This is a genomic window from Lactococcus nasutitermitis, assembly GCF_018403765.1.
Taxonomy (GTDB): Bacteria; Bacillota; Bacilli; order Lactobacillales; family Streptococcaceae; genus Lactococcus; species Lactococcus nasutitermitis.
This window is the reverse complement of the sequence record NZ_BOVQ01000005.1, coordinates 1-230,686: the sequence shown is the minus strand read 5'-3', so window position 1 is coordinate 230,686 and position 230,686 is coordinate 1. Positions and strand designations below refer to the sequence as shown.

At 38.4% G+C, this 230,686-nt stretch carries 233 protein-coding genes, 1 other RNA gene, 2 pseudogenes, 3 riboswitches and 1 other annotated feature (1 of these 240 cut by a window edge); of the genes and pseudogenes, 33 read left to right on the top strand and 203 right to left on the bottom strand.

Annotated elements, in window-relative coordinates; translation table 11 throughout:
- The 26 genes from KJS36_RS07065 to KJS36_RS06940 form a co-directional block, all read right to left on the bottom strand.
- Positions 1-1,113, bottom strand: the 5' portion of a protein-coding gene (locus tag KJS36_RS07065; RefSeq protein WP_213536074.1) for an aldehyde dehydrogenase. The gene continues 252 nt to the left of window position 1, outside the view; only the first 1,113 of its 1,365 coding nucleotides appear in the window; it begins with the start codon at positions 1,111-1,113; its stop codon lies off the left edge, out of view.
- Positions 1,114-1,219: 106 nt separating this feature from the next.
- Positions 1,220-1,843, bottom strand: a complete 624-nt coding sequence (locus tag KJS36_RS07060; protein WP_213536072.1) for a class I SAM-dependent methyltransferase — start codon at positions 1,841-1,843, stop codon at positions 1,220-1,222.
- A 5-nt stretch (positions 1,844-1,848) separates the two neighbouring features.
- Entirely contained in the window at positions 1,849-3,456 is a 1,608-nt protein-coding gene (locus KJS36_RS07055; protein WP_213536070.1) for an NAD(P)/FAD-dependent oxidoreductase, read from the bottom strand.
- Entirely contained in the window at positions 3,456-3,890 is a 435-nt protein-coding gene (locus KJS36_RS07050) for an ASCH domain-containing protein (protein ID WP_213536068.1), read from the bottom strand. Before KJS36_RS07050 ends, KJS36_RS07055 begins: the two co-directional genes overlap by 1 nt.
- 3 nt (positions 3,891-3,893) lie before the next feature.
- On the bottom strand, positions 3,894-5,258 hold the full coding sequence (gene rlmD, locus KJS36_RS07045) for a 23S rRNA (uracil(1939)-C(5))-methyltransferase RlmD (protein ID WP_213536066.1): 1,365 nt from the start codon (positions 5,256-5,258) through the stop codon (positions 3,894-3,896).
- A 78-nt stretch (positions 5,259-5,336) separates the two neighbouring features.
- Positions 5,337-5,663 (bottom strand): divalent cation tolerance protein CutA, encoded by a 327-nt coding sequence (gene cutA / locus KJS36_RS07040; protein WP_213536063.1) that lies wholly within the window; start codon positions 5,661-5,663, stop codon positions 5,337-5,339.
- Positions 5,664-5,766: 103 nt separating this feature from the next.
- Positions 5,767-6,549 (bottom strand): nicotinamide riboside transporter PnuC, encoded by a 783-nt coding sequence (pnuC, locus tag KJS36_RS07035; RefSeq protein ID WP_213536061.1) that lies wholly within the window; start codon positions 6,547-6,549, stop codon positions 5,767-5,769.
- Between the two features lie 19 nt (positions 6,550-6,568).
- Complete coding sequence (locus tag KJS36_RS07030) at positions 6,569-7,699, bottom strand: nicotinamide-nucleotide adenylyltransferase (protein ID WP_213536059.1); 1,131 nt, start codon at positions 7,697-7,699, stop codon at positions 6,569-6,571.
- A gap of 73 nt (positions 7,700-7,772) precedes the next feature.
- Complete coding sequence (locus KJS36_RS07025) at positions 7,773-8,558, bottom strand: NUDIX domain-containing protein (protein WP_213536057.1); 786 nt, start codon at positions 8,556-8,558, stop codon at positions 7,773-7,775.
- Positions 8,559-8,684: 126 nt separating this feature from the next.
- Positions 8,685-9,830, bottom strand: a complete 1,146-nt coding sequence (locus KJS36_RS07020) for an amidohydrolase (RefSeq protein ID WP_213536055.1) — start codon at positions 9,828-9,830, stop codon at positions 8,685-8,687.
- A gap of 11 nt (positions 9,831-9,841) precedes the next feature.
- Entirely contained in the window at positions 9,842-10,687 is an 846-nt protein-coding gene (locus KJS36_RS07015) for a transporter substrate-binding domain-containing protein (RefSeq protein WP_213536053.1), read from the bottom strand.
- Between the two features lie 16 nt (positions 10,688-10,703).
- Positions 10,704-11,141 (bottom strand): GNAT family N-acetyltransferase, encoded by a 438-nt coding sequence (locus KJS36_RS07010; RefSeq protein ID WP_213536051.1) that lies wholly within the window; start codon positions 11,139-11,141, stop codon positions 10,704-10,706.
- A gap of 9 nt (positions 11,142-11,150) precedes the next feature.
- Entirely contained in the window at positions 11,151-12,116 is a 966-nt protein-coding gene (locus KJS36_RS07005; protein ID WP_244842809.1) for a glutathione S-transferase family protein, read from the bottom strand.
- 365 nt (positions 12,117-12,481) lie between these two features.
- Entirely contained in the window at positions 12,482-12,850 is a 369-nt protein-coding gene (gene rplL, locus KJS36_RS07000; protein ID WP_213536049.1) for a 50S ribosomal protein L7/L12, read from the bottom strand.
- Positions 12,851-12,930: 80 nt separating this feature from the next.
- On the bottom strand, positions 12,931-13,440 hold the full coding sequence (gene rplJ / locus KJS36_RS06995; RefSeq protein ID WP_213536046.1) for a 50S ribosomal protein L10: 510 nt from the start codon (positions 13,438-13,440) through the stop codon (positions 12,931-12,933).
- A gap of 30 nt (positions 13,441-13,470) precedes the next feature.
- Positions 13,471-13,598: a sequence feature (ribosomal protein L10 leader region), on the bottom strand.
- A gap of 64 nt (positions 13,599-13,662) precedes the next feature.
- The gene (gene rarD, locus KJS36_RS06990) at positions 13,663-14,565 is read right to left on the bottom strand and encodes an EamA family transporter RarD (protein ID WP_213536044.1); all 903 of its coding nucleotides are present in this window, start codon (positions 14,563-14,565) and stop codon (positions 13,663-13,665) included.
- Positions 14,552-15,055, bottom strand: a complete 504-nt coding sequence (locus tag KJS36_RS06985; protein ID WP_213536042.1) for a cysteine hydrolase family protein — start codon at positions 15,053-15,055, stop codon at positions 14,552-14,554. The genes rarD and KJS36_RS06985 overlap by 14 nt, the downstream gene beginning before the upstream one ends.
- Positions 15,056-15,076: 21 nt before the next feature.
- On the bottom strand, positions 15,077-15,721 hold the full coding sequence (locus KJS36_RS06980) for a deoxynucleoside kinase (RefSeq protein ID WP_213536168.1): 645 nt from the start codon (positions 15,719-15,721) through the stop codon (positions 15,077-15,079).
- Positions 15,722-15,742: 21 nt separating this feature from the next.
- A complete protein-coding gene (locus tag KJS36_RS06975) occupies positions 15,743-17,023 on the bottom strand; it encodes a bifunctional folylpolyglutamate synthase/dihydrofolate synthase (RefSeq protein WP_213536039.1) in 1,281 nt (426 codons plus the stop codon).
- Positions 17,024-17,099: 76 nt separating this feature from the next.
- Complete coding sequence (locus KJS36_RS06970) at positions 17,100-17,606, bottom strand: NUDIX domain-containing protein (RefSeq protein ID WP_213536037.1); 507 nt, start codon at positions 17,604-17,606, stop codon at positions 17,100-17,102.
- 1 nt (position 17,607) lies between these two features.
- The gene (gene folP, locus KJS36_RS06965; RefSeq protein ID WP_213536035.1) at positions 17,608-18,681 is read right to left on the bottom strand and encodes a dihydropteroate synthase; all 1,074 of its coding nucleotides are present in this window, start codon (positions 18,679-18,681) and stop codon (positions 17,608-17,610) included.
- Entirely contained in the window at positions 18,678-19,727 is a 1,050-nt protein-coding gene (folE, locus tag KJS36_RS06960; RefSeq protein ID WP_213536033.1) for a GTP cyclohydrolase I FolE, read from the bottom strand. The genes folP and folE overlap by 4 nt, the downstream gene beginning before the upstream one ends.
- A 24-nt stretch (positions 19,728-19,751) precedes the next feature.
- On the bottom strand, positions 19,752-20,102 hold the full coding sequence (folB, locus tag KJS36_RS06955) for a dihydroneopterin aldolase (RefSeq protein WP_213536031.1): 351 nt from the start codon (positions 20,100-20,102) through the stop codon (positions 19,752-19,754).
- A 72-nt stretch (positions 20,103-20,174) separates the two neighbouring features.
- A complete protein-coding gene (gene yihA, locus KJS36_RS06950; protein ID WP_213536029.1) occupies positions 20,175-20,762 on the bottom strand; it encodes a ribosome biogenesis GTP-binding protein YihA/YsxC in 588 nt (195 codons plus the stop codon).
- Entirely contained in the window at positions 20,752-21,996 is a 1,245-nt protein-coding gene (gene clpX, locus KJS36_RS06945) for an ATP-dependent Clp protease ATP-binding subunit ClpX (protein WP_213536027.1), read from the bottom strand. The genes yihA and clpX overlap by 11 nt, the downstream gene beginning before the upstream one ends.
- Positions 21,997-22,206: 210 nt before the next feature.
- Entirely contained in the window at positions 22,207-22,716 is a 510-nt protein-coding gene (locus KJS36_RS06940; RefSeq protein WP_213536166.1) for a dihydrofolate reductase, read from the bottom strand.
- Between the two features lie 275 nt (positions 22,717-22,991).
- Here KJS36_RS06940 and KJS36_RS06935 point away from each other — a divergent pair, with 275 nt between their 5' ends.
- Positions 22,992-23,495, top strand: a complete 504-nt coding sequence (locus KJS36_RS06935; protein WP_213536026.1) for a tRNA (cytidine(34)-2'-O)-methyltransferase — start codon at positions 22,992-22,994, stop codon at positions 23,493-23,495.
- 40 nt (positions 23,496-23,535) lie between these two features.
- On the opposite strand, the gene KJS36_RS06930 is transcribed toward KJS36_RS06935, so the two are convergent.
- The 17 genes from KJS36_RS06930 to truB all read right to left on the bottom strand — a co-directional run bounded on the left by KJS36_RS06930 (position 23,536) and on the right by truB (position 40,654).
- Complete coding sequence (locus tag KJS36_RS06930) at positions 23,536-25,866, bottom strand: 5'-nucleotidase C-terminal domain-containing protein (RefSeq protein WP_213536024.1); 2,331 nt, start codon at positions 25,864-25,866, stop codon at positions 23,536-23,538.
- 137 nt (positions 25,867-26,003) lie between these two features.
- Positions 26,004-27,278: a nucleobase:cation symporter-2 family protein gene (locus KJS36_RS06925; RefSeq protein WP_213536022.1), complete on the bottom strand. Its 1,275-nt coding sequence runs from the start codon at positions 27,276-27,278 to the stop codon at positions 26,004-26,006.
- 17 nt (positions 27,279-27,295) lie between these two features.
- Entirely contained in the window at positions 27,296-27,895 is a 600-nt protein-coding gene (locus tag KJS36_RS06920; protein ID WP_213536020.1) for a xanthine phosphoribosyltransferase, read from the bottom strand.
- A gap of 107 nt (positions 27,896-28,002) precedes the next feature.
- Positions 28,003-28,100, bottom strand: a riboswitch (purine riboswitch).
- A gap of 124 nt (positions 28,101-28,224) precedes the next feature.
- Positions 28,225-29,214: a GMP reductase gene (gene guaC, locus KJS36_RS06915; RefSeq protein ID WP_213536018.1), complete on the bottom strand. Its 990-nt coding sequence runs from the start codon at positions 29,212-29,214 to the stop codon at positions 28,225-28,227.
- Between the two features lie 216 nt (positions 29,215-29,430).
- Entirely contained in the window at positions 29,431-30,051 is a 621-nt protein-coding gene (locus tag KJS36_RS06910; RefSeq protein WP_213536016.1) for a TIGR01906 family membrane protein, read from the bottom strand.
- Between the two features lie 116 nt (positions 30,052-30,167).
- Complete coding sequence (locus KJS36_RS06905; RefSeq protein ID WP_213536014.1) at positions 30,168-30,935, bottom strand: TIGR01457 family HAD-type hydrolase; 768 nt, start codon at positions 30,933-30,935, stop codon at positions 30,168-30,170.
- 84 nt (positions 30,936-31,019) lie between these two features.
- On the bottom strand, positions 31,020-31,748 hold the full coding sequence (locus KJS36_RS06900) for an acyl-[acyl-carrier-protein] thioesterase (protein WP_213536011.1): 729 nt from the start codon (positions 31,746-31,748) through the stop codon (positions 31,020-31,022).
- Between the two features lie 107 nt (positions 31,749-31,855).
- Positions 31,856-32,296 carry a deoxycytidylate deaminase gene (locus KJS36_RS06895; RefSeq protein WP_213536009.1) on the bottom strand — a complete coding sequence of 147 codons (441 nt, stop codon included), beginning with the start codon at positions 32,294-32,296 and terminating at the stop codon, positions 31,856-31,858.
- Between the two features lie 77 nt (positions 32,297-32,373).
- The gene (locus KJS36_RS06890) at positions 32,374-33,168 is read right to left on the bottom strand and encodes a glycoside hydrolase family 25 protein (protein ID WP_244842807.1); all 795 of its coding nucleotides are present in this window, start codon (positions 33,166-33,168) and stop codon (positions 32,374-32,376) included.
- A 43-nt stretch (positions 33,169-33,211) separates the two neighbouring features.
- A complete protein-coding gene (hemW, locus tag KJS36_RS06885; protein WP_213536005.1) occupies positions 33,212-34,336 on the bottom strand; it encodes a radical SAM family heme chaperone HemW in 1,125 nt (374 codons plus the stop codon).
- The gene (locus KJS36_RS06880) at positions 34,333-34,920 is read right to left on the bottom strand and encodes a hypothetical protein (RefSeq protein WP_213536003.1); all 588 of its coding nucleotides are present in this window, start codon (positions 34,918-34,920) and stop codon (positions 34,333-34,335) included. Before KJS36_RS06880 ends, hemW begins: the two co-directional genes overlap by 4 nt.
- 56 nt (positions 34,921-34,976) lie before the next feature.
- Positions 34,977-35,825, bottom strand: a complete 849-nt coding sequence (locus KJS36_RS06875) for an aldo/keto reductase (RefSeq protein WP_213536001.1) — start codon at positions 35,823-35,825, stop codon at positions 34,977-34,979.
- 85 nt (positions 35,826-35,910) lie between these two features.
- Positions 35,911-36,807: a choloylglycine hydrolase family protein gene (locus tag KJS36_RS06870; protein WP_213535999.1), complete on the bottom strand. Its 897-nt coding sequence runs from the start codon at positions 36,805-36,807 to the stop codon at positions 35,911-35,913.
- 111 nt (positions 36,808-36,918) lie between these two features.
- Complete coding sequence (gene tpiA / locus KJS36_RS06865; RefSeq protein WP_213535997.1) at positions 36,919-37,680, bottom strand: triose-phosphate isomerase; 762 nt, start codon at positions 37,678-37,680, stop codon at positions 36,919-36,921.
- A 96-nt stretch (positions 37,681-37,776) separates the two neighbouring features.
- Positions 37,777-38,727, bottom strand: coding sequence for an L-lactate dehydrogenase (locus KJS36_RS06860; protein ID WP_213535995.1), 951 nt, complete (start codon positions 38,725-38,727; stop codon positions 37,777-37,779).
- A 67-nt stretch (positions 38,728-38,794) separates the two neighbouring features.
- The gene (locus KJS36_RS06855) at positions 38,795-39,691 is read right to left on the bottom strand and encodes a bifunctional riboflavin kinase/FAD synthetase (protein ID WP_213535993.1); all 897 of its coding nucleotides are present in this window, start codon (positions 39,689-39,691) and stop codon (positions 38,795-38,797) included.
- 21 nt (positions 39,692-39,712) lie between these two features.
- Complete coding sequence (gene truB / locus KJS36_RS06850) at positions 39,713-40,654, bottom strand: tRNA pseudouridine(55) synthase TruB (protein WP_213536164.1); 942 nt, start codon at positions 40,652-40,654, stop codon at positions 39,713-39,715.
- 159 nt (positions 40,655-40,813) lie between these two features.
- On the opposite strand from truB, the gene KJS36_RS06845 reads away from it, so the two are divergent.
- Complete coding sequence (locus tag KJS36_RS06845) at positions 40,814-42,064, top strand: FAD-binding protein (RefSeq protein WP_213535991.1); 1,251 nt, start codon at positions 40,814-40,816, stop codon at positions 42,062-42,064.
- 37 nt (positions 42,065-42,101) lie between these two features.
- Here KJS36_RS06845 and KJS36_RS06840 read toward each other — a convergent pair whose 3' ends face one another.
- Positions 42,102-42,767 (bottom strand): acetolactate decarboxylase, encoded by a 666-nt coding sequence (locus KJS36_RS06840; RefSeq protein ID WP_213535989.1) that lies wholly within the window; start codon positions 42,765-42,767, stop codon positions 42,102-42,104.
- A gap of 99 nt (positions 42,768-42,866) precedes the next feature.
- Here KJS36_RS06840 and murT point away from each other — a divergent pair, with 99 nt between their 5' ends.
- From murT to KJS36_RS06820, 4 genes are all read left to right on the top strand, one after another.
- Positions 42,867-44,210, top strand: a complete 1,344-nt coding sequence (gene murT, locus KJS36_RS06835) for a lipid II isoglutaminyl synthase subunit MurT (RefSeq protein ID WP_213535987.1) — start codon at positions 42,867-42,869, stop codon at positions 44,208-44,210.
- Between the two features lie 92 nt (positions 44,211-44,302).
- Positions 44,303-45,595, top strand: a complete 1,293-nt coding sequence (locus tag KJS36_RS06830) for a B12-binding domain-containing radical SAM protein (RefSeq protein WP_213535985.1) — start codon at positions 44,303-44,305, stop codon at positions 45,593-45,595.
- Positions 45,596-45,607: 12 nt separating this feature from the next.
- A complete protein-coding gene (gatD, locus tag KJS36_RS06825) occupies positions 45,608-46,390 on the top strand; it encodes a lipid II isoglutaminyl synthase subunit GatD (RefSeq protein ID WP_213535983.1) in 783 nt (260 codons plus the stop codon).
- A 203-nt stretch (positions 46,391-46,593) separates the two neighbouring features.
- Positions 46,594-47,226 carry a YitT family protein gene (locus tag KJS36_RS06820; RefSeq protein ID WP_213535981.1) on the top strand — a complete coding sequence of 211 codons (633 nt, stop codon included), beginning with the start codon at positions 46,594-46,596 and terminating at the stop codon, positions 47,224-47,226.
- 37 nt (positions 47,227-47,263) lie between these two features.
- Here the strand turns inward: KJS36_RS06820 and nadE are convergent, their stop codons facing one another.
- From nadE to KJS36_RS06805, 3 genes are all read right to left on the bottom strand, one after another.
- Positions 47,264-48,088 carry an NAD(+) synthase gene (gene nadE, locus KJS36_RS06815; RefSeq protein ID WP_213535979.1) on the bottom strand — a complete coding sequence of 275 codons (825 nt, stop codon included), beginning with the start codon at positions 48,086-48,088 and terminating at the stop codon, positions 47,264-47,266.
- A gap of 203 nt (positions 48,089-48,291) precedes the next feature.
- A complete protein-coding gene (locus KJS36_RS06810; protein ID WP_244842795.1) occupies positions 48,292-48,756 on the bottom strand; it encodes a GNAT family N-acetyltransferase in 465 nt (154 codons plus the stop codon).
- Positions 48,757-48,766: 10 nt separating this feature from the next.
- Positions 48,767-50,245 (bottom strand): nicotinate phosphoribosyltransferase, encoded by a 1,479-nt coding sequence (locus KJS36_RS06805; RefSeq protein ID WP_213535975.1) that lies wholly within the window; start codon positions 50,243-50,245, stop codon positions 48,767-48,769.
- A 140-nt stretch (positions 50,246-50,385) separates the two neighbouring features.
- Here KJS36_RS06805 and KJS36_RS06800 point away from each other — a divergent pair, with 140 nt between their 5' ends.
- Both KJS36_RS06800 and KJS36_RS06795 read left to right on the top strand, forming a co-directional pair.
- Positions 50,386-50,970 carry a nicotinate-nucleotide adenylyltransferase gene (locus KJS36_RS06800; protein ID WP_244842793.1) on the top strand — a complete coding sequence of 195 codons (585 nt, stop codon included), beginning with the start codon at positions 50,386-50,388 and terminating at the stop codon, positions 50,968-50,970.
- 62 nt (positions 50,971-51,032) lie between these two features.
- Positions 51,033-52,304, top strand: coding sequence for a polysaccharide deacetylase family protein (locus KJS36_RS06795; protein ID WP_213535971.1), 1,272 nt, complete (start codon positions 51,033-51,035; stop codon positions 52,302-52,304).
- Positions 52,305-52,343: 39 nt separating this feature from the next.
- Here KJS36_RS06795 and crcB read toward each other — a convergent pair whose 3' ends face one another.
- The 26 genes from crcB to KJS36_RS06665 all read right to left on the bottom strand — a co-directional run bounded on the left by crcB (position 52,344) and on the right by KJS36_RS06665 (position 79,484).
- Entirely contained in the window at positions 52,344-52,703 is a 360-nt protein-coding gene (crcB, locus tag KJS36_RS06790) for a fluoride efflux transporter CrcB (RefSeq protein WP_213535969.1), read from the bottom strand.
- Positions 52,700-53,128, bottom strand: a complete 429-nt coding sequence (locus KJS36_RS06785; RefSeq protein WP_213535967.1) for a fluoride efflux transporter FluC — start codon at positions 53,126-53,128, stop codon at positions 52,700-52,702. The genes crcB and KJS36_RS06785 overlap by 4 nt, the downstream gene beginning before the upstream one ends.
- 113 nt (positions 53,129-53,241) lie before the next feature.
- Positions 53,242-53,320, bottom strand: a riboswitch (Fluoride riboswitch).
- Positions 53,321-53,552: 232 nt separating this feature from the next.
- Positions 53,553-53,795, bottom strand: a complete 243-nt coding sequence (locus tag KJS36_RS06780; protein WP_213535965.1) for a DUF896 domain-containing protein — start codon at positions 53,793-53,795, stop codon at positions 53,553-53,555.
- Between the two features lie 68 nt (positions 53,796-53,863).
- Complete coding sequence (glyS, locus tag KJS36_RS06775) at positions 53,864-55,885, bottom strand: glycine--tRNA ligase subunit beta (protein ID WP_213535962.1); 2,022 nt, start codon at positions 55,883-55,885, stop codon at positions 53,864-53,866.
- Between the two features lie 2 nt (positions 55,886-55,887).
- Positions 55,888-56,382 (bottom strand): GNAT family N-acetyltransferase, encoded by a 495-nt coding sequence (locus tag KJS36_RS06770; RefSeq protein ID WP_213535960.1) that lies wholly within the window; start codon positions 56,380-56,382, stop codon positions 55,888-55,890.
- Positions 56,383-56,391: 9 nt separating this feature from the next.
- Positions 56,392-56,946, bottom strand: coding sequence for a hypothetical protein (locus tag KJS36_RS06765; RefSeq protein WP_213535959.1), 555 nt, complete (start codon positions 56,944-56,946; stop codon positions 56,392-56,394).
- Complete coding sequence (gene glyQ / locus KJS36_RS06760; RefSeq protein WP_213535957.1) at positions 56,943-57,893, bottom strand: glycine--tRNA ligase subunit alpha; 951 nt, start codon at positions 57,891-57,893, stop codon at positions 56,943-56,945. Before glyQ ends, KJS36_RS06765 begins: the two co-directional genes overlap by 4 nt.
- A gap of 263 nt (positions 57,894-58,156) precedes the next feature.
- Entirely contained in the window at positions 58,157-58,324 is a 168-nt protein-coding gene (locus tag KJS36_RS06755; RefSeq protein WP_213535954.1) for a hypothetical protein, read from the bottom strand.
- A 185-nt stretch (positions 58,325-58,509) separates the two neighbouring features.
- On the bottom strand, positions 58,510-60,303 hold the full coding sequence (locus tag KJS36_RS06750) for an ABC transporter ATP-binding protein (protein WP_213535952.1): 1,794 nt from the start codon (positions 60,301-60,303) through the stop codon (positions 58,510-58,512).
- Between the two features lies 1 nt (position 60,304).
- Positions 60,305-62,104, bottom strand: a complete 1,800-nt coding sequence (locus tag KJS36_RS06745) for an ABC transporter ATP-binding protein (RefSeq protein WP_213535950.1) — start codon at positions 62,102-62,104, stop codon at positions 60,305-60,307.
- Between the two features lie 123 nt (positions 62,105-62,227).
- Entirely contained in the window at positions 62,228-62,812 is a 585-nt protein-coding gene (locus KJS36_RS06740) for an ECF transporter S component (protein WP_213535948.1), read from the bottom strand.
- Between the two features lie 12 nt (positions 62,813-62,824).
- Positions 62,825-63,406 (bottom strand): ECF transporter S component, encoded by a 582-nt coding sequence (locus tag KJS36_RS06735; protein ID WP_213535946.1) that lies wholly within the window; start codon positions 63,404-63,406, stop codon positions 62,825-62,827.
- A gap of 132 nt (positions 63,407-63,538) precedes the next feature.
- A riboswitch (FMN riboswitch) is annotated at positions 63,539-63,708 on the bottom strand.
- A gap of 65 nt (positions 63,709-63,773) precedes the next feature.
- Positions 63,774-64,394, bottom strand: a complete 621-nt coding sequence (locus KJS36_RS06730; protein WP_213535944.1) for an FMN-dependent NADH-azoreductase — start codon at positions 64,392-64,394, stop codon at positions 63,774-63,776.
- A gap of 153 nt (positions 64,395-64,547) precedes the next feature.
- Positions 64,548-65,267: a pseudouridine synthase gene (locus KJS36_RS06725; RefSeq protein WP_213535941.1), complete on the bottom strand. Its 720-nt coding sequence runs from the start codon at positions 65,265-65,267 to the stop codon at positions 64,548-64,550.
- Positions 65,254-65,862 (bottom strand): SMC-Scp complex subunit ScpB, encoded by a 609-nt coding sequence (scpB, locus tag KJS36_RS06720; RefSeq protein ID WP_213535939.1) that lies wholly within the window; start codon positions 65,860-65,862, stop codon positions 65,254-65,256. Before scpB ends, KJS36_RS06725 begins: the two co-directional genes overlap by 14 nt.
- Entirely contained in the window at positions 65,840-66,592 is a 753-nt protein-coding gene (locus KJS36_RS06715) for a segregation/condensation protein A (protein ID WP_213535937.1), read from the bottom strand. The genes scpB and KJS36_RS06715 overlap by 23 nt, the downstream gene beginning before the upstream one ends.
- Positions 66,593-66,615: 23 nt before the next feature.
- On the bottom strand, positions 66,616-67,332 hold the full coding sequence (gene xerD / locus KJS36_RS06710; RefSeq protein ID WP_213535935.1) for a site-specific tyrosine recombinase XerD: 717 nt from the start codon (positions 67,330-67,332) through the stop codon (positions 66,616-66,618).
- Positions 67,310-67,771 carry a cyclic-di-AMP-binding protein CbpB gene (gene cbpB / locus KJS36_RS06705; protein WP_213535933.1) on the bottom strand — a complete coding sequence of 154 codons (462 nt, stop codon included), beginning with the start codon at positions 67,769-67,771 and terminating at the stop codon, positions 67,310-67,312. Before cbpB ends, xerD begins: the two co-directional genes overlap by 23 nt.
- Positions 67,772-67,849: 78 nt before the next feature.
- The gene (locus KJS36_RS06700) at positions 67,850-68,353 is read right to left on the bottom strand and encodes a metallophosphoesterase (RefSeq protein ID WP_213535931.1); all 504 of its coding nucleotides are present in this window, start codon (positions 68,351-68,353) and stop codon (positions 67,850-67,852) included.
- A gap of 86 nt (positions 68,354-68,439) precedes the next feature.
- On the bottom strand, positions 68,440-69,426 hold the full coding sequence (locus KJS36_RS06695) for a nucleoside-triphosphate diphosphatase (protein ID WP_213535929.1): 987 nt from the start codon (positions 69,424-69,426) through the stop codon (positions 68,440-68,442).
- A 1-nt stretch (position 69,427) separates the two neighbouring features.
- Entirely contained in the window at positions 69,428-70,228 is an 801-nt protein-coding gene (racE, locus tag KJS36_RS06690) for a glutamate racemase (protein ID WP_213535928.1), read from the bottom strand.
- 237 nt (positions 70,229-70,465) lie between these two features.
- Positions 70,466-70,708: a YneF family protein gene (locus KJS36_RS06685; protein ID WP_213535927.1), complete on the bottom strand. Its 243-nt coding sequence runs from the start codon at positions 70,706-70,708 to the stop codon at positions 70,466-70,468.
- Positions 70,709-70,929: 221 nt separating this feature from the next.
- On the bottom strand, positions 70,930-72,189 hold the full coding sequence (locus tag KJS36_RS06680) for a diaminopimelate decarboxylase (RefSeq protein ID WP_213535926.1): 1,260 nt from the start codon (positions 72,187-72,189) through the stop codon (positions 70,930-70,932).
- A 142-nt stretch (positions 72,190-72,331) separates the two neighbouring features.
- A complete protein-coding gene (locus KJS36_RS06675) occupies positions 72,332-73,771 on the bottom strand; it encodes a glutamate synthase subunit beta (protein WP_213535925.1) in 1,440 nt (479 codons plus the stop codon).
- Positions 73,772-73,801: 30 nt separating this feature from the next.
- Positions 73,802-78,250, bottom strand: a complete 4,449-nt coding sequence (gltB, locus tag KJS36_RS06670; protein ID WP_213535924.1) for a glutamate synthase large subunit — start codon at positions 78,248-78,250, stop codon at positions 73,802-73,804.
- A gap of 211 nt (positions 78,251-78,461) precedes the next feature.
- Positions 78,462-79,484, bottom strand: a complete 1,023-nt coding sequence (locus tag KJS36_RS06665; protein WP_213535923.1) for a branched-chain amino acid aminotransferase — start codon at positions 79,482-79,484, stop codon at positions 78,462-78,464.
- Positions 79,485-79,588: 104 nt separating this feature from the next.
- Here KJS36_RS06665 and KJS36_RS06660 point away from each other — a divergent pair, with 104 nt between their 5' ends.
- Complete coding sequence (locus KJS36_RS06660; RefSeq protein WP_213535921.1) at positions 79,589-80,344, top strand: mechanosensitive ion channel family protein; 756 nt, start codon at positions 79,589-79,591, stop codon at positions 80,342-80,344.
- Here the strand turns inward: KJS36_RS06660 and rnhB are convergent.
- The gene (gene rnhB, locus KJS36_RS06655) at positions 80,341-81,114 is read right to left on the bottom strand and encodes a ribonuclease HII (RefSeq protein ID WP_280520334.1); all 774 of its coding nucleotides are present in this window, start codon (positions 81,112-81,114) and stop codon (positions 80,341-80,343) included. The genes KJS36_RS06660 and rnhB overlap by 4 nt on opposite strands.
- The gene (gene ylqF, locus KJS36_RS06650; RefSeq protein WP_213535919.1) at positions 81,101-81,952 is read right to left on the bottom strand and encodes a ribosome biogenesis GTPase YlqF; all 852 of its coding nucleotides are present in this window, start codon (positions 81,950-81,952) and stop codon (positions 81,101-81,103) included. The genes rnhB and ylqF overlap by 14 nt, the downstream gene beginning before the upstream one ends.
- Positions 81,953-82,584: 632 nt before the next feature.
- Here ylqF and KJS36_RS06645 point away from each other — a divergent pair.
- From KJS36_RS06645 to KJS36_RS06630, 4 genes are all read left to right on the top strand, one after another.
- Positions 82,585-83,064, top strand: a complete 480-nt coding sequence (locus KJS36_RS06645) for a hypothetical protein (protein WP_213535918.1) — start codon at positions 82,585-82,587, stop codon at positions 83,062-83,064.
- 318 nt (positions 83,065-83,382) lie between these two features.
- Positions 83,383-84,045: a GIY-YIG nuclease family protein gene (locus KJS36_RS06640; protein ID WP_213535917.1), complete on the top strand. Its 663-nt coding sequence runs from the start codon at positions 83,383-83,385 to the stop codon at positions 84,043-84,045.
- Between the two features lie 58 nt (positions 84,046-84,103).
- Positions 84,104-84,277 (top strand): bacteriocin, encoded by a 174-nt coding sequence (locus KJS36_RS06635; protein ID WP_213535916.1) that lies wholly within the window; start codon positions 84,104-84,106, stop codon positions 84,275-84,277.
- A gap of 62 nt (positions 84,278-84,339) precedes the next feature.
- Positions 84,340-84,687: a tyrosine-type recombinase/integrase gene (locus KJS36_RS06630; RefSeq protein WP_244842791.1), complete on the top strand. Its 348-nt coding sequence runs from the start codon at positions 84,340-84,342 to the stop codon at positions 84,685-84,687.
- A gap of 285 nt (positions 84,688-84,972) precedes the next feature.
- On the opposite strand, the gene KJS36_RS06625 is transcribed toward KJS36_RS06630, so the two are convergent.
- The 52 genes and pseudogenes from KJS36_RS06625 to KJS36_RS06370 form a co-directional block, all read right to left on the bottom strand.
- Complete coding sequence (locus KJS36_RS06625) at positions 84,973-85,404, bottom strand: YxiG family protein (protein WP_213535915.1); 432 nt, start codon at positions 85,402-85,404, stop codon at positions 84,973-84,975.
- 12 nt (positions 85,405-85,416) lie between these two features.
- On the bottom strand, positions 85,417-85,914 hold the full coding sequence (locus KJS36_RS06620; protein WP_213535913.1) for a hypothetical protein: 498 nt from the start codon (positions 85,912-85,914) through the stop codon (positions 85,417-85,419).
- Positions 85,915-85,925: 11 nt separating this feature from the next.
- A complete protein-coding gene (locus tag KJS36_RS06615; RefSeq protein WP_213535911.1) occupies positions 85,926-87,440 on the bottom strand; it encodes a T7SS effector LXG polymorphic toxin in 1,515 nt (504 codons plus the stop codon).
- On the bottom strand, positions 87,440-87,769 hold the full coding sequence (locus KJS36_RS06610) for a DUF3958 family protein (RefSeq protein ID WP_213535909.1): 330 nt from the start codon (positions 87,767-87,769) through the stop codon (positions 87,440-87,442). The genes KJS36_RS06615 and KJS36_RS06610 overlap by 1 nt, the downstream gene beginning before the upstream one ends.
- A gap of 9 nt (positions 87,770-87,778) precedes the next feature.
- Positions 87,779-88,042 carry a hypothetical protein gene (locus KJS36_RS06605; RefSeq protein ID WP_213535907.1) on the bottom strand — a complete coding sequence of 88 codons (264 nt, stop codon included), beginning with the start codon at positions 88,040-88,042 and terminating at the stop codon, positions 87,779-87,781.
- A gap of 131 nt (positions 88,043-88,173) precedes the next feature.
- Complete coding sequence (locus KJS36_RS06600; RefSeq protein WP_213535905.1) at positions 88,174-89,154, bottom strand: hypothetical protein; 981 nt, start codon at positions 89,152-89,154, stop codon at positions 88,174-88,176.
- A 199-nt stretch (positions 89,155-89,353) separates the two neighbouring features.
- The gene (locus KJS36_RS06595) at positions 89,354-90,571 is read right to left on the bottom strand and encodes a hypothetical protein (protein ID WP_213535903.1); all 1,218 of its coding nucleotides are present in this window, start codon (positions 90,569-90,571) and stop codon (positions 89,354-89,356) included.
- Positions 90,572-90,587: 16 nt separating this feature from the next.
- Complete coding sequence (locus tag KJS36_RS06590; RefSeq protein WP_213535901.1) at positions 90,588-91,127, bottom strand: hypothetical protein; 540 nt, start codon at positions 91,125-91,127, stop codon at positions 90,588-90,590.
- A gap of 308 nt (positions 91,128-91,435) precedes the next feature.
- Positions 91,436-92,314 (bottom strand): GH25 family lysozyme, encoded by an 879-nt coding sequence (locus tag KJS36_RS06585; protein WP_213535899.1) that lies wholly within the window; start codon positions 92,312-92,314, stop codon positions 91,436-91,438.
- Positions 92,315-92,539: a holin gene (locus KJS36_RS06580; protein WP_213535897.1), complete on the bottom strand. Its 225-nt coding sequence runs from the start codon at positions 92,537-92,539 to the stop codon at positions 92,315-92,317.
- Between the two features lie 12 nt (positions 92,540-92,551).
- Positions 92,552-92,779 carry a hemolysin XhlA family protein gene (locus tag KJS36_RS06575; RefSeq protein ID WP_213535895.1) on the bottom strand — a complete coding sequence of 76 codons (228 nt, stop codon included), beginning with the start codon at positions 92,777-92,779 and terminating at the stop codon, positions 92,552-92,554.
- An 18-nt stretch (positions 92,780-92,797) separates the two neighbouring features.
- Positions 92,798-94,087 (bottom strand): pyocin knob domain-containing protein, encoded by a 1,290-nt coding sequence (locus KJS36_RS06570; protein ID WP_213535893.1) that lies wholly within the window; start codon positions 94,085-94,087, stop codon positions 92,798-92,800.
- A gap of 10 nt (positions 94,088-94,097) precedes the next feature.
- Entirely contained in the window at positions 94,098-95,222 is a 1,125-nt protein-coding gene (locus KJS36_RS06565; RefSeq protein WP_213535890.1) for a siphovirus ReqiPepy6 Gp37-like family protein, read from the bottom strand.
- Between the two features lie 2 nt (positions 95,223-95,224).
- Entirely contained in the window at positions 95,225-96,100 is an 876-nt protein-coding gene (locus tag KJS36_RS06560) for a phage distal tail protein (RefSeq protein WP_213535888.1), read from the bottom strand.
- A complete protein-coding gene (locus KJS36_RS06555) occupies positions 96,097-96,381 on the bottom strand; it encodes a hypothetical protein (RefSeq protein ID WP_213535886.1) in 285 nt (94 codons plus the stop codon). Before KJS36_RS06555 ends, KJS36_RS06560 begins: the two co-directional genes overlap by 4 nt.
- A 10-nt stretch (positions 96,382-96,391) precedes the next feature.
- Positions 96,392-99,910, bottom strand: a complete 3,519-nt coding sequence (locus KJS36_RS06550; protein ID WP_213535883.1) for a phage tail tape measure protein — start codon at positions 99,908-99,910, stop codon at positions 96,392-96,394.
- Between the two features lie 102 nt (positions 99,911-100,012).
- The gene (locus KJS36_RS06545) at positions 100,013-100,720 is read right to left on the bottom strand and encodes a DUF4352 domain-containing protein (protein ID WP_213535881.1); all 708 of its coding nucleotides are present in this window, start codon (positions 100,718-100,720) and stop codon (positions 100,013-100,015) included.
- Between the two features lie 115 nt (positions 100,721-100,835).
- On the bottom strand, positions 100,836-100,985 hold the full coding sequence (locus KJS36_RS06540; protein ID WP_244842789.1) for a hypothetical protein: 150 nt from the start codon (positions 100,983-100,985) through the stop codon (positions 100,836-100,838).
- Between the two features lie 44 nt (positions 100,986-101,029).
- A complete protein-coding gene (gpG, locus tag KJS36_RS06535; protein ID WP_213535879.1) occupies positions 101,030-101,341 on the bottom strand; it encodes a phage tail assembly chaperone G in 312 nt (103 codons plus the stop codon).
- A gap of 10 nt (positions 101,342-101,351) precedes the next feature.
- The gene (locus KJS36_RS06530) at positions 101,352-102,032 is read right to left on the bottom strand and encodes a major tail protein (protein WP_213535877.1); all 681 of its coding nucleotides are present in this window, start codon (positions 102,030-102,032) and stop codon (positions 101,352-101,354) included.
- A gap of 17 nt (positions 102,033-102,049) precedes the next feature.
- The gene (locus KJS36_RS06525; protein WP_213535876.1) at positions 102,050-102,439 is read right to left on the bottom strand and encodes a hypothetical protein; all 390 of its coding nucleotides are present in this window, start codon (positions 102,437-102,439) and stop codon (positions 102,050-102,052) included.
- The gene (locus tag KJS36_RS06520) at positions 102,436-102,840 is read right to left on the bottom strand and encodes an HK97 gp10 family phage protein (RefSeq protein WP_213535875.1); all 405 of its coding nucleotides are present in this window, start codon (positions 102,838-102,840) and stop codon (positions 102,436-102,438) included. The genes KJS36_RS06525 and KJS36_RS06520 overlap by 4 nt, the downstream gene beginning before the upstream one ends.
- A complete protein-coding gene (locus tag KJS36_RS06515; protein ID WP_244842780.1) occupies positions 102,837-103,217 on the bottom strand; it encodes a phage head-tail adapter protein in 381 nt (126 codons plus the stop codon). Before KJS36_RS06515 ends, KJS36_RS06520 begins: the two co-directional genes overlap by 4 nt.
- On the bottom strand, positions 103,214-103,540 hold the full coding sequence (locus KJS36_RS06510; RefSeq protein ID WP_213535874.1) for a hypothetical protein: 327 nt from the start codon (positions 103,538-103,540) through the stop codon (positions 103,214-103,216). The genes KJS36_RS06515 and KJS36_RS06510 overlap by 4 nt, the downstream gene beginning before the upstream one ends.
- A 21-nt stretch (positions 103,541-103,561) precedes the next feature.
- Positions 103,562-103,849 (bottom strand): annotated as a pseudogene (locus KJS36_RS06505) (Ig-like domain-containing protein); the annotation flags it as partial.
- Between the two features lie 22 nt (positions 103,850-103,871).
- Complete coding sequence (locus KJS36_RS06500; protein WP_213535873.1) at positions 103,872-104,996, bottom strand: phage major capsid protein; 1,125 nt, start codon at positions 104,994-104,996, stop codon at positions 103,872-103,874.
- Between the two features lie 3 nt (positions 104,997-104,999).
- The gene (locus KJS36_RS06495) at positions 105,000-105,863 is read right to left on the bottom strand and encodes an ATP-dependent Clp protease proteolytic subunit (protein ID WP_213535872.1); all 864 of its coding nucleotides are present in this window, start codon (positions 105,861-105,863) and stop codon (positions 105,000-105,002) included.
- Positions 105,850-107,034: a phage portal protein gene (locus KJS36_RS06490; protein ID WP_213535871.1), complete on the bottom strand. Its 1,185-nt coding sequence runs from the start codon at positions 107,032-107,034 to the stop codon at positions 105,850-105,852. The genes KJS36_RS06495 and KJS36_RS06490 overlap by 14 nt, the downstream gene beginning before the upstream one ends.
- 71 nt (positions 107,035-107,105) lie before the next feature.
- Positions 107,106-108,842, bottom strand: coding sequence for a terminase TerL endonuclease subunit (locus tag KJS36_RS06485; protein WP_213535870.1), 1,737 nt, complete (start codon positions 108,840-108,842; stop codon positions 107,106-107,108).
- Positions 108,839-109,435: a helix-turn-helix domain-containing protein gene (locus KJS36_RS06480; RefSeq protein ID WP_213535869.1), complete on the bottom strand. Its 597-nt coding sequence runs from the start codon at positions 109,433-109,435 to the stop codon at positions 108,839-108,841. The genes KJS36_RS06485 and KJS36_RS06480 overlap by 4 nt, the downstream gene beginning before the upstream one ends.
- A gap of 141 nt (positions 109,436-109,576) precedes the next feature.
- The gene (locus tag KJS36_RS06475; protein WP_213536157.1) at positions 109,577-109,894 is read right to left on the bottom strand and encodes an HNH endonuclease; all 318 of its coding nucleotides are present in this window, start codon (positions 109,892-109,894) and stop codon (positions 109,577-109,579) included.
- Between the two features lie 49 nt (positions 109,895-109,943).
- A complete protein-coding gene (locus tag KJS36_RS06470; RefSeq protein ID WP_213535868.1) occupies positions 109,944-110,282 on the bottom strand; it encodes a hypothetical protein in 339 nt (112 codons plus the stop codon).
- Between the two features lie 247 nt (positions 110,283-110,529).
- Positions 110,530-110,682, bottom strand: a complete 153-nt coding sequence (locus KJS36_RS06465; protein WP_213535867.1) for a hypothetical protein — start codon at positions 110,680-110,682, stop codon at positions 110,530-110,532.
- 93 nt (positions 110,683-110,775) lie between these two features.
- Positions 110,776-111,192 (bottom strand): hypothetical protein, encoded by a 417-nt coding sequence (locus KJS36_RS06460; protein WP_213535866.1) that lies wholly within the window; start codon positions 111,190-111,192, stop codon positions 110,776-110,778.
- Positions 111,185-111,433: a hypothetical protein gene (locus tag KJS36_RS06455; RefSeq protein ID WP_213535865.1), complete on the bottom strand. Its 249-nt coding sequence runs from the start codon at positions 111,431-111,433 to the stop codon at positions 111,185-111,187. Before KJS36_RS06455 ends, KJS36_RS06460 begins: the two co-directional genes overlap by 8 nt.
- Positions 111,434-111,436: 3 nt before the next feature.
- A complete protein-coding gene (locus tag KJS36_RS06450) occupies positions 111,437-111,703 on the bottom strand; it encodes a hypothetical protein (RefSeq protein ID WP_213535864.1) in 267 nt (88 codons plus the stop codon).
- Positions 111,696-111,959: a hypothetical protein gene (locus KJS36_RS06445; RefSeq protein WP_213535863.1), complete on the bottom strand. Its 264-nt coding sequence runs from the start codon at positions 111,957-111,959 to the stop codon at positions 111,696-111,698. Before KJS36_RS06445 ends, KJS36_RS06450 begins: the two co-directional genes overlap by 8 nt.
- 134 nt (positions 111,960-112,093) lie before the next feature.
- Positions 112,094-112,363 carry a hypothetical protein gene (locus KJS36_RS06440; protein ID WP_213535861.1) on the bottom strand — a complete coding sequence of 90 codons (270 nt, stop codon included), beginning with the start codon at positions 112,361-112,363 and terminating at the stop codon, positions 112,094-112,096.
- A gap of 39 nt (positions 112,364-112,402) precedes the next feature.
- Positions 112,403-112,570, bottom strand: coding sequence for a hypothetical protein (locus tag KJS36_RS06435; protein ID WP_213535859.1), 168 nt, complete (start codon positions 112,568-112,570; stop codon positions 112,403-112,405).
- The gene (locus KJS36_RS06430; protein ID WP_213535858.1) at positions 112,563-113,066 is read right to left on the bottom strand and encodes a DUF1642 domain-containing protein; all 504 of its coding nucleotides are present in this window, start codon (positions 113,064-113,066) and stop codon (positions 112,563-112,565) included. The genes KJS36_RS06435 and KJS36_RS06430 overlap by 8 nt, the downstream gene beginning before the upstream one ends.
- Before the next feature lie 103 nt (positions 113,067-113,169).
- On the bottom strand, positions 113,170-113,337 hold the full coding sequence (locus KJS36_RS06425) for a hypothetical protein (RefSeq protein WP_213535856.1): 168 nt from the start codon (positions 113,335-113,337) through the stop codon (positions 113,170-113,172).
- A complete protein-coding gene (locus tag KJS36_RS06420) occupies positions 113,315-113,641 on the bottom strand; it encodes a VRR-NUC domain-containing protein (RefSeq protein WP_213535854.1) in 327 nt (108 codons plus the stop codon). Before KJS36_RS06420 ends, KJS36_RS06425 begins: the two co-directional genes overlap by 23 nt.
- Positions 113,642-113,870: 229 nt before the next feature.
- Positions 113,871-115,325, bottom strand: coding sequence for a DNA primase family protein (locus tag KJS36_RS06415; protein WP_213535852.1), 1,455 nt, complete (start codon positions 115,323-115,325; stop codon positions 113,871-113,873).
- Complete coding sequence (locus tag KJS36_RS06410) at positions 115,300-116,094, bottom strand: bifunctional DNA primase/polymerase (protein ID WP_244842776.1); 795 nt, start codon at positions 116,092-116,094, stop codon at positions 115,300-115,302. The genes KJS36_RS06415 and KJS36_RS06410 overlap by 26 nt, the downstream gene beginning before the upstream one ends.
- 14 nt (positions 116,095-116,108) lie before the next feature.
- Complete coding sequence (locus KJS36_RS06405) at positions 116,109-116,561, bottom strand: DUF669 domain-containing protein (protein ID WP_213535850.1); 453 nt, start codon at positions 116,559-116,561, stop codon at positions 116,109-116,111.
- Between the two features lie 17 nt (positions 116,562-116,578).
- Complete coding sequence (locus tag KJS36_RS06400; RefSeq protein WP_213535849.1) at positions 116,579-117,925, bottom strand: DEAD/DEAH box helicase; 1,347 nt, start codon at positions 117,923-117,925, stop codon at positions 116,579-116,581.
- Positions 117,912-118,631, bottom strand: coding sequence for an AAA family ATPase (locus KJS36_RS06395; protein ID WP_213535848.1), 720 nt, complete (start codon positions 118,629-118,631; stop codon positions 117,912-117,914). The genes KJS36_RS06400 and KJS36_RS06395 overlap by 14 nt, the downstream gene beginning before the upstream one ends.
- Entirely contained in the window at positions 118,628-119,167 is a 540-nt protein-coding gene (locus KJS36_RS06390) for a siphovirus Gp157 family protein (RefSeq protein ID WP_213535847.1), read from the bottom strand. The genes KJS36_RS06395 and KJS36_RS06390 overlap by 4 nt, the downstream gene beginning before the upstream one ends.
- A gap of 56 nt (positions 119,168-119,223) precedes the next feature.
- Entirely contained in the window at positions 119,224-119,484 is a 261-nt protein-coding gene (locus KJS36_RS06385; protein ID WP_213535846.1) for a hypothetical protein, read from the bottom strand.
- Positions 119,481-119,780 carry a hypothetical protein gene (locus KJS36_RS06380; RefSeq protein WP_213535844.1) on the bottom strand — a complete coding sequence of 100 codons (300 nt, stop codon included), beginning with the start codon at positions 119,778-119,780 and terminating at the stop codon, positions 119,481-119,483. Before KJS36_RS06380 ends, KJS36_RS06385 begins: the two co-directional genes overlap by 4 nt.
- An 11-nt stretch (positions 119,781-119,791) precedes the next feature.
- Complete coding sequence (locus KJS36_RS10830) at positions 119,792-120,544, bottom strand: Rha family transcriptional regulator (protein ID WP_244842774.1); 753 nt, start codon at positions 120,542-120,544, stop codon at positions 119,792-119,794.
- Between the two features lie 12 nt (positions 120,545-120,556).
- Positions 120,557-120,748 (bottom strand): XRE family transcriptional regulator, encoded by a 192-nt coding sequence (locus KJS36_RS06370; protein ID WP_213535842.1) that lies wholly within the window; start codon positions 120,746-120,748, stop codon positions 120,557-120,559.
- Between the two features lie 279 nt (positions 120,749-121,027).
- Here KJS36_RS06370 and KJS36_RS06365 point away from each other — a divergent pair, with 279 nt between their 5' ends.
- The 4 genes from KJS36_RS06365 (at position 121,028) to KJS36_RS06350 (ending at position 124,994) form a co-directional block, all read left to right on the top strand.
- Complete coding sequence (locus KJS36_RS06365) at positions 121,028-121,381, top strand: helix-turn-helix domain-containing protein (RefSeq protein WP_213535840.1); 354 nt, start codon at positions 121,028-121,030, stop codon at positions 121,379-121,381.
- Positions 121,362-122,438, top strand: coding sequence for an ImmA/IrrE family metallo-endopeptidase (locus KJS36_RS06360; protein WP_213535838.1), 1,077 nt, complete (start codon positions 121,362-121,364; stop codon positions 122,436-122,438). The genes KJS36_RS06365 and KJS36_RS06360 overlap by 20 nt, the downstream gene beginning before the upstream one ends.
- A gap of 50 nt (positions 122,439-122,488) precedes the next feature.
- Positions 122,489-123,811: a DNA/RNA non-specific endonuclease gene (locus KJS36_RS06355; protein ID WP_213535836.1), complete on the top strand. Its 1,323-nt coding sequence runs from the start codon at positions 122,489-122,491 to the stop codon at positions 123,809-123,811.
- Between the two features lie 103 nt (positions 123,812-123,914).
- Positions 123,915-124,994 carry a tyrosine-type recombinase/integrase gene (locus KJS36_RS06350; RefSeq protein WP_213535834.1) on the top strand — a complete coding sequence of 360 codons (1,080 nt, stop codon included), beginning with the start codon at positions 123,915-123,917 and terminating at the stop codon, positions 124,992-124,994.
- A gap of 149 nt (positions 124,995-125,143) precedes the next feature.
- On the opposite strand, the gene ssrA is transcribed toward KJS36_RS06350, so the two are convergent.
- Positions 125,144-125,501: a transfer-messenger RNA gene (gene ssrA / locus KJS36_RS06345) on the bottom strand.
- A 93-nt stretch (positions 125,502-125,594) separates the two neighbouring features.
- Positions 125,595-125,930, bottom strand: a complete 336-nt coding sequence (locus tag KJS36_RS06340) for a putative DNA-binding protein (protein ID WP_213535832.1) — start codon at positions 125,928-125,930, stop codon at positions 125,595-125,597.
- 147 nt (positions 125,931-126,077) lie between these two features.
- On the opposite strand from KJS36_RS06340, the gene KJS36_RS06335 reads away from it, so the two are divergent.
- The 8 genes from KJS36_RS06335 (at position 126,078) to KJS36_RS06300 (ending at position 134,327) form a co-directional block, all read left to right on the top strand.
- Complete coding sequence (locus KJS36_RS06335; RefSeq protein WP_213535830.1) at positions 126,078-126,788, top strand: response regulator transcription factor; 711 nt, start codon at positions 126,078-126,080, stop codon at positions 126,786-126,788.
- Positions 126,778-128,331 (top strand): sensor histidine kinase, encoded by a 1,554-nt coding sequence (locus KJS36_RS06330; protein ID WP_213535827.1) that lies wholly within the window; start codon positions 126,778-126,780, stop codon positions 128,329-128,331. Before KJS36_RS06335 ends, KJS36_RS06330 begins: the two co-directional genes overlap by 11 nt.
- 207 nt (positions 128,332-128,538) lie before the next feature.
- Positions 128,539-129,819, top strand: a complete 1,281-nt coding sequence (locus KJS36_RS06325; protein ID WP_213535825.1) for an O-acetylhomoserine aminocarboxypropyltransferase/cysteine synthase family protein — start codon at positions 128,539-128,541, stop codon at positions 129,817-129,819.
- 143 nt (positions 129,820-129,962) lie between these two features.
- Positions 129,963-130,982, top strand: coding sequence for an ABC transporter substrate-binding protein (locus tag KJS36_RS06320; RefSeq protein ID WP_213535823.1), 1,020 nt, complete (start codon positions 129,963-129,965; stop codon positions 130,980-130,982).
- Positions 130,983-130,986: 4 nt separating this feature from the next.
- On the top strand, positions 130,987-132,006 hold the full coding sequence (locus KJS36_RS06315) for an ABC transporter substrate-binding protein (protein ID WP_213535821.1): 1,020 nt from the start codon (positions 130,987-130,989) through the stop codon (positions 132,004-132,006).
- A gap of 10 nt (positions 132,007-132,016) precedes the next feature.
- Entirely contained in the window at positions 132,017-133,027 is a 1,011-nt protein-coding gene (locus KJS36_RS06310) for an ABC transporter permease (RefSeq protein ID WP_213535819.1), read from the top strand.
- A complete protein-coding gene (locus tag KJS36_RS06305) occupies positions 133,021-133,785 on the top strand; it encodes an ABC transporter ATP-binding protein (RefSeq protein WP_213535817.1) in 765 nt (254 codons plus the stop codon). Before KJS36_RS06310 ends, KJS36_RS06305 begins: the two co-directional genes overlap by 7 nt.
- Positions 133,786-133,874: 89 nt before the next feature.
- Positions 133,875-134,327 (top strand): DUF4395 domain-containing protein, encoded by a 453-nt coding sequence (locus tag KJS36_RS06300; RefSeq protein ID WP_213535815.1) that lies wholly within the window; start codon positions 133,875-133,877, stop codon positions 134,325-134,327.
- A gap of 44 nt (positions 134,328-134,371) precedes the next feature.
- Here the strand turns inward: KJS36_RS06300 and KJS36_RS06295 are convergent, their stop codons facing one another.
- The 9 genes from KJS36_RS06295 to KJS36_RS06255 form a co-directional block, all read right to left on the bottom strand.
- Entirely contained in the window at positions 134,372-135,079 is a 708-nt protein-coding gene (locus KJS36_RS06295) for a GntR family transcriptional regulator (protein ID WP_213535813.1), read from the bottom strand.
- Between the two features lie 192 nt (positions 135,080-135,271).
- The gene (locus tag KJS36_RS06290) at positions 135,272-136,330 is read right to left on the bottom strand and encodes a BMP family lipoprotein (RefSeq protein ID WP_213535811.1); all 1,059 of its coding nucleotides are present in this window, start codon (positions 136,328-136,330) and stop codon (positions 135,272-135,274) included.
- 191 nt (positions 136,331-136,521) lie between these two features.
- Positions 136,522-136,917, bottom strand: a complete 396-nt coding sequence (locus KJS36_RS06285) for a cytidine deaminase (RefSeq protein ID WP_213535809.1) — start codon at positions 136,915-136,917, stop codon at positions 136,522-136,524.
- The gene (gene deoC, locus KJS36_RS06280) at positions 136,904-137,566 is read right to left on the bottom strand and encodes a deoxyribose-phosphate aldolase (RefSeq protein ID WP_213535807.1); all 663 of its coding nucleotides are present in this window, start codon (positions 137,564-137,566) and stop codon (positions 136,904-136,906) included. Before deoC ends, KJS36_RS06285 begins: the two co-directional genes overlap by 14 nt.
- 16 nt (positions 137,567-137,582) lie before the next feature.
- Positions 137,583-137,768, bottom strand: a complete 186-nt coding sequence (locus KJS36_RS06275) for a hypothetical protein (RefSeq protein WP_213535805.1) — start codon at positions 137,766-137,768, stop codon at positions 137,583-137,585.
- Positions 137,765-139,057: a pyrimidine-nucleoside phosphorylase gene (locus KJS36_RS06270; RefSeq protein ID WP_213535803.1), complete on the bottom strand. Its 1,293-nt coding sequence runs from the start codon at positions 139,055-139,057 to the stop codon at positions 137,765-137,767. Before KJS36_RS06270 ends, KJS36_RS06275 begins: the two co-directional genes overlap by 4 nt.
- 12 nt (positions 139,058-139,069) lie before the next feature.
- Positions 139,070-139,672, bottom strand: a complete 603-nt coding sequence (locus KJS36_RS06265; protein WP_213535802.1) for a class I SAM-dependent methyltransferase — start codon at positions 139,670-139,672, stop codon at positions 139,070-139,072.
- An 83-nt stretch (positions 139,673-139,755) separates the two neighbouring features.
- Positions 139,756-140,418 (bottom strand): serine hydrolase, encoded by a 663-nt coding sequence (locus tag KJS36_RS06260; RefSeq protein WP_213535801.1) that lies wholly within the window; start codon positions 140,416-140,418, stop codon positions 139,756-139,758.
- A complete protein-coding gene (locus KJS36_RS06255; protein ID WP_213535800.1) occupies positions 140,381-140,920 on the bottom strand; it encodes a glycoside hydrolase, family 25 in 540 nt (179 codons plus the stop codon). The genes KJS36_RS06260 and KJS36_RS06255 overlap by 38 nt, the downstream gene beginning before the upstream one ends.
- 130 nt (positions 140,921-141,050) lie before the next feature.
- On the opposite strand from KJS36_RS06255, the gene coaA reads away from it, so the two are divergent.
- From coaA to KJS36_RS10940, 5 genes and pseudogenes are all read left to right on the top strand, one after another.
- Positions 141,051-141,971 carry a type I pantothenate kinase gene (gene coaA, locus KJS36_RS06250; protein ID WP_213535799.1) on the top strand — a complete coding sequence of 307 codons (921 nt, stop codon included), beginning with the start codon at positions 141,051-141,053 and terminating at the stop codon, positions 141,969-141,971.
- A gap of 70 nt (positions 141,972-142,041) precedes the next feature.
- A complete protein-coding gene (locus KJS36_RS06245) occupies positions 142,042-142,326 on the top strand; it encodes an ArsR/SmtB family transcription factor (RefSeq protein WP_213535798.1) in 285 nt (94 codons plus the stop codon).
- On the top strand, positions 142,319-143,197 hold the full coding sequence (locus KJS36_RS06240; protein WP_213535797.1) for a cation diffusion facilitator family transporter: 879 nt from the start codon (positions 142,319-142,321) through the stop codon (positions 143,195-143,197). Before KJS36_RS06245 ends, KJS36_RS06240 begins: the two co-directional genes overlap by 8 nt.
- A 104-nt stretch (positions 143,198-143,301) precedes the next feature.
- A complete protein-coding gene (gene guaA, locus KJS36_RS06235; RefSeq protein WP_373306162.1) occupies positions 143,302-144,846 on the top strand; it encodes a glutamine-hydrolyzing GMP synthase in 1,545 nt (514 codons plus the stop codon).
- A 71-nt stretch (positions 144,847-144,917) separates the two neighbouring features.
- Positions 144,918-144,974: pseudogene (locus tag KJS36_RS10940) on the top strand (GMP synthase (glutamine-hydrolyzing)); the annotation flags it as partial.
- Between the two features lie 168 nt (positions 144,975-145,142).
- Here the strand turns inward: KJS36_RS10940 and KJS36_RS06225 are convergent.
- From KJS36_RS06225 to KJS36_RS06115, 23 genes are all read right to left on the bottom strand, one after another.
- Complete coding sequence (locus KJS36_RS06225; protein WP_213535794.1) at positions 145,143-146,396, bottom strand: tyrosine-type recombinase/integrase; 1,254 nt, start codon at positions 146,394-146,396, stop codon at positions 145,143-145,145.
- Entirely contained in the window at positions 146,341-146,757 is a 417-nt protein-coding gene (locus KJS36_RS10825; protein WP_244842772.1) for a hypothetical protein, read from the bottom strand. Before KJS36_RS10825 ends, KJS36_RS06225 begins: the two co-directional genes overlap by 56 nt.
- On the bottom strand, positions 146,747-146,992 hold the full coding sequence (locus KJS36_RS06215; RefSeq protein ID WP_213535792.1) for a hypothetical protein: 246 nt from the start codon (positions 146,990-146,992) through the stop codon (positions 146,747-146,749). The genes KJS36_RS10825 and KJS36_RS06215 overlap by 11 nt, the downstream gene beginning before the upstream one ends.
- 385 nt (positions 146,993-147,377) lie before the next feature.
- A complete protein-coding gene (locus KJS36_RS06210) occupies positions 147,378-149,162 on the bottom strand; it encodes a helix-turn-helix domain-containing protein (RefSeq protein ID WP_213535790.1) in 1,785 nt (594 codons plus the stop codon).
- A gap of 135 nt (positions 149,163-149,297) precedes the next feature.
- Positions 149,298-150,248 (bottom strand): recombinase RecA, encoded by a 951-nt coding sequence (gene recA, locus KJS36_RS06205; protein WP_213535788.1) that lies wholly within the window; start codon positions 150,246-150,248, stop codon positions 149,298-149,300.
- Positions 150,249-150,264: 16 nt separating this feature from the next.
- Positions 150,265-150,666, bottom strand: coding sequence for a hypothetical protein (locus KJS36_RS06200; RefSeq protein WP_213536176.1), 402 nt, complete (start codon positions 150,664-150,666; stop codon positions 150,265-150,267).
- Position 150,667: 1 nt separating this feature from the next.
- A complete protein-coding gene (locus KJS36_RS06195) occupies positions 150,668-152,110 on the bottom strand; it encodes a Y-family DNA polymerase (RefSeq protein WP_213535786.1) in 1,443 nt (480 codons plus the stop codon).
- A 12-nt stretch (positions 152,111-152,122) separates the two neighbouring features.
- Positions 152,123-152,899: a helix-turn-helix domain-containing protein gene (locus tag KJS36_RS06190; protein WP_213535784.1), complete on the bottom strand. Its 777-nt coding sequence runs from the start codon at positions 152,897-152,899 to the stop codon at positions 152,123-152,125.
- 310 nt (positions 152,900-153,209) lie between these two features.
- The gene (locus tag KJS36_RS06185; RefSeq protein ID WP_044009673.1) at positions 153,210-154,376 is read right to left on the bottom strand and encodes a nucleotide sugar dehydrogenase; all 1,167 of its coding nucleotides are present in this window, start codon (positions 154,374-154,376) and stop codon (positions 153,210-153,212) included.
- Positions 154,376-155,155 carry a DNA-methyltransferase gene (locus KJS36_RS06180; protein ID WP_213535782.1) on the bottom strand — a complete coding sequence of 260 codons (780 nt, stop codon included), beginning with the start codon at positions 155,153-155,155 and terminating at the stop codon, positions 154,376-154,378. The genes KJS36_RS06185 and KJS36_RS06180 overlap by 1 nt, the downstream gene beginning before the upstream one ends.
- Before the next feature lie 70 nt (positions 155,156-155,225).
- Positions 155,226-156,866 (bottom strand): ribosomal protection-like ABC-F family protein, encoded by a 1,641-nt coding sequence (gene abc-f, locus KJS36_RS06175; RefSeq protein WP_244842770.1) that lies wholly within the window; start codon positions 156,864-156,866, stop codon positions 155,226-155,228.
- Positions 156,867-157,030: 164 nt separating this feature from the next.
- Entirely contained in the window at positions 157,031-157,684 is a 654-nt protein-coding gene (locus tag KJS36_RS06170) for a 4'-phosphopantetheinyl transferase family protein (protein ID WP_169869143.1), read from the bottom strand.
- Positions 157,685-157,723: 39 nt separating this feature from the next.
- The gene (locus tag KJS36_RS06165) at positions 157,724-158,533 is read right to left on the bottom strand and encodes a fructosamine kinase family protein (RefSeq protein ID WP_213535780.1); all 810 of its coding nucleotides are present in this window, start codon (positions 158,531-158,533) and stop codon (positions 157,724-157,726) included.
- Between the two features lie 69 nt (positions 158,534-158,602).
- A complete protein-coding gene (locus tag KJS36_RS06160; RefSeq protein WP_213535778.1) occupies positions 158,603-159,760 on the bottom strand; it encodes an aminotransferase class I/II-fold pyridoxal phosphate-dependent enzyme in 1,158 nt (385 codons plus the stop codon).
- Positions 159,738-160,661 (bottom strand): hypothetical protein, encoded by a 924-nt coding sequence (locus KJS36_RS06155; protein ID WP_213535776.1) that lies wholly within the window; start codon positions 160,659-160,661, stop codon positions 159,738-159,740. Before KJS36_RS06155 ends, KJS36_RS06160 begins: the two co-directional genes overlap by 23 nt.
- Positions 160,645-161,307, bottom strand: coding sequence for a hypothetical protein (locus KJS36_RS06150; protein ID WP_025016772.1), 663 nt, complete (start codon positions 161,305-161,307; stop codon positions 160,645-160,647). The genes KJS36_RS06155 and KJS36_RS06150 overlap by 17 nt, the downstream gene beginning before the upstream one ends.
- Positions 161,291-161,728 carry a hypothetical protein gene (locus tag KJS36_RS06145; protein ID WP_213535774.1) on the bottom strand — a complete coding sequence of 146 codons (438 nt, stop codon included), beginning with the start codon at positions 161,726-161,728 and terminating at the stop codon, positions 161,291-161,293. Before KJS36_RS06145 ends, KJS36_RS06150 begins: the two co-directional genes overlap by 17 nt.
- A 2-nt stretch (positions 161,729-161,730) precedes the next feature.
- Positions 161,731-162,933: a DegT/DnrJ/EryC1/StrS family aminotransferase gene (locus tag KJS36_RS06140; RefSeq protein WP_213535772.1), complete on the bottom strand. Its 1,203-nt coding sequence runs from the start codon at positions 162,931-162,933 to the stop codon at positions 161,731-161,733.
- Entirely contained in the window at positions 162,905-164,107 is a 1,203-nt protein-coding gene (locus KJS36_RS06135) for an MFS transporter (RefSeq protein WP_213535770.1), read from the bottom strand. Before KJS36_RS06135 ends, KJS36_RS06140 begins: the two co-directional genes overlap by 29 nt.
- Positions 164,104-165,912: a hypothetical protein gene (locus tag KJS36_RS06130; protein ID WP_213535768.1), complete on the bottom strand. Its 1,809-nt coding sequence runs from the start codon at positions 165,910-165,912 to the stop codon at positions 164,104-164,106. Before KJS36_RS06130 ends, KJS36_RS06135 begins: the two co-directional genes overlap by 4 nt.
- An 84-nt stretch (positions 165,913-165,996) precedes the next feature.
- A complete protein-coding gene (locus KJS36_RS06125; protein ID WP_213535766.1) occupies positions 165,997-166,962 on the bottom strand; it encodes a radical SAM protein in 966 nt (321 codons plus the stop codon).
- Positions 166,959-168,044 carry a hypothetical protein gene (locus KJS36_RS06120; protein ID WP_213535764.1) on the bottom strand — a complete coding sequence of 362 codons (1,086 nt, stop codon included), beginning with the start codon at positions 168,042-168,044 and terminating at the stop codon, positions 166,959-166,961. Before KJS36_RS06120 ends, KJS36_RS06125 begins: the two co-directional genes overlap by 4 nt.
- Positions 168,045-168,068: 24 nt before the next feature.
- A complete protein-coding gene (locus tag KJS36_RS06115; RefSeq protein WP_213535762.1) occupies positions 168,069-168,530 on the bottom strand; it encodes a nucleoside 2-deoxyribosyltransferase in 462 nt (153 codons plus the stop codon).
- A gap of 513 nt (positions 168,531-169,043) precedes the next feature.
- Here KJS36_RS06115 and KJS36_RS06110 point away from each other — a divergent pair.
- A complete protein-coding gene (locus KJS36_RS06110; protein ID WP_213535760.1) occupies positions 169,044-169,940 on the top strand; it encodes a helix-turn-helix domain-containing protein in 897 nt (298 codons plus the stop codon).
- Positions 169,941-169,952: 12 nt separating this feature from the next.
- On the opposite strand, the gene KJS36_RS06105 is transcribed toward KJS36_RS06110, so the two are convergent.
- From KJS36_RS06105 to KJS36_RS05940, 34 genes are all read right to left on the bottom strand, one after another.
- On the bottom strand, positions 169,953-171,629 hold the full coding sequence (locus KJS36_RS06105; RefSeq protein WP_213535758.1) for a relaxase/mobilization nuclease domain-containing protein: 1,677 nt from the start codon (positions 171,627-171,629) through the stop codon (positions 169,953-169,955).
- 3 nt (positions 171,630-171,632) lie between these two features.
- Positions 171,633-171,998, bottom strand: coding sequence for a plasmid mobilization relaxosome protein MobC (gene mobC / locus KJS36_RS06100; RefSeq protein ID WP_213535756.1), 366 nt, complete (start codon positions 171,996-171,998; stop codon positions 171,633-171,635).
- On the bottom strand, positions 171,995-172,252 hold the full coding sequence (locus KJS36_RS06095) for a hypothetical protein (protein WP_213535754.1): 258 nt from the start codon (positions 172,250-172,252) through the stop codon (positions 171,995-171,997). Before KJS36_RS06095 ends, mobC begins: the two co-directional genes overlap by 4 nt.
- Positions 172,239-172,508 (bottom strand): hypothetical protein, encoded by a 270-nt coding sequence (locus tag KJS36_RS06090; protein ID WP_213535751.1) that lies wholly within the window; start codon positions 172,506-172,508, stop codon positions 172,239-172,241. The genes KJS36_RS06095 and KJS36_RS06090 overlap by 14 nt, the downstream gene beginning before the upstream one ends.
- Positions 172,498-173,517 (bottom strand): hypothetical protein, encoded by a 1,020-nt coding sequence (locus KJS36_RS06085; RefSeq protein ID WP_213535749.1) that lies wholly within the window; start codon positions 173,515-173,517, stop codon positions 172,498-172,500. Before KJS36_RS06085 ends, KJS36_RS06090 begins: the two co-directional genes overlap by 11 nt.
- 15 nt (positions 173,518-173,532) lie before the next feature.
- A complete protein-coding gene (locus KJS36_RS06080) occupies positions 173,533-175,344 on the bottom strand; it encodes a helicase-related protein (protein ID WP_213535747.1) in 1,812 nt (603 codons plus the stop codon).
- Positions 175,345-175,449: 105 nt separating this feature from the next.
- The gene (gene ltrA / locus KJS36_RS06075) at positions 175,450-177,129 is read right to left on the bottom strand and encodes a group II intron reverse transcriptase/maturase (RefSeq protein WP_244842761.1); all 1,680 of its coding nucleotides are present in this window, start codon (positions 177,127-177,129) and stop codon (positions 175,450-175,452) included.
- Positions 177,130-177,940: 811 nt separating this feature from the next.
- Positions 177,941-180,451, bottom strand: a complete 2,511-nt coding sequence (locus KJS36_RS06070) for a helicase-like domain-containing protein (RefSeq protein ID WP_213535745.1) — start codon at positions 180,449-180,451, stop codon at positions 177,941-177,943.
- Positions 180,448-185,667: an N-6 DNA methylase gene (locus KJS36_RS06065; protein WP_213535742.1), complete on the bottom strand. Its 5,220-nt coding sequence runs from the start codon at positions 185,665-185,667 to the stop codon at positions 180,448-180,450. The genes KJS36_RS06070 and KJS36_RS06065 overlap by 4 nt, the downstream gene beginning before the upstream one ends.
- Before the next feature lie 173 nt (positions 185,668-185,840).
- On the bottom strand, positions 185,841-186,842 hold the full coding sequence (locus KJS36_RS06060) for a nucleotidyl transferase AbiEii/AbiGii toxin family protein (RefSeq protein ID WP_213535740.1): 1,002 nt from the start codon (positions 186,840-186,842) through the stop codon (positions 185,841-185,843).
- The gene (locus KJS36_RS06055; RefSeq protein ID WP_213535738.1) at positions 186,842-187,438 is read right to left on the bottom strand and encodes a DUF6088 family protein; all 597 of its coding nucleotides are present in this window, start codon (positions 187,436-187,438) and stop codon (positions 186,842-186,844) included. Before KJS36_RS06055 ends, KJS36_RS06060 begins: the two co-directional genes overlap by 1 nt.
- Before the next feature lie 122 nt (positions 187,439-187,560).
- Positions 187,561-190,797: a death domain-containing protein gene (locus tag KJS36_RS06050; protein WP_213535736.1), complete on the bottom strand. Its 3,237-nt coding sequence runs from the start codon at positions 190,795-190,797 to the stop codon at positions 187,561-187,563.
- Positions 190,798-191,356: 559 nt separating this feature from the next.
- Entirely contained in the window at positions 191,357-193,534 is a 2,178-nt protein-coding gene (locus KJS36_RS06045; protein ID WP_213535734.1) for a toprim domain-containing protein, read from the bottom strand.
- Entirely contained in the window at positions 193,527-194,501 is a 975-nt protein-coding gene (locus KJS36_RS06040; RefSeq protein ID WP_213535733.1) for a DNA-methyltransferase, read from the bottom strand. Before KJS36_RS06040 ends, KJS36_RS06045 begins: the two co-directional genes overlap by 8 nt.
- A complete protein-coding gene (locus KJS36_RS06035; RefSeq protein ID WP_213535732.1) occupies positions 194,502-196,319 on the bottom strand; it encodes a VirD4-like conjugal transfer protein, CD1115 family in 1,818 nt (605 codons plus the stop codon).
- Positions 196,316-196,837 carry a DUF3801 domain-containing protein gene (locus KJS36_RS06030; protein ID WP_213535731.1) on the bottom strand — a complete coding sequence of 174 codons (522 nt, stop codon included), beginning with the start codon at positions 196,835-196,837 and terminating at the stop codon, positions 196,316-196,318. Before KJS36_RS06030 ends, KJS36_RS06035 begins: the two co-directional genes overlap by 4 nt.
- A 379-nt stretch (positions 196,838-197,216) precedes the next feature.
- Complete coding sequence (locus KJS36_RS06025; RefSeq protein WP_213535730.1) at positions 197,217-200,360, bottom strand: DEAD/DEAH box helicase; 3,144 nt, start codon at positions 200,358-200,360, stop codon at positions 197,217-197,219.
- Complete coding sequence (locus KJS36_RS06020) at positions 200,354-201,163, bottom strand: Hachiman antiphage defense system protein HamA (RefSeq protein ID WP_213535729.1); 810 nt, start codon at positions 201,161-201,163, stop codon at positions 200,354-200,356. Before KJS36_RS06020 ends, KJS36_RS06025 begins: the two co-directional genes overlap by 7 nt.
- A 167-nt stretch (positions 201,164-201,330) precedes the next feature.
- Positions 201,331-202,236, bottom strand: a complete 906-nt coding sequence (locus KJS36_RS06015) for a Fic family protein (RefSeq protein ID WP_213535728.1) — start codon at positions 202,234-202,236, stop codon at positions 201,331-201,333.
- Complete coding sequence (locus KJS36_RS06010; protein ID WP_213535727.1) at positions 202,226-203,206, bottom strand: nucleotidyl transferase AbiEii/AbiGii toxin family protein; 981 nt, start codon at positions 203,204-203,206, stop codon at positions 202,226-202,228. Before KJS36_RS06010 ends, KJS36_RS06015 begins: the two co-directional genes overlap by 11 nt.
- Before the next feature lie 10 nt (positions 203,207-203,216).
- Positions 203,217-203,798: a type IV toxin-antitoxin system AbiEi family antitoxin domain-containing protein gene (locus KJS36_RS06005; protein ID WP_213535725.1), complete on the bottom strand. Its 582-nt coding sequence runs from the start codon at positions 203,796-203,798 to the stop codon at positions 203,217-203,219.
- Between the two features lie 61 nt (positions 203,799-203,859).
- On the bottom strand, positions 203,860-204,900 hold the full coding sequence (locus KJS36_RS06000; protein WP_213535723.1) for a hypothetical protein: 1,041 nt from the start codon (positions 204,898-204,900) through the stop codon (positions 203,860-203,862).
- A complete protein-coding gene (locus KJS36_RS05995) occupies positions 204,887-205,186 on the bottom strand; it encodes a hypothetical protein (protein WP_213535721.1) in 300 nt (99 codons plus the stop codon). Before KJS36_RS05995 ends, KJS36_RS06000 begins: the two co-directional genes overlap by 14 nt.
- The gene (locus KJS36_RS05990; RefSeq protein WP_213535719.1) at positions 205,186-205,875 is read right to left on the bottom strand and encodes a hypothetical protein; all 690 of its coding nucleotides are present in this window, start codon (positions 205,873-205,875) and stop codon (positions 205,186-205,188) included. The genes KJS36_RS05995 and KJS36_RS05990 overlap by 1 nt, the downstream gene beginning before the upstream one ends.
- 17 nt (positions 205,876-205,892) lie before the next feature.
- A complete protein-coding gene (locus KJS36_RS05985; protein WP_213535717.1) occupies positions 205,893-208,484 on the bottom strand; it encodes a phage tail tip lysozyme in 2,592 nt (863 codons plus the stop codon).
- A gap of 10 nt (positions 208,485-208,494) precedes the next feature.
- Positions 208,495-210,870: a VirB4-like conjugal transfer ATPase, CD1110 family gene (locus KJS36_RS05980; protein WP_213535715.1), complete on the bottom strand. Its 2,376-nt coding sequence runs from the start codon at positions 210,868-210,870 to the stop codon at positions 208,495-208,497.
- Positions 210,794-211,174 (bottom strand): PrgI family protein, encoded by a 381-nt coding sequence (locus tag KJS36_RS05975; protein ID WP_213535713.1) that lies wholly within the window; start codon positions 211,172-211,174, stop codon positions 210,794-210,796. The genes KJS36_RS05980 and KJS36_RS05975 overlap by 77 nt, the downstream gene beginning before the upstream one ends.
- Positions 211,174-211,956 (bottom strand): hypothetical protein, encoded by a 783-nt coding sequence (locus tag KJS36_RS05970; protein ID WP_213535710.1) that lies wholly within the window; start codon positions 211,954-211,956, stop codon positions 211,174-211,176. Before KJS36_RS05970 ends, KJS36_RS05975 begins: the two co-directional genes overlap by 1 nt.
- A 9-nt stretch (positions 211,957-211,965) precedes the next feature.
- Positions 211,966-212,193: a hypothetical protein gene (locus KJS36_RS05965; RefSeq protein WP_023164107.1), complete on the bottom strand. Its 228-nt coding sequence runs from the start codon at positions 212,191-212,193 to the stop codon at positions 211,966-211,968.
- 75 nt (positions 212,194-212,268) lie between these two features.
- Entirely contained in the window at positions 212,269-212,685 is a 417-nt protein-coding gene (locus KJS36_RS05960; protein ID WP_213535705.1) for a type III secretion system protein PrgE, read from the bottom strand.
- A gap of 10 nt (positions 212,686-212,695) precedes the next feature.
- Positions 212,696-219,367: an LPXTG cell wall anchor domain-containing protein gene (locus tag KJS36_RS05955; protein ID WP_213535700.1), complete on the bottom strand. Its 6,672-nt coding sequence runs from the start codon at positions 219,365-219,367 to the stop codon at positions 212,696-212,698.
- Positions 219,368-219,504: 137 nt separating this feature from the next.
- A complete protein-coding gene (locus tag KJS36_RS05950) occupies positions 219,505-219,897 on the bottom strand; it encodes a hypothetical protein (RefSeq protein ID WP_213535694.1) in 393 nt (130 codons plus the stop codon).
- A 2-nt stretch (positions 219,898-219,899) separates the two neighbouring features.
- A complete protein-coding gene (locus KJS36_RS05945; RefSeq protein ID WP_213535693.1) occupies positions 219,900-220,346 on the bottom strand; it encodes a hypothetical protein in 447 nt (148 codons plus the stop codon).
- Between the two features lie 24 nt (positions 220,347-220,370).
- Entirely contained in the window at positions 220,371-220,535 is a 165-nt protein-coding gene (locus KJS36_RS05940; protein WP_213535690.1) for a hypothetical protein, read from the bottom strand.
- 841 nt (positions 220,536-221,376) lie between these two features.
- Here KJS36_RS05940 and KJS36_RS05935 point away from each other — a divergent pair.
- Entirely contained in the window at positions 221,377-221,955 is a 579-nt protein-coding gene (locus KJS36_RS05935) for a DJ-1/PfpI family protein (RefSeq protein WP_213535685.1), read from the top strand.
- Positions 221,956-221,994: 39 nt separating this feature from the next.
- Here the strand turns inward: KJS36_RS05935 and KJS36_RS05930 are convergent, their stop codons facing one another.
- From KJS36_RS05930 to purH, 7 genes are all read right to left on the bottom strand, one after another.
- The gene (locus KJS36_RS05930; protein ID WP_213535680.1) at positions 221,995-222,864 is read right to left on the bottom strand and encodes an ROK family protein; all 870 of its coding nucleotides are present in this window, start codon (positions 222,862-222,864) and stop codon (positions 221,995-221,997) included.
- A 132-nt stretch (positions 222,865-222,996) separates the two neighbouring features.
- A complete protein-coding gene (gene purK, locus KJS36_RS05925; RefSeq protein WP_213535675.1) occupies positions 222,997-224,094 on the bottom strand; it encodes a 5-(carboxyamino)imidazole ribonucleotide synthase in 1,098 nt (365 codons plus the stop codon).
- Between the two features lie 143 nt (positions 224,095-224,237).
- Positions 224,238-224,723, bottom strand: coding sequence for a 5-(carboxyamino)imidazole ribonucleotide mutase (gene purE, locus KJS36_RS05920; RefSeq protein WP_213535671.1), 486 nt, complete (start codon positions 224,721-224,723; stop codon positions 224,238-224,240).
- Positions 224,711-225,364 carry an HAD hydrolase family protein gene (locus tag KJS36_RS05915; RefSeq protein ID WP_280520333.1) on the bottom strand — a complete coding sequence of 218 codons (654 nt, stop codon included), beginning with the start codon at positions 225,362-225,364 and terminating at the stop codon, positions 224,711-224,713. Before KJS36_RS05915 ends, purE begins: the two co-directional genes overlap by 13 nt.
- 89 nt (positions 225,365-225,453) lie before the next feature.
- Positions 225,454-226,698 carry a phosphoribosylamine--glycine ligase gene (purD, locus tag KJS36_RS05910; protein ID WP_213535666.1) on the bottom strand — a complete coding sequence of 415 codons (1,245 nt, stop codon included), beginning with the start codon at positions 226,696-226,698 and terminating at the stop codon, positions 225,454-225,456.
- Positions 226,699-226,815: 117 nt separating this feature from the next.
- Entirely contained in the window at positions 226,816-227,508 is a 693-nt protein-coding gene (locus tag KJS36_RS05905) for a YjjG family noncanonical pyrimidine nucleotidase (RefSeq protein ID WP_213535665.1), read from the bottom strand.
- A 54-nt stretch (positions 227,509-227,562) separates the two neighbouring features.
- Entirely contained in the window at positions 227,563-229,119 is a 1,557-nt protein-coding gene (gene purH / locus KJS36_RS05900; protein WP_213535654.1) for a bifunctional phosphoribosylaminoimidazolecarboxamide formyltransferase/IMP cyclohydrolase, read from the bottom strand.
- Between the two features lie 358 nt (positions 229,120-229,477).
- On the opposite strand from purH, the gene KJS36_RS05895 reads away from it, so the two are divergent.
- Positions 229,478-230,188, top strand: coding sequence for an MBL fold metallo-hydrolase (locus KJS36_RS05895; protein ID WP_213535649.1), 711 nt, complete (start codon positions 229,478-229,480; stop codon positions 230,186-230,188).
- Between the two features lie 50 nt (positions 230,189-230,238).
- Here KJS36_RS05895 and KJS36_RS05890 read toward each other — a convergent pair.
- Positions 230,239-230,686, bottom strand: a 448-nt coding sequence (locus tag KJS36_RS05890) for a hypothetical protein (protein WP_213535646.1), incomplete at its 5' end; no start/stop codon positions are given.

Genomic DNA, 230,686 nt, shown 5'->3' with positions numbered 1-230,686 from the left:
TTTCTTATTTTCTGTGAAAATATAGCAGGCAAGTGGTTTTGGACGGGAATTGATTTGTTCAATAACTTCTTCTTTTTGTTTGTAAGTAAGGATTGGCAGGAGCGGACCAAAAATTTCTTCTTGCATCACTGGCGCATCCCAGCTGACATTATCAAGAATGGTCGGGGCAATTTTTCTGCTCAGCTCATCTGTTTGTCCGCCCAGAAAAATCTGCTCATTTGTCATCAAAGCAACTAAGCGAGCAAAATGGCGCTCATTGATAATTTTAGGATAGTCATTATTTGTCAGTGCATTGCCATAAAAGTCCATCAGAGTTTTTGACAGTTCTGTCAAAAAAATTTTCTTGATTTTTTCGTCAATCAGGAGATAATCTGGCGCCACACAAGTCTGTCCAGCATTTAAAAATTTTCCCCAGGCAATCCGGCGCGCTGCCAGTTTCAAATTGGCAGTTTCATCAATGATACAAGGACTTTTCCCACCAAGCTCCAAAGTTACTGGCGTCAAAAATTCACTCGCGCTACGCATGACAATTTTACCAACAGCAGGGCTTCCTGTAAAAAATATCTTGTCAAAATGAAGCTGTAAAAGTGCTTCAGCTACCGTTTTGTCCCCTTCCACGCAACTGACAAAACTGTCAGAAAAAATTTCCGCACACATTTTTGCAATCAAGTGACTGGTTGCCGGAGCTTCCTCAGCCGGTTTGACAATCACACAATTTCCCGCGGCAATCGCAGCAATCAGCGGGTCAATCAGCAGCTGAAAAGGATAATTCCACGGCGCCATAATCAAAGCCACACCGTAAGGCTCAGGATAGATTTTTCCATATGCTGGAAAATTTTTTAGATTTGCAGGAACACGTTTCACTTTTGACCAAGCTGTCAAACTTTTTTTCGTCAATCGCAACTCATCTAGCACCACACCGACTTCTGTCGCATAACTTTCAAAAGCTGCCTTATTCAAATCTATTTTCAAAGCTGTCAAAATCTCACCATCATGAGCCACAATCCATTTTGACAGTTCTGTCAAATTTTTCAAACGAAAATCCAGCTCTCGCGTCCGTCCAGACGCAAAAAATTCACGCTGTTTTAGCAAAATATCAGAAAAATCATTCATTTTTTCTTCTTTCTATGAGGCAAAAAATTTTGACAGAACTGTCAAAAAGCCTGAATGCTTTAGCAGCAGTCTTTTTCGAATAAATTAATCTGTCAAAACCCATAAATCACATTTTTTTCAATTCATAATACTGAATTTGCAAGAAAATTTTTCGCTTCACAATCCGCCAACCATTTTCCGCAAAAAGTTCCGCCAACTCAGCTGGTGTATAAACTTTCACATCCCCCTCAGTGTTAAACCGTCGAATCCGCCAATTATAAGCGCGCGTCACCACAGGAATATAAATTTCAGCAATTACCAAACGTCCATCAGATTTCAAAACTCGCCCAGCCTCAGCAAAAAATTCAGAAGGATTAGGAAAATGATGAAAACTCGCCGAACAAGTCAGCACATCAAACGTCGCATCCTGAAAAGGCAAAACCTCTGCCGAACCTTGCTGAAAAGTAAAATCAGGATGCAATTTCCGCGCAATCTGCACCATTCCCTCAGAAATATCCAACCCTGTCCCAAAAATCTTAGCCCGTTCAGCCAACATTGACAATAAAGTTCCGTTTGCACAGCCAATATCCAAAACACTCATAGCATCCGCCAATTCCAAATGTTTCACAATAAATCGTTTAAAAAAGCCAGACAGAAAACCATCAAAAGTATGGTCAAATTTTTCAGCAATCTGATTATAATAATCTGCCGATTCCTGCTCATAATCATGTTTGTGTTGATGTTTCTTCATTTTCCTCAGTCCTCCAATTCAGGACGTGCAAATTCTGAAATCAAAGCCTCCGCACATTTCAAACCATCAATCGCCGCCGACACAATTCCACCAGCAAATCCAGCACCCTCACCACTCGGATATAAACCAGCAACCGTCAACGACTGAAAATTTTCCTCATCCCGATTTATCCGCACAGGAGAAGACGAACGAGATTCCACACCTGTCATCACAGCATCCGCCATCGCAAAACCATGCAACTTATGATCAAAGCCAATCAAAGCCTCCTGCATCGCCGAACTAATATAATCTGGAAATAACTTCCGCAAGTCTGTTGGTACAACTCCCAAAGCATAACTTGGCTTCACTGAAGCGAGTTCGCTTGAAGCCCGTCCAGCCAAGAAATCACCCACCAACTGCGCAGGCGCTTGATAAGTCGCACCGCCCAATTCAAAAGCCTTCTCCTCCAATTTTCGCTGAAATTCCACACCAGCCAAAGGATGCTCAGAAGGAAAATCCTCAGGAAAGACTTGCACCAAAAGCCCACTATTTGCATTTTGAGCATCACGTGCATGTTCACTCATCCCATTAGTAACCAAACGTCCAGTCTCAGAAGCTGCAGGCACGACAACTCCACCAGGACACATACAAAAAGTATAGACACCGCGCCCATTACTCGCCTTATATGTCAAACGGTATTCTGCCGCACCCAAACGTTTATGACCAGCAAATTCCTTATATTGCGCCTTATTGATGACCTCCTGTGGATGTTCAATCCGCACACCAACAGCAAAAGGCTTAGCCGTAATTTTCACACCTTTTTCATATAATGCAGAAAAAGTATCCCTTGCACTATGTCCAATCGCAAGAACAGCCTGTTTTGTCACTATTTTCTCGCCATTTTCCAGCACGAGCTCTTGCAACTGTCCATTTTCAATCACAAAATCACGAACTTGAGTATCAAAATACACTTCTCCACCCAATTCAATGATTTTCTCCCGAATATTTCTCACAATACCACGAAGCAAATCCGTCCCCACATGAGGATGCGCATGATACAAAATATCCTCTGGCGCACCAGCTGCAACAAACTCTTCCAGCACTTTTCGTCCACGCAAATCACGCACACGACTGGTTAATTTTCCATCAGAAAAAGTCCCAGCCCCACCTTCACCAAATTGCACATTTGAGCGCGGATTGAGCTTTCCTTCCGTCCAAAACTCGTTAATTGACGCAACACGATCTTCCACTTTTTGTCCACGTTCCAAGACAATCGGACGATAACCCATTTGAGCAAGTAGCAAAGCAGAAAACATACCAGCTGGTCCAAAGCCAATCACAACCGGACGTGTCGTCATCTTATTTTCACCCATTACAGGCTCTTTATAAGTCAAATCAGGTGCCAAAGCCAGATTAGAAATCTTTTTCTTCAAAAAGAATTCTTCATCTTTCACAGCAACATCTACTGTATAAATAAAGTTAATCTGCCCCTTATGACGCGCATCAATCGACTCCTTATAAATCCGATAATCCAGTAAATCAGCATCTTTAAGTCGCAATTTCTTTAAAATTAAACTCTTAATTTTCGTTATATCATCATCAATAGACAATTTTATTTGTGATATTCTTAACATTATTTTTCCTTATAAACTACTTCAAATTCTTCTGTCAACACTTCCATATCTGGCGAAAATAAATCAAATGCACGCCAAAATTCCTTATGAACGCGCCGCCAATAAGCCAAAGTTCTGTCTCCTTCCCCCTCTTTAAAAGCCTGTTCTTTACTTACTTCACTGAAAATCACACGTTCAACTTTGATATTCCTCAAAATTGCCACAGGATTTTCATCTCCATCAAGCAACAAATCCAACTTTCCATCCGCCGCAGGAAATTCTTCATCTTCTTCATAACCAGCAACTGCACTCGCCGTCGCCGTTTTTTTTCCTGCAAGTACCAGTTCAGCAAGTTCATCCGCCATTCCCTTGGAATCACCAAAAGCCCAACTTCCACGAAAATCTTCAGCTAAAAATCCTGCTTTTTCGATAAATTTTAATTCTTTCTCATTCATTTTTCATACTCTCTCAAATCTCGCCACCAATTCCACATGATGCGTTTGTGGAAATAAATCCACAGGTTGCACTTTTTTCAACAGATAACCACGTTCCTCAATCCGCACCACATCACGCGCAAAAGTGGCAGGATTACAAGAAATATAAATAATAGCTCGTGCAGACATTGCTGTTGCCGTCTCTATGAAAGAATCATCCAAACCTTTTCGCGGTGGGTCAACAAAGATAACATCAGCTTTTATCCCTGCATTTTTCCATTTTGGCATCACCATTTCCGCACTACCAACTTCATAATGTGCATTTTTCACACCATTCAATAGAGCATTATGTTTCGCGTTTTCAACCGCAGCAGGAACAACTTCCATTCCATAAATCTCAGCTACCTTATCACTCATGGCAAGCCCAATCGTTCCAATTCCAGAATAAGCATCAATCACTACATCTGATGATGATAATTCCGCGAAATCATAAGCGATAGTGTACAAATTTTCAGCTTGAGCAGTATTCACTTGATAAAAAGCAGCCGCAGAAATCTCAAATTTCTTTCCCAACATTGTATCTGTGATGAAATCCTCACCAAATAAAGTAAGAAATTTCTTTCCTAAAATAAAACTTCCCTCAGAACGATTGATATTCAACTGAACTGACTTTAATTCTGGAAAACTTTCCAGTAAATCACTCAGAAATTTTACCTTATCAAAAGGAATTTTATCAGAAGTCACAACCAAAGCCAACATCATCTCAGCAGAATGGAATCCTCGACGCACAACAATATTACGTAACCAACCTTGACGTTTTTTTTCATCATAAGCCGAAATTTTCAACACTCTAAACTTATCACGCAAAAACTTTATCAGCGCATCAATTTCAGGCGCCTGAATATAGAAATCTTCAATTGGAATCAAATCATGAGAATTTTTCCGATAAAAACCTGTTGTTAATTCTCCATTTATCATCCGAACAGGTACTTGTGCCTTATTACGATAAGCAACTGTTTCTTTAGCCCCCAAAGTCTCAGCCACAGGAAAATCAACTTTCCGAGCCGTTTTTTTCAACAATTCAACAACTTGTTGGCGCTTATAAATCAACTGCTCAGAATAAATCAAATGTCCCAAATCTGCAATCCCCGTCCGCAGATAATCAACATTAAGCCCTGAAACACGTTTATCCGTTGACTTTATCATCTCCTCCACGCGCCCAAAACCAAAGCTCTTTCCCACCTTCGTCACTCGCATTTTAATTTTTTCATCTGGCAAAGCATTATCAACAAAAAAAGTAAAACCATCAATCTTAACAACTCCCTGCCCCTCATGTGTTAAATCTATCACATCTGCTTCAAATACATCATTTTTTTTGAAATTTACCATGCCCCTATTTTATCATATTTTCTCGCATTTATCCGCCCCTCTTTCACAAAAAAATAAGCCCGAAAGTTCCAGACTTATTTAATCTTCAAATTCTCCCTCTAGCCAATCATCTACCCATTTTTCCGTTTCATTATCAATCTTTGCAGGAACAACCACGATTTCCGGTAAATCATGACTACTTAATTCTCTAATTTCAGCTTTTACACTAGCAAATTTCCTGCTGTATATCAGACATTCTAGCCTAAATTCGGCTAGATTTTCAAAGTTTTCATTCCAAACAAAACTACTTTTCACTTCCTGCAAATGAGCAAACGCAGCATAACGCTTTTTAACAAGATTATCCGCAACATTTTGTGCTTCTTCTTCACTAAAAAAAGTACTAATCACCAAACTAAATTTACTCATATCATCCTTCCTGACATCAAAATCACTCTTTTTAGTTTATTATATCACATACACAAAGTAAAGAAATATTTCTAAAACATAAAATTATTATTCAAAATACATATCATCCTAATTCAGTCGATAAAATATCATTATTATCAGATACCGAATCTTTCGTAAACCAAAGATAGGCACCATAGAAAGCATTGATAAGCATAGCAATTTGAAGAATAAACATTCCAAGTACAGAACTTCCCGTAGTCTGCAAAGTATTAAACCATATCACAACATTAATCATATCAATAAGTATCCAACCAATCCACTGACTACGATAACCATAAGTCATGAGTAATTGACTAATAATAGCAAGAGGAAGCAAAGAAGCATCTAAAAATATTTGTTGCCCTCCCAAATGATGACTTGTTAAAAGTACTATCCCATAGATTATCGCAAAAGCAATAACTGATAAAAGAGCTTTGGGCAATGTAATCTTCTTAGAAGTCACTTCATCTTTCTGCGTTTCAGACAAATCTTTTTGCCAAGCATAAATACCAATGAATTGCATCACGAGATAATAGCTCTGTGAAAACATATCACCAACCAAATGAGTTCGCATAGCAACCACAAACCAAAAGATAGTAGAAATTAATCCAAAAGTGTAGTTCGTCAGTCGTCCACGATTTACCAAAATCAAGTTAACAATCGTAATAAGCCCAACAATAAGTGACAGATTACTCATTGTATCAAAAGTCCCTGACAAAATATAAGCGACCACTTGTGAAGCAAGTAAAATCGTAAGCAAAAGATAATCTTTCCCTGTAAGTGTCGTCAATTCTTTTACAATCACTTTAGGATTAAAGCTATTTCTAATCCCTTCAATAAAGATAGTTAATTTTCTCGTGTTCATGTTATATGTCCTCATATTTCTATTTCAAATGTGCGATTGTTATATTCAATCGTGTACTTATTGCCTCAATAGCTTGTTTATAACGTAGATAAAATCCTTCTTGTGGCGTTTTTCCTTGTGCATCTAGTAAAACAATTTTATTTTCAAATCCATATTTTATGAAAAGCGCCATAAGTTTATTATGATATTCCTGACGACTCTCCTCCCATTCCATATTCCGAAAACCATCATCAATATAAACTGTCACCGGTGGAATAACCAAAATCAAGTCGAAACTCTCTTTAGCAATCGTAAGTTCAAATAAATCTTTTAATTGCTCATTTTCCACCTTAGAAAGATATAAATCCGCATAAGTCTGTGTCACAATAGCATCCGTATCAAAGAAAGTGATACCACTATTTGACGGACTACAAATTTCTCTATAATTCGCCGCACTCTGTCCCAAAATAAAGTTAGCATAGTCACTTACAGTGAGTTCCTCATCTGTAATATTAGCTTTTTCTTCATAAAGTCTCGCATATTCTTCAGAAAATGGAGCATTGAGAGAACGAGCCAAACGACGAACTAACGTTGATTTACCTGTGCTTGCAGAACCTGCAATTAAAACTTTTTTAGTAAAATGTCTCCGAAAAACGCGATTGATTTTATCCCAATGTTTCATCGGTTCCTGACGAATTTCGGTAGCAGAAATACTAATATCTTGCCGATTTTCTATTTCCACACTACAATTCTTCGGCAATAGCTTTTCAAGTTCACTCACATATTCAGCCTCACTGACATAGATAGTAAATGTGACACTCTCAAATTCTTCTACAATACTTTCCCTCATCACACCAATAAAAGCTTTGGTCCACTCCTTCCAACCCAGAGGATATTCTGGCATCCCATTTTCATTGAGCAAAGCCACACGCAAATTCAATTCATCATTATAAGCTTCTCGAAGATAACGAAATCTTTTTTCCAACGAAAGTCCTATCTTATCTCCTCTATCCCCATCAGAACCTGATACAACAAGCAAAGCACTATCATTAACCATCAAAGCTTTATAAATAAGCTGCTGATGTCCGATATGGAGAGGAGCAAATGTTCCAAAAACAACACCAATCTGCTTTCCCCTCAATTTTTGTTTACTAATATTTTTAGTTTCCATTATCCTCTCCTTTTTTTAAGTATATAATACTTTTATTTTTTTAAAAGTGAAACGAATGTCTCACACTCGTTTTTCATTTTCTAAGGCTTAATATTTTTTTAGGTCTTCCTGCACCTTTAGGATTTTTCTCAAACTTCCCTGTATCCATGAGAATAGGATTATTTTTCACATAAGTTTTTACAAAATTTCCCGTAGAATAATTTACAAATTTTTTATCAAAATTCTTCAAAACACCTAAAGCATCTGTTGAGAAAAAAGTATCTCCTAATACGTGCAAAATATCTGGCGTCACATCTAAACTGTCTTTAATACGTTTAAAAGTCGTTAAGATAATATCTTTATGGTCAAAAGCCAAATCATCAAGAGCAACATATCCTTCCGGATGTAAGAACTCAAGTTCACCATTACTATTTCTAGCAACAGTAAACCACCTTGCACTCCTCGCATCATCTCCTGCAAGAGGTAATACAAAAGGATAAAGAAAAGTTGCATGAGCAATAGAAATTATCCACTGCCTAGGGTCTCTATCAGGCTGAGTAAAAGCTCCAATTTGCCACATTTGATTATCTTCTACAATTTCAACTCCTGTTTCCTCTTTCGTTTCACGAAGTGCTGCTTCTTTTGCTGATTCATTAGGTTCTACGAATCCACCTATAAGTGCAAATTTTCCCTTAAATGGATGAGTTTTACGTTCTATTAGTAAAATTTTTAATTGATTATCACTCGGATCAAAACCAAATATAACATTATCTACTGCCATAGCAGGTTTATCATAAGTTTTCCAATCTTGTTTTTTATACCAAGCAAGGTATTCATCCTCACTTGCCTTTGTTTCGTAGTACTCTTTTTCGTTCTCCATGTTAAAAATATATCACATATTTATTTAAATGTCAATAAATAAGTATGTCATACTTTTATTTTTAAATTTCCTCAAATAAAAAAATCCAAACCATTTTTGTTTGGATTCTAAATAAAAATACTATTATCAATTAGGATTTTTCAAATGTTCTAATAATATCTCAGTCGTAGCAACATAATATTGAATAGCTATAAAAAGCGCTTCATCACTAACTATAAAATTACTTTGATGCCAAGCTGGTGCATTCTTTACTCCATTTGAACCAATAAATGCAAAAACTCCAGGTATAACTTTTTGAAAATTAGCAAAATCTTCCCCAGCTGTTGAAGGTTCCACCTCAATGACCGTCGCAATCGTTTGGCTTGCTTCTTTTACCCATTCTGTTAATTTTGCATCATTAAATGTTTCAGGAGGTCCAGCAATTAAATTTATCTCTACATCTACTTCAAAAGTAGCTGCTGTTTGTTTAACGATATCTACAAAACGTTTTCGTAACTTCTCACGGTTTTCTGCTGAAAAACTACGTAAAGTTCCTTCAAAAAAGCTCGTATCTGGTAAAACATTCCATGTATTTCCCGCTTCCATATGTGTAACACTCAAAACAGCTGCATCTAAAGGAGAAAAATTACGAGAAATAACGGATTGCAAATTTTGAATGATTGCACTAGTTGCCAATAAAACATCTGTTCCTGTATGAGGCTGCGCTGCGTGTGTCCCTTTTCCTTGAACTTTTACCTCAAACTGGTCAACAGCTGCCATAATTCCACCCGCCCGAAGTCCAATCGTTCCCACTGACAATGCTGGATGATTATGATAGCCAATAATTGCTTGCACATCTTGTAAATGTCCTGCATTTATTACTTTTTGAGCACCAATATGTGTTTCCTCAGCCGCTTGAAAAATCAATCTTACCAATCCCTGAAGATTTTCCTCCTTTTGCTTTAACTTGTAAGCAGCACCTAACAATGATGTTTGATGTAAATCATGACCACAAGCGTGCATTTTACCCTCATTAATAGAACTAAAAGCCAAATCCGTCTGTTCCAAAATAGGCAAAGCATCAATATCCGCACGTAAAGCTATTGTAGGCCCTTTCTTGGCATCTCCTATTTCAGCAATAATCCCTGTTTCCAATGATGTAGAAACAATTCTAATTCCCCAAGAAAGTAATTTTTCTTTCAAATATTGTGTAGTTTTAAATTCTTCACTTGACGTCTCAGGATGTGCATGAATGTAATGTCGAATAGCAATAAATTCCTTTTTAAACTCCATTTCCCTTTTCCTTATTTTTGAGCTTCATTCTCATCTGGAATATAATCTTTTCCATAATACTTTTCACTTAACTTCTTTAAAGTACCATCACTTCTCAATTTATCTAAAACTTTATTGACCTTTTCAGATAAATGTTTTCCATTTTCTGTTTTAGCGAAAATGAAATAACTATAAGCCGCGCGTGCTCTAATTGTACCTTCTGGTACTTCAATCACCTTCAAATTAAGTCCTTGGTCTTTAATCACTTGTCTTGCAATAATAAGACTTTCCAATTTAAAATCTATCTTACCGTTTTGAACATTTTCAAATTGTTTAGCAACATCTTCTTTGGTATAACTCAATTGAATTTTATGATTTGGATGTTGTTGATTATAATCTTCCTCGATCACAGAATAACTCACAGCAGGTTCTACAGTTGTTTTCCTACCAGCTAAATCATTAAAATCTTTTATTTTTGAGTTTTTAGGTACGATAATTCCCATTGGATTACTATAAAGTGCTTCTGAAAAAAGATAATTTTTATCTCGTTCCTTACTTTTCGCAAAAGAATTAGCGCCCATTTGATAGCGATTAGTATCTAATCCTGGAAGTATTGAAGGAAATTCAACTTTTTCAAAACTTACAGAATACTGAGGTAAGTTTTTAAAAACTGCTCGAGCTAAGTCAATATCAAATCCTTTAAGTTTCCCATTCTCTTCATAAGCATATGGCTTGGGATAAGCACCTGTTGCAATCACTATTTTTTGATGCGCCTTGGTGTGGCTCGTACCTTTTGCAGTGTTAGAACAAGCACTCAAACCAATCATTACAACAATGCTAAGTGCCACAAGTGCATAGGTCACTCCTCTTTTTTTCATTTTTCATTTCCCCTTTTTATTCATCAATAAACTTTTCTTGTAGCATCCATTCTTTCTCCTCAGGTAAAAACAAAACAAGTGCTGTATTCAACTGAGACATTCCGAGATTTTTGTACCAATCTACTGTCTTAGGATGCGTATAAAGTGTGACAATCATCCCTTCTAGTTGCTCAACTAGACTTTTAAATAATCTTTCTCCAATTCCCTGATGATGGTATGATTCAGCCAAAGCTAAATTATAAATTTCCGCATGAGCAACACCATCTGAAACTGCCCGAACAACTCCGATGAGTTTCTCATCTTCATCAAAAGCAAAAACACAACGATAACTATTAAAAAATGATTCCTTAATTTTTTCTTCTGATAGTTTAGTAAGACCATAGTAATGGAGCAATTCTGCTACTTCATGCCACTTTACCTCTGTCAAGTCACCGCTAAATCTTACGTTTTGCATCACTCTCTCCTAAATAAATTTTTCTGCTCGTCCACTAGCTTCTAGCCAAGCAGTAGTATCTGGTCCTTTAGGTAAAATCTTAATTTTTTCTTCATTGACATCAATATGTGTAGAAAGAAAATAGTGTTTTTTGATTGCTTCAAAGTCTGTTGTATCTCCAAATCCTGGTGTTTGATACAAATCACGGGCATATGCCCATAAATTGGGATAGTCAATAAGGCGACGTTTATTCACATGAAAAGAACCATAGTAAGCAACATCAAAGCGTGCAAGAGTGGTATAAAGACGAACGTCACTATCTGTTAACTGGCTACCATGAAGATAGCGTTGTTTACTCAAGCGTTCTTCCAGCCAATCCAAGCGCTTAAAAACATTATCATAGGCATCTTCGTAAGCTTCTTGTGAACGAGCAAAGCCTGCTTTATACACTCCATTATTGATATCGTGAAAAATAATATCGTTCAAATCACGTATTTCTTGTTCCAGATTTTCAGGGAATAAATCAGGCGCTCCTTTCTTATGAAATTTCTTCCAATCACGTTCAAAATAATAAGTAAGATTATGATAATCATTCTCAACAACTTTTTTAGTTTCAATATCTACCAAAGCCGGTACCGTAGGACGTTTTTGATAATCAGGATCTGCATTCTTATAAACTTCGCCAATATAATGAATACCTAATACTGGGTCAACATCTCCATCATCTAAAGTAAAAGTCCAATCAATATGGTCTAGTCTTGGCCGTAAAGGGTCTGCTGTCCCCAAACTAATTACTTTATCTAATCCTAAAATACTACGAACAATAACTGAACGATGTGCCCAAGGACAAACAGGCGCCCAAAGCAAGCGATATTTTCCTGCTTCTACAGGCAATTCTCCTTGACCTGTACCAAAAGTTGCTGTAAATTGATTATTTTGTCGCACAAAATACCCTTTTTTACCTATTTCAGCGTTATCCACACTCTTTACTCCCACTATATTTTCTCCTTACAAAATAGATTTTTAAATGATTTTTAAATATAATTTTATAACCATTTATACTAAATTATAACAATAAAAATAAAAATTCAAATTAAAAATTTTTTATATTGGCGATAGTTTTATTAATATTCAAACATTAACTCCCCATTTTTTATTATTATTACAATTATTCTATAACCTGATATAATGCATTGCTTTTTAATTCTTTAAGTTAAAAACAACAAACAAAAACCCCCACCAAACTAAAATTTGGTGGGGGTTGCGGGGGGAAATATAAATTTCCTAACCCATTTTACATCGCCTTAACTAACAAGAAAGACTTATAACATAGGTTTTCGTACTCAAATCAACTAAATTGATTATTTAAGTGTTACAGAAGCGCCAGCTTCTTCGAGTTTAGCTTTGAGTTCTTCAGCTTCTGCAGTAGCAACGCCTTCTTTGATTGGTGCTGGAGCGCCATCAACGAGAGCTTTAGCTTCTTTAAGTCCAAGACCTGTGATTTCACGAACGACTTTGATAACGCCAATTTTCTTGTCACCAGCTGATTCAAGGATAACGTCGAAGCTATCTTTAGCAGCACCAGCATCAGCTCCACCAGCAGCGGCAGCAGCTACAGGAGCAGCTGCAGTTACGTCAAATTTTTCTTCGATTGCTTTTACAAGTTCTGAAAGTTCAAGGATTGTTGCGCCTTCAAGTTCAGCAACAATGTTTTCAATGTTCAATGCCATTTTAATATTCTCCTATTAAGATTCTATTTTTTGCGTTAATCCGCCGATATAAATTTTGCTGTAAATTTTCTTTTGAAAAATTATGCAGCTGTTTCTTCTTTTTCTGCAACTGCTTTGACTGCAAGAGCCACATTGCGGATAGGTGCTTGAAGCACTGAGAGAAGCATAGAAAGAAGTCCATCGCGGCTTGGAAGAGCTGCGAGTGCTGCAATTTCTGCTTGTGAAGAAACTTTACCTTCGATGACGCCACCTTTAACTTCAAGTGCTTCTGCTGTTTTAGCAAAATCACTCAAAACTTTAGCAGGTGCTACAACATCTTCGTTTGAGAAAGCTACTGCTGAAGGACCAGAAAACTCCATTCCTTCGATACCAGCTTTTTCTGCTGCACGACGCAAGATTGAATTTTTTACTACTTTAAATTCAACACCTGCTTCACGCAAACTTTTACGAAGTTGTGTGTCTTGTTCAACTGTCAATCCACGTGAATCAGCTACAACAACTGATGCAGCATCAGAAAATTTCTTAGCATAAACATCAACTAATTCTGCTTTCTTGGCAACTGTTGCTTCGTTTACTTTGTAATCGCTCATTTTTTACCTCCATTTTATTTTGTTCGTAAAAATTTTAAATAAAAATCTCTACGACCAAAAGACATAGAGAGTTCAATCATTTTTAAAAATGTTTGCCCTCGGTAGGATGTTTATAGCTTTACGCTCCCTACTGTCTTCGGTCAGTTCTTTAAGAACTATTGTATAGTATAACAAAAAAATTTTTTTAATGCAAGAAAAAATGATATAAACAAATATTTTCACTTATCCATTTTTGGATTTTTCATATTTCTTCATAGATAAAAACTGTCCTATGCTAAAAATACTGATAGAAATTAAAATAAGTACTATGCTTTGCAGACTGCTGGTATTTAAACTTTCTCCCAATATAAAAATCGCAATTAACATTTGTAAGGTCGGATTGATATATTGCAAAAAGCCAACTGTTGCAAGATTTGCGTGTTTCAAACTTTCTGCAAAAAGCAATAAAGGAATTGCAGTAATAACTCCAGAAAAAATAAGATAAATAATTTCTGATAAAGTCATCACCTGATGTGGAGCAAAAAAAATCAGCCAAATAATAGCAAAAGGTGTAATCATTAAGGTTTCAAAAGTAATGGATACATCTGAAGAAAGAATAATATTTTTCTTGATGAGTCCGTAAAAACCAAATGAGAATGCTAAAATAAGTGCAATGAGAGGAAACTGTCCACTTTCAACCGTCATTAAAATAACGGCAATTAAAGCAAGAACAATCGCAAACAAAGCAAAACGGTCAATTTTTTCATGCAAAAATATAACAGCAAGAGCAATTGATAAAAGTGGCATGATATAATACCCAATAGATGCTTGTGTTGCTTCTCCAATTGAAATAGCATAGATATAAACAAGCCAGTTAATAGAAATTAGCACACTTGCTATAAAAGCACGTAAAAAATGTGATTTTTTCTTTGTTAAAGTTTTTATTTCTTTAGTAAGTTTTTGAAAATTTTGTGTTATAAAAAAATATAATAGCATTGTTATCAACGTTGATACCATGCGCCAGCTAAATACCACTCCAGAATTTACCTGTGCAAGAAGATGCCAATAAAGAGCTAAGCCTCCCCAAAGCAAGTATGCCAAAGTCGCTAATATTACTCCTAAATTTTTAGATTTAGTAAAACTCAATAAATCTCCCCTTCCATAAATGTTCCTCATAAAATTCAACGGTTTCTTTCGCTGTCATTTGTGCATTATCATAAGTAGAAGTGGCACCTGATTTCATATAGCATTTGTATCCCAGTCCATGTGCCATAACAACTGTTGTATTCACACAAAATTCGGTTTGCGCTCCGCAAAATTCAAGAGAAGTTACTTTTACTTCTTCTAAAAGCTCTTGCAAATTCGTCTTATAAAAACTGTTTGCGTGTGTTTTATCAATAAAGTTATCTTTTTCTATCTCAATATTTAATTCAGGAATCAGTTTCCAGTCTTGCGAATCTTTTTTCAACCACGGGTCGTTGTGCTGTACAAATATAATTTTTCTTCCTTGTGAGCGATACAAAGAAATACGCTGATTAACCAAGTTTATCAGCTGTTCCCGTCGATAAATTTCTTGTTCATTATCTAATAAAACACCATTTTGCATATCAATGACGATAAGTGCATCTACTAACATATTTTCGTTCCTTTTTGAATACTAGTTCAGCAAGTTTAGCTGGCGTAATTCTTCATCAATCTGTGCCAAAATATTTTCTAAATCTGCAGAGTTATTGACAAAATCAATACGGTCTCCATCAATCCTCAACTTTGGAGAAACATCATAATGTTTATACCAGTCTGGATACTCATCATGTACTTGACTATAATATGCTTTTAGTTCAGGCTGATTTTCAATTTGCTCAAAAGAACGTCCACGTTGGCTAATGCGAGAAAGCATCGTCTCAAAAGAAACGTCAATATATACTAATAAATCTGGACGTTTTTTCGGCATGCCATCGAGTTCTTCCAACATATTTCCAAGTAATTCCTTATAAATATCCAGTTCCGTTTTTGTGACATTTCCATTTTTATAGTTCAAAGTTAAAAATAACTCGTCTTCAAAAATAGAACGGTCCAACACATTATTATCTTCTCGATAAGCCATTTTTATTGACTCAAAACGTTTATTTAAAAAATAAATTTGCAATAAAAAAGCATATTTTTTTGGATCTTGGTAGTACAAATCAAGTACAGGATTATTATCTACAGCTTCATAAAAAACATCTGTTCCTAAATGTTCTCCTAAAGCCCTCGCAAGGCTTGATTTTCCAGCGCCAATAGTACCAGCTAAAACGATCAAAATTTTAATTTCCCCCTTATTATTCTAATTTTTCAGCATAAAGTCGCGGACTTGTGATGAGAAATAAAGAGAACCTGTAACTAGCAAAATTTCATCTTCTTTTAAACTTTTTCTCATTCTGACTAAAGCTAATTGCCAACTTGGTGCTAATTCTACATCATCATCTTCCAAATATCTAAAATCTTCTAAATGTAGTGCTTTAGGATAATCAAATGTTGTTAAAATCAAATGAGAATTTTCTATTGTTTGCAGCATTGTAATCATCTGCGAAATATCTTTTGTTGTAATTGCAGAAAAAATAATCGTAATTTTTTTTCCTGCAAATTCTTCCTTCAAATTTAGAAGCAACCGCTCCATTGCATGAACATTATGAGCGCCATCCAATAAAGTCAACGGTTTTTCAGCAATTTTTTCCATGCGAGCGGGCCAATAAGCCTCACGAATACCAGCACGAATTTGTTCTTCTGTCAGTGCAATTCCTACTTTTCTTGCGTAAACAAGGGATAATTCAATAGCCATAGCTGCATTTTCTGCTTGATGTAATCCTAAAAGAGATTTTTCGATATGTTCGATTTTATCACCATCAATAGAAAAACTAAAGCTTTCATTATCTTCTAAATCAATAGTGTAATCATGACGGAATTGAAAGAGACGTGCCATATTTTTTTTTGCGGTATCCCAAATAACATTAAAGGCTTCAGGAACGACATTCCCCGTAACTACAGGAATACCTGGTTTGATAATTCCAGCTTTTTGTGCTGCAATCTCCTCTAAAGTATTTCCCAAAATATCTACATGGTCTAAACCAATTGTCGTAATACCAGAAACAACTGGTGTAATAACGTTGGTACTATCAAGCAGTCCGCCCAAACCAACTTCAATTACCGCCAAATCAACTTTTTCATCGGCAAAATACTTAAATCCCATTGCTGTGATGATTTCAAATTCTGTAATTCCAGTTAATTTTTCATCTGCATCTAATTTTTCAACCAAAGGTTTTAATAAAGTAACGTAATAAATCAGTTTATCATCAGGCATTGGTTGAGCATTGATTGACATACGTTCCCCAAACTTTTCGATAAATGGGCTTGTAAAACTAGCCACTTTCAAACCGGCCTTCATAAAAATACTACGAGTAAAAGCAACGGTTGAGCCTTTCCCATTTGTTCCTGCAATATGAATCATTGACAATTCTTTTTCTGGATTTCCAAGGAGTTCTAATAGAGCTGTAACGCGTATCAGTCCTGGACGAATATTAAATTTTAAACGTGAATGTATCCATTCTAATGCTTCTTCAATCGTCATTTTTTCTCCAAAATCTATTGTTCATTTTTTAATTTTTAGCATAGCCAATAACTTCCATCTAATCGTTCCTGACTTGTTAGCTTATGGATAAGTGATATTTATAATATTTTCTAAATTCCAAGGGAGCTTCTTGTTCATCAAGCAAGAAATAAGGTAATTCTTCTTGTTCAGACTTTTGTGGTGAAAGAGTTAATAAATAGCGAAAATCAATATGTAAATGTGCTTGCTCATTCTTTACTTTATTAAAAGGAATCTCAATAAGATTAACATCAATCAATCGTGTAGGATTTTCTGCAAAAAATCCTGTTTCCTCATGAAATTCACGAAAAGCTGTTTCGACTGGTTCTTCTCCCAACTCTACGTGTCCAGCAGGTAAAAGAATTTCTAGTTGATAGGGATGTTCAATGAAAACCATCTTCTCACCATAAAAAACGACAGCACTTGCCGAAAGTTGCAAATTAGGATTTGATTTTCCTTTGAGTTCTACATCAGTATGGGCAAGGATATTACAAATTTTATTTAATTTTTCTTCATCTTCAAAAGCTAATAATCCTTGTATTTGTTTAATTAATTTATCGTTCATCTTAAAATTCCTGATAAAGTTTATAAGCGTCAATGAGATGCTTGGTTTCTTTTGTATCATGGACACGCAAAATACGTCCACCATCAGCAATCATCTGTGCTTCAAGCATTAAACTTGAAAACAATCTTTCGTCACCTTTAGCAGAAAAAATATTTTCCATAAAAGATTTTCGAGAAATAGCAATCATTACTGGAAAGCCAAGTTCTGCTAACAAGTCTGTACTTTTCACACGTTGTACAGAATCACTACCACTTGGACCATTCCAAAACCCTACACCAGCATCTATACAAATCTGTTCTTTTTTTAGTCCTAATTCAAGAAGTTCATTTCCTTTATTCATAAAAAATTTAGGAAGTTCTTCATAAACATTATCCGCATAAGAAAAGCCAGCTCGTCCATTATTCATCGCAACCACTGAAGGAAGATAGTTATGAACTATTTTCAATTTTTCTTCTGTATCAAAGCCATCTATATCATTGATGATATCTATTCCTGCATCAATAGCTCTTTCCATAACGTAAGCTTCATCAGTATCTACTGCTAAGACTGATTTGGGAAATTCTTTTCTCATTTCTGCTATGGCAACTTTTAATCTTAGCCATTCTTCTTCTGGTGTAATGTCTGAGTAGCCTGGTCTTGAAGACTTCCCCCCTAATTCTAAAACATCTGCTCCATTACTTAGATTTTCTTCGGCAACTTTCATGATATGAGATAAGCTTAAATTTTTTTTCGCTCCATCATAGAAAGAATCTGGTGTCACATTCATGATAGAATAAACAATCGGATTTAGAGTTAAATCAAAAGAGAAATTTTTTCCTGCCCAAATAATACGGTGTCGTTCAAAAATAGTTGAAAGTTTTTCTTTTTCATCTTCATTTTTCCAACTTTTAATCAATTTATAAAGTTCATAAATCGTTAATGAAAGAAGAATTTCATCTGAACTTATTTGTATCTGATTTCCGATGTGATAGAGTCTTTTTTGAAGTTCTTTATTTGTTTGACTTGTAATCTCTGAAAATTTGATGGTAATAACTTTTAAGCCGAAAGATTTCAAATTTAATTCTATAATTTTCATAAAAGACTTTCTAAAAATTCTGTTTTCTTATCTCTATTTTTGTCAAATTCTCCAAGATAAAAAGATGTTTGTGTGAGGGAATTTATTTTTCTCACACCACGCATTTCTATACACATATGTCGTGCTTCAACTACAACGGCAACTCCTTTTGGTTCTAAAATTTCATTTAAGATTTCAGCAACATCTCTGGTGATATTTTCCTGAACAGAAAGTTTGTGACTGACATAATCTACCAGTCGTGGAATTTTAGAAAGTCCGATAATTTTTCCATCACTGGGAATATAAGCAACATGAACTTTTCCAAAAAAAGGAAGCATATGATGCTCACACATAGAATAAAATGGAATATCTTTTATCAAAACCATTTGCTCTGTTGACGTTTTTTCTATTTCAAATAATTTATACTCGGTAAACTTTTTCAGATGCTGTGATGAAAGAATTTCTTTATACATTTTTGCCACGCGCGTTGGTGTTTCAAGTAATCCTTCTCGCTCTGGATTTTCTCCTACAGCACTTAAAATATCATAAATTGCTTTTTCTATTTTTTGCTGTGCTGGCATTTCTTCCGCAACTTCTCGTATTTCTTGATTAGTTTTCTTTAAGTTGTCTATTGCTTCTGTTATCTTAGAAAAATATGCAAATTTATTATCAATTAAATCTAAAAGAGGAATTAAAACAAATAAACGATTAAAGATTTCTTTATGTGGAATAATAAGAGTTTCCTCGTTAACTATCATATCTCCATAAAATAAAATGTCAATATCAATTGTCCGCGGTCCCCAATGAATGGTTCTCTCCCGATTTAATGCTGTTTCAATATCATGAATAACAAGGAGTAACTCTTGAGGAGATAAAGTTGTTGAAAGTCTGACTGCTAAATTTATAAAATCATCTTGTATTACTTCTCCAACAGGCGAAGTAGTATAAAATTTAGATTTTTTTTCAATTAAAATTTGTGGATTTTTTCCTAAAACCTGGACAGCTTCGTGTAAATAATACTGTTTATCTCCTATATTACTTCCTAAGCTTAAATAAACTGTTTGCATTCCTATATTCTCCTCATTTTGAAATTAAGCTTTCATTTCAATCTCAACAGAATCAAAGATTCCTTCAATCGGTACGGCGAGTTTTCTGATATGAACTTCAACGTTAGCGATTTTATCATTTTTTTCTTTAATTTCTTTTATTATTTTAAAAGCAAGTGTTTCTATAAGATCTACCTGTGAATTTTTAATAAGTTCAGCAATGATTTCATAAAATTCAACATAACTCAGTGTTTCTGACAAGTCGTCTCGCCCTGAGAAATTAAAAGTTGTTTCAATCGTTAAATCAATTTCTAAATTTTGTCCAAGAATTTTTTCCTCAGGCAAAACACCGATGTGTCCGCGAAATTTCATGTTATTAATTTTGATTTTATACATTGTTTAAATTTATCCTCCTAAATACTAGAAAAGGCTATGAAATCATCATAGCACTCTTCTAATTTTAATCGTTTAGAAAAATTTTTCTAGTGCTTGCCAAGCTTCATTAAGTCCTGTCTTATCAAAAGATGAAAAAATAATGAAATCATCTGTACTATCAAATTTCAAAGATTTTCTAATCATGGCTTCTTGTTTATTCCAGCGTCCTTTTGGAATTTTATCTGCTTTGGTTGCCACAAGAATAACTGGAAGGTGATAATATTTTAAGAACTCATACATCAATTTATCATCTTCTGAGGGTTCATGACGAATATCAACAAGACTCACAACAGCACGTAAATTTTCTCGTGTTGTCAGATATTCTTCAATCATTTTTCCCCATTTTTCACGTTCAGTCTTGGAAACACGAGCATAACCATATCCTGGAACATCAACAAAATGTACTTTTTCATCAATATTATAAAAGTTAAGTAACTGTGTTTTTCCGGGATTTGCAGAGGTTCTTGCAAAATTTTTGCGATTGAGTAAGGTATTGATAAAACTTGATTTTCCAACATTTGAACGTCCTGCAAGAGCTATTTCGGGTAAAGCTGTTTCAGGATATTGCTTTTTAGATGCGGCTGAAATTGTCAGTGTTAAATTATTGATATTAACTTTCATTCATTTCTCCGTTATCTCTAATAAGTTGAGGTTTTTCTTTTCCTCGTACAACTGCTTCTGTGATGATGACTTTTTTTATTGTTTCGTCACTTGGAACTTCAAACATGATATCCATCATTACTTCTTCAATAATTGAGCGAAGTCCACGTGCTCCTGTTTTGCGTTCAATAGCTTTTTCTGCTATTGCTCGAAGTGCTTGCTCTTCAAATTCTAACTCAACGCCATCAAAGAATAAAAGACGTTTGTATTGTTTAATCAGTGCATTTTTGGGTTCTGTTAAAATATGGATTAAATCATCTTCTGTCAATCTTTCTAAAGCAGCAACGACAGGTAATCGCCCGATAAATTCTGGGATTAAACCGAATTTTTGAATATCTTCTGCGATAATTTCTTGCATATAAGATTGATCTTCATTGAGAACGATATTATTAGCTCCAAAACCAATGATTTTCTCGCCTAATCGTTGTTTGACGATTTCTTCAATACCATCAAATGCTCCTCCGACGATGAAAAGAATATTTTTAGTATCTACTTGAATCATTTCTTGATTGGGATGCTTACGTCCTCCTTGTGGTGGTACGCTTGCCACTGTTCCTTCAATTATTTTCAAGAGAGCTTGTTGGACTCCTTCTCCTGAAACGTCACGTGTAATAGAAACATTTTCTGACTTTTTGGCAATTTTATCAATTTCATCAATGTAGATAATTCCACGTTGAGCGCGCTCGATATTGAAATCACTAGCTTGTAAAAGTTTTAAAAGAATATTTTCTACATCTTCTCCAACATAACCCGCTTCAGTTAAACTTGTTGCATCTGCGATTGCAAATGGTACATTTAGTAATTTAGCAAGTGTTTGAGCTAAGAATGTTTTTCCTGAGCCTGTTGGGCCGATAAGGAGAATATTTGATTTTTGAAGTTCAATATCATCATTTGTACTGTCTGCAAAATTGATACGTTTATAATGATTATAAACGGCTACTGCTAATGCACGTTTAGCGTGTTCTTGACCAATAACATAGTCATTAAGATGATTAAACATTTCTAAAGGTGTTTGTACTGCTTCAATCTCTGTGGCAAGTTCCTCTTGTTTCTCTTCTTCAAGAATATGGGCTGAAAGAGCGACGCATTCGTTGCAAATATAAACATCATTTCCAGCGATGATTCTTTTGACATCATCTTGGGATTTTCCACAAAATGAACAATAAATAGGTGTTTGAGTTGTATTATTAGGCATTTTTTGTTTTTCTAGTTTTTATTAAAATAAGGTGCCAAAAAAGGCATGAATTGAGTTGACAAGATTTGTAAAGGCATTTAAGAGAAATAATGTTCCTAAGCCCCAACGTTTTTTACGAAAACATTGAATCATAATTACTATACAAATCCAGCACATGAGGGCTGTAAATAGTCCAAAAATTGATTTTATCATAGTTTATTCACTTTTTATTTATTTTTTGATATTTATTTTTTGATATTTTTTTATCGTAAAATCATAAGGGTTTTTTTCATCTTTTTCATGAAAAATTTCTGAAAGAAGTTTAAAATTATTAAAATCGAAAGTTATGGGGAAAGAAGCATCACCAGTAAATTGACCATGAACAACTGTGCGGTAGAGGATTTCAAGATGCTTCTCAAAAAGTTGCAAAATCTCTGCGCCACCTGTGATGAATAAATCTTTTTCTTGCGCATAATACCAATCAAGCACTTCTTGCACGTCATTCATCACTAGAACATCATCACTTTCTGCTTGATAATCTTTATCTCTGGTGAGAACAATACTAATACGTCCAGGCAAAACACGTTTTTTCATACCTTCAAATGTTTTTCTTCCCATCAGAATGGCCTGATTCATTGTTGTTTGCTTGAAATGTGCTTGTTCTGCTGGAAGATACCAAGGCATACGCCCTTGATTTCCAATGATACCATGCTCATCTTCTGCCCATATTCCGTAAATCATCATTCGTTCTCTTTCCAAAATTTTTCTCTTTTCATTATAGCAAATTTTTGATTTTTTAGCTGGAAAAACTCTAGTTTGAAACTATTTTCATCATATTCATCACTTTTTCTTTACAAATATCAAAATAAGTGTTATCATATAAATACGTTAATTTGTTTCAATCACGCCTGTTATGATTAAAGCAAATTAGTCCCCCAACAAGACTTCTTGCTGAGCTTGACTCCGAGGGGTCTTGTTTTTTTATTTGGAAAAGTAAGTTTTGAAAGAAGAAAAAAATGAATCACATTGCACTTTTTGAACCTCGTATTCATTCAAATACTGGAAATATTGCACGCACTTGTGCTGCTACTAATACAACTTTGCATTTAATCGAACCTTTTGGTTTTGAAATTACTGATAAGCATTTAAAACGTGCTGGGCTTGATTACTGGGATAAGGTAAATATCGTTTATCATAAAAATTTAGATGATTTCATGTCCTGCGTTAATGGAAAGTTATTTCTTGTCAGTAAATTTGCGGAACAGACTTATTCAGAAGCTGATTATACAGCTCCTGATGAAGATTACTATTTTCTTTTTGGACGTGAAGATACTGGCTTGCCTGAAGAATTTATGCGTGAAAACCGTGAAAAATGTATTCGGATTCCTATGAATGATACCCACGTACGCGCACTGAATTTGTCAAATTGTGCTTGTATGATTATTTATGAAGCCTTACGTCAACAAGAGTTTAAGGGACTTGAGCTGGTACATACTTATGAGAAAGATAAATTAAAATAAATAAAACTCTTATCATTTTGAGATGATAAGAGTTTTATTTTTATTGTAATGGTACACCTGAAGCATCATAAGTTTTTTCGACTGGCATTGTCGTTGGAACTGTTTCGATGGATTTTATGTAATTGATAAAAGCATCCGTATCAATATCATTGTATCCTGGAATAATTGTTGTGTTTTTAAAGGCATTAAAACCATCTCCACCACCTTTGATAAATTCATTGATAACAACATGGTAACTTTGATTAAGTTCTATCGGTGTGCCATCTAGTTTTGTCATATTAGAAACAACATAAGGTTCAGCATATGGATATTCGCTATGAGCAATATCTGGATTTTTTGTTACGGTATAGTTAATCCCATACTCTTGAAGCCAGAGCTGATCATCACCTACAATCTCGCTATCATAAGTTTGTTCATTGAGAGCATTTTTGATTTGTTCACCAGTCATTGAAACGACTTCTAAGACATTTCTGAATGGTTGAACAGTTTGTGCATCTCCCCAAGTAATATTTCCTACACTATCTGCATTCAAATCTGAGCGAATCCCACCATTATTTGTAATTGCAAAATCAACTGTGACACCTGTTGGATTGAGTGCTTGATTGGCATCCCACCATTGTGCTTTTGTAATGAATTCTCCTAGGGCAGATTCCCCAAGTGTAGTTGGAGTTTTGGCGGCCGCTACAGTTTTACCTGTACTGTCTAATTGGTCTAATGCTGGAAGATTATGAACTTTGTTGAACGCTTCATCTCCTCCACTTCGTCCACTGGCAAGAATTTGTCCCTGTGCTTGGTATTTACCAATCGTTTCACTGGCGATTTTATCCGTAATTGCTTTTGCTTTGGTTACGATATTAGCAACCGTGACATCTGGTGTAATACTGGTATTTGATTGATCCACTGGAACGATGTCAGCGTCTGGTTCTGTCGAAAAGTCATTGGTTTTAAAGTTATAAGTTGCTTTGACATTATCAAATGCTTCACCAAATGACAAGGCTTGAACAACCCTTACACCATTAACTGTACCATTTGTAAAAGTATGAGAATGTCCTGCAACATAGAGGTCAACTGAGTTTTTTGGATCAATTTGATCAAGTTTTTTGATAATATCTGCGGTTTCTCCTTCAACTGGAGAATTGGCACCATTGAGATTGTCGGAAGCTGTATGTCCTAAAACAACAATGGCATTAACACCTTTAGCACGCAATTCTTTTGAATATTTGGCGATGGCTGTGGCCGGATCTGTAAAGTTGTAGGCTTCAACATTTTTGGCAACAACGATACTTGGCGTTGAGGTAGTGATAACACCAATAACACCTATTTTGACTGTTTGAGTTTTGGCAGCATACCAAGCGATGCTCTCATATCTCCAACCCAATTTTACTAGGTTATTCTTTTCGTAAGCATTTGTTGTGTAGAAATGCAAGCCTGATTGAGGATTGTAAATACGATAAATCGCTGTGCCAGTAGCCGCTGTTGCTGTATGATAGGCGATATTTTCATAACTCCAGCCAGATTTGATAAGAGAATTTTTCTCATAAGCACTTGTGGTATAGAAATGCTCACCGGTATTTTTATTGTAAAGACGATAAACAGCTGCTCCTTTGGCTGAAGTTTGGAACGCAATGCCTTCGTTTTTCCAGCCAAGTTTTACGTCACTATTGCGTTCGTAGCTACTCATGGTGTAAAAGTGTTCTCCACTGCTTGGATTGTAGAGACGATAAACGTTTTGTGTGTTGGTAATTTGCTTATTAAGTACAGTATAAGGTTGATAACCATTAGGAATTTTTCCATCGGATTTATCAACTAAATTTGCAACGACTTCTTGGTAACCTGCAGAAAGTTGTTCTTGGCTAAATTCTTTATAAAATTGAGAAGCTGCGCTTGTATCATTGGGGACAGGATCTTTTCCTGATAGGATTGTTTTTAGTTGGGAGAGTCCCTTGTCAAACTCATGGTTGCCAAGCGTTCCCACTTGGATATTCATGGCGTGCAAGGCGGCTAATGTAGGCTGATCATAGATAAGTGCTGATTCTGCTGGACTGGCACTAATCATATCTCCGGCTTGGACACGAAAACTTACACCAGTTGGATTTGCTGATTTGAAATCACTGGTATATTTATTGAGGTATCCTGCTAATTCTGCAGCTGTCCCTGTTTTGGCTATCGTACCCGTTGGCATATTTGCCTTACTGGTTGTTGCAATATTACCGTGAAAGTCGTTGATTCCGAGGATTTGAACTGGAACTGTTGAAGAATTTGAGTTATCAGCATGAACAGATGTTTCTGCTCCAATAATCGCAATTGTTCCTGCAGCAATAACTGTTGCAAGTAAATATTTACTTTTGAAGTAGTGGTGTCTGGATTGCATAAGGGCTCCTTTTTTTAATTATATCTTATATGTTAAGGTTTTTTTAAGATAAAGGCAATATTGTTTTCTAAAAAATAACGTATTTTTTAGAAAACAAAAGGTATTTCCGAACAATATGTTTTGGAAATACCTTTTGTTTAATTCGTTTCTTTTTTTCCGTGATTGAAAATAAGATTTAAGATAATTGCACTGAGCGTACTCATGACGATCCCGTTAGAGATGAATGGTTGTATCATCTTAGGAAGACTGACGAAAAGGTTGCTTGAATCGAAACCTATTCCCATTGCTACTGCAACTGCGGCGATGAGGAGATTTTGATTGCCTTCGAAGCTTACTTTTCCTAACATATGAATCCCTTGCATGGCAACCATACCAAACATAATGAGCATAGCACCACCTAAAACGGAATTTGGAATAAGTTGAGCTACTGCGGCAAACTTAGGAATAAGTCCTAAAATAATCAAAAATCCTGCTGTAAAATAAAGTGGTTTACGATTTTTAATGCCCGAAAGTTGAACAAGTCCGACATTTTGTGAAAATCCTGTGTAGGGAAAAGTGTTAAAAATACCACCGAGGAGAACAGCGAAACCTTCGGCACGATAGCCGTTTCTGATACGTTTTTCACTGAGTTCTTCGCCTGTAATATCGGCAAGTGCGAGGTAAACACCAGTTGACTCAACGAGAGAGACGATAGCGATAATAATCATCATCAAACAATCTGCTAGGTAGAACTTAGGCGCTGCGAAATAAAAAGGAACTGGAAGATGAACCCAAGGTGCTTGAGCAACAGCATGAATATCAACAATTCCCATAAAACTAGCAACAATCGTGCCAGCAACTAATCCAATGAGAATTGAAATTGAACGGATAAAGCCTTTTGTAAAAATATTAATAAGTAAAATGACTATGATTGTGAAAAAGGCAAGAAATAAACTGTTTAAAGTCGGTTTAGTGCTATTATCTCCCATATTGCCAATAGCTACAGGGATAAGGCTTAAGCCAATCGTTGTGATGACAGAACCTGTGACGATTGGTGGAAAGAGTTTGCGAATTTTTGAAAAAATACCAGAAACTAAAATGACAAAAATACCTGAAACAATGAGTGATCCAAACATTGAGCCTGCTCCGTGTTTTTGACCAATCGCAATCAAAGGAGCAACGGATTGGAAAGCAACACCGAGTACAATTGGAAGTCCAACACCAAATTGTTTGCGAAGCTGAAGTTGTAAAAATGTAGCTAAGCCACACATGAAAATATCGGTCGCAATCAAATAAGTCAGCTGCTCTGGTGAATAATGGAGTGCACCGGCAATCATAATCGGTACTAAGATTGAACCAGAATACATAGCGAGTAGATGTTGCAATCCTAAAACTGAGGCTTGCGCATTCCCTTGGTTGTTCTTTTGAAACATTTTTTGAGTTCTCCTTTTTATTGTTGGTCTAAACTGCTATCATCTGCTGATGCAAACTGAACAGCACCATCTTCAAAACTGGCAATACGTGCTAGGGATGTGAGGGAAATTCCTTTGTCTTGCAATAATTGTCTGCCTGTTTGGAAAGACTTTTCAATGACAATACCGATACCTGCAACTTCTGCTTTAGCTTGCGCCATCAACTCTAAAAGTCCAAGAGCTGCTTGACCATTGGCGAGAAAATCATCAATAATCAAAATATTATCGTTTTCTGAGATGAATTTTTTGGAAATTGAAACGGTTGATGTGAGTTGTTTTGTGAAACTAAAAACTTCTGTGGTGAGCAATTCATCATTCATTGTGAGATTTTTTGCTTTTTTGGCGAAAACCATGGGAACATTTAGGGCTTCTGCTGTATAAAGTGCTGGTGCAATACCGCTGGCCTCGATAGTGACAACTTTTGTAATATTTTTGTCGGCATAAACATCTGCAAGACGTTGTCCAATTGCTTTCATTAGTGAAAAATCTACTTGGTGAGTTAAAAAGCTATCTACTTTTAAAATATCTTTTCCTAAGACTTTTCCATCAGCTTTTATGCGCTCTTCGAGTAATTTCATGGTTTCTCCTTGTTTCTATTTTGTTAGAATTTTCTTATATGATGAAATAAAAAATGCCCTGTCAATAGTGACAGAGCGTTTCATATGTTCAATAGAATCAAAATTTGCGTGCAAAAAAAGATTCTTATTGTCTCGCTTTTACGGTGCGAGGTAGAAACGCCCAGCCATATTCTAGGTATAAATAAGATAATTTTATTATAGTTTAATTTATTAATATTTTCAATGACTTATGAATGATAGTTCTTTACTTTTTAGTGTTTTCTTATACTTTCTCAATAATAGTTCTTTGTTTTTTGAATTATTTTTTAAATCCTGAAAATTTAGATTATTTATAAACTATCACCATTCCAAATAGAATTTTTTACAACGACATAATCAACTTTGGTGAGAGCTGAGAGGTCTTTTCCTCCTGCATAAGAGATGGAACTTTGCAGGTCTTCTTGCATTTCTTGAAGTGTATCACGAAGGGAACCTTTGTGAGGAAGAAGAATTTTTTTGCCTTCGACATTTTTGTGTTCGCCTTTTTGATATTCACTGGCTGAGCCGAAATATTCTTTGTAGAGTTCGCCATCGCGCTCAATGGTTTTTCCTGGGGATTCTTCGTGAGCGGCGAAAAGTGAGCCAATCATGACCATTGTTGCTCCCATGCGGATGGATTTTGCGATATCTCCGTGGGTACGAATACCGCCATCGGCGATAATTGGTTTACTGGCTGCTTTGGCACACCACCGGACGGCGGCTAATTGCCAACCTCCTGTACCGAAACCTGTTTTTACTTTTGTGATGCAGACTTTTCCAGGACCGATACCGACTTTAGTTGCATCTGCGCCAGCGTTTTCTAGTTCACGGACGGCTTCTGGTGTGCCGACATTTCCTGCGATAACAAAGACTTGAGGCATGAGACGCTTGATGAGCTGAATCATCTCGATGACGCTGTTTGCATGACCGTGAGCGATATCAATTGTAATAAATTCTGGAATGAGAGCTTTTTCCGAAAGTTCGCGAACAAATGCGTGTTCGTCAGCTTTTACACCAACTGAGATTGATGCAATCAGGTTTTGTTTGTGCATTTTTTTGATAAATTCGGCACGTTTTTCCGCTTCAAAACGGTGCATGATGTAGAAATAACCTTCTTTTGCAAGCATTTCGGCGATACTATCATCAATGATTGTTTGCATATTGGCTGGGACAACTGGAAGTTTGAAGCTGTATTTGCCTAGCTTTACGCTGGTATCAGCTTCACTCCGGCTGTTTATCACACATTTATTGGGAATAAGTTGAATGTCTTCGTAATCAAAGACTGAATTGAGACTGTTCATTTTTATGTACTTCGCTTATTTTTTAAGCGATTTTCCTTTCACAAAATGTCACAGAAATACCGACCTAGCCTTGTGGCTTCTCTTGATTTGGCGATTTTCATCTTCTGTCCACCAAACTTTCCTTTATTATTGTAACTTATTTTTGTGGGAATATGCTAAAAAATTCTGTCTTTGGGACAGAATTTAGTGAGATTGTTCGGAAATAACATTTCTTTTTTATATTTTGCGTTTTTTTGTCCGTGAATAGCCGTATCTATAGAGTAAGAAAAAGGAAAATTCATAGATAATAAGGAAAATGATAAATGTGTGCATGAAATATTGTTCGGGTAAAACATTGATAATTGGGTCTGTGTTTGGATTGAAAAGCCATGTATTATCTCGAAAAATTGCTTCGTGAAAATAGATAAAAAAGTCGTTAAATCCGAGCAAATAGACCACTATTCCCATAAAAATGGGAACTGCCATGAGGAGTCTCAAAGCGCTGTGAAAGCGAATCGACAGATGTTCGCGCATAAAAATAATGAAGGCAGGTATAAGAACAACGCTCAGAGCGATGGCTAGTAAAAAAAGCTGTTTGACTTCTGAAAAATGCTTCAATCCATTTACTGATGAAGGAAAATTGGGCATAGCTAAATGAGAAACAAAAGGATTGAGCAGGTAATTCATCAGGATAGCGAAGTTGTGCATCAATGTGTGGCTATTCATTTTTGCTAGGCTATCGAGATGATACCAGGAAATTTCCAAGTGAAACAGTGGGAAAGCGAGCAGGATTGTGATGACAACTGAGAAGGCTATAATCCACAAAATTGTTAGTCCAAATAAAATTTTATCGCGCATTTTTCCTCTTTTTTTGTAAATTTTTTTGACAGAACTGTCAATTTATTCTCGGACAGAGTGAACTGATGACAAGTTGTAAGTTTGTAGCCCGTCAAAAATTTTGTAATGAAAAAATCTTAAATTTCCCAGTCATCAAGGCTGGCTACAACGTGTGTTGGAGCAACGGGGAGATTTGGAACTTCTTCTGCTTTGGTAAATCCGCTGGTAACGAGAAGTGAGTCAATATTGTTGTTAATTCCTGTGCGGATATCTGTGAGATAATTGTCGCCAACCATGAGTAATTCTTCTTTGGCTAGAGCGATTTTTTCAACGGCTTTTTCGGCAATAATCGCTTCTGGTTTGCCAATATAAGTAGCTTTGACACGCGTAGCTGCTTCGAGTAGTTTGATGATTGAACCTGCTCCAGGCAATAAACCTCGCTCGCTTGGTAGATTTAAATCTGGATTTGTACCGATAAAAACGGCTCCTTTTTGAATAGCAAAAGTCGCAAGAGCGAGCATTTCATAAGTCAAGTCAGAATCCAGCGCCACAACAACATAAGCTGGATTTTCGCGGTCTTTCTTATAGCCTGCTTCATAAATCGCTTCTTTGAGTCCATCTTCGCCAATCACATAAACTGTTTTTTCTAAGCCTAAATCATCCATATAATTAACTGTAGCAAGACTTGCGGTGTAAATTGTTTCTATGGGTGTTTCGATATTGAACATGGTGCGCAAACGTTTTTGAACGACACGTGGTGTTTTAGTTGTATTATTTGTGAGAAAAAGATAAGGAATTTTTGCATCTTGCAGACGTTTGATAAAGCGTTCACCAGCTGGAATTCGGTGATTGCCCATGTAAATTGTCCCGTCCAAATCTATTAAATATCCTTTGTATTTTTTCATTTTTTTCTTTCTATTTTCTTATTTTGGGATAAAAACTTTTTTGACAGTTCTGTCAAAAACTTTTTAAGAGATTTGACAGTTTTGTCAAATTTTTTCCCAGACAATTTCGACTTGGGCGCTGTCATCATTTATGTTGTGCTGGCTTGACAGTTCTGTCAAAAGCATTTTTGCATCAATTTGGCTACCGTAAAGGACTTCGTGATTGTATTTGATATAAACTTTCTTAGGTTGATGATTTTTTCGGAAATCAAAATCAATCATATCCGATGCCCAATCATAATACTTGGCATTATTGACATGACCGTTCATATCAAGGTCTGAAAATCGTACAGGATAACTCATCAACTCCGCATTTTCAAATGTATCCTTCTTCGCGAATTTGTGGGAACGCAAAATACGGCTGGTTTTTTCAGATTGGTAAGGCGCGACAATCTCATCAAGCACGCGCTCAACTTTGCGACTTTCTTTATCCATCAACACCCAAGTGGATTTGATTTCAACCAAAACATTGCCAGCCGCATCTTTGAACCAAAAATTACGGTAACAGAAAAACTTGTTGTAGCTCGTGGCTTCGGTCTCAATCGTGATTGTTTCGCTGAATTTTGGCAATCGTGTAATTTCTAGCTCATACTCAATCACCGCCCAAAACAAGTGGTAATGTTCTGCCACCCAGACATCGCTCCGGTCAAGTTTTGTGGATTGGACACCGGAAATTTGCAAAGCAACTGCCAATAAACTAGAAATTTTCATATTTTTAAAGGCATCACTTTCGTAAAATGGCACCTGATATTTCTCACTATATTTTAAACTCATCCTTTATTTTACCTCATTTTCTAAGGAAGTTCTTACTATATTTTAACAAAATTTGTTAAATTTTTCATAAATTATCGAAGAAAAAAGCCTGCAAGCTGCAGAACTTCTTAAATTTTCTCGCATGAAATTCCCAAAGTTTTGATAAGACTTTCTTCATAATCATCTTTGGCATGATATTCATCAATGTATTTGATTTCCTTAACTCCTGAGGCAAGGACAAGTTTGAGGCAGGCAATACAAGGGAAAAGCGTCGTATAAAGAATTGCTCCTTCTGGTGATACACCGTGTTTGGCGGCTTGAGCAATCGCATTTTGCTCGGCATGAACAGTCGCTATACAATGTCCGTCCTTATCTTCGAGACAGCCAACATCTGTACAATGTGGCATTCCAGAAACCGAACCATTGTAGCCAGTTGACAGAAGTTGTCCGCTGGGACTGACTAAAAGAGCGCCAACTTGTGCATGATTACAGGTGGAACGCTTTGCGACTACTTGAACAATTTCTTTGAAATATTCATCTTTGCTGGGACGTTTTATTTTTTCAGACATTTGATTTCTCCATTTTTATCATTTGTATCTTATGTTATTATAACAAATTTTAGAAAATTATAATTTAAAAGCAGGGCTTAATTCCCCTTGCTTTTAAAAAGTTTATCATAATCTTTTTGTGTCCGAACCATACTCAAATCGACATCGCCAGTATAGCCAGGAACTGTTCCTTTGTCTGTAAATTGCTGCATGGAATAATTCAAAGTTGTGGTTGGCGAAGCATCCCAATAACCTGTATCTCGTCCATAATCTGCCATCCAGATAGCATCAAATCTCTTTGTATCAATATGATTATCCGTGATGAACCAATCTTGAGCATAAATACCGATGTTTTTTGCTCCTAATTTTGCAAGTTCTGAGCGAAATGCTTCAATGCCTGCGTTCATATTTTTCATATTTGTTACTTCAACATCTAGCCAATAATAGCTGGGTTGAAAATTTTTGGCGTGCTTATAAAAAGATTTGGCTTGCGTTTTCATCTGGCTGACATTTTTTCCTGTTACATAGGCATAAACAGCAACCGGAACTCCGCGTTTTTTGAAGGCTTGAATATGTTCTTTGTAAGCAACATCTTCTCCTGTTTTAGTCGCTGAACCGTCTGAAATACCTTCGGTTGCCTGAACACGGATAATTGCACCAATCACATGTTCGGAAAGGACATTATAATCAATCTCTTTGGGGCGCTGCCAACCTGACAAATCAATAACTGGTTTGTTTAAATCAGTCGTCGAATGTTGCAGACTAGTGTTAAAAACGACTCGTTTCATCATCTGAATCTGGGGTCTGAATCTGATGACACCTATCAATGCAACAATTCCAAACATACAGATGATAAAAATGACTGCTGTTATTTTTTTTAGTTTACGTCTCATCTTCGATTCCATTACTTAAATTTTACCAAAAAATTAATTTTTTTCAACTATCAAGCAAGAATTCAGCAAACACATCATTTCCTAATTCAAAGCCTTTATCAGTCATACGAATGGTTTCACGGTCGTCATAGAGCAATCCATGACCAATTAATTTTTTGACAGAACTGTCAAAAAGTTCATCAAAACTGACAGAAAATTTTTCTTCAAATTTTTTGACAGAAACACCAGATTTTTTACGTAAGCCAAGAAACATCTCTTCTTCAATCATTTCTTTTTGTGTCAGGATTTCCTCGTTGACGCGCTTATTTGTTGTTTCTAGGTAATGATGAACGGGGCCATGATTTTTATAACGAATCCCGTTCAAATATCCACTTGCGCCTGCTCCGATGCCGTAATATTCTGCATTGTCCCAATAAGTAAGATTGTGTTGACTTTCAAAACCAGTTTTTCCAAAATTTGAAACTTCATAATGATTGTATCCGTTTTCATTTAATTTGTCAACTATGTATTCATACATATCCGCATTTTTATCGTCATTTGGCAAATGAAGCTGACCGCGTCGTTCCCGATTCATGAAAATAGTATGGTCCTCCAAAATCAGACTATACAAAGCAACGTGCGGTAAATCAAGTGCTAAAAATTTTTCAACATCACTCTTAACAGTTTCCATCGTTTGACCTGGCAGAGCATAAATTAAATCAATCGTAATATTTTCAAAACCTGCTTTTTTTAATTTATCAATCGAGCGATAAACATCTTCCTCAGTATGTGTGCGTCCGATTTTTCTCAAAAGTTTATCGTCAAAAGTCTGTACACCAAGCGAAATACGATTGACAGGCGAATTTACAAGCACTTTGATGACTTCATCAGACAAATCACTCGGATTTGCCTCGACTGTAAATTCTGACAGAGCTGTCAAATCTAAATTTTCTGTCAAAGCGCTCAAAAGTCTCTCCAACTGCTTTGCTGTCAGCACAGTTGGCGTCCCTCCGCCGATATAAAGTGTTTTTAGTTGACGAATATCATAACTTTTAAATTCATCAATAAGCGCATCAAGATAAGCATCAACAGGTTGTCCGTCAAGCAAAACTTTAGCAAAATCACAATAATAACAAATATGAGAACAAAATGGGATATGAATATAAGCAGCTGTTGGTTTCTCAGTCATTTGACTTCCTTTCTCCGAGGGATAAAGCGCCGGTGTTCAATCGCAACACTCAAGGCAATATTGATTAAAAATAAATAAGCAGGAAAAGCAACTGAAGCAAAATTCCAATGCGAAATGGCTAAAAAGCTTGTGAAAGCAGAAAAAATCCCACTCGCATAAGGACTCACGTGTTCTGTTTCAGGATATTTCCAAGCCTTAGCAAAAGTTGGCAAACAAGCCAGAAAATCACTCAAAATCGAAAAAATAATCGCAATGTCTGCCTGTTTTGTCAAATACCAAAAAATGAGCGCCAAGAGAGAAACTGCGCCACATATCAAATCAAAACGTCGAATATCCCAGTAAGCTCCCTTGCAAACAAAGGAAAATACGAAAACAATCAACGTGCTAAATCCTGCCATAAAAACAGGTAAAACAGCTAAAGTCACTCCTTCAGAAAATGCAGCAATCGCAGCAATCGTTGGCGCCACCGACCAAAGAAGCCAGCTCACTTTATTAGGCTTTGCCTGCCCGCGAAACATCTGTCTCACATAACTCACAGCGGCAGAAAGTGAAATAAAAGCCGCTAAAAAAACGAAATAGTGCATAGAACAAGTATAACAAAAAGCGCTCAAAAGCGCCTTTTTAGAGATTTTATTAAATTTTATCCTTGTGTTGGATTGTGCCCAAAATCACGTGCTGTATCTTCGAGAGTATTCAAGGCTTTCATATCTTCCTCAGAAATTTTAAAATCAAGCCGTGCGTTATCTTCGATATGTCCTAAACTTGTTGCCTTTGGCAAAGGTAAAACACCATTTTGCAAGCAAAAACGAATAGCAAGCTGTGCTGTACTGACTTTATATTTCTCAGCCAAAGCAATAATTTTTTCATTTTCCAGCATATGTCCTGTGGCAAGCGGTGAATAAGCTTCAACAAGTAGTCCATTTTCTTGGGCAAACTGTGCAATCTTAGGTTCTGTAAACCCTACATAATACTGAATTTGATTGACCATTGGTTTGATTGTTGCTGTCGCAAAAAGTTTTGTCATATCCGCAACATCAAAATTTGAAATACCGATTGATTTTGCTCGTCCACTCTTGTAAATATCCTCAAAAGCGCGCCAAACCTCTTTATTTCCAGCGTCATTTGACTTACCGATTTCCCGCCATGACCAAGGCGCATGAATCAAATATAAATCCACATAATCCAGTCCGAGACGTTCCAAAGAACTTTCAAAATCAGCAAGTGCGCCATCATAAGTTTTAGTATCTGCTGGACATTTTGTTGTGATAAAAAGTTCTTCACGAGCAATACCAGAATCCTTGATTGCTCGTCCGACACTTGATTCATTTCCATAAACTTTTGCTGTGTCAATATGACGATAGCCTGCTTTTAAAGCATTTGCCACAGCATTATATGCTGTATCGCCATCTGGTGTTTGCCATGTTCCAAAACCAACTTTGGGAATTTTTACACCATTTGCCAAAGTATAAGTCTCAACTAGAATTGTCATTTTTGTAACCTCGCTTTCTCATTATATTATAACGCTTTCTTTCTAAAATGGCTATTTTATAGTTTTTGACAGTTCGGTCAAAAATTTATGATTGAAAAAAATGATAACTTGACACTTGTAAATCATCATAAGCTTCAAAATAAAGTGTTCGACTCTGCACATCAACTGCTGAGCGATAAATGGTGTATGTTCCGCTTCTTCCGTCTGACTTTGGTACAGTTACAGCATTCAAAATGTGCCAAGTTTCAATCAGATTTTCTTGTTCATTTTCAGGAATAACTGCGCGTTCTTTGAGCACTGCTGCTCGGATAAAACGAGATGTTGGTGTAAATCCTCCAGGAAACACTAATTTTCCACTAAAATTTCCTGAGGAAATCTTATTTAACTCTTTTCTTGCTGACGACACATCCATATAATCTGCTAATTTTTCAACTTCTCGCTCAAAAATTGGTGCATTTGTCACCACACCGACAGGATTTTCTTTGACAATCAACCTGCCTCCAAGCGGTTCAATGCTAATCAGCCGTCCTGTTCTGTCTGTTAGTACAAAGTGTAAATCCGCCTGTCCATACTTTATCTGTGCAAATGTATCCGTCATCAATTCCACTTGATTTAACCTGCTGATAGCATCAGTAACTGAGCGACAATTTCCCAACAGCCAAGCGACAAACTCAAAAGGTGCAAGCGATAACTTCTCAACACTTGCTTTTTTTGTGTATTCTGCTTGACGTGAAAAAGTCAATTTTTGAGCAGCCAGTCCGTATTCATTAATGCCATCAGAAATATCCAGATGATTATCAGCACTGATATGTCCAACTCCCAGCACAGCATAAGGATTTATCAGCCTTTTTCCATCATAAAAAGAATGCCAGAAATGCCCAGCTTTTAGCTCCAAAACGCTTGCATCAAAATAATGCCAATCCATTGTCCGTGCGAGTAATAAACTCCCATCTTTTGCTTTCATTTGAATACTTGTGCACATTTTTTACTTCCTTCTTATTTATATATCGAAATAGTCTTTTTATATGTTTTCATTATATCAAAAAAACCAGTTCGAAATAAGAACCGGTTTTCTGATTGAATTTAAAGTCAATTATTTGTAGATTTCAAGCAAGGCAAGGAAGCTAGCTGCTTCGAGTGAAGCGCCACCAACGAGTGCACCGTCGATGTTTTCTTTTGCCATAAGTTCTTCAACTGTTTCAGGTTTTACTGAACCACCGTATTGGATACGAACAGCTTCAGAAACTGCTTTTCCGTAAAGTTTTTCAACAACTGAACGAACAACTCCACACGTTTCATCTGCGATTTCAGCAGTCGCTGTTTTACCAGTTCCGATAGCCCAGATTGGTTCGTAGGCGATAACAAGATTTGATACTTGTTCTGCTGTCAAGCCAGCAAGTCCTGCTTCGATTTGTCCTGAAACCCATTCTGCAGTTTTTCCTGCTTCAAATGTTTCCAAAGTTTCACCACAACAAAGGATTGGTGTGACACCAGCTGCAAAGAGTGCTTTTGCTTTTTTATTGATGTCTTCGTTTGTTTCATGGAAATATTCACGACGTTCGCTGTGACCGATAATTGCGTATTCAATTCCCAAGTCAGCAAGCATTACTGGACTGATTTCACCTGTGAATGCGCCGCTATTTTCAAAATAAACATTTTCAGCAGCAAGCTTCAAAGTTTCTCCTTGACGAAGATAGTTCATTGGTGCAAGGAAAAGTGCAGGAGCAGCGATCGCTGTTTCAACTTTGCTTGCATCTGGCAATTTGCCTTTGACAGCTTCCATGAAAGCTTGTGCTTCGCCCATAGTATGGTTCATTTTCCAGTTACCAGCAATAAATGGTTTACGTGATGACATTTTTGTCTCCTTAAATTATTCTTTGGTTTGCCAAAGATTTTTCATTACTAATTTTATCACAAGTTAAAAGTTTTTTCAGCTTTCAATCAATGAAATTTAGATTTTATCTGCGATTTGCTCAAAGTTTTTGCGCAAGATGTCGGCACTATTACTGAAAGCTTTTAATTCTTCATCGCTCAAAGGCATTTCCAAAAGTTCACGAACGCCGTCACGATTGATGACTGCTGGTGTTCCAATGAAAATATCTTTCTGTCCATATTCGCCATTCAAGTAAGTAGAAACTGGTAAAATGACATTTTCATTACGAAAAATTGCACGAGAAATGCGTGCTAAAACCGCTGCGATACCGTAGGATGTATTTCCTTTGCGCTCAAAAATATCAAAACCAACTTCACGGATTTTTTGGTCCATTTGCACATAACTTGGCAGACGGTGTTCAATTTCTTTGATTGGCTTTGCCCCTGCGGCAACGGTTGACCAAGCTGTAAAGCTAGAATTTCCATGCTCACCCATGACGTAACCATGCACATTATCTGGATTGATTGCCACTGCTTCGGCAACGAGCTGGCGCATACGACTGGTTTCAAGGAGCGTTCCTGTACCAATCACGCGATTTTTTGGAAAACCGGAAACTTCCGCTACGAGACGTGTAATGATGTCGCAAGGATTTGAAGCAATCAAGAAAATGCCGTTAAAGCCTGAATCTACCACACTTTTGGTAATAGATTTAATCATTGCCACATTTTTTTCTAATAATTTGAGTCGGTCATATTCGCCATCAAAGGTAGCCGCTGGCGCATTTGCTGTGATAACAACGATATCTGCATCTTTCGCATCTGCGTAATCTGCTGCATAGATTTTCTTTGGTGAAGCGCTCAGATAGGGCAGAGCGTGCAATAAATCCAGACTATCAGCGAAGGCTTTTTCTTTATTGAGGTCAATAATTGCAATTTCATCTGCTAAATCATCAACAACTAACGTATGTGCATAGGTTGACCCGACAGCACCATCACCTACGATGGCTACTTTTTTTAATTCGTTTATCATTTCTTTCTCCTTTAGCAGTTTTATGTAAATTTCATTTATGTTTTTTATAGTATTTTCTTAATTATTTTTACCAATTTCTGGCTGTTGTTTCGTCAGATTTCATCTGAGCAATCAGGCTGTCAATGCCGTCAAACTTAATCATATCACGGATTTTGTCCAGCCAGAGAATCGTTAACTCTTCGCCATATATTTCTTCGCTGAAGTCAAAAATGTGTACTTCGATTGTTTTTTCTTTATTGTTAAATGTGTCATTGTAGCCAATCGAAGCAAAACCACGCAAGATTTTCTGATTGATTGCCACATCAACGGTGTAAACACCGGCTGCTGGAATGTGAACATAATCTTTGATAACCAAATTTGCCGTTGGATAGCCAAGCTGACGTCCGCGAGCAAAGCCATGAACGACACGTCCGCGCGTTTCATACGCATATCCTAACAATTCATTTGCCTTTGCCACATTGCCCGCTTTGACCGCATCACGAATCCGAGTAGACGAGATTTTGCCTACTTTATCTGCCAACTCTGGGACAATGACGACTTTGAAATCGTCAGAGGATTTTAAATTTTTCATATCAGAGCCTGTCGTGTAGTCAAAGCCTGTCACAACGACTTTTGGATTGAACTTTTTCACAAAATTTTGGGTAAATTCTGCCGATGTTTGATGGGCAAATTTTGAGGTGAAATCTTGAAAAACAAGGTAATCTACGCCATTTTCAGCGAATAATTTCGCTCTTTTATCATCGCTCGTCAATTTCAAAAGTAAGTCAGGTTCAAATTTTTGAAAGGCAATCGTTGGTTTTTCTGGAAATGTCAGCACTGCGATTTTCAGGTTAAGGACGCTGGCAATTTCGCGCGCTTGCTTGAACAGTGCTTGATGTCCTCTGTGCAATCCATCAAAATATCCCAATACTAATATCAAATTTTCATCAAATTTGAGGTTCTCATTAAATTCTAATACTTCCATTGTACTCACTTATTCTTCTTTTTACACTTGTTCATTATAAAAAACTTTTTGAGGCTTCCAAATCCCAGCCTCAACAGGGTGTTTGATATATACTGCGACCAATTTTTCCTGATAAAAAGCTGCAAAACGTGGCTCAGATATTTTTGACAGTTCTGTCAAAAACTTTTCGTCAAATTTTTTACCAACTTTTGCTGCCAGAAATTCATCTTCGGTCAAATTTATTTTTGACAGTTCTGTCACCGCCAATTCCATCGGGTAAAAACAATCTGACAGACGATTTTCGTCGCGTGCCTGTTCAATATCTGCAAGGCTCAAACTCTTATCAATCGCCAAACCATTTGCTGCTGTGCGCACCAAGCGCGACATATGTCCAGCGTAACCCAATTTTTCAGCCAAATCCACAGCAAGCGTTCGCACATAAGTTCCCTTGCTACACGCCACTCGAAAAGGAAATTTCGCAGTTTTGACAGTTTCGTCAAAAATAATCGGCCCTGTCCGCACAAATTCACGAATGGTCACTTCACGTGCTGGACGCTCAATCGTTTGACCAGCGCGCGCGTATTCATAGAGCCGTTTCCCCTTGATTTTTACCGCCGAATACATCGGTGGCACTTGTTGAATTTTTCCAAGAAATTCTGTCATGACAGTGTCAATTTCATTTTCTGACAGTTTTGTCAAAACAGGTGTCAGCGCAACAACTTCGCCCTCAGCATCTTCAGTTTCTGTCGAAAATCCCAAGGTCACTTCACCTTCGTAAATCTTCCCGGTGGCTTCCATGTACTCAAGTAAACGCGTTGCTTTTCCAACTGCAACTGGCAAAACGCCCGTCACCTGCGGATCGAGCGTTCCTCCATGTCCAATTTTTTTTGTCTTTAAAATGCCTCGAAGTTTCGCTACGACATCAAAGCTTGTCCAGCCTGCTTCCTTATAAACATTTAATATTCCATTCCAGTTTTCATCCATCTTTAAAATTATAGCATTTTTTAACCAGAAAATCATAATAAAATTCTTCACAATTTATTTCCTTTTATTTAGAATAAAAAGAAATATTGTTCACTTACTTGACATTTATTTACTTAAAATTATAAAATAATTCTACATTAATATATGAAAGAATAATCTATGTACGATATTATCATTATAGGAGCAGGAGTGAGCGGTATTTTTACTGCTCTCTCTTTAGCTGAAACAACTAAAAAAGTGCTTTTACTCGAAGCTGGGCCTAATTTGCAAGAACGAAAAAACGAACATACGTTTGATGGATTTGGTGGTTTGGGAATTTCCGAGGGCAAATACAATTATTCTTCCGAGTTTGGTGGGAATTTAGTCGAAAAAATCGGACTGGAGCAGACGAAGATTAGTCTAAAACAAGTGAGAAAATTATTAGAAAAATTTGGTGGCGAAGAAAGTCTCATTTATCAAACAAATCCGCCAGCTCTGCAAGTTCAAGATTTTCATTTCATAAAAAATACCACCCAGCATCTCGGACGAAAACTTTCAAAAGAAGTTTATCAAAATTTTTTTGATTATTTGAAAACAAAAATCACTATTCAAACAGATCAAAAAGTAGACCAGATAAGTCCTTTCGAGAATATTTACCAAGTAAAAACACAAGAAAATACGATTTTTTATGGCAAGAAAATCGTAGTTGCCGTAGGTCAAGCCAATCATTTTCTCACGCAAGTCAGAAAAACTCTTCATTTAACTGCCGAAAACACTCGAATTGACCTCGGATTACGGCTGGAAATGCCACAGCAACAATGGAAAAAACTCTTGGGAAATCAGCAAGAAATAAAATTTACCTACAAAAATTTCTATTCTCATTGCATGAATAAATCTGGACGCGTTATTTCTCAGGAGCAAAAAGGGTTTTTACGCCCCGATGGTCAAAATTTTCGGGAAAATGGTGCCAGTGAAAATCTAAATTTCAGCCTTTTTCATCCCTTTTATTTTGAAAATGAAAAACAAGCGAACCTTTCTATTCAACACTTATTTTCACTTTTCAATAAGAACGGAAAAATCATTGGTCAACGTTTATCTGAGCTTGATTCTACTTTTCCAGCGACAACAAACGTTGAAGCAACGCTTCCTTATCAACCTCATTCCTTAAAAAAAGTTGTTCCTCAAAAGATTATTCAAGGAACTTTAGCTTGTCTGAAAAATTTAGAAAATCTTTTAGGCGAAAAAATCAGTGGCAACACCGTCCTCTATGCCTGCGATGCAAAGTTTTATCCCACAGCCGTCCAAACGAACGCTCATTTTGAAAGCTCTGCTAAAAATATTTATTTTACAGGTGACTGTTCAGGAATAAGCTGGTCTTTGAGCCATGCAGCAGCTGCTGGTCTTTATCTTGGAGAATTTTTGGCAAAATAAAGAGTGTAGAAAAGTTACCAGAATTGGTAACTTTTCTTCATTTTTCAAACGTCATCTTTTGAAATGTTTCAGATGTGATAGGAAACTGTTGTTCCATTTTGTCAATTTGTCCAATTTTCACTGTCACTTTTGTCGCTTCAAAATCCACAAGATGCGCTCCAAATGCTCTGTCATCACTAATAAAATGAAGATGAAAACCATTGCCATAGAGACTTTCAAACATCTCTGGCGCCCAAATACCAACGATTGTGCCCGAGAGATTTTCCTTTGTAAAATGAGGCTGTTCAGCTAAAATGTCAAGATAAGCCCTCTCGCCATTTTTTTCAGGCTTGCTAGTGATTTCAACATGATGAAATTCTCCTGAAATCACTAGACTGTAAGCCGTATTTTTTGAAGGAATTTTTTCTAAGAAATTATTAAGTAGATTCTTAAAAGACAAATCATTACTATCAAATGTGATATCTGTCGTCGCTTCAATGACTGCAACATAAGGCAGAGTTTCGCCTGCTTTTACTTCACGCACTTGATTTTTAGAATTTCCATGATATATCACACCATCCCAAATAATCACTTCTCCGTCTGCGCCATCAAGCGTACCAATCCCAGCTCTACCATGCTTTAGCGCTTCTTCTGCTGTGATTGTTCCTTCATATAAACCACCATAAAGAGTACTGTAACTGCCTTGTTGAAAAATCTTGCTCATTATAACCTCTTTCTATTTTTGATTAAAATGTGAGAATTTTTGTGCTTTCTCACAGAATTATTTTCTATTATTATAGCATATTTATGGTAAAATGGTGCTATGACTATAAAATCTTCATGGGCGCGTTTCGCTGGACGGTCTTCACTCTTTATCTTGGAAAAATTTTTCCATCGAGGCTCGACTTTACCAGGGAAAATTGCGCTAAAATTTGATGCTGATATTTTAGCTGAAATGACTAAAAATTATGAAATTATCGTAGTAACTGGAACCAACGGAAAAACTCTCACGACAGCCTTGACTGTAGGGATTTTGGAAAAAGCTTTTGGACAAGTCGTTACAAATCCGTCTGGGGCAAACATGATTACTGGGATTGTTTCCACTTTTCTAAAGGCGCCCAAAGTTCGTGCGGGCAAAAAAGGCTATGCTGTCCTTGAGATTGATGAGGCAAGTTTGCCAAAAATCACTCAGTATATCAAACCTTCGCTGTTTGTGTTCACTAATATTTTCCGCGACCAGATGGACCGCTATGGCGAGATTTATACCACTTATAACTTTATTGTTGAAGGTGCTGCAAATAGTCCAGAAGCGACTGTTTTGCTTAATGGCGACAGTCCTCTGTTCAACTCAAAAAAGCTTGTTAATCCTGTAAAATATTATGGTTTTAATCATGAAAATCATGAACCAGCTCGGGCGCATTATAACACAGAAGGGGTTTTATGTCCTGTTTGTCATCATATTTTGGATTATAAAAGCAATACTTATGCTAATCTTGGCAATTATATCTGTCAAAACTGTGGTTTCCATCGTCCTGAACTTGATTTTTCTTTGACAGAACTGTCAAAAATTACAAATACATCTTCTGAGTTTGTAATTGATAAAAATAGCTATAAAATCAATGTTGGCGGGCTTTATAATATCTACAATGCACTCGCTGCCGTTTCTGTTGCTGAATTTTACAAAGTTCCTGCAACAACCATAAAATCAGGTTTTAATGAATCTAAAGCCGTTTTCGGACGACAAGAAACCTTCAAAATAGGAGAAAAATCGGCAACGATTGTACTGATAAAAAATCCTGTCGGAGCAAATCAAGCACTGGAAATGATGAAATTGGCAGATTATCCTTTTACACTTGTCAGTTTACTCAACGCAAACTATGCTGATGGGATTGATACCAGCTGGATTTGGGATGCCAATTTTGAATTGCTCAATGATATGAAAATTGACAGCGTGATAACGGGCGGTGTCAGACACAATGAAATGGCGCGCCGCTTACGAGTTGCTGGTTTTGAAAATTTGACAGAACTGTCAAATTTATCAGAAGTTCTGGAAGCTCTCAAATCAAGCTCGTCAGAACACATTTATATCCTCGCCACTTATACCGCTATGCTCGAAATGCGCGAACTCTTGGCACAAGCACATTTGATTTCTGGAGAAATGAAATAAATGCCTAGTAATTTTCGCAGTCAAGATAAAAGAGCTTCTTTCATCATAATTTTTTGTAAACTAGCCCTGCTCTGAAAAGAAGAAATTAACATATGAAAAAATCTCTCCTACTCATTCAACCGGAAAATCCTGAAATCCGTGCCTTTCGCCACAAGCAGCTCAATAATTTTTCACAGATGACGATGCCTTATTTGGCAGCATTTGTTGATGAAAATCTGTTTGACATCACACTTTGGGATGAATATGCGGATATCGTCACATTTGATGAATCGTTTGATTTAGTGGCGATGACGGTCAATACGCCAAACAGCAGACATTGCTACGAGATGGCAGAGAAATTTCGCACTTCAGGAAGTTATGTCGTCTTTGGCGGACCGCATCCGACACTTGAACCCGAGGAAGCTGAGGCCTTTTGCGACACGATTATCATTGGCGAAGCGGAAGAAATCTGGCCAGCATTTTTGCAGGATTTTTTGGACGGAAAAGCTCAAAAAAGCTATATGAGTGACCACTATCCAAGTCTTGAACATCTCCCGCAACCTCGCTGGGATTTACTCAAAAATCGCTCAAAAACGATGATGGGAGTCGTCATTGCAACACGCGGTTGTCCTTATGCCTGTAGTTTTTGCAATATGAAACAGATTTATCACGACTGTTATCGCACGCGCCCCGTTGCTGAGGTGATTGCTGAAATAAAAGCCCTGCCAGCGCACTATTTCGTTTTCTGGGACGACAATCTATTTGGATCGGTTGACTTTGCCAAGGATTTATTTCGCGAAATGGCAAAATCTGGGATTAAGAAAAAATTTGCGGCGCAGGTGACGCTGGCAGACTGTAATGACACGGAATTACTAGCTTTGGCACGCAAAGCAGGCTGTCTCACCCTGTTTTGCGGTATTGAGACTTTTTCTGAAAAGTCACTTCGTCATGCGCACAAAACGGTCAACAAACTATCTGACGAGGAAGCCATCATTCAGCTCATTCATCACAATAAACTCCTGATTCAGGCTGGGATTGTCTTTGGTTTTGATGGTGATGACAAAACTTGTTTTGACCTAACCTTGGAAAAATGCGAGCGCTACGGCATTGACGGTGTGACAGTGAGTCTCTTGACCCCTTTACCCAAAACGCCTTTGTATCATCAATTCAAACGGCAAAATCGACTTCTATCAAGTGACTGGACGGATTACAATGCAAAAACAAAAGTCGTCTTTCAGCCGAAAAACATGAGTGCAGACGAATTATTTACTGGTTATCAAACTTTTCGCAAGAAATTTTATTCTCTTAACTCATTTATTCGCCGTGCAAAAGTATCAAAAACACATCTTCTCATCAACTTTGTGATAAACTTTGGATATTGGCGCGCACTGAAACATACGAAATAAAAAGGAGATTTCATGACTTACACTTCTATAAAATCAAATTTAGAAAATCCACTTTACAGTTTGCGAGTTGCCCATCTTTTTGGCGATTTGATGAATACTTACGGCGACAATGGAAATATTCTCATGCTCAAATACGTTGCTGAAAAACTCGGAGCTGATGTAACTTTTGACATCGTCTCACTTGGTGATATTTTTGACGAAAATACTTATGACCTCGTTTTTTGGGGTGGCGGGCAAGATTATGAGCAGGAAATCATTTCAGAAAGTTTGACAGAACTGTCAAAACCGCTAAAAAACTATATCGGAGCTGGAAAACCAATGCTCGCAATCTGTGGCGGTTATCAAATGCTTGGACAATATTATACAGATGCCACAGGGCGCAAAATCAACTGTACAGGCATTCTTGGACATTATACAGAAAATCCTGGGAATGACAGGATTATCGGCGATGTCGAAATTCGCAATGATGAATTTGGCGAAACTTACTACGGTTTTGAAAATCACGGTGGCAGAACCTACCTTGCAGAGGACGAAAAAGCGCTTGGCACCGTCATTTACGGCGGGGGCAATAACGGAAGTTCTGGCGAAGAAGGATTGATTTACAAAAATACCTTTGGGTCTTATTTTCACGGACCACTTCTTTCACGAAATGTCCGCATCGCTTACCGCTTAGTCACAACAGCTTTGAAACAAAAATATGGCGAAACGATTGAACTTACTGACTTTGAAGACATTCTTTCTCAAGAAGAAATCGGACAAGAAATCACAGATATGAAACGCAAAGCCAGTCATTAAGACAAAAAAATGAGAATTTTACTTTCTCATTTTTTTCTCACTTTTTGTAAATTAAAAAATCACATTTCGTCATTTTTTAATTATAAAATTAAACATATTATATAGTTGATAAATTGACTGACTTATGATAAAGTTATGTTTTACATGGAAAAAAGCCTGTGTCGGAGGCAGACTTTTTTCTCAGGAGAAAGGACTTTTTAGGAGTGAAAAAATTTAAGGAGTACAGCTTGATTATCTTAGGCTCATTGTCTATTGCTATTTCTGTGAGCTGTTTATCTATTCCCAACAATCTGGGAGAAGGTGGCGTACCTGGACTAACTGCGATGGGTGTTTATCTCTTTCATATCCCAGCTTATTTCAGCAATTTTTTGCTTAATGGCTTGCTGATTGCTTTTAGCTATCGTTATTTTAATAAAAATCTTATTTTTAGGACAATTTTTGTCGTTTTGTTAAGCACCCTTTTTTTGCGTCTTGTCGTACCTATTCAGTTTGAAATTCCTTATCCTGTGCTGGCGGCAATCTTAGCTGGTGCTACGATGGGCGGTGGAATTGGTCTAATTTATCTAGGTGAAGCGACTTCTGCCAGCGGAAGTCTCGTTGCTAAAATCTTGGAAAAGAAATTCCAAATTCGTAAAAGTCATGGCTTATTGATTTCAGATTTGTCGGTGATAATTCCCTCCAGCATTTTCTTAGGTGTTGAACGTACACTTTTGACCGTGATTTCCGTTTATGTCTCTTCAAAAGTCCTCTCACTTGTCATTGAAAATAATCTAGCTCATATCTTTAGCTTACCAAAATCATTTTTACAGCATAAAAAAAGTAATTCTCAGATTTGAGAATTACTTTTTATTTTTGACAAACTTGTCAAAAAATTTATTTCCAGAAATCATCAAAAATAGTGATAGGTAGATGACGTTTGTGCTCTGTTTTTGTCCACCAAGCTTCGATTTTTGCTTGTGCTTCAAGGCTGACAGTTTTACCTTCCGTATAATCATCAATATCATCATACGTCACACCGAGTGCCACTTCATCTGCCAAACCTGGCTTGCCATCTTCCAAATCTGCTGTTGGTATCTTTTCATAGATTGCCTTATCTGCTCCAAGTTCAGCAAGCAAGGCTTTGCCCTGACGTTTATTGAGCCGATAGAGAGGCGTCAAATCTGCACCACCATCGCCAAATTTTGTGAAGAAACCAGTGATATTTTCTGCCGCATGGTCTGTCCCAAGAACAGCGCCAGCATTGCCACCAGCCACGCCGTACTGCGTAATCATCCGTTGACGTGCCTTGATATTTCCCTTGTTAAAGTCAGAAACCGTGACGCCAGCCGCTTCAAGCGCTGCAACTTGTCCGTCCACTGCTTCTTTGATATTAACTACAAGGCTCACATCAGGCTGGATAAATGCCAGCGCGCGTTGTGCATCGTCTTCATCTGCTTGCACACCATAAGGCAAGCGCACCGCGATGAACTTATAGCTGTCGTCACCCGTCTCCGCACGCATTTCCGACATTGCAATCTGCGCCAAACGTCCCGTCAGAGAGCTATCTTGTCCTCCGGAAATACCGAGGACGTAGCTTTTAATGAATGGATATTTTTTCAAATAATCCTTCAAAAAATCAACCGATTTACGAATTTCTTCTTTCGCATCAATTTCAGGCAAAACGCCCAATTCTTTGATAATTTTTTCTTGTAATGACATAATTTTTCCTCTATTTTTACTATAAAATATTTTTGACAGAACTGCCGTAGGGACTAGGCGCTTTAGCACCAGCCTTCTCGGACAGGGTGAACTTATAACGAAGTTGTAAGTTTGTAGCCCTATCAAAAATTTTTAAACACATTTTTAACTAAATCTTTTTTGACAGAACTGCCATAGGGGCTAGATAATTTATTCTCAGCCTGTCAAAATAAAATTTTACTCATCAAATACTCATCAACAAACTGACCTGCGACACACATACTGTCACGTCTTGTTCCTTCTATCAGAAAATTCATTTTCTGATAAAGCGCAAGTGCTGGCTGATTAGTCACTTCAACTGTCAACTCCAAACGTCTCATATTTTCGCTACGCGCCCAGCTTTCCAGTTGTTCCAAAAGTGCTGTCCCAAGCCCTTTTCCGCGCGCCTGTGTCAAAAGTCCAAGCACCAGATAAACAGAATGTTGATTGCGCCGAAATTCTCCACGTTCTCCCGAAATGTATCCAAGCAACTTTCCATTTTCCTCAGCCACCATCAGAAAATCAGCACTTTCAATCAATTCCTCTGTCCGCCCCAAATCATACACGCGTTCATCAGGCTCATACATCATAAAGTCCGTTTCAACATCAAGCTGTTTTTGCAGCTGCCAGAAATGTCGCGCTTCAGTCATTGCGAGTTTCCTAAATCTCATTTTTATCCAATCGTGTCTCAGCAACCGTTGTCCGTACCTGCGAAATCAAGCGCATCTTGTGATTCCACAATTCCTGTGACAAGTCAACGGGATACGGCTGCGGATTCAAGTCCCGCTTGTATTCGTCCCATAACTCACTCAGATTTTCTCTTGCAAATTCTTTAATATCAACAAGACTTGGCAGTTGATACTTCAGAACACCATCAACAAAAATCTCCGTCAGCAAGGCTTTTGCCTTGAAATCTCGAATATTTTTATTGATATAAGTATAAAGTGGATGGAACATATAAATCTCATCAACTAAGTCAGGACGTTCATCACTAAAAGTAATATAATCCCCCTCAGATTTCCCATCACTACCGCGTGTAATCCGCCAAACCTGTTTTTTACCCGGTGTCGAAACCTTTTCAGCATTACTTGAGAGCTTGATGGTATCTTTCATCTCGCCCTTTTCATCTTCAATCGACACCAGTTTATACACGGCACCAAGCGCTGGCTGGTCGTAAGCCGTAATCAATTTTGTTCCGACTCCCCAAACATCAATTTTCGCCTTTTGCATCTTCAAACTTAAAATAGTTGACTCATCCAAATCATTGGACGCATAGATCTTCGCTTCAGTAAAGCCTGCATCATCAAGCTGTTGTCGAACTTTCTTGGAAATATAAGCCATATCACCAGAGTCAATTCGCACCCCTTGGAAATTGATTTTATCACCAAATTCCTGCGCGACCTTAATCGCTGCTGGCACACCAACACGTAAGGTATCATAAGTATCTACCAAAAATACACAATCATGATGTGTCTCGGCATATGCTTTGAAGCCCTCATAATCATTGCCGTAGCTTTGAATAAGTGCGTGTGCGTGTGTGCCACTTGCAGGAATGCCAAAAATCTTCGCGGCACGCACATTTGATGTTGCATCCGCACCACCAATATATGCTGCGCGCGTTCCCCAAATCGCTGCATCCAACTCTTGCGCTCGCCGTGTTCCAAATTCCAACAAAGGGTCTGAACCAATCACAGACTTAATTCGCGCCGACTTCGTCGCAATCAAAGTTTGGAAATTGATAATATTTAATACAGCAGTTTCAACCAACTGACATTCAGCAAGCGGACCTTCAATTTGTACCAAAGGTTCATTAGCAAAAACAAGTTCTCCTTCTTTAACCGAGCGTACCGTGCAACTAAATGTGAAATTTCTAAGATAGTCAAGAAAATCCTCAGGATAATCTAATTCACGTAGATAATCAATATCAGTTTCTGAGAATTTCAAATGTTGTAAATAATCGACCATTCTCTCCAAACCAGCAAAAACGGCATATCCATTTGCAAAAGGCATCTCACGAAAGAAAACCTCAAAAACCGCACGTCGCGTGTGACGTCCTAATTTCCAGTAAGTTTGCATCATATTGATTTGATACAAATCTGTGTGCAATGTCAAACTATCATCTTGATAAAGCTGTGGCATACTTATTCTCCATACTTCTTTTTAATGAAAATCTAATAAGTTTATTTTACCAAAATCTTACGACTTTTTAAATAATTAACCATTTTTCTAGTAAATTTAGTGAAATATCGTTGTCCTAGCAAATGTGTTATAATCAACTCATGACTAGAAAAAAAATCGGAATTTTAGGTGGTAATTTCAATCCTGTTCATCACGCACATTTGATGATGGCAGACCAAGTCGCTCAACGTCTCCAGCTTGATAAAGTTTGGCTCATGCCCGAATATCTTCCACCACATATTGATGAAAAGTCAACAATTCCCGCAGAACATCGTGTGAAAATGCTTGAACTTGCTATCGCAAACAATCCGCATCTTGAACTTTCATTACTAGAAATTGAACGAAAAGGAAAATCTTATACTTTTGATAGCCTGTCTTTCCTCACAAAACAGTACCCTGACACAGATTTTTATTTTATCATCGGTAGTGATATGGTGGATTATCTTTCCAAATGGTACAAGATTGATGAACTGGTAAAATTGGTCACATTTGTTGCTATTAAACGCACATCAGAAGTCACAAAGTCGCTCTACCCAGTTATCTGGCTAGAAAGTCCGCTCATGCCGATTTCCAGCACACTTATTCGCGAGATGTTCAGTCAAAATATTGACCCCACTTATTTATTACCCCAATCCGTGCTTGACTACATTAAGGAAAATAAACTTTATTCCCACAAAGTTCTTTGACAATCTTTGTTCAAAGTGCTACAATCTTTTTGTAATCAAAATAATTCGTCGGAAGTAATCTTATGGAGACTAGAAAACGTCATCGGAGAATACGAAAGCGCAGAGCCACTATTTTTGCAACCTCATTACTTGCACTTATCATCATAGTAGCTAGTTTTAGCATTTTTCAAATAGAAAAAAATACTCAAGAAAATCAACGTATAAATAAATTATCCCAAAATTTGGGACTGCTCTATAAAAATTCTTTCCCTACAAAAAACGTAACAAATACTAAAATAATAGCTTTTTCAACGAAACTAACAGATAAAAAAGGAAAAATTCCTAATAAAAATTATCAATTATTCAAAGAAAAACTTTCTTTGCTTGACTTAAAAGTTAATAAACAAAACGCAATCAATGCTTTATTCGTCAGTCCTGTCATGCTCGGAAAAACATTAAAAACAAGTACAGTCAAAACTTCAACAACACAAAAAAGCATTAAAGCTGTTGTACTATCCGCACTTCCAAAGGACAACTTTCTCACACACGCACAAAAAGAAATCAATCAAGCAAAAAAACAAGTGAGCGCGCGTGATAAAGAACAAAATCTTCTTCAAAAAATTTTAACAGCCATCACACAAAATCCAACAAATAGCAATCTATTAACAGCCCAAAATACTATAAATAAATTGCCAGTTGCTACTAAAAATAAGGAAAATCAAGCACTTGTGGCAGCCGTACAAAAATTTTATGCAGGAAAAAAATTAATCGCTTTGACATTTGATGATGGTCCAAATGCCACGACCACACCAACTTTACTTAATACACTGGAGCAAGATGATGTTCATGCTACTTTCTTTGAGATTGGTTCGCATATCGCAGGAAATGAAGCCCTCTTGAAGCGCCAAACTGCAGATGGCGACCAAATTTGTTCGCATACTTGGACACATCCTGAATTAACAAGTCTTACGGCTCCTGCTGCAAATCTTGAAATCACGCGAGCTGCAACACTCATCACACAAATTACGGGACAAAATTGGCCTTTCTATCGTCCACCTTATGAAGCGGTCAATCAAACTGTTTTGAACTCTGTAAATATGTCGGCGGTGAATTATGATGTAGATACACAAGATTGGGAAGATTCAACTAGTGCTCCTGTTTATAGTGCGGCAATGGCTGGTGCACATGATGGTGCGATTATTCTCATGCACGATATTCATCCTTGGACTGTCGCTGCTGTTCCAAATATCATCGCCAGTCTCAAACAACAAGGTTATACCTTTGTCACAGTTAGTCAGCTCATTTATGACAAAGCTGGTGCGATTCAACTCCACCATGATTACTTTGGTTGGTAATAAGCAAATAAAAAACTCTTTCTTCTTTGAAAGAGTTTTTTATTTTGCCAAAATCAAACCAACAATCACAGCTACAAATCCCAAACCATAGCTCAATAGGAAATATTCGGCGAAGTGTTTGTAATCGTGCTTGTCCAGTAAATCAAAAAGTTCAAAATTATAGGTGGAAAATGTCGTCAAACCGCCGCAAAATCCTGTCGCAAAGATTTTATAGTTTTCTGATTGATTGCCAAGTTTCCCGAAAAAATAGCCAATCAATAAGGAACCAATGATGTTTACGAGGTAAGTTCCCAGAGGAAAACCGATTTTTTTGAAGACGACGCTGAGGTTACTGAAAAGATAACGGGCGATTGCGCCGATACCTGATGCTAAGCCGACAAGGGCGAATTCTAGAATCATTTGTTTGCCTCGCTTTCCTCTTTGACTTCTTCTTCAAGCTCTGTCGCTGTTGGGAAGGCTACTGCGAGCCGTCCATGATACATTCCTAGCGCAGCCATTGCCAAACCGCCACCAACTGTCAACAGAACATAAAGACTTAAAAGCCAATAATGCTGTGTTGTCAGGAGATTGTCAGAATCCATCATAAAAGATGAAAAGGTGGTAAATGTCCCGATATAGCCCGTTCCCAGCGCCAAAATCGTTCGTGCTTTGGCATTTTTTGCCGTCAGATAATTTTTTATCAAAAAGGTAAATAAATAACAGCCGACCAGATTAATCAGCAAAGTTGCAATCGGAAAAGCACCGATTTTTGGGAGATAGGAGCTAATCTCAAAACGAGAAAGCCCGCCAAGAATTCCAAAGAGGAAAACAATAATAATGTTCATGCTTATTCTTTCTATGATAAATTTACTAAAAATGACAAAACAGCGGCATAGCAGGTCGCCAAATAATCGGTTTTCTTACACAAAAAAACGCCTACAATGTGCAAGAAAAACCTTACATTGTAGGCGCCATCAGTTGTCAAGTTTTTTTAGCTTGACAGCGGTTATCGGCTGTGCACCATAGCCATTCTTTATTATATTGTAACACTTTTTTGAAAATTTTCAAGAAACTGTGTCGTTTTTAGTCTTCATTTTTTTGACAGGCTGAGAATAAATTCTCTAGCCCCTACGGCGGTTCTAGGAAAACAAACTAGCCACAATTCGTATCTCCGTTACACTACGCTGTCCACTTGTTCTAAGTGACTAAAATCACAAGACAAATTGGCAACTGAGCAAGTTCACAACGGCTTCGTTATGTCAAAATTTTTCAGTCACGCAGTCCTTTGTCTTTTTGGATTTTTTTGAGTTTGTCTGGCGTGATGTCATTTCCCTTGTCATCAACCAATTTTGTCGTCTCAACTTGTGCGCGTAAACTTTCTTTAACGCTGTCAATGTAGAGCCTGCGCAAGTTTGCTTGTTCTTCTAATTCTTTGCTTGTCAATCCGTCAGCACTTTTTTTCTTGCGTGCCAATTCGTTAATTCGCGCGATTTGTTCATTGGTAATTGCCATTTTTCCTCCCAGATTTTTTTGACAGACTTGTCAAAAAATAATTTCGTTTTTGATAGTTCTGTCAAAAATTATTTTGTGTTAATCAGGCTAAAATCAGCGATTGTAACCGTCAATTCAACGATTTTTCCGAGCAAAGCAAGACGATTATTTTTGACAGCCTCGTTATCTGCCATGACCATGACATTGTCAAAAAAGTTTTCGATGGCTGGGGAAATGTTTTTGACAAGGTGGCGGAATTTTTCATCTGCTGTTTGATTTTCCCAATCGCTTGCCAAGTTTTTGACAGCTTCGTCAAGTTGATTTTCAGCTTCATTTTCAAATAAATCTGGATTGACAGTAGCAGACACTTTTCCTTTTTTCGTTAAATTAATGACACGAGAAATATTTTCAACTGCAGCTTTGAATGGTGCATGAGATTTGTGAGCATCAATTACAGCAGCACTTTCCAGCATAGCAGCAATATCAAAAGTTTCTGTATGAATAGCAGCTTCCACGATATCATAACGAATGCCCTGTTCAAGCAAAATTTTCTGAACACGTCCACGCACAAATTCCAGCACTTCTGCATGATTTTCACTAGGAAATGTGTCAATAAAATCAGCAAAATCAAAATGCCAATTTTGTTTTCCAATAATCCGAATTAAACCTTGAGCCGCACGACGTAAAGCGTAAGGGTCGTTTGAACCAGATGGAATTAAGCCCGCGCCAAAGAATGACAAAATACTGTCAATCTTATCCGCAGCCGCCAAAACCGCACCAACAGTCGTCTCAGGCAATTCTCCCTCAGCGGAAGTTGGCAAATAATGCTCACGAATTGCCACACTTACTCCCGCAGTTTCTCCAGCCAAGCGCGCATATTTTTCACCCATGACACCTTGCAACTCGTCAAATTCACCAACCATTCCTGTCAGCAAATCAAACTTGTAAATCTCTGCAGCACGCGCCACATCAGCAGTTTCCGTTTTTGACAGTTCTGTCAAAACAGCCAACTTCTCAGCAAGAACTTTTGTCCGCGCCATGTGTTCTGTCATAGAGCCTATTTTCGCATGGAAAGTCACTTTTTCTAGTTTTTTAACCAAATCAGCAAGTTTTAATTTTTGGTCTTCTTCCCAGAAGAATTTTGCATCTTCAAGTCGCGCAACCAGCACTTTTTCATTTCCAGACACGACATTTTCGATATGCTCTGCATTTCCATTTCGCACGGAAATAAAATTCGCCGCCAATTTTCCATTTATATCATAAACCTCAAAATAACGCTGATTATCACGCATTGAAGTGACCAAAACTTCCGCTGGAACAGCCAAATATTTCTCATCAAATGAACCAATAAATGCTGTTGGATATTCCACAAGATTATTCACTTCTTCGAGCAACTCCTCATGTAAAGTCACTTGCCAACGATTTTCAGCCGCTAAAGCTAAAATCTGCGCTGAAATCTCAGCTTTACGATGTTCCGCATCTGCCACGACAAAACGCTCCAGCAAATCTGCGATATAATCTGTTGCTGTCGCAATATCAAAGTCAACATTTGCCAAAAACCGATGTCCGCGAGACACGCGACCAGCCGTCACATCAAGCAACTCAAAAGGCACAATCTCATCATCTAGCAAAGAAACAATCCACTGAATAGGACGCACAAAGAGAAAACTATTATTTCCCCACTTCATATACGTCGAAAATTGCATCTTGCGAATGACTTCTTCGCCAATTTTCGCCAGAATATCAGTTGTTGCGACACCTTCCATGTGCTTTTTCGCATAATAATAATCGCCGTCAAGCACCAATTCATCTGGTGAAACACCTTGTCCACGAGAAAAACCTTGGATTGCTTTGGACCAATTTCCCTCAGCATCTTTAGAGATTTTTGCTGACGGTCCTTTGACTTGTTCGTCAAGCGCAGCACTTGCCTCCGCCAAACCTTCAACCAATACTGTCAAACGTCGTGGTGTCGAGTATTTTTTAATCGCTCCAAAAGTCACACGATGTTCATTTAAAAATGCAGAAACACGTTCCACTAATTGATTGACACTCGGCGTTACCAAGTGTGCAGGCACTTCTTCCAGCCCAATTTCTAATAAATAATTTGCCATGATTAACCTTTCAATTTTAATTCATATATCCGAGAATTTCGGTCTGGAAATGGATAATCCACCGTCAATTCCTCTTTTTTTATTTGCACAAAACCCTTTTTCTCATAAAATCCATGACTGCGATGTTCGCCTTCCGGCGTATCAAGGACAATCGTCTCAAATTCTTTTTCTTGCGCAAAATCAATAAAATGTTGATAAAGTTGCGCCCCCAAATGTTCAGGCGCTCCACGAAATTCAGGATAAGTAAAGAATTTTTTCAGCACAGCCGTTGTCGCATTAACTGGCAATAAAGCAATCGAACCCACGACTTTATCGTTATCATCTAAAGCCAGCCAAAACTCGCCTGATTTCGCTTGATAATAGTGCGCAATCTGAAAAATATCATCCTGCTCAGTAAACTTAATATCAAGCTTTGCCTCCGTATTTTGACAGAAGTTAATCAAATCAACCAACTGCGCCAAATGATGCGGATTTTCTTTGTAAGTCTCAATTTTCATATTTTTCCTCTATTCATAATTACCATTCAAATAAGCTTTTAACCCTTTCTCGGGTCTTACAAAGTGAACTTGAAAATTTTCCTCAAGCAACTTGAAAAATTCAGGATAAAATTTTTCTTTGATGGGTAGAAATTCTAAGTCAACTTCTTTTTTTGTCAATGTTTCTTCAAAATCTCTGTTTACCCAACGGCAAAAATCGGCGTTTGTATTTAAGATTAAAGTTAAAATTTCAGTATTGCCCGATTTATGACGGTGCTTTTGTGTCAGATAACTCACACGAGAAAGTGGAATTTCGTAACGCATATTTTCATGTCCATCTGGAAAAATGTAAATGACGTCATTCTTGATTTCAAAAGCTTTTTGTTTGTGACTTCTCAGTTTTTGCATAAATCCAACTAGCAAAAGTAGGATACCAATAAAAAGACTGACGAATGCCACTACAAAACTAAACATCCATAAAAATGGAATAATAATTAGCGCAATGAGACCAAATGTCATCGCAATCGAACCTTGCGCGTTTCCTTTGATAATCAGATGCTTTCCTTCAAGCGTCATTCCTTTCATCTTTTTTCTTCCGCTTTTTCACTATATTTCCCATTTTTTCCCAAATACTTCTCACGCAATTCTTCATCTTTCAACAATGGGAAGCCAAGTTTCGCGCGTTCTTCAATGAAAGTTTTTGCTACTTTACGCGCCATCGTGCGCACGCGATGCATGTAGCCTGCGCGCTCAGTGACAGAAACCGCGCCACGTGCGTCCAACAAATTAAAAGTATGTGAAGATTTCAAAATGTAGTCATAAGCTGGGTGAACTAAGCCTTCGTCCAGCAAACGCAAGGCTTCTGCTTCATATTCTCCAAAAAGTTGCAAAAGGAGTTCTTGATTACTCTCTTCAAAAGCAAATTTTGAATGCTCATATTCAGGTTCTTTGAAAATATCGCCGTAAAGCACGCCATTTCCCCATTCGAGGTCGTAAACACTATCTACTTCTTGAATGGCAGTCGCCAAACGTTCTAGTCCGTAAGTGATTTCACTCGTGACAGAATCTACTTCAATGCCACCAACTTGTTGGAAATAGGTAAATTGCGTACATTCTTGTCCGTCAATCCAAACTTCCCAGCCAATCCCTGCACAACCCATTGATGGATTTTCCCAATTATCTTCAACAAAACGAATATCATGTTCCAAAGCCTTAATTCCCAGTGCTTCAAGCGATTGTAAATAAAGTTCTTGGATATTTTTTGGTGAAGGTTTGATGACGACTTGAAATTGATGATGTTGGAAAAGTCGGTTTGGATTTTCCCCGTAACGTCCGTCTGCTGGACGGCGCGATGGCTGAACATAAGCTGCTGCCCAAGGTTCCGGTCCATTTGAGCGCAAAAAAGTGTAGGGCGACATCGTTCCTGCGCCTACCTCATTGTCGTAAGCTTGCATGAGATTTGCTCCCTGCTTTGCCCAAAATCCCTGTAAAGTCAAGATGATATCTTGAAACGATAGTTTTTCGTTTGACATTAAAATCTCCATTCTCATTCTTTATACAAAAAAACCGCAATTTGTCACCCCGTCAAAAAAAATTGACAAAGGGTGCAAATGCACGGTTCCACCTTTATTTTTTACTTCATTTCTGTACAAATTGTAATTTTAAACCATTTTTTTCTCAGACTTTCACCCTCACTGAGTCGCTCTTTCCTTAATTTTAGTGCAATTTTCTATAAATGTCAAGAGGAAATAAAAAGAGACCTTTAAAAATCAATAGGTCAGTTTTTTTGGACATCTTACTTGTCTGCACTATCGCATTTTGTGACAGCTTTCATCTGTTCTCGAAATTGTTCCTGATACCAAGCTGTGTCTTCATCATGATAGATTGTTCTGTTGCTTCGCTTAACTTCAGGAATTTTGTTAAATGGATTTTTTTGAGAGCTTTCTGTTTGAATGTGAATCACTTCCTTCTTGCTTGACACTTTTTGTATCAATGTTGGGGTAATGTTTAATTCTTTATGTTTTTATATTATGACATATTTTTATTTTCTTGTCAAATATTTCTACTTTTGTTTTATTTAATCGTTTTCTATATTTATTTTGTATTATTTTTTATATAAAAAACAGAATATATTCTGTTTTTTTGTTATCAAATTTCTTTTTGTAAATTTTGAATGCGATACATATCTGCATAATAGCCGTTTTGTGCGAGGAGTTCTGCGTGATTTCCGCGCTCAATGATTTCTCCTTGGTCGAGAACGAGGATTTGATTGGCATCTTTTATCGTTGACAGTCGATGAGCAATGACCAGTGTTGTGCGATTCTGGCGCATATTCACAAGTCCTGACTGAATGAGTGCTTCTGTTTCTGTGTCAATATTGGCTGTCGCTTCGTCAAGCAGGAGAATTTTTGGATTGCGAACGATCGTACGTGCAAAATTTATCAACTGTCGCTCGCCCGTTGAAAATGTAGCGCCAGCTTCAATAACCTTCGTCTCATAGCCGTTTTCAAGCTTTTTGATGAAACTGTCAGCCTGTACAAACTCAGCAGCTTTTTTGACAGCTTCGTCAGAAATATTTTTGTTCATCATTTTGATATTATCTGTGACAGAGGCGACAAACATGAAGGAATCTTGCAGGACAAGTCCGATTTTGCTCCGTAATTCTTCTTTTGAAAAATCACGAATATCTTGATTATCAATCAATACTTGTCCTTCATAAAATTCGTAAAAACGCATGAAAACATTGATGATACTTGATTTCCCAGAACCCGTGTGTCCAACAAATGCGAGCGTTTCGCCAGGTTCAACGACAAAGGAAATGTGCTTGAGAACTTGATTTTTTCCATCGTAAGAAAAACTGACATCTCGAAATTCAATTTTTCCTTGTTCAATTTTTTTGACAGAACTGTCAAAAATTTTCTCAGCTGTTTGCGCTTGTGCTGGTGCGTATTCTGTTTCTTCCATGATTTGTTTAATCCTACTTGAGGCAACCATTCCATTTGAAAAATTTGACAAAGAATCCATCAAGCCTGAAATAGGATTGAAATAAATTTGGACATTGCTGATGAAAGCATAAATCAGTCCAGCAGCGACAATCGTGTGCATACTGCGCGCACTGTACATCGCAAGCACCACAATAATTGAAATCGCCAAGAGAAAATTAACGAGCGGACTCAAAAGCAAACCATTAATCTGAATCACACGTTTTCGCAGGCGAAAATAATCATTGTTTGTCGCTTCAAACTCTGCTCCCAAGCGTTTTTCTTGACGAAATTGCTGAATAATACGCATTCCAGAAATATACTCATTGAGTTTTGTGTTAAGCTCTGAACGCTTTTTGAGCATGAGTTTGTAAACACGTGTCGAAATTCGCTGATAAATCAGCACCGCCAAAATCAAAATCGGTAGAAAAATCAGCATGATCAGCGAAATTTGCTTGTCCACAAAAAAGAGAGCCACAAAAGCAATCACAATCGAAATCAGACTGTTGAGCGCATTGAACAACATTTGCCAGAAATTGAACAAATCGGTGTCATTAGTAATCCGTGTAATCAGCCAGCCTGTCGGTTTTTGGTCAAAATACCGCATTCCAAGTGTATGAATTTTCCGATAAACTGCCTGCCGGATGCGCTGATTGACAAAAATTGCTCCATTTTGCAGAAAATTCCATTTGAAAAAGAAAGCCAGCGAATTGATGACATTAAGCACAAAATAAAGCGCCGCAAAGTAGAAAATAATCGCATCTGTCGCCTTCATCGGCGTCAGATAATTGTCCATAAACGTCGAAAGAACAAAAGGCATAATTGATGCCAAGCCTGTTGCTATCACGCTAAAGACGAAAGCGAGGATAAAATATTTTTTGAAAGGCAAAAGAAAGTGCGCAATGAACTTGAACACTGACCAACTCTCACGAAAAGTCATTTTTTCATCTTGATTTTCCATTTTATTCCTCACTTTCCGTCATTTTATTTTTTGACAGTTCTGTCAAAAATATTTCAGTCTTTTTTTCTGTCAATTTTGACTCAATTTGTTGCATTTGCCACATTTTCCCATACCAGCCACTTCTAGCAAGAGCTTCATGTTGTCCGCGCTGTGCGATTTTTCCATTGTCCAGCACCAAAATCTCATCTGCATCCATGACCGAACTCAAACGATGGCTGACAATCAAAGTCGAGCTATTGTGACGAATAGCTTTCAGATTTGCCAAAATCGTTCGCTCCGTTTTCGCATCAACTGCCGAAAGTGCATCATCCAAAATCAAGATTTTCGGCTGAATCAAAAGCGCTCGAGCAATCGACAAACGTTGCTTCTGTCCACCAGATAAGGAAACACCACGCTCGCCGACCAGCGTATCATAACCCTCAGAAAATTCTCGAATGTCCTCATCAATCCCAGCAATCCGCGCCGCTTCTTCAACTTCCGCCTGCGTTGCTGACATTTTGGCAAATCGAATATTGTCACGCACCGACATTGAAAACAGAAAATGTTCCTGTGGCACATAGCCAATCGCTGGCAGATAATCATCCAGTTTATAATCCTTGATATTGTGTCCAGCAAATGAAATCTCGCCCTCGTAGTGGTCAAATTCACGCATTAACAACTTGATGATACTAGATTTTCCAGCACCCGTTCGCCCAACTAATCCAATCACTTCACCTTTTTTCAGTTCAAAATCAATTCCTGAAATCCGCGTTTTTTCCTCATCAGGATAAGAAAAATGTTGCACATTAAAATGTAAATTCCCTGTTTCTGGCAGAGCAAGATTTCCCTCAGAAATCTTTGACTCCGCCTTTTGTGCCAGTAACTTATCCACTCGCGAATACGATGCACGACCTCGTTCCATGACATTAAAGAGCAAGCCAACCGCAAACATCGGCCAAACCAGATTGGCAATATAAGTCATAAAAGAGACCAACTGCCCCAAACTCAACACATGATGTAGGACAAAACCACCACCAATCGCAATCGTCAGCGTATAAGAAATACCAACGATAAAAGTAATCAGCGGGTCATACAGTGAATCAATCCGATTAACCTTGACAAAAGCAGCATCAATCGCGTCCAGTTTAACCTGAAAATCTGCAATATCCTGCGCTTCTTCGCCAAAGGATTTGATGGCTTTCATTCCCGTAATCGACTCCTGAACCTTATCATTCATCTCGGAGAAAGTTTCCTGTGCGTGTTCAAAATTTACATGAATTCTATCGCCCAAGGTTTTACTCACAAGTGCCAGCAAAGGTAAGGGAAGTACAGCAATCAAGGTCAAGCGCCAGTCAATAAACAAGAGCATCGCAATAATCGTCGTTCCACCTGTCATCACTGAATCTGCCCACGTCAAAACTCCAAGTCCAGCCACATCATTGATTGCCTGCAAGTCATTTGTCGCGTGTGCCATCAAATCGCCCGTACGATTGCGCTGATAAAAAAGCGTGTCCATACGCAAAAAATGCTTGAAAAGTCGTTCACGCATAATTTTTTCCAATTGAAAAGCTTCACCCCAGATATTGGTGGACCAAAGATAACGAAAGCCATATTCCAGAAGCGCCGTGACAAGCAAAATCGACAGATATTCTGTGACTATCTGCCAACTAATCGTATGTTTCACGATATGGTCAATGATTTTCCCAATAATCAGCGGTGGCACAAGGTGCGTCAATGACACCATAAAGAGTGAAAAAAGACCTATGCCATAGCCCTTTTTTTCAGACTTAAAAAACCACCACAATTCCCTAAAAATTCTCATTTTATTTCCTTATTTTTTGCTTTATTTCATAATTTTCTAACTATATTATACCATGGAAAACGCTTTATTTAAAGAATTTGTTATAAAAAAATAAGACTTCAAAGTCTTATTTCATTTGTCTGCTTATTTTTCAGCATTGATAAATTTCACAACTTTTGAACCGCGCAATGCCCAGTAAAGAATGACAAAGCTGACCGCATAAATTGCCCCCTCAATGAGGTTAAACAAAATAACTGCTACAAGATAAGCATTCACGCCACCTGGGAACATCGTTGCAATATCGAAATTTGCAAATTTTGAATATAATGGAATCGCGTAAACATAGTTCAAGAGAAGCATAACAGCTGTCAAAGCGAGCGTGCCAACCACTGCAGCTAAAATATAATTTTTCAAGCTGAATTTCTTTCTTAGGAAAATCCAGAGAATAACAACAAAGACGGCAACTGCAACAAAGTTCATTGGCAAACCAATCCAAGTATTCACACCTTGATTATCCAGCAAAAGCCAGAGAATGGAGCGAATTATTAAAATTGTGAAAGCACTTGAAAGTCCGAACATAAATAATCCAATCAAAATCGGCAAAATTGTGAAGTCAATTTTTAGGAAACTCGCTGTTGGGATTAATGGAAATTGAAAAATTTGAAATGAAAGAACGAATGAAATCGCACTGAGCAGCGCAATCATTGTCAATTTTCTTGTATTTGTCATGATATTCTCCTTTTAGACATTGTAAAATTTGATGGCACGATTGCGACTCAAAACAGAAAGAACAATCGCAAAGACTACTGCAAAAATTAGATTTTCCAAGGTGTTAAATGGCAACACGCCTCCGAGCAAATAAGCTTTCACACCGCCAGGGAACATTGTGGCAATATTGAAATTCGCAAATTTAGCATATAAAGGAATGGCATAAACCACATTGAGCAGCATTTCCACCAGAACTGTGACAATAATTGCCGAGACACTTCCTGCGACATAACCTTTGATTGTCAGATTTTTGTGAGTGAAAAGCCAGAGGAAAAACATAAACAAGCCCAGAGCCACAAAGTTCATTGGCAGACCAATCCAAGTAGATGGGCCTTGATTGAACAAAATCAACCAAAGAATACTACGAATGAACAAGATAATATAAGCATCCGCTAAGCCAAGAGTGAAAACACCTATAAGCACAGGGATAATTGACAATTCTACCTTCATAAAGTTGACACTCGGAATCAAAATAAATTGAAGCGGTGGATACAACAAAATCGTAGAAATAGCACTCAGCATGGCAATCAAGACCATACGACGTGTTTTAAACATAAAAAAAGCCTCCAAATAAGAAAATAGTATTCTTCAAATTTCGAGGAGTTGATAAGCAAGTTAATGATTGAGCAAAAACATTTTTGACAGTTTTGTCAAAAATAAATACAGAAAAAATCGCTCAAAAGAACTGTTCATCTTCTCCCATCCAGACTGTACAGTTTTTTGACAGCTTTGTCAAAAATACTGGTTACTGTCGGTATCAGAATCTCACTGATTCAAACGCTTTTCACGCCTCGCAGACTTATTGTCAAAGACAAAATACTGCCGGTCCCGAATTTCACGGTGCCCTGAAGATAAACTAATTGTATCATTAACTCTAAAATTAAGCAAGAATTAAGTTAAGAGCATCTCAAAAACTAACTTTTTAGAAAGTAGTTGCTGCCTGTTCAATTTTAGCAACAAAATCAGCGCTGAGTGCTTCTGCTTGTTCTGGTTGATACATATGTCCTTCAAGGATAATATCCTCCATATCATCAATCCCAACAAGTTTCAAAAGTGTGTGCAAATAAGTTGTCGCCAAATCTTGTTGATGATAAACACCGCCTGAAGCTTGAATATGAAGCACTTTTTTGCCTGAGGCAAGCCCAACAGGTCCATTTTCTGTGTAACGGAACGTTTTACCAGGAACAGCAACCGTTTCAACCCATTGTTGAAGTTTTGCAGGAATACTAAGATTCCAGAGTGGATTGGCAATCACAATCTTGTCTGCCGCCAAAAATTGAGCTGCATAACTATCATAATCCGCTAATTTTCTTTGTTGTTCAGCTGTGAGTTCTTCCAATTTTTTCCCTGCACGCAAATCATCCCAAGCGCTCAAAATATCCTCATCCAATGCTGGAATAGCTGCATGAAAAACATCAAGTATTTCTATCTCATCTGTAGAATGTGCTGCTTTATAAGCTGAAATAAAAGCATCTAACCCGCGCAAAACATAAGAATTTTCTGAAGAACGTGGGTGCGCCTTAACAATAAGAACTTTAGACATAAAATGTCTCCTTTATATAAAATAATCCTATTTTAATTGATAGGTGAAACTAAGCCTGCTATCAAGCAAAGCCTTAAATAGCTTATCATAGTTTTTAAGACAATGTCAAGACTAACAACTCATAAAAAAACTGCCATCGCTGACAGAAACATTTCAATCTATTTTTGCTTGATTGACCAGTTGTGACACTTCTTTTTTGTTGAGACGACGATATTTTCCTGAAGGTACGCCATCAAGTGTCAGCGTGCCATATTGTACACGGCTCAATTTTTTAACTGGAAGTCCAACAGCGGCAAACATTTTTTTGACTTGATGATTTTGCCCTTCGTGAATAGTCAGTTGGACAACAGAGCTATTTTTTTCTTTGTCTTGCTTTAAGATTTCATACTGTGCAGGGCTGATTTTTTTACCTTCCAGCTTCATTCCCAGTGTCAACGGACGCAGATTGATTTTATTGGCTTGCCCTTCAACTTTGGCAATATAAACCTTATCAATCCCGTGCCTTGGGTGCGTCATCAGATTTGTAAATTCTCCATCATTGGTCAATAAAAGTAAACCTGAAGTGTCCCAATCCAAACGTCCCACAGGATAAATCCGTGCTTTCTCACGTTGCATCAAATCCATCACCGTTTGTCTGCCTTTATCATCACTGACTGAAGAAATATAACCTCGCGGTTTATTGAGCAAAAAGTAAACCGGTTCTTCATTATAAACCGCGACACCATTGACTTCAACACTATCTCCTGTTTCGACTTGCTTGCCTAATTCTCGCACTGTTGCGCCATTTATACTCACGCGACCAGCTAAAATCAGCTCCTCTGCTTTTCTACGACTCGCCACACCTGCATGGGCTAAAAATTTATTGATTCTCACGTTCTTCCTCTTCCTTTGATAATTCTTCATTTGCGAGATTTTCTGTATTTTCCTCGCCAAATAAAACCTGTTTTTCTGCTAAAAATTCTGTTTCGTCAACTTCTGGTAATTCGCTCAAGTCATTTATTCCAATATAATCTAAGAAAAATTCCGTTGTGCCATAGAGACTTGGTCGTCCAGGAGCTTCAAGTTCCCCTTGTTTTTCAATCAAATCATAAGCACGTAAGGTACTCAGCACTCCTGATGAATTGACTCCGCGCAACATATCGACTTCTAAACGCGTCAATGGTTGCTTGTAAGCAATGATTGACAGCACTTCTAGTGCCGATTTTGATAAGGACTGATTCAGTGGCGTTTTTGCATAATTTTTTAAAATATCTGCAAATTCTTCCTTGCTTGATAAGCGATATTTGCCCGCCGTTTCAATGATTGTCAAGGCTGATTCGCCATCTTTTTGATATTTTTCTTGTAAATGTTCAATTTGTTGCTGACAGGCTTGTTTTGACAGTTCTGTCAAAGTTGCTAGTTCTGACAAAGTCAATCCAGCTTCGCCAGATACAAAAAGTAAAAGTTCACAAGTTGCTGTTTTGTTCAAGATGAGTGATTTCTGCCTTTCTTTCAAGGATAATATTGCCAAAAAGTTGCTCTTGCCGAAAAGCAATTTGTTGATTTTTGATAAGTTCTAAAAGTGCAATAAACGTTGTGACAAGTTCTGCTTTCGTACTGTTTTCTGAAAATAAATCTGTAAATTTACAGGATTTATACTCTGCAAAATAACTTGAAAGTTCTAAAATCTTGTCTTCAATCGTATATTTTTCTGTTTCGATGGTTGTATTTTCGTCTTCTATTTTCTGACGTTGTAGCTCTAATACTTTGCTAAAAGCTAAAAATAAATCAATCGTTGTCTTATCTTTCATCAACTGCGTTTCTTCAGTGATGATTTCTGTTTTTGCTTTAGAGTAAAACTGGCTGCGCACGTCATGTAAATCCGCTAAATCTTGTGATAATCTTTTATATTTGCGATATTCATCAATTTGCGCCAATAATTCATACTCTAATTGTTCCGTGTCTTCTTCAAAATTTTCAGCAACAGAAGGTAGGAGACGACGAGATTTTATGAGCATCAACTGACTTGCGATGACCATATAATCCCCAGCAAGTTCCAGTTCGAGCTTTTTCATTTTATGCAAATAGTCCAGATATTGTTCAATGACTTCAACAAGTGGCACTTGAAATATATCCATCTGATACTGACTCACAAGGTGCAAAAGCAAGTCAAGTGGGCCTTCAAAGTCATTTATTCTGATTTTTATTTCTTCGGTCATTTTACTTTCTCTTTGCCACACGCTTATTTATAATATTTTTCTAATGTTACAATCGTCGATAAGCCTAATAATTTTGCGACTTCATAGATTGTTTTTCCAGAGCGAATCTGGCGCAGAATGTACTGTTCTCTGATTTCCTTTGATGTTGCGCTGGTAAATTTCTTTAATTCTATATAGAGAAATTGACGTGATTTATTAAAAACTTCATTTGCATTTGTGATATTTTTTACACGGAGAGAAAATTTTTCTCGAATGGGCAAAACACGCTTAATTCCTCGTTTTTCAATCGTTAAAATCTTAAATTTCCAATCAAAATTTTCCCATTTCAACTGCTGAATTTCTGAAAAGTTCAAGCCAAATTCTAAAATAATCAATGCCAAAAACTGACCTGGAGATTGCAAAGGAGCGTAAAATTCCGGAAATTCTTTCATTCGAGTTGTCGTTAGTTCTGGCTCCACTTTTGCTCTCGTTTTTTCTGGAATTAATTTGTAAAAATGCTCGATTTTTTTCTGTTGATAAAGGTAGCTCAGGTAATGATTACAGCTCGAAATTTTACGTTTTTGCGCCGCAATAGAGCGATTATTAAGAGAATTTTTATAAAGTTCTAATGTTGTTTCATTGAGAATTTTTCCAGCAAAAAAATCAAGCAACTGTGTCAAATCATATTTGTAGTTGGATTTTGTGTTTGCTGAAAAATTTTTACTGGCTAAAAAGCCATCAATTTCGTTTGGTAATGTCATAGTATTTTGTAAAATCATGCGCGAAGGCATTGAAAGCTTTCAGAATTTCTTGACGAGCAATAATACCGTCAAATTTTTTACCTTTCAAGACGGGAATGAAAGGTTCTTTCACGAGTAGATGCAGCACTTCTTCCAAGCCAAAACTTCTTTGCACTGTTGGCACATTTGTATTGACAATCTCAGAAATGGCTGTATTTTCTGATTTTTCATAGAAAAAATCATGTGACATTTCAAATTCGACAATCTCGTTTAAACCAAGAACACCAATATATTCCCGTTCCTTATTTAGCACGGGAACGCGCGAATATTTATATTGGCTGAGTAGCAATTTTGCGTGCGCAATCTTGTGTTCCTCATTGAGAACTGCAACACTATCTGCCGATTTTACAAAAGTATCGCTTTGCTTTAAAAGAAAATCTTCAATTTTTTTATCAATCATCCGTTCATTCCTCCCTGTTTCTAAAATGACGTTTTTTGATTTTTAGTCCTAAATAATGAGACGTTTCTCATTTATTGTTTAAAGTTCAAATTGCAAATCAGCAATTTTTTCATGTTTCAGATTACGGTAGGAAATGGTATAATGATTACCTTTAATCTCAATTACAGCATACATTTTAATATCATATTTTCCGCGTGGTTGAGCAACAGAACCGGGATTGAGATAGAGAATATCATTGATTTTTTGCGCTACTGGCTGATGAATATGTCCAAAAAGAGCAATATCTGCATTTTTTTCCTCGGCAAAATAAGAATAACGCTCCAAGCCTAAACCAACATAAAACAGATGACCATGAGCAAGTAATACTTTTTTCCCTTCAACTTCTTGAAGCTGAAATTCTTGATAGCCTGGGTCATAATCACAATTCCCAGCAACTACTGTAATTCCTTCCCATATCTCATCGTCACTTGGCAATTCTGAATCACCACAATGAAAAATAGCAGATGCCGTTTTCTCGTAGTGCTTTTTGATGTCCTCAATTACCGCACGTTCTCCATGAGAATCAGATAAAACTACAAACATGACTGTCTCCTTTGTGCTTTTACATAATTATTTACTTCAAAAATTATGTAAAAGCTTTATTTTATTTTTTGACAGTTCTGTCAAAATCAATTTTCCAACCAAACTGGCAATTCTTTCATCAATTTTTGCAGAGCTTGTCCACGATGTGACTGTTTATTTTTTTCGTCAGCACTCAGCTCTGCTGCTGTTTTATCGCCATTTCCCACAAGGAAAATAGGGTCATAACCAAAGCCATTTTCACCTTGCGCTTTCACAGCAATGAAGCCCGGCCAGTCTGCCTCAACCACTAAACTCTCATGATTCGGACGTGCCGCAACAAGTGTCGTGTGAAAATGCGCGCTGCGACGTTCTGGCGTCACTTCTGTTGAAGCAAGCTCATGTAGCAGTTTTTGCATATTTTCAATATCTGTTGGATTTTCACCAGCAAATCGGTGACTCCAAACTCCGGGAAGTCCACCAAGCAAGTCTACGGATAAGCCCGAATCGTCTCCCACAACGACTTCTCCTGTGATTTCAGAAATTTGTTCTGCCTTGAGCCGCGCATTTTCTTCAAAAGTCATGCCAGTTTCCGCAATTTCTGGAAGTTCTGGAAAATCATTTAGATTTTTGATAGTATAGCCAAAATCCGCAAACAAATCACGAAATTCGCGGGTTTTCCCTTCATTTCGCGTGGCAATCAGTAAGGTTTTTGCATCGTCAATTTTTTTGACAGTTTTGTCAAAAAGTTCATCAAATTTGACAGGCTTCTCAGGAAGCAAATCCCAGATAATTTCATCATTTTTGACAACGAAAATCACACCAGAACGCTGTTTGACAGAAAGTTCGAGTTGATATTTTTCATTGAGTTTTTTGACAATAAAATCAATCAATACCGACCAATTTGTCAATCGAAAAATCTGAATTTGCAATGTTAAACCTTCATTTTCAGGCCTTACCAAGCGAATCAAATAATCAAGCAAGCTCGCCGTTTCCCAGCGCACATCATCACTATCAAAAAATGTAACCCCACCGTAAGTCGCCCAACTTCCAACAAACCAATCTTCCGCTGTTTTAACTTCAAAAATTTCTGTCATTTTATTCTCCAAAATCCGTATGCTGCACATTTATTTCTGTCAATTCCAGCCAATTTTCAGCAATTTCCCGAAAAGTTTCAACGCCAGCAGTCGTGTAAAATTCATGCGCCAACTGCTCACGCTCCATGCCATTTATCAAGAAATAATTCAGCAGAACAGAGATATCACGTACCGTTTCAGCTCCACTATCAATAAGTTTGACCTCCTGCCCCATCACTTTTTGAATTAAAGGACGCAACAATGGATAATGCGTACAGCCCAAAATTAGCGTATCTACTTGTCCTAGCAAAGGTTGCAGACTCTCAGAAACCACTTTTTTGGCAATCTCAGATTCCATTTCATTGGACTCGACAATCGGCACAAACTTAGGACAGGCAAGACTTTGCACCTTTACAGAAGGTGATTTTGTCTGAATTGCTGTTTGATACACACCAGATTTCACGGTAGCTTGCGTGGCAATCACACCAACTTTTTTCCCATTTGTCTTTTGGATTGCCGATGAAGCGCCCGGTAAAATCACGCCAAGCACAGGAATATCCAGCTTTGCCTTGACTTCATCAAGTGCCACAGCTGTCGCCGTATTGCACGCCATGACAATCATTTTCACATCTTTTGAAAGTAAAAAATTAACCATATCCCAAGTGAACTCTAAAATCTGCTCACTTGTTCGCGGTCCATATGGCGCCCGCCGTGTATCTCCGATATAAACAATTCTCTCATTGGGGAGCTGGCGCAGAACTTCGCGGACAACAGTCAATCCTCCCACTCCAGAATCAAGTAATCCAATTGCTCTGTTGTCCATATTTCCTCCCAAACTCTATTTTTATTTTTGACAATTCTGTCAAAATCCATTATTACTGCTAAAATTATTTTTGACAGAACTAGCTAAACAAACTAGCCTATCCGTATCTCCGCTTCGCTACACTGTCCATTCGCATCATGAGTGAGCAAGCTCACAACGGCTTCGCTCTGTCAAAAATAATGATAGACAAAAGACGAATATACTTTGCACAAGCAAAGTATATTTCTCACTGTTATATCATTTTTTCTTCTTAGTGTCTGCTTGCTTTGCAGCCGCACGAATTTGGCGCAAGACTTGTTGAACTTGCACTTCACTTGGTTTACGTCCCATTGATGACATCATCAATCGCACACCATCTTCATTCAATGGTGGATTTTCAATCAACATTTTCTTCGTTTGACGTTGCATATAATAAGTCCCGCCCGCAAAACCGGCAAGAGCAAAAACAACAATAAGTACAATAGCTAACCACAATGGCATTTTATAATCTCCTAATTTAGCGCAAATTTTCTCATTTTTGTCTCATTATTTTTTTGACATAGCAAAGCCGTTGTGAGCTCGCCTCACTTACGGATAGGCTAGTTTGTTTATTTAGGACTGTCAAAAATCATAAAAACAAAAAATTTTCAAAAATAATATCGCTTTCGTATTTTACACTCCATTATATCAAATTTAAGCAAATTTGTCAGTAACTCATCAGATTAAATTTCAAAGTCAAAGCCATCAAGCGTTGCAAAATAATCCTCAGGACGTTCCGCACGACGAATCATCCGAGCCCCCCCAGCTTCTTCCAGCAAAATCTCGCTACTACGCAGCTTTGCATTATACTGATAACCCATCGAAAATCCATGCGCTCCCGTATCATGAATAACCAACAAATCTCCCTCAGCTATTTCAGGCAAATCACGTTCCTTAGCAAATTTATCATTATTTTCACATAAAGCACCTGTCACATCATAAACTTGCGTTGCCGGCTCATTTTCTTTGCCAGCCACCGTAATATGATGATAAGCGCCATACATCGCAGGCCGCATCAAATTAACACTGCTTGCATCCACACCAACATATTTCCGATAAGTTTCTTTCAAATGCAACACACGTGTCACAAGTACACCATGCGGCGCCAACATAAAACGCCCCAATTCTGTAAAAATTTTAATATTTCCCAAACTATTTGCACTTAGCACTTCATCATAAACTCTATGCACACCAGCACCAATCACCGCAATATCATTCGCTTTTTCCTCAGGACGATAATTCACACCAATCCCACCAGACAAATTGATAAAATCAAGACTGACGCCCGTTTCCTCACGAATTTCCAAAGCAAACTCAAACAACTGCTTTGCTAAAGCAGGATAATACTCATTCGTTACCGTATTTGATGCCAAAAAACTGTGCATTCCAAAATGTTTCACACCCAAAGCCTGCAAATCCTTAATCCCTTGCATAAACTGAACCTTCGTCATACCAAACTTTGATTCCTCAGGATTATCCATGATTTGCGTTCCCATAGCAAAAACACCACCAGGATTATAACGCAAACTCATCGTCTCTGGAAATTCAAACCTCGCCAGATTTTTCAAAAATTCAATATGCTCATAAGCATCCAAATTAATCGTCGCATCAATTTCCCGTGCATACAAATATTCCTCAGCAGGCGTATCATTCGATGAAAACATCATTTCCGAGCCATCAAAACCAGATTTTTTAGACATCAAAAGTTCCACATAACTCGCACAATCCACACCACAACCTTCTTCATGCAACATCTTCAAAATCGCAGGATTTGGCGTTGCTTTCACAGCAAAATATTCCTTAAATCCCCTATTCCAAGAAAATGCCTGATAAAGCGCACGCGCCTTCTCCCGAATTCCCTTTTCATCATACAAATGAAACGGCGTAGGAAATTCTGCCACAATATCATCAAGCTGTTCTTTATTCACAAATGGTAATTTCATAATCATCCTCAAAATTCTATATTCTTTCAATAATTATAGCAAAATTCTTCTATAAAAAGTTCGAAAAGTTTCTTTACTCCCACTATTATCCAGTTAATAAAAAACAAAGCAAAAAATCCTTGACTTTCTGCTTTGTAAACATTTAAACTCTCACATTCTCCATAATCACAGCATCAACCGCCTCAGCAGTTTTGCGTCCCTCACGGATTGCCCAGATAACAAGCGACGGTCCACGTCTAGCATCGCCAGCCACATAAACTTTAGGATTATTTGTTTTATAATCATCATAAATTTCCTGTACACCAAAAGCATCAAAAACACTTTTATCTGCGCCAACAAATCCCATAGCAAGTAACACAAGGTCAGCTTCTAACACTTCTTCTGTTCCATCTATCAACTTAAATCCAGGTCCAACTTGACTCACTTTCAAACCAGCCACATTTCCAGCACCGTCATCAATAAACCCTGTTGCCGTAACTGTATATTGTGTCAAATCTTCATTGCCAACAAAAGCTCCCTCTTCTTGACCATAGCCATGTTTTAGCACCATCGGCCATTCAGGCCAAGCATTATTACTCTTACGTTCAAGTGGCAAGCTAGGCGTGATTTCAAGTTGGCAAACGCTTGCAGCGCCAAGACGAACCGCTGTACCGATACAGTCATTTCCTGTATCACCACCACCGATAACCACGACTTTTTTACCTTCTAAAGTTTTAGGAAGCTTATCTTCGCCTGCTTCCAAAAGTTGTTTCGTCGTTTCTGTCAAGAAATCTACAGCAAATTCAATACCTTTCAGCTCTCGACCTGGCGCTTGCAAATCACGCGGAACACCAGCACCAATCGCTAAAATCACACGTTCATAACTTTCAGCCAATTCCTCATAAGTCAAATCTTTCCCGATTTCGGTATTAGCGACAAATTCAACACCAAGTTTTTCCATGAGGTCAATGCGCTGCTGTACAACCTGCTTGTCCAACTTCATATTAGGAATTCCATACATCAACAATCCACCAAAACGGTCAGATTTTTCAAAAACAGTCACAGAATGTCCCAGACGATTAAGTCGCCAAGCTGCTGCAAGCCCTGCGGGACCAGAACCAATCACCGCAATTTTCACACCTGTTCGCTCACCCGCTTCGCCCATTTCATAGACCCAGCCATTTTCATTTGCTGTATCGCCAATAAAACGTTCATTATCTTTAATTGTAATTCCAGCACTATTTAAAGCATCCGCACAAGCTTTCTCACAAGGTGCTGGACACACGCGCCCAGTAAATTCAGGAAAAGGATTTGTCAAACTCATCCGCTCATAAGCACGTTTCACAGCTCCGTGATAAACCAAGTCATTCCATTCAGGAATATGATTATCATTCGGACAACCAGATACTGCACGCTTTCCACCATAGAAAATTCCATCATGACAAAAAGGAACATCACAGTGCATACAGCGCGCCGCTTGCTTTTGCCGTTCTTCATTAGAAATCGGAATTTGCAACTCAGCAAAATCGCGAATTCTATCAGCCAATTCCCGATAAGGGTTATCAACACGTTTATATTTCAAAAATCCATTTGGATCAGCCATTCTTTCCTCCAATCAGCATATTGACTCTGCTTATTCTCCTTGTACTTTCTCAAATGTTTCATAAATCAGTTCTTCACCAGCTAAACCAGTTTGTGCCAATTCTTTTTCAACATCTTTGATATGATGATATTCTCTTGGATAAACCTTGACAAACTTCTCTACTTCTATTTCCCAATGTTCCAAGATATATTTTGCTTTCTGAGAATCTGTATAAGCCAAATGATTTTCTAGCAAAAGTTGCAAGACTTCATCGTCATCTGTTTCTCCGACCTTGTACAAATCAACCATTTCATGATTGACTTTGGTAGCAAAATCTCCGTTGACATCATAGACATAAGCAACACCACCAGACATACCAGCACCAAAGTTACGACCTGTTCTCCCCAGAACTACAGCAACTCCACCTGTCATATATTCACAACCGTGGTCGCCCGTTCCTTCAACAACAAATTGCGCACCAGAATTTCTAACTCCACAACGTTCCCCAGCACGTCCACGGAAATAAGCTTCTCCACGAATTGCACCAAATAAAGAAACATTACCAATGATTGCTGTATTTTCAACATCATAAGCTGCATCAAGTGGTGGCTTGACAATCAAACGTCCACCAGATAAAGATTTTCCGATATAGTCATTTGCTTCACCAATCAGAGTAATTTCCATTCCGGCTGTTGCATAAGAAGCAAAAGATTGCCCTGCAATTCCTGTATATTCATACTTGACCGCACCATCTTGCAAGCCAAAGTTGCCATAACGTTCCGCAACCCAGCCTGCCATTCGAGCACCAGCTGTCCGATTAACATTATTAATCTTTTCTTTTACCGTTGCAACTGCTCCAGCTTCAAGTGAAGCCTGTGTGAAGCCATCTAATTCACGCCAAGGACGAGTTTCCGCAAAAGGACTTTCATGTTTTTGGGCAATCGGTAAAGTTTGACCAATCATCCGACTGAAATCCAATCCTCTCGCCTTATCTGCTACATCGCTTTGTGCATGAAGCAATTCTGCATGACCCACAAGCTCACTAATTGAACGGAATCCAAGTTCTGCCATGATTTCACGCAATTCTTCAGCCATAAAGAACATCAAACGAACAATATGTTCAGATTTGCCCATAAAATGCGCACGTAACTCTGGATTTTGCGTGGTAATACCAACAGGACAAGTATTCAAATGGCAATTTCGTGTCATAATACAACCAATCGCAACCAGTGCCAAACTAGCAAAAGAATATTCCTCAGCGCCCAACATTGCAGCAATCGCCACATCGCGTCCTGTGACAACTTTTCCGTCTGTCTCCAAAGTCATTCGGTCACGTAAATTGTTCATTGTCAATGTTTGATGTGCTTCAGCAAGTCCCATTTCCCAAGGCAATCCAGCATCACGTGTAGAGTTACGAGGTGAAGCACCTGTTCCTCCGTCATAGCCAGAAATAACTACCTTATCAGCACCTGCTTTGACACAGCCCGTTGCAATCGTTCCAACACCCGTTGAAGAAACAAGTTTAACATTGATTTTTGCATAAGGATTGATTTTTTTCAAATCAAAAATCAGCTGTGACAAATCTTCAATCGAATAAATATCATGATGAGGCGGTGGAGAAATCAAGCTCACACCGGGTGTTGAATTACGTACTTCAGCAACCCAAGGAAAAGCTTTACGTCCAGGAAGTTGACCACCTTCGCCCGGTTTTGCACCTTGCGAAATCTTAATCTGAATTTCCTCAGCACTCATGAGATAAGCTGCTGAAACGCCAAAACGTCCTGAAGCGACTTGTTTTATCTTTGAATTATACTCTGTGCCATAACGTTTCGCATTTTCTCCACCTTCGCCAGAATTAGATTTTGCACCAATCGAATTCATCGCCTCAGCAATACATTCATGTGCTTCTTGTGAAAGTGAGCCAAAACTCATCGCTCCAACTTTAAATCGTTTGACGATACTTGTTGCAGGCTCTACTTCATCTATCGATACCACTGGTCTATCTGACTTAATCTCCCAGATATGGCGCAGACTAGATGGCTTCTTTTCATTTTCTTGATCAATGTGAGCCACATATTCTTTAAATTGTTCATAATTATTCTGACGTACAGCATTTTGAACATTATAAATCATGATTGGATCATAGACATGATGTTCTCCCTCATCTGCACGAAATTGGAAACTTCCACCTGTTTCAAGTGCATCTTGTGATTTATGTCCATACGCTTTTTCAACACGTTGACGATATTCATTTTCAATCTGTGCTAGAGAAAGCCCTCCAATACGCGTTGTTGTACCAGTGAAGTATTTATCAACCACTTCTTTAGATAGACCAATCGCTTCAAAAAGTTGAGCGCCTTTATAGCCAACAATAGTTGAAATTCCCATACGACTCATGACTTTGATGATACCTTTTTCAGCAGCATGACGATAATTATCTAATTCTTTAGCAGAACCATGTCCCCAATCTTTTAACGTTGCATAAGCACCATAAGGATGAATACCTGATGCACCATAACCAACTAGAGCAGCAAAATGATGTACTTCGCTCACCTCTGCCGTATCCACGATAATCGCAAATTTACTAGCCACTTTACGCCCTAACATATAATGATACAAGCCAGACATTGCAAGTAAAATCGGCATTGGAACTTTTCCTTTTGCAAAATCACGATCGCTCAACACAATAATTGTCGCACCATCATTCACTAACTTTTCAACTCGATAAAAAAGTTTATTGAGTGCATTTTCCAAAATATCATCTTCTTTGTATAAAGTAGAAACGACTTCTGTATGATAATGTTCCTCTTTCAAAGCTAAGACTTTTTCAAAATCTGCTGTTGACAATACTGGACTTGCTAATTTTAATTTACGGACATTATCACTACTTGCAAATGTTGGATTTCCATCCTCGCCAAGATAAGTTTCTGTGCCGATGACTACGCGCTCACGGATAGCATCAATTGGTGGATTTGTTACCTGAGCAAATTGTTGTTTAAAGAAAGTATAAAGAGATTGTGCTTGGTCAGACAAGACTGCAAGCGGTGCATCAAATCCCATTGAAATGATTGGTTCTTCGCCAGCACTTGCCATTGGCAACATTACTGTGCGAATAATTTCGTCATTGTATCCAAAAAGTTTCCACATCGCATTGATAGATTTTTCAGGAATATCTGCTACTTTCACAGAATCACGCAAATCATCAACTGTTTTCAAACCTTCTACTAACCATTTTTCGTAAGGCTGTTGACTTGCATAGTGTTTTTTGACAGCTTCATTGCGGATAATCTCACCTGTTTCGGTGTTTACCAAAATCATATTTCCGGGTCCAAGCACACTTTTTTCAACAACTTCACTCGCTGGAATATCTACAACGCCTGATTCACTAGACAAAATCATGAAATTATCTTTCGTGATTGAATAACGACTTGGACGCAAACCATTTCTATCAAGGCGCGCACCAACCATTGTACCATCTGTAAAGACAAGCGCAGCTGGTCCATCCCAAGGTGCAATGTGACTTGTGGCATATTCATAGAAAGCGGATAGTTCTGGACTCAATCCAGCTTCTTTTCCCCAAGCTTCAGGAATCATCATCAACAAACTTTCAGGAATATCACGTCCATGACGGTAAAGATATTCCATACAATTTTCTAATTTTGCTGAGTCTGAATTTTCTTCATTGTACATCTCAATGTTATTAACTTTCATCCAGTTTTCAGCACCACGCAAGGTGTTAATTTCACCATTATGCGCCAAAAAACGGAAAGGTTGCGCACGATTCCAAGATGGAAATGTATTGGTTGAGAAACGACTATGTGTCAAAGCAATGTGACTCTTAAAATCTGCATCTGATAAATCAGGATAGAAAAGTTGCACTTGATAAGCATGAAGCATTCCTTTATAAACTAAGGTCTTACTTGATAATGAGCAAATATAAAAATCGTCCTCATCATAACGTTTTTCAAGCGAACGTCGGACTTCAAATAATGAGTCTTCAAAGGCTCGACCAGCGAGACATTTATCAGACTTTTCGATAATCACTTGAGCAAATGCTGGCATAATATTTTGTGCTGAAGTTCCACAAGCTTCATAGTTATATGGCACTGAACGAATAAATAAAATCTCATGTCCTTGTGCTTTAACAGCCGCCTTAATCGCTTCAAGTATTTCACGTTGCTTTGTTTCTTGACGTGTCAAAAAAAACTGTCCAACAGCATAATTTCCTGCTGCGGGGAGTTCAATTTCTTGTTCTTTCGCAAGTTTAACAAAAAAATCATGAGGCATGGCAAGGAGCATTCCTGCACCATCTCCTGTTTCGGGTTCTGCACCTGTCCCACCACGATGATTCATCCGAGTGAGCATAGACAAGGCGTGTTCAACAAGCTTGTGGCTTGCTTTTCCATCTATTTGTGCGATAAAACCCATACCACAAGCATCAGATTCAAATTCTGGACGCCACAATGTATTTTGTAAGGCTTTTTCAGCTTCTTTTTTCATACTAACCTCTCTTTGAAAATGTCATACTTTATATTTTACAAAAAAATCCGACAAAAAGCAATATTTTCTGACAATTATAAACAAAAGTAAAAGGTTTTTTACTTTTTTACTTTTTTACTTTAATAAAAAAAACAGTTTAACTTAGAAACGCTAAACTGTTTTTTAGTCGAATTAGAATACTTTCTTTTCAGAGAAAGCAAAATTATCATATTTATTTTACTTTATAAATCCAGCCTGCTGGTGCTTCAACATCACCAAATTGGATGCCGACAAGTGTGTCATAAAGTTGGCGCGTCACAGGTCCTACTTCTGTTTCTGAATAGAAAACGTGTTTGTCATCGCCATTATCAATTCGTCCAATTGGAGAAATGACTGCGGCTGTTCCACAAGCACCTGCTTCAACAAAACGGTCAAGGTCATTGATGTAAACATCACCTTCAACAGGCTTCAGTCCTAAACGTTCTTCTGCAAGTTGGAGGAGTGAATATTTCGTGATAGATGGCAAGATTGATGGACTTAGCGGTGTAACAAATTCACCGTCTTTTGAAATTCCAAAGAAGTTTGCTGAACCAACTTCTTCAATCTTTGTGTGTGTAGCAGGGTCAAGATAAATCACGTCAGAATAACCTGCTGCGTGCGCTTTTTCGCCGGGTTCAATCGAAGCTGCATAATTCCCACCGACTTTTGAACCTCCTGTGCCAAATGGTGCTGCACGGTCATAATCATGTGAAGCGATAAAGTTAGTTGGTGTCAACCCACCTTTGAAATAATTTCCGACAGGCATTGCAAAGATTGTGAAAATATACTCGTCGGCAGGATGAACACCGATAATTCCACCTACACCAATCAGCAATGGGCGCAAATACAATGTTGCTCCAGTCCCATAAGGTGGCACAAAGTCTTCATTTGCCTTGACGACTTGCATTACAGCATCAATAAACTTGTCTGTTGGTACTTCTGCCATATGCAAACGACGTGCTGTATTTTGCAGGCGAGCAGCATTACGGTCTGGACGAAAAAGCTGGATAGAACCATCTTTTGTGCGATAAGCTTTCAAACCTTCAAAACCTTGCTGACCATAATGCAAAGCAGGTGAACTTTCAGAAATGTGCAATGTTGCATCTCCTGTTAATTCGCCAGCATCCCATTTGCCATCTTTAAAATGTGAAATATAGCGAAATGGTAATTCGCGATAGTTAAATCCTAGATTTTCCCAGTCTAAGTCTATGCTCATAAATAATTCCTCCAAAGCTTCTAATAAAAATTTTTGATATAATAGAATTATAGTCTTTTTTTGACTATAATTCAAGAAAATTTTCAGAAAATAAGAGATATCGTATGAATTTTTTAACTATTAATTGGGCAAAAATGGGTGAGATATTACTGGCTAAAGTCTTTGATATCGCTGTGTTGACTGTTCTTTTTGCTATTTTTTATTATCTTGCGGCACGGATTGTGCGGCGTTTATTCAAAAATTATGCTGAGAAAAAGTGGACAGATACAGCGCGGATATTGACATTTTCCCGTTTAACAACAAGCGGTATTCATTATGTGACAATTTTTCTTTATATTTATACTTTGTTAGGAATTTTGGGCATTCCTGTTGGAAGTGTTCTTGCTGGTGCTGGAATTTTTGGTGTCGCGCTTGGTTTTGCTGGACGTGATTTGGTTGCTGATGTGATTAACGGTTTTTTCATTATTGTTGAACATCAGATTAATGTCGGTGACACTGTGGCTTTTGCAAATCTAAATATTGAGGGCGTTGTTAAGAGCGTTGGGATTCGTTCAATTACGGTCATTAGTACAGATGGGGCAACAACATTTATTCCCAATCGTAACATTGAAGCGCTGAAAAATTACTCTTATCAAGCTCGGACAGTTCTTTTAGATGTCCCAGTTCTTTTGACAGAACTGTCAAAAATGAAAGCACACATTTTGATGGTCAATTCTGATTATCCGCAGGTTGAGTTCAAGGGAATTGTCAATGTCGAAGATAAACTTTTTCTCCGTAGCGCATTAACCGCTTCACAGAGCGATTTATCAGCACTCAAAATTGAAATTTTGGATAAATATTATAAAAACACAGAAATTTAATTTTCTGTGTTTTTCATTGATTTGATAGGTTCAAAAGATAATCTGTGAATTGGTGTAATTCCCTGTTTTGACAAGGCTGTCAAATGTTTTGCTGTACCATATCCTGCATTGTGTTCAAAATCATATCCAGGATATTGAATTGCAAAATCGCGCATCATTTCATCTCGTGTGACCTTTGCAACAATCGAAGCTGCAGCAATGCTGGCACTCCGCGCATCCCCGTGAATGATTTTCGTCTGTGGAATTGTCATATCAAGCGTCATCGCATCAATCAACACGTGTTCTGGCTTTTTTGACAGACCTGTCAAAGCCTGCAACATCGCGATTTTCGTAGCTTCATAGATATTCACTTCATCAATTTTTTGATTATCAATGATGCCAATTCCAATCGCTAACGCTTGCTTTTGAATCTCATCAAAGACTTGCTGGTGTTTACTTTTTGGCACTTGCTTACTGTCATTGAGTCCCGCAATTTTACAGTTCTTTGGCAAAATAACTGCAGCTGCAACAACTGGACCTGCAAGCGGTCCGCGCCCAACTTCGTCAATTCCAGCAATCAGCTCAATTCCTTGCGCATAAAGATTTTTTTCAAATTCCAGCAAATTTTCCAGTCGCAGATTTTCTGACAGTTCTGTCAAAATCTGTTTTTTACGCTGTTTAACTGCTGCTTTCACTCCTTTGCGCTCATCTTGTTCAATTTCCACAAAACGAGGATCATCTATTTTTGACAAACTTGTCAAAAATTCTTTTATTTCGTTAATTGTCGCCATTTTCATCCACTTTATCTAAACAATAAGTTCCCAATTTCCCATCACGCACTTCTTTGAAAAACAATGTATAAAAACGCTCATAATCCTCACGAAAACCAAATCTCTGAGTCAATTCCATAATCAACTCAGGAATTTCCAGCTCAAAATCAGCATCCGTCATCCGAAAACGTTTCGCTGTAATCTCAGGATAATTCTCACAAAAATAACGCAAACCAAAAATTGTCACCTCATCCATCGGCAAAAGTTTGTCTTTTATCGCTCCAGTCAGCGCCAATTTCAAACCAACCAATTCATCTTCAAATTTCGGCCACAAAATCCCCGGCGTATCCAAAATTTCCAGCTCAGGATTTGTCCGAATCCATTGTTGTCCCTTTGTCACTCCCGGTTTATTACCAGTCTGAGCAACTTTTTTTCCCGCCAAACGATTCATCAACGTCGATTTTCCAGCATTAGGAATGCCAACAATCATCGTCCGCAAAGCTTTATTTTGAATGCCCTTATCCCGATTCCGCTGTATTTTTTCAGCCATCAACTTCTTTGCCGCTACAGTCAATCGTTTTGCCGTATAATCCTCTTTTGAATTGATCGCCAAAGTCATCAATCCCTGACCTTCAAAATAATCCAACCATTTTTTCACTTCTGACTTATCCGCCAAATCAGCCTTATTCAGCACCAAAAGCCGTGGTTTTTCGCCAATAATCTGCCCCAACATCGGGTTGCGCGAGCTCATCGGCAAACGTGCATCCACCAACTCCACCACAAAATCCACATATTTCAAATTCTCCTGAACCTGCCGACGTGCCTTTGACATATGTCCTGGAAACCATTGTATAACCATCTCTACTCCTAAACCGCGCTGTAACAAGACTTACAGTCCCTCTTTTTTTAATTTTTAGAAAAAGTATTCAAACTTTATATTTCAATCCCATAGTAATTGGCAAGCAATATCTTATTTTTCTCTAAATATTGCTCTACTTGCCATCTAGTTCCGATTATATCATACCTGCAAACTTCTCTTTATTGTTCTATTTTAACATTTTTTGTCGTTTTATGTTGCTATTGGTGGATTACTTTCATTTCATTCACTTTGAAATTAGATATAAAAAAAGCATTTCACAACAATAAATGAAACACTTGTTTTATATCTAATTTCTCTTTCGCTTTAATATCACTAATATAGAAAAACTATCGTTTTCTCTTGCTTTTGGTAAATCTTGCTTTAGAAACTTTTACCTTTTGCTGTGGTTGAGTAACTGTTCTTTTGTAAAAAAATATACGAAAAAATCATATTTCGCGATGCTTCTTTTTTAAATAATTATTGCTTTATAATGTTTTTACTTTTATTGACACAAAAGTAAAAACCTATGATATACTTAGTATATCATAGGTGATAACGCTTTCTTTATCTTTATGAATACTTTGTTTAAAAAAGAAATTTAAAAATCTGATTTTAATTAGGGGAGTAATAAAATGGATATTCAGAAAAAAGAAAAACTTGCCGCTTTGCAAATAATTAGAGATAAGATGAAAACACATAAAATATCAACAATTGAATTGGCGAAGTTTCTTAATATTGATAGTGTCAGTCTTTCAGACTTTTTGTTTTATCGCAAAGTGCCAAATGATAAGTTAATCAATAAAATTTCTACGAATCTTGAAAAATTAGAAATGAGTAAATTCAAATCACTGAATGAAGAGCCTACTTTTATTGACTTATCTTTTTCAGACTTTGAAGCTTCTAAAATCCCTCCTAAATTGGGAGAAAAAATTTGTAGGATTAGGGAAAAAATCCAGCTAAATCGAGAAGAACTTGCTTCTTGCCTGAAACCACCTGTTTCTTCTCAGATTGTCGCTTATTGGGAAGATAATATTATTATTCCAAAATTAGAATATTGCGTGCAGTTGAGCGATTTGGGCGTTGTGACTTTGGATTGGTTGTTGAGGGATTAACTATCAAAATAAAGTCATTTCCCATAATTTCATAAATTTAGTTAATGTGCTATAATTTTAACGAAGATTGTTGCTAGTGCAGCTTATCAAATCGAGACACGGCGAAAAAGTCTCGATTTTTTATACTTCGTGGTTCTGTAAGAACCTATTCATGGAGGCAAGCTGAAGCAGATAGTGCTGGTAACACGCGTGCTGAACGCGGCAATCAATACGCTAGACCTTAAATATATTGATTGGCTATAAACTTTATCTGACCTTTAAACAATAAAAATATTATTTAATGTGTACCATCACTAAAAACTGGTAAAGGGAGAATAGATGTCTGAAAAGGGATTTGTCTATGCGCTTGAAAATAAATCATTTCCAGGTATGATAAAAATTGGACAAACAACAAATTTACATAAACGTTTGAAACAATTCAACAATACTGGTATGCCAAATAGTAGTCCTACTTTATTACTTTTTGCATTAGAATTGGATAACTACAAAAAAGCTGAACGATTACTGCACAATACGTTTTTTGATAAACGTGAAAGTAAAGCAAAAGAATGGTTTGAAGTATCATTTAATCAAGTCAAAGCTGCGTTTCAACTTCTTGCATTAAACAATGAAACTGGCTTAATCCATCCTGCGGAATATAATTCTGAAATTCAAAAGAAAGAGATTAAGCAAGTCGTCCGAAAGATAGGCACGCGCCCTAACAGGACATTTCATTATTTAAATATTCAACCTGGAACAAATCTTGTCTTTAAAGATGATCCTAAACTCATCGCTACAGTCGCCGATGAGAAAAATCAAGTGATCTGTCCTTGCTGTAAAAAAGTACAATCATTGTCTCGTGCGGCAATCTGTTGTTATGATGAAGCACATCATATTCCAGAGGAAAATAAAGGACGAGATAGAAATGGCTTTGCTTGGTTTTCTTACAACAGTATCTTATTGTCTGATTTAAAACCAATGGTGAATTCGGAGTTGGAATAACCCAAAAATGTTACTCCGTGTGCGCTATCACAAAAAACTGGCAGAAAGTGTGATTAGTATGGAAAAAGGAGACATTATTACCCTCTCAAATGGTAAAAAAGCTACAATTCTAAATGCTGATACAACTAGATATAAAAATATCATAATTGCAGAAACACAAGCTCAAGAAATACTTGTTGTTGATAGGGAAACACTAAGTCCTACCAGACCAAAAAGAGCAAATATGTTTTGAGCTAAAAAACCGCCAAACTCAATTATGAGCGGGCGGTTTTAATTAGGAAGGAAAAAGCAAACTTGGAAATAAAAGCATATAAAAAGAAAAATGGTACTACTGCTTATAAATTCAAGGCTTATGTTGGTAAAAAGAATGAAAAAAGCCAATATGCCGAAAAGAGTGGTTTCAAAACAAAAGCTGATGCACGCGCAGCACTGCATAATATCCAAGAAGAAATTGATAATCCTACTCCTAAAAGTGCTATGACTTTTAAAGAACTTTATGATGAATGGTTGCTAGTTTATGAAAAAGAAGTCCAAAATAGTACTTACTACAAAACTACTCGTGCATTTGAAAAACACGTTTTACCTGTTTTATACTCACATCACAAAATTTGCCAAAGACAAAATAGGGCAACAATTTTCTGATTATATTGATTTTTAACCAGTGTCTACAAGCTGGTTTTTTGTTTTTTTCTCCCTCTTTTTCTCCCTCTCTTTTATCAAATTGCATCATATTCCATCAGATTTCAAAAAACAAAAACCGCTCAACAGAGCGATTTTTTATGCTGTCTGGTTCTACGAGAACCTATTCATGGAGGCGAGGGGAGTTGAATATAATCAATTATACATATACTTATATCTTTTTAGTTCTGTTTTAGGGTCTGTATGTTTTTTATACTTTTGCCCCTTGTAAGATAATTTCTGAAGTTTTTAAAATCCAAAGTTCAACGTATCAGACTCAACTAACTCAAATTTATAATCATCCAATATAATTGTCGTCATTTCCAGAATTAAAAGCTTATCCCATAATTCAATAACTAAATTTCCTTTGCTTGAATATTGTTCTAACCATTTCGAGTTTTTAGAAACTATATTTATATCAACAAATTCTTGAAGTAACGTGATACTCGTCAACTCCAAATAATCATCTTCCTCTTTTTCTGAAAAGACTTTTCTTATCTCTCCGTTATTATTTACATAATAATAAGCGCTTATACCTAAAATTTCTAAATGGAAATTTTGCTTTTCTCCTCCATCCAAAAGTGATAAATCCATTTCAAGCTTATTCCCCAATATATCAAAGGTGTATGACACAATTTCAGATTCAAAAATTTCATTTAATTTTCCTTGTATATTTACCATACTTATAATCTCTTAAAATCCAAAACTTTCTGATTCCAGCTTAGCACGTTCTTTCGCTCGTGCTTGTTCTTCTTCAATTTTTTGTTTGTATTCGCGGAGTTCTTCAAGCTCTACTTTTTCTTTATCAACATATTTCGTAATTTTAGGCTCTTTATTTGCAAGAACATCTATAATGGTATCTACATTATCCGTCAAAATATAGTGTTTTAATTCATCAACTGGAAGAATATCAAGGCTTTGCTTCTCAAAATACTTGGCATAATCTGAGCTTTCGACTAAATAAATACTACTTCCAAATTTTGTTTCTTCGTTATTCTTTCGATATTCAGCAAAGCGCTGTAAAGTTCCATACTCAATCGTATATTTAAAGTCCCAAACAGAATCAAAAAATATTTTATAATACTCTCCCTTTTCTGTCGAATAAATAATCTCAAAAATTTGGTTTCCTCCTGAAATATTTGAGATTTCTTCAATTTCATTTTCAATCTGATAATTTATTAGTTTTTCCATTTTACACCTTTTCAATATCTAATTTTAATCCATGTACCCGTTGATTTATTAAAAATTCCCATAGTAGGTCTCTGAGTACTTGTTGACATATGCATATCTACAGTAGTTCCATCTTTTAACTTCCCAATCATAGTAGTTCCATCGGCTGCTACTCTCGTTTCAGTAAAATTAAGGGAATTAAAATCATTTTGTAATGCTACATCCCCCTTAGTATTTGATACAAAGTTTGAGACTTTATTTGTTTGCTTTGTAAGTGTTGTGCTCCCAAGCATTCTACTTACGCTATTATCAGTAGTTACAGCATTGATTTGGTCCATATCCGCAGTAACACCCGCGGCGGTCGCAAAATCTGCCACAGTACCATCTACAACGATATCTTTGACACCATTTGCTTCAACATCTTCAATTCCTAAAACTTTTTCAAGTTCTTCTATACCTTTGGGAATTTCTTCTACTTCATCAAGACCATCTCGCTTGGGTGGTGTGATAGCCATGATTTCATCTGGTGTCGCTGCTCGTGCATGTTTCAGATTAGGAATATAAGGCGCAAGCAAGGTAAACAAATAGCTTGGTTGTCCATTCAGCCAATACTGCTGTCCCTTTTTAGAGAGTTCGAGTTGATTAGCATTGAGTAAAAGAAGTTCTGTATTATAGGCTAGACTTACGTAATTGTCATAAGAGAAATTATCGCCAGGCGCATGGCTATTATTGACAAGAGTTTCAATGTACCGAATATAATCGTTAATTCCTGCTGTACTCCAGCCCGCTGCTTCAAGTGCTTCAATACTTTCAAGCATAGCATTTTTAAAAGCTGGGCTTTCTTTACCTGCCTTATCAATAAAATTATGATTTGAACTTCCAAAAGTTTCTTCGGTATAATCTCTCGTCAAATCTTTCGCCCATGCAGACATAGCTGTAATTGTAAAGTGTCCGTTGTGATAAGCATTACTTCCACCTTTTCCAAGGGCTGAGAAGCCTTTTTCAAGGTTGCCTTTGATACTATTCGCTTCGTCGTAAGCACCACTCACAGCACTCGCAAACTCATGCAGTGCTTCAACTTGTTTACTCAACTCAGAAATCGCACTCCCAAGACTTTCAATCTCGTTTTGATATTCTCGCTCTAGTTGCTGGTAAACAGGAACTACCGTTGGATTAGCCCGCATTTCATAGGTCAATTCACGAACCATTTCAACATAATTATTTCTCGCTTGTGTGTAGCCATCCATTGTGGTTGTCAACAAGCTCTCGTCTAACGGTGTTGGATAAGGAAAACTATTTACGGCACTCTGAACTTTTTTATTTCCTGCAATCACAGCTTCATTGTAAGCAATTTGACCTTGAACAAGTGGCACATAAGCGTCTGTACTTGCTGTTTTCGCTGAGTTCCATGTTTGACCTTTTAACTGGCTTTCATCCGCAAAGTTTCTCAAAGTTGACAAAGTAATATTTAATGAAGCATTATTACTTTCAAGGTGCTTGCCTGCATTGAGCATTTCTTGCACTTCGTTTATATCTAATTTTACCATTAAATTAGCTCACTCCTTTGCTTGTAGAGTTCTTCACGCTTATCCTCCAAACGATTTTTTTCTTGACGAATACTGTAACGTGCTTCTTCCGAAAGTTCCAAGAAATGAGCATTTACTGTCATTGACCGTGATAACATTTCACTTGCAATTTCTCGATTGTGTCCATTTTGGCTATTTGTGCCGAAAATATCCGTTGTCTGTTGTACCAAGCGCTGTGTTTCATTAAAACGGTCTTCAAACTCTGACAGCTTTCTTTCTTGACGGGAAAGTACATCAAAATCTTCTTCCGCTTGTATAATTTGTCGGTTCACACTTTCAAACGTTTCCATGAACTCCTCCTATTTAAAATCTTTCGCTGCGCTTTGGTCATCGGCTACTTTTTTACTTGCCATATCGACCAGGTCACTTGCGAAGTTTTTAATATCCAATTCGATATTTTTTGCATAGCTGGCACTTTGAGTATTGAGCGTTGCCCCTTGATGAATAGCGCTAATATCCGTATAACTGACTGATACCGTTGAAACCGTCGTTTTAAGGTCGATTGATTTTATCTTACTTGCGTGTGCTTCCGCTACCTCTGGAATGGTTTGAATATTTGCCATAAATACTCCTTATTTTGTAATTATTTTAACACCATTTTACTTTTATAAGTCATAAATTGCAAGAAGTAACTAAAAAGAACGCTGATAATTTTTCAACGTTCTTATAGTCAGACAATATCTCTTAATCAAGTCTAATTAGATAGAGGATAGCTCAAGCTGAACTGCCCGTAAGCTCCTGTAATAGCTTCCGAGCTTGTAACATTCACAGCACCATTCGTTGTAACATTAACAGATAGTCTTGAGTTTCCTCCTTCTGGGTTAGTCCCTGCCCCAACCGTAAACTCTGGTGCTAAATAACTACTGGGGAGACTTCCAACGACACGGCTAACATTTGCCGAGAAATTCCCCCAATTTCCATTACCTACTAAATAAACAACGTTTAATTTCACACAATAACGAAGTGTCGCAGTTGTAACACCTGTCAAAGTAATACTCGTCCATGGAATATCGCCAAGCATTCCCAGCTGTCCATCAATTTGCACATCTCCTGTCACGTAAAAACTCCCGTGAGGTGTTGTTGACCCAATATTTCCATAGCCAATAAATCCTTCTGCTAATGCTCTATTGTTCGCATCATATTCATAGAAACTTAATCCATTAGCTAACAAGAATGCTTCCAATCTATCAACATCTGGCATGAGGTTCCCTAAACCATCTACTTCTCCAATCTTTATAACTGTTGATATTCCATCTGTATTAAGTTGAGTATAAGTGTTTCCTGTTTCTGTTACTTTGACAGATTGCTCGGCTATCACACTATTTGCTGTTATATCAGATAAATCTAATGCATAAACTAATGAATAAGTAAATGTTTCTTCTGAGGTAACTCCTCCTGCTGTTAACTCAAATGTAAGTGTCCCACTTTCCGTAGTCAGCTGGTCATTGACTTCAAGTGTTGCTACTGCTGTTGTCGTGCCAACACCACTAAAACCAACACTCATTCCTGTTGGTTCCGTAGAGCTAAGAGCCGCAGAAGTGATGTTAATAGGTGCACCATCATTATCAGCTGTAAAGGTGATAGCAGTACTTTCTGGAATTGCTCGAAGTGTCCCTGAAACAAGCGCTGCTAAAAAACGATAGCTGTTGCTTGATAAATTAATTGTAATTGCCATTATAAAAGCCTCCTATGCTTTTTTATATACTCCAAAGTTAGTACATTCACTAACTTTATATATTAAGAATAGCACTTTCATATTAAATCTGTTAATCATATACAGTACTATTGTACATCTATTGTGTGTCAAAGAAAGAACCGTTTTCTTTTTATTTTAGGTAAATAAAAAACGCCCCGAAGGGCGTTAATTATTACTCTTAGAAAATATCCTTTTTGTCATAAGATTCTAATTTTAACTTATTATTTTCAAGAATATCATTTCCTTTATTATGCATTTCTTCTGTAATTCTCTTTACTTTATTCGCCGCATTGATAGATTTTCTATCTAGCTGATGAGTCGTATTATTATCACTAGCTATGAAATTTTGATATTGCTGTTCTCTTTTTTTGTCTAAAGTTTCAAGACTAGTTATTTGAGCGTCTAGGCGAGTGATTTCATCAGTTATTTCGTTTATTTCATTCTGTTCAGACTTTTTGTCCTCCAAAGCTTGTTTTCGCTTCCGTGCAATTTCAATACGAAGCTTTAAAATTCCAATCAAGCTGGGTAGAAATGTGATAGAAAAAGCTAAGCACATAACTAAAGGACTATTTTGTGAAATCTCATTTGTCTCTAAAAATCTAGGGTTCTCTTTTTTGAAATTTTTATTCGAGAAAAAATCAAAGCACAAAATTTGTAAAAAATTATCTTCATTTGCTATCTGATTATTTAAAACAACCACTATCGGTTTCTCATATTTTTTAAAAATATATTCAAATTTATCGAATTTCTCAGTTTTCTTTGAGAATCCTTCTCCCTCAGCAATTTCACTAGTATGAATATTTTGTATGTTCTCATCAGTGCTTCTTAAAACTTGTTTTATTCTATTTTTTGCTTTTGTGATATTTTTAAGATCTGCAAAACTTGAATTTTCTTTATCAATTAAATTTAAAAAATAATTCGATACTTCTTTCAAATTGTCTTCTTGAATCAAAGAGTATAATTCATTAATTATTGATTTTTTATTTAGTTTTTTTAATTGATGTGCATTACATATAGTATAAACATTCCTTAAAGCTTCAAACACTTCAAAGAGAAATAACGTATTCCTATTATAAGCCAGAGGAACAGGTGAACCCAAATAATAAAATAATTCAAGAGAGTTTCCATGCTCTAAACTAAGAATACCATCCTTATAACGTGTATATTTATTTTCTATTTTAACAGAACTATTCATTATCCAAATATTCTTCGCCTTGATACCACTTTCGAGCAATGCACTAATATTTTGTAATAATTCATTTTTATAATAAAGCTCGGATAGCTGAGTTGATATTCCATTTATCTCCCAATTACTATACAAAGTATCTTTACTACCTTCAAATTTAAGTTTTAACTTATAGTTTAATTGCTTAATAAACTCAGTATACGTATCCAATATATAATCAGTCTCCCTATTTTTTATTTTTTAAATCAGAAATTTCTTTTAATTTTTCTAAATTTTTTTGTTTTTCTTTCTTTAATTCGATTAACAACTCTTCTTTTTCCTTCTGAGCTTTTCTTTCACTTATAAATTTTTCTTCTTCAGTTTCCAATAGATTCTCATAATTCATATATGCTAACTGTAATAGCAATAATACAACTGAAATAGCTGTAAATCCCCCTCTTTTAGAAAAAGATATTATAAATTTGATTATATTATTATTTTGAGATATAAATGTCCATATACAAATCACTAGCACAATCACAGTTGATAGTGCTAATGATACAAATTTAATTTTTTTTGAGCTAATTTTAAATAACTTTATCACTGGCTCTATAATTGAAACAAGTAACGTCCACAGAGCAAAATAAATTAAAGCGAGTACCTTATTTAGGTCCAATTTAGAACTTCCAGCCAAAAAGGCGACAATTACGGTAAACATAAGCGCAATCACAATAAAAAATAAGGATAATCCATCGCTTTTAATATTAAGTTTTGATATTTTTTTCATATTAACTGGTCCTTTTACTTTATTGTATAGAATGAACCACTTGTAACTGATGTTTCTCGTAAAAAACATCTTTATACTTTCATTCTATCATTATTGTTTTTTGATTGTCAAGAATATTTTGACAAAGCAACCCAAAAACTTCCCTGTCAACAATGGGTAAGTATTTTAGTATTTTTGTATTTTAGTATTTTAGTATTTTAGTATTTTTGTATTTTAGTATTTTTGTATTTTAGTATTTTTGTATTTTTGTATTTTTGTATTTTAAATTTTGACCTATCTTAATCAAGTTCGGGTTAGAAATTCCGTTCTTAGTTGAAAGCAATATATTTCACAGGATAAAGTTTATCCCATAAATCAAACTGTGCTTGCGTTTTGATTTGGTTTGGAATGTTTTTCCCAACAATCGCTTTGTATGTCCCAACATAATGGTCATAGGCTGCTTTAGCATTCTTTCCCGTGAAAGCCAATGTGTTTTGTCCGTCAAATAAAAATGTTCCTGTTCCGTTTTGTACTGCAAATGCGTAAATCATTTTTGAATTCTCCTTTGTTGGTTGTGTGATAGTTTTTGTTGTGTTTCCTTGCGCCAGAGCTTGCCAGTCTGCTTTTGATAGTTCCACGAGGTTCAGGTCAAGATTACCGCCATATCCAGCGATACGTCCCATATCTTCATACTGATAGATGGCAACACTTTTCCAAGCACCTTGACCTTTTCCATCCGTCCACGGTGTCGCCCAGCTTCCTGTATTGTTATCTGGGTACTGCGCTCGCCAAAGTGGATACTTACCAGCAACGGCTGACCAATCCAGTGTCTCTGCAGTGCTTGCGCTCATATAGATGAACGGTGTTTTGCCTGTCTGTTGACTGACGTAGTCAAGCCATTGTTTCGCTCCTGCGCTTCCCCATTTTTGAACTGCCATGGCTTCAAAGTCTAAAGCAAGTGTAATCTTTCCAAGATATGGCTTGACTTTTGCTAGAAACTGATTAGCTTCTGCGATAGGGTCATTGCCGATAGCGAAATGATAAGCGCCTGCCATGAGATTATGTGCCAGTAGATAGTCTACCCATTGCTCGAAATAAGGATTGACACTGGCACTCTCTCCACTTGCTTTAACAATCGCTCCGTCAATTTGTAGCTTTGATAAATCTATCCCTGCCTGATTACTCGACAAATCAATGATATTAGCCATTTATTCCTCCTCTGTTGTTTTGACAATACTTGCTGTATCATCTCCAATCTTAGAACTAGCAATAGAGGTAAGAACAGATACCAATGTGGCTAGTCCAGCGACACTCAAAGCATTGAGCCAGTCAACGCTTAACAAGTCGGTCGCTCCTGCAAGTCCTACTGCGATAAGTGATTGACAAAACGTTTTTACCGCACGTTCTGCTAAATCTTTAATAAATGTTTTCATTTTATTTCTCCTTTAAAGTTTAATTTTTGTGAGGATATAAGCAATAACTGTCGCACCTAAGCCTATCATGTAGCCCCACGCCCATTTGTTATTAGCTTTCATCTCGCGAATAGTTTCTGCATTATTAAGCGCCATTAAATGCGCTTGTTCTGCTTTTTCCCTCAAAGCCTCATAATTATCAAGCTTTGTTTCAATTCTGGCAAGTCGTTCTAACACTTCTTGCCATGCTTTATCTTCCAATTTTTACTCCCCTCATCTTTAATTTAATGGCAACGTCACAGAAAAGCTCACATAGTTCGAACGGATGCCCGCTGTTCCTGCAACATATAAAGTCGTGCCATTTATACTAACACGCCAGCTATCTGTCGCATTTCCTGTAAATGCTGTTGTTACGTAAGTCAATGCGCTGAACAACGTCACAGGAAGTGTTGTAAGAACTTTCTGACCGTTATCATCAATGGTTGTCTGTACGTTAGAAGCCACAATCGTGATGTACCCGTTTTTAATTTGATATTTCAAGAAAGCACCGGCTGGAACGAGAACACCCGTTCCAGCCGTCAAATTCGTCCAAGGAACATCTGTCGCTTGCTTTAGCGTGCCAGAAATTTGTAAGTCTTTCACTGTCACTTTACCAGTATCATCTGCCATTACAGTTTTCGACCAACTACTCCAAGTTGCTGGGCTTCCTGAGATTGAACGACTATATGTCCAAGTAGTCTCATTCTTTGGTGAGTAAACGGTCAATTCTTGAAGCGAACCTGTAACGGTCAAAAACGCATAAAATCTTATTCCGTTAGTTTCAGATGGAGCATTTAAAACATCAGTTCCACCAACAAGCCCTCCAATTCTGTAATAGCCCACACCATTTATATTATTTAAATCAGTACCACTTGAAATGTTCCCCGCATTATGGATTGTCTCATTTATTTGATTTTGTAAGTTTCCCGCCGCATCTTCTGAAAGTTGACCTTTCATTTTATCGAACCACTCTGAAAAGACAATTCCGTTTGCTTCAAGCTCCGCTTTAAATTGTGCCAGTAAATCGCCTGTTTCGATTTGTTCAAAAGGACTTGAATAGCCACAGACTGTCTCGTCCGCTCGCATATCTGTGATGTTGGCTTGACTGATACTAGTCGCATTCGCTGGCACTGTGATGATTGCCAGTTGAAGCTCATAAGTATCTGCCGTTTGAACCACTTGCGTGCTGTTTTCTTTGTAAATAATCCCTGCGGTATTGCTTGATAAACTTAATTGAAGAACTACTGAATCCGTCCGTGGTTGATTAGTCAAGGGAACAGGAATTGGTAGGGAAAGAGGGGCTGTATTCATCAGCTGACCAAAACTTCCCATGATGGCAGCCCCAGCACCAACCGTCACATTCAAAGAAGGTGGTATGGTTGAAACCACTTGAAAAGCAGTTGCTCCTGGAATCGGAACCGTTGGAATGATTCCTGTACGATACAAGTTGGCATAAAATTGCATAAAATCTTGTGGCCCATACGCATTTGAACCGTTGATACTTTTTAAGGGAAAAGCCCATATTGACATTATTTTGTTCCTACTTTCTTTGTATTTTTTGAATGAGAGTGACACGGTCTTTATCAAAGGTTGGGTCTAAGTGATAGCCTGTGTCGTCCCATGTTTCTTGCATAGCCGTCAACACAGAACTCTTAGAAATTCCAAACAGTTGGCTAGTCACACGAACCGTATCGCCCACCTCATAATCTTTGCCGTAAACAAAGTTAAGGTTATTAAAATTGACTTCGCCATTGAGTTGGATTTTCTCGCTATGTTCGTCTAAGGCTTGATTTCCTCGTTGTGTCAACTGTGCAAGATATTGTTCGTCTGTGAGTGTCACAGCTTTTCCTGAATCGTCTGTGTAACTTTGTTGTAAGTCTCTGGCATCTACATATATTTCACAGACATCTAAACCGTTTGGCTTTCCCGTTGGCAAACGCGAAACCATGACCATCTTACGTTTTGTTCCCTCACCCTCGCCGAAGACATACGCAACCGTTGCTTTATCTGAGATATCGCGTGTGAGTGATTCTGATTTAAGTCCTTCATCTTTTAGACCAAACTCAACCCCACCCTCGCCGCTCAAATCTCTTCCTTGGTAAAATTGCACTTCTTGCTTAGGATTTTGAAGGTCAGCTTGAACCTCACGTAAACAAATTTGATGACTGTCCGCCAAAGAGTTTATCTCATCCGAAGGTGTGCCATAACTGTTTTGATAGGCTAAGGCTTGCCCTCCAAAATCGGGAGGTACTTTGATAGACAAATAAGAAATAGCCTTATCTGCAGTTGTGCTGATGAGCGTTTTGTTAATCAAGTCATAAATAATGGCTTCAGGCTTTGCACTATTCGTAGAGTAAGGCGGATTGATAATTCGTTTGCTTGCTTTTCCCAACAAACTTTTCCCACTAACCGTGAGTATATTGGATTGTGCGCCATCATAATCCATGACATCAATATAAAAATAACAATCCGCAATAGAAAGCACATTATCCGCCTTGAAAAAGGGGAAATAATAGGGAACTAAAGGAACAGTAAGCTGAAAAGTATTGTAAGAGTAAGCTTTCCATGTCACGATACAGCTCTTGAAATTATCAAAAATCCCTTTAGAAAGAAATTGAAAGTCTCCTTGATGGTCAAACAGTTCAATAGATAATTCTTTTTCCATATTCACACTCCCACCAGTTGCGGATGATATTTCAGACTCGCAACCATATTTTCCACGCCTTTATCTGCTTGAAGAATAAAGTAATTATTTTCTAAATTATCTATTTGAAGAAAGGTAGAACCAAGTTTTCTTAGAAAGAAACCATTTTCGCCATTTACAAGAACTTGCTTCTTCCCACGGTTTGTATTGATAAAAATGTTATCCCCTCCTGAAAAAGTGTGATTAAAGGCAAAGAACTCTTGCGTATAAATATTGAGAAGTTTCGGATTTACCACTTCTGCTGTGCAGTCAATGGTCAGCTCAAAGCCAATAGGGATATCTCCACCATTTGTGATTTGCACTTCTTTTCCGACATCGACACTGGCAAAAATAAAATCATCGGTAATCATCAAAGGAAAGGTCAGTTGATTATTCGTTTGTCCCAGTTGTACGGTGTAGTTTTCTTCTGAAATATCCCGCCATAAAGGATAAAGAGCTTTAAATTTAACAGAACCCTGAGCTGTATGTGAGGATTGTTGGTAGTCTGATTCCCAGCCTTGCACAACTTCTACATCAATGGCATAGGTCTTTCCAAATAATTCATAGCGTAAGGTGCCAGTTAGTAGCGGATTGATTGCTTTGATCAATGAACGTCGGTAGTCATTTTCGTCTTGCAATGTTTGGCCATAAATCATCGCGTCAATTTCTAGTTCTCTCACGGCAAGTTGTGAACTATTTTTAAGTTCGCCTGCTTGGCCATAAATCTTTTCACTTACAATATCATTGCTTATCCCTGCAAAACCAGACTTTCCCAATAATACAAAAGGGGGCGAAAAAGAGAAGATAATCATGTCTCCATTGGCATTTGTGTAGGTTATTTTTTCTGATGTATTCGTCATGTTCCCTCCTTTTTTAGGACAAATTGATACCCAAGAACTGTTCCTTGTTCATCCTTATTGATGTCATAACTCTCAATAAAAAATCGGTTGCCTTCTTCATCAATAGCCAATGCTTTCAGATAGCTATCATCAATGACAGGAACACTAGAATACAAGGTGACGCTCGCCTTATCAGCCGTTACTCCCTGAATCGTTTCAGGAGCGCTATATTGTGGGTCCCCCCAGAAATTTTCTCCGATAAATTTTGAGACTCTGATAGTCTCTTGAAATGTTAAAGCCATTGTTTTATCCTCAATTCATCATGTAAGCTAGTTGTTGTGAGAGCTGATTAAGTGCCTTGTTTGCTTCGCGTGGTGTCATAGCTCTCTTTTCAGGGATAACAACGGTGGTTTCTTTTTTTACAAGCTGTTCAAGTAAAGCAATCATTACACTGAACTGCCCTGTATTATCTGGAACATTGACAGGCGCTGATACAGATAACCTTTGTTGTGTCGTTTGCATCGTTTTAAAGATTTGTGCATTTGCAGGAAATCCACCTGTCCCATTAGCGTATTTAGGAATTAGTTTTGCTGTCTCACTCGCCTTTAAGATATTTGTTCCTTTAGGAAGAGGCAAGATAACATCACGTCCTTCTGGAACAAAACTTTGACCTGTAGGCAAGGTAATCATTTCCTTATAGGTAGAACCCTTTTGGTCGTTGACCCAAGCAAGCCCACCCTCAAAATAAGGATTCCCCGTCGCATTTTTAGCGGGACTATTCGCAATTAAATTGATGGTCTTTGCACCAGGCAAGTTCATAAACGCATCATATTTCGCTTTTGCTTGTGAGGCATCCGCATCTAAATTAACTGTTTTTCCTTGAAGTTTAGAAATAGTGACAGCTGCTGCATTCACAGCATTTCCCGTTTTATCTGTCGCAAATAAACCTACAGTATTGCCATGCAAACTATTAATGATAGCTTGGGCGGACATTGTCGGATTGGTAGCCAAGTTCTTAGCAGTCAATTCTTTTTCTTTGGGTGTCGCTAAATTCCACGCGGTTAAAATTTGACTAGCTTCTGCTTCATTATTTTTAAAATTAGTATTGTTTGCCAAAAGATTTTTAACCTTATCAGGGATAGAGTTCCACGTTTTCAAGCTCGCACTTGTTGCAGTAATAGCATCTATTGCTGTTCCTGAACTATTAAGTAAGTCATCAAGATTTCCTTTGTATCCTGACAATGCTTGTTCTGCTTTAGCATGCCAAGCTGTCCATTGAGTTGTTCCCTCAACGAGTCCTTGACCTTGAATCATAATTACCTTTTTTAATGTATTAAGGTATGCTTGCCCTGTAGCTTCATGCGCTGCAACAAGTTCTTTATCCTTAGCCTGATATTCTTGTTGTGTGATCGTCCCATTTTGAAGTAATTTCTTATTTTCTGCTTGCTTTTTCGCAAAAACATCATTTGATTTTTGTAAGGTTTGTTCAATAGAACTTTGATAATCTTGGGCTTGCTGGTAAGAAATTTTACTTATATCTCCTGTCAGAGCCGTCATCAGGGCTTTTTTCTTATTGCCAGTCACGCCAAGCGCATCAACTTCTTGCGCCATAATTTTTTGTTCAGAAGTTGCGACTTGCGCCTGTTCTACTAAATCAAGCTCTCGATACTTCCCATTGGCATCTTTTGCATTTTGATAAACCTTAGTAATGGCATCTGCCGATTCCTTGACCGTATCTTTGGCTTTTGCGCCACCATTTTTAATTTTGTTAATCACATCATCGCCATAGCCGAGGTCTTTGGCGGCATCAATCATTTTTTGTGTTGATTTATCAATCTCACCATTGGTGGATTGCGCCAAGTTATCTATCGCTTGTTTAACATCCGTGAAGGCACCTTTACCTTTTTTGCCGAAGTCAATCGTGGCATTTTTTAAATCATCCACTTTTCCTTTGAATGTTTCAACTTCTTGAACTGTCTCCTTTGGCACATTGACCGTACCAAAGTATTTCATTTTTTCTTCTGCATCACCGACGACTTTACCAACGCCAATGATTAAACCCGTCAAACCTGCGACACCTAAAGTCCCTAGTGCTACTGGTCCAATCCCAGCAAGTACAGGAGAAAGTGTACCTAATGTTTCTACCAGTCCTCCTCCTCCAGCTACTGCACCTGCCGCGTCCATTGCCCCTGTTTCAATGCCTTTAAGTGCCAATTTCGCAGCACCTTTTTCTCCAAGTTTGGCTAATCCTCCCGTGACTAAAGAAGCTGCGCCCGTCACAGAACTCAACGCTTTAGATACAGGATAAGCTGCCGCAACCACTAAGCCCAAATCAAGGATTGCTTTTTGTGTACCTGGGTCTAATTTTTCAAAACCTCCAGCTAAATCATCTATCTGTTTGACAACTGGCAAAATGGCAGGTAATACTTTTTCGCCTAAATCAATCGCCAAAGTTTGAAGCGTGGCTTTAGCACGAGCAAAAGCATTTTTATCAGAAGCATTCATCTGGTCCGCAAGCTTCTTTGTGTAGCCTGTCGCGTTATCCGTTTCTTTGGTAAGATTACGTAAAGCATCACCACCTTGAGAAACCAGCACATTCATTGATGTTTGACCTTTGATACCAAAGGCTTGAGTAATAAGGGCTGTCCTTTGAGCATCTGTCATTCCTGCGGTTGACTTTTTAACATCATCAATCACATCAGGCAAACCAATCGTTCCCTTTTTGAAATCAGCCGTACTGATACCAAGAGTTTTCATGGCTTCGGCACTTTGCTTGGACGGTTTCAATAAAGAACTCAATACGGAACGTAAGCCAGTCCCTGCACTTTCTCCCTCAACACCATTATTAGAAAGAAGTCCTATTGCAGCACTTGTTTCATCTATATTGAGACCTAAAGAATGAGCAACAGGTCCTACATATTCCATTGCTTCGCCTAAATCAGAAAAACCAGAAGCTGTTTTATTTGCGACAAAAGAAAGACTATCTGTGACTTGTTGAGTATTTTTTAACATCGTTTGGGTATTATTTGATTTCAAGCCAAACTGTTCGAGGATGGAAGTTGATGAACCCATGACGGTATTAAAATCTTCTCCCGAAGCTTTTGAGGCATCTAAAATGGCAGGCATGGCGCCCATGGCTTGATTAAAGGAATAACCTTTTTTAATCAGCTCCTCAAACCCAGCATTGATAGAAGATGTATCAAGCCCATATTGCCGCGCCCATCGTTTTGATTTAGTAGATAAGGTTTCCATATTTTGTGAAAGGATATGAGCGGGTGTACTGTCTGACAATAGGGATTGAATGGTTGTCATCTCGCCGTTGAAGTCCGTTGCCGCCTGCACGCCTTTATACAAAGCTCCTGTAACTGCGATACTCGCAGGGAGTGACTTTTGAGCAATACTTCCAAAACCTTTGCTTACTGTAGAAAGGCCTGATGACATCTTGGGTAAAATGGATGTTTGAGCGTATTGTTGCGCCGCTGCTTCTTTGAGTTGTTTGGTGTATTGCATCAACTGTGCATTTGCTCTGGAAATATCCCCTGCATATTTTTGTGTACTTGAGGATGCTTTGCCATCCACAAACGAATTTTTATACGACGCTTTTAATTTATCAAGTTGTTTGACTTGGGTTTGAATGAGTTTATTGAGAACTTCTGTTGGAGAAGCGAGTCCATCCATGCCTTTACCGAACGTCGAAAAGGCGGTTTGAGAGGTTTTCAAATCACTTTTTAAAGTAGTGAGTTGCTTATTGATTCCTGTGATACCTTTAGAAAATTTGGTATCATCAAGTCCCATTTCAATTATCATTTTTCCTAAAGGTGTGTCTGCCATTGCTTTCTCCCGAACTTTTTATCTTATCTCTAGGATAAACAAAAAAACACCCGAAAAACGGGCATTTTATATTCAAAATATAAAATTACGATAAATTAATGTTTATTTCCAAGTCCCATCAGCAAATGTAACGATAAATGGTCCATCACTCGTTGCATCAAAGTAGGCTTTTGTAGAAACAGTTTGTCCTGCATTTACTGAATCAGGCATCGTGTTTTCATACGTATTAGAATCAAAATTAAGTGTATTTCCATCAGCATCAAAGGCATTGAAATCCTGTATGTTAAAATCGTAAGCACTTGTGCCAGTATTTTTTATCTTAATAGTTACCACCAAAGGTTTATTTCCGGCTTCCCCATCATTCAATGTTACGGCCGTATCGACATTTGCACTTATTACCGTTACTTCTATGTCCGTATCATCAGTAGTGCTGCTAAAGTTTGCTGTTTCTCCAAAAGTATAACTTGTATCAGTAGTCGTACTGCTGCTAGACTCATCCGTACTCTCTGTTGAGTTTTCATCTAAATCCCCTAACGCATAATCTGCAGCGTTGCTGACGTAAGACTCATAATTTGGTACATGATTTCTTATATAAGTATTAAATTTCTTCTCAACTGACTCACCTTCTGAATAAGATTTTTTCATAGAATGTATTTTTTTATTAGCTGTATCTACCTTAGCTTGCGCCGACGTTCCTACGACTAGAAAGATAATGGCCACAACAATACTTCCCATCGCTAACCAAAACCACACAAGCTTATAAAAATTTTTGCTCCCTTTATTTTGCGTTTCATGCGAATTATTTTCCATATAGATTTCTCCCAAAATTTATTTATTAAAATCAATTATACTCATTCTAGTTTTACTATGCAACGATTAGCTAAATTGTAACTTAAATAAAAAACCTCAGTAAACTACTGAGGTTTTATAATTTTTTCATGAAGTCGCCAAGTGACATCGCTTCTTCTTTTTCTTCTGCTTGTTCCTGATGTTTTGCAGAGATGATAGACACAATGGTCTCAAAATCATTCTCCAAAATATCCGAAACGGTAAAGCCTGAATCACTTACAACCAACTGCTTAACAAAGCCGAGAAAATTCTCTCGTGCTTGTTTTGCAGTTATTGTTCTTTTTTTGTGTCCTTCTCCTCCGTCCCAAGCACGGCATTCACTAAGCGATTGATGGTTGGCACCAGTTCCCAAGGGTCTGTGCCTTGCAAAATTTGTTTTGCGGTCAACTTATCGTCCGCGAACAAACTCGCAATATACTCAATCTGCTTTTCCAAAATTTGAACACGACTGTAAGTGTCAATATTTTTTTCAATCGCTTCTTGCATTGTCCACAAATCAAGGTATTTTTGTCCACTGACATGGTTTTGCTTATAGGTATTATCCCCACCTTTTTCATGCAAGGTGATTTCTAACTTAGCCATTGCTTACCTCCTAGCCTTCTGTATCTTCTGTTGGTTCAGATTGAGTGGGCGCTGGTGTTGAAGGTGCTTGAGGTTGAACCTGTGGTTGAGTTTGTGGTGCTGACACTTGTTGAGGTGTCCCAACGCTCAACTGTAAAGAACTCCGCACAGCATTTTGTGCCGTTGTATCGTCTCCAGAATACTTCGTCATATATTGCCCCGCATCATTAGAGCCTATCGCAAAGCTAACCGTGTCTGCTTTAATTTCTGTCGCTTTTCCCTGTGCGGTATCTAGTTCGATGCCGTCATAAGAGAAAACACCACTAAAGAAACCAAGCATATATTTATTCCCGCGGATATCACTATCCTCAATCAGGATAGAACAGGCTGGCGCTTGTACTTCGCTGTCAACGATGATGACACCGTCTTCGTCCATTTTATAGCCCAAAATTTGGGATAAAACCTTATCTGGCAAGTCGATAATATCAATATCAATCTTCCCATCGCCTACCCCTTTACCAGAAATATTATAGACCTTATTAGAACCCCAAGTTTTGACGGGCTCAACTGCCAAGCCTGAAATTTTGGCGGAAGAGGTTGCCCCTTCATTTGTTTTGCCATAAACCTCAAACTCATTTTCTCCAAGAGTTGCCTCTTTTCCATCCAACACTCGAAGTGTGATTTTTTCAAAACCGACTGCTGCTGTTGCCATTCTTTTCTCCTTTAAATTTAATAATTTTCGTAAAGCCTACTATTGCCCTGATAAAATCGGGCATCCACGTACCTTTTTGTGTCATTGAAATACTCATCCAAACCACCAGGCATTTGATAAAAGCCCTTGGTCATAAAGATCATTTCAACTGTTTTTTGAAGTGTTTTACAAAGTTTTCTGTCTATCGTCTCAATACTGACTTGAAAGACAAAATGTTGAGAGAGAAACTTATTGCTTCCAAAACTGTCTTGTTCTGGTGGTCCTGTTGGGCTAATGGTAATACTTGGCAAGTCATTAGCGAGTGTTTCAAGGCGCTGATAAGATTTCAAGCCCTCTGCTTTTTGAATGGATGCAATGTTTTCATCAGTCACCAACAGTTCCACTAATTCATCAAGCATATCTTTCATTCAATCAGCTCCTTTAAACTTTGCCTTGCCGTTGCCACAAACTTCTTACCCTGAGCTTCTGAAAAACGCTGTAAGGCTCCAAAACTACGATAATGATAACTTTTCCCATTTCTGACAAAACCATTATTTTCTAAATGAACCAAACGCCAGTGTTTGCCATTATTCCCGATTTTTATAATAGGAAGTCCCGTTGCTCGTGAGACATTGCCATGTACAACGCCAGCAACCGTGTCTCCACTATTTTCAAATTGAGTGAGGGTTTGTTTTAAATCATTGACCGCTTCGTCCGTTGCCACTCTGAGCGCCTTATTTTCAATCGTCTTCACTCGCGATTCCGAAAATTTTGACCGTAGTAAGGTTTCAATTTCTTTCATTCCACTCACTTTCATAGTCGCACTCATAAATTCACTCCTCCAAGAATAATTTTAAGGAGACTACGGTCATAAAAATCAGGTTGGATATCAAGAATAGACCATTGCTTCCCAGTTTGTCTCACATCATCAATCACGACAATATGGTCATTGTCTGGCTGATAAGTGGAAAGAGGGTCACGAATTTTTATAGTCACACCATTTTTAACATTTTGCTCGCCCATAATCGTCAAGTCTTTATTGCTTGGACTATAAACGTCCGCATAAGTCTTAAAACATGGAATAAGTGTTCCTCCTCGTCCATCAAGCGAGGTATCTGCGCCTACTTTGTAAAAAGTCACAGGCGTGCGCATCGTGCCGTTATTCGTTTTATTGGTTGCTTGTCTCATTTTTTCAGATTTAATCATGAAGAGTTCTCCTTGTTTTCTTCTGATTCCTGTTTCTCATCTTCCAAATGATGAAAAAGCCAAACATTCCGAATATTTTCTTGATAATTGTGTAAAAATTCATCAAGCGCATCATTATAGGTATAGCGTGTCCGCTCAAAAATGAGTTCTTGCATTTCAAAATCTGTCGCATCTTCCACACCAACTAATCGCAAAATAGAGCTATAAGAAGCCGTGAGCATTGTCATCAAGTTCGCCGTTTCATCACTATCTTCTGTGCTGATACGCATTCGCTGCTTAAAAGAGGGAAGATTGTTTGTAGCCCACGTTTCTGCATCAGTCATTTCCTACTCCTTCTCTTTATTTCATGTTGCAGGTTCGGTTTCTTCTGGATCCGTAGATTGAGTCGCTTCTACGGGTGCTGTGACGGTCACTTCACACGTTGCTGTTTTACCATTGGTGGTGGTTGCCGTAATAGTCACTGTTCCAGCTTTGACCGCTGTCACTTTTCCTTGAACAGGCGTGACGGTTGCAATAGTCGTATCACTAGACGTGAATTGAACAGACTTATCAACCGTAGTATCTGGCGCAACCGTCGCTGTCAAGGTTTCTGTGCTTCCTACTTCAAGAGAAAGGCTTGTTTTATTTAGGGTAACCCCAGTCGCTTCCTGGGGCTTAACTGGGTGTGTTGAAGCTTCCTACGACAGAAGCGTTATTGTCATAAGGTTTTCCATAGTAGAAAGATTTCGATGTATAGAGTTGTAAATCTTGAAGTGCCAAGGTCTGGTCAAACTCCTGCAAGGTCATATTTCCCATATAGGACCAGTAGCGATTATCTACAAATAAGACAGATTTATTTGCAGGAACACCAATAGAAGAAACAAGTGTAATTCCAAAAGGCAACGTACTAGTATAAACACCATAAGCATTAAGAGATGTAAATTGAGCAAGAACAGTATAATAGTCGGCAGGACTGACTAGCAATTTGACGTGGCCATCAATCGAAACAGGAATCCCTTTCGCGTTAATTGCCATTGTTTTGAGGGCAGGAGCAAGAACTTGCGCCGCATTTTGAGGGGTCATAGCTGACAAATCAAGCGTTGCCTCTTTGTCCCCATAAGTTACTAGACCATCGGCATCCGCCGTCCCTTTGGAAAGGTCTTTCATCAAGCCAACAGGCTTATGTTTTCCGTCCCCTTGGACTAAAGCCGTTTCAAGAGCCACCGCAATCGCTTCTGAAATTTGAATGGTCACAAAGGTTTTGAGCCAATCATAACCATTCGCCAAGGCATCTTTTGGGATAACAACATAAGCAGTCAATTTATTTTGAGAAAAATCAGTTTGATGGAACACTTGTTTCAGTTGTCCTTGAATATCCCCAAAAACTTCTCCCCAAACTGCTGCATCGCCATAAATAGAATCAGTCGTCAAAGCCCGAAGATTAAGTCCCATATTTTGGAACTTAATAATATCAAGTAAAGGATGCGCTTCTTTCAACTCTACAAAAACTTGGTTCACAATTTCAAGAGGCAAGATCACTTCTGGATTTCCTACACCAGACGTTACCTCGTTAAAGAATTTCACTTCATTCGTTGACAAAGTGGACTCTGTTTTTGAAGCCATCAAGGTACTCAATTTTTCATTGGTTTTCTCGCCCAGTTTTTCAACGATTTCAGAACCCATGATTTCCATAGCGCTCGCATAAAGTTTCGCTTGTTCTTTTTCGTCTGCGCCCTCTGAGACAGCGTTTGTGTATTTTGACAACGCCGCTGAATAGTTTGGTAATTTACCGTATTCCATAATTTAAAATCCTCCAAAATTAAATAGTTTTTTTGTGTGATTTTTGAACGGCTTGTCTGCCGAGTTTTTTGCTTTGTTTGTCACTTTTTTACAGTGACTACAATAACCACACTGAGAACAACAGGTGTCTTCTCCACAATCGGGACAGGTTGTTGTTTCTGAATGGCTCTCCGCTTTAAAAGCAGCTATTTTTTCATCAACCATAGTGGCAATGTCTTTCATTTGATTAGAGTCAAGTTTCATCACCAACTGAGATGGCCCTTCACTTTGAATCAGGGCATTGATTTTAGAAACAGCATCATTAGAAAGCAATAAGTCCTCGCTTGCAACCATCATAGGCGCTGTTTCAAACATGATTTCGTCAACTAGCCCCACATCTTTCGCTTGCTTTGCATTATACCAGGTCGTTGCATCCATCAGCGCTTTTACTTCATCGACACTCTTGTTCATTTTTTGAGCGTACATTCTAGCAAATCCCGCACTCAAATTCTTCGTCGTTTCTGCTTCATGACCAAGTTCTTGATAATCCCCCTGAGTGTTTGATTGGACATTGTGAATCATAACTGCAGCGCTAGGTGAAATAGCAATATGGTCGGCAGAAAGCATGACAATCGTCGCGGCACTTGCACTATTTCCAGTAATTTCAACATTTACTTTTCCTGGATATTTTTTGAGAGCCGTGTACATATCACTTGCGGCAGTAATTTCACCTCCTCCTGAACTCATAGAAATAAGAATATCCTCACCATTTGCACCTTCTAAAAAGCTTGTAACTACTTTAGGAGTGATATTATTCCGCTTCACATAGTCATAAGCTGGACCAAGTGAATCAGGGATAATCACTCCATTAAAATTAAGTTTTTTCACTATCTTCTCCTTTTTCTTGATAATTTTTTGTCATAATAAATTTATTGCCGTCTTTAATTGGTGCTTTCCCTGCAGCTTCACGTACTTCGTTAATCGTTAAAATGCCACTCGCGCCTGCTTTGTCTATTGCTTCTGCACGGTCAAGAATATCTACCGTGTTAAAGCCAGACATTTCAATCGTTTTGTGAGCTTGAAAACCTGAATCTTTAAGAAGGAGATATGTGAGAGCCTCACACAACTTATTGGCAATGGGTTTGACCGCCGCTTCAATCGCCAAGTCAAGATTTTCAGAATTACTGGCGACTTCTCCGAGAACGAGAGCGGGAGGAAGCCCCAAAAGTTGAGCAATCTCTCCGATATAAAGCTTTTTTAACGCACCAAAGTCTGTAATTTGATTTTGTAACGAATCAGATTTACCCGCAGGAACTTCATCATAGGTAGAGCGACTTGCACCACCATTTGGAATCAGCACAACAGGGTCATTTAACAGTTTATTGAATGTTTTATCTACAAACTCCTTTTGTTGTTGTTTTGCTTCATCCGCATCAATTTTTGTATTGATAGGAAAGTCAACTTTTGCCCTGAGCTGTCCTACCCGAAGTTGATTTGTGATTAAGATTCCAAATAATCGTCCGTAATCTTTCCAAAGCCCATCAACATATTTTTCAAGCCCCTCATTATCATTTTTTAAATAAAAGCAATTAACACCTTGTTCAAAGATGGTCGTGATGTACTTTTGCGGATAAACACCCGAACCGCTTACAGTATCAGAAGAAAAATCAACTGTCACGCCTGTATAAATATTTCCTGAAAGAGAATAATTTGTCACAAAGTTATCTGCTACATAAAAATGAATGCCGTCTTTTATAACGAGAACTTCCCCATTGAGTAATTTTTTGACCAATGCAATTTTAAATTCGCTCGCTGTCTGGTTCGGATTTGGACGAATATTGAGAGCATAGTCAAAACTATTTTCACAGACAATCCCATTTTGCTTAAAGATAAAAGTGCCTTTAGAAACAAGTCGGGCCAAATAATTCTCACAGGCTTCTAGTGCTGCGTTTTTAAGTCCTAGATTGACTTGTGCGCTAAACAAAGGTGCATACCCTGTATTATCCTGACTAGTTAGCTTTGTTTTCACGTTTTCCCAAATCTCTGAAAATAATCCCATCGTCCCTCCTTTTCATCTTGTTTCCTTAAGTTTAAACAAAAAAATGCTCAAAAAACGGGCATTTTTTCTCTTTATTCATAAAACCAAGCATTATTATCATAAAAATCAGTCAGCTCTTCATTGTTTAATTCATCCGCTTTATACATGGCAGCTTCAAAAGCCTTAAATCCGTCTGTTTTTCGGCGTGTTTCTTCTTTCTTGACATATTCTACATTGCCATCACTTTTAAGCCGTCTGAGGACATTTTGAGTGTACCAGCGCATCATATCATTATTCCCAAAGATAACTTTTTGATTGGCAAAGGCATCTTCAATACGAGGGGCCAAGAGCGCATCAATGGCTCTAAAATTTCGAATCACTTCGACACGATAACCTAAAGGGGCTTCAAACTTATCATTCCACGAGACTTCAAAGCCTTCCGCTTCAAAAAGTGGCTTAATAATATCCATCCGGAAATTATCCCCACATATTGTTTGAAAATCATAGCCTTCTTCATCACGCATTCTCACAAACCAATCCACAACGTGTTGAGGGTTCATACTTGGCTCATCAAGAACCGTCAATAATCCCTCTTTCTCCCATTTCTTAATGGGTGCAAATTGTCGTTTCCCATTGATAGCTTCTTTTGGCTTAGAATAACCATAAAAGGCATCCACAAAACCTTTTCTCACAAAACTATGACTTTTAAAAATATAATTGCCATCAATTTTGAATAATGCGCCAACAGCAATAAAGTCACGAATAGAAGCAAAGTCAAAACCTCCTGTTGCAATGCGACCGTGTAAGTCTGGAAAGTCTCGTTTTGTCGCAACAAGTTCCTCGTGAGTGGCCACACTTCTTTCTGTGTCTGTCACAGGATAGTTCATCCGTTTAGTCATAAACTCATCACGACCGCTTGGGTTATCTTCTAAATCTTCATAGTCTTCGCTCACCGTTTCAAATAGCCCTTGGGCGTACTCTGTCATAGGCGCAGAAAACATCGGGTTTGCCAATTCCCACTTTGTTTTATCATCTACTTGGCTCACGTCATCCAATTTACAAATAAAAGGGAAGAGTGCATTCCACTTGGCTTCCCCTTTCAATACGCGCTTGGCCAACTCTTTCATTTGGTCAATAAAGCCATCACGAACATATCCATCCGTCCCGATATAAAACTCTCGCGGGTTAGGACGTTTTCCAAGTCCAGAAATATGGACTTTCACATCTTTGTTGCTTTCATATTGATGGATTTCGTCAAAAATAACCGCCCCATCGCGCAGTCCATCTTTTGTATTGCCATTTGAGGTACGAAACTTAAATAGAGATTTGGTTTGAATATTTTTAATTTCAGATTTTCTAGGCTTTCCAAAAAGTTTTTCCAGTTCTTCATGGCTTTCTATTGTGTCATAAATTTCATCAAAACTTGTTTTCGCCTGGTCCTCGCTATTTGCGACAATAGAAATATTATACTTACTAATACCATGCATGGGTGTTGTTAAGTAGCTTCCAATTCCTGAAAGTAGTCCATTCTTCCCATTCCCACGAGCAATCATAATCAAGATTTTTCTATAAACATTTCTTTTATTTTCTTTGAAATAGAGAAAAACAAAACTAATAATGAACTTTTGAAAATCATCAAGTGCAAAAAACCATTTTTCGATGTAGCCAATACAACTCTCAATTTGTTTCATATCAAAATAAATCTCGCCTGATGCAACTCGTGGTTCTACTTCACGCTTAATATAGTTGACAAGTTCAATCCGCTCCTGGTTAAAGCTGATTTTGCCTGCAGCGTAGCTTTCAATATAATCCTTGACATGAGCAATCATGTAAATTCACTCCAATCTTTGTCAGATTGAGCAGCGTTTTCCTTTTGCATTTGTCGCTTACTTTCAAACCATTCATCCAGTTTTATTAAAGCAGCATTCACTCGTACTTGTTCAGCAATGGCTGGATTTGTTTTTTTAGCAACGCTATCTCCTGAAACAAATTCAACAACAACCCCTTCTTTTTCAATTTCTTCTCCCAACTGCTCAAAAGTTGCCGAAAGTCCACAATAGCGATTGACCTTTTCTAATTCAGAAGCTGATTGTTTATCAATCAATGAAAGCAATTCTTGAAAAAGAAAATTATCTACTTTATCGTTTTCAGTTTGCGTATTTTTTTCAGCACCGTTTTCAGATATTTCATCCATAATATGCAAATAAACGTGAATATCTGTTACAATTTCTTGCAAATCTACATTCAAAGCTTCTGCAATATACAACCACATTTTTTTATTTTTAGGATTCCGTTTACCGTTGGCATATAAGGAAAGTTGACTATTATTTACTTTAATTTCTTTTTCTTCCAGTAACTTTTTTAAGTCTGAAAAACTCATTTTCCTGTCATCTAAAATCTTCTTTAATTGATTAGCTACCATTTTCAGCTCCTTTCATAAAAATGAGGTATATTTTTGGTCAGTTGACCCCAACCGGTCTGGAGTAAATCCAGAAAAATAGGCACTTTTTTCGGGTGGGGGGTCTATTTTTTATTTTTTTATAAGAAAATCCGAACAGTCAAATTAAAATTCAAAACATTCATCATCAAATTTCTTTTCTTTGCTTCGATGATGCCGTTTATTATGGCAATCATGACACAAGGTTCTCAGATTAGATAACTGTAAAGCAAACTCTGGATAGTCTTCCAGCTCCTTGATATGGTCCACCTCTAGTGTTGCACGTAGTGCTGTTGTCACTCGTCCTTCTGCCTTACACCATTGACACTCATAGTTATCTCGTACCAGCGCTTGCTTACGCACACATCGCCATGCACTTGAACAGTAGAATGTATGTCTTGCTTTTCTTGTGGCAACATCTATTACTTGTTTCTTTTTATCCATAACTTTAGCGTACACAAAAACCCGTTGATAAAACGGGTTGTTTTCATTATTATTGAAAAGGTTTAGCCAACAGTCCGTCACAATAAACCGCAGTAAATTCTTTCGTCGCTCGCCTTAAATATCTACGTACAACAGATTCATCATAGTATTCTTCAAGCGAAATCTTAATAATGCTTTGACCTTTGAGAAAGTATTTGATAAATACATCTCTATCTGCTTCTCGTGTGATTTCATTTAAAGCCACTTGCACTTCTTTAGAACGCCGTGCGTTTGCGCTTTGTCTCAATAAGATACGAAGCATTGAGCGGATGATGCGCCAATCCTTTGTTGTAATATCTTCTGTTCCATAAGTACTCTCAAATAAATCAGACTGCCTGCTCTTTCCCATTCCTGCTCCCAACTATGTTATAATAGATATACCAATAATCCTTATAACAGTCAGCGAGAGCTGGCTTTTTGGTTTAATCAATTAAATACTTTAAAGCACAAAGCAACAATAAATGTTGCGTTAATAATAAGATTAAATATAACGTTACTTGCCGTGATAGGCTTTGTATGTTCTCCAATTAGTATAATTCGTGCTAATGTACTCATAATCATCAACACAATATAGCCAATAATGATAATGTCTAAAATCATTTCTTTCTTCCTACAACTTTCTTTTTAAATTTTTTCTTCTTAGAGACACCATAAAGGTAAATACGTTTGTAGCCTACAATTTTTTCAGAGACTATATATTCAGCGTTTGTTCCATAAGCTTTAATAGTTTCGATTATCGGTTTTATCATCTACTCTCCTAATCCATATGCTCGTCAAGCCATTTGTCTGTCTCGTTCATTCATTTAATCTCTCCTCTTCCCCAATTTTCCATTTTCTGAACATTATTCCACCACCTCCACTAAATCCGCGTTAATCAAGTAAAGATAAATTAAATTACGATGCAAACAACCAAGTAGGGCATCGTTATTTGGAAACATAAATTTATAAAGTTCCCCAGCTTCATCAATGATTTCTGTGATTGCGTCCATATAAGCACCAACATCACTATATGAGCGAATGTAATCACTGTCATAACATTCTTCAACTAATTCATCCAGTTCCTCCGCAATATTCTTCGGAATTTGCAATTTTGGCTGTTCCCGTTCCGTCTGTTTAGCTCTCATTTGGTAAGAGCTAAAATACGGAGATTGCTTGATATTTACTGCGTAGCCTTGTTTAACAAGTTTTTTCCCATCTTTCAACAAATCATCTAAATCTCTTGTTTGTCGATATATTTCTTCTTTTTCTGTCTCAATCATCAATCAAATCCTCCACATCGTTTGGAAAGTTTGTCTCAAAATAAACCGTAGGAGTGCTGGCTATCCATGTAAACACCCCTTCACATTCTGGACATTCTTCTTCATTATCATCGTCAAACATAAATTCTTCTGTTCCGTCAAATTCAATTTTATATCCACAATATGGACAACGTGGACCATCCGCGGTATAAAAATCAAGGTCTGTACTGCTTTTCATTACGATTTTTCTTTTTGGGGTCATTTTCTAATCCTCTGTTAGGTCCTCCACGGCGCAGTTGAGGGCTTTGGCAATATCTTCTAACTTTTGTGCTGCGCCCCAATTATTAGAGTGGGTTCCTTCTTCTAGTTGATAAATCCACCGATACCATGTTGAAAAGGCACTGTCAGATATATATACTCTTGGAGCAGGAGTATTTTTAGAAGTAGCCAATACATAAACAATTGTATGTGCCAACTCTCCAACCGTCAGCCCCTTTTCTTCTCGCTTAATTTGTAGTTTCGTTTTAATCAATTTCAATTACTCCTGTCTTATGGATTTTAATGTCTTTCTCGTCATCAAAGAATTTCACGAATTTTTCATAACGTTCTAAAAGTTCTGTGTCATCAGCATAAAAATACCAATCATCTGTATATCTCTTCATTTCTTCAAAATCATACCAAGTAACCCACACATAACCCTCATGATAACCGAAATTATCATTATGTTCGTAATGAATGAGATATTGATTTGTTTTATCGTCATGAATATAAAATGTTTTATTTTCCATTTATGAAACTCTCTATCATATCTGTTTTTACTGGACTCCAGCCCCAGCCATTTTGACCTGCTCACGAGTGTAAAGGTCTCTACCTGCAATATCAGAATAACGATAAATTCTAATCGGCTCAATTCCGTGTATGCTCATAGTCCTAGCTCCTCCTGTATGTCTTCAATAGCACCTTTCCACCCACTATCAAATCCAGCGTCAAAGTCATCGAATGATTTTCCTTCGTCTTCTGGTTCTGGTTCTTCGTACGGCGCCATTTCGCCAAATAATTCGTTCAGGTCATCAAGTCTTACCATTTCTACCTCTTCCGACTTATACTTTACGTTTTTAATAAAATCACTCCAACTTTCAAACTCGTCCTGTATCCTTTCTGAAACTGATACTTTATAAATTTTAATCGTCATTTCTTTTCTCCTAACATCTTGATTTTCTCGTGAAAATCGTCATAAAAAATCATGCGACAATCTGTTTAATACTTCCAACATACCTCCTATTCTTACTTCTTCGATTAACGAATTAAGCGTGTGTGGATTCTTTTTTACTTGTTCTAAATCATACGAAAACCGTTTTCGTTGGCGTTCAATCCAATCAGATAAATTTTTTTCACTCATCTTTAACCTCCACCGCAAACTCCAAGTAGCGCTCGTCAATCGCTTTGATTTCTGCTTCTGTGTAGCCAGCTTCAATCACACTTGCGTATCCAAGAGAAGACTTTAGATTGCTTGCATAGTCATTAAATGTTCCAATTCTTGGAAATTGAAGCTCATATTTCTTCTCTTTCACCTCATAACCAATTACTTTAGCAAGTGCAAACTCATTTGGAAACTTTTCCCGCCAGTTGAGAGATTTTTCTACGTTTTTTGAATCAAGTTCAAAATGTTCAATTTCAAATAACTCTTGGATGTCACAGTCATCGTTTTCTTCCAGAAATTCTGCCACAAATTGCGGAACAACTGGCAAATCAATAACTAACTGTTCAGATTTCAACCGCTTATTTTCTTCTTCCAGCGTATCCATGTAATCCTCTGCTTGTTCAATGTACTGCTCAAGTTGTTTTTTCGTTCCCAAAACTCTTAACAGCTCTGGGCGTTTTAGTTTTTCTGTCATTTATTCTCCTCAAAATTAAAGGGCTATCGGTGCTGTACCTACACTAGGGCTTCATTACCATACCGACTGTATTAAGTTCTTTGCTACAACACCCTAGTGATTATTATTTTTTCTTAAAACTTTGCATCATTGCAGCAATGGCAATAATCTCGGACAATTCTTCTTTGTTTAAATCCAATAAACTTATAAAGACCCTTTGCCAATGTATTGAGAATCTGCCACTTTTACATATTAATTCTGCTAATTCATCAGCTTCCGTGTTTTTTTCCATTTATAATCTCCATTGCATCTTCAACGCTCCGTGCAATTCCTGCAAGTGCGCCATTTTTTCGCATTGTTTCTAAAAATAATTTTTGCTCTGGTCTCACTCGACCTTTATTGTTTTTTACTTCAATGTAAAATACTTGACCGTCTGGGCGAAAACCATACAAGTCCGCATGACCTTTTGGTAATCCTGTATCAAACCAACGACCGTCAATCGTTTGTACTTTCCCGACATTACTACGAAATATTTTATTTCCAGCTTGCGATACTGCAAGCATTATTTCTGATTGGACTTGATGTTCTGACTTCATAAGTTTAGTACGGTAACTACGGTAACAGTTTTATTCCTTTTATTTAAAGGGGTGTTACCTTGTTACTGTTGTTACCGCCATTTCATACTCCTTTTTATTTATATATTTATTCTTTTTATTTACTATTTCTTATATTCAATAGAAACAAGAGTAACAAGTAATAAGAATATAGATAAATAAAGGGTTTGTTAGTGTTACCATTCTTTTTTAGCACGGTAACAAACGGTAACTACGGTAACAGTTTTACAAAACATTTAGATGTTTTTTCTTTATCTTCATTATCCCAACGGAAACCAATATAATAATTTGGAATATCTTCATTTGGCATAAAATCTTTTGGTCTTACTGTTTTCTTTTCCCATTCATTAGATACATGTTTAGGGACTTCTAATTCAAACTGTCTTTTAGCTAAAGATGTATAACCCGAATCTCTACACCACTCTTGATAGAGCCACCATAAGAAACGAACAGGCAGCACACTTGATTTAAATTGAGGAAACCACTCATTGACAAATTCAATAATTGAGTTGTTCTTTTCTTTGAATTCCTGCATCATCACTTTTGTTGCTTGCGGTTCATCAAATCGTTCAAAGTTTAATTCAATAGCTTTTTTTAAAACGTATTGAAGGACTTCTTCACGGAAAATGTAATCATCTTTAATTGCCCAGTTGTCGTCTTTAGCAGAAAATGTTTTTCTAAAAGGAATAATTAAGAAACGCCGATAGGTTCCGTTTGTTTTATTTCTGACTTTAGGCAATCCATTTGTAGATTGAATGACCGTCTTTTTATAAAACGAAACATAAGGTTGCTTTCCTTTTTCTTCGACAAATACAGGCTCACCAGTGACTACACTATTAAAATTTGAACTGTCATCAATATATAATCCAGCTTGAACATCGTCACCAATAATCACAGTCTTACCTTCAATCATTGAGAGGGTGAAGCGTTCAGAAAACTGATTGATTTTCAAACTTGCTACATTTTGCAATCCAACTAAATTACTGATTAATTGTTGTAAAGTTCCTTTACCATCATTTCCTTCACCGACAAACCAGATAGACTTACGATAAGAGTAGTTACCATTTAAACTTGCTGAGATGACTTGCCATAATAATTTAACAAGGTCTTCATCTCCACTCATTAAATCAAGTAACCAATCGTCCACATTCCAACCATTGATATTAGGTGCTTCGATTTCTTCGATATATTCCGTTTCAATCGTTGAAGTGAAAACATATCGGTTAGAAAACGACTCTAATTTTTTTATTTTCTTATTATAGATGCCATTTTTCACAGGTACTAAATCACGACTTGCTGTACTTTCAACTTCTTTCGCCATATTTTTAAGATGAAAGATGACTTGATTTGACTTTGCTTCCGAAAAACTAGGCTCAAGCCAGAAAATTACATTATGAAAGAAATCTGCTCGTGTTTCATAAATTCCCTTGTCAATGTTATAAACAGACAAACGATCGTTAACTTTTACAATTGTCATGTGTTCTTGCATTTTTGTCGCAACAACGAGTGGAGGAACACTTTTGGCTTTATCGTTATCTTCAAGATAAAACTCTCTAAATCTTTTGAAATTATTTCTCAGATCTCTGAGACTTGTAATTTCATTGGTAGGAAAGCTAACAATTTTCTTTGATTCATTATATTCAGCCTTCATCGCTTCGAATTCCATTTCTTCGCCTCATCTCCTTCCTAAACATACTTTCAAAAGTCCTTTCAAACTCTTTATCTTCCAATGGATCACTTGTGGCAAAATTAGCTTGTTTAGCTAATTGATAAACCACATCAAAATCCACATTTCTTAAAAACAAGCCTCCTATAAATCGAGCTAAAGCATCATTTCTGCCACCACTATCTCCTAAACCATGAACAATCGTTTCAAATAATTGGGAAGTTTTGCTGCTCCCACTTGTTGTAAATCCCGAAAAATCATAATGTGTATAGTTATCACGATTTTTCATGATTTCTCGAATCAGTTCTTTAGGTGCAGTAATAATTGGCAACTGATTATCCCATTTGTACTGTCCTTTTCTGGTAACGCTAGGTGGAATCACAACATAATTGTTTTCGTGGGCCTTGATGTCAACTCCTTTTAGAAATCCAATGCGTTGAGTCACGGCCATATCTTCACGTTTCAAGAAAAAGTATTGTTTCCCGCCACTCGCCGTTGTTTGTGATAATGTAGGCTTCCACCATTCTTCATCTAACAGCGGTTGAATGTATTCATAGCCGTTTATATCATTATGAACATCAACGTCTACCACAACGAATTTATCGCACTTCATGGCTAAATTTGCTGTAGGGTTTTGTTTCCAAAAAGCTTTGATTTCATCCTCTGTCAGTGGCTCACGATCCGCAAATTCTATCATTGGCTTTTTATCACGAGAAACTGGAAGTATTGATATCCCAAGTTTCTTATAACGCAAGGCTGTCTCAAGCATTATATTTTCCATAGTTAGAAAGGCAAATCGTCATCATCAATTTCTGGAGCACTTTGAGCGGCAAGCATACTGGTTTCCATTTTTTTAACATTCAAGTTTTCGTAAGTCTTACCGTTAGATTCGCTTGTTTCATTTTTGACTGTAACTTTTAAAGCTTTTCCTTCAAGCATGCCAAGATAGTCGTCTAGGCTCTTAAATTTTGTACCATTTGGAATTCCAGCTTGTTTAGCAAGATTCATAATAGAGCCTTGAGGATATTTCCCATCTTCTTTCTTCTGCCAAATTTTATGGAAAATAACACTATTTTTATGATGTTGGTCAAAATCAGTACGAATACGAAGCGGAATATCAAGATAATCAGCTCCATTTGGAGTTGTTTTTTCCATAGAGTGTTCAATAGTTACTTCATAAACACCATCTACAATATTCCCAAATTCTGATGCTTTATCATAATCAATTTCAAACATTTTTTATTACCATGTGGCTAAAGCCACCCTCTCAATTTTTGTTGTTGGAAAACCCAACCATTTTTATAATTATGTTGATTTTTAAATTCAACGAGTTCATCAACACTTTCACACATATCAGGACTGATATAGGTGGACACTCGTGTTTTTAATTTTTGAACTTTTGCTTCTATTATTTCTTGAAGTTCAATTTCTTTAATATTTTCAAGCTCTCGCTCAGTTAATCCAGGCTCATGACCACAGTATGGACAAACCCGTGTATTTGAACTATCAAAACATCCGAAACATATTTCACATTGTTTGATAGTTAGCTCTCCTTTTGTATTATACTCGGAACGCTTTTTTGAAATACCGCTGAGCATCCATTCTCTATCCTCATTAGGTAAGCCATGTCTTGTATAATTTCCAACGTGGTCAATCAGAATCGCTGTTTTACCAGTTTTAGGATTCAATGGTCTCATTGCAAATTGTAAGAATAAACTGAGTGACTGAGTTGGTCTTAACATAATGCAAGTCGTCACATCGGGTAAATCAACTCCTTCAGTAAATAATTCAACGTTAATCAGAACTAATATGTCACCAGCTCTAAATTTATTCATGATAGCTACACGTTCAGATTTCGGAGTTTTACCATGAACCACTTCTGCAGTTATTCCAGCTTGATTAAATTCCTCTGAAATATGTTGTGCAGTTGCTACATTGTGAGCGTAACAGATGGCCTGCTTATCTTTGGATAGTTTATTGTAGTGAGCAATAACATCTCCATAAATCGCTCTTTTAAAAGCTTCATCCATTGACTTTTGTGTAAAATCACCACTTGTTTTTTTAAGCTGTGAAGTATCAATGATATTTGGTGCATAGTATTTGAACGGGGCAATATTCCCGTGTTCTTGCAGCCACTTGATAGACTTTCCTGTTATTAAATCATCAGCCATATCTTCAAAACCTTGACCATTCAAACGAATAGGCGTTCCAGTAAAGAATAACTTTAATGCATTAGGGAAAGCTTCCAGTATTTTTTTATAACTATTAGCTTTGATATGATGCGCTTCATCTACCAGAATGATTTCAGGTGGTGGAAGTTCATCAATTTTCCTAACTAATGACTGAACACTTCCAATCGTGACATATTCCATATTTACCTGATTTAACTCAAAAGTTTTAACAACTTGGTCATTAATTTCTTTTCGATGACTAAAGAATAAAACATGATTTTTCTTATCAGTAGCCCCTTTGGAAATATCAGCCATCACAACTGTTTTTCCAGAACGTGGTGGACTTTGTACAATGATTGAGCGATTACCTTTTAAGAATGAGCTTTTAATTGATTCAACTAATTCTTCTTGATAATCACGTAGTTTCATCTGGCGTTTCACCTCCGAAGTTAAATAAATCTTCAATCTTACAAGCTGTTCTATCATCTAGTCGATTCTTGGCATAAGTTCTCTCACTACCTTCAAGAATTAAACCTCGTGAACCTGTTTTTGAATTGACGATGATTCGACCAACTAAATCTGTCAGGCCTAGCAATTGGTTTAAAACGGAAGTTCTTATTTGTGGAACATACTGTGTAATGATTTGACCAGTTTCTAAATTCAACTCATGCGTATCTTCCCAAGCTGTCACATAGATATTGATTGGCTTGCTATAAATCGCTGTTAGTATTCTTAAAAAGTAGTTAGTCCATTGAGAATAATGTTGCAATTCGTTACTAATACCATTTTTTGATTTTCGGCCTTGTTCAATGAACCAATCAGACTGTAGGCTTGAGATATTATCAATTACTAAGTTGTCGTATTGATTTAAGACTTCATCAATTTCTTTCAAAAAGATATTAATATCTTCAGATGGATGCTCCCTATCAAATGAGATTCTTCCTTCATCATCAATGGTTCTTACATCAACATTTGGAATTCCTTCAAGAACCTTGTGAGAATTATCCATAGATAAGACAATGGTATTCCCTTTTAAATGTTTGATTTGTGAAGTTTTACCAAGTCCTGCTTTTCCATAAATTAAGATTCGCCAGTTATTGGTTCGACTCAAGTCAGTCGCTTTAGTTATTTTCATTTGTCCACCGCTTTCTTAGCTGTTTCAGAAAAAGTCACACCCTGCAATCCGATACTTTTCATTTTTTCAATATGAGCATAGTCAAATTCATCAGTTCCTTCAATTTTCATTAAATTCTTAATTTTAGTTAGGTTTGGCTTGACCACGATTGAGCAAAGTTCTTCAGGGACTTCTTCAATGTTATCAACAACAACCCGCTGTGATTTATTGACTTTAAAAGTGTTAACTACACCAGATATTTTTGAAATACTCATACTTTCCATTGCTTCACCAATATGGTCAAGCAGTAAATAAGCTCGCTTTTCCAATAGCTGCGCTTCAGCCTGTAATTGTTTAGCTACTTCACGTTTTGCTTTAGCTTTGGCCATAATATTTTTAATTACATAGCCTGTGTTTTCTGCTTTGATTTCAAATTCATCAGTAATAGAATCTAAAGTATCTTTCAGCATCTCAAAGTTTTCATTTTCTGGGTCAGATTCCATTTGGTCCTGCAAGAACTCATAATTTGATTTGAGTTCAAATATTGTATTATTCATAATGTCTCCTTTATGCTATAATAGAGGTAGAATTTTTAGGAAAATTTTCTACCAGCTCACATTACCGTGTGAGCTTTTTTTATTTCTCCGATAAACGGCGAACTGTTGAACCATTCACTCAGAGACTGCTCTTTTGCGTATTGAACGATGGCTTCACTCGGTTGCGCTCGTGGTTGATTGTGGCCATCTCTTGCACGCTGACGAGCATTTTGTAAATCACTAAGCATTTGTGCCTTGGTGTTTTTTTCGCGCTCTAATCGGTCATAATCAGCGATTTTGAACGCGTCTGTTAAGCTGACTAACTTTAGTTTTCTCATTTTGATTTTCCTTTCCGCTGTAATTGTAAGTTTCGTGGATCATTGATAATTTTGATTACCAACTCCTTTGACCATTTATAACTTTTGCGAGTAATACCACTACCACAAATAGATTTTGCAGGTTCAAGCATTTTTTCATAAAATCCAAAAGTTACATCATCAATTTTTCCAAGCATTTTTTTAAGCATTGAATAGTTTAAAAGTTCGGGATACTGTTCAGTATTTGCATCTTGTACCGTTTCAAGAACCGTTGCCCGAACGGTATCTCTCAACTGTTCAATCATTTCTTCAAACATAAAGTTCCTTTCTATGCGACATCTTCATGTTCAACTAAAGGCAAGATGTTTTCTTTTTTCAAAGTTTCATAAATGAATAACATTCCTTTTTGGGTCCATTTTGTATGAGGATGTAAATGCGCAGCATCATCAGGCGCAAAATTAGTTTTTGTATAACCAGATTCCGCATATTTTTGATAAAGTAGCCAAACTTTCCCTTGCTTAAATTGAATTTTCAATTCATGAAGTAATTCGTTTAGCCATTGCGCAGATTTACCATATTGTTTAGCAATAATTGTCACAGATACTAAATCTTTTGTTTGCAATACCCAATCATAATAACTAGCTTTTGGTTGAAGTTCTGCGATTTGCTGCTTTTGTACTGAGCTTTCAAGTTGAAGCGATTCAATCTGTTCTTGTTGGACAAGGGCAAGTTGTAAGGCCTCTTTCATTGTCTGAGGTGCTTGAATTCCAACGGTTAATGTTTGTTCCATTTTATTAAAGGCTTCAATATACTTGATTTTGAAATCCAAAGCTTTCTTTCCGTTAAATCCCATAGCTAATAATGTGAACCCATCTCGTGTCATTACATACATCCGATATTCTTTCCCACGATTCTTATAAGTTGTTTCAGCAAAGAATTTGGCGGCGGATTTTTCCGCCACGAGATTGTCAATAATTTCAAGTACATCTTTATGTTGCTTATCAAAGCTATCTGCAACTTTTTTACTTGAAGCTAAAGCCTGACCGTTTTCTGTAAATACTAATTCTTGTTTTTCTGACATACTATGTCCTTTCTATCTAATTGTTAAATCACGGATAATCTTCACAATGACTTTTGCGGCACGAGGTGATGTGTCTTTACCATTTAAAATATCTGACATATCACTTGGCTTAATTCCATAAGTTGTTGCTAAGTCAATTGCAAGAATATTCTCTTCCTTCATACGTGCTTTGATTTTTTCAATACCTGAGTTAAATTCCGGCATATTTTGTCCTTTCTATATTAATGTATAAAAGTTAGCTTATAAATTAGCTTATTCTTGACATAAATTACTATATTTAGTACCATAAGTGTATGAAGAAAACACCCGACAATAGCACTATAAAACATTCTTGGCGGAGAGTTTTATTGTTTTGTTGAGTATAACGCCTAATTTGTAGGCTAACTATTTACAAAGATAATTGTACTAAATTTAGTTCTTTTTGTCAACAATAAACTACTAAAAAAAGTACCGCCATCTTTGTCATCCCATGAAAGGCTTGATATGACTACTTTTGAAAGAATAAAAACTTTATCAGATAAGCAGAAAATAGGCTTGAAAGATTTGGCTTTAAAGTTAGGTTTTAGTGAAAATTATTTTTATAATATGAAAAATGCTAAATCATCGCCATCTTCTGAAGTATTAACTAAAGTTGCTGATTACTTCGGAGTGACAGTAGATTCACTTCTAGGACGTGGGGATGATGGAAAAAATCAAACTCCTGAATTTTCCACCCTCCAACGAAGAGCAAAAAACTTATCTCGAGCAGATCAGCGTCGCTTACTTAAAATTATGGATTTAACTTTTACTGATATAGACAATGGAGAACTTGACGAGGATGATACCGAAGATTTTTGATGAAGAGTATAAAAAAGCTAATTTTGCTTATGCGCAAGAATTAGCTTATGAGGTCGTTAACAAGTCTGGAATTTCTTCCCTCCCTATTAATATCAAAAAACTTTTAAAATTGTACAAAAAATCTGGATTGCATGTCGTCACTTACTCAAGTTTTGCAAAAAGAAGAAATTTATCTATGAGCGAAGTCATCCATTTTACAGATTCAGAAGACGGATGTTTATGGAAAAGAAGTGATGATACATATATACTGCTTTACAATGATACAAAAACTTATCGCCCAACAATCCGCTTTACATTAGCTCACGAGCTTGGTCATTTTCTTTTAAAACATCATGCTAAAACTAGCGAGGAAATACTTTCACACAGAGGGTTAAGCAAATCGACTCATACATATTTAGAAATGGAAGCTAATTATTTTGCAAAACGCCTTTTAGCACCTATCCCTCTTGTTGACTTATATACAAAAGCATGGTCTAAAAATGACGATGAACACCTAGAAAAAATTTTTGATATATCTGAACCTGTTTCTAACAGTATAATAGAAACATTGGAAAGTAGATTACAAAATACTAGTATAATTTTTGAATCCCATGAACTAGTTAAAAACTTTAAGGATTTTATAGATAAAGATTTATCAAACAAAATATGTAGTAAATGTTTAACTATTCAAAACAATAATTGTGATTTTTGTAAAATATGTGGAGAAAATTCTTTTTTTAAACCAGACTTCGATAACTTTATAAAATTTAGAGATAGAAAGAAGACAACAATGATATATCCAAAATTGAAAACTGACTCAGTAGGACGTTTAACAGAAGCTTGCCCAAATTGTAAAAATGAATATTTACATGATAATTATTGCCAAATTTGTGGTAAACAAATTATTAATAGATGCACGGGAATACAAAAATTAAACGACGGAACATTTACTCAAACCAAAGCTTGTACTATAGCTTTAGAGGGTGATGCCAGATACTGTCCAAATTGTGGGGCAAATTCTACTTTTCTTGAAAACGGCTTACTGCAAGCATGGGACTTTGTCGAGTTCCCGTTCTAAAAACTACGAGTAAATTTTGAACCTCGTTAAAGACTAAAAGGAATAAACTTATGAAAAATAAAAATTTAATTAAAAAATGGTGGTTTTGGGTATTAGTTATTATCTTTTTCCCATTCTTTTGTTTGTATGGTATTTATCACTCAATCATTAAATATCGCAAAACTCAGCAAAAACGCTGGATAGTTGCTATCATATCTTTTGCACTTGTTGCTCTTATCGGTTTTGGAGGATATGTTTCTGCGTTTAGTAATTCAAATAATAATGATACTAAAAGTGATCCAGCCTATTCTATAAGTTCTAATAGTTCTAATAGTTCTAATAGTTCAAACATCTCTAAATCTAGCAGTTCAAAAGTTACAAAATCATCATCAAGTAGTAGTTCAACTATCATATCTAAAAGTAAGCCTAGTTCTTCTTCTAGCTCACAGTCAAATTCAACCCCTGATTCAAGTGGTATTTTAGCAAAGCTAATAAACTATACAAACTCTAAATCAGCTGGACCAAATCAAAATTACTATTGGAATAATGGTTCAGCTAATGTCTCTGGATTTGATACAATGAATGCTGGAGATTATAATTTTTCTGCAGATGGTCAGGGGCGTTCTGGAACTGCTCGCGCTGTCCTTACTTATGCTGAGTATCAATCGTCTAAAGGTTCACGTCAAGGAGAGCCACTTGACCCACCAGCATGGCCAGCAAGTAATCCTAAAGTAGCAATTACTTTTTCATTAACTCAACGTACTTATCACGGTTATCTTTATAATCGTAGCCATTCAATTGCGGATAGTTTATTAGGACAATACTCTTATACTTCTGAATATAATTTCACAACAGGAACACGTAGTCAAAATGTTGGAGCTAATCAAAATGGCGGAATGCGTGCTGCCGAAGAGTTAGCAGAAAATTACTGGTCTAACCATCCAGATACTTCCGAAACTATTGATTATGAGACTACACCACTTTACAGCGGTGCTGAAACAATTCCTCGTGGTTCTATTGTTGATGAAAAGTCTTCCGATGGGATATTAAATACTGAAATTATTGTAATTAATGATGCCGAAGGTATAACAATAGACTACAATAGTGGAACTGAAATAGGTCCTACTACACAAGAACAACCTAAACCAAGTTCTTCTACTCCTCCTAGTAGTGCAAGTACACAATCTTCAGATAACTCTGTAGCAAATACTGATGTAACAACGACGGCTGATGGCTGGACGGTTGCCGCTCCTGGAATGGTTTATGTAAGTGATAGTAACAAATATTATTCAGAAGTTAAAAATCCAGGTAATTATGCCTATATGACACAAGCTGAAGCAGATAGTGCTGGTAACACGCGCGCTGAACGTGGTAATCAATATGCTAGACCTTAAAAAATATCCAAACTTGGAGTAATAAAAATATCAATTACTATAAACAAAAAAACGCCAAGCCTAAATAGGTGGGCGATTTTAATTATAGAGAAGAGTGAAAACTATGGAAATAAAAGCATATAAAAAGAAAAATGGTAATACTGCTTATAAATTTAGATTTTATATAGGCAGAGAAAATGGGAAAGACAAATATATAAAGCGCTCAGGTTTTACTACCAAAGCTTCAGCAAGATCTTCCCTCATACAACTGCAAAAGGAAGTGAATAATCCTACTCCGAAGAGCTCTATGACTTTTCAAGAACTTTATAATGAATGGTTGCTAGTTTACGAAAAAGAAGTCCAAAATAGTACCTACTACAAAACAACTCGTGCATTTGAAAAACACGTTTTACCCGCCTTAGGAAGTACAAAGCTTTCAGATTTTACTCCTATGGAATTACAGGACTATAGAAATGACTTATCAAATAAGATCAAATTTGCACGTAAGCTCTTCGGTATGGTTCGTAAGGTATTTAATCACGCTACTCTTTTAGGATATATACAAGCCAATCCTGCAGCTCCTGTTACCTCTCAAAAGATAAAAAAGAAAGTTGAAGAAAAAAAGGACTTTTATGATACAGATGAACTAATAGAATTCATGAAACTAGTTGAGCAGACAAATGATATTAAAAAAATAGCCTTATTCCGAGTGTTGGCTTTTACTGGTATTCGCAAAGGGGAATTACTTGCCCTTGAATGGAGTGATTATAGGAAATCAACACTGGACATAAATAAGGCTATCTCTCATTCGCCAGTAGGTTATGAAACACTTCCGCCTAAAGCTAATTCAAATCGTTTATTGAGCCTTGATAAAAAGACTTGTCAAATCCTTGATGAGCTGCATAAAACTTATCCAAATTCTATACGTATATTTGAAGCAGATACGGGAGGTATGCTTTCACCAGCTAAACCAAGAAAGTGGCTTTTAGAAATAACTAAAGATAAAAAAATTGAGCCAATACGTATTCACGCATTTCGACATACCCATGCAAGCCTATTGTTTGAATCTGGTATGAGTTTAAAACAAGTACAATATCGTTTAGGACACGCAGATTTAAAAACTACGATGAACATATATACACATATTACACAATTCGCCAAAGATGATATAGGCGATAAATTCTCAGCATATATTAATTTTTAACTGACCATTTTAGTCAGTTTTTTTATTATTTTTGGGTCTGCTTTTGGGTCTGACTGTTTTATGTTTTTATCTATGTTTAACTGTTTTTAAAAAACAAAAACCGCTCAACAGAGCGATTTTTCATACTATCTAGTTCTATAAGAACTCATTTATGGAGGCGAGGGGAGTTGAACCCCTGTCCAAACACCTTGCTACATCAACATCTACAACTATAGGACTTTCTTGAATTTAACAAATTTTCAAAGTTAGTCTCAAAGAAAGAAAATTTGCGATTCTCATAAATCTCTTATTTTACGCTAAGACGACGCAAAATCGTATCTGACTGAAGTTTAGGCCGTCAAATTGTCATCAGCGAACAAAAATCTGGCACGCAGGCTGGTGTTTAGGCAGCGAATGCGTAAGTTTGTGTATTATTTTTTGCAGTTATATTTCTGCGACAGATTATCCTGATGTCAGCAGCAGTTGCCGTTCATGCGCGACAATGCCTGTCGAATCCGTAACGCCCCCGTTTTCGACTATTGCCTGAACATTTATTATAACATATTTTTTGACAGAGCTGTCAAAAATTAAAATAACTCGCAAAACTTTTTGACAGTTCTGTCAAAATTCTTCTTCATCAATTTCTTGAATTTTCTGCAAACTTTTGACGAGTTTTTCATCAGTTGCATATTCTTTTAAAAGTTGGTCAATCAGCTGATTTCTGACGACATAATTACTATAAAGATGCAACTTTTCTTCGTAGCCCTCGAGGACTTTTTCCGTGCGGCGAATATTGTCATAGACTGCTTGACGACTGATATCAAACTGCTCAGCAATCTCTGCAAGGCTGTAATCATCAGCATAATAAAGTTCGATATAGTTCATCTGTTTATCCGTGAGCAGCGTTGCATAAAACTCAAACAAAGTGTTCATGCGGTTTGTTTTTTCGATTTCCATTTTTTTCCTGTCCGTACATTGAGTTTTTACCTTTCTTTATTATATCAAAAATATAAATTTTCTGTTTTGACAGTTCTGTCAAAAATATTAAGGCTTACAAGATAAGTAATTGCACGCAATTTACAGTTTTTTGTTATAATATATCATATGAAAAAGATTTTGATTGCGGACGATGACCGCTCAATTTTAACTCTCCTCTCATTTAATTTTAGGCAAAATGATTTCGAGGTGCTGACAGCTCATGACGGCAAGCAAGCGCTTGATATTGCCAAGAAAAACGCACTTGACCTCATTTTACTTGATTTGATGATGCCAGAGTATGATGGGATTGAAGTCACCGAAATATTGCGCAAAAAAGGAAATTTTACACCGATTTTGATATTGACTGCGCGCGATGACGATGAGATGAAATTGACAGGTCTGTCAGCAGGTTCTGATGAATATCTCGACAAATCAACGCCAATGAAAGAAATTATTGTCAGAGTAAATGCTCTCATTCGGCGCAATCAAACCTATAACAGTCCCACAGAAATTTTTGACAGTTCTGTCAAAAATGAAAAACTCACATTTATCAAAACAGACAGGCTAGAAATTGATTTCGTCAAAAAAACAGTCACATTTGACAATCATTTTCTAAAACTAACCAAACGTGAATTTGAAATCCTAGAATTATTAGTCGAAAATCAAGGAAAAATCATCAGTCGCGAAGAACTTCTCCAGCATTTTTGGGGAATATCCGATGCAACAGAAACCCGAACGATTGATGTTCTCATTTCCAAAATTAGAAAAAAATTAGATAATCATTACATCAAAACAAAACGAGGCTTTGGATATTATTTTGAAAAAGATGAAACTTAAAAACATTGGAATCATAACTCTAATTTATGCGCTCCTAACGCTCGCTCTGGTTCTTTTGCTCAATCAAAATCTGCTCAACGCAGACACTCAACGCATTCTCAACACGACAAACACATTGGAACTTTTCAAAGAAAAACATCCAAACACAGCCTTACCACACAATTTCCAGATTTTATCAAAAACGACAACAGACAGCGACACAAAAAAAATCGCTGATGGCGCCCCTTATTCGCGCCAACTCACAACTGATAGGATTGAAATTACCAGTCCCATCTACACAAACGCTCAGCTCAACGGCTATTTACGGATTTCTGAAGAACGAACTTCCCCAGTATTTATCAATGTCATGGTCATCATTTTTGCCCTACTCATCTACTTTGCAGCTGCTTTTATCACCGTCAATCGCGCCAGAAAAGCAGCCAGCTTTTCACAAAATACGATTGCCAAGATTAAAAATATAGAACGCAGTCCAATGACTCAAAGTTACCTGATTGGCGAAGACGACGACCGGATTACTATTGCCCTCAACCAGCTTGGCGAGCGCATCCAGCAGCAAATTCTCTCCCAAACAGACAAAAAAGAAAATCTCTACGAGTTTATTGAGTGGTTCCAGTTCCCGATTTTCGTCTATAACGGCAAAGGCAGTATTCGTCGAGCAAATGCAAGTTTTAAAAACGATTTTGCCGATACAAATAATCTTGATATTTTCAGTCCTTATGCTGATTTTCTGACATTTTTAGTTGACAAAATCCTCCATCCTGATATCCAAGAAAAATTGTTTCATTTTGAAGGACTTAACGCTTATTACCAAGTCCGGATTGTCCCTCTGCCTGATTTGGATAATCGTTTCATCGTCACAATGATGGATGTCACGCGCTACCGCCAAACACTTGAAGCCCACAATGACTTTATCGCCAACGTTTCCCACGAGTTCAAAACACCACTCACTTCAATCACTGGCTTTGCCGAACTCCTAGAAAATGGTGTTGATTCTCCAGAAGATGCACACAACTTTGCCAAGATTATTCATAAAGAAAGCACACGTCTCATGGCACTTGTCCAAGATACTCTTCTTCTCACCAGACAAAACCGCCGTATCGAAAAGAAAAATGTTAATCTCGCACAGCTCATTAACACCATCCTGCAAAATTCCAGCCCACAAATTAGAGAAAAAAATCTCACAGTCAATAACCAAGTTACCAATATATCTCTAAAATCAAATGAACAAATGCTTCATAGTATTTTTGAAAACCTTATAGAAAATGCCATCAAGTACACACCAAACTCAGGAAAAATCCTCGTCAGTCTCTATCATAACGACAAAAAAATTATCTTTGACGTAGCAGATAATGGTACCGGACTCACAGAAATTCAGAAATCCCGCATTTTCGACCGTTTCTACCGTGTGGACGAAAGCCGCAGTCAAGTGGCAGGTACCGGACTTGGACTTGCTATTGTCAAAAAGAACGTCCGAGAGCTTGGTGGACGCATTGAAGTAGTCAGTGTCCTTGGAAAAGGCACCACATTTACCGTTACTTTATAAAAGTCAAAGAGCATGATAAAAAATTTTAATAGTCAAAAGATTTCAAAGAATCTATAATTAAGTTATAGAATTTCTTTGAAATTTTTTTATATACTTTTTTCCAAGGAGAAAATTAGATGACACAACAAAAATCACTCACGAACAATCAACGAATGTGACTTTCCTTAACAACTTAAAAATCATAACAAAATCTAAGGAGAGTACATCATGACAGAAAATAATTATAAATTTGACACATTACAAGTCCATGCAGGACAAGTTCCAGACCCAACAACAGGCTCACGTGCTTTACCTATCTATCAAACCAGTTCTTTTGTCTTCAAAGACAGTGAACAAGCCGAAGGACGTTTTGCCTTGACTGACCCAGGTGCGATTTATTCACGACTTGGCAATCCAACCAACGATGTGTTTGAAGCACGTATAGCAGCTCTTGAAGGTGGTAGCGCTGCTCTTGGTGTTGGTTCTGGCTCAGCAGCTATTACTTATGCGATTTTAAATGTCGCTCAAGCAGGAGAAAATATCGTCTCAGCAAGCACACTCTATGGCGGTACTTATCATCTCTTTGCAGGCACACTTCCAAAATACGGCATTACAACAACATTCGTCAATCCTGACAATCCGGCTAACTTTGAAGCAGCAATCAATGACAAAACAAAAGCTATCTATTACGAAACTTTAGGAAATCCTGGAAATAATGTCATTGACTATGATGCAGTTGGCGAAATCGCAAAAAAACATGGTATTCCCGTCATTGTTGATGCTACTTTTACCACACCAGTTACTTTCAAACCTTTTGAACACGGAGCAAATATCATCGTTCACTCAGCCACAAAATTCATCGGTGGACATGGCACTTCTATTGGCGGTGTCATCGTAGATGGAGGAAACTTTGATTGGGCAAATGGCAATTTCCCTGACTTTACAACTCCTGATGCTTCTTACAATAATATCGTCTTTGCAGACCTTGGTGCTGTTGCTTTTGTAACACGCATTCGTGCGATTTTGCTCCGCGATACTGGTGCCACATTGTCACCATTTCATTCTTGGCTCTTTGTCCAAGGACTTGAAACACTTTCACTTCGTGTAGAGCGTCATGTTGCCAATGCAAAAGCTGTTGTAGAGTTTCTCGACAAACATCCAAAAGTTGCCGTCGTTCATCATCCTCTCCTCGAAAACAACGACTATCATAGTCTTTACACAAAATATTATCCGAAAGGAGCTGGTTCAATCTTCACCTTTGAGCTAAAAGAAAATTCAGCTCAAAAAGCACGCGCTTTGATTGATCATCTCGACATCTTCTCCCTCTTGGCAAATGTCGGCGATACCAAATCACTCGCCATTCACCCAGCATCAACCACTCACCAACAACTCAACGACGAAGAACTCACAGCCGCTGGCATCAACCAAGCCACAATACGACTGTCTGTCGGCATTGAAGATATTGATGACTTGATTGCTGACCTCTCTCAAGCATTAGATAAGATTTAAAAAATTTTTCTAATCACATTCTAAATAAGTTCATTTTCAAATGAGCTTATTTAAAAACACTTTTTATCGTGAAAATGTATGAAAAATAAAAACATCATTATTTTTCTCACATTTCGTTATTATTATTTATTGGAGTAAATATTATGAAAAAACAAGTAAAAATCACATTAAGCCTTTTAGCAGTCGTTATTATCCTTGCTGGTATTTTTGTTATCCATTCGACAACAACCAAGAAAGCTGGTGCAGCTCACAACGACAAAAATTTTGTCTTGAAACTCGCTGATGAAACAGGGGGATGTCAAGCCCCTCAACAAATTGCTATTGAAAAAGGCTATTTTAAAGCCGAAGGATTAAAAGTTAAAACAGTTCGTCTTACTCAAAGCACAACAGGTTTAGACGCTGTTACCGCTGGTAAAATCGACGCGTCCAATTCACTCTTAGCAAGTACCGTTGCCCCTATTGCCAACGGTGCACCCATCAAAATCACAACAGGTTTGCACACTGGCTGTATCTCCATCTTAACCAATAAAAATTCAAAAATTCACTCTGCCAAAGACTTGAAAGGCTTAAAAATCGGTGTTGAAACAGTCGCCGGTTCTCCTGCAACTTTCGTTAAACGTTATCTGACAAATGCTGGTTTAAAAGTCTATGGCAACCAGCCTGATGTCCAACTTCTCGCGTACGATGCACCTGAACTTCCTCTTGTTTTAGAAAAAGGACAGGTCGATGCGATTGCGATTGAAGACCCTGATACGCAAATTGCTGCTAAAAAGTATGGTTTTAATGTTCTTGCAAGTTCCGCTCAAACTGCACCTTTTAATACAGAATATTGCTGTGTCGCTTATGTTTCTAATAGCTTAGCTAAAAATCATCCAGCTATCGCGCAAAAATACACTATTGCCCTACAAAAAGCCGCCGATTGGGTTGCAAAGCATCAAGCTGAAACCGTTGATATCCAAACGAAACATCATTATGTCGCAGGTGATAAAGCTGCTAACTTAGAAGCATTAAAAACATACAAATGGGAAGCTTCTTATTCTGGAGCAAAAACTGCCTTTAGCCAAGTTGCTACAAGTTTACAAAAAACAGGTGGACTTGCCAAAGATATTGACGTCAAAGCACTCAGCAAAAACACTTTACTCAAACTAAAAGGTGTGGACTAAAAAGATGAAAAATAAAACAAAATATCTCTTAGCGCTCATCGTTGCCCTCTTTCTTCTTGTCATCATTGTCTTTGCAGTTGCACACAACAAGAAAAGTGTCGCATCAAGTAGTAAAAAAGATAGCTACGTCTTAAAACTTTCTGATGCCAATGTTCTCTGTGATGCGCCTGAAGAAATTGCTGCTGCCAAAGGATTTTTTAAAGACGAAGGGTTAAAATACACTGTTTCCAAACTTTCTGCTTCTACGACAAATATCGAAGCGATTGAATCAGGAAAAATTGATGCCGGTGTTTCACTACTCCCTAGTGTCGTTCAACCTTTATCCAACGGTGCACAATTTAAAATCACAACTGGTCTGCACACTGGCTGTCTCTCTATTCTTGTTCCCCAAAATTCACCGATTAAAAATGCGCAAGACTTAAAAGGAAAATCTATCGGTGTTTCTTCTGTCGCTGGTGATGATGCGAATTTTGCTCGTACTTATCTGACACAAAATGGTCTCAATGTTAATGGTAATAAATCAGATGTGAATTTTATCGCTTATGATGGCTCTGAACTTCCGATTGCTTTGCAAAAAGGACAAGTTGCAGCAATTGCCGAATATGACCCTGAAACACAGATTCTTGAGCAAAAAGATAACTTTAAAGTTCTTGCCAGCTCATCAAGCACTGCTCCTTTTAACACTGAAATCTGCTGTGTTGCTTATGTTTCAGATAAACTCGCAAAAGAGCACCCTGAGATTGCTAAAAAGTATACTCGTGCGCTCCAAAAAGCTGCCGCTTGGGTGTCTAAACATCAAGAAGAAGCTGTAAAAATTCAAATTGAGCAGCATTATGTTGCAGGAACACAAGATGTCAATTTAAAGGCACTTGATATGTATCACTGGAAAGCAAGTTATAAAGATGGTGCTTCTGCTTTTAAGACAGTTGCTAAGGATTTGCAAAAAACTGGTGCTTTGAGTAAAGACATCAATGTTCCAGCTCTTGCTAAAAATTCCCTCTTAAAACTTACAAATGTAAAATAAAGGAGTTCTTATGATAAATAGTGAAAAACTTTCTCAGCAAACTAAAGGTCTAGGAATAGTTAGAAAAAAACTTGATTATCCTATTTTTAGAACTTATTTCGCAAGTTTGGCGATTGCGATTAGCCTTGCTTTACAACTCTTTTTGCCTAAAGCAAATGCAAATTTCACCAAACCTTTGCCATGGTACACAGATTTACTCTGGTTTTCTCTTGTGATCACTTTGCTACTTGCGACTTTTTATAGTTTTTTAGGAAAATTCAAAAACTTTGCTTATAAATCTTATTTTATCGGAGCTGCTTATTTGGCACTCGCTCTTTATAACTATGCAACTTTGCAAACAGCATTTTTGCAACCTGTCTTTTTCCCTGATCCAGCCAAAATTTTGAATGTTTTGATTACAAATTGGAATTTTCTCCTACTTTGCCTGGGTTATTCTGGAGGATTACTTTTTTCTGGATTGATTTTAGGCATTGTGACAGGTTTAATCACAGGTGTACTGATTGGTTGGTGGACACAGTGGAATTATTGGATTGACCCGATTGTAAAATTCTTTGGTCCTATCCCTTCTACTGCTCTGATTCCGATTGCCCTCTCTGCTTTTGCAACAAGTTTTGAAGCTTCTGTGTTTATCATTGCTTTATCTGTCTGGTTTCCTGTGACTGTCTTGACAAATTCTGGGATTTCAAATGTTAAAAAATCTTATTTTGAAGTGGCAGATACGATGGGCGCAAGCAATGCTCAGAAAATTTTCCGTGTGGCTATTCCTGCGGCTTCTCCAAGTATTTTTGTCGGTATATTTAATGGTGTTTGTGCTTCATTTTTAACTCTGATGACAGCTGAAATGATTGGTGTAAAATACGGGATTGGTTGGTACATCAACTGGCAACGACAAGTCATGGCTTTTGCCAATGTTTATGCTGGATTGATTGTCATTGCGATTAGTTTTTCAATCATCATCACCTTACTTTTTAAAGTACGTAATCATATCTTGAAATGGCAGGAAGGAGTTATCAAATGGTAGAAACAGGCAAAATAAATCTTAATAGTATTCAAAAAATATTTCCTCCGCGCTCTGAAAATGCTTCAGAAGTGGAAGCTGTCCATCAAGTATCCGCAACGATTAAACCAGGAGAATTTATCGCTTTAATTGGCCCTTCTGGATGTGGTAAATCAACACTTTTGCGCATGATTGCAGGACTCGAATTACCAACTACAGGCGGAATTTTGCTGGACGATGAAATTGTAACTGCACCAAGTCGCGAACGAGGCTTCGTGTTTCAGGAAGCCAATCTTTATCCTTGGTTGACCGTTGAAGACAATGTCGCTTTTGGACTGAAAATCAATAATAAAGTCAAAAATAAAAAAGCTGAAATTCAGCAATTTATTGAACTTGTTGGGTTAAAAGGATTTGAAAAATCTTATCCTTATGAGCTTTCTGGTGGGATGCAACAACGTGTTTCTCTTGCACGAACACTGATAAATTATCCTAAAGTCTTGCTTCTTGATGAGCCATTTGGTGCCCTTGATGCCTTTACTCGGATGCGCATTCATGATGAGCTGATTAAGATTTGGCAGGAGAGAAAACTGACAACGGTGATGGTTACTCATGATGTGGAAGAAGCCGTTTATCTGGCTGACCGCGTTTTTGCAATGACACCACGCCCAGCGATTTTGAAGGAAATCATCGACATTGACCTTCCTCACAATCGTCATCGTGAAAGTTCTGAATTTATTGCTTTGAAAACAAAAGTACTCAAAGCCTTGAATTTTCAAGATTGATGAAGCCTAAATCTGTGATTAAAAAAATTTAAGACCAGTCACATTTTTCTATTTTATAATAAAGTATAGATATTTTGGAGGTCATTATTATGGCAAATTCGGAAAATAAGAAATTTCAAGGTGTGCCACGTCCACTCGTGCGCACCAATCAAGCAGTTATTGTTATCAGCGTTATTTTGTCAGTTCTCTCTGGCTTTTATTGGATATTACTTTTGCCCATTTTAGCTGGTCTTTCTGGGATTGTTTTTGGTAAAAACTTTGTTATTCTCTTTGCCAAACGTTTCTTACGGCATAAACCGAGTGAATATATTCAAGAAGATAAAGCAGATTTACGTTTCAATCAAATCATTGCAACAAGCTTATTGACGTTGAGCTTACTTTCATCTTTAATTGGTTTTGGAATTTTAGCGATTGTCTTTGCTGCCCTTGTTTTTCTTGCGGCAAGTATCGCTTTGGCTGGTTTTTGTGTCGGTTGCTGGCTTCGTTTTCAAATTCATCAATGGCAATATCGTCGGAGAGTTAAAAAAATTGCTCATAATTAGTAAAAATACTTTTGACAGAACTGTCAAAAGTATTTTTGTTAAAATTAGCGCTCTAAATAAAATTCAAAACGGTCTCCGACATACTGTGAGAGAACATATTCAAAAGCTGTTTCATCTGAGAAATAAGAAACTTGTGTAACTCCTAGAATGGCTGAACCAACACGTATTTTTAGGTAGTCGGCAACTTCTGTACTGACTTTTTTAGCTGAAACAATCTGCTCACTTCTTGAAATTTCATAACCAGATTCTTCCAAAGTTTTGAAGAAATTGCTTGTAATACTTTTTTTATCAAAACTTTTTACTAGCTCATAAGGAATACTTGCCACTTCAAAACAAATCGGAACTTTGTCTGCATAACGAATACGCTCCATACGAATGATAAAGTCATTTTTAGAAATATTTAATTTTTCGCATTCTACATCATTAGGTAATGTCCGCGTGTAACTCAAAACTTCTGATGAGGGTTCCTTACCTTGTGCTTTGATAATATCTGTAAATGACGTTGTTCCACGCATTTTTTCACGAACACGACGACTGGCAACATAAGTACCACTTCCTACACGACGGTCTAAAATACCTTCTTCAACTAAAGCAGTAATTGCTTGACGTGCCGTCATGCGGCTCACACCAAAACGTTCTGCCAAGTCGCGTTCGCTCGGTAATCTTTGTCCAATCTGCCAAATAGAAGCGCCTACTTCTTCTTTGAGTGTATCATGAATTTTGACATAGTTTGGGACTTCTTTTCTTACCATTATTTACTCCTTCAAACTGTTCATTCTCTATAGCTACAAACTGTAAAAAAGGACTATACAGATTGTCAACTTCTCGTTTTCATTATAACATAGTTTTTCTAATTTTCACACAGTTCATGGCTTTTATCTTTAAGGCAAAACAAAAATAGGATTTTTTAGAAAATCCTATTTTTTTAATTTTATACGTTTGAATTATTTAGATGGTACAACAATCTTACCAGAAATAATATTTGCTTTTGCAGTATCTACGGCTGTCTTAATTTGTGGAGTGACATTATCCAAACCAAGTCCTACACCACCATTTTTAAGATTATAGTTGACGACATCTCCACCAGGGAATTTGTCTTTTGCTGTTTTATCAGCAATATCGCGGACAACTTTTCCAACTTCTTTGATTGTTGAAACAAGGACAAAGTTAGATTTCTGACCATCTTTTGATGTGTAGTTACCTAGATATTTTTGGTCTTGGTCAACACCAATCAGCCATACTTTATCATTTGCATTTTTTGTTTCGTTCAATGCTTTAGCTTCGTTGAAAGCACCTGTACCTACACCACCAGCACATTGATAAACAACGTCATCACCAGCACCATACATTGCTGCAGCGATTGTTTTACCTTTGGCTGCATCTGTAAATGAACCAGCATATTGTACATCAAGTTTGATGCTTGGATTAACTGACTTGATACCAGCTGCAAAACCAACTTGGAAAGCTGTGATAACGTCAGATTGCATACCACCGATGAAACCAATCTTGTTTGTCTTCGTTGCTTTGGCAGCAGCTACACCAGCAAGATATGCAGATTGTTCATCAGCAAACACTGCTGAAGCAACGTTCTTTTGTCCATCAATTTCTGAGTCAATGATAACATAATCAGATTTTGGATTGTTTTTAGCCGCTTGTGCAGTTGCATCTTGGAGGCTAAAGCCAATACCAAACATGAGTTTGTAACCAGCAGATTCAGCAGAGTTGTAGTTTGTTGTGTAATCTGATGCTGTGTTTGATTGGAAATAGTTGTAACCATGACCTTGTGTAAGATTATTTTCTTTCCCCCAAGCTTGAAGACCTTCCCAAGCTGATTGGTTGAATGAACGGTCATTGATGCCACCTGTATCAGTAATAACTGCGACTTTAAGGTCAGTCTTACCTTTGTTTGCTGATGCTCCGTGAGCACCATTTGAACGACATCCCGCAAGTACAGCTACGGAAGCAAGTGCAATAGCACCGATTGCAAAAACACGTTTTTTCATGGAAACGGTTCCCTCCAAAATGATATTTTTAAATTTGCTAAACTTTTTTAGCTTAAATCTATTTTAAGTTATATTTAAAATTTTTTCAAGTAATATCGAAATAAAAAAATGATATTTATTTCATTGTTCGGAAATGTCGAATAAAAATTACATTTTTTCATGATAAAAATTGTATTCTCTTACAATTTTCTTTATTTTAATTCTTTAAAGCTGTAGGGCAATAATTCTCCTACAGATGTTTCTTTGACTTTACCTGTTTTGGACAAGAGATAAACAGGCATTTCTTGTGGGCAAAATTCAGCAATCACTTGTCTGCACGCACCGCAAGGTGAAATAGGTTCATCTGTTTCACCATAAATCGCAAGGGCAGTAAAATCTGTCACTCCTTCTGATATTGCCTTGAAAATCGCTGTTCGCTCGGCACAATTTGTCAAGCCAAAACTGGCATTTTCAATATTGCAGCCACTGAATATTTCTCCTTGAGCACTCAAAAATGCTGCGCCAACAGGGAAATGTGAGTAGGGAACATAAGCATTTTTTGAAGCTTCTGTCGCTTGACTAAATAATTTTTGATTAGTAGTTGTCATTAGATACTTGACCTTTGATAATTGCGATACTGGCAGAAACACCAAGTCGTGTTGCACCAGCTTCAATCATTGCTTGTGCTTCTTGCGCGCTGTGGATACCACCTGAAGCTTTCACTCCCAACTCAGCTCCAACTGTTTTACGCATGAGAGCAACATCTGCAACAGTCGCTCCACCAGTTGAAAATCCTGTTGAAGTCTTTACAAAGTCTGCGCCAGCATTTTTTGCAGCAAGACAAGCTTTTACTTTTTCATCATCTGTTAAAAGTGACGTTTCGATGATGACTTTGAGAAGTTTATCAGCTTTTACAGCATTGACTGCGGCAATATCAGATTCAACAAGCGCCCAATCACCGTCTTTTGCTGCTCCAATATTGATAACCATATCAATCTCATCGGCACCATTGGCAAGTGCATCTTTGGCTTCAAAAGCTTTAACGGCACTGGTATTTGCCCCATGTGGAAAGCCGATAACCGTACAGATATTGACATCGCTGTCTTTGAGATATTCTGCTGAAAATGCGACACGGTCTGGGCTGACACAAACGCTGGCAAAGTGATATTCTCGTGCTTCATCGCATATTTGTTTGACTGTTGCTTGTGTTGCTTCTGGTTTTAAGATTGTGTGGTCGATAAATTTATTGAGTTCCATGATATTTTCTCCAATATTATTTTTTTAATTTTAAGTAAATTAATCCGATAAGGCTGTAAACAATGATAAAAACGAGGATAAATGCAAAAAATGAGAGCCAAGCATTATTGACATAAAGCCGAACAATCGTTCCCAAAGTTGCTGAGATGACAACTTGAATAGCCTTGACAGCATTTGGAATTTGCAAATCATCTTTTTTCATCGTACAACCTCAAGGATTTCTTTTTGATGAACTGCTTCGTTTGTGATGACGAGGGATTTTTTAAATTCAGCAATCAGTTCTGCTGTGATTGGGTTATTGCTGTAAAGCTCAGCAATCGTATCGCCTATTTTAACTGCTTCCCCAACTTTTTTGCTGAGAGTGATACCTGCTTCAAAGTCAATCTTGTCAGATTTCGTCGCACGTCCTGCACCAAGCTTCATGGCAAGAACTCCGATGTTGTAGGCTTTTTCTTCAGCAATATATCCTGCCTGCTCTGCTTTTATCCCAACTGTATATTTTGTATTGAGCGGCTCTGTGAGATTTTCAAAGGCTGTTGGGTCTCCTGACTGCGCTATTATCATTTCTTTAAATTTTGTATAAGCACTGCCATTGTCAAGATGTTCGAGAATTTCAGGGATTGTTTTTTCTAATCCTGCGAGTTCTAACATGAGCTGGGCGAGTTCAGCGATAAATTCGCGGAAATCTTTACTTCCTTTGCCATTTAAAGTATTCACTGCTTCGGTAATTTCATTACGATTGCCAATAGCAAGTCCGAGTGGTTGGTTCATGTTAGTGAGAACAGCGACTGTTTGGCGTCCTACGGCTTTTCCAAGGTCAACCATTGTACGTGCCAAAATACGCGCATCATCAATATTTTTCATGAAAGCACCGTCGCCGACTGTTACATCAAGTAAAATAGCGTTGCTACCGGCGGCGATTTTCTTGCTCATGACAGAACTTGCTATCAAGGGAATAATATCAACTGTTGCTGTCACATCACGTAGTGCGTAAAGGAGTTTATCCGCCTTGACGAGGTCATCGGATTGTCCAATGACAGAAAGCCCAATATTTTTGACTTGCGCGATAAAGTCAGGAATACTTTTTTCAATCTTGAAACCGGGAATGGACTCTAGCTTATCCAGCGTTCCTCCTGTATGTCCGAGACCGCGCCCACTCATCTTTGCCACAGGTACACCAAATGAAGCCACTAGAGGAGCGAGAATCAGTGTAACTTTATCACCGACACCGCCAGTTGAATGTTTATCTACTTTGACACCGGAAATACTACTCAAATCAATTTGCTTGCCTGAGGCAACCATTGCCATCGTCAAATGTGCTGTTTCTTCAGTTGTCATACCTTTAAAGTAAATCGCCATAGCGAGAGCTGACATCTGATAATCAGGAACGATACCTGCGACATAATTTTCAATCATCCAGTCGATTTCGGCTTTGCTAAATATGCCTCCATCTCTTTTTTTCTGAATGAGGTCAACCATTCTATATGTCATTTTTTCCCTCCTTTATTTTTCTTTGATACTTTGTAGAATGTAATAACCTTTGTCTTTGGTCATGATTTCACAATTTCCAAAAACTTCTTGCATTTTCTTTTGGGCGCTTGGTGCGCCTTGTTTTTTTTGAATGACGATTGTGAGTGTGCCAGCGAGATTTAGATGTTCATATGCGCCTTCCAAGATACTATGAACGACTTCTTTTCCCGCGCGAATTGGTGGATTACTGATGATACTGTCAAATTTTTCACTGACAGCTTCATAAATGTCTGATTGCTCTACTTTGGCATTTTTGACAGAATTGTCAAAAACATTTTTTGTTGCCAAATCAAGTGCGCGACTGTTGACATCAATCATTGTCACGTTCAGGTCGTATTTTTTTGCTAAAGTAATTCCTAAAACACCATAACCGCACCCAACATCAAGCAGTGTTTTTGCCATTTTAGGTTCATAATTTTCTAATAAAACGCGTGAGCCATAATCAATCGCATTTTTACTGAACACACCAGCATCGGTTGAAAATCTGAGTGGAATGTCTAGTAGCTGCACATTGAGCGTTTGAATATCGTGTGCTAAATCACGATTATCTTCGTAGTACATATTTGTTTTTGCCATTGTTTCTATTTTATCATAAATAGGCTATATCTTTCTGATAAAAATGTTGCAAAAAAGTTTGACAGTTCTGTCAAACTTTTTTATCAGCCTACAATCGTTTGAACTTGCTTAGAAATCCTGCAAATCAAATCAAAATTGGTCTGATTATTTGTCATCAGTACCAAGATATAAGGATGCTTATCATAAACAATCCCTGCATCATTGCGTACATCCCAGAGAAAGCCTACTTTATCAGCAACAACTTGTCCTGTCCCTGCTGGAATGCCACTGCGATAGACTTGATTTTTCATCAAGCTTAGCAGGTAAGAAACATTGCTATCACTACTGTGGCTATTATAATATTTCAAAATATTGCCTAAGTCATTTGCGCTTGTCATTGCATGGTCAGAATTGTTAAAAATTCCTTTGTACCCCTGCGACTTAAGATAAGTGTCAATCGTCGCTTTACCATATTTTGCGATAATCCATTGTGGAAAAGTATTGTCAGAAATATGAATCATATCATAAAATCCTGAACGCACGGTTCCACTAGAATAAGGATAGGCACTGTTCCAGCTGAGTTTCCCCGTCTCAATCTGATGAATAACAAAAAGTGCGATGAATAATTTATAAGTTGAAGCTGATGTTATAAGTGTCGCTGTATTTTTACTTACTGTCTGTCCTGTTTCAAGATTGTAATAATAAGCAGCTGTGAGGTTCGGCGTTGCGTTAAAAAGATTGCTCAGGGCAGTCGTTGCTTGGGACACCCTTACCTAGAGCTGTCGCATACCAAGCAGTTGTACCGTATTTCCACCCAACTTTTAAAAGCCCATTTTGTTCGGCAAGATTAGTTGTAAAATTATGTGCACCAGAGATAGCATTGGGATTGTAGGCGACATAAACAGGAACAGTACCTCCTGAATGCCAGAAAATTCCGTCATAGTGCCAACCAGCTTTGATGAGCATATTTTTTTCAGTCAAACTCTCTGTATAATAATGGTCACCTCCTTTGACATTAGGATTGTAGAGACGATAAACATTAGCTCCCGTTGTCGGTGCGCTCCAGCCTATTCCCTCATCTTGCCAACCAATATGTAAAAGCTGTGTTTGTTCAACTTTACTGCTGGTGTAAAAATGCTCTCCGGTATTCGGATTGTACAGACGATAAACAGACACACTGGGAACCGTTGCTGCCTGAACTTTTCCTGCATAAAAGCTTATTCCTAATACAAAAACTAGCAAAGACACAACGTAGTATAGTTTTTTCATTTTTCTCTTATCCATTCATTGATTTGACAGAATTGTCAAAAATTATTATCTCTATTATAGCAAAGTTTTGATAAAAGCGAATTCAAAAAATGAGTATACCATTTTACTAAATTTGTGGTAAAATATTTTCATGAATGAATTCATGAATTTTGACGAAATCTCGCGTGAAACTTGGCAAAATCTTTATAAAACGTCGATTGCGCCTTTAACAAATAAAGAGCTGGACGGTATCCGCTCGCTCAATGATGAAATTAGCTTACAAGACGTACAGGACGTGTATTTGCCACTTGTGCATCTTTTGCGTCTTTACAAAAAAAATCTCGAAGATATGAGCTTCAGCAAAGGACTTTTTCTGCAAAAAATTGTGAAAACACCACCGCTGATTATCGGAATTTCTGGCTCTGTTGCCGTCGGAAAATCGACAACTGCGCGCCTTGTGCAGCTGCTTCTTTCGCGTGCTTTTAAAAATCTCAGCGTTGAGTTGGTCACGACAGATGGTTTTCTTTATTCAAGTGATGTCCTCAAAGAGCGCGATTTGATTGAGCGCAAAGGTTTTCCTGAGAGTTATGATATGGAGCGTTTACTCGATTTTCTCTATCGTGTGAAAAATGGCGAAACTTGTGAAATTCCGATTTATTCACATGAAATTTACGATATTTTACCCGATAAAATGCAGGAAATTAACAATCCAGATATTCTGATTGTTGAAGGTATCAATGTCTTGCAAAACCAGCAAAATCAACTGCTTTACGTGAGTGATTTCTATGATTTTTCAATTTATGTTGATGCAGACGAAACACTGATTGAAAAATGGTATCTGGAACGTTTTGACAGTTTGCTCAAACTTGCTCAAAAAGATGATACAAATTTTTATCATCAATTTACAAAAATGCCTTTTGACGAAGTGATGAAAATCGCCCGTGAAACTTGGGCAAAAGTCAATCGTGTCAATCTGCATGACTACATTGAACCTACCAGAAATCGTGCCGAAATTATCCTGCACAAAACAGATAATCATCATATTGATAAGATTTATCTAAAAAAATTCTGATAAAAGTTTTTGACAGAATGGTCAAAAATTTTTTCTTGACAAACACATTAAAAAATTATAATATGTTAATATGAATAATGAACTTATCTCAGAATTTCTCAAACTTCTCGCCAATGAAAATCGTCTTGCCATCATTCTCAGCCTTGCCAAGCAGCCACTCATTGTCAGCGAGATTGTCGAACAAACAAAAATTTCACAATCTCTTGCCAGTCAACAACTCAAACTCCTCAAATCGGCACGTATTGTCAGCAGCGAACGTCATGGAAAATCTGTCCTGTACTCACTTTATGACCAACACATTTTGCACCTGCTCAAAGATATTTCAGAACACGTATCGGAGAAATCTCATGACTAGATTTTTAAACAAATTAACCACTAAAAACGTAATGATTGTTTTTCTTCTCAACTTTTTCTTTGCCATTTTAGAGTTTATTTTCGGTTTTCTTTTTAACTCGGCAGCGATTTTGTCAGATGCTGTGCATGATTCTGGCGATGTGATTGCGATTGGGCTGGCTTGGTTTTTTCAAAAACTTTCTAAACGTAAAGAAGACAGTCACTTTTCCTTTGGTTATCAACGTTTTAGCCTTTTAGGCGCACTGATTACCAGCGTGATTTTGATTACTGGAAGTTTGATTGTCTGCCTCACAACTTTCCCTCGACTTTTCAATCCTCAGCAAATTAAAGCAAGTGGAATGCTTTTTCTCGCCATTTTTGCAATTCTCGCCAATCTTTTTGGTGCTTATTTATTGGCGCGCGGACATTCAAGAAATGAAAGTATTCTCAATCTTCATGCTCTGGAAGATGTTCTTGGTTGGCTTGCCGTTCTGATTATTTCGATTGTCTTACATTTTGAGCCTTGGTACTGGCTTGACCCACTTCTTTCAATCCTCATTTCAGCTTTCATTTTAAGTAAAGCCATTCCAAAATTCATCGGAACATTGAAAATTCTGCTAGAAGCGACACCACTTGAACTCAATTACAGTGAGCTGCGCGCGAAAATCGAAGAACTTCCTGAAGTCAGAAATGTCACTCAGCTCAATATCTGGTCAATTGATGGTGAGGAAAATGCTGTGCTGCTCCATCTTACAATTCCAGAAGCACAAGATTTTTCTGCCACAAAATCCGCTGTCAGAAAACTTTTCATCTCTTACAAAGTCTGTCAATGTGCGATTGAGCTTGACGAAACTGTCAAAGAACATAAAACGCATCCAATTTACCAAAAATGAGCTTCAGAATTTTTTGACAGAACTGTCAAAAAAATGTTATGAACGCTGACAACTATTTTTAACGAAATTATGCTAAAATAGCCTTAAGAAATTCTTAGGAGGTCATCTTGTCTGACAAACAACTTGAAAAAATTATCGTCCTTGATTACGGTAGCCAATACAACCAGCTCATCTCGCGCCGGATTCGTGAAATCGGTGTTTTTTCTGAGCTAAAGAGCCACAAATTAACTGCAAACGAAATCCGCGAAATTTCCCCAATCGGAATCGTTCTTTCCGGAGGTCCAAACTCGGTTTATGACGAAAATTCCTTCGACATTGACCCAGAAATTTTTGAACTCGGCATTCCAATTCTCGGTATTTGTTACGGAATGCAACTCATGAGCCAAAAACTCGGAGGACACGTCGAAGCCGCGCCTGACCGTGAATACGGAAAAGCGATGATTGACATTCAAACTGATTCACAGCTTTTTGCTGACACACCTAGAAGTCAGCAAGTGTTGATGAGCCATAGCGACCGTGTTACCACCATTCCAGAAGGTTTTCACACCGTTGCAACTTCACCAAACAGCCCTTTTGCCGCCGTTGAAAACACCGCACGCAAACTTTACGGCATTCAATTTCACCCAGAAGTGCGCCATTCCACCTACGGCAATGACATTCTGCGCAATTTCGCTCTGAAAATTTGTGCTGCAAAAGGCGATTGGTCAATGGATAATTTCATCGAAATGCAAATTTCAGAAATTCGCAAAAAAGTTGGTAAAAACAAAGTTTTACTTGGACTTTCTGGTGGTGTTGACAGCTCTGTTGTCGGCGTTCTCTTGCAACGCGCGATTGGTGACCAACTTACATCTATCTTCGTTGACCACGGCTTCCTACGTAAAGACGAAGCCAATCAAGTCATGGAAACACTCGGTGGCAAATTTGGGCTAAACATCATCAAAGTTGATGCGCAAAAACGCTTCATGGACAAACTTACCGGTATTGCTGACCCTGAGAAAAAACGCAAAATTATCGGAAATGAATTTGTCTATGTTTTCGATGATGAAGCCTCAAAACTTCATGATGTCAAATTCCTCGCGCAAGGCACACTATATACCGATGTGATTGAGTCAGGAACTGATACTGCACAAACAATCAAATCGCATCACAATGTTGGCGGACTTCCTGAGGATATGCAATTCAAACTCATTGAACCGCTCAACACACTTTTCAAAGACGAAGTGCGTGCGCTCGGCACGCAGCTTGGAATGCCTGATGAAATCGTCTGGCGTCAACCATTCCCAGGCCCAGGACTTGCCATTCGTGTCATGGGTGATTTGACCGAAGACAAAATCGAAGTCGTTCGTGAATCTGATGCTATTCTCCGTGAAGAAATCGCCAAAGCCGGTCTTGAACGTGACGTTTGGCAATATTTCACAGTCAACACAGGCATTCGTTCCGTCGGTGTCATGGGCGACTATCGAACTTACGATTACACCGTGGCAATTCGCGCGATTACCTCAATTGACGGAATGACAGCAGACTTTGCACGTCTCCCTTGGGACGTTCTACAAAAAATATCCGTCCGTATCGTCAACGAAGTCGATCATGTCAACCGCATAGTGTACGACATCACGAGTAAACCACCTGCTACTGTCGAGTGGGAATAATGTGTTTGCGGTACTGTCCCTTGGCGGTCTGTCCATTCTCGCTACGCGACTAAAGTCGCTAGTCGAATCGCAACCGCATAGTGTACGACATCACGAGTAAACCACCTGCTACTGTCGAGTGGGAATAGTGATAAGTGTTGCTTTAAAGCGAGAAACCTTAATTTTTCTGCACTCAACAGGTTATATAAACATCTAAAACTATTTAAATTATGCTAAATTTATAATAAAAAGTAGGGACTTTTGTCGTTATCTTCCTCATACTTCCCAAAAGCCCTGTTTGTCTGACTTCTTTGATTTCATGCTCTGGCAGCTTCTCCCGATAATTCCTCAATATTCCTAATTTTTTCGTGAATTTTTTGTGAATTTCTGACGGAGAAATCTTTGAGCACGTGGTCGGCTTTTTCAAGAAGAATAGGCGTGACATGGCGACCGTACACCCGACTAATCATCTGGGTATCCGCCCAGCCCCCTCGTGCTACGATAATCTGCTCATCAACACCTAGTTCTTTTTGTACGAGCACATTACTATGGCGCATCGCGTGAGAAACAAAAGAAGTGATGAGTTTATAGGGAAGAACATCATGGAAAGTTTTGAGATAGTCGTTAATCAAGGTCTGACTCAATAAGTGATCATTTTCTTGGACAAAGACAAAATCATTCCCGTCATGGTTCCTTTCCCAAAACCATGACAAGATCTCAATTTCTCGTTTCTTTAAAACAATGCTTCGCTCTGATTGAGTAGTTTTTAAGGGTTTGACTTTAGGATTGGTAACAGACGAATTGACATCAAGCTGCGTTTTCAGATAAATCACGCCCTGTTGAAAGTCAATATCCTGATAGCGTAAGCCGAGTGACTCAGAAATACGGTCGCCAATAGAGAATTGAAATTCAATGAACATCCGTCGTCTCCACTTATTGTTCTTGGCTGTTTCTGTCGTAGAACGATCCGCTCTTTCTTCCATTGCATCAAGTAAAATTCGCATTTCTTCAACCGTGAAATACTTATCCTCACGTTTTTGCTTTTCTTCAAGCGTTTCCTTGTGTCTTGGGAGGCGCACCCGATACATTGGACTTTCTTTAATATACCCTTCATCTTCACAGAATTGGAAAAACAAATTAAGTTTACTCCGATAATTCTTGCGAGAACTAGGTGCGACTTTCAATTTCATCAAATAGTCTTTGATGTGATCTTTTTCAAGCTTGACTAGCTGCCATTTGCCAAAGGTTGACTTGAACACACGGGTATTGTCAATGTCGTCTGTATGAGTCCCCACAGCCACCGAACCATCACGGAATTTGTACCATTCATCGAGCGCTTCACTTACAGTCAGGTTCTTCTTTTTCTTATTAAAACCGTCTAAAATCCTCCGCACTTTCTGCTCAAGCTTCGGCTTTGCCGCGTCCAATGCACCTTTGGTCACACTATTAGAGCCGCAAGTGACCTGTTTCCACTTGTCCTCAAAAGGGTGATAATAGTCCATTACGATGCGATATTTATAGGTGCCTGAAGCCTTTTCTGGATAATACCTCAAGCCATCTTTTGTTGCCATTTTTGTCTCCTTCTTGTCTCACAAAAAGGAGCGTATTGAACACTCCTATTATACCATTTAAAACTTTACTTCGTCGAGGTTTAAAGCACGACTTAGCATTATTTTTGGCATCACCACAGCTGCTTTTCTTGTTGCTCACGAGCCAGATACTGAAGATATTCCTCATAGCCTTTGACTGAGATATTCTCCAGTTATGTCCCACGTTTAGGACATAACTGGAGAACTCTGGCAATCGCCGCATCGCTGTTAAATCATTGGCCAAAGTCTTCACGTTGACGCCAAAGATATAAGCAATTTCTTGCTTAGTGCCGTAAAGCTTGACCATTTTCTTTTTGGGGGTGATTTCTGTCTTAGTGTCCATATTTTCCTGTCCTCTCTTGTGTTTGAACTTCCAAATAAGTGTCTTGAATATAATTCACCAGTTGTTGACGAGTACGATAGAGCATGGCATAGTTCTTTGGAATCCGAAAATGCTCTACTTTATCTTTCATTTGCAGGCAAAGCGTCTTTTGCTCCAAAGGTCGCCCCTCATAAATCTTAAAACTAAAGTTGAAATTCCGACGGAAACGTTCTAATTGTTGTTCGTAGTAGTTCATAATACTCTCTTTTCCTATTGTGATTTTCTTCGAAGAATACAAACGACGGGAATCGAACCCGCAATCAAAATTCCTTTTGATTTTCTCCATCGGAACGTTTGTACAAAATGTGATAACGGTGTTTTTATATAGCGGGCGCAGTCCTTGGCTCTCTCCCTCTCGTAAGTTTTGCCTTACAGATTTAATATTCACAATGAGAGAACGTTTTATCCCTTCTCTACATTCTATTTTAGCGATATAAAAACAAATGAACAGGACATCCCGTGGCGGATAACTTTCGCTTAACCGCGCCAAAAAGAGCATTTCTCAAAAAAGAAATGCTCTGTAATCCTTGCTACTATAGGTTTTCAATCCGCCATCGGGTGGCGGATAAACTAAAAAATTTTTAACTTTCTTTGCCCAGCCGACCAAACCCCTGCGCTTCCAAGATGTCATTACACTCAAAGATGGTACTGGTATAGCAACAGTTGAGCAAGAAACGGTAAAGAAAGTGCAGTTCCATATTCCCTAACCGTTTGCTTGACCGAGAAATAAGAATAGTGCTAATTTCTGGAGGCAAATGTAGCCCAATACACAGCTGAAGTATCAATTCAAGCGAGACATTATAATTTTCATCAGTTCGCATCCGATAAAGCGTCCGCTCACTAATCAAGGACTGTTCCTCCACTTTGGAGAGTGTTAACTCCGACCATTCAATCAGTTTTGAAACGGTTCCTGAAAAGCTCCCAGGCAGAGAAATCGCAAGATTTTGAAGTTCAATCATGCGATGGCGAATGAGATACTTTTCGTCCACATTTTTCTTATTGATGAAGTGTGCCTCAAAACGAATTTCCTGATTGGCGTCTCGATAAAGCACTTCATCAAAGCAAGTGTTGGCTTTTTTATCTTGGACAACCAGTTCAAAAATGAGGCAACATTCTTCCATGTGAAGTCGCGCATACTCTTTCAGTTCCATCCTTCCGAACTTATTTGTTTGGAGATACTTCGGGTCATTCAAACAAAAATGGGAATCCACATAAAGGTAATTTCCTGTATCAAGTTTCTCCTGAAGTTCCTTGTTTGTTGCACTTTGGCGAATTGCCTCCTCTAAAGAAATTGCAAAAGTTTGTGTTTGAGTGAGTGTACCTCGTTTGAAAACATAAGGTTGGACATAATGACCGTCCACATATTTGTAAATACCGCGTGCCTCCTCAAAACCTGCATCAAGCAATCGAATTTTAGCGGCCATTTTTGAGACGTGATAAAAGTTAGCCAAGCTATCAATGACATAAATCATTTCGCCAATCAAATTTGATTGCTCGCCACTGAGGTAGTGATAAACTCCTTGTAGTTCTATCACTTTATCCTTGAAAGGGACAAGTGGCATTTGAAGTCTTGGGGTCAACGTATTGGCTTGCCACTCAATCCAGTCTAGGGTCGTTTTATTACTGAAAGAACTTCTTAGAAAGCGCATTTTGGGTTGAAAAAGCCGAGCAAGGGTAAAAGTCTTGCGGTGTAACAACCAATGGACACATTCATGGACAATCGTATTATTGACTGCCCCATAATTTCGCGTGAGATAATGGCTGGGGTCAATCAGAATGGTGCCACCTTTAATCTCTTCCTCCACCATACTATCAGAAATTTTATCGTAAATTTCTACCTTTGTATCTGTAAAAATGGTCTCCCCAAAGATTGTCCCCGCTTTACTGAGCTTTCGCATTTTAATGTCCAGCCCCAAGTTCTGAGCAAATTTCATGGCATCTAGCACTTGGTTCGTGAGCAACGCTTCGGGATAATACTGTTTGATAATTCCACTTGCCACTTCGTCAAGCTGCTTGCGATGAAGGTAAGGAAGTAAAGTATCAGATAATGGCTTTTGATAAGAAGGTTTTCCTTGATAAGCAGAAACGGACAAGACCTGAAAATCTTCTAACCGCTTTTCTAAATCTCCTGTACAAGAAATCCGCAACCAAGAGTCAAAAAGATTTTCTCCCATCACAAGCTTTGCGACAACCACCACATCAAAGTTTAGCCGCATTAAAGGCACATCCTCTATGTAAACCGTGCGAACCTCTAAATCTTGTAATGAATCGTGACTGGTCTTTTCCAGATGAGCATTCACTGCGTTAAATAACGCTGACAAGAAATGCTTTTTGATGTACTGCGTGAACGAAATATCTTTTTCCATGACTCTCTCCTTGGAATTAACTTATCTCTATTTTGTTAGCCCTAACTTTTGCCGTGTATTCTCCTCAATCATATAAAGCACCTGACTGTGAATTTTGAGGTAGTCCTTCACTTCAAAAATTCCATTTCCGATTTTCTACCCCTTAAAGCTATACCATTTTCCAGATTGTTGGACAACATCAGCCTTTGCCGCACAAGTGACAATATCGACCGTAGGCGCAAATCCCTCACCCCAAATATTTTCTACCACTGCTTTTTTAAATGGCGAAGCCACCTTATTTTTAACCGTCGTTAGGGTGGTTTTCTTCCCAATCGCCAGCTCTCCCTGTTTGATTTTCTCAGAAGTTTTTACTTCAATCCGGATAGAAGTATAGAATTTTAGGGCTTTGCCGCCTGGTGTCGTTTCCCCCGTACCAAGAAAACCTGACAAATTTGACCGTACTTGATTGATAAATAGTACTACTGTTTTGCTCTTATTGACCAATGACACAATCCGCTTTAAACGCTCCGACATCATCTTAGCCAGTTCTGCCTGTGGATTAACCCCATCAATCTCAGCTTGTGGGATCAATGCGGCGACTGAATCAATCACGATAAGATCTAACGCCCCTGTCTTGACCAGTTCTTCTAAAGCGTCAAATGCCTTTTCGCCTGAATCAGGCTGTGAGAAAATCAAATCATCAAGATTCACTCCAATACTCTCTGCATAGTCAGGGTCTAGTGAGTTTTCGACATCAATATAAGCCGCAATGCCACCCAATTTTTGTGCTTGGGCAACGGCGTGTAAGGCAACCGTTGTCTTGCCACTGGATTCTGCCCCAAACACTTCAATCAAGCGCCCACGCGGATAACCGCCAATTCCCATGGCAAGATCGAGGGACAAAATACCAGACGGGAGAGCTTGGACGCGCATTTCTTTCTTGGCTGACTCGTTCATGATTAAATCATCTCCATATTTATCATTTAAGCGTTGCATGGTGGCTTGTAGAGCTTTCTGCTTTTCCAACGGGTCAGTAATCTGCTTAATCGTCCGACGTTTTGAAAGGACAGCTGTCTCGCCTCTCCTTTCACTTTCTGGATTTTCCATTTGAGATTTCTTCCTTTCATTGAATTTCTGAATCTTCCTCTAGGATAATATTCAAAATATGATTCCCAGATAGCTCTTGATAGTGTCCGTCTAAGGTTTTTATAATGATTTGATGGTTCTCTCCTAGCCCATAAATACGACCTTTAACCTGTTTTGAGCCAAAACCGTCTTTAAGAAAAACCCGAATCACTTTCCCAGAGCTTAAAGCAAATAATAGCCGAAAACTAATTTCATCTGGTTCCAAGGTAGTCTCAGGTTGCTCTATTTGCGTTGATTGATAGTATTCTCTGTGTGTTGCCGCAAGTTCGGCCGTTGCGAATGGGTTCCACTTCATGACACGTCGGTCTTGATAGTTGCGGATTGCTTCAAATGGGCTATAAGAACGATCCACACGTTTTGTTCCTTCAATAATACTCAATTCAGTCCTCCAATCCACCAGCCGAATGTCCCCCAATCAGCTTACTACGTTCAATCGCCCGCGACCCTCTTTTCAAAATTGAGGCCCTTTGTATGGCTGTAAAGCCTTGCTTTTTACGAATCCTATCCATCGCTTCTTGAATTTTTTCCTCTTGGTGCTGGCGCGCCATTACCTTATCATCCTCGGCTTCATCAAAGAGGGAAATCAGCCGAAAAGGTGTATCAATCAGGCCATTGGCAGAAATCCCTACTTGACGTACCGCTCCGCCCTCAAAACGTTCCCTGAACAGTTGAAGCACGATTCTCTGAATTTCTACAGTTGAGTTCGTCGGCTCAATCCCTCGTGCAGCGTGAACCGTTTTGCGCGGTTCTTTTGCAGAAAAACCAACAAAGAAACTAATAGAGGTAGCTTCCTTTTTTTCTTTTCTCAGCCGCACCGCCACCTGCTCACACATCTCTTTTAAGACGATTTCGACTTCTCCCTGTCTGGTATAATCTCGCGGTAAGATTTGTGAATTGCCAAAACTGGTAGAAGCCTTTTGATAGTGGTCATGAATACTCGTCTCATCAATGCCATTGGCGTGGAAGAATTGTTGCAAGCCAATCGTCTTCATCTCTCGTTTAATCATGTCTGGGTCCGCATTGGCTAATTCCCGAATGGAGTAAATGCCGATTTTTTCAAAGTTTCGCTTAGTCCGCTTACTAATCCCCCAAAAATCCGTCATTTCTTCTATCGTCCAGACTTTTTCTTCCACATCTTCATAACGAATCAAGGCTCGCATATTCTGGCTATGTTTGGCGTAGTTATCCATCGCCAATTTGGCTAAAAGCGGATTATCGCCCATGCCAATCGTCACATAAAGTCCTGTTTGATAATAGAGTGTCCGTTGAATCTTCTGTGCCATTAAATCCATTTTCTTGTAGTAATCTGTCTCATCAGGAAAATAATAATCCAGTGATTCGGTCACATCCAAAAAGGACTCATCAATGGAATAAGGGTGGATTTCTGCCCTTGAGGTAAAGGTCGCCAAGATTTTCAAGACTTGGATATTAGACTGAATATAGAGCCCCATACGAGGTGGAACAATATAGGTGTCACGCGCCCAATCCTCGATAAATTTGACGTATTCCTCACTCGGCGGCTCTACATTCCCATAAAAATCACGATGTGTTTTATTCCAGCGGCTATAATTAAATTTACGGGTTTGCGGGTAAAAGGGCAATTCATGACTTCTTCCGACGTTTGACTTGCCAAAAACTTTTTTGAAAGTTGGGCTAGAGGCCAGAATCAGCCCCATCGAGTTGTCGCTGTGGCTCATCACGCAAAGGGAAGTTGTCAACGGGTCTAAGCCTCTTTCTCGGCACTCAATTGACGCGTAGTTAGACTTGACATCTTCAAAGAGTATGGCACGGCGTGGCTCTAACGAATAATCAAAATAGCCCATGATATACACCTCTTAATCCTCAATCAAGTCGGGGTCAATCTCTCGCACACAATCCACAACCGCCCCTAAAATACGCGCGTCTTCCTCTAAAAAAAAGTCCTTATACTGTGGATCAGAATTAAGCGAATGGCAGCGGAAAACGTCTTTCTCCCGAAAAACTTGTTTACAGTAGAGCGTTTCCTCGCCATAGCCTCCCTCGGAGATGACGTAAATGTCTCCATTCACATCAAAGCCGTTATTGACAAAAGTCACGACTGAACCATTCGGAATATCAGGTTCCATGGATTCACCTTTGATTCGTGCAGCACTATCATAGCGTCTGACTGGCGTATCGGTGTAGATAGTATAAGTTTCATAGTTGTCTTTGACACCTGTCCCAAATCCTGCAGAAAGTTCCTCATCTTGGACTTCAACTTCGTAGAGCTCTTTGCGATGATAAGTCCTAATCTCATAGACCACTGATGAATCATGAACCTCTAAGCGACTGGTGTTTCGTTCGACCATGACTTTTGCTAAGTCGCCAAGTGTCTCTTTTTGTTCTTGATATAGATTTTTATAATTATCGACTAAATCAATAACATCTTGTGCCTCTTGCTTCTCCCCTAGGAGATTTTGTAGGGAGACATCATAGATTTTAGTGATTTTTTTGAGTATTTCTAATGTCGGGTTAGTCTCTTTTTGTTCCCAAATTGCATAGGTTCCTTGTGTCATTCCAAGCCTTTTCGCGACTTCTTGCTGCGTCAAATGCTTTTCTTCCCGCAGGGCTTTCAATTTTTTACCGATGTTCATAACGCTCCTCCCGATTATTGAATTTATCAATATTATAACACTGAATATTTCTAAAATCAAGAGATATTATCCAAGAAATCGATAATTAATATTTATCATTTTTCCTCCAAATTTTCTAAAGCAATATTTTCTCCATTATTTTTGCTAATTACCTAGCAATCATCCCCAATAATGAACCAGATATAGTAAGAAATCCTCTGATTTTCTCCTTCCAAAATCACACAATTAAAAGCTAAGGCTGGATACCTTAGCTTTTAATTGGTGCTTATCATTATATTTCATAAATAATTCGACTACTTCCTCCTGAATTCTAATCCTCCCCATATACGTCACGAGTATAAACTTTTTCTTGGACACTTAGCAGTTGTCTAGAAAACCTGTTAGCAATAATAACGTCCGCCTTGTCTTTAAATTGATCAAAGTCACTATAAACTTGTATATCTTGGAATGTTTTCTCTTTCAATATTGGTTCAAAAATAATGACCCTAACTCCCAATGAAGCTAGCTCAAACATAACATCCTGAATGGATGATTCGCGGAAATTATCGGAGCTTTTCTTCATGACTAATCGATAAACACCAACCACTTTGGGGCGTTTTTTCATAATCATACTTACAATATGGTGCTTTCGAGTTGTATTAGAAGAAACGATAGATTGAATAATATTTTCTGGTATATAATCATAGTCAGCAAGTAATTGCTTTGTATCTTTTGGCAAACAGTACCCTCCATATCCAAAAGAAGGATTATTATAGTTCTTACCAATACGGGGATCTGAACAAATTCCTTCAATTATTTTTTTAGTATCCATTTCCTTAATTTCTGTAAATGTGTCAAGTTCATTGAAGAAAGCAACCCTTAACGCTAAATATGCATTAGCGAAAAGCTTTATTGACTCAGCCTCATTTTGGTTTGTAAGGAACACTGGAATATCTTCCCTAATGGCCCCATTGCACATGAGTTTCGCAAATTTTTCAGCATATAGTGATGTTCCTCCAACGACCACTCTAGTTGGATAAAGATTATCAATTAATCCTTTTCCCTCCCTTAAAAACTCAGGAGAAAATAGTATCTTATCAGTATCGAATTTCTCACACAATAAACTAGTATAACCGACAGGAACAGTTGATTTAATAATAATAACTGCTTCAGGCTTGCTTTGTTGTACATATTCCACGATTTCATCTACTGATGATGTATCAAATTTTTTCTTTTCTACATCGTAGCATGTCGGTGTCGCTATGACAACATATTCTGAAAATCGGATAGCTTCCTCTTTATTTGTAGTTGCTTTCAAATTTAACTTTTTACATTTTAAAAATATCGACACCTCTACGTCGAGAATTGGAGAAATTTTTCTGTTAATCATGTCAATTTTTTTATTGTCTATATCTACTAAAGTCACTTCATTAAATTGCGATAAAAGCACTCCTACCGTCAGCCCTACATATCCAGCACCTATGACAGCTATCTTCATCAACAATCCTCCTTATAATTATCTAAAGCTCCTATCTTCTGTAATAGTTTTTTCCCCTGTACATAGGTTTTCCGATTTGTTTCATATGTAATGAAATTTCTATTGTTTTCAAAGGAACAGATAGCTGTAGTAGCTTGCCCCATAAATGGATCTAAAATCACATCTTTACCAATGGAATAAATTTCAATCAATTTGTTTACTAACTCTTTGGGAAAAGCAGGTGGTCTAGTTGAGTAATCCCACGGGATGTGCCAAATACAATCCAATAATCTCGTCTCAGAAAAAACTTTACTATGCTTTATGAAGCCTTTTCTTTTCTTAAATATCATTACATACTCATAGTTATTCAAAATAAGCGTATTTTCATTAGAGTATATATCGTTAAATTTGTACACTTGGTTTTCAATATACTTAGAATTAATTATATCCCATATAATTGTCCCTTCAATATAAAATCCATGATTAACAAAATATTTCTCTATATCATGCTTTATATCATAATAACAATTTTGATTTTTCCTAGTAATCTCAACAGTACTACAAACATTGATACAAATTGTTCCGTCATCTTTCAAAGAGTCTATACACCTCTTCCAAACCTGATTCAAACTTTGCAAATATCTTTGATATGTTTCTGCAAATCCAATTTGTTTACTGCTTTTATAATCAACTAAGTAAAAATAAGGTGGAGATGTGATAACTAAATCCACGCTGGATTGTTTCAGTTCCTCCATTTCTCTTGCATCTTCATTATAGATAAAATTAGTTTTGTTTGTCATAATAAAATCCTTCTTCTCTAAAAAATTCATTTTCCTATTTTCTATGTAATGGCAGTAGAAAATCTAATTCCTAGACCAAATCTATAGGGAGGCTATCATATCTATCAATAGTTCCATTTTGAAAAATCAAGCTTTGATTAAAAATTTTTTTCAAAAAATAACGATCATGAGAAACAGCGATTAGTGTCCCCTGGTATTTTGAAAGAACCTGTTCAATTTCTTCTCTGGCTAAAATATCTAAATGATTTGTTGGTTCATCTAAAATTAAAAGATTAATTTTCTTCTGAAATATCGTCATCAAGTAAAGACGAACCTTTTCCCCACCAGATAAATCTTTAATTCGCTTAGTTACATCACTTGCATAAAAAGCAAATTTTGCTAATTCTCTACGTGCTTCTTGTTCATTCCCAATCAGTGTTTTTGCAACATCAATCAATCTAAGATTTACGTCTGAAAAGGTTATAATCTGTGGCACATAACCAATTTTAGCACTACTTGCAATCTTAAAAGTACCGCTATCTGCTTTAATCTGTCCCATTAGAATTTTCAATAGACAAGTTTTCCCAGAACCATTATCACCTAATATAGCTATCCTATCATTTCTTAAAACTGTAAAATTTGCATTCTCGAAAAGGATCCGATTCCCTATAGTCTTTACTAGCCCTTCTACGACGATTTGCTCTTTTCCAGCTTTTTCTGTACTCTTTACTTCAACTCTTAACCTGTTTTCATTGCGAGGAGGTTCCTTAATAAGAATCATTCTCTCTAACCGATGTTCAATTTCCTTTGCTTTTTTATAAAAATCTTGATTATCTCCCTCGTTTGCCCATTGCCGAAATTGCCTAATAAGTTTTTTTAGACGCAGAATTTCTCTTTGCTGAAGTTCATAGCTTTTTTTTAGTCTTTCAATCTCTTCCTTTTTTTGCTTAACATATTCCGAATAATTTCCCTTATAGCTGTTAGCTTTCCCATCTTCAAGCTGAACAACTTTCTTGACAGTATTATTTAAAAATTCTCGGTCATGAGAAATCACTATGAAAGCTTTATGAGTTGTTTTAAGGTAGTTTTCAAGCCAAATAATTCCTGTCATATCTAAATGATTCGTTGGTTCATCTAAAAGTAACAGTTCTGCATCAGACAAAAGAATTCTTGCTAACTCTACCCGTACCCTTTCGCCACCACTGATAAAAGACATCGGAAGGTACATTTGCTCTTCTAATCCAAAACTTTTAAGTATATTCACAATTCTATCTTCAATAGAGAACCCCCCAAGCGATTCAAACTTCTCTTGGACATTTCCATAATGATTTAACATTTCGTCAGAAGGAGAGGATTCATTAGAAAGCTGTTCTTCTAATTCTTGCAACTGTTTTTTTAAATAACCAATTTCCTCAAAACTTTCAAGAATATACTGAAAAGGTGATTGCTCTCCTATCGATAGTTCTTGCTGAACATACCCGATTTTTAATTTTTTCTTTTTATTGATACTCCCCAATTCTGGTGATATCTGACCAATCATAATTTTAAAAAGGCTAGTCTTTCCAGTGCCATTGTTTCCAATAAGGCCCATTTTATCACCTTCATTTACAGCAAAATCAAGCCCATCAAAAATGGGTAGCCCATCATAATTTTTTGTAATCTTAGTCAACTGAATTAACATATTTCTTCCAATCAATATTATTAAAAATGGAGTATCCGCAGCAGTATTCAATAGGTAAACATATTAAATCGTCTTTTTACTTACTGTGGATACTCTATATCCTTATCTTTATTCCTAATGTACGTATTTCTAAGATAGTATAGAATGAATTAGCTTGTAATAATAATTTATGTATTTTATAGATTAAATGCTTTTTGAACACCAAAGCAGCAAATCTACATACTTTTATTCAACTTCCCTTTTACAACTTGAAGAGGTTTCTGACTAAAGGATACAACTTTACATTTTAAATGAGTTCCTATATATCTAAAAATTGGACAATCTACTTCAAACTGGTCAGACTCAATTTTTTTCTCTCTAGTAACATCGAAAGAATTTAAAGGAAACATTAATCCAACACCATAATATTTTAATAGAGCTTCCTTAGAACACCAAATGTAATAAAATTTTTCAAGAGGTTTCTTTGATTTATGAATTAATTGATATTCATTTCTAGTGAAAAAACGTCGAGCAAATTCTAAGAATTTTTCTCTTTCAATCATACTCTCACAATCAATACCGATACTACTACTTGTTGTGATTGCCAAACAAATTATTTTTTGACTATGACTAATAGAAAAGTTCAATCTCTGACCACAAATATATGGTTTCCCCCACTGATTATAGCTAAACATTGTATGATTTAAGTTAAGACCTATCTCACTCATCACGGCATCAAAATAATCTTTACTATTTCTGCTTGCATTTGCCCCAAGTCTATCCATAAAAATATAATCGTACTTTTCTAACTTATATTTTCTTCTACCCAAAATTTTAAATGTGTTTACAAATTTATTTTCACATCCAAATAAATCAATTATTTTTTTCATAAATTTTAAAGCTATACTAATCACTAACTTCTTCCACCATTATTTTTTTAATTTATCTTGCCAAAAATAAAATGCAGAAATATACGCTTGTACATCGTTAGAATGATGTTTTAGACATCTTCCAATCCTGACAATTATCCCGAACAAAATTTCGTGAATTTTATACTCACACGAAAATACTTTTTTATAATTAAGTAAGTCAATTATATCTAAAATGTATAAATCCTTTATCTCTTCTGGTGTGGAAAGATACGCAAATATTAAATCATAAATTGGTACACCATAGATTGGCATGGGATCAATTATCCCGTTGATTTTATCCTCGTAAAAAATAACGTTATAAATTCCTAAGTCACCGTGAAGCAAATAAGGTTTTTCAGATTTAATATTGCTTAAAGCAATTTTTTCTATGATATTATCAATATCAATTTCAAAATTTATATCTGGGTTACCATTGATAAACATTTTTGCCTCTTTTCCTCTTTCGTGTAGAAAGCTTTCCCAACTTCCTACAGGAAAATTGGCTCTGCCCCAAATCTTTTTTTCAACGACTTGATATTTATTTACAATATTATTCACTAAAAACTTCAAAAGATATTCTTTATTGAGATTATTTTTTGTTCTCCCCTCAATGTATTTATATATGATAAAGGAATCATCAGAAGAAATTGCCAGTAGTTTAGGATACCACTCTACCTTTTCATAGTAATTCAAAAACATAGATTCATCCCGTAACACCTGAGAATTGTTCAATTTTATAACTATGCCACCATAAAGTGGTAAAGAAATATGGAAACAACTGCTTAATGTACCTCCCGATAATTTTTTTGCTTTTAAGTTATTTTTCAAAATGCTTCCTCTCTTCATCATAGCCGCGCGACCGCATGATCTACTTGTACACAACTCCGTCTTTTAATGCTATTCAAACGATAAACAGCAATTATCAATTCTGTCAAACGTTTCCTTTAAGACTTCCATATCTTTAGTAGCAGATATTCTGATATATTTTTCGCCAAAAGATTTACTAAATAGATTCCCTGGGGCAACTAAAATTTTATATTCTTTCAGTAACCTCTTAGAAAATTCAATTGAACTCATTCCAGTATTTTCTATATTGATAAAGGCAAACATTCCTCCTTGGCATCTTTTCATCGAAAGATATTTGTTTTTTGATACTCTAAAGAAAATATAGTTCAGCCTATTTCCCAAACATTTTTTATATTTGTCCGCTATTTCTAGATTTTCAAGTGCATAAATTCCAGCTTTTTGCGAAATTGTTGGGGCAGTATATGTTAAAAAATCACTAATTTTTCTAGCAGCATCATTTATAAATACCGGCCCAATCATGTACCCAATTCTCCAACCAGTCATGGCAAATGCTTTTGAAAAGCTCCCAAAAATGACTGTATTGTTTGGAGCATATTTGGCAATTGAAGTATATTTGGGCAAAAAACAGAGAAGATTATATACTTCATCGGAAAAAATATATATTCCATGATTCTCTGCCAATCTTGCCAATCCTTTCATTATCTCCACACTATATACCTCTCCAGACGGATTATTCGGTGAATTTAGAATTATCACTTTAGTTTTATCAGTAATTGTTCGCTCCATTTCTTCCAAAAAATTTTTTGAGTTTTTTTGGTAAAACCCATTAAAAAAAACAGGAATTCCATCACAGGCTAAAACCTGTTGCACATACGGAGAATAATAGGGCTCAATTATTATAACCTCATCTCCAAAATCAAGAACAGCTCTCATTGCCAAATACATTCCGTGCATAGCCCCCACCGTAGCTCGTATCTGCTCAGTAGCAAAATCCAACTGATATACTTTCCTATAATGCTGCTTAACGGATGAAATGAAATCATCATCTCCGTCAGGTTTTGTGTACCCAGTATTCCCCTTTAAAGCATCGGAAAATGCAAATTTAACTATTTCATGATTTGTACCTAAATCTGGTTCACCAATAGCGAGATCTATTAGTCCATTTGAGTCGTCTGATTTGCTTGAAAGCTCTGATAACATTCCATCTGCTGTTCCCTCCCACCTCTTAGCTAATCTCATCTTCTTCATTCATCTTATCCTTTCTTTCAACAAGCTGATTTTTTATAAAATTCTGAACGTACGTAATCAAATCATTTAAATCTATCATCAATTTTTCTTTCAAGATTTTATTAAAATACTCTAACCTCAATATTGTTTCTGTAGTCAAATCAAGAATTGGGACATTACTAGGACTATCAACCAATAAACAGTGTTCATAACCAAATAACGAGGGAAACGGGGAAGTTACAAGATACTGCCCTCTCTCCTCCATTCCTATTATTACTGATTTAGACAAATGAAGTCCATCTATGATTAAGTAGCTATTATCAATTTCAGAATTATCAAGATATCTATATCGTAATGCATAGCTTTCATATCCTTTCAATAAATCTTCTTCATTTATTTCTCCCAAGGGGTAAGCACTCTTTAATGGATCTAGTGTAAATGGATTAAAGAGTCCGTACAGTTTTTCAATAGGTAAGAATCCATATCTTATCTTTTTTGATAACGATGTCTCAACTTTTATATTTAAGAGATTAGACAGTTCAGAAATCAAGCTAGCTAGTTGAATACCAATATTCTTAAACTCTACATTTAAAAATGGATAATTATGACATTCTTCTGCAATTGGAAGTAGAATTTTTCCTGTTACACCAAATTTTGAAGAAAAAATGAACACATTTAATGTCTCGAGAAGAAAAGACAAAGGAAGTTTTTCAATCTTTCCCTGTGATTTATATATACAGACGCCTCCAACAACACATCTTATTTTATTTTGATTTTGATTTAAATTATATCCTCCCACTATCAGCTCTGATAGGTCATCTAAACTACTACTCCACTCTTTATCAAGAGAAGTTATTCCCATCTTTTCCCATAAATACGGATTCCCCTCTCCCAATTTTAGTGCTTTATTTCTTCCGTCCATGTCTTTCTTTCTCCAGAATTTCTCCTGCCAAAAATAATCTTTCGATACCAATTCCAAAACAACATGAAAAAATATCTTTTCTTTTTGTGAAAAAGTCACCATGTACATTTCCAGAAGCAATGGAAAACTTCTTTCCCTCTTTGTTAAATATTAATTCTTCTTTCTTTTGGTCTGAATCAATAAAACTGTCGTCAGCAATTCTCCATTCGCATTTTATTTTTAAATAGTCCTCAATAAATCCTTTTACAGCCTCCTTTACAAAATCATACTCTTTACTAAGAAATTTATCGTCTCCAGTAAGTATAATCTCAAAAACATTGAAACACTCAAGTCGTGTTTCTGAATAAGGAGTTCTTAGAGGTTCAAGGCGGTGCACCCTGTTAATTCCGAAAAATCTCCCATCGCTAAAGCTTTGCTCCTGATCAAAAAATGATAGACATGCAGCATGAACCAAATAACCGTTTCTATGAGAAGATTCGATATTCTGCGGATGAAAGTACTGTTTACTAGATAAAGAAGGAAGCCACAGATATTCGAAGTCAAGAGTTGAAAACCTATTTTTTAAATCAGTCTGAATTTTATCTATTTTCTCTGCACTCTTCCCCCGAAGATACAAGGCTCCTATGTCATTATTTATATGGTTCAATTTTTTCTACTACCTCCTTTATTTTTCTTAAAGAATCTTTACTATTCTCGCCCTGCTGGATACCAACTAGTACTTTTCCGTCCACTATTTTAAATAGAACCAATCTATCAAATTGAAATTCAAGCCATCTTCTAAAGATTGGTAGTTCTATATTTACTACTATCGCATACCAATCCGTCCAAGCAATGTTATTAAAATTTTTTGAAAGCCCAATTGACAAGTTTTCTAATGACTCGTATGATTTTTTATTTAATTCTTTTAAATTAAACTGTACATTGAATCGCGTTTCAAGGTAAGAAAATAGTTCCAGAAGCTCCAAAGATTCAATATCCTGTTCGTTAATCCTTGTTCTTGTATCTACATACTTTTTTCTCTTCGAAAACCACTTTAGCATTTCTTCAAGGATTTCTTTATTAGTCACTGTTATTTACCTGCCAAAATTTCTTTGATAATACGAGCACATTTTTTTGAATCTTCACTTGACATTTGTGTTCCAACAACAAAAGCTCTATCCCAAATAGACTTCTCATACTCTAGAAGATTTTCCTCTTCATCAGACCACCAACCTTTGGAATTCATCCAGGGCTTTAGCCAAGGAGTTTCAATTAATGAAGGATAAATCCAAGCAGGTACTCCTTCTCTATTTAGAACTTCAACTAGTAAATCTCTTCCTTTTTTGTTCCAATTAGTTGGAAGAACAATCACATTATCAAACCAAACTATTTTAGAATCTAAAGCGACATCCTTTTTTGCAAGGGTTACACCACTATCTTTTAGAATATCTGTAAAAACTCTCGCCGATTCCATTCGTAAATCTGACTTCTCTTCTAACTTTCGCAGTGAAAATCTTCCTAAAACTGCTTCCATCTCGCCACCTCTAAAATTAAACCCAGGTGTAATTGCCTGAATACTGTCACTTTTCCCGTGGTGACCGATTATTCTCATCCTTTCGCCAAGCTCTTCATCATCGTAAAGATTCATTCCCCCTTGCCCTGCACCAAATAATTTCCTATTTGAGCCAGCAAATGTCGAGATATCACCACGTTTTCCCGCAAAATCATTCCCTATTTTGCTTCCTAATGCCTGACTAGTATCCTCAATAAGATATTTAGATGAAACCTTATTTACAATGTTATCAATATCCACCACATTACCAAAAAAGTGTGTAACTAACGATAATGGGGCCTCGTAATTTACTTTAAATTCTTTTGGAAATTTTCCAAGTAAAGTGATTGGATCTGTGGGAACAAATCTAGGTCTTAATCCTGCATGATAAATAGCATTTAGGGAAGAAATAAATCCTGACGAGGTAATCGTCACATTAGTACCTTCAGGTAGCTCAAAAGCCCTAACTGCTGTAACTAATGCAGAACTTCCCGAGCTGTGAAAGAATCCATTTTTCTTTCCAATCAAATTAGCAAATTCTTTTTCAAGCTTCTTTGCTTCAGGTCCCCCACGCCAATAACATAATTTTCCACTTTTTACCACTTTTGCAACAGATTCAGCTGCTTCAACGCAAACACCTGTATCTTCATCAGGAAGTGGCAGAGCCTCCTCTCTTAAGTTATATCTAAGATTTTCTAATCTCAAAATTTCTTCAATTGTTCTCAAGTTGTTGTTTTTCATCCTTTTCTCCCATCTCAAATTTTCTTGATATAATAAAATATGTGAGTACAGAAACTCCGTTAATAACGGCCAAGACTAACACGGTAACCCATAAACCAAACGTACCTAAGACAAATCCTATTATTAGGTAACATATCCCCAGAGAAATACTGGAAATAGCATTTCCAATTGATAACATACTTGCTCGTACTTCCGATGGCAATAATCCGTGAATGTAGTTTACGTTTAATATGCTGCACATATAGGGTAAACTCGTTAGTGCAAAATATGTTACAAAATACAATCCGTTAATATGAAAAATATTAATAATGAAGCTTGCACTAGAAAGTCCCATTAGTATCCAAATTAGCTTTTTCGTGCTAATAAACTTGTTTATCTTTGGAGTAATGTAAATGGCCCCACCAGATGAAAAACGTCCTGCCATTATCAAAATTGCAATAATAGTTGTTTGGATTCCTATAATATGAAAAAACTGCTGAGAAAACATTATGAAAGATAATGCCGTACCTTCAAAAAAAGATAATATCAAAAATATTTTAAAAACGATTTTTCCATTATCATCTCTAGCGAATAGTGCCAATGTTTCCTTTAAATTTACCTTCTTTTCTTCTCCATTTTCCTCTGTAGTCTCCTCTTGAATTCCCAAGATGAAAATCATAGCAACTACTATCATTACGGATGTAAGACCATAAACCAGATTCCATGAATATTTTTGAAGAACTCCTCCAATAACTGCAGCTATGGAAAGAGAAACATAAGAAAGAGACATTGCTTTACTTAATGTTGGTAAGAATTCCTTTTCTTGATTTCTACTTTTTAAATTGTCATACAATAAGGACTCATCTGCACCTGAAATGAAGGCCATTCCCGCTCCCTCTAAAATGAACAGACCAACAAAAACTGGAAAAGATGAAAAGATTAAATAACCAATGGAAGAAATCGCTAATGCCAATAAACCTATACATACACAAAATTTTCGACCAAATTTATCTCCAAAGAATCCAGCTGGAATCTCTATAAAAAATTCACCCAACAGCAAAGCTACCTCAAGGATGGAAAGTTCTGCTACACTGACTCCTCGCTGAGTACCCAAAAAAATCATGAATATACTTTTTTGAAAAACTAAATTTGAGAAAAAGTAATATCCTAAGTATCGTCTTATAGTATTTTTCATTTTGTTTCTCCTTCAACCGAGATAAAATGTCTCCTAAGCGAAATCCCTAAATTTTGAATTGTAAAAACTGTGAAATAGTAGCCTTGCCCAGCAATTTTATCATCAAATTCAATTTCAAATTCAATTTGATCCCCACCTTTAATTTTTTTCATCTTTTTGGGTGCGTTTAAGACATTATCCTCAATATAACTTGGAACAAACCAACCAAAATAAATATCATCTGATTCTTTAGAATCAATCTCCACCTTTACTGGTATCCTCACTCCTCGCTCTACGTGATCAGGTGCATAAACGCGCATATCTGGAGTCTTCTCCATTTTAATAGCCTTATCCCCACATCTATAGCAAAATAGCATTTCAATTGAAAAATCATACATTGAAAAAGGCTTAAATTTAAAATGCAATGCATCATTACCACACTCACACTTCACAACTTCTACGCTATTTTCATCTATATACGAACGTGAAGTCTCATAATCGTCAAAACTCATTATTGAATTGAATTGATCTTTAAGAATCTCTTCACCAATAAATTCATTTAATACATTTATCTTTTGCTTCCATTGTTTCTCTGAATTTCCCATATTATTGTAAAGACTATTTCTTGAAATAGAATCTGCAGACTTTATCAAAAAATTACGTATCAACTTGCTAATCTTCCCATTTTCATCTAAAAATCCACTAATTTGATATTGCCTAGCCCTATTAATTGACTCAATTAATGCTTCAGATGGATAAGCTTTCTCAAATTCAACAGACTCTTGAGGTTCAATTCCTATTTGCAGCATACTGAGTTGGGACTGAGCACCTTTTAGTGAGGAATTAATAATGTTGGGAATATTTTGAAAGCTATTGGCTACAACCCTATCTAGTTCAATATAGTCCGAATTTTGAGCTGTAACAGCCACATTGATTGTTTTAGCCACACCATCAATTGCGTTAAGCAGTAAGCTATACTTTTCATCGTATAATGCAAGATCAGAAAAAGGTGCATTATTACATGAGCCTAGCGTTAAGTTTTGAGCAATAATATCGCATGCAGGAATCAATTTATGCTCATCTTTAAAACACCCCTGATTGCAGTACCCACATTGAGGAGAAAAAGTAACTTTTCTAGAAACTTCAATATTTCTTCCACAAACTGTGTATTCTTCAAGATTTAAATTATCTTCCTTTCCATGGCCGTATAACAACAGTGAATCCCAATTTGTGCTTAACAGGATTTTTTGAATGTCCATTTTATGCAGTTCAGGCTTATCAAATATTACAAGATTGGGAGATTGCTCCAACCATTTTTCTTTCCTTTTAAGATTTATTTTTTTACAAGATAAAATCCCATTTTGCACAGCTACATTATCGTGATTTACTTCAACAAATTGTTTTGCACATTGCCATGATAAAGAGCAAATGTCCCTCCCGATTATGGCACAAATGTTAACTTTTAATTTTTCAGCGTTGAGAAATAAAGATTTTAAATCATTGTAGCGAAAATCTTCATAAATTCCAAAAAATACAATAGAAGTATTGTGAAATTCATAATTCTTCATTTCTTCAATTGTCAACCATTTTTCGGCTAAAGCAGACTTATATCCCTCAAAGTTACTTAAACCGCTCAAGTCTACACCATAAATTACTTTTTGGGGCGTGGAAAAATTTGTATAAAAACCATTTGAGTCTTCAATTACCTTTTTTAAATTTTCACGATTTTCAACTAATACGGGTAATTGATTATTCTCGCTAAAGTCGTGACTTTTTAATGCTTCAAAGAAGTTGCTTTTTTCCGAAAATGTTTTAAAAAGTTCCATCATTTTTTCCTCTAATTTCTATTAATTATGGTGTTATACACCTGTTTAACCGCTAAAAATCAACTATTCATAAGAGATATAGAATTAATACTCCCAATCACTTTTTTCACTGTATGAACAATCCCTTTCTCCATAAAATGCAGCAGTAGAAGAGCAACCGTTACAAATTTCTTTACCATGAATTCTATATTTTTGTGCAATCCTATCAATTGCATCATTCGTATATGCAAATTTTTCATTTTCAGAAAAATGATAATAGTCTTCTTTTGGAAGTCCTCTATGAGGAAGCAATGAGCAAACATAAATGTTATTGTTTTTTGCATCATAATATCTTACCCTAGATGTCATACTACACTCCGTCCGAACTCTTGGTGGTATAGATTCCTTAAAGTACATGTTCTGCTCTTGAAGGGTATCTCCACACCACATCTTTCCAAAAGGAATTATACCATCGTCTGAAAAATATACTTTTTCAATTACTTCATGAATTTCGTCATAAGTGGCATCATATTCTATTTTTTCCTCTAATTTTAAAGCAGACAATTCCCAGTAGTCAACTCCTATTTTGGAAAATTCCTCTTTCAGTTGTGGCATCCTCTTATAATTATGAGGACCACAAACCGTATTTACTCTAGTTAGTATTCCTAACTCTTTACACCGTTTTAAACCATCTATAGCCTTATTATATAAATCCTTTATTTGTCGATTATTGTTATGATTTTCCCCTATATCATCAATACTAACTATAATCTGGCTGAGACCTGCTGCTTTCAATTTAGCTACATTTCTACTTAATAATGAACCATTAGTGATAATTGAGCACTTAATTCCTAAATCAGTAGCTTGTCTGATGTATGTAGGAAGATTTAAGTCTAGTAATGGTTCTCCACCTGTGAACCTAATATAATTAACCTTTTGTCGTAAACATTCTTCTAATATTTCTTGATACTTTTCTGGAGAAAGCCGAAAACGATCGTTAGATTTTGCAAAATTACAGAACCAACATCCTGCATTGCATGCTTCATGTAACCTGATGAACAAATACTTCATAATAGTCCCTCCCTTTCTAATAAAGTTACCAATTGATTGGCTCCATTTCCTATGATACTTCCATCCTTCCTTTGCACGTCTGCAACAGACGCTTCCAAATATTCGATAATCCCTTGGACGATTTGAAAATGATGATATACCCAAGCCTTTCTTAAAATATTTCTAACAATTTGAACTGCCAAGCATTCTTCTATCTCTTTCGATATAACATACTCATTTTCTAGCATTGCGAGAGAAATTCCCTTTTCACCGAGATTGACATACTTCTCAAGTAATAATGCCTGAGAATAATTTGAGGGAAGTAGGTAGAAAGGAGCAATATTTACTGATTTTGCTTCGAGATAGAAAGTTAATCCTGGCGTAGTAAATACCTTCTTTGATGTTCTTGCTTTAGCTAAGAAGTCGGCGTGAGAGAAGTGTTTTAATACAAATTTACCATTTTCGAATTCTCTAAATTCACTAATTTGTTCCACGTTACAAGCGAAGAAAACTCTATCGAAATTTTTAAGGTTAATTCTCTCAAAAACCTGAAGATAAAACTTGAGATATTCTTTTCCAAAATCGTCTCCCTCATACGGTGTAAAAACCCCAGATACATTAACTAAGATATCATTTGTCTTTTCCTTTTCCATGTTAGACTTTTCAATCTCCAAAATAGGATTAATAACTTCTACATTTTTTAGATTTTTTATCTTTAAATCATCTATAAATATATTTTGAACAAAATAGTAATTTGCCTTTTCTATTCCTGATATGGGACAATCCCACATCCAACTAAGACTATCAATAAAAACTTCGATTGTTTTTTCATCAATAATCTCTTGAATATGACAGTTCATAACATTGATTACCAAATCATATTCATTCGAAATACAATTCCACGTAGTCTTATCAATATTTTCAGTATCTCTTTCAATAAATGTCTTAACTGCTTTTGCATTTGTTTTCACATAATCTAGGCAATTTCCATCACCCATAAAGTCAATTAGAGCATCTCTTCGTTTAGCAATTTCATTTAGTATTGTTACCATTTTTGATGACGGGCCTAGTCCGAAATTGGTAGTTACAGCTAATATTTTCATGCCGTTTCTCCCTCTTATTTTTCGTTAAATATTATTCAAAAATTCATTTAGAGATTCCATTAATTCTTTATCATCTAGCTGCGGGAAATCCAGTTGAGATGAGTAATTTTTAATTTGTGCTGTATCAATCATTCCCAAGCCCTCGTATAACGGAGTTTTTACTCCAAAAGCATTATTTATGGCTAAAAATATTGGTTTGCCAAATGCAGAAGCCCATCCTAATTCTACTGCACACCCATAGCTATCATTTGGAAAGGCAACATAAACATCACATTTTTTCATAGCTTCGAAGTCTCGTTGAGTACAGATTTCCCCTGGTGCAATCTTTTCACCAAATTTTTCAATCTCAATTGCACAAAACACTTCATGTCCCTGACTTCTTAAAACATTGATAAATTCACAGATAAATTTTTTCCTTTCCAAACAACGCTTTTTTGACTTATCATTCAATATTCCGGTTATTGGTGTTCCTAGCAGTATTTTCATATTTGATTTCCTTTATTTTCTGGTTTCCTTAATCTTAATAGTCGTCAAACAATCAGTTATAACAGACAGGGAGCTTTGCTCTCTGTCTTGCCTTTTGTCTAGATAAAAGGGGGCAGGTAGTTTTTCCAAATAAATAAGGCTAACTGATTCAAAAAAATTTACCAAATAATAATTGGATAAGACAAAATTGCGACTGTTATCACAGTTAAGAAATAAATAAATTTATATTTCTTCATTAACTCTTTTCCTCCTTGACAATTAATTCCCCTAAGAGTAGTAATTACATTTACGTTCGTTTGGAATATTCAAACAATTATATCCGTATCACCACCTTCTACTTACACTAATTTTACAGCAGAACAATCATTATTCTACCGAACAAAATAAACAAATTTTTAAGCAATATAAACTCAAGTTTCCTTATGAAAATTGCTCTCAATAGTGGTATAATAGTGTTCGAGGCAGTATTATTTGCTCTTTTTGTGTTTAAGCAATGTAAAGGAAGAAGGTAAAATGAATAAAGTTTATCCAAATTACTCTGAAGCAGAAAAGGCCATTGGTGCTACTTTCAAGTTTCTTCGTGAGTCAAAGGGATTTTCTCAAGAAGAGGCAGCTGGTGATGAAATCTCCTCTCCACAACTCTCAAATTTTGAAAATGGAAAAACTATACTAGTAACTAATCACTTCATTGCTCTACTACGAAATATCAATGTTGATATGTTCGAGTTTCAAAATGCGTATAACCAATACCTTAGAAATAAGGATGTTCTTTTATTTAGCGTTAAGCTTTCTGATGCAGTAATGGAAAGAGATATTAGCAAACTCAAGCTTTTTTCTAAAAATCTTGAAAAATTGCTAGAAAGCAATCCTCATAATAAAACACTAAAGTTGGATAGCATTAGGATAAAATCAGTACTTTCTTTTGTCGATAAAACATGTGTCATTACCAAGAATGAACAAAGCTTTTTAATAAGTTATCTATTTAATTTGAAGGAATGGGGAATGTACGACATTCGTCTTCTAGGTACATGCGCTCAATTCATTGATCTCATAAAACTGGCTGAATTAACAAATCGGATGATTGATCCTTCGCAAATAAATATTGAGCTCTATCATGTGAAACATGCAGTCGTACAATGTGTCTTGAATATAATCAATATATTTGTAGAGCAAAAAATGTTTGAACCAGCGAGGCGACTTATTTTATACCTAGAAAATAGTGAAATTCACGAGTATTTCATGTTTGATAAACTTACGCTTATTTATAATCGTGCAAATTATTCATACAAACGGGGGGATTCAGAGGCACTGGAAGTAATGGAACAGTGCTTGAAAGTTCTGGAGTTCTGCGGTTGCTCAAAAACTGCAACTCAAGTATCTGATGAGCTTAAAAATTTGGAAAAGGAATAATTTTTATTCAGCTTATTTCAGATTCCTCTTTCCTTTCCAGCTTTCATCTACTTTATTGCTGTTTACTAGGATTACTTGATATTCGCCAATTTCCCTTATTGCATCATCATTAATCTCTTTCAACAGTCTGCGGCTAGCCTGGACCGAACCAATCTGATTTTTAATCTGTTCAAGTGTTTCGTCTTGATAATCTGAAATGTTGCTGACAATCAATTCTTTAGCCGAATCATTTAACTCTCTGATTTTATTGTCTAATTCCTTTAATCTATCTTTTGCCTCTTGCACTGCTTCAAGCAGTTGCTGCTCTAATCGCACCAACTGCTCTCCCCCCTCGGTCACCCCGTGGCTCGCTAAAAAGTTAATGGCCTCGGTCAATTCGTTAATGGTCGAAATCACTTTTTCTTTGGCGATAGGAACAGTGCCATTATAAAGGCTGAGCTGCCACATGAGGGTTGGCCCCTTCATAAAGCGATTATTGGCTGCGCCTGCCGTGTCCATGAAATAAAAATAGTCATTGGTTTTGAGGTAGAGATTATAATTACCGTCCTCTAGCAAGTCTGTCTTATAAGCACCAATGAAAATCACACCATGTTGAGCAAGCCCGAAATCCACATTAATATAAATTCCTTTGGCCGTCACATGATCAATCTGCCAAGGCTCAATCGTCACTTGATAATCGAAATCATTTTTTTTGGTTTCGATTTTTTCTTCGTATTGATTGACGACATCGGCCACAGAAAAAATTCCTGTATTCTTTTTCAGATGGGCTTCAATCCGATCCAAATTATAGCGTTCTGGGTCAGACTTGACCAAGTTCCGCCCACGCGTATTTCTTACTTGCACATCATCTAGTAAACGATAAGTCGCCCACTTACCAGAAAAGTCCACGGCTAAGTTGAGCGCTTTGGCTTTTGTTTTGAAATCGTCCAGGTCTAGCGAATGCTCCAATAAAAAGTCCAAACGCGATTTAATCCGCGACTTAAAAATATTTTCTGTCTGCCATTTGGTGTACTTGGCGTGAGAATTTTTAGGCGAGACTTCTATAATTTTTGCACCAGCTTTGGACGCAATCCGATCCGAGATTTTTTGAAAAGCCTCGTAAGTCATATCCTTGACCTTACCGTTTCTCAAACGAGGCAGCTGCCACTCAAACTGCTTGCCTGTCATCGCGTTTGTGGAATTAAAGACAATGTGATTATGCAGATGCGCTTTATCAACGTGCGTCGCAATGACAAACTCATACTCCCCACCTGTTAATTCCATAACCGTCTTTCGTCCCAACTCATGAACTTCTTCAGGGCTTAAGCCGTCTTCAGGTGAAAAGGATTGAATCAAGTGATAAGCCAGCACCGCCTGCTTGCCATTTCTTGCCCGCTCTAAACTTTTGAGAGAAAACTCCAGTCGCTTGGTTTTAGGATTAAAGACAAAATGCTCGCCATTTTCTTTGGCCGCAAGTTGTTTGGTGGCAATGAACTCTTCTGAGGCTTCATAGACATTATGGATCATGTAGCCTGATACCAACTGTTTGGCAAAAGTCTTTTCATCATTCATCACGTAAGGAAAGATATTATCCAAATGCCCTGTTACTTCGGATTTTTCGACCAAGGTCTTTGCGGCGTTCTCAATATAATCTTTGGAATTGCGCAAACGATCAATCGTGTGAATCGCAAAATGTTTGGTATAAACCATAGCCTATAGTCGCCTCTCTTCTTTTTTGACTTGCTTTAGTTGCTCACTCACAAGAGTGGTCAAATCTGCCATTTGGGTTTGCAACTGTTGAATATCCGCAGGCGAGATTTCTTGAAACTCATGCGCCAGTTTGGCTAACTGATTGATGTTATTGCCAATCCGATTGACCTCAAAGTTGAGCCTTTTGAGTTCCGAGTAATCTGTGAAATGGACTTCCCCTGTGATAAGCAAAATCCGCGCAAAGTTTTGAAAATTATTAAAGGGACTCGCTTCTACTTTGGCATTGATATAGTCATTTTCTTCATCATTAAATCGAATAAGCCGTTGATGAGAACGAGTTCGATTTTCCTGAGTGTTCTTTCCTTTCATTTTTTGTTTGTCTTTCCGCTTTTGTTCCAAAATCGGGCAGGGGAAACCCAGCTTTTCCCCTGCACCCCATTTGGGAGAAACAAACTTTCTCCCAGCTCCGCTTTCCTTTTTGCAAGCATAGTGTTTGGATATCCAAACACAAAATTTATAAAAAGCGCCGAAACTCGTTCGACGCTTTCCATAAGTTTTGGGGGTGTCCCCCAATCCCCCAGAGCACTTTTTTCTGAGGAAGATGCCGCTTTATTTTTTCCCATAAGCCACCAAAATATCTTCAATCAGGTCATTGACTTCTGCCTCTGACAACTGCTGAATCGTCGCTTTGGCCTCACGCAACTCTGCCACATTTGCCTCAATTTCTAAACGCTCATAGGCCGTAATTTTAGCATGGAGCTTGCGAATGAGCTTTCGTTGGTTGAATGTTTTCGCATGAATATCAATCCGTGGCGACTCGCTGCTGGGGTCTTTGAGTAAAATTTCTAAGACCACAAGTTGTAAATTGTCATTCGTCATTTTCTATTTTCCTTTCTGTTCGCACTGCCTGTGAGCGGGTTTTGCGTGTCGCGTTGCTCGCTTTCATTCTCCGATTCATTGCTTGCACCGCCGCATTTTCTGGAGGTTCAGGAGAAGGGAGCGTAAAAGAACGCTCTGAAACGGGCGGTGCTTGCCCCCGTCGTCTGGCTGTTTGAACCGCCATTAAGCGACGCTCAAAAGGATTTTTCCCGACGGTGGGGTCAAACGTCGCTTCTAAAACAGGGTCTAGTCGTCGAATGTTTTGCTGAAGGAGGGTGGTCAAGTGAGACAGAGTGGATTCAAAAATGAAGGGCGTCTTGCCCGTTTTCGTCCACTCCACTAACTCTGGAAAGGTCTCCTCTTCGCACGAGAGCTTGAGGTGACTAAAAAGCGCGTAGCTGATAGCGCGCACTTCAAAGTCCTTCATCCTTTCATCTAGCGTATCAACTTCTAAAGCCACCAAGTCGCGCAAAATTCTTTTAATGGTGGCTTCTTCCCCCAAGCCTTGCGGGACCCACACCTGTTTTTCATCGGGAAGGGTTCCTGACTTCAAGAAGTCAATGGCCACCTTGCCCGTCGAAAAAGCTCGAAGACCGACAAATAATTTGGAATAGCGCAAAGGTGTTCCCAAACATTCAGGGCGATTAAACAGCGTAACCCATTCTTTTTGTGAGGTATTTGTTTGGCTCACATCAAAAAGACAAGGAGACAGAGTAAATCGAGTTTCGATCATTCTCTCCCCGTCTTCCGTGGTTAATAACTGGTGGGTGGCATCTCGCTTGACGATTTTCCGTGGCACGAGCACTTCAAGCGCACGACTTTTTTTCTTAGGCAGCACCCCTAATTTCTGCCACTCCTCAAAGGTTAAGACCTTTGTCGCAGTCGGGAATTGCTTCAAGAACCGCTGAAGATTGTCCTGTGAATACCTCAGATTTTCTGCCGCAAAGCGTAAATAATGCTTGAAAGCAGACACTTCAAATAGCCCTAAAAGTTCCTTTTCGTTTTCCATTGAATCCTCCATTCTTTAACCTAGCGAAAGTTGTTTTTCAGACGGTGCTTCTTGCGTACCCTCGCGTGGTAAATCGGTTTGGTCTTGCAAGTGAGCATAGAGTTGCATTTGAATCAAACTCAGCTTGTCTTCGTTCAAGCTTTGTAAGTGATCAGGAAAAGCAATCCCGCGTGCTGTCCATGCGTCACAAAGTTGCGCGTAAGCTTCTTCCTCTTCATGAAAATCAAGCACCAATTCATCCCGCTCTGCTAAACTAAGCACCCCCTTTTCGAGCGCCATTAAGCTGTCCTGATATTGAAAGACCACATTAAAAGTTAAAGCAGCCAGCTCCTCATCAGAGAGTTCTGTCAGGTCAAAGTTTTCCAGAAAAGTCGAATCAAAGTAGTCCAATTCTTCCAAGTCGATGCCTTGAATTTCTCCTGTCACCGTTTGTTCTATGCCGTTCAGCGCAAGAAAATGCTCTGCCTCAACCGTCTCATTTTCGGTATGGTCAAGCTGAGCTTTCAATTCTTTCAGGCGTCCCATCTTCTTTTTGAACTCTTCCTCACGTGGAAAAGGCAGTGAGCGTTCGGCTTCAAGGCGTCCAATTCCTGCCTTAATTCGTTCAATTTCCTGAGTGGTTTTATCTAAATCCCAGAAGAGTTTGTCTAACTTGTTATTGATTTTAACGAGCGTCCCCAACATACTGGTGATGCTCAACTGCACATGATAATCGGTCTGTCCTCGAAAGAGAAAAGTTTCATTTTCACTTTCAAAGAGCTGCCCCTCTGGGGTCAAGCCATGACTGATGTGATAAATCTCGAACCCTCTAAAGACCGCAAGCTTGGCTTGCTGCGGCGTTTCGGTGACGTGTTGCGTGATGAGTTGATGAAAAAGTTCGGCGGCAGCTTTTTTATCGTCACTCCCGAAACGTTTTTCTTTTCCCTCGTAAAATAAGGTCATCTCAAAAGGAGCGTCTTTTGACTGATCTAATGCTGTCACATCTTTTTTTACAAGCACCGCACGTTCCTCTAAAACAGGAAGTTTGGCTTGCTCACGTTCAACACGTTTGCTTTCAGACACTTTACTCTCATAGTAACGATTCCGAGCCTGCTCTAAATTTTCAACTTGCATTTCTAATTGCATATACTCCGCTTTGACAGGGTCATCGGTCGCAATCGCCTTATAGACTGATGGGCCAAATTCGTTGTCCATTTCATCAATCTCACGGACATTAGATTTCCCACGCATCAACTGATCTACCACTCTTTTCTTATGCTCCTGAGTTTGCCACATGAAAGAATCCATAGAACCTTTGGTAATATAGATATGAATTTGGACTTCGTCATTTTCATTGCCTTGACGGATAATCCGACCATTTCGCTGGGTGCTATCGCTCGGCTTCCACGGCACATCTAAGTGGTGGACGGCAAGAAGTTTATCCTGAACATTAAGCCCCGTTCCGCCTTTACTGGTACTGGCCATTAAGATTCGGATTTTCCCTGTGCGCATATCCCGCATCATCTGCTCTTTTGTGGCATCTGTCGCTTCGTGAATAAAGCGAATTTCTTCCTCTGGAATGCCACGTAAGACAAGCAGCCGCTTGATTTCATCATACGCTGAAAAGGAATTGACAGAGCGGTCAAGATTGTAAGAGGCGTTATTTCTGTACTTCAGAGGCACCCCCGTATCCGAAAAAATCATCTGGGTTGAGCGCTCCTCTTTCGTAGCTGCCCAAATTTCATAGACGCTGTCCACAACCTGAGTGATTTTCTCAGAATCCTCCTCCGTATAGAGGTGGCTATCCAGCATCCGCATATCCATCGTGAGCTTTTTATTTTCGCCCAAAATTTTGAATAGCGATAGGTAGTAACCCTTTGAGCTTTTCGGCTCTCTGGGTTTTCCCCCGCTCCACACCGTGCATGCACCTTTCAATGCACACGGCGTTCCCACTTATTCTTCTGTTAAGTAAATTTCTGGTAAATTACATTTTTCACGATATTGGTTTAGCTTTTTCAGCTGACCTTTGGTCAGCTGAAATTGCCGCAAATAGTTTTTAATCGTTTGAGTTTCTTTCGCATGAATCAAGATATGGATTGAATGATGAACAACCGTTAAGTTATTAAAATCATCTGTCCCTCCCATGCTTCTTGGTAAAATGTGATGACAATGGACTTCCCCAGCTTCTAGGAATAGCCCAGACACCAAACATTTCCCATTTTGCATAGAGTATCTAGAGATGCGGTTGTCAAGGTATTCAAGTGAGGCATCGCCCGAACGGCTCAAAAGTTTCTGAATCTCCGCAGAGATACTACCCTTGAGTTTCTGGTGGCGAAGTGCCCGTCCCTCCTTTGTGAAGTTACACAGATTCTGGGAGAAGCAATAGGCAATCCGCCATTGAATGTCTGCCAATGGATAGAGATAAATTCCATTGATTTTGAACGTCCGACTGTGTCCCTTATAAAACTTCTTGTAGATTGGCGGGGGACTATGCGGTACCTCATACCTGCTTACCTTTTTCAAACGGTTAAAACTGGTCTGTAAGAGAGAATAGGCAATTTTAGAAAAGTCAATATTAACGCTGGTCGCAATGCCGAAGTATTGCTGTATGCCCAAGATATAAGCATTATAGTGAAGGACATTTTTCACGCTTGGACTTTTCTGTAACTTTTTCAACTGTTGGAGCAGTTGTTCTCTTATAATTTTCTGTTTCTTTTTGGAAACATGGGTATTTGCGACGAATTTCTTCTTTTTCGGTATGGCTTGAATTTCAAATCCTAAAAACTCAGACTTACGCCTTCTAAGGTTCGTTACCTTCGACTTTTCTGGCGAAACATCAAGTTTTAGCTGATTTTTCAGATAACCTTTTACGGCATGATATATCTTCCATGCCTGCTTATGGTCTTTTGTAAAAATCTTGAAATCATCGGCGTATCGAACAATATACATTTCTTTGAGATTGGATTTTTCCCTTAATGCGGAAAAACGGTCTCCCGAATATTTGTAGGGATAGCGACTTGGAAATTTTTCCCACTGGCTTTCTATCCAATGGTCTAAGTCGTTGAGTACCACATTTGCTAATAGTGGCGATAGGACCGCTCCTTGAGGCACACCTTTATCCAATACACCAACCTGTGCAACTGGAGCTTTTAACATCTTCCCAATAATCGCTAATACCCGCCTGTCTTTTATCCCAATGCTATAAAGCTGATGTAAAAGTTTGGCATGGTTCACGTTATCAAAGAATCCTTGAATATCGACATCTACGACATAATGGCACTTTGACCAGTTAATGAGATACATACTTCTGGCAATGGCATGATGAGTAGAACGATTTTCTCGAAATCCATAGGAATGGTTATAAAACTTAGCTTCACAAATTGGATTCAAAATTTGAAGAAACATTTGCTGGATAAGTCTATCTCGCATTGTTGGAATCCCTAGCGGGCGCATTTTCCCATTTGCTTTAGGAATTTCTACCCGCCGAACAGGTTGAGGAGAAAAGCGTTTGAGGTCTTCCCTAATTTCTTGGATAAATTGGTCTTTATCCTTGAATTTGAAGTCCGCAATCGTTTGATTATCTACCCCAGCTGTATGAGAGCCAGTATTCGATTTAATGGTACGATAGGCCAAAAGAATGTTATTCTCCGAGCTTATGAGTCGGTATAAATCAACACCACTCATTTGGTCATCTAAACTACGTTGATAGAGCCAATCTAATGTTTCCTGCATATCATAGTATTCGTTGTATCGTAATTTTGTACTCACTGGTGGTTTAATTCTCCTAACTTTGGTTAGTCCCACCCTCTTACTCGACCTTGTGAGTTTCATTTATCATTATTTACTTTTCAAAGAACAAGTCTTGGGGCTATCCCTCCACTCACTTTCATGAGTTTCAACAGTACTGTGCCCCTACTCTCACGAGAATTAAGGAATTTCGGTTAAAAATCTTATATCCAACATTCCGCTAACAGGCGTTTGAAGTGAATGTTTCTCGCTTTCCACGTTCCAATGATTCTAGCTGTCCATCTATCCTTAGGTGCTCACTTTAAGCCTGAATGTTTATAGGGTCATGGTTCCCTATGCCGAATTTCATAACATGCACTTTTACTTTTCGGTAACATTCGTTGCGTTCGCAACTCTATTGTCTTTCGACAACGCCGACATTTAGACCTGTACATTCGCAAGTTCGTCAGTTCCTGTCAGGGAACATTCTCACCATAGATAGTTTATAGCGTCCCGGCTTATCCGCTGCCTTATGAGCCGCAAAGCTCACTTAGGCATTGTTCAGCCGACTTTACCTAACTCCATACCTGAAATCCCTGTTAGAATTTCACGCATGTAGGAGTATCAGACCAGTTGTTTCAGCCAACATGACGGCTTTCATTCCAACTGTCAAATCATTAGTTGTAATTTACCTCCTGTAAATCCTCGCTTTTCGTGCTTACGCACTTATAGCGAAACGTGTCGTACGCATGTTATCCTCAAACGGCTTGACAAGACGAGCTTCAATCGCTTCTGCTCTAGCCACCAAGCCCTCAATGTACTTGACTTGTTCAGGAGTGGTGTGGGACTCATGAACCACAGTTTTAGCTTTAGGGACGGGTAAATCAAGGTCTTCTGAGGTCTGAATATCCGCGACTTCCAGAAACATATTCCGCAGTTCTGGCATATTCCCAAACTTGGTAAACCGCCGCTTGGTTTTATAATTGCCTGCGACATTCAACTCAAAGACATCTTCAATGATCCCAAATGTTGAAACCCAACTGTCAAAGCTCCAGACGTCGTATTGCTGGAGCACGTCAGGTGCAAGGTACTTCATCATGGTATAAAGTTCCACCACGGAGTTAGAAATAGGGGTTCCTGTTGAAAAGAGCACGCGTTTATTATCGTACTGAGCGTGGAGATATTGGGTCTTCTGATCCATGTCCATGGCTTTCTGGCTCCGTGCATCTGAAATCCCTTTGACTTGTCCCAGCTGCGTTTCTGGGGCTAAATTTTTGTATCCTTGTGCCTCGTCCACGTTGAGTATATCAATACCCAGTTCTTCAAAATCAATAAAAGTATCAATATCTCGCTTTTGCAGTTTTTCAAGCCGTTCTTGGCAACTTTTTCGATACTGTTCAACCTTTTTAACAGTATGGCGCTGACCGCTCAGTTTAGCCAGGCGCATTTGACGCTCTGCCTTGTCAATCTCGTCCTCAATATAGCGTTCTTGATAGGCTTTAGACATCCCAATCTTGCCAAATTGAGAATCAGCCACCACGATAAAATCATAGTTGCCTGTCGCAATACGACTGATGAACCGCTTGCGATTATCCTTGGAAAAATCTTCCGAATGCGCAATCAAGACCTTACTTTCAGGGAAATACCGATAAATTTCTCGACCGAATTGGTCAATCAAGGGTTTTGGTATGACAAAAAGGGGCTTTTGAATCACCCCTAACTCTTTGAGTTTAAGATTGGCCGCAAGCATGGTCAAGGTTTTGCCTGACCCGACCTCATGAAACAGGCCTGCCCGTTGCTCTTGAATAATACGCATCATGGCATTTTTCTGGTGGGGCCGCAGCGTAAATTGTTTGGCAAGCCCTTGAACGGTTAAGTGACTGCCGTCATACTTTTTAGGAACCACCCGATTCATCTTTTCGTTATAAATCGAGACAATTTCTTCTTGCATCTCTGGATTTTTAAGCACCCATTCCTTGAAAGCTGCCTCAAACTGTTCGCCTTTCGCTTGTAATTCCGCTGTCGCGACTTCGTCCACAATATACTTAGGTTTAGCTTGTGGCGGATTATTGGGGTCCAATTTTTTAATTTCTAACGGCCGTTGATTAAGTAAACTTTGCGCCAGCTGCTCGCCATCATATCTTCCCACGCCGTATTGGTGCTCATTGGCGTCTGTCCCTTGATTGGCAACATGAACCGCATAGCTATCTGTGAGCTTATCGTATTCAATCGTCACTCCGTCAGGCTTTTGACCTAACGCGACTTCTAAAAAAGCCGCATACAAGGCCATCGGGATAAAGCGCGTTCCAAACTTATAATTGAGTTCACTGATGGTAATATCTTTAGGAATGACAGCTTCAAGTGCGACAATGTTCGCACTCCAGTCGCGGTCTTCAACGCCAAACTCTTGTTTCGTTTTTGCCTCGGCGAGCTTCGTTTTAACATCTCCTGAGAGATAATCTTCTCGTGTGGCATAACGTCCCTCGCCAACATAAAAAAGCTTGTCGCCAAGCTCTTTAATGATGTCTGCTTTACTTTGTGAATAGACGGCTGCCATATAGTCAAAATCAAGTCTTCCTTTATGATTAAGCGAGGCAAGGAGGGCATCTTCAGCCGTTTTCACTTCGATTTTCTTTGGTTGGGATTGAATGGTCGGCTCAAAAAAGACCGTTCCTTTGACTTTCATTAAGCGCTTGGTTTTTTCGTCCTCGACATCCACCTCAATCGAGGCCAGCAGCTGATAGTAGTCATCTTGCCGCATGAGTAACGAATTAGCTCGACTACTGACATGGCCGTACTTTTTGACAAAACTGTCATATTGCGTATTCAAAGACTGACGTAATTCCTCATAAGCAGCCACGTCATAATCTTCTTCATGTTGAATCGCAAGCAGCGCTTGGAGCGTTTTTCTGAGTTCAATCATGGCACTCATCGCTTGCACTTCCTTAGCTGAATAGTTGACATGATAAGTATAGGTCGTACTTTCTTTGACTTTTTGAGTCAAGAACCACTGCGCATTGGTTTGTCCCAACTCATACTGAGTCTCCCCTTGATTAAGCGTCCCCTCCTGCACTAAGGTTGCTCGTTCTGTATCGCTTAATCCTAAAGCCTCAAAAGCCCCATCATCAGAGTAAATCTCTCCCTCAATGACATCTACTTTGACTTGCTTGAATTGGTAATTGGGTGTTTCATCGTAAATTTGAGCTTTATTCTTGGTATAACGAGTCAACTGATTTTTACGGGTTTCATGAACGTTGAGCGTGACACTAGAAGACTTTTGAAAAAGGGTAATGGATGATAATAAGGTTTTCGATTAAAGACCATCAGGGTGTAAGGTTCAATCTCAGAAGTCACTTCCTCTGGTAGGTCAAGGTCTGACTTTTCCTCGATTTCATAAAGGGGACCAACTTCTTCGACTTTAAGATAATGCTCTTCTTCTTGAAAAACAAAGGCCGCTTGGAGTTTTTCAGAAATTTCCTCGTCCGAATAATTCGCTTTGATGGCTAATCGCCCACCATTAAACGTTTTAATTTTGATATCTCCTAAAACTTGTTCAGGGTGTGCTTCAAAATAGCGATTATAGAAAATTTGGTTGCCTTTATCATCCATTTTAGAAGTGGTTTCAATCCATTCAGGGATTTCTTCAGAATCCACCAAACTGCTGTCCTTTTGGAAAATCAGAATGTCGGAAGGTGTCTCCGTCCCCGCAATTTGTGCAAAAGCACGGTCAGGCAAGCGAATGGCTTTAAGGAGTCGAGCTTTTTGAGATAACTCGGTGCGAAAACGGGAATCGCGTTTGTCCATCGTGCCTGTGGAAGTAATGACGGCCACTAAACCGCCCTCATGGACTAAATCAAGTGCGCGCTTGATAAAATAATCATGGATCACATAGGGACGGTCACAATTTTTGTTGGTCAAGTGAATTTTGTCAGAAAATGGCACATTCGTGACCACTAAATCCATGGCATTCTCCGCAAAGTGTGTGGCTTCAAAGCCTTTAGCTTGGATATTGACGGTCTGTTGGAGTTGCTTAGCAATGCTTGCGGTCAGCGGGTCAATTTCCACCCCAAAGAGGTCAGAACCTGACTTCATAGACTCAGGCATTCCGTGAAAGAAATTCCCTGTTCCCATGGAGGGCTCCAAAATTCGTCCATTCTCAAAGCCTAAGTCAGAAAGGCCTTGGTAAATCGCCTGAATAATTTCTTGTGACGTATAAAAAGCCGTCAAGCTAGATGCACGAGCGGCCTTATATTCATCTTCTGATAGGAGTTGCTTGAGTTCTTCACGGTAATCTTCATAGCGCGGATTCTCCTCATCAAAAAGCGTATTGACAATCTCGCCATTGCCCCAGCCTACATACTTAGCTAAAAACGCTTGTTCCTCTACCGTCGCCATACGATGTTCCGCTTTAAGCGCTTTGACCAGTCGAATCGCCGCAAGATTGGCCTCAATCTTTTCATGGATAGACTTTGGATAAACTAACCCCGTCTCAGGAAAATGATAATCTAAGAGCGGGGAAGCTTGTATCGGCTCAGTTTCGGTTTCAAGCTGGTTCTCGTCCAGAACTGTTTCTTTTGACATAGGCATCTGTTCAGCTAAATAGCCTTGCTCAAATTCCTTTTGCAAAGCCCCAAAGGTTAAAGCCAAATCGCCAAATTCATGATAAGCTGCCTCAACTGTTTCTCGAATCAGTTGTTTATCATCTTCATTAAGCCATTCAAAGACGTACTTCTCTTGATGAACTCCATTGTCTTGTTGTAACAAAGAAGTGGCATAATATTCGTAAAAATCTGCGCGGTCTTTGTGAATCAAATAAAGGGCTCCGCCCACTTGGCGCGCTCGCAAGTCTTTCAGGTCAGCTAATTCTCCGAGATAAGCAGTTTTCAAGTGTTCAAGCGCGTTTAGTTGGGACATAGGTGTGTGATTTTCTGAGGCAGAAACGCCATTAATCCCGTCCTCTTTTTCCTCAGCTTTCGCCTCGTCCATGAAGTCAAAGAGAGAAATTTCACTTTTCGGCTGCTCTTGCGTAGCCGTAGATAAAAAGCCCGAATTATTTTCAATCGAAACATGCTTAGAAGTAACCAGCTGGTCATAGAGGTCCTGCCAAGAATGAATCCCTGTTCTGTCCAGTACAAATTCACTGAGCGACCCACCACGGCTATTTTTAATCCATGTTCGTAAGTTTTCAAAGTCTAGGTCTTCAAAAAGTGCTTCTCTAGAGTGGCTATAGCGTTCAATCGCAGCCTGTCGTTCTGAATTCGCAAGGGCACCTGTTCCTTTGAGAAAGGTTTGTCCTAAGCGCTCATGAGCGCTATTAAAAAAGCGAACTTCTAAAGTGGCATAACTGCTATCAATCTGAAACCACAAATCAGGCAACGGCGTCGCGAAATACTGCTCTGTTTGTTCTGCTTCCTCATGACTTTTTTCTTCTGCCAGTTCGTTTGGTTTTGCAGTCTGAATTTGGCTCAGCAATGCTTCAAATTGTCCCTTAAAATGAACAATCCCCGTGATTTGATCCGCTAAATCTGAGACCCCATAGTGCTCCGAATCAGCTTCAATCACCACCTCATTCAAAAGCCCATCAAAGCTGGTCTTAACAAGGGTTAGATTTTCACCTTCTTCCAAAATCACAAATTTTTCCTCTGGAAGGAGGGCTGTTTTGACCTGTGCTAAAACTTCTCTTGGACGGAGTCCCGTTTTTTCTTTCTCTCCCGAATGTTTAATTGTCTCAGTCTTATCAAGCGTATGCTTTAAAGCAAACCACTCTTGATATTCCAATTTTTCAGAAGAAGTCAAAAAATCTTCCTCTTTTATCAGTTTTGCTAGTGTTGCATTAAATTGAGCCCAAGTGAGTCGAAAACGGTCCGAATGTTCCTGAGAATTAAATTGTTCAAATTCCACTCCTTTTCCGTCATAATTGACAAAATAAGGACTGTCTCCAAACCCACTATGTCCACTTAACCCATATTCATTTTTTAGAAATTTCACGCGATCAGTCGCACGAGATGCTTCTTCAAAAAATTCATAAATCCGAAATTTACGATGACTGTTTTGTTGGGTTATTTCTTGTCGTAGCATCTCTTCATGGAGAACTTCTAACGCTTTTTCAGATAGCTTTTCACTTTCGACACTTTCCGCATCAGCGCTTTTTGCTTGATTAGGCAAAAATTGAAACAAGAAATTACGCGCTGCAGCATATTTTCTTTGTTCAAAGAGGGCTTCTTTTGCAAAACGGGTGCTCTCTAGCATTTGGTTCACTTGGAGTGCGGCAATTAACAGTTCACGGTAGCCAGCCCACTCTAGGGCTGGACGGATATTTTTTCTAACTTCCTGCCAGAGGTCATAATAAGCATTGGGCGTTTTGTCTTTCTCTGCCTGCCACACGGCTTTGAGCTTTTCATCAGTCAAGCTCCGCAGCTCTGAAACATGGTCCAAAAAAAGTTTTTCAATCGGACTGTTGGCTTGGTACTGTTCCTGCGGGGCAGGGGTTGCGGCATTAGACACATAAAATAGATAGGCCACATCATCGGTTTTAAGTTGCTCAAAGAGGGCTTGAACAGAATCAAGTGAGCTTTGAGCCTCCTCTTTCCAATGCTCAAAATTTTCGCGAAGTGTTGAGCCCTCAAAGTGTGGATAAACCGCAGCGACAAGCGCCTCAATCGCTTCTTTTTGCGTGCGGGAAAGCTCCCTTGAAGCGGGAAAGAGGTCAAACTCTCGCCCGCCCTCTGGATGATCGCGATAAATGAGATCACTCAGCACTTCTTCATAATATTGAGCTTTCCCTTTGGCGATTTGAAGATTGTCAAAGCCTTGGTAGTCTGTCAATTCTACTTCGGGATGTCCCTTTTTCCAATCCTCAAAGTTTGTCACAGCTTGACGATAATCTGTCCAATCTTGAATAAATGCATCATGGAGCTTTTGGAGCAGGGCCTCATCAGAAACTTTGGTTGGCTCAACAGTTTCGTTAAATTGGAGTGAAGTAAGTCCTTTTTCAAAAACATCAAAGACACGGGAGCGAATCGGGGTACTCATCGAATTCGTTTTGAAATCCCCTTGATCGGTAGCAACACCAAAAACCACTCTACGATCATCGTTGGTTCCAAGCTCTCGTCCTAGAAAGGCATAGTAAAACTGGACAGCTCCCTGAGTGGTTTCAATGTCGAAGGTATCATAAGCCCCAGATACATTATGTCCTTGTGCTTTGAGGTCTTGTTGGTGCATGTAAGAATCATAGAGCTTTTTATAGGCTGCTATCATCTCTTCATAGTACATTTCTGAGTTAGAAACAAGTAGCTTTTTGGCGGTCGAAGGGAAACTCTGAGGTTCAACAGTCGGCGATGAAATAATTTCTTTTTCTTGAAAAGCCACCTCTGACTTACTTTCACGTAAATCTTGATGAGCGGCTTTGGTTGAATCGCTGAGAACTGCTGTGTTAGGAATAGTTTTCGTGTCTGGTTGAGAAGCTTCTCTGTCTGGAAAAATTTCTTGTTCTTTGGGGCTTTCTTTTACTTCTGAAAATTTCTGATAGATGTCCTGCAAAAAGAGGTCAGCAATCACTGACTTTGCGGCCTCTTTTTCAAGCAAAGCACCATATAGAGATTGATTTTCTGGGTAATGCGCAATTAAAATTTCGTCAACAACTTCCACAAAAGGAAAACGAAAATCTTCAACAGAGTTCACCCGTGCGTAAGCAGGCAGTTTGGAATGATGAAGCAAGTCCTGTTTGACTTGATAAAGAATTTCAAAATAAACCCGACTGGGGAGATCAATCCCTGATTCTTGGTAATATTTCAAACTTTCCTGTTCCACTCGCTCAATCTGTTTCTCAGAAAACTGGTTTGAAATATCAAATACTGTAACCTTCTGGGCTTTGGTTGCTAAAGCTTTTTGACGTTTTAAAAGCTGTTGGTCAAAGCCCCGTGTAAAGGTATTGGCGAGATTGAGAACATGAAAAATTCTTTCCCTATCTGAAACCGCGATGACCTCTCGCATAATATCATCTTCTAATTCAATCTTTAACCCTGACTGAATTTCATAAATCCCGTAATGCGCGTAGAGATTATATAGAGCAATCCTTGTGGCAATTTCCTTTTCAGTTGCTGTAAATTGTTGGAGACTTGAAAGGTAGGGACTCAAAAAAGAGACCATGGCTTTTTGTCCTTCTGCCATCATAAAATCAGCGGAATTTTGGAAGTTGGAACTTGATAAATGCCCCACCAAAGCCATTTGTTCGAGCAGTTCTTGACTGTTTACTTCAACAACCCTTTGCTTTTTCTTTTGTATAACCTCCCCCTGTGGATAATCCTCGATAATGGTGTGAATGCTTTGTGCTTCAAAATGTTGGCTATTGAACGTGATAAAGTCTAAGACTTCAAGGGGCGTAGCTGTCATAAAATGGCGTATGAATTGGACGGGTGAATTATTTTTATTTGTTTCTTTTTCCATTCGGAAACTCCTCCTATTTTTTCGGGGAACGAAAAAAGCACACCACAAATTTGTGATGTGCTGCTAAAATAAGCAAGATTCCCCCATTTTATCCTGCTTATATTCTCAAATAACTGCTATAAAAGCCTAAAAAATGGTTTGCACTTGACCGCTAACCATTTTTACATTTTTTATCAAACACCAAGCTGATGAATTTCTTTCTCTAACTGTGCCAGCCCTTGCATAATCTCCTCAAAACTTGGTGCTTTCTCAAACATCATGGCTTGCATTGCGTCATAATCAGCTCTCAAATGCTCCAACTGTTCTTCTTTCGGTAAGAGTTTGAGAGTTGCGGGGACGGCCTCCTCATATTTCGCGGAATTATCCAAGTAGAATTTTTCCTTAAAAGCCACTACACGATTGAGCAAATCCAAATCCGCAAAGGCTTCTTCTTTGATCTCAGATTGAGCCAGTAAATATAAGTCATAATAGTGGCGAGAATAGCGCTTTGGTGTGAAATTGTGTCGGCGATTGGCTTCCTTGTGTAAAATAGTCGCCTTTCCCCAGAAAGTACGCTTCGCCTCAACGTTTGGAATAATGGTGCTAGGCTGAGAAAAAACATTGGGAAGTTTTTCCGCAATATAACTGGTAATCGTCCGATCTTTAACGGGTGTCCATGCTGCAAGGGGGCCAATCTCTAAACGAATTTCAGGGAGTATCCCAGCACTTGTAAAGTGTTTCGGATACTCAATAATGACCGTCTGCTTATCCTCTTCACGAACAAAGACATGAAAGCCTTGGAGTTGTTCTCGCTCCAAACAATCAATGAGTTCAGGGACTAAACTTTCTTCAATCCATTGCCCTGCTTCTTCATTGATTCGTGCATTAAAAAATTCTTGTTGGCGGTGTGAACGTTCCTGCCAAGCCTCCTCATCACTCAATCCTAGTAGCGACCAATCCATCACTAAATCAATATCTTCGGAAAAGCGTTTGATAATATTGTAACCCTTGGAAAGCGAGGTTCCGCCCTTAAAGGCAAAAGAGCGCCCAAATTTAGAATGATGAAATAGCAGTTCCAGAATCAAGACCACATAGAAATCTTTTTCAATAATTCCCTCGTTCATCTTCATCATCGGAGCAACAATCTGGAAACCTTCTTGGCGTTCTTTATCACTTCGTCTTGCAAAATCTAGCATTAAGCGACCTCTTTCATTTGTTTAATTTTTTCTTTAATCCAAACACGAGAATTTTTAGCGTCTTTTTCTAGGCGTTTGAGTTGGTTGTCTGTTAATTTTGAGACAATTTTCTTCAAAACAGGCTCTGTAACATTTTCTTCGCCTAATTGCTTTAGGGCTTCAATGACGAGTGATGATGTCTCAGCCATGAGGCTTTCGCGCTGCGTGACATGACGGAAAGAGATAATCCGTCCATCTTCCAACTGAACCTTTTTAGTGGGTCCGTCTGAAATATAATCATAGTGATTAGGAACTTGGGTATCTAGGCCTAATAGATTAAGGGCTAAGTCTTTAGCAGGCGCAATCTTCCAATTATTCTTACGAGCGATTGCCTTTGCAATTTCATCTGGTGTTGCTGGAATATTTTGTCCAAAAAGCTCACTATATTTTGGCTTTTGATAAATTCCGAGATGAATTCTTTCTAATAGTCCCTCCTTAGAAAGTTCAGACAGGGCAATCCTTATGGAATTATAAGCTCCTAATTTTTCAAAATCTGAAATAACAAAAATTTTTCCTCGTGGAGAGGCTTTAATTTTCGCCTCGATTTTTTCTTTCACCGACCTCATTATCTTTTACCTCTACAATCGTTACAGCTCACTTATTACTATTATACCAATATTCTTCTCTATTTTCAATTAACAAAAAGCACCTATTTTTTGTTAATTTTTAAGCAAATCTATCATTTCAAATGGATAGATGAATGATTATCTTTTTGAGGCAAAGGAAATTCTTCTTTGAAGTTGATAGCCCCTCTCGTTAAGTAATCAGACAACGACTCCTCAAAATAATGAGCAAATGGTTCGCTGTCTTCTGTCTCAATCGCATCAAATGACGCGGCACGCAGAGGAACATTAACACCACGACTTTCCCATTCCAAAGAGAGTTTGTCATAACTCTTTTGTTCATTTTCGTAATCATTCATACCGTCTTGTCTATCAGGATCGTCACTTTCCATTTCATTGATGTCCCGCGTCGTATCATAAATTTGATGAATGAGATTAAGAGTTAAGGCCACAAGTTCTTTGTCTGTCAAGCGAGACATCTCAAATGCTTCAAAAGATTGCTCTTCATAATACTCTATCTTTTCTATGTCCCTGCCTTGAATAGTTCCTGTCGCATAGACTGTTTGATCTATTACTTTTTGATAATAGCCGATTGAACTTTGTTTTGGTGCTTCACTTTTCAGAATCGACTCGCCTAGCTTCATCCCCTTTTCTACTTCTAGCATTTCCACCACCTTTCCAGCTGTCAAATCCACAGCTTCTAAAATCTCAACGACTGCCTCAAAGGGTAGCTCATGTTTTTCTAAGCTCGCAATTTCCCCTGGTTCATACCCAATTTCTGCAATACTTCCCTCATAGTCCACCCAATAATCTGTGGTGTCATCAAGGTAAGAGCGGTCACTAGAATAATCATCGGGTCCCTCATACTTTCCCCGATTAAATATAATGGGTATATCAACTGACTCATGATAGTGCTCCGTAAATTCAAGATGATCCATCATCCAATCTTGAATGGCCTCATATTTTTCTTGATTAAAGTTTGAAACCCATTCAAGCTTTTTATCCCACTCTGTTCTTAACTCAGGTGTAGCGTCTAGCTTGCGATAAAGAAAATCTACTACGCCCTCAACTTCTTCCCCAACATAGAAAACGGCTTGATGACGGTGTTTACTAAAAAGAATAAAGTCTGTATCCGAATAGTTGTTAACGGACTCAAAGCTAAGTCCTGGTAAATTAATTTCTATTCTGGGGTCTTGGGAAAAAGCTTTCCGATAGTCCTGAACTAACATCAACTGAAATTCTTTATCCAATAAACTGTCTTGGCTGGATAAAACACCGTCCTTTTCTAGCATAGAATTGGGAAATTGCCCAATTTCTTCAATCAGAGCTAAGTTTTTGAGCCTTAACCCCGCAAGTTCCTCCTGTTGTTTCGCTTGATAACGAGGGTAATTGTCCATATAAAATTGAAATTGTTCTCGCTCCTCTGGACTCGCCTGTTCAAGAGTTTCAATTTCTTCAACATCCATATCTGAAAATTCGACTTCTTCATTTCCTGACATATCGTAACCAATAGGTTCAAAATATCCTTGCTTACCTCGCTCAATAATACTAAAACTGATTATTTTGCCGTCTGTGTAAACGGGATTATAAAAAGTCGTGGCGATTTCATCCGACGCTTTGAGTAAAGGAAGCTCACCCACAATTTCTGCCCCTCCCTCAACCTCTTGCATCATCTCTAACGCCCAAGTTCTCAAATCAAGCCGCTGTGTCAATAAGGCCTGATGATCCATAAGTATTTTTTGAAGTTGTTTGGTCTCCACAATGCCCAGACTTTCTAAGGTTTCTTGCAAGCCTTGTTCCTTTAAGAGATTGTCGTAAATGGTGCGAACCGTCTCAGGGTTAGCATAATCCATCTCCCCCTCACTTGCGCCACTCGGAGCAGTAAAGCCCATTGTTCCGCCTTTTTGTGCCAATGAATAAAGCGTAGGCAAATCTAAATGAAAAGGGTGACTCTCCAAATAGTTTGAAATCTCATTTTCAATGTCCAATCGGGTCAATTCTGCATTCTTTACACCATTAAAATAGTTCAATTCATCGTCAAAAACATCGTACAAATCCTTGAACCAATCATTTTGTAAAATTAAATTGAGTTCTTGGTCTGTCCGTGGCGTAACAGGTGTACCAAGCTGCGCCACTTCCTCCCGTTCTTCTACAGACAATTCGCCATTGATACGCAGATAGCCCAAAGCCCCTTCTAAAAATTCTCTAGCTAACGGGTTAGGCCTTTTGTCAAATTTGACAGGTTCACCTGATAATTGTTGACCCGTTTGCAAATCTACTCCGTAAATATCGGTTCGATTTCGGTTAATAGAAGGAAATTTTTTGTAGGTATCACCAAGTCCCGTATAACTGTCATGGTAATAAATAAAATATTTTAATTGGCTTGCTTGATTAAGCAACTCTGCTTCTTTAGCACTAATTTCTACCGCTGTAAAACCAAGTAACTCTCCATCTTCCTTAGCAGTTGAGCGATAAAAATGTGCTTCGCCACCCATTTCTTCATAAACTTCAGGTTCTAGGACGTTCACAAAATGGTCTGCCGCAGCTTCCATCGCTTCGTCACTCGTTTCAAAAACTCCAAGTGTTCTAAAATCATTGTACTGTGTATCGTAAACCGCATAATATTTTTCTTCTACCAGTACCCCAATCTCTCTGAGATCTGCGGCATTAAGATAACCGTCCCGCTCCGCAAGTCTTAAAATGGAGCGATAGCCCTCAACTTCTTCACGACTAACCCCCTGTTCAAGCAAGTCATCAAGTATTCCTCCTTGGGGAACCTTTTCCATAAAGCCACTTGACAAATCTTGATCACTGTACCAATAAAGCAAAACATCTGAAAGGTCTGAAAAACCTTCCGTTTCATCTGCAGTTGTATAATAAAGTTTATCCTCATCAATCTCATCTTCCCACTCTTGAATGTCTTGCTGCACTCTTGTAGGCATTTCTTTATAGGGTTTAATCTGTATTCCTGCCTCTTCAACCATCTTTGAGAGATACGGAAACTGTTTGTCCAAAGCATGAATATCGCGTTTGATACGCTTGATTTCATCTGCTTCACTCCCTAATAATTTTTTGAATAAATCTTCAGGACTTAGGCTTTCTTCTAGGTAAAGTTCCATATAGTCCTTAAAAGCTGAATGATTTAAAATGGCGCTTAGAATGGTTTGAGGATTAGAGCTATGTTTGATAACCTCATTCGCATTATAATCCATAACTTCCAGTTCCTGTGTTGCTTCATTTTTTACAATCCTTAATTCCATGGGTTCGAGCGCTGACCAAAGTGCTACACCATTGGGAAGTTCTAAAGCGTTTAACTGCTCTAAACGTCTTTCAAGTAATTTGTTATTGTTCATCTCATCTCCTATTATTCTGTTTCAGAAAACAATCATTTCCTGAGTAAAACAAAAGCACTTGACCTTTTTGGGTCAAGTGCTTCTTTGGTTTATTTACTTATACTTTTTATTTCTCTTGATAAAAAACAGTCAGTTCTCTTTGACATTGTGTACAAATTCCCTCAATCATCAAGCCTTTCTCATTTAACTTTACATCACGGAAGTCCATATCCACATGCCCATAGCACGATGGACACCAAGCACTTGATAGGATTTTCTTCTGTCTCTCTAAGGATAGCTCATTCCAACGCTTTCTTGCTTTTGCGTCCCTAACATTTTGTTCTTTTTCTAGCACGATCAATCCATTCTTTTTCAGCCATTTTCTTCATCTATTTTATCAGAAAGTCCATTTTTTTACAAAAAGATTTTTTAAAAGGGAACTTTCTTGCTCGTAAACCTCCAAAAACGTGAACTATTGGCAAAATTAGCTTGTTAAAACGTGAAAAATCATTATTTTTACACCTCGAAAACGTGATAAATGATCCAAATTTACTCCTCAAAAACGTGGTTTTCTTCTTCTTTAGACTGAAATTCCCTTAGTGACGGGTAGATTTCCTTGAGCGGCAACGGCTTTTATTTTTTCTTGTTCCGTTTCTTTGGCCTGTTGGAGTCGCATGTCAAAGTTCTTTTTAGATTTTGAGCGTTTTTTTGCCGTCTTTGGCTTTTCATCTTCTGGCTGCTTTTGACCTTGCGCCGCCAGTTGGGCTTTCAAGGCCTCAATCACTTTTGCCTTCTCTGACAGTTCCTCAGCCAATGCTTTTCTACTTTTGACTTTTTCAGGGGTCTTTGGTAGTTCCTCCAAGGCGAAACGCTTTGCCAGGTTTTGACTTATGGCTTGGAGTTCTTGACTCAATTTCAAAAAAGGCGATTTCAGGGTATTGGTCATAGAAATTCTTGTGGCTTGGAGCGCCGTTCCCATTTGATTTCTTTTATTGAGAATTGCTACCTTTACTTGATCCACAAGCTCCAATAAGCGCTCATGAATCTGTGCTATAAGCCCTTTGACTTCTGTTTGAGTTTCCTCTTTTGACAAGGTCTTATTTTCCAAGACTTCCTTTTTAAATTGGTTGACCAGTCCCTCAATTTTTGAAAAATGCGCCGAGAGTAGGGCTTCTAGCTCTTCTTTTGTAAGGGGACTTTTTACCTCGCTCGGAGGTTCCTTAATAGGTTCTGCCTTTTGGGATGTCTCCCTCGGTTCAATGGTGGGAGTAGGCTGCGGTTGTTTCGCCTGTTCAACGACTAGATTTCCAGGGATTTCGTTTTGAGGTTGAGGAGCAGGAGGGGCTTGTGTAAAGAGATTAGTCATTTCATCGTCAAATTGCTGGGTTTCTTCAAGGAGCGTTTGCACCATTTCGTCCTGTGTTTCTTCTAAAGCAAGCAGGTCAAGCGGAGAAAATTCTTGGTCAATCAATTGCTCATAAAGCCCGTCTAAGCGAGCTTGATCCTCCTTTTTGAAATTCCATTGCAACTCACGGAGATGTTGTGCGGCGGTCGTTTGATTCGGTGTCTTTTTCTCCTCGTCCGCACGAGCTTTTTGCAGAAGATAAGCTTGTTCTGTTTCAGGTAACTTTAGAAAGCTCTCCCTTTTTTCTGATTTTTCACTAGGCTCATTTTTCATTGTCATCAATCCTTTCTGTCTTTTTAGTTCATCATTCCAATCATTTTTTGCTTGTCCGTCATGAAGCGGTGGGAAATCTGTCCGTGCATATTTGGGAGCATTAGAGTATTGAGCGATAAACCGTTTTGCAAAAGTTTTCCCTGCTTCATCGTGATCGTAGGCAAAGGTAATCAAATGCTCAGGCAAGCCCTCAATATTTCCCGCCAAGCGGTCAAAGGCCTCTAAAAATTTCTCCTTTTGGGCAAGGGTCAACTCCTCACGACCGTAAATCTCCGCAAGGTAGCGTGAGATGACTTGGGGCTTATAACCATCACTAGAAATCAGCTTGACATTTTTTAGTTCTGCCCGATGAAACTCATAATAACTCATTAAGTCAATCGGTGCTTCAAAAACAATCAAGCGTTCGGGTTGACCAATATCAAGCGTCATGCCCCCATAAGCTCCTGAATTTTTCAAAACCCGTTTTAAGTGTCCACTCGCGTGATCCTTGTGTAATTCTGGATAAGCCTGAATGCCTTGTACGCTGGCTCCCACCATGTGGTTGGGTTTGTCAAAATGTTTAAAGACCACTATTGGCTCATAAAAATGTCGGCCATCTTCTAGGGTATTGCGCCACTGAGATTGAGCAATCAAACCCTTTTCTTCAAAAAACTGAATGGTTGCTTGGGAAAGCCCCCGTTCTTCACTGAGATACTTCTCCGCAAGTTTTTTGTCGGCTTGATCTCTCAAGTAGTAATGAAAAGGTTGTGCTTTTGGAACTTTTTGAGCATCAAACGTTTGCCAGTCCGTCTGCGTCAGGTAAGCCACTGCTTCTTTGAAGTGCGCCCGACGTTCCTCAAAAGTTCGAGCATTAAAAAGAACCAAACTGACTAAGTCAACAGGCCCACCCCACAAATTTTCTGAGAACCAATTAAAACGATTCTTTCTGGGGTTGAGCCAGATACTTTGATGTCCCTCCCACTCATACATATTTGAACCAAGCGCCTTTAAGCCCAGTTGTTGGGCGACCTGAAAGATATTCGCCGATTGCGCTTGGTCTAAAAGTTGTTTCCGTTTTTCATGCGTTTGAATTTCAACCATGTTTACCCCCTTTCTCGTTTTTCGCACTCTTTTTCTGCTCTAGCCAAGTATTTCTTTCCCAGAAAACACCTGCCGCATAGCCTTGAATGGTAGCGTCTAGCTCTGCACGCTTTAATCTCACTTCGCCCCAAGCCGTGTAGCGCAAGCTTTGCTCAATTCCGACGTAGCGTCGTCCTAACTTTTTGGCGACGACTAAACTTGACCCAGAACCAGAAAAAGGGTCAAAGATAAGGTCGCCCCGATTAGAACTGGCTAAAATCAACTTTGCCAGCAACTTTTCAGGCTTTTGGGTAGGGTGTGCCGTATTTTCTGGCATTGACCAATAGGGGACTGAAATATCTGACCAAAAGTTAGAGGGCAGGGTATCTCTGAATTTCCCCTCTAGGGTTTCTTGCCAATCTTTAGGCTGTCCGTTTTCCTTATAGGGTGCCAGTACCTTATGGCGCATTTTGACTTCGGCTAGATTAAAGGTATAGTCCTTGGTATTGGTTAAAAACCAAACGTCCTCCATGCCATTTTTCCAGTTGGTAGAGTTCCCTCGTCCTTTCTCACGTTGCCACGTAATTCGATTTTGGATCAAGAAATATTGTGCAAAGATTGGGGCAATTTCTAAGCTTGTTTCCCAGTCCGCAAAAACATAGACCGTCGCATTTTCTTTGAGTAGTGGTTTTAGCCGTTCAATCCAAGCTACTGTATAGGCTTGGTAATCGGCAGCGCTCATCTTCTTGAAAGGCTTGCCCTCATAAGTTTTATTCAAATTATAGGGCGGGTCCACAATGGCTAAATCCGCAAATTGCTTGGGAAGACGGTTCATTAGCTCAAACGACTCACCACAAATGGAATGATTGATAATCGTTTCAAGGCTTTCTAAGGAATGGGCTTTTGTTAATATCCTCGCTAGCTGCGCTTGTGGAATGTCTTTGAGCGGCCAATCAAGCGTTTTGTTTTTAGGAGACTTCTGTTTCATCTATGCCGCCTCCTCGTGGGTCATGACACCATGGTCAATAATTTGTGTTGCTTTATCCAAAAATTCTTCCTCCTCATCCATATAGCGTTTATAGTAATACCAATTTGGGTCTTGTGGGTTTTGAGCCAATAATGCGGCATTCGGATGGTCATCCACCGTGTATTTTTTATCTTTAAAGACATACTGTCCTGAGATGAAAAGCAAAGCCGAATTGTTATTCAAGCGCCCAATCTCATCAGACGTAAAGAGGTCACGAGCTTGCTTTTGATAGCTTGTTGAACCACCCGACCGTCCGTGATTTTGCGTCCGATTCCGAATTGAAATGGTCTGCTTCCCTGCACGCTGTGAGAGATAGGCTGTGGTTTCTTTCTCATCCCCACCCAAAAAGAGCAGGCTGTCACAACTATTCAACAAAGTTTCCCAACCGTTCTTATACATAGTTTTGAGTTGTGCCAAGGCTTGCAAGATGATCACAATCGACATTTCTCGACTTCTAAAGGTGGCCAAAGCTTTATCAATATTTGGAATCCGACCGATGTTCGCAAACTCATCTAAGATAAAGCGCACATGTAAGAGTGATTTCCCATTTGACAATGTTCTCGTGCCTTGCATCACTTCATCTGCCTTTTTACGCAAGCGTTCCATAACGGTTGATAAAAACATGGCCGCAATGAAGTTATAGCTGTCATCTGTTTCTGGAATAGCCAAAAAGACCGCCGTCTTTTCCTCATTCCATGAATCTATATCCATCGTGTCTTCCGCAATCAGATTGACGACTTTCTCATGGTCAAAGACAGAAAAGCGGGTCGCCGCAATCGCTAGCGCGCTTGACCGCGTTTCTGCTTTGAAAAGGTCATTAAAGAGTGTCCACTGCTTATAGGCATAATTATTCGGGTGGCGAGCGTTTTGTTCTTCCATCCACTCCTCTACGACACTTGGAACCTTCGCCTCTTTGCGTTCAATATGGCGGAAAAGTTCTGAAACCATGCCAAGGTCTGGCGTATAATCATTATCTTGACCGTCAATCCACAAAAAGGTGATCATGGCGCGCGCAAGCAGGCCTTCCGCCCGTTGCCAGAAATCTTCGCTTTGATTATCTCCTTTTTTCGTCGCTTCTGAAATCGTCCCAAAGATTCGATCCACGTCCATTTCATCTTCTAAATAATGGAAAATATTAAAGCGGTCGCTATTCAAGAACGTGACTAAATCAAAGATTTTGACTTGATAGCCATTTTCTTCAAGCATTTTGCCACACTCCCGAACGAGCAAGCCTTTCGGGTCAGTTACAATATAACTTCCCAGCAGTTGCATGAGATTGGGCTTGACAAAGGTATAAGTTTTCCCTGAGCCTGGACCGCCCAGCACGACGATATTTTTATTTTTTTGGTAGCGATAATCAATCGCTTGGTTAATCAGCCCCATACGTGCTTTTTGTGTGTAGATAATATTATTCTCAGGTCTTAAGTCCGCAAAATGGCTGATTTCTTCTGGAAGCGCAAGCCGCGCTGAGCCATGTTCTTCATTATTGCGGTAAACGCCATGATCATTATTTCGGACATAAGCAATCAGTCCCGAAAAACCGCCAATGAGGGCAAATAAAAAACCGACCGAAGTCGGAACATATAGAAATTGGAAATTTTGCTCTGACAGGAGTTCTAATAAACCGTGATTAAAGAGGCTATTGAACTGGTCTGTCAGCGTTTGCCCTGGTAATCCTGTCAAAAAATCCCCCGACCAAAAGCCCAAAATAAAAAGCACTCCCGATAAAGTCAGGTAGTGCTTCAAATTTTTTTGATAGGGCCGTGTTCCATCACTCATCTCACACCTCCCATCTTTGGTGTAGCTTCTGCATCTTTGGCAGGGCGTCTAGCCACGCGAGATAGTCGCTCTGTTTCTTGAGTTTTCCCCGCTTTGAGTTTTTCTTCAAAAGTTTGTACATTTGGGTTTTTAACCAGTTGGCTTGCGACCTCGGCAGGGCGTGTTGTCAATTCTGACAAAATTCCCTCTAAGGCCTTTTTAGCTAAGGCTTCGTCTTTCACTTTGAAAAAGATATTGGTGCCATGTTCCACTCTCCTAAAAGCAAAAGGCAGACCTTGATCATCAAAATAATGCTTGACTTTTTTCAAATTCACCTCTTGCCTCAGAAATTTTGACGTGACGGGGTCTGTCGCATTGAGCAAACGGTGCAGTTTGTTTTGTCCTGTCGTTGGGGTATCTTGTCGCTCTAGCCAAGTGTGAAGCCCGTCACTGGACAAACTTTCTAGGATTTTGAGAATGGTGCGTAGCGTATTGGTTCCATTGACGACAAATTTATCAATTACTTGTTCTTGATTCATAGTCCTCCTTTTGAATAAAAAAGCCAATCAAATCATTGATTGGTAAAATACATAAAATTTTGATACACATTATTCTGAAATGCCCTGCTCGTTCATAAATTTATTAATAATCTCATTTTCTTGAGTTGAATTTTCTCCATTATCATGAGCAACTTCTACTAATGTTAAAAATCTAGTCAGAATAAAAAGTTTCGGCTCTTCGTGACTCCGAGTGGATTAAAGTTTCCAAAAAACCATATAACATAAGTATTTCCGCTATAATTTATCAGTATAAATAAAGTTCATACATTCTTTTTTCTGTTAACAATAAATTTTTCACTACCTCTTTCTTTATGAAAAATGAGCCAATTTTTTTGATTAGCTCGTCCTATTTATTTTTTTACAATTCATTCAAAACATGCCCAAAATAGGAAGGATATTCGGACAGGATTTCAGTAAGTATTACTTTATTATCCTTGATTGCACTTTTTATATTTGTTTTATTTGGGTTAAGAACAAATAAAACTTCAGCAATTCCTTGCGCAACTACACGATCCGAAAATCCTATTTCATATACTAAAATATCCTTCTTATTAGGCAAACCATACCTCATTTTTTGGCTTAATAAATTAAGTTTTCCTTTTATCCCATCACTGCTCGGGGCTACTGCATCCACAATTTCGGCAATTGCATTTACCACAATTATCGCTGAGTAACCGAAGCCATTATCACAAATTTCAATGATATCAGTCAATGAAATTTCTCTCTGCTTTGCTTTTGTCCGATTGTCTTTAACAGTAACTCTATTTTGTCTGCAATATTCCCAAATACTATAATAGTTTTCCCCATCAATCCATTTTACAAGTATATTTATAACTTCCCCCTCTTGAATAACTTTATTGATCGATTTACTTTCTGCATATATAATGAGTTGCGGCAAAATTAATCTTATCAAATCTTGTTCCGTTTCTGAGGAAACAAATAAATCGACATTTAACATAACCCAGCTATTTAATTTTTTCGATTGAAAAACTCCAAGTTGTGCTTTACTAAAAATAACAATATCGTTTTCCGAAATATTGTTTACTATATATTTTTGTATTACCCCAAATAAATCTACTAACTCAAGCTTTTCTTTATCACTAGCTAAATGAAAGCCTAAAGTTTGGCTAAGCACTTTTTGTATATCATATTCTTCGTTAAAGGAACTAGAATTTGAATCAAGAATGTAATTTTCTATTGCCTCAAGAGTATTTTCAAAAATAACCAAATTTTCTTCAAAAGTTTCTAAACCAACTTTATGGCCTTGTAACAATTTTCTCCATTCTTCTATGAGTTTAAAGTAGCTTGCTCTGTCAGAATATCTATTCCAAACTAAATCTTTGAAAGGAATAGGATATACCTGGGTTCCTTCTCTAAACTCAACCTTTTGCACTATTTTCAAAATATTACTAGAACATATTTCTGAATTACTAATCTCTAATAGTCGGACGTATTTTTCGAATCTCCATTGATTGTGCAATTGAAATCGTTTGGAGTAAACATCAGAATCTGCAAAAATGATACTTCCTTCCGTATATTTTCCCGCTCTTCCTGTTCTCCCAATCAGATTATGAAAATCTCGAACTTTAATTTCCTTTCCTGCTTGGTGGATACTTGTAACAATTAAATACTTAATTGGTAAGTTAACACCTTGAGCTAAGGTTGATGTACAGACTACACACCTTGATAAATTATTCTTAATAGCATACTCTACACAATTACGGATACCATTAGAAATACCACCATGGTGAACCAAAACACCTTTCCCTGCAGCTTTATAAAATTCATTCTCGGTTCCGTAATTTTGCTCAATCAACTCTGCCACTTTTTCATGTTCTTTATGTTTACAGAAATTGGCTAAGGAAGATATCTCATAGCCACGATCCTCAATCTCCAAAAATCGTTTCAAAGTGTTATTAGCAATTATTTTAGTGGGACAAAAAATTGCAACCCCTCCATTATGAATTAGCTTAATTGAGAAATAAATTCCCATGTCGCTCGTATTACCATATTCAGGAAATCTTCTTTGTCTTCTTTCTCTGCCTTTTCTCTCAAAATTAGTGACTTCAACAACTCGCGGAACAAAAAATTCTTCCTCATACGCATTTTCTGGGTTTACAAAATGTAAAATTCCATCTTCAAATTCCCCCCCTTCTCCCCAATCACTGAAGGCAACCGTTTTTTCAGATGACTTAATTGTACTATCAGCAATAACTCGCCCACTGCCATTATTAAACCAATCATTTAACTCTTCTGGATTAGGAATAACAGCAGAAATAAGTAATTTCTGAATATCCATCTTCCCATCCAAATAAAGCTTTATTGTTGACAATAATATCTCATAATTTGCTCCTCGCGATGCATCATCAAACAAATGAGCCTCATCAAAAATAGCTAACCCCATCTGCTCTAAAAGAGAGTTATCATTTCTAAGCAAGTAAAGAAATTTTTCAGGTGTCAAAACGATAATCTGCATTTTTTCTTCACGGATTCGAATTGATTCAAATAATTCTTCCGTGTTCGGTATATCAGAAAGTTGTGTTAAAACAAAACTTGAATTTGTTTTGAAATAACTGCTCAAGTCATCACTTATTTCTTTACATAACGCTCTAAATGGAGCTACTACAACAGCCAATTTAGTCCTATGAGAAAGAAAAGCAGACTGGATTGTTAAAGCAATCGAAGTTGTTTTTCCTGAACTCGTAGGCATTTGAATCACGCCAGAACTTCCACTAAAAACACCACCCATACCAAATCTAATTTGAGCAGGCCACAGTTCTGTCACTTTTTCTTGTTGCTTCAATTGTTCATTCCATATTTCACTACTAACATTAGAAAAAAGTGGCATTAAGTTCTGTGGTGAATGAAGAACCTTTTTCTTGAAAATTGCCAAAAGCGCATCAATCAGTAGTAATTCACGACTTGACCCCTCACCATAGACTTTCTTCTTAAAATTTTCAAAATATGTAAAATCTACATCAATGTTATGTTTCAAAAATGATTCATAATCGGAAACAAGCTTGATTAATTCTTTCTGATATTTTCCGTCAAGGAGGTTCATATCTAGCTTATTTTGTTCGCCTTTCAAAAGATACTCGATCAGAAATGCGATTCCAGATGATTCAAAATCATCTTCAAAATTCAGCTTTCGGATTAAAACCATTGAGCTGCCAATCATATCCGAAAAATAATAAGCAATTGAACCTAAGAGTAAATAATATTTTTGATGACTGAGTTCCAACTTTGATTGAAAAAGTGCATCAAAGAAACGTGAAGAAAATTCCAATTCCTTCTTATCTTCTTCGCTGACTAGGATTGGAATGGTTTCAGATTTCCAAATATTATTTGAGCTATTTCCAATCACACCAATCGCTATCAATAGTAATTCAATCGCATTCGACTCTACTTTAATATGCTCATCAAGAGGAACATCATATTCGAACATCTTTGATTTAGCTCTAGTTTTCTTTAGTAAATATTTTGATTTATTTTCAATTAACACTGACTGGCCCTCTCATATAGTTCTTTGATGAATTTCAATAATTGGTCAGAATAAATAACTAAAAGATTGAGATTCTGATTAATATTCTTTGTAACATCAACCTGTTTCACTAAGTCCTCACTGTATGAGCGGTTGGAATGAACAGCTACAGCACTGAAAACTAGTTTATAGGGTCTATCTGTTTTATTTTGAAACCTTTTAACCAGCTCTGCTTCTTTGAGCCTATTATATCCCCACAACCTTTGTACTTCAGCATTAAGTGACTCAGCTAATCGTAATTCATCATTTGATTTTATTGAATCATTAACAGCCTTTTGAAGCTTTGCTTCAGGCTTAGTTTCACTAGCTTGGGCCTTTACTTCTAGAACTTGCAATTCATCATTTGATGAATGTGAATTGACATTTTTACATTTATACCCCAAAACATCACTTCCCATAGGTGAGGAATTTCGATTAATTTTATTCCTATATCTAGTTCTTGTTGTGTAGTAACCTTGTATAAACTCGATATAATCACTAACTAAAATTTCTGCGAAGTCTCCAGACATTGTTGCTGCACCTAACCCAATATCTGGGTCAGGAAACTTAATTTGAGTTAGAAATTCTTGATTTGTAAGTCCCATATCTGGAACCAAAAAATCAAGCTCTTCGTCCGAACAGTATTCTTCCCTTAGATGCCTCGCCCACTCATTAATAATTGAAATATCGTGGTCTATCTTTAACTCATAGATTGTAACTATTTTTCCTTGATTAGTTACTAAATCAGATTTCTTTTGAAAATACTTTAAATGGGAATTTGACATTCTAAGCTCACTTCTTTTTTATTATCTTTAAAGCATAATATTCGTTGGACTGCATTTGGAAAAATGCTATCCCTAATAGTAATCTCCACATAATTGAAACACATCTTCCAAATGCAATTCCTTCTTAGAATTTGTGGAATCTTCTCCTAAGTGAAGCTAACAACCTATTATAATTTTAGATGTTTTTGTTTGTTGGCATCACTAGAAGACAACTTTGCCTGTTTTTGTTCAACTTCTTCCAGATGAGTATAAAAGTCTTTTTGGCTCTTGAAAGGTACAATCACAAGCTCATGCGTTCCCACAAACAATAGGTTATCTGTAAACCATTTGAGGTATTGGTCTGTCCGATAGCGAGAAGTCGTGGCCGCATTGGCTAGGACAAGGGCATCTCTGAAAAACTTAGAATTTTTCTTGAACGGTTCATTATTGACTTCAAAGCCCATGTGGCGTAAATACTTGATTAAAAAGACGGCTGACGTTCTGGTATTGCCCTCACGAAAAGGGTGGGTCTGCCAAATTCCAGAAACAAATTTCATCACTTGATCTGCAATTTCGTGCCTTGTCATCATGGAGTAATCCCGATTTTTCTCCATTTCAAAGTCATAAGCAAGATTATCCGCAATCATAGAAGCACTGGCATATTCGACACTTTTGCCGTTCAAAACAGGTTCTGTCTTCGTGATGTTTTCCGTCCGATAACGCCCCACTGGATAACGAAAGCTCTCAATGCCTTGAAAAAGGCGCTTGTGATAGTTGAGCAAGGTCACAGGACTCAGGCTAAAGCCTTCTTCTGCTAAAATCTGTGAAATCCGAAGAGACGAAATATCTGCTTCTTCAAAGCGTTTGTCGTCTTCTGATTGGTTCTCCGCATAATAACTTTTGACATTTTGCTCAACTTCCTGATAGCTGACTTTTCCATCAATATGGGCTTGGGCTTGTTGGACCATGTACTCAGACGGCTCTAAGCCATCTGTCTTTTGAAGTCCAAAAGCGGTTTCCCAAAGGTCTAACTTGTAGCGGCTGCTGTATTCGGTCTTTTCAACCTGATACGAACGTTCTTCATCAAAGGCCATTTTTTACCCCCTTTTGTGTTTTTTCACTTTCTCCATTTTGAACCTTGGAATTTTTGACAGCTTCATTTTGCGCCTCTTCCGCTTTTTCAAGACGCTCATAAAACTTCTTTTTATGAGATTGAGCTTCCAAAAGTTTTGAAGTAAAGGCTTTGACTGAGGCCATTACCTTTGAAAAGGAAATAGCTTTTGCAAAATCATGCTCCTCTTGATAGCGCAGCCAATGGTATTGCTGCAAATCTGACTGCTCTAGGAAATCAAGAATCTTCATGTATTCCTCTGGCTTAATCTCCCGATTTCTTTGCTTGAGCGTTTTTTGGAGCGCCGCAAGAATGATTGGGTAATCAATTTTGGGGTTCAACTTGGTCAAGAAATAAATATCATAGAGGTCTTTGGCTCTAGAATTTGTATCATCATAGCCCTCAGCTTTTTCCCCCTTACCAAAAGAAAGCGTCGCTTGAATTTTATCGGTCAAAATCTGCTCAAAAGAATAGGTATTCAGGACAATTGCCCCTTCCTCAAACATCAAGGGAACTAAAGTATCTTTATTAGGGGGCAATAAAATCTCGCCTGATGTTAAATCCAAATCGAGTGGATAGCGAGATTTGCCATTGATAAAGTTGATCCTAATATTAAAACCACTAAAACCATCCATATCCTGACGTGTGGGTCTAATCGAAATTCGCTCAAAATAGCGATGCCCCAACTCATCAGGACCTTCTAGGGTTTCCACAAATTTTTCTGCTTGTCCTCTTGTCCATGCCAGATTTTGAATGGTCGCATCTAAATCTTTGGTGCTCCGATGTTCCAATCCGTAGGTTGCGGTAAGTAGATAGCCCCCTTTTAGAATGAACTTGTCTCGATAATCTGAGGCACTAATCTTTTTTAGAAGTTGCTCCAAGCCAAACAGCTTAGAAACGTTTTTTAGTGGAGCCTTGGTTTCTGTTGCTTTTTGCTTAATGAGATTATTCATTTTTTGTTGGCTAAGCATACCTTACCTCCATTTGTTCAACCTGAGTTTCAATCCCGAAGAATTTTGCGTAATCATAGAGTCTATCCAAATCTTCAGGGGCACTAAAGTAATCATATAAAGCCTCTTTTTCCTCGTAAGTTGGAAAAGTCGTCTTTCTCAAAACATCTACGATAATGCGCTCTTTATTATAGGTTTTCACAGGATTTCCCTCTGGTGTCATAACCGTTTCGACACCCAACAGATATTCGTCTTTCGGCACAATTTTTGCTCGAATGTCCGTCTGACTAAAATTCTTATTGTAGCCTTGGGGGAAAGTAATGTAGAAGTAAGACGACAACACGGTGCTCAAATTCTGCAATTCAAAAGCAGAGAGGTCTGAGAAGATTCCTTTGGTATAAATTGATTGTAAGCTAAAATACTCATCTTCTAAGGCATCTGGTAAAACATACACACCCCGCCTAGGACGCTCAATATCCCCACGGTCAAACGCTTTTCTAAGCGTATCTTTATCAATGCCGTGTGCTTGTGCCACTTTGACAGGTAAAGTGCCATTATATTGTTCAAAAACTTGCATAACTTTATCACTCAACATGGGCTTTCCCTCCTTATTCTCTATTATACCACATTTTCGTATAAAAGCGGAATTGTTTCTTCTACCTTTCAAGCCCGCCTCCCTCTAATCCGATGTCCCTAAGAAGTGCGGAGAGCACTTGCTCAGATAGAGCTTGTGCTTTTTCACGCTGTGCCTCTAAGCATTTTTGACTTTCCTCAAAAATCAAAAGCTCATACTTTTCTTTCAAGTCCTGCTCTGTGATCAAGCTGCTGTTTTGAGCTTCTACCTTCGCTGCGCGCTCTTTCTCGTCAAATTCTTGTTTAGCGATTTTCAGCGCAGCTGCCTTAGTTACTTCAATCTTGTCCCTTTCTTTTTCCAGTTCTTCCTGGTAGAGGGCTTGAAAACTGTCCTGAACTTGTTGGGTAATCTCCGCTTTATCCAACAGGCCAAGGGACTTTAAGGTGGACTCAGAGACAGAATCTTTATCCAGCAAAGGTAAAAGTTCCGCTATCTCCGATGCATCAATGGGTGTTGCTTTAGAAACCGACAATGTCTTGGGAAGAGGTTCGGGCTTTGAAGGTTCAATGATTTCTGCTTCTTCCTGTGTCATTTTCCTTTCGGATTGATTGAGTTGTTGCTTCAACCTCTCAATCTCAGCTTCTTGCGACCTGACCTGCAAGGAAAGCCTCTCTTTTTCTTCAACTTCCCTTTCTTCTGGCTCCTCATCCATAACAGATAAATCAGGGGCTGGCGCATACCCCTTGACATCATTAGCCTCTTGTTTGACCATTTTAGGGAGGTCAAAGGTCATCACTTTAGGAAAACTTTTTTCTTTTTCCAAACGGTCTTTTTCCTTGACGGGTTGTGTGGCATAGAAAAACTCTAACCAGTCATCATACTCTTCCTCATCATCCATTAAAACGGGAAGGGTAAGTGCGGCAGAATAAATTTCCTGCTCTCCTTTCGCTGTGGTTTTGACTTTTGTCAAAGTGACTGAGCCATTCACTTTTAATTCCTGCAAGCGCAGATTTTCCGCAATGACCCAATTGATAAGCTCATAGGCATCCGAGACCTCTGTTGCCCGAAAATTCACACAATTACTCATCTCATAACAAAAAGCGGTCTTTTTAAAGGGATTCATGACTTTCCTCCTCTAGTTGCGCTACTGGAAGCGTTGGTTTTCCCTGTCTGCTTAGACTTTTTGCTTGCTCTACCATTTGCGGCATTTGTTTCAAAAACTCTGACATCGTCAACTGATGAGAAACCAAGATTTCTGCGATGACATTGGAGTTCGTGGCTTCTAGCTCCTCTTTTTTCCGTGCAATTTTATCTTCGAGGTCTTTTTGCTTTTGCTCTAAATCGGCCAGTTCTTTTTCTTGGCGATGTCGCCGATTTTCTAAATCACTAAGTTTGGTTTGTCTTACCATTATTGATGACCTCCTTTTCCCGTTGCACTTGATGACGTGACGCCACTCCCTGTAATTGACACCTTGTCATTGGGCTTTGTTCCGAGTGCATTAGAGGAGGAACTAGCGGTAGTGCTTTCTGGATATTCATTTTGATTATCTGCGTCTAAGGGTTCAGAAAAAGCCACGTTTTGAATATTATTAACAAGGAGCTTTTTGCCTTCTTTGGTGTAGCTCAATAGAACCGTATCCATATTAGCTTGGTCTTTTAATTCCCCTACGGTTGATTGAAGACTGGAGCGCTGGGTATTGGTATAATGCACTACACAGAGCGCCGTCAAATCTGTTTCATCAAGGTAAATCGTCGCTTTTTGATAGACCTGATTGATAATATAGCCTTTATAAGCCTGATTGACAGGTTGATTTTCTGCCGCAACGGCCTCACGGTACATTTCATCGGTCATCAGGTTTTTATAACGATTCCGATTTTCCGTCAGTTCTTTTTTCGTGTAATATTCCATCAAGAAATGCGTGACATTGTTCGTTGATAAAGCAGAGGTGGAAGCACCCTTTACGGGTACCAGCTTTTGAGATACTTTTGCAGGTTTTCCGAACCGCAATCCACCTAAGAAACCAGTCAATAAAAGCAAGACCACCGCTGCTCCAATGCCTAGCCGTTTGACCAGTTGTAATTTTTGTTCGTTAATCAATTTTTACCTCTTTTTCCTTATTTTGTTGGATCAATAAATGTAATCCCAACATTTGATGCAATCACGCGATAGCTAATCTTGCCAGAGCCAGGATCAACCACATTCATCTCACTCACAAGAAAGCTTCCGTCTGGATTGACGACTTCCACAAAAGCAACGTGCCCGTACATTGGAGAACATCCTAATAGACCAGGGGTAAAGGATGCCATATCGCCTACTTTTGGGGTGGAGGATGTCGCATAGCCTGCCGCTTTAGCACTGATGCCCCATTGGCCGCCATTGCCGAGATTTGCTGGAATGTGATTGCCTAACTGATATTCTCGGTTATAGACGTACCATGTGCAGTTATTGAGGGCGTAATTATTGCCTGGATAGCCTGTGACATCTTGTTCATTCGGAGCTGGCTCTATAAGCTTCCCTGCATACTCAGGAGGAACAGAGACATCTGCTTTTCCAGAGCTGCCACTAGCGGCCCGCCTAAAATAAGCCAGCCAGTTTTGAGCCGCTTGAATACGTTCTGAAATTTTATTGCCGGGATTCCCCTCCCAATAGGTCAAGAAATAATTGGTCAGCGTAGGGAGGTCTTTCCCGACTTTTCCTTGCAGGGTATTATTCAAAGCGGTAATCGCACCGGGCGAATCCCCTGTAGTCGCAAATTGGATTTGTAAGATCCCATCATACCATGGTTTCTTTTGAGCTTTGGCAAAGGCTTGAAGGGCAATATCGCGCTCGTTCGTCCATTGCCCTAAGCCAATCCCAGCTTGATGAATGGCAGGGTATCTAGCGGCATAAGCCGCGTCCATCTTTTCAATCGCAAAACCAGCCGCTTGTGCTGCCTGTTTACGCGGGCCCATTTTAAAGGGTTCGTCGTAAATGGTCTCGACCGCCGTCGGGTCAAGATTTCCTTCCACTTGATAATTACCAAGCACCGCACAGACGCCATTCAAAGTTCCACCGTGTGCCATGGCATAATTGTAAATGGCTTGGGCAGAGGCCAACTGACTACTATCAGGGTTGTAATCATTCGCCGCAAGCTGTGTCATTTGCGTATAAGTGACTTTTGGAAAATAAAAAGCAGGGTTGACCCATTTCCAGCTTTTCGTTTCGTCATCGTATTTTTGAAGGGTGATTTCAAGGGTACTTGCTAAACTCTTTCCAATCAAAGCGCTAGAAGTGATATTTTGACCATTGGTGAGTCGGCTCGTATCCACCTTTTGGAGGCTGACTTTTTCTTCTTGGTTCGTGTTTTCAATCGTGATTTGCTGGTTGGAATTGATCGTCACCTTGCCTGAGAGTGGGGCAACAATCGGTTGATTTTCAGACGTTGTGACCTCAATGCTATGGTGGAGCTTAGTCCCCTCATAGCCAAAGCGCCGATTGATGATGAGATTATCTGTCGCATAAGGGAAAGACAGTTGCCCATCCAGCGCTTGATAACCTATTTCAGAAATCATCTGCTTCATATTGGTGTAATCCTCTTGACTGAGCGCATAAGCGCCCTTTTTCTCTAGCTCATCCATCGTTGTTAATTCATAATTCGGCGCTTTCCCATTGAGGGCTGCCCACAAGTCAGAAAGGTACGCTTTGGCGGATTGACCATTTGATAACACACCATTGACGTCATAATCATCAAACTTCTCATTCATATAAAACATGACCCCATCAAAATTCGTATAAAATTGATTGCCGTCTTTGGAATGGTCAGCGTCCAGTTTTGTCATCTCCACCCATGCGTCCGTGAGTTCAAAATCATTTTGTTTGATTGAGGGATTAGGAACATCTGCGGCTGCGGCCACAATCATCAAGACCAAAACCAAAATCAGACTGGCAATCCAGACGAAAGGATTGTGCGCTAAGCTTTTGAACGCTTCTTTTGGCGAAATCTTCCCGCGAAGCAGGTTCATCACAAGGGACGTTGATGCTTTCGCCTGTTTGGCTTCTTTTCTCAATTTCTTTTGCTGGATAAAGCGTTGATAACGGCGTTTGAGTTGCTTACGGAGTTTTAAGTCATCGGGTGTTCGGGTAAATCCTTTGCCTTGGATCAAATTGAACGTTCGATTCGTCAGCCCATACGTCCGTTTCGTCAGTTTCAAGGCGACACGTCCCCCAGATTTGGTTAACTCAACCTGCTGCTTAGCCAATCTTCCTTGCCGCATGGTCTTTTGGACTTTTTCGACCCCATCAGAAACCGTCTCATCACTTTCTAAGACACTCGCAGGTGAACCCATGAGATTTTCTTTCACCGCTGCTTGACCATTGAGTTTAAGCTGCATGGGGAGATAAGACGGGTCTTGCTTTTGCATTTTTTTGAGCAAGAGTTTTCTTGCCGCAAGCTCTCGCTTAGCTTCCCCTATTTCATTTTCTCCTCCAGAAACATCGTTTTGTTTGAGCTGCACTTTTAGAGTTTCCAAATCATGAGTTTCTTTGGGCGTTAATCTCTGTGCGCTTTTGCGTTTGAGACGCAACATTTTCCTTGCGAGATGCACATTTTTTGAAGCCGTCAGGCGCATTTGACGAGGTTTTTGCTGGGCTGTTTCTTTGAGGGGTTCAGTTGCCCGTTGCTTAACCTGAATGGATTTTTTAAGCTGTTGCTTTTGTTTCTCGTCCATTTTCCTCCCTCTAGGCGGCGTTTGCGTCGGTGTTCATCAACTCAAAGAGTGCCGTGTCTTTTGGAATCGGGTTTTCAAAAGGCACAATCGTGCCTCCTGCGTAAATCAAACCTGTGCCTTGTGGGGCCGTTTCTTGTACGTATTTCACCAGCTGTGGGCTTAAGGTCATGACTTCACGCAGGCGATTGATGTCATCAATCTTTTGGCGGAGGAGAACAATAAACTCACTGTTGGTAATCATGGCGCGCCCCGCTTCAGAGTTTAAGAGGGTCCCTACCTTTTGGGTAATGCCGTTCGTGACGGTGCCATATTTACGGACACGTGACCAGAGGCCTGAGAACCATTGCGCGGTGGCTTCATCATTAAACATCAGCTGCAATTCATCAAAGTACAAGTGGGTCGTAACTTTGCCTTGCCCTGAAACCACCTGCTTCCAAATCTGATCCAGAATGACTTTCATGGCAAAGGGTTTAAGCCGTGGGTCCAACTGCTTGATATTAAAGACGACAAAGCGGGCATTCAAGTCAATATTGGTTTTGTGGGCAAAAATATCCTGCGAGCCAATCGTAAAGCGTTCAATTTTTGTCGCAAAGTTTTTAGCCAATTCTTCGGGTTGTTCTAAGAGCACCTTGTGCCACTCGACCAGTGTCGGTTCTGAATAGCGTTCATAAGTCAAACGCGTCACGCGATCGACCATGGTTTCCTCGGCATCACTAAAGGATTTTAAGAGGCTATCAAAGAGACTAGAGAGAAGATTGGTTTTTTCTTTAATCAAGTCCACATTACGGTCTTCTGCTTTTAAGAGGTTTTTATCGACCAAATCTAAGATGTTCAAGTGGTGCGGCGTGCCTGTTGAAATATCTAAGATTTCTGCCCCGAAACGCTTGGCGATTTTGAGGTATTCACTTTCTGGGTCCACAATAATCAAGCGGTGCTTGCGCCATTTCAACAAGACATTGAGCATTTCCCACTTGACGGTCATGCCCTTGCCTGAACCCGATGAGCCAAGATATAAGCCGCTTGGTGTAATCAAGTCTTTGAGGCGGTTGACACTAATCATGTTATGGGTCAATTGGTTACGTCCATAGAAAAGCCCATTTTTGCTTAATAGGTTGATGTTGGACCATGGAATTTGCGTTGCGACATTAAGAGAAGTCATATCACGCATGAAGTTCATCTCCACATCCAGATAGGGTTTGCCAATCGGGAGAATGGTATTCAAGGCTTCTTCGTTATACTGCTCCACCGCTTCAAATTCCACATCATAAGTTTGACCAATCCCTAGAATGGTTTCGGTGTTTTTGTCTAGCTCCTCTTTGGTGTCCGCTGCTTGATAGACCGCAAAAATCCCTGAAAAAAGTTTTTGTCCTTCTTCCTTAAAGGCATTCAACTGTCCCTCAGCCGCATACTGGATTTCACTTTCTTCGCCAGAAATGTCATCGTCTGAAAAGCCTCGTTTGAAGTTTTTGCGTTGTTGCTTACGAATTTCTGACCGATTGAGGGTCTTTTTGGTGTTAATGTCACGTCTTGCTTTAACCATATCGTAGGTTTGGGCATGCAGGCTAATGTCTATCTCGATGCCTGCGCCACAAAGCTCTTTAATCAACTTGTCCTCTAAGTATTTTGGAAATTCGCGGACGTAGAAGACACGGGCGTATCTTTTACCAACTCGAAAGAAATCTGCACCATTGGGAAATTTCAAATGACTCGGCACAATAAAGGCTTTACTTGGCAGATTTGACAGTGCGATGTCTTGGTAGCTTGTGGTAAAAGGGTGATTGGGTCTTAACAGGTCACTCATGACTTCCAAACGTTCAATCCCTGTGAGCGGTTGACTTGTGAGCTTCACGTCTTTTGAATCAAAGCGGTTGATGAAATTGGTGTTCAATTTATCTAGTTCGTGATTGGCGATTGCAAGCGTTCTTGCCTTGGTGGTAAAAATCGCATACTTGGTTGCTGTAAAATTCTTGGGGTCTGTTTTTTGTTGGGTTTGAATGACGGTATTCATCTCTATGCGTAAACTATCATTCTCATCGCCTTGGTAGTCATGCAGGACGTGTTCTAAGCTACTGGCTTTGACTTTCCGATTGGTAATATAGAGTTGGTAGCGAGCGTTCTGGTTAAGGGTATTCAGGGCTTCCACATAAGAAATCACCGTATTGTCTTGCGTGTGATCATCAGAGATTTCATAGTTCAATTCCCCCAAGCGATACATTTTGGAACTTTCTTGTCCCACAATGTGCATGAGTCCATTTTCAAATTGACTGGTGTATTTAATGCGGTGCATACTGTTGGGATTGGCTTTTTTCTTAGAACGCGTGGTTCGGTGTTTCGCTAAGGAGGAAGTCTCCTGTTTCGCGAACGTTGTCTTTTTCAATAAATTCATTGGCCTCATACCTCCTGATCTGACCTGTGGTGTAAAAATTGTCTTCATAAACAAAAAAGAGTTCGAGTTTTCGTTTGACCCTTTTCCATTTATCCATGTAATCCAGTGCTGGAATGGTTCCTAAAAGAAGGGCTGTGGGAAGTGTCACTAAATAAAAGGCCCAATCGGGAACCAAGAACGATTCCGCAAGGGCAATCAGCGTAATCCCAAAGAATTGAAAGCCAATTTTGATTTTTTTGAGTGAAATCCCATGATACTTCTTTTCGATTTTGGATAAGTCTTTATAAAATTCTGATTGTGCCATTAGCCAAGTACCCCCATCAATTTATTCGCGAGGCGTTGCGAGCCGATGATGAGTAAGATGAAAATGACGGCTTTTCCAATGACCGTAAAAAAAGCGCCGACGTTACTTAAAAAGTCGCTGCTTGCACTCACGGTTAGAAAATCGCTACTCACAATCGCAGGATAAATCCCAATAATGAGAATCAGCAAGCTCCCTTGAATCACCAGCGCCCCTAACTGCTTGAGAAAGCCTAGTGAAATGCTTCTCAGTTCATCATTCATAAAGAAGACGACCATCAAAGGCGCTAGTCCTTTATAAAAGAAGAGGGTCAAGGCGCGCAGATAAACAATGATACTCGTGATCCATGAGCCTAACCAATCCACGACTTGGGCAATCGCCATGAGGACATAGAGGAAGGGCTTTTCATACCACGCAATCGAGCCTTTAATCGTTGGAATGGTGGTTTTGAGATTTTGCGAGGGCATGACCGAATTGATCCATTCGGAAATCTGAATGCCCAGCCAAATCACGCCATCTACAATATAGGGCGAAAGCATAATCAAGGCATAGGCCATGAGATATTTGATAGCCAAGTTTGCCAGCAACTCCATGGTGGGCGTTCCTCCCTCTTTGATGAGTTGCTTTCTAAACTCTAACCACTCTACCATGAACAAAATCGCCAAGAGGGCAAGAGAAATGGGAATCAAGACTTTTGTGACTTTATCAATCACACCACTCACAACGGGATTATAGTCATGCAGGTTCTTAAAAATCTGCTTGACTGTATCGGTTGTATAGTTCATGATGTCTCCTTAAAATTGAATGAGGGAGAGGGCAGCCACGGCGGCTGCCGCAATCGTTGCTGCACCTCCTGCAATAATGCCACCCATTAACATGCCTGAAACGCCTTTATCGACTTCTTCAGGGCGGTCATAAGAAAGCCCTTTTCGCATGGTGTTAAAGTTAATCAAGATTGAGATGAGCCCCACTACGGTAATAATGGCCCCAATCGCGGTAATAATTTTCTGTACTTCTGACATTATGTTCTCCTTTAAATTTAAAAAAGGCAGTCGAAAACTGCCTAAAACGTTGTTTGAACTTCTACTAAATGAGGACTAGCCGTCCTCAAAGTTTGTCGCAAAATCAAATTCTTCTTGGTTGAGAAACGTCTTAATGACCGAGCGTTGTTCTCCTTGATAGGTTTCCATTCCGACTTTGATATAGACTTCCTTTCCCGTTAAAAATTGAGCGGTCGCCTCATCATAACCAAAGGACATCTGGGGAATTTCTTCTCCATTATCATCAATGCTGGTTAAAATGAGGTTGAGGTTTTCTCCGACAAAATTATTAAAGGTCAAGTAATAAAAGCCTGTTTCTCCGCTCTCGCCCTCTAGCAACAAGACTAACTTTTCAAGTCCCGATTTGGTCTCTTTGAGACTGACGCGTTTAATCGTCGCTAGATGTGCGCCCACTTCAAAAGGAATTGACTTCTCACGATTACTTGTGTACCTTTGATAGTTGATTTTTTCCATTTCGCTCCTTTCATTTTTTTAATTTACGGCGCAGCTTACGCTTCAGACTAACAATCGCTTTACGTTTTAATACGGCCACACTTAGAAGAACAAGAGTACCCAGTCCCACTAAGAGTCCCCCACCCTTATCGCCTGTTTTAGGTAAGACACTCGTGAGGACTTGTAAGGGGGTCTTGGGTGCTTGTGGGCTTTGCGGCGTTTGCGGAACGCTTGGCTTTTCCACATGAACCGTTTCAGACGCCGCATTTTTATCCCGAAACTCGGCAACTTTGATGTCCTTTTTCGTTGTGGCATCTTTCATGAATAAATCTTCCATTGTGACTAAATCATGCCCTGCAAGACCACTTGCATCCAATTTGACAGGAATTTTAACCGTCATGACGGGGGCAGTCGCCACAAAAATCACGCTGCCTGTCGCTTTCACTTCTTGATTGGTCGTTTTATCCCAGATAAAGCCTGGAACTTTGATTGTATAGGTTTGACCAACCGTGAGCGGACGCTCTTTATCACTTGTCCAGTCGTCCACGTAAGTTGCCTCTTTAACAGGTTTTAGGGTGTTCTGTTCAACCTTTGTACTGCCGCTTGGCGTGACCACTTGATTTTGACGGGTTTCGGTTGCTTTCGTCACCGAATGTCCCGTTGTATCAAGCAGCGTTTCGTTTGCCGTATTGACAATTTTGGTACCATTTGGGGTGCTGTCTTTGACAGAAACGGGTAAATCAATGAAATAGCGCTCACCCAGCGGGATTTTGGTGGTGTCCACAATTTTAACGGTTTGACCGTTCGTGTCTTTGACTTCCTTGGTGGCCTTAAAAGCAATCGTAATCGGTGTCTTGCCGTTGGTTTCTTTTCCTGCGGTCACGGTATAAAGATTCGGGTCAAGGACCTTACCTTCACTATTTCGGATCGTTACCTGATTCAGCAAAAGGTTCAAGTATTGCGTGGGCAAAAGGTCGGTCATTTGAATTTCCGTTTCTTGGGCTGATTGGTTCAAATTACGCACGTCCAACATCAAAGGAAAGTCATAGCTTTGACCAAGCAGCACATTGCGGTTGTTGTTATTCATCTTGCGATTCTGCTCTGGACGGTTAACTGCTGGATTTTTCTCGGTGGTTGCCACTTCTGCTTGATAAGTCTGCGATGTTTCATCCGTTGTCAAATCCCAGTTTTGATTGGTGAGGGCAAAATTGGAGATGTTTTGACGATCATCTTCAAGCTCTTGCAAGTCTTCTAAAACAGTGGTCAGGGATAGCTTACCATTCTTATCCGTTCCTGCAATGAGGTTATCTTCTTTGTGGGGTTGAAATTCGGGTAATTGAACCATTTCCTTTTGATCCGTGTGGCTATCATTCACGACCACAGGGTTTGCGCTGGGCTTGCCATCGACTACTAAATAAGCTGTTTCTGTTGTGACAATGGTATCGCCCATTTCAGAATTATCGAAGGTAAAGGTCACAGGAATTTTTCCATCAAGCTTCCCATTCTCATCTGCGGTAAGGGTCGCTTCTCCCGTTGCGGAAATGGCTTTGTTTTTGGTCACGTCCCATTCGCCTGCTTTTACCAACACTTGCGTGCCTGAAACATAACTGCCGTTTGAGCTTTGGTAGTTATCCTCAATCGTATTTTCGCCCACTTGTACCGTTGCGATACTTACTTGAGTTGCCCCATCAGGGACTTTGGTTACCGTGCCTGTTTCATTCTTATCGGTGGGGTTATCGGCTTTAGCGACAGGCTTGGTACTGGTTTTACCGTTGATGACTAAAAAGGCGGATTCTAGCGCCGTCAGATTGTGTCCTGCGAGGCTTGCGTCAGAAATCGCTACGTTAACCGAGACTTCGCCTGAAAGGTGTCCCTCATCATTCGCCGTTAAAACAGCACTGCCTGTAGCAGGGAGCACTTTATTGGTACTTGAATCCACCATACCGTCCACGTTAATTTGGACTTGTTGGTTAGGTTCATAGCCACTGCCTGAAATTTTATCTTGGAGTACATTATTCCCAAATTGAATGACGTTATCCGAGAGTTGTGTGCTAAAGGTTGGCACTTTACCTACCGTGACGGTTTCCGTCGGGTTATTTTGGTAATTTTTATCTTCCACTAAAACTTTGCCTGTTTCATCAAGCAATGTTTCTTCAACGGTAAACTTAGCATTAGGCACAGCTTCATCATCAAAAGGTGGTAAAACAAGTGACGTATTCAGATTGCCTTGATTATCTGCCGACACGGTCTCACTTTTTTGAATCACATTCCCTGCATTGTCCTTAACTGGATTGCCAGAGCTATCCACCAAGACACCTGTCAAGGTTTTAGCGCTCGCAACATTCGTTGCCGTGACGTTATCGCCAATCGTGACTTGACCGATCCCAAGCGTGGTTTTATTGGTCGCCTCATCAAAAGCATTCGTGGTAAGCGTTGGTGGAACAATCGGATTGTCCTTAATCTGTCCGAGATTGAATTTACCGAGGAGGTTATTATCATCTAAGAGCAGCAACCCTTCTTTTGTCGGATCATATGCCACTGGAATGTCTTGGTCGGTTAGGACATGGTGGGTGGTTTCGTCTGTCACTTTGAACTCATAGTCATCAGGCGCACCATTTGGCGTTCCGTCTGGTAAAATATCCACTTCCATGTCATGGGCCTTGATTTCGCCGCCAGGCACCGTTGTTTCACTGGCAATGTATTTGCCTGCTTGCACATGGTCAAACTCCACCATGCCTGTTTCTAGCGCCCCTTGGGGGTCTGTGAAGTTATGGGATAGCTGAGTCGCACCAAGATAGAGCTGGCTGACTTTCGTGACAGGGGTTGCTAAGCCAGTGTCTGGCGAAATCATGGTATCCCGTCCAATCAGATTGGTTTGCTCGCTGTTATTAAATTTTCCAAGGGTATTTTCGGCATTTGCGGCGGTGGCTGTTCCAGCAACTGGTGTGAGCGTCCAGCCTGAACCTTTCAATCCTGTCGCCCCATTATCGCCTGCGACTTTATCAAACATGAAGTCAAAATCCACCACGCGATCCGCAATCGTGCCTTTGAGGTCGTCACTATCTTCGTAGTTATTGCTTGCGCTATCCACTTTAGCGTCCTTAGTGAAGTGCCAGACGTGGGCTTTGGTGCTGCGAGTATAGCCATAAGGCGCTTGAAGTTCAATCCCGTAATAGGTCAGGTTTTGCGACAAGTCCAGATTTTGAACCTCGCCAAAGTTACCTTTCGTATCCGACATCAAGACAACCTTTCCGTTCGCGTCCTTGGCATAGGTTCCCCCATTTGAAAGGTTTACTGGAGCAGGCTCACCCGTTTGAGGATTGACCCCTGCACTTTGTGCAACGGGCACTAAGGTTCCAGAATAGGTCACGCCTTCAATCACGGTTGTGCCACTTGTGGAGGTTTCAGCGTAAATCCCTAATGTAGCGCCTTGTAAGCGCGCCGCCCCTTGGGTCGTGCTTGACTTGGTGTCGGCATCAATCTTGGTTAAAGCAAGCTCCCCCATGGGTTTATCGGTTGTTGTGGCATTGGCTTCAAAGTTGGTGCCATCTGAACTGTAAGTGTCAGGCTTAATCGTTTCATTCACTTTGACGTTACTCTTTGCGTGGCCATCCGCTGGGTTCTCTTCCACAAAATGTAGGTTTCCTGAGACCTTCGTCCCATCAATGTTTTGCAGAGCGATTTTCCCCTCGTTTGTCGCTTCCACCTCCAAGAGCTGCTGGTCATTTTTAACCAGTGTGCCCGTTGTGACGTCAATATCAGCAGTCGCGCCTGTTTTAGGGTCTAATCCCTCATTGACTGTGAGGGGGATGCCTTGATCATCGACCGCCTCATAGGTCGCTTTGCCTAGCACTGCATCAAATTCCGCATTCGTCGAGTTTTTGTCTAAGCTAAGCGCAAGCATCGGTTTATCTGAAATCGTGCCGCTGTTTTTATGGTCATCTTCAAAATTATTATTTGCGGCATCAATGGCATTACTGCTTTCAAAGTGTTCTGAGAGTCCATCAGGGTTATTCGCAAAACCTTTGGGCGTTTTCGTTTCAAACCAGAATAAATCATCGGCACTTGGCAGAGCAAGATTCATTACTTTTCCTGCCAGCCCATCTTGATTTGTCACAAGCACAATATTTCCATTGGCGTTTGGCGCATAGTGTGCGTCCGCAGACAAGACCACCGCAGCGCTTTTTCCCGTGTTTGGATCAATCCCTTGATTTTGTTTAACGAGGACAAAGGTACCAGATTTAGTCAGTCCATTAATGACCGTGATTCCTGAATCAGACGTTTTCACATACAAGCTCAACTCAGCACCCGACAAATCGGGTTTTCCGTTGGTGCCTTGATAGTTGGTATCCGCGTCAATCTTGGCAATGCCTGTTTCGACCATTGGACGGTCCTGAATACGGGTCTCTGGTGTTTCAAGGTTGTGGGTTGCGCTATCTATCGTATCATCTGCCGAAAAGCTAAAGGTCCCTTTTTCATCAGGCGCGCTCAATGCTTCGCCTTTAGGGGCTTTGACTTCCACATAGCGATAAGTGTCGAAATTACCTTTATCGTCTGCGATAGGGAGATTGATGAGGCCATACTTTCCGTCAGCACCTACCTCCAGTTGCAAGTTCCCATCACTTCCTGTGGTTAAAGTGCCACTGCTTGCCTTAATCGGATCATCGGGATCAATCGCGTCCGTTGCTTTCAGGCATCTGCCTGTGGCGACATTCTCCACTTCTAAGACCGCGCCTGCTTGCGACAGCCCTGTCGGATAAGACGCGGTACTTTGGACTTTTTGCCCTTTGTTTTCGCCCATGGCAAGCATTTTAATGGATACGTTAATCACACCTGGTGCAGGAGTCCCTGCTTTGAATAGACCAACGGGGGCGAGGCGTGTTTGAAGACCAGCCCCTTCTGCGTTATTGGCTTTATCCGCAATATAAAAAGGCGCGGTGCCTAGCGAAGTGCCTGCAGTGCCTTTGGTTTCAAGCTTTGGAAAAGTTACTGTCCCGTTTGTTGGCTTTAAGGCCTTGACCCAAAGGTCGCCATTGTCTCCCACGTAGAGCTCTGCGTTCCCATCTGAGCTTTTAAGGGGAAGTTTTTCAGACAAGCTTGACGCATCAGGCGCTTTAATTTTGGTGTCCGCATTTCCCATGCCGATAATCGTCAGGTCGTTACTCGTTGCACTCGGTCCTGCCGTCCCTTGGGCATTCTTTTGATCGCTCGTCATTTGAACGGTAATCTTTGACCAGTTGTCCCCAATCCAAGTGCCCGCCCATGAGCTTTGCGACATGATTTGACCGTCCGTCATCTTGGCAAAAGAACCAAAGGTGCCGTGCGTCGCATTCAAAGCTTCTTCAACCGCCGCCACATTCGCCGTCAAGTTTTGGGCGGTCCCTGCGTCCACCCCTTGACTGTTTCCCGCTATGGCGACTTCTGTTGCGGCATAGAGCAAGTCCATTAAGTCGTTCAAACTGGTCGGATCAGACGGGAGGAGGTTGGCGATATTGCCTGCATTAGCGCCACTCGTTAGTCCATTATTGCCGTTATTGACGGTATTTAAGACGTAACTAGACGATTCATTGGCTCCACCGTCCGCAATATCAATACAGTAAGAGGGATAATAGCGTCCGTTAGGTGCCAGAACCCAACCACCGCCGTCGCCGCTGGGGTCATTGATGAAATAATCGGTGGCTTGGTTACTGGTAGCCGTAAAATTCCCGTCTGCTTGAATCACCCAGCCGCTCCCAGAAGCACTAAAGTTGGTACTATCGGCGTGCGCCACTAAGCCACCCAAGAAATCAGGAAGAGTTTCTACGGCTGGTGCCTTTGCTTTCAATTCTTGTTCAAGAGAGGTGTGCATGGCTTCATCTAAAGTCTTGGCTTTCAAAATCTGGGTAAGCAGGGCTTGTGTGGAGGCTTTGCCCTGCATGGTCTTGGCCTTTAAGAAGACTGCGGCGTCGCCACTTGCGTCCACGAAAGGTGTTTGACTGAACTTTTTGAGTCCTGTCGCATTAAAAATTTTCCCTCGCTCAGCAAGCGGGATAAACTTAACCAGTTCGCCTGAGTAAATTTGTTGGAGGTTTTCAACCGCAGACGAGCTTGAGGCGGTCTCTCCTTTTTTTGGCGTGATGTGAATGGTCGCGTCTAACGGTGCATTCCCACTTTCAAACAGCTCCTGCATCTCAGGCGACCAATTCTCCCAGTTGGCATCCTGTTTTAGCTTCGTGACATACGCGCTAAAGGTTTGCCCTTTTTGTAGGGTCGCAAGCTCTTGTGCGCTTATCGCCCATTTACTCAAAGTGTCAATGCCTAGGGAATGGGCTTGATTGTCAAGGCGTTTAGCTTCTGCTTGTCCTGCCTTGGAGTTAAAAGACTGACTTTCAGCAGCCATTCCCTGTTGGGCGTTTTCCGTAATCTCTTTAGCCGTCGTTGCTTTTAGAGTGAGTGTGAGTGCGCCGCCTTTGATTTTCCCAGCTTTGGAAAGTTTTCGTGTGGCCGCTAAAGCTTTCTCATCACTCGCGGCTTTGACATAAGCCGTTTGTTTGGCAAAAGGAGCGAAACGCTTGGTGGCTTGGGCAATGGAAGGGGGTGTAGAAAGCTGGGATTTGGGGTTGGAATCCGCCTGAAGACTAAGCACGCCGCCTAACGTCAGGAGCATTAAGCTGCTTCCTGCAATCAACCACGGAGCATGGTTTTTGCGTTTTGTGTGTGACATAAAAAATCCTTTCTATGAAAAGTAAGCATGAAAAAACGGCCAAGTAAAACCTTGACCGTTAACGTCTGGTTTAACGTCACCTCGGACGCGTGCCTTGAGGGACACAAAAAGCGCGGTTGTTTTAAACCACGCTTCTTCTAGCTCTCAATTTTGGCGTTGTGTTGTTTATCAAAGTCTGAAATCATAGCTTTAAAACGCCTGACTTCACTTTGATCCGCTTTTTCTAAGATGAGGCGGAAATATTCCTCACGTTCTTCTGGGGTGGACTGGGTGCGAATGAAACTTCGCAAGGAGTTGTAGTTCTTTTGGCGGTTGAAATAGGCAGAGCGCTCGGTTTGCTTGACTTCATCGGACGGGGTATTCAGCGCCTCGTCTAAGTCTGGGAAACTCTTACGATAATAGGTCAACTGTCTCAATTTCAGGTCTAACTTTTGTGCGATTTTTTCAAGCGACAGGCCTTGTTTGCGTAAGGCTTTAATGTCTTCTAGTTTTGGTTCCACCACCGCATGGTATTGATTGGGTCTCGCCATGACTATTTCTCCTGTGAGCGGATAAAGCCTCGCATGAGTGAAACCGCCGCTTCTTCTGTCAAATCACCCACCACGATTTCACGCTTTGTCTTTTCCCCTACAAGGTCAGTTTCAATGAGGTCGTCATAAGCGTCTGGCTTAAAGAGTGTCTCATCAAGTGCCTCCATTGGCTTTCCATAAGCGGCACGTTGGGCGATGACTTTGCCATTCATTTTTATTTCCGCCACGTCGTCCCAGAGGTCGCGTAGAAAGCCCACAAGGTCATAATGACTGTTTGGAACAATAATGCCGTTAGCCATGAGCCAAATGGTCTCACTCCCTGCCTCAAGCGTAGGAATTTTGGGAGCAGTTTTGGTATTGCCAGACAAAACGTCATAGAGCGGAAAGGTAAAGGTGGCTTGAGTATTGTTTTGAATGACGCGCAGTGCGTCGAGTGTTGTAATCATCATTTTTTGATGTCCTTTCATTTTTTATTAAGCAGGCTTAGTGCCAGGGTGACTGATTCCCATTCCAAGGTGTTTGAGAATGAACCAGAGGGCTTTAAAAATTACTTTGATAAGACCAACCACCAGTTTGAGGGCTAAGAAAATGAGGCGGAAGAGAATGGCAAAGAGGGTATAGACGAGGGCGGATTCCATGAGCGCGACTCCTTTCAATTTTTACTTTTGATTTATTATACCTCTTTTGGTTTTCTACGTCAATCGTTATACGTTAAAATTTCATCTGAATAAGGAGATATTAAAAAGTCTTCTCTCCCAAGCTTTTAATTGGTTCAGAGAAGACTTTTTGTCGTTTAACCTCATATAGGATAAGGCTCAAAAATTTTTGCGCTGTTCAATACGCCATTTTGTGAATTTTTTTGTGAATTTTTGAGTTGCGTTCAAATTTTGAGCGATTTTATGCCCATGGTTGAGCGATTTGTGATTTTTTAGCTTTCTTTATAGTAAAAAACTATCAAAATATTTTGATAGTTTTTTAAACATTTATATCATCTGAATTCCACTCTATATAATAACATTCTTTTATTTGAAAAAGAGTAAGGAGATTATTTGCGGAAAGTGCTAGAAAGATATTATTTGGGACAATTCCTGTTAAAAATGCCCAGATATCTATACTTTATCCAACTCCTTGGGGAACAGCCCTGCCTAAGCAGAATAGCAAACAAAACAATACTCTCATTTAGTAATTTCTAATGATGGTATTAGCTTCTTTTAATAAAAAAGCATAACTCTCTTTTTTTGTATATCTCCCCTGCGAATGAAGTCAGAGTTCTACTTTCTCCAACTAATAATTATAAATTAACATAGACAAAGTTTTTTTCCCTCTGCATCAAGATTGCATGAAAAGTTTGAATTTTTGATATAATAAATGACAGATAAAAATCTGGAAGTTTTTTAAATTGAGTGTATTTTGAGTTAAAAGGAAAAACTTGCTTTAGCACTTTTTATAAATATTTGAGAGAGAATTTAGGAGAAATAAATGAAAATACTGGTTTTCTTGGCTAAAGGTTTTGAGACAATGGAGTTTTCTGTTTTCGTTGATGTGATGGGTTGGGCGCGTAACGATTTTGGCTATGATGTTCAAGTCACGACTTGCGCTTTTCAAAAGCAGGTGATGAGTACCTTTAATATTCCTGTCCTTGCTGATACAACTATTGATGAAATCAATGTTGATGATTATGATGCGCTCGCAATTCCTGGTGGTTTTGAGGAATTTGGCTTCTACGAAGAAGCGTATGACGCTAGATTTTCTGATTTAATCCGAGAATTTGATGCAAAAGGAAAAATTATTGCTTCGATTTGTGTGGCTGCTTTGGCGCTTGGTAAAAGTGGTGTGCTTAACAACCGTACGGCGACAACTTATCATTTATCGCAAGGTCATCGTCAACAACAACTTCGAGAATTTGGAGTTAATGTTGTCAATAAACCGATTGTCGTAGATAAAAATATTATCACTTCTTATTGTCCTGAAACTGCTGTTCATGTTGCTTTTAAGTTATTGGAAATGTTGACATCGACGGAACAAACTGAAAAGGTTAAGGAAGCAATGGGCTACTAAAAAAATACTGATTTTATTCAGTATTTTTTATTTTAAAAATTATTTTTCAAAAGTTGTGGCAAAATCTGCTGCTGCTCCGATTAAATTTGCATTATTTCGATACTGACAAACGGCAATTTCAGGCTTAAATGGAGCAATATCAATGCGTGTCATAATCTTTGAGAACTGCTTATCAAGTTCAGGAAGCAGCCAATCTGCTTGTGAAACGCCACCGCCAATAATCACGCGCTCAGGATCAAATGAATAGGTCAGATTGAAAATTCCTTTTGCGACATTGAAAGTGAAAATATCCATTTCTTCTTGCGCTAGTGCGTCGCCCGCGAAGGCTTTTTCAAAAATCGCAATCGCGTCTAAATTTTTACCTGTTCGCTCGTTGTAACGTTCTGCCATGCGAATCGTCGTGCCAAGATCTGAAAATGAATGTTCCTCATCCATCATCATGAAGCCAAATTCTCCACCAAAAAGATGTTTGCCGTGATGAATTGTGCCGTTTGTGACAACGGCGCCACCAACGCCTGTCCCCAGCACGAGAAATAGAACGTTTTCCAGTCCTTTCGCTGCACCAAATTTGACTTCGGCAAGTGCCGCACAATTGGCATCATTTTCGATAGAAACAGGCAAGCCAAAGCGTTTTTCTAGTTCACTGTGAATATCGAAATTGTGAATATAAGGCAAGGCACTCGCGCCCTCAATCACACCCGTTACTTTATTGACCGCGCCAGGCGCGCTGATTGCTACACCGTCAAGTTTGTGATTTTTCTTAAATTCTGTGACTACTTTGCTCAATTCCTCATAAAAATCTTCAAGAGTTTCAGGTGTTGCAAAAGCAGCATTTTCACTGAGTTCCCCTGCTTCAAAAAGAGCATATTTGATGCTTGTTCCACCAATATCAATCGTTAAAAGTGACATAATTTCACTCGCTTTCTTATTGTACTCTTTTTATTATAACATTTTTCTTAGAAAACGATTTCATTTTGGAATAAGTTTCAAACTTAAAAACGAAAAAATTTTTGATAGTTTTATCAAAAATTTTTATAATTATTACCAAATATTCGTTGCTTTGATTTCTTCTAGTGTTTGCTCAAAATCATCTGTCAAAATTGTGACGTGCCCCATTTTCCGATTGTGCTTGGCTTCGGGTTTACCATAATCATGAATGTGCCAGTCAGGGTGACTTTCAAGCAGGGAGGCACTCGGTGCAAGATGTTGTCCAAGAATATTCAGCATTATTGCAGACTTCAAAAGTTCTGGTTCAGGTAATTTTTCTCCCAAAATTCCCTTAATATGCAAATCAAATTGTGAAAAATCACAAGCTTCAATGCTGAAATGTCCACTGTTATGTGGTCTTGGCGCTAATTCATTCACAAAGATTTCGCCGTCTGCGCTCAAAAACATCTCTACGCACAAAGTACCTGATAACTCTAGCTTTTCAGCAATATCAAGCGCCATTTGGCGGGCTTTTTCAGCGATTTCTGGACTGACGCGCGCGGGAACAATCGTCTGATGCAAGATATTTTCCCAATGTTCATTTTCACACAATGGAAAAGTGACGAAATCTTTGCCATTCCCACTGATAACCACTGAAATCTCGCGTTCAAAAGAAACAAAATCTTCCAAAACACATTCCGCATGGTCCGCCAAATCACGTGCCTCTACTAAATCTGCGTTTGTCCGCAAAACGACCTGCCCATGTCCATCATAACCTCCTGTTGTCGTCTTCAAAACTTGTTTTTTAGTCACTTCTGATGGCAAATCTTGAGCAGAACTTATCAATTTCCAAGGAGCGATTTTTACAGCTGTACTCGCGAGGAATTCTTTCTCAAAACGGCGATTTTGCGTGATTTCGAGCATCTGAATCCCCTGCGGAATACTGACACAATCTTCGATTTCATGGAGCGCTGTGGCGGAGACATTTTCAAACTCATAAGTAATCACATCACAGGCATAAGCCAGCTTGAGGAGCGCTTCAACATCTTCATAATCCGCAACAATCATCTCATCGCTCACTTTTGCCGCCGAACAGTGGGAATTTGGGTCAAGCGTAATCACTTTGTGTCCCATATATTGTGCGGAAATAGCCATCATTTGACCGAGTTGACCGCCACCAATAATTCCGATTATTTTCTTCCTATTTGCCACTTTGCAAACCTCCGTTTAGCGTTTTTTCTATACTTTTATTATAATTCTTTTGTTCGGAAATATTTTTGACAAAGCTGTCAAAGTTTAAAAAAGCCGAAACAATGTTCGGATTTTACTTATTTTTTTGATAAAGCTATCAAAAATCAAATCAGCTGTCCATTGGAAATTTCAACCATTTTTTTCGCTGCTTCACGGTAGTCAATCAGTTTTTTATGCAAAGCTTCATCATGAACTGCTAACATTTGTACTGCAAAGAGTGCTGCATTTTTCGCACCGCTCTCGCCAATCGCCATCGTTGCTACGGGGACACCAGCTGGCATTTGGACAATCGAATACAAACTGTCAAGTCCTGATAGCGCACGTGACTTTACAGGCACTCCAATCACAGGGACTGTCGTTTGCGCGGCGACCATTCCTGGCAAATGCGCAGCTCCGCCCGCACCTGCGATAATTACTTTGTAACCTGCTGCGCGCGCACCGTGGGCGAATTCTGCCATGAGTTCTGGCGTACGATGTGCTGAAACGACCTTTTTATCATATTCTACGCCAAAATCGTCCAACAAGTCTGCCGCACATTTCATTGTTGTCCAATCTGAGCTTGAGCCCATAATAATTGCTAATTCTGCCATTTTTTCTCCTTTAGAACATCTAAAATTTTATTTTTATTGACATGGATATCTGCGAACTCTAATGTTCGGTTTTTGCCAACAGCGACAGATAGCGCTGCGTGTTTCAGTAATTCTACATCATTGGTATCATTGCCAAAAGCGATATAAGCTTCTTCTGGAAAATAGTCGCGAAATGTTCTGTATTTATTGATGTTTTTTGCTGTGATATCAAGTGATGCTGTATTTTCATGCTGGACAATCTCGACATTAAGTTTTGACAGTTCTGTCAAAATTTTTGATGGCTCCACATTTAATAAATTGCACTTGATAATTTCTGACAGCTCTATCAAAAGTACATTTTTAGCTAAACGACCTGCATCAACTTTTTCATTAATGTTTGCTTTTTTATCATTTCGATTTCTCAGTGAATAATTCCAATCTGAATCCACCAAATAATCCAAATCATGCTGTTTAATCAACTCCTTGATTTGTTCAAAATCGTCAAAGTCAATCGTTTGAACCACTTCAATCTTTCCCTTATTCCGAACAATCGAACCGTTACCACCAATCAAAAAATTATCTGGAAAGTCCGAAAGCAAGGGCAACATATCACGAATAGGACGTGCTGATGCAAAAATCAACTCATTCTCACTTTTTGACAGGGCTGCCGAAGGGGCTAGAGAATTTATTCTCAGCCTTCTCGGACAGGGTGAACTTATAACGAAGTTGTAAGTTTGTACCCTGTCAAAAATTATTTCACAGCTTTTGCCCCAATATCATGCCGATAAAATAGCCCTGTATTGTCCAATTTATCTAATTTTCCATAAACTGCCTGCTGCGTCTTCGCTACATCAGCTCCCGTCTCAGCAACTAGATAAACGCGTCCACCATTGCTTACAAGTTGTCCTGCTTCATTGTCAGCCACACCAGCATAATAAACATCCAAATCATGAGGGATGTCAGGCAAAATCACACCCTTTGTCGCACTTGCAGGATAGCCGTCTGAAGCAACCACAACACCAAGTGTCACACTATGTTCCAGCCAAGTTAATTCTGGCTCACGTCCGTCCAAAATATCAAGCAACGCTTGCGCCAAATCACTCGTCAAACGTGGCAATACGACCTGTGTCTCAGGATCGCCAAAGCGCGCATTAAACTCAATCGTCTTGACCTCTCCTGTCTTTGTCAGTATCAGTCCTGCGTAAAGCACGCCCGTGAAACTCCGTCCCTCAGCAATCAGTCCCCCAACCGTTGGCTTGACAACTTTTTCAATCGCCTCATCAATCACATCTTGTGAAATGTGACTTACAGGACAATAAGCGCCCATTCCGCCTGTATTTGGCCCTTTATCACCATCAAAGGCGCGCTTATGATCTTGCGCAATCGGCATCGGATAAATCCGTCCATCGTGGACAAAACTGAACAATGAGAACTCCTCACCATCCAAAAATTCCTCAATAACCACTTTGCCATTTTCATCACTAAAAATATCTTGCAAAGCTTTTTCAGCCACCGCAAGTTCAAAAGCCACTGTGACCCCTTTTCCAGCTACCAGGCCATCTGCTTTAATCACAATCGGCGCACCTTTTTCTCGAACATAATCAAGCGCTGGCGTTAAAGCTGTAAAGGTCGCATAATCTGCGGTCGGTACCGCATATTTTTTCATTAAAGATTTGGCAAAATCCTTGCTCCCCTCAATCTCAGCTGCGGCTTTTTTAGGTCCAAAAATGCGTAATCCTGCATTTTCAAAGGCATCAGCTACGCCATTGACAAGAGCTGTTTCAGGACCTACAAATGTTAAGTCAATGTTCTCCTTTTGCGCAAATTTGACAAGTTTTTCATTATCAAGTTCGGAAATAGCTATCGTTTTAATCCCATCTCGTGTCATGCCCACATTACCCGGCGCACAATAAACCTGCTCTATCAAAGGACTTTCACTAAATTTCTTAGCTAGTGAATGCTCTCTACCTCCGCTACCAATTACTAAAAACTTCATTTTTCACCTCACAGTTCTTCTAGTTCTATCTTAAAATAAAGCGCCAAAAAGAAAAAGTCCCAAAGGAACTTTCTCAATTTTAACTATTTTATTGTTCGGAAATAGCTTTTTCTCTTTTTACTTGTAGTTGATAAGTTGGGTAATTTCTAATAAATCTTCAATCTGTACATCAGGAATGACTGAACCGTTCATTTGCAAATGTTTCGGATTGTACCAAATGGTTTTAATCCCTGCATTTTTTCCACCTTGAATATCTGTCGTCAATGAATCACCGACAATCGCAAATTCTTTCTCATTTGCATGGTCAATATGTCCAAAAACATAGTCAAAGAAAGCTTTTGCTGGCTTGTGTGCCCCGACTTCTTCGCTGATAAATATTTCTTGAAAATAAGAGGAAATGCCTGACTCAACAATCCTTGGCCGAGAGACACGTGAAGTGCCATTACTCACGATATACATCTCTTGATGTTGAGAGGAAAGCGCGGTTAATAGCTCTGAAGCGTGTCCCATCAACTCATGTCCTTGTGACAAAAAATGCTCATATTCAAGGTCAATGCTATAACCGTCCTTGTCTGCGGATGCGCCGAGTGCTTCAAAGGCTTTAATAAAGCGTGTTGAAAGGAGTTCTTGTCTGGAGATTTCTTCGGCTTCGTGTCTGCGCCACAATCCTTTATTCACCTGAGAATAAATGCTTCTATTTTCCTGTGTATCTGTGATATGATAGCTTGCAAAAAGCTTGCCAAGTGCATTGTATTCGGCTTTATCAAAGTCTAAAAGTGTGTTATCAATGTCAAAAAGTAATACTGTCATGGCTTTATTTTAACAAATTTTATTGAAAAAATCTGTCTTAAATTTTTTTATTTTTTAATGTCTGAAATGACGGACATTGGTGAAAATCATGGCAATCCCATATTTATCACAAGCATCAATGACTTCCTGGTCGCGGATTGAGCCACCGGGTTGGATAATTGCTGTGATACCTGCTTTTGCGATTTCATCAATATTGTCGGCAAATGGGAAGAATGCGTCCGAAGCGAGAACAGCGCCATTTTCTGTGAGATTTCCATGTGTTGCAGCTGCTTCGAGAGCGATTTTGACTGAACCGACGCGGTTTGTTTGTCCAGGACCGACACCAAGTGTCTGATGCTCGTTCGTTACGATAATGCCGTTTGCTTTGACAAATTTGACTGCTTTCCAAGCGAATTTTAGGGCCTCAAATTGTTGTGTGCTGGCTTGTGTTTGTGTGGCAACTGTCCAATTTTCAGGATTTTCTTCAATCACATCTTGTTGTTGCACGAGAAGTCCACCGAGAACGCCCGTGTATTCCATTTCTTTTTTACTTGCCTCTGCTTGTGAAAAGTCAAGTTGGAGAATCCGGAGATTCTTCTTTTTCGTGGTAAGGATTTTTAGGGCTTCTTCTGAATAGCTTGGCGCAATGATAATTTCAAGGAAAATTGGGTGCATTTTTTCAGCGGTGGCTGCATCAACTTCTCGATTGAGGACGACAATCCCGCCAAAAATCGACACAGAATCTGCTTCGTAAGCATAATCCCAAGCTTTTTCTATGCTATCCGCTGTCCCGATACCGCAAGGATTCATGTGTTTGAGAGCAACAACTGTTGGTTTCTCCGTAAAATCGCGCGCAATTTTTATCGCTGCATCAGCGTCACGAATGTTATTAAAACTGAGAACTTTGCCGTTAAGTTGTTTGGCTTCGGCAATCGAGTAGCTCGTTGGAAGTGCCGTTTGGTAGAAGACAGCACCCTGTTGAGGATTTTCTCCGTAACGCAAACGTTGATTGACACCGTAAGTCAAAGTAGTGCTTTCTGGGTCTTTTTCGCCTATCTGATTGCCAAGGTACTGGGCAATGAGTGCATCGTAGCTGGCTGTATGGCGGAAAACTTTGGCGGCGAGCGCTTTTCTCGTCTCTAATGTGGTCTCACCATTTTTTGACAGTTCTATCAAAACTTTTTCATAGTCTGATGGGTCTGTCAAAACGGTCACAAAAGCATGATTTTTCGCAGCAGAGCGGAGCATGGACGGGCCTCCAATGTCGATTTTTTCAATCATTTCATCGTAGCTGCCTCCTGCGAGCAAGGTTTCTTTGAAAGGATAAAGATTGACAACGACGAGGTCAATCGGTTGGATATTGTGCGCTGTCATCGCTTCCAAATGTTCGGGAATATCACGTCGTCCCAAAAGTCCTCCGTGAATCAGTGGATGCAAAGTTTTGACACGACCGTCCATCATTTCTGGAAAGTCTGTAACCTCTTCGATAGCAAGCGTTTTGATGCCAGCTTCATCAAGTGTTTTTTTTGTCCCTCCAGTTGAGATAATCTCCCAGCCGAGTTGCGTCAAATTTGACGAAAAACTTGCAATTCCTGTTTTGTCTGAAACACTGATAAGCGCTCTTTTTGCCATGATTTCCTACTTTCTTTTGAAAAATATTTTTGACAGAACTGTCAAAAAACTAGAGAATTTATTCTCAGCCTGTCAAAAACTTTTGATACTCTTATTTTACCGTGATTGTTTGGAAATAGGAAGTTATGGGTGTTTTAATTTCCTTTTTTTAGATTTATTGTTCGGAAATATTTTTTGACAGAGATATAAAATTACAACTTCGCTATAAGTTCACTCTGTCCGAGAAGGCTGAGAATAAATTCTCTACCTCCTACAGCAGTTCTGTCAAAAATATATTTTCCAAAGTTTGTCAATTTTACTTTTTATGAAAAATTATTTTATAATGAAATTATGAAACTTCTCTTTGAAAGGAAAAAATATGAAAATTGCAGAAAATGTAGAAATGTTAGAAGTAAAAATTCCCCGTGGAGATAATTTTTCGATTATTTATCCAACATTGACTTGGGATAATAGTCATCTTGTACTATTTGATACAGGATTTCCTCATACTGCCTCTTTTATTGTTGATGAGATAACAAAAGCTGGATTTGATATTTCTAATGTGACAGATATTATTTTGACGCACCAAGACGTTGACCACATCGGTGGTTGTCGTGAACTGTTGGCTCTGGCTCCTCAGGCTAAGGTTTATGCTCATGAAGTGGACGCTGCCTTTATTGACGGGCGCAAAGTGCCAACGAAACTGGATAAATTGGAACAGAAAAAACGAGATGGTAGTTTCACAGATAATGATTTACCTTTTTACACGATGCTCAAAGATGGTTTTGCTGTTGCTCAACTTCCTGTCAATAAAACGCTCAAAGATGGCGAAGTTCTTGACTTTTGTGGTGGCATTGAGACTATTTTCACACCTGGTCACACTCCCGGACACGCAAGTTTTTATTTGCAAGAAAGTCAGATGATGATTTGTGGAGATGCGGCAAATATTTCAGCTGATGGAAAAACTCTACAGGGTTCAAATCCTGCTATGACTTGGGATAGCGAGCTTGCTGATACTTCACTTGATAAAATCTTGACTTATGATTTGAATGGAGCAATTTCTTATCATACAGGATTTTTGAAATTTTAATTCGTATTCTTATTAAAATAACTTCCACCAAATTTGATGGAAGTTATTTTTTATTGTTTATACCAAACCGCTGTACTAGTTGTAGTTGAAAGTCGAGTATCTGGATTAGCAAGATAACTGGTTACAATCCTGTCTTTTGAAATATCGCTTCCTGGTACACCGACAATTCCTTTAGGAATAAAGATAACACTAAAAGCTGGCCACCGTCCCACTCCATTATATGAATCAGATAAGATACCACTCACATAATAAGTGTCATCACTTTTTGCTACTGTGCTATAAGAGCTTGTATAATGATCACCAGCTGCATCAACTATACCAGAGGTAAAGCCATTGTGAATATTTCCACCAGGTATTGGATGATCTAACGTAATAGAACTTAGCACTTTATCTGTGCCAGAACCATAACTTACTGGACTACTGCTGATATGAATGATATCATTTGTTGAGGCTTGTTTCCAGTTTCCTGCGACACTTGCGAAATTTCCTTTTAAGATT

Excerpts from the sequence above, each read along its gene's own strand:
- KJS36_RS07060 (WP_213536072.1), bottom strand. The coding sequence starts at position 1,843 with ATGAAGAAACATCAACACAAACATGATTATGAGCAGGAATCGGCAGAT.
- KJS36_RS07055 (WP_213536070.1), bottom strand. The coding sequence starts at position 3,456 with ATGTTAAGAATATCACAAATAAAATTGTCTATTGATGATGATATAACG.
- KJS36_RS07050 (WP_213536068.1), bottom strand. The coding sequence starts at position 3,890 with ATGAATGAGAAAGAATTAAAATTTATCGAAAAAGCAGGATTTTTAGCT.
- rlmD (WP_213536066.1), bottom strand. The coding sequence starts at position 5,258 with ATGGTAAATTTCAAAAAAAATGATGTATTTGAAGCAGATGTGATAGAT.
- cutA (WP_213536063.1), bottom strand. The coding sequence starts at position 5,663 with ATGAGTAAATTTAGTTTGGTGATTAGTACTTTTTTTAGTGAAGAAGAA.
- pnuC (WP_213536061.1), bottom strand. The coding sequence starts at position 6,549 with ATGAACACGAGAAAATTAACTATCTTTATTGAAGGGATTAGAAATAGC.
- KJS36_RS07030 (WP_213536059.1), bottom strand. The coding sequence starts at position 7,699 with ATGGAAACTAAAAATATTAGTAAACAAAAATTGAGGGGAAAGCAGATT.
- KJS36_RS07025 (WP_213536057.1), bottom strand. The coding sequence starts at position 8,558 with ATGGAGAACGAAAAAGAGTACTACGAAACAAAGGCAAGTGAGGATGAA.
- KJS36_RS07020 (WP_213536055.1), bottom strand. The coding sequence starts at position 9,830 with ATGGAGTTTAAAAAGGAATTTATTGCTATTCGACATTACATTCATGCA.
- KJS36_RS07015 (WP_213536053.1), bottom strand. The coding sequence starts at position 10,687 with ATGAAAAAAAGAGGAGTGACCTATGCACTTGTGGCACTTAGCATTGTT.
- KJS36_RS07010 (WP_213536051.1), bottom strand. The coding sequence starts at position 11,141 with ATGCAAAACGTAAGATTTAGCGGTGACTTGACAGAGGTAAAGTGGCAT.
- rplL (WP_213536049.1), bottom strand. The coding sequence starts at position 12,850 with ATGGCATTGAACATTGAAAACATTGTTGCTGAACTTGAAGGCGCAACA.
- rplJ (WP_213536046.1), bottom strand. The coding sequence starts at position 13,440 with ATGAGCGATTACAAAGTAAACGAAGCAACAGTTGCCAAGAAAGCAGAA.
- KJS36_RS06985 (WP_213536042.1), bottom strand. The coding sequence starts at position 15,055 with ATGTTAGTAGATGCACTTATCGTCATTGATATGCAAAATGGTGTTTTA.
- KJS36_RS06975 (WP_213536039.1), bottom strand. The coding sequence starts at position 17,023 with ATGACGATTGAAGAAGCATTAGAATGGATACATTCACGTTTAAAATTT.
- KJS36_RS06970 (WP_213536037.1), bottom strand. The coding sequence starts at position 17,606 with ATGAACGATAAATTAATTAAACAAATACAAGGATTATTAGCTTTTGAA.
- folP (WP_213536035.1), bottom strand. The coding sequence starts at position 18,681 with ATGAAAATTATAGAATTAAATTTGAAATCTTTCGGCTTAAAAGTTATT.
- folE (WP_213536033.1), bottom strand. The coding sequence starts at position 19,727 with ATGCAAACAGTTTATTTAAGCTTAGGAAGTAATATAGGAGATAAACAG.
- folB (WP_213536031.1), bottom strand. The coding sequence starts at position 20,102 with ATGTATAAAATCAAAATTAATAACATGAAATTTCGCGGACACATCGGT.
- yihA (WP_213536029.1), bottom strand. The coding sequence starts at position 20,762 with ATGAAAGTTAATATCAATAATTTAACACTGACAATTTCAGCCGCATCT.
- clpX (WP_213536027.1), bottom strand. The coding sequence starts at position 21,996 with ATGCCTAATAATACAACTCAAACACCTATTTATTGTTCATTTTGTGGA.
- KJS36_RS06940 (WP_213536166.1), bottom strand. The coding sequence starts at position 22,716 with ATGATTTACGGAATATGGGCAGAAGATGAGCATGGTATCATTGGAAAT.
- KJS36_RS06935 (WP_213536026.1), top strand. The coding sequence starts at position 22,992 with ATGAATCACATTGCACTTTTTGAACCTCGTATTCATTCAAATACTGGA.
- KJS36_RS06930 (WP_213536024.1), bottom strand. The coding sequence starts at position 25,866 with ATGCAATCCAGACACCACTACTTCAAAAGTAAATATTTACTTGCAACA.
- KJS36_RS06925 (WP_213536022.1), bottom strand. The coding sequence starts at position 27,278 with ATGTTTCAAAAGAACAACCAAGGGAATGCGCAAGCCTCAGTTTTAGGA.
- KJS36_RS06920 (WP_213536020.1), bottom strand. The coding sequence starts at position 27,895 with ATGAAATTACTCGAAGAGCGCATAAAAGCTGATGGAAAAGTCTTAGGA.
- guaC (WP_213536018.1), bottom strand. The coding sequence starts at position 29,214 with ATGAACAGTCTCAATTCAGTCTTTGATTACGAAGACATTCAACTTATT.
- KJS36_RS06910 (WP_213536016.1), bottom strand. The coding sequence starts at position 30,051 with ATGCGCGATAAAATTTTATTTGGACTAACAATTTTGTGGATTATAGCC.
- KJS36_RS06905 (WP_213536014.1), bottom strand. The coding sequence starts at position 30,935 with ATGAAAAAATACAAAGGATATTTAATAGATTTGGACGGGACAATTTAC.
- KJS36_RS06900 (WP_213536011.1), bottom strand. The coding sequence starts at position 31,748 with ATGAGTTTAAAATATAGTGAGAAATATCAGGTGCCATTTTACGAAAGT.
- KJS36_RS06895 (WP_213536009.1), bottom strand. The coding sequence starts at position 32,296 with ATGTCTGAAAAAATAAAACGTCCCAGCAAAGATGAATATTTCAAAGAA.
- KJS36_RS06890 (WP_244842807.1), bottom strand. The coding sequence starts at position 33,168 with ATGAGACGTAAACTAAAAAAAATAACAGCAGTCATTTTTATCATCTGT.
- hemW (WP_213536005.1), bottom strand. The coding sequence starts at position 34,336 with ATGACTGAGAAACCAACAGCTGCTTATATTCATATCCCATTTTGTTCT.
- KJS36_RS06880 (WP_213536003.1), bottom strand. The coding sequence starts at position 34,920 with ATGCACTATTTCGTTTTTTTAGCGGCTTTTATTTCACTTTCTGCCGCT.
- KJS36_RS06875 (WP_213536001.1), bottom strand. The coding sequence starts at position 35,825 with ATGACAATTCTAGTTGAGACTTATACTTTGGCAAATGGTGTAAAAATT.
- KJS36_RS06870 (WP_213535999.1), bottom strand. The coding sequence starts at position 36,807 with ATGTGCACAAGTATTCAAATGAAAGCAAAAGATGGGAGTTTATTACTC.
- tpiA (WP_213535997.1), bottom strand. The coding sequence starts at position 37,680 with ATGTCATCACGTAAACCATTTATTGCTGGTAACTGGAAAATGAACCAT.
- KJS36_RS06860 (WP_213535995.1), bottom strand. The coding sequence starts at position 38,727 with ATGATAAACGAATTAAAAAAAGTAGCCATCGTAGGTGATGGTGCTGTC.
- KJS36_RS06855 (WP_213535993.1), bottom strand. The coding sequence starts at position 39,691 with ATGGAAGTATTAGAATTTAATGAGAACCTCAAATTTGATGAAAATTTG.
- truB (WP_213536164.1), bottom strand. The coding sequence starts at position 40,654 with ATGGATGAAAACTGGAATGGAATATTAAATGTTTATAAGGAAGCAGGC.
- KJS36_RS06845 (WP_213535991.1), top strand. The coding sequence starts at position 40,814 with ATGTACGATATTATCATTATAGGAGCAGGAGTGAGCGGTATTTTTACT.
- KJS36_RS06840 (WP_213535989.1), bottom strand. The coding sequence starts at position 42,767 with ATGAGCAAGATTTTTCAACAAGGCAGTTACAGTACTCTTTATGGTGGT.
- murT (WP_213535987.1), top strand. The coding sequence starts at position 42,867 with ATGACTATAAAATCTTCATGGGCGCGTTTCGCTGGACGGTCTTCACTC.
- KJS36_RS06830 (WP_213535985.1), top strand. The coding sequence starts at position 44,303 with ATGAAAAAATCTCTCCTACTCATTCAACCGGAAAATCCTGAAATCCGT.
- gatD (WP_213535983.1), top strand. The coding sequence starts at position 45,608 with ATGACTTACACTTCTATAAAATCAAATTTAGAAAATCCACTTTACAGT.
- nadE (WP_213535979.1), bottom strand. The coding sequence starts at position 48,088 with ATGTCATTACAAGAAAAAATTATCAAAGAATTGGGCGTTTTGCCTGAA.
- KJS36_RS06810 (WP_244842795.1), bottom strand. The coding sequence starts at position 48,756 with ATGACTGAAGCGCGACATTTCTGGCAGCTGCAAAAACAGCTTGATGTT.
- KJS36_RS06805 (WP_213535975.1), bottom strand. The coding sequence starts at position 50,245 with ATGCCACAGCTTTATCAAGATGATAGTTTGACATTGCACACAGATTTG.
- KJS36_RS06800 (WP_244842793.1), top strand. The coding sequence starts at position 50,386 with ATGACTAGAAAAAAAATCGGAATTTTAGGTGGTAATTTCAATCCTGTT.
- KJS36_RS06795 (WP_213535971.1), top strand. The coding sequence starts at position 51,033 with ATGGAGACTAGAAAACGTCATCGGAGAATACGAAAGCGCAGAGCCACT.
- crcB (WP_213535969.1), bottom strand. The coding sequence starts at position 52,703 with ATGATTCTAGAATTCGCCCTTGTCGGCTTAGCATCAGGTATCGGCGCA.
- KJS36_RS06785 (WP_213535967.1), bottom strand. The coding sequence starts at position 53,128 with ATGAACATTATTATTGTTTTCCTCTTTGGAATTCTTGGCGGGCTTTCT.
- KJS36_RS06780 (WP_213535965.1), bottom strand. The coding sequence starts at position 53,795 with ATGGCAATTACCAATGAACAAATCGCGCGAATTAACGAATTGGCACGC.
- glyS (WP_213535962.1), bottom strand. The coding sequence starts at position 55,885 with ATGGCAAATTATTTATTAGAAATTGGGCTGGAAGAAGTGCCTGCACAC.
- KJS36_RS06770 (WP_213535960.1), bottom strand. The coding sequence starts at position 56,382 with ATGAAAATTGAGACTTACAAAGAAAATCCGCATCATTTGGCGCAGTTG.
- KJS36_RS06765 (WP_213535959.1), bottom strand. The coding sequence starts at position 56,946 with ATGAAAGGAATGACGCTTGAAGGAAAGCATCTGATTATCAAAGGAAAC.
- glyQ (WP_213535957.1), bottom strand. The coding sequence starts at position 57,893 with ATGTCAAACGAAAAACTATCGTTTCAAGATATCATCTTGACTTTACAG.
- KJS36_RS06750 (WP_213535952.1), bottom strand. The coding sequence starts at position 60,303 with ATGGAAAATCAAGATGAAAAAATGACTTTTCGTGAGAGTTGGTCAGTG.
- KJS36_RS06745 (WP_213535950.1), bottom strand. The coding sequence starts at position 62,104 with ATGAGAATTTTTAGGGAATTGTGGTGGTTTTTTAAGTCTGAAAAAAAG.
- KJS36_RS06740 (WP_213535948.1), bottom strand. The coding sequence starts at position 62,812 with ATGACAAATACAAGAAAATTGACAATGATTGCGCTGCTCAGTGCGATT.
- KJS36_RS06735 (WP_213535946.1), bottom strand. The coding sequence starts at position 63,406 with ATGTTTAAAACACGTCGTATGGTCTTGATTGCCATGCTGAGTGCTATT.
- KJS36_RS06730 (WP_213535944.1), bottom strand. The coding sequence starts at position 64,394 with ATGTCTAAAGTTCTTATTGTTAAGGCGCACCCACGTTCTTCAGAAAAT.
- KJS36_RS06715 (WP_213535937.1), bottom strand. The coding sequence starts at position 66,592 with ATGACCGAAGAAATAAAAATCAGAATAAATGACTTTGAAGGCCCACTT.
- xerD (WP_213535935.1), bottom strand. The coding sequence starts at position 67,332 with ATGACATTACCAAACGAAATTGATGGCTTTTTAGCCAGTAAAAATTTT.
- cbpB (WP_213535933.1), bottom strand. The coding sequence starts at position 67,771 with ATGATTGATAAAAAAATTGAAGATTTTCTTTTAAAGCAAAGCGATACT.
- KJS36_RS06700 (WP_213535931.1), bottom strand. The coding sequence starts at position 68,353 with ATGTTTGTAGTTTTATCTGATTCTCATGGAGAACGTGCGGTAATTGAG.
- KJS36_RS06695 (WP_213535929.1), bottom strand. The coding sequence starts at position 69,426 with ATGACAGAAATTTTTGAAGTTAAAACAGCGGAAGATTGGTTTGTTGGA.
- racE (WP_213535928.1), bottom strand. The coding sequence starts at position 70,228 with ATGGACAACAGAGCAATTGGATTACTTGATTCTGGAGTGGGAGGATTG.
- KJS36_RS06685 (WP_213535927.1), bottom strand. The coding sequence starts at position 70,708 with ATGCCATTGTGGTTAGCTATTGTACTTATTGTTGTTTTTGCTCTTGCC.
- KJS36_RS06680 (WP_213535926.1), bottom strand. The coding sequence starts at position 72,189 with ATGAAATTACCATTTGTGAATAAAGAACAGCTTGATGATATTGTGGCA.
- KJS36_RS06675 (WP_213535925.1), bottom strand. The coding sequence starts at position 73,771 with ATGGCTGATCCAAATGGATTTTTGAAATATAAACGTGTTGATAACCCT.
- gltB (WP_213535924.1), bottom strand. The coding sequence starts at position 78,250 with ATGAAAAAAGAAGCTGAAAAAGCCTTACAAAATACATTGTGGCGTCCA.
- KJS36_RS06665 (WP_213535923.1), bottom strand. The coding sequence starts at position 79,484 with ATGAGCATAGACTTAGACTGGGAAAATCTAGGATTTAACTATCGCGAA.
- KJS36_RS06660 (WP_213535921.1), top strand. The coding sequence starts at position 79,589 with ATGAATTTTTTAACTATTAATTGGGCAAAAATGGGTGAGATATTACTG.
- rnhB (WP_280520334.1), bottom strand. The coding sequence starts at position 81,114 with ATGGCGACAATTAACGAAATAAAAGAATTTTTGACAAGTTTGTCAAAA.
- ylqF (WP_213535919.1), bottom strand. The coding sequence starts at position 81,952 with ATGGTTATACAATGGTTTCCAGGACATATGTCAAAGGCACGTCGGCAG.
- KJS36_RS06645 (WP_213535918.1), top strand. The coding sequence starts at position 82,585 with ATGGATATTCAGAAAAAAGAAAAACTTGCCGCTTTGCAAATAATTAGA.
- KJS36_RS06640 (WP_213535917.1), top strand. The coding sequence starts at position 83,383 with ATGTCTGAAAAGGGATTTGTCTATGCGCTTGAAAATAAATCATTTCCA.
- KJS36_RS06635 (WP_213535916.1), top strand. The coding sequence starts at position 84,104 with ATGGAAAAAGGAGACATTATTACCCTCTCAAATGGTAAAAAAGCTACA.
- KJS36_RS06625 (WP_213535915.1), bottom strand. The coding sequence starts at position 85,404 with ATGGTAAATATACAAGGAAAATTAAATGAAATTTTTGAATCTGAAATT.
- KJS36_RS06620 (WP_213535913.1), bottom strand. The coding sequence starts at position 85,914 with ATGGAAAAACTAATAAATTATCAGATTGAAAATGAAATTGAAGAAATC.
- KJS36_RS06615 (WP_213535911.1), bottom strand. The coding sequence starts at position 87,440 with ATGGTAAAATTAGATATAAACGAAGTGCAAGAAATGCTCAATGCAGGC.
- KJS36_RS06610 (WP_213535909.1), bottom strand. The coding sequence starts at position 87,769 with ATGGAAACGTTTGAAAGTGTGAACCGACAAATTATACAAGCGGAAGAA.
- KJS36_RS06605 (WP_213535907.1), bottom strand. The coding sequence starts at position 88,042 with ATGGCAAATATTCAAACCATTCCAGAGGTAGCGGAAGCACACGCAAGT.
- KJS36_RS06600 (WP_213535905.1), bottom strand. The coding sequence starts at position 89,154 with ATGGCAATTACAATTAATTTATCAAGCAACAGCTATCGTTTTTTAGCA.
- KJS36_RS06590 (WP_213535901.1), bottom strand. The coding sequence starts at position 91,127 with ATGAAAAAAATATCAAAACTTAATATTAAAAGCGATGGATTATCCTTA.
- KJS36_RS06585 (WP_213535899.1), bottom strand. The coding sequence starts at position 92,314 with ATGGCTAATATCATTGATTTGTCGAGTAATCAGGCAGGGATAGATTTA.
- KJS36_RS06580 (WP_213535897.1), bottom strand. The coding sequence starts at position 92,539 with ATGAAAACATTTATTAAAGATTTAGCAGAACGTGCGGTAAAAACGTTT.
- KJS36_RS06570 (WP_213535893.1), bottom strand. The coding sequence starts at position 94,087 with ATGTCAATATGGGCTTTTCCCTTAAAAAGTATCAACGGTTCAAATGCG.
- KJS36_RS06565 (WP_213535890.1), bottom strand. The coding sequence starts at position 95,222 with ATGGAAAAAGAATTATCTATTGAACTGTTTGACCATCAAGGAGACTTT.
- KJS36_RS06560 (WP_213535888.1), bottom strand. The coding sequence starts at position 96,100 with ATGACGAATACATCAGAAAAAATAACCTACACAAATGCCAATGGAGAC.
- KJS36_RS06555 (WP_213535886.1), bottom strand. The coding sequence starts at position 96,381 with ATGGCTTTAACATTTCAAGAGACTATCAGAGTCTCAAAATTTATCGGA.
- KJS36_RS06550 (WP_213535883.1), bottom strand. The coding sequence starts at position 99,910 with ATGGCAGACACACCTTTAGGAAAAATGATAATTGAAATGGGACTTGAT.
- KJS36_RS06545 (WP_213535881.1), bottom strand. The coding sequence starts at position 100,720 with ATGGAAAATAATTCGCATGAAACGCAAAATAAAGGGAGCAAAAATTTT.
- gpG (WP_213535879.1), bottom strand. The coding sequence starts at position 101,341 with ATGGCTAAGTTAGAAATCACCTTGCATGAAAAAGGTGGGGATAATACC.
- KJS36_RS06530 (WP_213535877.1), bottom strand. The coding sequence starts at position 102,032 with ATGGCAACAGCAGCAGTCGGTTTTGAAAAAATCACACTTCGAGTGTTG.
- KJS36_RS06525 (WP_213535876.1), bottom strand. The coding sequence starts at position 102,439 with ATGAAAGATATGCTTGATGAATTAGTGGAACTGTTGGTGACTGATGAA.
- KJS36_RS06520 (WP_213535875.1), bottom strand. The coding sequence starts at position 102,840 with ATGAGTGCGACTATGAAAGTGAGTGGAATGAAAGAAATTGAAACCTTA.
- KJS36_RS06515 (WP_244842780.1), bottom strand. The coding sequence starts at position 103,217 with ATGATTAAATCTGAAAAAATGAGACAAGCAACCAATAAAACGAATAAC.
- KJS36_RS06510 (WP_213535874.1), bottom strand. The coding sequence starts at position 103,540 with ATGACTGATGCAGAAACGTGGGCTACAAACAATCTTCCCTCTTTTAAG.
- KJS36_RS06500 (WP_213535873.1), bottom strand. The coding sequence starts at position 104,996 with ATGGAATACGGTAAATTACCAAACTATTCAGCGGCGTTGTCAAAATAC.
- KJS36_RS06490 (WP_213535871.1), bottom strand. The coding sequence starts at position 107,034 with ATGGGATTATTTTCAGAGATTTGGGAAAACGTGAAAACAAAGCTAACT.
- KJS36_RS06485 (WP_213535870.1), bottom strand. The coding sequence starts at position 108,842 with ATGATTGCTCATGTCAAGGATTATATTGAAAGCTACGCTGCAGGCAAA.
- KJS36_RS06480 (WP_213535869.1), bottom strand. The coding sequence starts at position 109,435 with ATGGTAGCTAATCAATTAAAGAAGATTTTAGATGACAGGAAAATGAGT.
- KJS36_RS06475 (WP_213536157.1), bottom strand. The coding sequence starts at position 109,894 with ATGGATAAAAAGAAACAAGTAATAGATGTTGCCACAAGAAAAGCAAGA.
- KJS36_RS06470 (WP_213535868.1), bottom strand. The coding sequence starts at position 110,282 with ATGGGAAAGAGCAGGCAGTCTGATTTATTTGAGAGTACTTATGGAACA.
- KJS36_RS06465 (WP_213535867.1), bottom strand. The coding sequence starts at position 110,682 with ATGATAAAACCGATAATCGAAACTATTAAAGCTTATGGAACAAACGCT.
- KJS36_RS06460 (WP_213535866.1), bottom strand. The coding sequence starts at position 111,192 with ATGATTGAGACAGAAAAAGAAGAAATATATCGACAAACAAGAGATTTA.
- KJS36_RS06455 (WP_213535865.1), bottom strand. The coding sequence starts at position 111,433 with ATGACCCCAAAAAGAAAAATCGTAATGAAAAGCAGTACAGACCTTGAT.
- KJS36_RS06445 (WP_213535863.1), bottom strand. The coding sequence starts at position 111,959 with ATGGAAAATAAAACATTTTATATTCATGACGATAAAACAAATCAATAT.
- KJS36_RS06440 (WP_213535861.1), bottom strand. The coding sequence starts at position 112,363 with ATGACGATTAAAATTTATAAAGTATCAGTTTCAGAAAGGATACAGGAC.
- KJS36_RS06435 (WP_213535859.1), bottom strand. The coding sequence starts at position 112,570 with ATGAGTGAAAAAAATTTATCTGATTGGATTGAACGCCAACGAAAACGG.
- KJS36_RS06430 (WP_213535858.1), bottom strand. The coding sequence starts at position 113,066 with ATGACAGAAAAACTAAAACGCCCAGAGCTGTTAAGAGTTTTGGGAACG.
- KJS36_RS06425 (WP_213535856.1), bottom strand. The coding sequence starts at position 113,337 with ATGGAAAAAAACACGGAAGCTGATGAATTAGCAGAATTAATATGTAAA.
- KJS36_RS06420 (WP_213535854.1), bottom strand. The coding sequence starts at position 113,641 with ATGAAGTCAGAACATCAAGTCCAATCAGAAATAATGCTTGCAGTATCG.
- KJS36_RS06415 (WP_213535852.1), bottom strand. The coding sequence starts at position 115,325 with ATGGAATTCGAAGCGATGAAGGCTGAATATAATGAATCAAAGAAAATT.
- KJS36_RS06410 (WP_244842776.1), bottom strand. The coding sequence starts at position 116,094 with ATGCTTGAGACAGCCTTGCGTTATAAGAAACTTGGGATATCAATACTT.
- KJS36_RS06405 (WP_213535850.1), bottom strand. The coding sequence starts at position 116,561 with ATGTTTGAAATTGATTATGATAAAGCATCAGAATTTGGGAATATTGTA.
- KJS36_RS06400 (WP_213535849.1), bottom strand. The coding sequence starts at position 117,925 with ATGAAACTACGTGATTATCAAGAAGAATTAGTTGAATCAATTAAAAGC.
- KJS36_RS06395 (WP_213535848.1), bottom strand. The coding sequence starts at position 118,631 with ATGAAAATAACTAAAGCGACTGACTTGAGTCGAACCAATAACTGGCGA.
- KJS36_RS06390 (WP_213535847.1), bottom strand. The coding sequence starts at position 119,167 with ATGAATAATACAATATTTGAACTCAAATCAAATTATGAGTTCTTGCAG.
- KJS36_RS06385 (WP_213535846.1), bottom strand. The coding sequence starts at position 119,484 with ATGAGAAAACTAAAGTTAGTCAGCTTAACAGACGCGTTCAAAATCGCT.
- KJS36_RS06380 (WP_213535844.1), bottom strand. The coding sequence starts at position 119,780 with ATGTTTGAAGAAATGATTGAACAGTTGAGAGATACCGTTCGGGCAACG.
- KJS36_RS10830 (WP_244842774.1), bottom strand. The coding sequence starts at position 120,544 with ATGTCAGAAAAACAAGAATTAGTATTTACAGAAAACGGTCAGGCTTTA.
- KJS36_RS06370 (WP_213535842.1), bottom strand. The coding sequence starts at position 120,748 with ATGCCGGAATTTAACTCAGGTATTGAAAAAATCAAAGCACGTATGAAG.
- KJS36_RS06365 (WP_213535840.1), top strand. The coding sequence starts at position 121,028 with ATGACTACTTTTGAAAGAATAAAAACTTTATCAGATAAGCAGAAAATA.
- KJS36_RS06360 (WP_213535838.1), top strand. The coding sequence starts at position 121,362 with ATGATACCGAAGATTTTTGATGAAGAGTATAAAAAAGCTAATTTTGCT.
- KJS36_RS06355 (WP_213535836.1), top strand. The coding sequence starts at position 122,489 with ATGAAAAATAAAAATTTAATTAAAAAATGGTGGTTTTGGGTATTAGTT.
- KJS36_RS06350 (WP_213535834.1), top strand. The coding sequence starts at position 123,915 with ATGGAAATAAAAGCATATAAAAAGAAAAATGGTAATACTGCTTATAAA.
- KJS36_RS06340 (WP_213535832.1), bottom strand. The coding sequence starts at position 125,930 with ATGGAAATCGAAAAAACAAACCGCATGAACACTTTGTTTGAGTTTTAT.
- KJS36_RS06335 (WP_213535830.1), top strand. The coding sequence starts at position 126,078 with ATGAAAAAGATTTTGATTGCGGACGATGACCGCTCAATTTTAACTCTC.
- KJS36_RS06330 (WP_213535827.1), top strand. The coding sequence starts at position 126,778 with ATGAAACTTAAAAACATTGGAATCATAACTCTAATTTATGCGCTCCTA.
- KJS36_RS06325 (WP_213535825.1), top strand. The coding sequence starts at position 128,539 with ATGACAGAAAATAATTATAAATTTGACACATTACAAGTCCATGCAGGA.
- KJS36_RS06320 (WP_213535823.1), top strand. The coding sequence starts at position 129,963 with ATGAAAAAACAAGTAAAAATCACATTAAGCCTTTTAGCAGTCGTTATT.
- KJS36_RS06315 (WP_213535821.1), top strand. The coding sequence starts at position 130,987 with ATGAAAAATAAAACAAAATATCTCTTAGCGCTCATCGTTGCCCTCTTT.
- KJS36_RS06310 (WP_213535819.1), top strand. The coding sequence starts at position 132,017 with ATGATAAATAGTGAAAAACTTTCTCAGCAAACTAAAGGTCTAGGAATA.
- KJS36_RS06305 (WP_213535817.1), top strand. The coding sequence starts at position 133,021 with ATGGTAGAAACAGGCAAAATAAATCTTAATAGTATTCAAAAAATATTT.
- KJS36_RS06300 (WP_213535815.1), top strand. The coding sequence starts at position 133,875 with ATGGCAAATTCGGAAAATAAGAAATTTCAAGGTGTGCCACGTCCACTC.
- KJS36_RS06295 (WP_213535813.1), bottom strand. The coding sequence starts at position 135,079 with ATGGTAAGAAAAGAAGTCCCAAACTATGTCAAAATTCATGATACACTC.
- KJS36_RS06290 (WP_213535811.1), bottom strand. The coding sequence starts at position 136,330 with ATGAAAAAACGTGTTTTTGCAATCGGTGCTATTGCACTTGCTTCCGTA.
- KJS36_RS06285 (WP_213535809.1), bottom strand. The coding sequence starts at position 136,917 with ATGACAACTACTAATCAAAAATTATTTAGTCAAGCGACAGAAGCTTCA.
- deoC (WP_213535807.1), bottom strand. The coding sequence starts at position 137,566 with ATGGAACTCAATAAATTTATCGACCACACAATCTTAAAACCAGAAGCA.
- KJS36_RS06275 (WP_213535805.1), bottom strand. The coding sequence starts at position 137,768 with ATGAAAAAAGATGATTTGCAAATTCCAAATGCTGTCAAGGCTATTCAA.
- KJS36_RS06270 (WP_213535803.1), bottom strand. The coding sequence starts at position 139,057 with ATGACATATAGAATGGTTGACCTCATTCAGAAAAAAAGAGATGGAGGC.
- KJS36_RS06265 (WP_213535802.1), bottom strand. The coding sequence starts at position 139,672 with ATGGCAAAAACAAATATGTACTACGAAGATAATCGTGATTTAGCACAC.
- KJS36_RS06255 (WP_213535800.1), bottom strand. The coding sequence starts at position 140,920 with ATGAAAAAACTATACTACGTTGTGTCTTTGCTAGTTTTTGTATTAGGA.
- coaA (WP_213535799.1), top strand. The coding sequence starts at position 141,051 with ATGAATGAATTCATGAATTTTGACGAAATCTCGCGTGAAACTTGGCAA.
- KJS36_RS06245 (WP_213535798.1), top strand. The coding sequence starts at position 142,042 with ATGAATAATGAACTTATCTCAGAATTTCTCAAACTTCTCGCCAATGAA.
- KJS36_RS06240 (WP_213535797.1), top strand. The coding sequence starts at position 142,319 with ATGACTAGATTTTTAAACAAATTAACCACTAAAAACGTAATGATTGTT.
- KJS36_RS06225 (WP_213535794.1), bottom strand. The coding sequence starts at position 146,396 with ATGGCAACAAAAGATGGCTTGAGGTATTATCCAGAAAAGGCTTCAGGC.
- KJS36_RS10825 (WP_244842772.1), bottom strand. The coding sequence starts at position 146,757 with ATGGACACTAAGACAGAAATCACCCCCAAAAAGAAAATGGTCAAGCTT.
- KJS36_RS06215 (WP_213535792.1), bottom strand. The coding sequence starts at position 146,992 with ATGAACTACTACGAACAACAATTAGAACGTTTCCGTCGGAATTTCAAC.
- KJS36_RS06210 (WP_213535790.1), bottom strand. The coding sequence starts at position 149,162 with ATGGAAAAAGATATTTCGTTCACGCAGTACATCAAAAAGCATTTCTTG.
- recA (WP_213535788.1), bottom strand. The coding sequence starts at position 150,248 with ATGGAAAATCCAGAAAGTGAAAGGAGAGGCGAGACAGCTGTCCTTTCA.
- KJS36_RS06195 (WP_213535786.1), bottom strand. The coding sequence starts at position 152,110 with ATGGGCTATTTTGATTATTCGTTAGAGCCACGCCGTGCCATACTCTTT.
- KJS36_RS06190 (WP_213535784.1), bottom strand. The coding sequence starts at position 152,899 with ATGAACATCGGTAAAAAATTGAAAGCCCTGCGGGAAGAAAAGCATTTG.
- KJS36_RS06185 (WP_044009673.1), bottom strand. The coding sequence starts at position 154,376 with ATGAAGATAGCTGTCATAGGTGCTGGATATGTAGGGCTGACGGTAGGA.
- KJS36_RS06180 (WP_213535782.1), bottom strand. The coding sequence starts at position 155,155 with ATGACAAACAAAACTAATTTTATCTATAATGAAGATGCAAGAGAAATG.
- KJS36_RS06170 (WP_169869143.1), bottom strand. The coding sequence starts at position 157,684 with ATGAAAAAAATAATTGATTTATTTGGATGTGAAAATAAATTTGTAAAC.
- KJS36_RS06160 (WP_213535778.1), bottom strand. The coding sequence starts at position 159,760 with ATGAAGAAGATGAGATTAGCTAAGAGGTGGGAGGGAACAGCAGATGGA.
- KJS36_RS06155 (WP_213535776.1), bottom strand. The coding sequence starts at position 160,661 with ATGGACGGAAGAAATAAAGCACTAAAATTGGGAGAGGGGAATCCGTAT.
- KJS36_RS06140 (WP_213535772.1), bottom strand. The coding sequence starts at position 162,933 with ATGAAAAACAACAACTTGAGAACAATTGAAGAAATTTTGAGATTAGAA.
- KJS36_RS06135 (WP_213535770.1), bottom strand. The coding sequence starts at position 164,107 with ATGAAAAATACTATAAGACGATACTTAGGATATTACTTTTTCTCAAAT.
- KJS36_RS06130 (WP_213535768.1), bottom strand. The coding sequence starts at position 165,912 with ATGGAACTTTTTAAAACATTTTCGGAAAAAAGCAACTTCTTTGAAGCA.
- KJS36_RS06125 (WP_213535766.1), bottom strand. The coding sequence starts at position 166,962 with ATGAAGTATTTGTTCATCAGGTTACATGAAGCATGCAATGCAGGATGT.
- KJS36_RS06120 (WP_213535764.1), bottom strand. The coding sequence starts at position 168,044 with ATGAAAATATTAGCTGTAACTACCAATTTCGGACTAGGCCCGTCATCA.
- KJS36_RS06115 (WP_213535762.1), bottom strand. The coding sequence starts at position 168,530 with ATGAAAATACTGCTAGGAACACCAATAACCGGAATATTGAATGATAAG.
- KJS36_RS06110 (WP_213535760.1), top strand. The coding sequence starts at position 169,044 with ATGAATAAAGTTTATCCAAATTACTCTGAAGCAGAAAAGGCCATTGGT.
- KJS36_RS06105 (WP_213535758.1), bottom strand. The coding sequence starts at position 171,629 with ATGGTTTATACCAAACATTTTGCGATTCACACGATTGATCGTTTGCGC.
- mobC (WP_213535756.1), bottom strand. The coding sequence starts at position 171,998 with ATGAAAGGAAAGAACACTCAGGAAAATCGAACTCGTTCTCATCAACGG.
- KJS36_RS06095 (WP_213535754.1), bottom strand. The coding sequence starts at position 172,252 with ATGGGAAAAAATAAAGCGGCATCTTCCTCAGAAAAAAGTGCTCTGGGG.
- KJS36_RS06090 (WP_213535751.1), bottom strand. The coding sequence starts at position 172,508 with ATGACGAATGACAATTTACAACTTGTGGTCTTAGAAATTTTACTCAAA.
- KJS36_RS06085 (WP_213535749.1), bottom strand. The coding sequence starts at position 173,517 with ATGGAAAACGAAAAGGAACTTTTAGGGCTATTTGAAGTGTCTGCTTTC.
- KJS36_RS06065 (WP_213535742.1), bottom strand. The coding sequence starts at position 185,667 with ATGGAAAAAGAAACAAATAAAAATAATTCACCCGTCCAATTCATACGC.
- KJS36_RS06060 (WP_213535740.1), bottom strand. The coding sequence starts at position 186,842 with ATGCTAGATTTTGCAAGACGAAGTGATAAAGAACGCCAAGAAGGTTTC.
- KJS36_RS06050 (WP_213535736.1), bottom strand. The coding sequence starts at position 190,797 with ATGAACAATAACAAATTACTTGAAAGACGTTTAGAGCAGTTAAACGCT.
- KJS36_RS06045 (WP_213535734.1), bottom strand. The coding sequence starts at position 193,534 with ATGGTTGAAATTCAAACGCATGAAAAACGGAAACAACTTTTAGACCAA.
- KJS36_RS06040 (WP_213535733.1), bottom strand. The coding sequence starts at position 194,501 with ATGAAACAGAAGTCTCCTAAAAACAAAACGCTTGATTGGCCGCTCAAA.
- KJS36_RS06035 (WP_213535732.1), bottom strand. The coding sequence starts at position 196,319 with ATGAGTGATGGAACACGGCCCTATCAAAAAAATTTGAAGCACTACCTG.
- KJS36_RS06030 (WP_213535731.1), bottom strand. The coding sequence starts at position 196,837 with ATGAATCAAGAACAAGTAATTGATAAATTTGTCGTCAATGGAACCAAT.
- KJS36_RS06020 (WP_213535729.1), bottom strand. The coding sequence starts at position 201,163 with ATGTCAAATTCCCATTTAAAGTATTTTCAAAAGAAATCTGATTTAGTA.
- KJS36_RS06015 (WP_213535728.1), bottom strand. The coding sequence starts at position 202,236 with ATGGCCTTTGATGAAGAACGTTCGTATCAGGTTGAAAAGACCGAATAC.
- KJS36_RS06010 (WP_213535727.1), bottom strand. The coding sequence starts at position 203,206 with ATGAATAATCTCATTAAGCAAAAAGCAACAGAAACCAAGGCTCCACTA.
- KJS36_RS06005 (WP_213535725.1), bottom strand. The coding sequence starts at position 203,798 with ATGTTGAGTGATAAAGTTATGCAAGTTTTTGAACAATATAATGGCACT.
- KJS36_RS06000 (WP_213535723.1), bottom strand. The coding sequence starts at position 204,900 with ATGAATCCCTTTAAAAAGACCGCTTTTTGTTATGAGATGAGTAATTGT.
- KJS36_RS05995 (WP_213535721.1), bottom strand. The coding sequence starts at position 205,186 with ATGGTAAGACAAACCAAACTTAGTGATTTAGAAAATCGGCGACATCGC.
- KJS36_RS05985 (WP_213535717.1), bottom strand. The coding sequence starts at position 208,484 with ATGGACGAGAAACAAAAGCAACAGCTTAAAAAATCCATTCAGGTTAAG.
- KJS36_RS05980 (WP_213535715.1), bottom strand. The coding sequence starts at position 210,870 with ATGAATTTATTGAAAAAGACAACGTTCGCGAAACAGGAGACTTCCTCC.
- KJS36_RS05975 (WP_213535713.1), bottom strand. The coding sequence starts at position 211,174 with ATGGCACAATCAGAATTTTATAAAGACTTATCCAAAATCGAAAAGAAG.
- KJS36_RS05970 (WP_213535710.1), bottom strand. The coding sequence starts at position 211,956 with ATGAACTATACAACCGATACAGTCAAGCAGATTTTTAAGAACCTGCAT.
- KJS36_RS05965 (WP_023164107.1), bottom strand. The coding sequence starts at position 212,193 with ATGTCAGAAGTACAGAAAATTATTACCGCGATTGGGGCCATTATTACC.
- KJS36_RS05960 (WP_213535705.1), bottom strand. The coding sequence starts at position 212,685 with ATGGAAAAAATCAACTATCAAAGGTACACAAGTAATCGTGAGAAGTCA.
- KJS36_RS05955 (WP_213535700.1), bottom strand. The coding sequence starts at position 219,367 with ATGTCACACACAAAACGCAAAAACCATGCTCCGTGGTTGATTGCAGGA.
- KJS36_RS05950 (WP_213535694.1), bottom strand. The coding sequence starts at position 219,897 with ATGGCGAGACCCAATCAATACCATGCGGTGGTGGAACCAAAACTAGAA.
- KJS36_RS05945 (WP_213535693.1), bottom strand. The coding sequence starts at position 220,346 with ATGATGATTACAACACTCGACGCACTGCGCGTCATTCAAAACAATACT.
- KJS36_RS05940 (WP_213535690.1), bottom strand. The coding sequence starts at position 220,535 with ATGGAATCCGCCCTCGTCTATACCCTCTTTGCCATTCTCTTCCGCCTC.
- KJS36_RS05935 (WP_213535685.1), top strand. The coding sequence starts at position 221,377 with ATGAAAATACTGGTTTTCTTGGCTAAAGGTTTTGAGACAATGGAGTTT.
- KJS36_RS05930 (WP_213535680.1), bottom strand. The coding sequence starts at position 222,864 with ATGTCACTTTTAACGATTGATATTGGTGGAACAAGCATCAAATATGCT.
- purE (WP_213535671.1), bottom strand. The coding sequence starts at position 224,723 with ATGGCAGAATTAGCAATTATTATGGGCTCAAGCTCAGATTGGACAACA.
- purD (WP_213535666.1), bottom strand. The coding sequence starts at position 226,698 with ATGAAGTTTTTAGTAATTGGTAGCGGAGGTAGAGAGCATTCACTAGCT.
- KJS36_RS05905 (WP_213535665.1), bottom strand. The coding sequence starts at position 227,508 with ATGACAGTATTACTTTTTGACATTGATAACACACTTTTAGACTTTGAT.
- purH (WP_213535654.1), bottom strand. The coding sequence starts at position 229,119 with ATGGCAAAAAGAGCGCTTATCAGTGTTTCAGACAAAACAGGAATTGCA.
- KJS36_RS05895 (WP_213535649.1), top strand. The coding sequence starts at position 229,478 with ATGAAAATTGCAGAAAATGTAGAAATGTTAGAAGTAAAAATTCCCCGT.